General features: G+C 62.4%; 220 protein-coding genes, 3 tRNA genes and 1 pseudogene. 103 read left to right on the forward strand and 121 right to left on the reverse strand.

Annotated elements, in window-relative coordinates; genetic code table 11:
* Positions 1–111: 111 nt before the first annotated feature.
* Together AC07UB_RS19755 and AC07UB_RS19760 are read left to right on the forward strand one after the other, a co-directional pair.
* Entirely contained in the window at positions 112–480 is a 369-nt protein-coding gene (locus tag AC07UB_RS19755; protein WP_492792092.1) for a DUF2946 family protein, read from the forward strand.
* Between the two features lie 104 nt (positions 481–584).
* The gene (locus AC07UB_RS19760) at positions 585–2939 is read left to right on the forward strand and encodes a TonB-dependent receptor (RefSeq protein WP_492792091.1); all 2355 of its coding nucleotides are present in this window, start codon (positions 585–587) and stop codon (positions 2937–2939) included.
* A 56-nt stretch (positions 2940–2995) separates the two neighbouring features.
* Here the strand turns inward: AC07UB_RS19760 and AC07UB_RS19765 are convergent, their stop codons facing one another.
* Both AC07UB_RS19765 and AC07UB_RS19770 read right to left on the reverse strand, forming a co-directional pair.
* Positions 2996–3517, reverse strand: a complete 522-nt coding sequence (locus AC07UB_RS19765) for a GNAT family N-acetyltransferase (RefSeq protein ID WP_492792090.1) — start codon at positions 3515–3517, stop codon at positions 2996–2998.
* 178 nt (positions 3518–3695) lie between these two features.
* A complete protein-coding gene (locus AC07UB_RS19770) occupies positions 3696–4181 on the reverse strand; it encodes an NUDIX domain-containing protein (protein WP_492792089.1) in 486 nt (161 codons plus the stop codon).
* 120 nt (positions 4182–4301) lie between these two features.
* Between AC07UB_RS19770 and AC07UB_RS19775 the strand changes: the two genes are divergently transcribed.
* Complete coding sequence (locus tag AC07UB_RS19775) at positions 4302–5198, forward strand: metallophosphoesterase family protein (RefSeq protein ID WP_492792088.1); 897 nt, start codon at positions 4302–4304, stop codon at positions 5196–5198.
* Here the strand turns inward: AC07UB_RS19775 and AC07UB_RS19780 are convergent.
* From AC07UB_RS19780 to AC07UB_RS19790, 3 genes are all read right to left on the reverse strand, one after another.
* Positions 5195–5761 (reverse strand): hypothetical protein, encoded by a 567-nt coding sequence (locus AC07UB_RS19780; RefSeq protein ID WP_492792087.1) that lies wholly within the window; start codon positions 5759–5761, stop codon positions 5195–5197. The genes AC07UB_RS19775 and AC07UB_RS19780 overlap by 4 nt on opposite strands.
* A gap of 181 nt (positions 5762–5942) precedes the next feature.
* The gene (locus AC07UB_RS19785) at positions 5943–6149 is read right to left on the reverse strand and encodes a DUF4170 domain-containing protein (protein WP_492792086.1); all 207 of its coding nucleotides are present in this window, start codon (positions 6147–6149) and stop codon (positions 5943–5945) included.
* Positions 6150–6202: 53 nt separating this feature from the next.
* Complete coding sequence (locus tag AC07UB_RS19790; protein WP_492792085.1) at positions 6203–7843, reverse strand: isocitrate lyase; 1641 nt, start codon at positions 7841–7843, stop codon at positions 6203–6205.
* Between the two features lie 148 nt (positions 7844–7991).
* Here AC07UB_RS19790 and AC07UB_RS19795 point away from each other — a divergent pair, with 148 nt between their 5' ends.
* The 4 genes from AC07UB_RS19795 (at position 7992) to AC07UB_RS19810 (ending at position 12693) form a co-directional block, all read left to right on the forward strand.
* Positions 7992–9428, forward strand: a complete 1437-nt coding sequence (locus AC07UB_RS19795) for a helix-turn-helix domain-containing protein (protein WP_494653934.1) — start codon at positions 7992–7994, stop codon at positions 9426–9428.
* 115 nt (positions 9429–9543) lie between these two features.
* Complete coding sequence (locus AC07UB_RS19800; RefSeq protein ID WP_494653933.1) at positions 9544–10761, forward strand: lytic murein transglycosylase; 1218 nt, start codon at positions 9544–9546, stop codon at positions 10759–10761.
* A 93-nt stretch (positions 10762–10854) separates the two neighbouring features.
* Complete coding sequence (locus tag AC07UB_RS19805; protein ID WP_494653931.1) at positions 10855–11358, forward strand: DUF1993 domain-containing protein; 504 nt, start codon at positions 10855–10857, stop codon at positions 11356–11358.
* Between the two features lie 237 nt (positions 11359–11595).
* The gene (locus tag AC07UB_RS19810; protein ID WP_492792081.1) at positions 11596–12693 is read left to right on the forward strand and encodes an alkene reductase; all 1098 of its coding nucleotides are present in this window, start codon (positions 11596–11598) and stop codon (positions 12691–12693) included.
* Between the two features lie 66 nt (positions 12694–12759).
* Here AC07UB_RS19810 and AC07UB_RS19815 read toward each other — a convergent pair whose 3' ends face one another.
* The 10 genes from AC07UB_RS19815 to AC07UB_RS19860 form a co-directional block, all read right to left on the reverse strand.
* Positions 12760–12960, reverse strand: a complete 201-nt coding sequence (locus AC07UB_RS19815; protein ID WP_492792080.1) for a hypothetical protein — start codon at positions 12958–12960, stop codon at positions 12760–12762.
* Positions 12961–13324: 364 nt separating this feature from the next.
* On the reverse strand, positions 13325–13753 hold the full coding sequence (locus AC07UB_RS19820) for an acyl-CoA thioesterase (protein ID WP_492792079.1): 429 nt from the start codon (positions 13751–13753) through the stop codon (positions 13325–13327).
* 29 nt (positions 13754–13782) lie between these two features.
* Positions 13783–15870: a 3-hydroxyacyl-CoA dehydrogenase NAD-binding domain-containing protein gene (locus AC07UB_RS19825; protein ID WP_494653928.1), complete on the reverse strand. Its 2088-nt coding sequence runs from the start codon at positions 15868–15870 to the stop codon at positions 13783–13785.
* A gap of 10 nt (positions 15871–15880) precedes the next feature.
* The gene (locus tag AC07UB_RS19830) at positions 15881–17164 is read right to left on the reverse strand and encodes an acetyl-CoA C-acetyltransferase (RefSeq protein WP_492792077.1); all 1284 of its coding nucleotides are present in this window, start codon (positions 17162–17164) and stop codon (positions 15881–15883) included.
* On the reverse strand, positions 17164–19425 hold the full coding sequence (locus AC07UB_RS19835; protein WP_494653927.1) for an acyl-CoA dehydrogenase: 2262 nt from the start codon (positions 19423–19425) through the stop codon (positions 17164–17166). Before AC07UB_RS19835 ends, AC07UB_RS19830 begins: the two co-directional genes overlap by 1 nt.
* Before the next feature lie 244 nt (positions 19426–19669).
* Positions 19670–20311 carry a flavin reductase family protein gene (locus tag AC07UB_RS19840; RefSeq protein WP_492792075.1) on the reverse strand — a complete coding sequence of 214 codons (642 nt, stop codon included), beginning with the start codon at positions 20309–20311 and terminating at the stop codon, positions 19670–19672.
* Positions 20304–20951, reverse strand: coding sequence for a TetR/AcrR family transcriptional regulator (locus AC07UB_RS19845; RefSeq protein WP_492792074.1), 648 nt, complete (start codon positions 20949–20951; stop codon positions 20304–20306). Before AC07UB_RS19845 ends, AC07UB_RS19840 begins: the two co-directional genes overlap by 8 nt.
* A 23-nt stretch (positions 20952–20974) precedes the next feature.
* On the reverse strand, positions 20975–24115 hold the full coding sequence (locus AC07UB_RS19850; RefSeq protein WP_494653925.1) for an efflux RND transporter permease subunit: 3141 nt from the start codon (positions 24113–24115) through the stop codon (positions 20975–20977).
* Positions 24116–24133: 18 nt separating this feature from the next.
* On the reverse strand, positions 24134–25243 hold the full coding sequence (locus AC07UB_RS19855; RefSeq protein WP_492792072.1) for an efflux RND transporter periplasmic adaptor subunit: 1110 nt from the start codon (positions 25241–25243) through the stop codon (positions 24134–24136).
* 166 nt (positions 25244–25409) lie between these two features.
* Positions 25410–25931 carry a cupin domain-containing protein gene (locus tag AC07UB_RS19860; protein WP_492792071.1) on the reverse strand — a complete coding sequence of 174 codons (522 nt, stop codon included), beginning with the start codon at positions 25929–25931 and terminating at the stop codon, positions 25410–25412.
* A gap of 124 nt (positions 25932–26055) precedes the next feature.
* On the opposite strand from AC07UB_RS19860, the gene AC07UB_RS19865 reads away from it, so the two are divergent.
* Both AC07UB_RS19865 and AC07UB_RS19870 read left to right on the forward strand, forming a co-directional pair.
* Positions 26056–26271: a CsbD family protein gene (locus tag AC07UB_RS19865; protein WP_492792070.1), complete on the forward strand. Its 216-nt coding sequence runs from the start codon at positions 26056–26058 to the stop codon at positions 26269–26271.
* A gap of 172 nt (positions 26272–26443) precedes the next feature.
* A complete protein-coding gene (locus AC07UB_RS19870) occupies positions 26444–26806 on the forward strand; it encodes a nuclear transport factor 2 family protein (protein WP_492792069.1) in 363 nt (120 codons plus the stop codon).
* Here AC07UB_RS19870 and AC07UB_RS19875 read toward each other — a convergent pair.
* The 3 genes from AC07UB_RS19875 to AC07UB_RS19885 form a co-directional block, all read right to left on the reverse strand.
* Positions 26796–27647, reverse strand: coding sequence for an alpha/beta fold hydrolase (locus AC07UB_RS19875; RefSeq protein WP_494653922.1), 852 nt, complete (start codon positions 27645–27647; stop codon positions 26796–26798). The two genes, AC07UB_RS19870 and AC07UB_RS19875, sit on opposite strands and share 11 nt — an antisense overlap.
* 128 nt (positions 27648–27775) lie before the next feature.
* Positions 27776–29086: an NAD(P)H-dependent oxidoreductase gene (locus AC07UB_RS19880; protein ID WP_494653920.1), complete on the reverse strand. Its 1311-nt coding sequence runs from the start codon at positions 29084–29086 to the stop codon at positions 27776–27778.
* A 114-nt stretch (positions 29087–29200) separates the two neighbouring features.
* On the reverse strand, positions 29201–30001 hold the full coding sequence (locus tag AC07UB_RS19885; protein ID WP_492792066.1) for a phytanoyl-CoA dioxygenase family protein: 801 nt from the start codon (positions 29999–30001) through the stop codon (positions 29201–29203).
* Between the two features lie 177 nt (positions 30002–30178).
* Between AC07UB_RS19885 and AC07UB_RS19890 the strand changes: the two genes are divergently transcribed.
* On the forward strand, positions 30179–30859 hold the full coding sequence (locus AC07UB_RS19890) for a GntR family transcriptional regulator (RefSeq protein ID WP_494653918.1): 681 nt from the start codon (positions 30179–30181) through the stop codon (positions 30857–30859).
* Here AC07UB_RS19890 and AC07UB_RS19895 read toward each other — a convergent pair.
* The gene (locus AC07UB_RS19895; protein WP_494653916.1) at positions 30850–32037 is read right to left on the reverse strand and encodes an acyl-CoA dehydrogenase family protein; all 1188 of its coding nucleotides are present in this window, start codon (positions 32035–32037) and stop codon (positions 30850–30852) included. The genes AC07UB_RS19890 and AC07UB_RS19895 overlap by 10 nt on opposite strands.
* Before the next feature lie 312 nt (positions 32038–32349).
* Here AC07UB_RS19895 and AC07UB_RS19900 point away from each other — a divergent pair, with 312 nt between their 5' ends.
* The gene (locus tag AC07UB_RS19900) at positions 32350–33327 is read left to right on the forward strand and encodes a Bug family tripartite tricarboxylate transporter substrate binding protein (RefSeq protein WP_494653914.1); all 978 of its coding nucleotides are present in this window, start codon (positions 32350–32352) and stop codon (positions 33325–33327) included.
* Between the two features lie 146 nt (positions 33328–33473).
* On the opposite strand, the gene AC07UB_RS19905 is transcribed toward AC07UB_RS19900, so the two are convergent.
* The 3 genes from AC07UB_RS19905 to AC07UB_RS19915 form a co-directional block, all read right to left on the reverse strand.
* Positions 33474–33550: transfer RNA gene (locus tag AC07UB_RS19905), tRNA-Met, on the reverse strand.
* Between the two features lie 138 nt (positions 33551–33688).
* Complete coding sequence (locus tag AC07UB_RS19910) at positions 33689–34054, reverse strand: hypothetical protein (protein WP_492792062.1); 366 nt, start codon at positions 34052–34054, stop codon at positions 33689–33691.
* 96 nt (positions 34055–34150) lie between these two features.
* Entirely contained in the window at positions 34151–35206 is a 1056-nt protein-coding gene (locus AC07UB_RS19915; protein WP_494653912.1) for an acyltransferase family protein, read from the reverse strand.
* Positions 35207–35401: 195 nt separating this feature from the next.
* Here AC07UB_RS19915 and AC07UB_RS19920 point away from each other — a divergent pair, with 195 nt between their 5' ends.
* Together AC07UB_RS19920 and AC07UB_RS19925 are read left to right on the forward strand one after the other, a co-directional pair.
* Positions 35402–36496: an HD-GYP domain-containing protein gene (locus AC07UB_RS19920; RefSeq protein WP_492792060.1), complete on the forward strand. Its 1095-nt coding sequence runs from the start codon at positions 35402–35404 to the stop codon at positions 36494–36496.
* A 155-nt stretch (positions 36497–36651) separates the two neighbouring features.
* Positions 36652–37659 (forward strand): Bug family tripartite tricarboxylate transporter substrate binding protein, encoded by a 1008-nt coding sequence (locus tag AC07UB_RS19925; protein ID WP_494653909.1) that lies wholly within the window; start codon positions 36652–36654, stop codon positions 37657–37659.
* Between the two features lie 50 nt (positions 37660–37709).
* Here AC07UB_RS19925 and AC07UB_RS19930 read toward each other — a convergent pair whose 3' ends face one another.
* A complete protein-coding gene (locus tag AC07UB_RS19930; protein ID WP_492792058.1) occupies positions 37710–37973 on the reverse strand; it encodes an accessory factor UbiK family protein in 264 nt (87 codons plus the stop codon).
* A gap of 122 nt (positions 37974–38095) precedes the next feature.
* Between AC07UB_RS19930 and lgt the strand changes: the two genes are divergently transcribed.
* From lgt to pgeF, 3 genes are read left to right on the forward strand one after another with little or no spacing between them, the layout of a single operon-like run.
* Positions 38096–38941 carry a prolipoprotein diacylglyceryl transferase gene (gene lgt / locus AC07UB_RS19935; RefSeq protein ID WP_492792057.1) on the forward strand — a complete coding sequence of 282 codons (846 nt, stop codon included), beginning with the start codon at positions 38096–38098 and terminating at the stop codon, positions 38939–38941.
* A 51-nt stretch (positions 38942–38992) separates the two neighbouring features.
* Positions 38993–40129 carry a class I SAM-dependent methyltransferase gene (locus AC07UB_RS19940; RefSeq protein WP_492792056.1) on the forward strand — a complete coding sequence of 379 codons (1137 nt, stop codon included), beginning with the start codon at positions 38993–38995 and terminating at the stop codon, positions 40127–40129.
* Complete coding sequence (gene pgeF / locus AC07UB_RS19945) at positions 40126–40893, forward strand: peptidoglycan editing factor PgeF (RefSeq protein WP_492792055.1); 768 nt, start codon at positions 40126–40128, stop codon at positions 40891–40893. Before AC07UB_RS19940 ends, pgeF begins: the two co-directional genes overlap by 4 nt.
* On the opposite strand, the gene AC07UB_RS19950 is transcribed toward pgeF, so the two are convergent.
* The gene (locus AC07UB_RS19950) at positions 40890–42527 is read right to left on the reverse strand and encodes a glycosyltransferase family 39 protein (protein ID WP_492792054.1); all 1638 of its coding nucleotides are present in this window, start codon (positions 42525–42527) and stop codon (positions 40890–40892) included. The two genes, pgeF and AC07UB_RS19950, sit on opposite strands and share 4 nt — an antisense overlap.
* Positions 42528–42719: 192 nt before the next feature.
* Here AC07UB_RS19950 and AC07UB_RS19955 point away from each other — a divergent pair, with 192 nt between their 5' ends.
* From AC07UB_RS19955 to proC, 4 genes are all read left to right on the forward strand, one after another.
* Positions 42720–43340: a hypothetical protein gene (locus tag AC07UB_RS19955; RefSeq protein ID WP_492792053.1), complete on the forward strand. Its 621-nt coding sequence runs from the start codon at positions 42720–42722 to the stop codon at positions 43338–43340.
* Positions 43341–43511: 171 nt separating this feature from the next.
* Entirely contained in the window at positions 43512–44465 is a 954-nt protein-coding gene (locus AC07UB_RS19960; protein WP_492792780.1) for a ribose-phosphate pyrophosphokinase, read from the forward strand.
* A 436-nt stretch (positions 44466–44901) separates the two neighbouring features.
* Entirely contained in the window at positions 44902–45402 is a 501-nt protein-coding gene (locus tag AC07UB_RS19965; protein WP_492792052.1) for a type III secretion system chaperone family protein, read from the forward strand.
* A 157-nt stretch (positions 45403–45559) separates the two neighbouring features.
* Complete coding sequence (proC, locus tag AC07UB_RS19970) at positions 45560–46393, forward strand: pyrroline-5-carboxylate reductase (RefSeq protein ID WP_494653906.1); 834 nt, start codon at positions 45560–45562, stop codon at positions 46391–46393.
* On the opposite strand, the gene AC07UB_RS19975 is transcribed toward proC, so the two are convergent.
* From AC07UB_RS19975 to AC07UB_RS19985, 3 genes are read right to left on the reverse strand one after another with little or no spacing between them, the layout of a single operon-like run.
* Positions 46394–47782 (reverse strand): ATP-binding protein, encoded by a 1389-nt coding sequence (locus AC07UB_RS19975; protein WP_494653904.1) that lies wholly within the window; start codon positions 47780–47782, stop codon positions 46394–46396.
* A gap of 19 nt (positions 47783–47801) precedes the next feature.
* Positions 47802–48527, reverse strand: a complete 726-nt coding sequence (locus AC07UB_RS19980) for a response regulator (protein WP_492792049.1) — start codon at positions 48525–48527, stop codon at positions 47802–47804.
* Complete coding sequence (locus tag AC07UB_RS19985) at positions 48524–49078, reverse strand: MarR family winged helix-turn-helix transcriptional regulator (protein WP_492792048.1); 555 nt, start codon at positions 49076–49078, stop codon at positions 48524–48526. Before AC07UB_RS19985 ends, AC07UB_RS19980 begins: the two co-directional genes overlap by 4 nt.
* A 237-nt stretch (positions 49079–49315) precedes the next feature.
* Between AC07UB_RS19985 and AC07UB_RS19990 the strand changes: the two genes are divergently transcribed.
* Entirely contained in the window at positions 49316–50428 is a 1113-nt protein-coding gene (locus AC07UB_RS19990; protein WP_492792047.1) for a branched-chain amino acid aminotransferase, read from the forward strand.
* A gap of 19 nt (positions 50429–50447) precedes the next feature.
* On the opposite strand, the gene AC07UB_RS19995 is transcribed toward AC07UB_RS19990, so the two are convergent.
* The 6 genes from AC07UB_RS19995 to uvrC all read right to left on the reverse strand — a co-directional run bounded on the left by AC07UB_RS19995 (position 50448) and on the right by uvrC (position 55441).
* Positions 50448–50912, reverse strand: a complete 465-nt coding sequence (locus AC07UB_RS19995; protein WP_494653901.1) for a nucleoside deaminase — start codon at positions 50910–50912, stop codon at positions 50448–50450.
* Positions 50913–50924: 12 nt separating this feature from the next.
* Positions 50925–51935, reverse strand: coding sequence for a 50S ribosomal protein L3 N(5)-glutamine methyltransferase (gene prmB, locus AC07UB_RS20000; RefSeq protein WP_492792045.1), 1011 nt, complete (start codon positions 51933–51935; stop codon positions 50925–50927).
* Positions 51935–52411, reverse strand: coding sequence for a molybdenum cofactor biosynthesis protein MoaE (locus AC07UB_RS20005; RefSeq protein ID WP_492792044.1), 477 nt, complete (start codon positions 52409–52411; stop codon positions 51935–51937). The genes prmB and AC07UB_RS20005 overlap by 1 nt, the downstream gene beginning before the upstream one ends.
* Before the next feature lie 6 nt (positions 52412–52417).
* On the reverse strand, positions 52418–52669 hold the full coding sequence (gene moaD / locus AC07UB_RS20010; RefSeq protein WP_492792043.1) for a molybdopterin converting factor subunit 1: 252 nt from the start codon (positions 52667–52669) through the stop codon (positions 52418–52420).
* Positions 52666–53280, reverse strand: coding sequence for a CDP-diacylglycerol--glycerol-3-phosphate 3-phosphatidyltransferase (gene pgsA / locus AC07UB_RS20015; protein ID WP_492792042.1), 615 nt, complete (start codon positions 53278–53280; stop codon positions 52666–52668). The genes moaD and pgsA overlap by 4 nt, the downstream gene beginning before the upstream one ends.
* An 88-nt stretch (positions 53281–53368) precedes the next feature.
* Complete coding sequence (gene uvrC, locus AC07UB_RS20020) at positions 53369–55441, reverse strand: excinuclease ABC subunit UvrC (RefSeq protein ID WP_494653898.1); 2073 nt, start codon at positions 55439–55441, stop codon at positions 53369–53371.
* Between the two features lie 270 nt (positions 55442–55711).
* On the opposite strand from uvrC, the gene AC07UB_RS20025 reads away from it, so the two are divergent.
* On the forward strand, positions 55712–56338 hold the full coding sequence (locus AC07UB_RS20025) for an outer membrane protein (protein WP_494653896.1): 627 nt from the start codon (positions 55712–55714) through the stop codon (positions 56336–56338).
* 103 nt (positions 56339–56441) lie between these two features.
* Here the strand turns inward: AC07UB_RS20025 and AC07UB_RS20030 are convergent, their stop codons facing one another.
* The 4 genes from AC07UB_RS20030 to AC07UB_RS20045 all read right to left on the reverse strand — a co-directional run bounded on the left by AC07UB_RS20030 (position 56442) and on the right by AC07UB_RS20045 (position 59227).
* On the reverse strand, positions 56442–56657 hold the full coding sequence (locus AC07UB_RS20030) for a cold-shock protein (protein WP_492792039.1): 216 nt from the start codon (positions 56655–56657) through the stop codon (positions 56442–56444).
* A gap of 285 nt (positions 56658–56942) precedes the next feature.
* Complete coding sequence (locus AC07UB_RS20035; protein ID WP_494653894.1) at positions 56943–57803, reverse strand: 23S rRNA (adenine(2030)-N(6))-methyltransferase RlmJ; 861 nt, start codon at positions 57801–57803, stop codon at positions 56943–56945.
* A gap of 42 nt (positions 57804–57845) precedes the next feature.
* Positions 57846–58502: a ribonuclease T2 family protein gene (locus AC07UB_RS20040; protein ID WP_494654204.1), complete on the reverse strand. Its 657-nt coding sequence runs from the start codon at positions 58500–58502 to the stop codon at positions 57846–57848.
* A gap of 254 nt (positions 58503–58756) precedes the next feature.
* A complete protein-coding gene (locus AC07UB_RS20045) occupies positions 58757–59227 on the reverse strand; it encodes a hypothetical protein (RefSeq protein ID WP_494653892.1) in 471 nt (156 codons plus the stop codon).
* Positions 59228–59416: 189 nt separating this feature from the next.
* Here AC07UB_RS20045 and AC07UB_RS20050 point away from each other — a divergent pair, with 189 nt between their 5' ends.
* The gene (locus AC07UB_RS20050; RefSeq protein ID WP_492792779.1) at positions 59417–59710 is read left to right on the forward strand and encodes a hypothetical protein; all 294 of its coding nucleotides are present in this window, start codon (positions 59417–59419) and stop codon (positions 59708–59710) included.
* A 51-nt stretch (positions 59711–59761) separates the two neighbouring features.
* Here the strand turns inward: AC07UB_RS20050 and AC07UB_RS20055 are convergent, their stop codons facing one another.
* From AC07UB_RS20055 to AC07UB_RS20085, 7 genes are all read right to left on the reverse strand, one after another.
* Positions 59762–59968: a hypothetical protein gene (locus tag AC07UB_RS20055; protein WP_492792035.1), complete on the reverse strand. Its 207-nt coding sequence runs from the start codon at positions 59966–59968 to the stop codon at positions 59762–59764.
* Positions 59969–60079: 111 nt separating this feature from the next.
* Positions 60080–60475: a thioesterase family protein gene (locus tag AC07UB_RS20060; RefSeq protein ID WP_494653890.1), complete on the reverse strand. Its 396-nt coding sequence runs from the start codon at positions 60473–60475 to the stop codon at positions 60080–60082.
* Between the two features lie 167 nt (positions 60476–60642).
* A complete protein-coding gene (locus AC07UB_RS20065) occupies positions 60643–60864 on the reverse strand; it encodes a tautomerase family protein (RefSeq protein ID WP_492792778.1) in 222 nt (73 codons plus the stop codon).
* A gap of 15 nt (positions 60865–60879) precedes the next feature.
* Positions 60880–61290, reverse strand: a complete 411-nt coding sequence (locus tag AC07UB_RS20070) for a DUF2000 family protein (protein WP_494653888.1) — start codon at positions 61288–61290, stop codon at positions 60880–60882.
* A 126-nt stretch (positions 61291–61416) separates the two neighbouring features.
* Positions 61417–62886, reverse strand: coding sequence for a histidine--tRNA ligase (hisS, locus tag AC07UB_RS20075; protein ID WP_494653887.1), 1470 nt, complete (start codon positions 62884–62886; stop codon positions 61417–61419).
* A 58-nt stretch (positions 62887–62944) separates the two neighbouring features.
* Positions 62945–64627: a TadG family pilus assembly protein gene (locus AC07UB_RS20080; protein WP_494653885.1), complete on the reverse strand. Its 1683-nt coding sequence runs from the start codon at positions 64625–64627 to the stop codon at positions 62945–62947.
* Positions 64628–64629: 2 nt separating this feature from the next.
* Entirely contained in the window at positions 64630–65091 is a 462-nt protein-coding gene (locus AC07UB_RS20085) for a TadE/TadG family type IV pilus assembly protein (protein ID WP_494653884.1), read from the reverse strand.
* A 180-nt stretch (positions 65092–65271) separates the two neighbouring features.
* On the opposite strand from AC07UB_RS20085, the gene aptA reads away from it, so the two are divergent.
* From aptA to AC07UB_RS20105, 4 genes are all read left to right on the forward strand, one after another.
* Positions 65272–66615, forward strand: coding sequence for an omega-aminotransferase AptA (gene aptA / locus AC07UB_RS20090; RefSeq protein ID WP_494653883.1), 1344 nt, complete (start codon positions 65272–65274; stop codon positions 66613–66615).
* 229 nt (positions 66616–66844) lie between these two features.
* Complete coding sequence (locus AC07UB_RS20095) at positions 66845–68287, forward strand: EAL domain-containing protein (RefSeq protein WP_494653881.1); 1443 nt, start codon at positions 66845–66847, stop codon at positions 68285–68287.
* 9 nt (positions 68288–68296) lie between these two features.
* Positions 68297–69172, forward strand: coding sequence for a TIGR01459 family HAD-type hydrolase (locus tag AC07UB_RS20100; RefSeq protein ID WP_494653879.1), 876 nt, complete (start codon positions 68297–68299; stop codon positions 69170–69172).
* 48 nt (positions 69173–69220) lie between these two features.
* A complete protein-coding gene (locus AC07UB_RS20105; RefSeq protein ID WP_494653878.1) occupies positions 69221–69667 on the forward strand; it encodes a DMT family transporter in 447 nt (148 codons plus the stop codon).
* Positions 69668–69745: 78 nt separating this feature from the next.
* On the opposite strand, the gene AC07UB_RS20110 is transcribed toward AC07UB_RS20105, so the two are convergent.
* Positions 69746–70141 (reverse strand): response regulator, encoded by a 396-nt coding sequence (locus tag AC07UB_RS20110; RefSeq protein ID WP_492792025.1) that lies wholly within the window; start codon positions 70139–70141, stop codon positions 69746–69748.
* A gap of 220 nt (positions 70142–70361) precedes the next feature.
* Here AC07UB_RS20110 and AC07UB_RS20115 point away from each other — a divergent pair, with 220 nt between their 5' ends.
* The 6 genes from AC07UB_RS20115 (at position 70362) to AC07UB_RS20140 (ending at position 78744) form a co-directional block, all read left to right on the forward strand.
* Positions 70362–71336: a bifunctional riboflavin kinase/FAD synthetase gene (locus AC07UB_RS20115; RefSeq protein ID WP_494653876.1), complete on the forward strand. Its 975-nt coding sequence runs from the start codon at positions 70362–70364 to the stop codon at positions 71334–71336.
* Between the two features lie 187 nt (positions 71337–71523).
* Positions 71524–74520: an isoleucine--tRNA ligase gene (ileS, locus tag AC07UB_RS20120; protein WP_494653874.1), complete on the forward strand. Its 2997-nt coding sequence runs from the start codon at positions 71524–71526 to the stop codon at positions 74518–74520.
* Complete coding sequence (gene lspA, locus AC07UB_RS20125) at positions 74517–75017, forward strand: signal peptidase II (protein ID WP_492792022.1); 501 nt, start codon at positions 74517–74519, stop codon at positions 75015–75017. Before ileS ends, lspA begins: the two co-directional genes overlap by 4 nt.
* Positions 75018–75088: 71 nt before the next feature.
* Positions 75089–75832 (forward strand): hypothetical protein, encoded by a 744-nt coding sequence (locus tag AC07UB_RS20130; protein WP_492792021.1) that lies wholly within the window; start codon positions 75089–75091, stop codon positions 75830–75832.
* Positions 75833–76051: 219 nt separating this feature from the next.
* Entirely contained in the window at positions 76052–77392 is a 1341-nt protein-coding gene (locus AC07UB_RS20135) for a M16 family metallopeptidase (protein ID WP_492792777.1), read from the forward strand.
* Positions 77392–78744, forward strand: a complete 1353-nt coding sequence (locus tag AC07UB_RS20140; protein WP_494654201.1) for a M16 family metallopeptidase — start codon at positions 77392–77394, stop codon at positions 78742–78744. The genes AC07UB_RS20135 and AC07UB_RS20140 overlap by 1 nt, the downstream gene beginning before the upstream one ends.
* Here AC07UB_RS20140 and AC07UB_RS20145 read toward each other — a convergent pair whose 3' ends face one another.
* Positions 78745–79692 carry an alpha/beta fold hydrolase gene (locus AC07UB_RS20145; RefSeq protein WP_494653872.1) on the reverse strand — a complete coding sequence of 316 codons (948 nt, stop codon included), beginning with the start codon at positions 79690–79692 and terminating at the stop codon, positions 78745–78747.
* A 288-nt stretch (positions 79693–79980) separates the two neighbouring features.
* Here AC07UB_RS20145 and AC07UB_RS20150 point away from each other — a divergent pair, with 288 nt between their 5' ends.
* Positions 79981–80445: an Hsp20 family protein gene (locus tag AC07UB_RS20150; RefSeq protein ID WP_492792019.1), complete on the forward strand. Its 465-nt coding sequence runs from the start codon at positions 79981–79983 to the stop codon at positions 80443–80445.
* An 81-nt stretch (positions 80446–80526) separates the two neighbouring features.
* On the opposite strand, the gene AC07UB_RS20155 is transcribed toward AC07UB_RS20150, so the two are convergent.
* Complete coding sequence (locus AC07UB_RS20155; protein WP_494653870.1) at positions 80527–81393, reverse strand: hypothetical protein; 867 nt, start codon at positions 81391–81393, stop codon at positions 80527–80529.
* 476 nt (positions 81394–81869) lie between these two features.
* Between AC07UB_RS20155 and gltB the strand changes: the two genes are divergently transcribed.
* From gltB to AC07UB_RS20170, 3 genes are all read left to right on the forward strand, one after another.
* Positions 81870–86588, forward strand: coding sequence for a glutamate synthase large subunit (gene gltB, locus AC07UB_RS20160; protein ID WP_492792017.1), 4719 nt, complete (start codon positions 81870–81872; stop codon positions 86586–86588).
* A 124-nt stretch (positions 86589–86712) separates the two neighbouring features.
* Entirely contained in the window at positions 86713–88170 is a 1458-nt protein-coding gene (locus AC07UB_RS20165; RefSeq protein WP_492792016.1) for a glutamate synthase subunit beta, read from the forward strand.
* A gap of 6 nt (positions 88171–88176) precedes the next feature.
* The gene (locus tag AC07UB_RS20170) at positions 88177–88500 is read left to right on the forward strand and encodes a YnfA family protein (RefSeq protein WP_492792015.1); all 324 of its coding nucleotides are present in this window, start codon (positions 88177–88179) and stop codon (positions 88498–88500) included.
* A 91-nt stretch (positions 88501–88591) separates the two neighbouring features.
* Here the strand turns inward: AC07UB_RS20170 and AC07UB_RS20175 are convergent, their stop codons facing one another.
* The 3 genes from AC07UB_RS20175 to AC07UB_RS20185 form a co-directional block, all read right to left on the reverse strand.
* On the reverse strand, positions 88592–88978 hold the full coding sequence (locus AC07UB_RS20175) for a DUF1236 domain-containing protein (RefSeq protein WP_492792014.1): 387 nt from the start codon (positions 88976–88978) through the stop codon (positions 88592–88594).
* A gap of 145 nt (positions 88979–89123) precedes the next feature.
* A complete protein-coding gene (locus AC07UB_RS20180; protein WP_494653868.1) occupies positions 89124–90788 on the reverse strand; it encodes an SGNH/GDSL hydrolase family protein in 1665 nt (554 codons plus the stop codon).
* 130 nt (positions 90789–90918) lie between these two features.
* Entirely contained in the window at positions 90919–92349 is a 1431-nt protein-coding gene (locus tag AC07UB_RS20185) for a lytic murein transglycosylase (protein ID WP_494653866.1), read from the reverse strand.
* Between the two features lie 248 nt (positions 92350–92597).
* Here AC07UB_RS20185 and galU point away from each other — a divergent pair, with 248 nt between their 5' ends.
* Positions 92598–93470, forward strand: a complete 873-nt coding sequence (galU, locus tag AC07UB_RS20190) for a UTP--glucose-1-phosphate uridylyltransferase GalU (protein WP_494653864.1) — start codon at positions 92598–92600, stop codon at positions 93468–93470.
* 67 nt (positions 93471–93537) lie between these two features.
* Here the strand turns inward: galU and AC07UB_RS20195 are convergent, their stop codons facing one another.
* The 5 genes from AC07UB_RS20195 to AC07UB_RS20215 all read right to left on the reverse strand — a co-directional run bounded on the left by AC07UB_RS20195 (position 93538) and on the right by AC07UB_RS20215 (position 98789).
* Positions 93538–95280, reverse strand: a complete 1743-nt coding sequence (locus AC07UB_RS20195; protein ID WP_494653862.1) for an AIPR family protein — start codon at positions 95278–95280, stop codon at positions 93538–93540.
* Positions 95281–96117: 837 nt separating this feature from the next.
* Positions 96118–96522, reverse strand: a complete 405-nt coding sequence (gene arsC / locus AC07UB_RS20200) for an arsenate reductase (glutaredoxin) (protein WP_494653860.1) — start codon at positions 96520–96522, stop codon at positions 96118–96120.
* A gap of 2 nt (positions 96523–96524) precedes the next feature.
* Positions 96525–97208, reverse strand: coding sequence for an aquaporin (locus AC07UB_RS20205; RefSeq protein WP_494654199.1), 684 nt, complete (start codon positions 97206–97208; stop codon positions 96525–96527).
* 56 nt (positions 97209–97264) lie between these two features.
* Positions 97265–97612 carry an ArsR/SmtB family transcription factor gene (locus AC07UB_RS20210; protein ID WP_494653858.1) on the reverse strand — a complete coding sequence of 116 codons (348 nt, stop codon included), beginning with the start codon at positions 97610–97612 and terminating at the stop codon, positions 97265–97267.
* A gap of 100 nt (positions 97613–97712) precedes the next feature.
* Entirely contained in the window at positions 97713–98789 is a 1077-nt protein-coding gene (locus tag AC07UB_RS20215; RefSeq protein ID WP_494653857.1) for a flavodoxin family protein, read from the reverse strand.
* 201 nt (positions 98790–98990) lie between these two features.
* Here AC07UB_RS20215 and msrA point away from each other — a divergent pair, with 201 nt between their 5' ends.
* From msrA to AC07UB_RS20240, 5 genes are all read left to right on the forward strand, one after another.
* On the forward strand, positions 98991–99701 hold the full coding sequence (msrA, locus tag AC07UB_RS20220) for a peptide-methionine (S)-S-oxide reductase MsrA (protein WP_492792004.1): 711 nt from the start codon (positions 98991–98993) through the stop codon (positions 99699–99701).
* A gap of 26 nt (positions 99702–99727) precedes the next feature.
* On the forward strand, positions 99728–100147 hold the full coding sequence (gene msrB, locus AC07UB_RS20225) for a peptide-methionine (R)-S-oxide reductase MsrB (protein ID WP_492792003.1): 420 nt from the start codon (positions 99728–99730) through the stop codon (positions 100145–100147).
* 136 nt (positions 100148–100283) lie between these two features.
* Positions 100284–100676 carry a hypothetical protein gene (locus tag AC07UB_RS20230; RefSeq protein WP_492792002.1) on the forward strand — a complete coding sequence of 131 codons (393 nt, stop codon included), beginning with the start codon at positions 100284–100286 and terminating at the stop codon, positions 100674–100676.
* Between the two features lie 97 nt (positions 100677–100773).
* Positions 100774–100938 carry a DUF3309 family protein gene (locus AC07UB_RS20235; protein ID WP_492792001.1) on the forward strand — a complete coding sequence of 55 codons (165 nt, stop codon included), beginning with the start codon at positions 100774–100776 and terminating at the stop codon, positions 100936–100938.
* Positions 100939–101210: 272 nt separating this feature from the next.
* Entirely contained in the window at positions 101211–101504 is a 294-nt protein-coding gene (locus AC07UB_RS20240; RefSeq protein ID WP_492792000.1) for a hypothetical protein, read from the forward strand.
* An 80-nt stretch (positions 101505–101584) separates the two neighbouring features.
* Here the strand turns inward: AC07UB_RS20240 and AC07UB_RS20245 are convergent, their stop codons facing one another.
* Positions 101585–102124, reverse strand: coding sequence for a DUF4112 domain-containing protein (locus tag AC07UB_RS20245; RefSeq protein ID WP_492791999.1), 540 nt, complete (start codon positions 102122–102124; stop codon positions 101585–101587).
* 111 nt (positions 102125–102235) lie between these two features.
* Between AC07UB_RS20245 and greA (AC07UB_RS20250) the strand changes: the two genes are divergently transcribed.
* Positions 102236–102700 carry a transcription elongation factor GreA gene (greA, locus tag AC07UB_RS20250; RefSeq protein ID WP_494653853.1) on the forward strand — a complete coding sequence of 155 codons (465 nt, stop codon included), beginning with the start codon at positions 102236–102238 and terminating at the stop codon, positions 102698–102700.
* A gap of 37 nt (positions 102701–102737) precedes the next feature.
* Here the strand turns inward: greA (AC07UB_RS20250) and AC07UB_RS20255 are convergent, their stop codons facing one another.
* A complete protein-coding gene (locus AC07UB_RS20255) occupies positions 102738–103073 on the reverse strand; it encodes a hypothetical protein (protein ID WP_494653851.1) in 336 nt (111 codons plus the stop codon).
* Positions 103074–103655: 582 nt separating this feature from the next.
* Here AC07UB_RS20255 and AC07UB_RS20260 point away from each other — a divergent pair.
* A complete protein-coding gene (locus AC07UB_RS20260; protein ID WP_494653849.1) occupies positions 103656–104261 on the forward strand; it encodes a hypothetical protein in 606 nt (201 codons plus the stop codon).
* Positions 104262–104485: 224 nt separating this feature from the next.
* Here the strand turns inward: AC07UB_RS20260 and AC07UB_RS20265 are convergent, their stop codons facing one another.
* Positions 104486–104713 (reverse strand): hypothetical protein, encoded by a 228-nt coding sequence (locus AC07UB_RS20265; protein WP_494653847.1) that lies wholly within the window; start codon positions 104711–104713, stop codon positions 104486–104488.
* 129 nt (positions 104714–104842) lie between these two features.
* Between AC07UB_RS20265 and AC07UB_RS20270 the strand changes: the two genes are divergently transcribed.
* The 5 genes from AC07UB_RS20270 (at position 104843) to AC07UB_RS20290 (ending at position 109344) form a co-directional block, all read left to right on the forward strand.
* On the forward strand, positions 104843–105154 hold the full coding sequence (locus AC07UB_RS20270; protein WP_494653845.1) for a hypothetical protein: 312 nt from the start codon (positions 104843–104845) through the stop codon (positions 105152–105154).
* Between the two features lie 244 nt (positions 105155–105398).
* Complete coding sequence (locus tag AC07UB_RS20275) at positions 105399–105623, forward strand: hypothetical protein (RefSeq protein ID WP_492791993.1); 225 nt, start codon at positions 105399–105401, stop codon at positions 105621–105623.
* A 138-nt stretch (positions 105624–105761) separates the two neighbouring features.
* Positions 105762–107960, forward strand: coding sequence for a TonB-dependent receptor (locus tag AC07UB_RS20280; RefSeq protein WP_494653843.1), 2199 nt, complete (start codon positions 105762–105764; stop codon positions 107958–107960).
* Positions 107957–108733, forward strand: a complete 777-nt coding sequence (locus AC07UB_RS20285) for a DUF4198 domain-containing protein (RefSeq protein WP_492791991.1) — start codon at positions 107957–107959, stop codon at positions 108731–108733. Before AC07UB_RS20280 ends, AC07UB_RS20285 begins: the two co-directional genes overlap by 4 nt.
* Positions 108734–109104: 371 nt before the next feature.
* Positions 109105–109344 (forward strand): DUF2171 domain-containing protein, encoded by a 240-nt coding sequence (locus AC07UB_RS20290; RefSeq protein WP_492791990.1) that lies wholly within the window; start codon positions 109105–109107, stop codon positions 109342–109344.
* Between the two features lie 40 nt (positions 109345–109384).
* On the opposite strand, the gene AC07UB_RS20295 is transcribed toward AC07UB_RS20290, so the two are convergent.
* Complete coding sequence (locus tag AC07UB_RS20295) at positions 109385–110599, reverse strand: GGDEF domain-containing protein (RefSeq protein WP_492791989.1); 1215 nt, start codon at positions 110597–110599, stop codon at positions 109385–109387.
* Between the two features lie 839 nt (positions 110600–111438).
* Here AC07UB_RS20295 and AC07UB_RS20300 point away from each other — a divergent pair.
* Together AC07UB_RS20300 and AC07UB_RS20305 are read left to right on the forward strand one after the other, a co-directional pair.
* Positions 111439–111783 carry an ArsR/SmtB family transcription factor gene (locus tag AC07UB_RS20300; RefSeq protein ID WP_492791988.1) on the forward strand — a complete coding sequence of 115 codons (345 nt, stop codon included), beginning with the start codon at positions 111439–111441 and terminating at the stop codon, positions 111781–111783.
* Positions 111780–112256, forward strand: coding sequence for an SRPBCC family protein (locus tag AC07UB_RS20305; RefSeq protein ID WP_492791987.1), 477 nt, complete (start codon positions 111780–111782; stop codon positions 112254–112256). The genes AC07UB_RS20300 and AC07UB_RS20305 overlap by 4 nt, the downstream gene beginning before the upstream one ends.
* 82 nt (positions 112257–112338) lie before the next feature.
* Here AC07UB_RS20305 and AC07UB_RS20310 read toward each other — a convergent pair whose 3' ends face one another.
* Complete coding sequence (locus AC07UB_RS20310) at positions 112339–113145, reverse strand: lytic murein transglycosylase (protein ID WP_492792774.1); 807 nt, start codon at positions 113143–113145, stop codon at positions 112339–112341.
* Positions 113146–113371: 226 nt separating this feature from the next.
* Between AC07UB_RS20310 and AC07UB_RS20315 the strand changes: the two genes are divergently transcribed.
* Complete coding sequence (locus tag AC07UB_RS20315) at positions 113372–114226, forward strand: SDR family NAD(P)-dependent oxidoreductase (RefSeq protein ID WP_494653841.1); 855 nt, start codon at positions 113372–113374, stop codon at positions 114224–114226.
* 42 nt (positions 114227–114268) lie between these two features.
* On the opposite strand, the gene AC07UB_RS20320 is transcribed toward AC07UB_RS20315, so the two are convergent.
* Positions 114269–114679: a DUF4345 domain-containing protein gene (locus AC07UB_RS20320; protein WP_494653840.1), complete on the reverse strand. Its 411-nt coding sequence runs from the start codon at positions 114677–114679 to the stop codon at positions 114269–114271.
* A 69-nt stretch (positions 114680–114748) separates the two neighbouring features.
* On the opposite strand from AC07UB_RS20320, the pseudogene AC07UB_RS20325 reads away from it, so the two are divergent.
* A pseudogene (locus tag AC07UB_RS20325) lies at positions 114749–114945 on the forward strand (short-chain dehydrogenase); the annotation flags it as partial.
* Positions 114946–115067: 122 nt separating this feature from the next.
* On the opposite strand, the gene AC07UB_RS20330 reads toward AC07UB_RS20325, so the two are convergent.
* The 3 genes from AC07UB_RS20330 to dnaG form a co-directional block, all read right to left on the reverse strand.
* Positions 115068–115757: a DUF4145 domain-containing protein gene (locus AC07UB_RS20330; RefSeq protein WP_494653839.1), complete on the reverse strand. Its 690-nt coding sequence runs from the start codon at positions 115755–115757 to the stop codon at positions 115068–115070.
* A gap of 167 nt (positions 115758–115924) precedes the next feature.
* Positions 115925–118054 carry an RNA polymerase sigma factor RpoD gene (rpoD, locus tag AC07UB_RS20335; RefSeq protein WP_492791982.1) on the reverse strand — a complete coding sequence of 710 codons (2130 nt, stop codon included), beginning with the start codon at positions 118052–118054 and terminating at the stop codon, positions 115925–115927.
* A gap of 234 nt (positions 118055–118288) precedes the next feature.
* Positions 118289–120319, reverse strand: a complete 2031-nt coding sequence (dnaG, locus tag AC07UB_RS20340) for a DNA primase (RefSeq protein ID WP_494653838.1) — start codon at positions 120317–120319, stop codon at positions 118289–118291.
* A gap of 135 nt (positions 120320–120454) precedes the next feature.
* On the opposite strand from dnaG, the gene AC07UB_RS20345 reads away from it, so the two are divergent.
* Entirely contained in the window at positions 120455–121078 is a 624-nt protein-coding gene (locus AC07UB_RS20345; RefSeq protein ID WP_494654197.1) for a cysteine hydrolase family protein, read from the forward strand.
* A 1-nt stretch (position 121079) separates the two neighbouring features.
* Here AC07UB_RS20345 and AC07UB_RS20350 read toward each other — a convergent pair whose 3' ends face one another.
* From AC07UB_RS20350 to AC07UB_RS20360, 3 genes are read right to left on the reverse strand one after another with little or no spacing between them, the layout of a single operon-like run.
* Positions 121080–121478, reverse strand: a complete 399-nt coding sequence (locus tag AC07UB_RS20350) for a gamma-glutamylcyclotransferase family protein (RefSeq protein ID WP_494653837.1) — start codon at positions 121476–121478, stop codon at positions 121080–121082.
* A 6-nt stretch (positions 121479–121484) separates the two neighbouring features.
* On the reverse strand, positions 121485–122306 hold the full coding sequence (locus AC07UB_RS20355) for a transglutaminase-like domain-containing protein (protein WP_494653835.1): 822 nt from the start codon (positions 122304–122306) through the stop codon (positions 121485–121487).
* Positions 122300–123199: a transglutaminase family protein gene (locus AC07UB_RS20360; protein ID WP_494654196.1), complete on the reverse strand. Its 900-nt coding sequence runs from the start codon at positions 123197–123199 to the stop codon at positions 122300–122302. Before AC07UB_RS20360 ends, AC07UB_RS20355 begins: the two co-directional genes overlap by 7 nt.
* 113 nt (positions 123200–123312) lie before the next feature.
* Between AC07UB_RS20360 and AC07UB_RS20365 the strand changes: the two genes are divergently transcribed.
* Positions 123313–124125: an N-formylglutamate amidohydrolase gene (locus AC07UB_RS20365; protein WP_494654194.1), complete on the forward strand. Its 813-nt coding sequence runs from the start codon at positions 123313–123315 to the stop codon at positions 124123–124125.
* Between the two features lie 4 nt (positions 124126–124129).
* On the opposite strand, the gene AC07UB_RS20370 is transcribed toward AC07UB_RS20365, so the two are convergent.
* Positions 124130–125107 (reverse strand): DUF3592 domain-containing protein, encoded by a 978-nt coding sequence (locus AC07UB_RS20370; protein WP_494653833.1) that lies wholly within the window; start codon positions 125105–125107, stop codon positions 124130–124132.
* A gap of 2 nt (positions 125108–125109) precedes the next feature.
* Positions 125110–125727, reverse strand: coding sequence for a LysE family translocator (locus AC07UB_RS20375; RefSeq protein WP_494653831.1), 618 nt, complete (start codon positions 125725–125727; stop codon positions 125110–125112).
* Positions 125728–125856: 129 nt separating this feature from the next.
* On the opposite strand from AC07UB_RS20375, the gene AC07UB_RS20380 reads away from it, so the two are divergent.
* From AC07UB_RS20380 to AC07UB_RS20390, 3 genes are read left to right on the forward strand one after another with little or no spacing between them, the layout of a single operon-like run.
* The gene (locus AC07UB_RS20380; RefSeq protein WP_492792770.1) at positions 125857–126171 is read left to right on the forward strand and encodes an ArsR/SmtB family transcription factor; all 315 of its coding nucleotides are present in this window, start codon (positions 125857–125859) and stop codon (positions 126169–126171) included.
* Complete coding sequence (locus tag AC07UB_RS20385; protein ID WP_494653829.1) at positions 126164–126622, forward strand: SRPBCC family protein; 459 nt, start codon at positions 126164–126166, stop codon at positions 126620–126622. Before AC07UB_RS20380 ends, AC07UB_RS20385 begins: the two co-directional genes overlap by 8 nt.
* A 9-nt stretch (positions 126623–126631) precedes the next feature.
* Positions 126632–127147, forward strand: coding sequence for an SRPBCC family protein (locus tag AC07UB_RS20390; protein ID WP_494653827.1), 516 nt, complete (start codon positions 126632–126634; stop codon positions 127145–127147).
* On the opposite strand, the gene AC07UB_RS20395 is transcribed toward AC07UB_RS20390, so the two are convergent.
* The 4 genes from AC07UB_RS20395 to AC07UB_RS20410 form a co-directional block, all read right to left on the reverse strand.
* Entirely contained in the window at positions 127144–128754 is a 1611-nt protein-coding gene (locus AC07UB_RS20395) for an acyl-CoA synthetase (protein ID WP_494653825.1), read from the reverse strand. The genes AC07UB_RS20390 and AC07UB_RS20395 overlap by 4 nt on opposite strands.
* Positions 128755–128783: 29 nt before the next feature.
* Entirely contained in the window at positions 128784–129239 is a 456-nt protein-coding gene (locus tag AC07UB_RS20400; protein ID WP_492791973.1) for a GatB/YqeY domain-containing protein, read from the reverse strand.
* A gap of 72 nt (positions 129240–129311) precedes the next feature.
* Positions 129312–130013: an alpha/beta fold hydrolase gene (locus tag AC07UB_RS20405; protein WP_492791972.1), complete on the reverse strand. Its 702-nt coding sequence runs from the start codon at positions 130011–130013 to the stop codon at positions 129312–129314.
* 15 nt (positions 130014–130028) lie between these two features.
* Positions 130029–131621, reverse strand: a complete 1593-nt coding sequence (locus AC07UB_RS20410; RefSeq protein WP_494653822.1) for an AMP-binding protein — start codon at positions 131619–131621, stop codon at positions 130029–130031.
* Positions 131622–131772: 151 nt separating this feature from the next.
* Here AC07UB_RS20410 and carA point away from each other — a divergent pair, with 151 nt between their 5' ends.
* Positions 131773–132963, forward strand: a complete 1191-nt coding sequence (gene carA, locus AC07UB_RS20415) for a glutamine-hydrolyzing carbamoyl-phosphate synthase small subunit (protein WP_492791970.1) — start codon at positions 131773–131775, stop codon at positions 132961–132963.
* A 1-nt stretch (position 132964) separates the two neighbouring features.
* On the opposite strand, the gene AC07UB_RS20420 is transcribed toward carA, so the two are convergent.
* Positions 132965–134512 carry a cation:proton antiporter gene (locus AC07UB_RS20420; RefSeq protein ID WP_492791969.1) on the reverse strand — a complete coding sequence of 516 codons (1548 nt, stop codon included), beginning with the start codon at positions 134510–134512 and terminating at the stop codon, positions 132965–132967.
* 245 nt (positions 134513–134757) lie between these two features.
* On the opposite strand from AC07UB_RS20420, the gene AC07UB_RS20425 reads away from it, so the two are divergent.
* The gene (locus AC07UB_RS20425; RefSeq protein ID WP_492791968.1) at positions 134758–135201 is read left to right on the forward strand and encodes a PaaI family thioesterase; all 444 of its coding nucleotides are present in this window, start codon (positions 134758–134760) and stop codon (positions 135199–135201) included.
* A 79-nt stretch (positions 135202–135280) separates the two neighbouring features.
* Here the strand turns inward: AC07UB_RS20425 and AC07UB_RS20430 are convergent, their stop codons facing one another.
* On the reverse strand, positions 135281–135805 hold the full coding sequence (locus tag AC07UB_RS20430; RefSeq protein ID WP_492791967.1) for a Dps family protein: 525 nt from the start codon (positions 135803–135805) through the stop codon (positions 135281–135283).
* A gap of 179 nt (positions 135806–135984) precedes the next feature.
* Between AC07UB_RS20430 and AC07UB_RS20435 the strand changes: the two genes are divergently transcribed.
* The 6 genes from AC07UB_RS20435 (at position 135985) to AC07UB_RS20460 (ending at position 142131) form a co-directional block, all read left to right on the forward strand.
* The gene (locus AC07UB_RS20435) at positions 135985–136680 is read left to right on the forward strand and encodes a class I SAM-dependent methyltransferase (RefSeq protein ID WP_492791966.1); all 696 of its coding nucleotides are present in this window, start codon (positions 135985–135987) and stop codon (positions 136678–136680) included.
* Between the two features lie 93 nt (positions 136681–136773).
* Positions 136774–136847 (forward strand) — tRNA-Ala (locus tag AC07UB_RS20440).
* A 204-nt stretch (positions 136848–137051) separates the two neighbouring features.
* Positions 137052–140516 carry a carbamoyl-phosphate synthase large subunit gene (carB, locus tag AC07UB_RS20445; protein ID WP_494653819.1) on the forward strand — a complete coding sequence of 1155 codons (3465 nt, stop codon included), beginning with the start codon at positions 137052–137054 and terminating at the stop codon, positions 140514–140516.
* A 170-nt stretch (positions 140517–140686) separates the two neighbouring features.
* Positions 140687–141163, forward strand: coding sequence for a transcription elongation factor GreA (gene greA / locus AC07UB_RS20450; protein WP_492791964.1), 477 nt, complete (start codon positions 140687–140689; stop codon positions 141161–141163).
* Between the two features lie 113 nt (positions 141164–141276).
* Positions 141277–141558, forward strand: coding sequence for a hypothetical protein (locus AC07UB_RS20455; protein ID WP_494653817.1), 282 nt, complete (start codon positions 141277–141279; stop codon positions 141556–141558).
* A 162-nt stretch (positions 141559–141720) separates the two neighbouring features.
* Complete coding sequence (locus tag AC07UB_RS20460; RefSeq protein ID WP_494653815.1) at positions 141721–142131, forward strand: DoxX family protein; 411 nt, start codon at positions 141721–141723, stop codon at positions 142129–142131.
* Positions 142132–142134: 3 nt separating this feature from the next.
* Here AC07UB_RS20460 and AC07UB_RS20465 read toward each other — a convergent pair whose 3' ends face one another.
* The gene (locus tag AC07UB_RS20465) at positions 142135–142890 is read right to left on the reverse strand and encodes a sulfite exporter TauE/SafE family protein (RefSeq protein ID WP_494653813.1); all 756 of its coding nucleotides are present in this window, start codon (positions 142888–142890) and stop codon (positions 142135–142137) included.
* A 121-nt stretch (positions 142891–143011) separates the two neighbouring features.
* Positions 143012–143494, reverse strand: coding sequence for an Lrp/AsnC family transcriptional regulator (locus AC07UB_RS20470; RefSeq protein ID WP_492791960.1), 483 nt, complete (start codon positions 143492–143494; stop codon positions 143012–143014).
* Positions 143495–143765: 271 nt separating this feature from the next.
* Between AC07UB_RS20470 and trxB the strand changes: the two genes are divergently transcribed.
* A complete protein-coding gene (gene trxB, locus AC07UB_RS20475) occupies positions 143766–144731 on the forward strand; it encodes a thioredoxin-disulfide reductase (RefSeq protein WP_492791959.1) in 966 nt (321 codons plus the stop codon).
* Positions 144732–144733: 2 nt separating this feature from the next.
* Complete coding sequence (locus tag AC07UB_RS20480) at positions 144734–145657, forward strand: LysR family transcriptional regulator (RefSeq protein ID WP_492791958.1); 924 nt, start codon at positions 144734–144736, stop codon at positions 145655–145657.
* Between the two features lie 313 nt (positions 145658–145970).
* Here the strand turns inward: AC07UB_RS20480 and AC07UB_RS20485 are convergent, their stop codons facing one another.
* The gene (locus tag AC07UB_RS20485) at positions 145971–148361 is read right to left on the reverse strand and encodes a heavy metal translocating P-type ATPase (RefSeq protein WP_492791957.1); all 2391 of its coding nucleotides are present in this window, start codon (positions 148359–148361) and stop codon (positions 145971–145973) included.
* Positions 148362–148411: 50 nt separating this feature from the next.
* Between AC07UB_RS20485 and AC07UB_RS20490 the strand changes: the two genes are divergently transcribed.
* Positions 148412–148687 carry a metal-sensitive transcriptional regulator gene (locus AC07UB_RS20490; protein WP_492791956.1) on the forward strand — a complete coding sequence of 92 codons (276 nt, stop codon included), beginning with the start codon at positions 148412–148414 and terminating at the stop codon, positions 148685–148687.
* Between the two features lie 258 nt (positions 148688–148945).
* Positions 148946–151357, forward strand: coding sequence for an EAL domain-containing protein (locus AC07UB_RS20495; RefSeq protein ID WP_492791955.1), 2412 nt, complete (start codon positions 148946–148948; stop codon positions 151355–151357).
* A 27-nt stretch (positions 151358–151384) separates the two neighbouring features.
* Here the strand turns inward: AC07UB_RS20495 and AC07UB_RS20500 are convergent.
* The 3 genes from AC07UB_RS20500 to AC07UB_RS20510 form a co-directional block, all read right to left on the reverse strand.
* Positions 151385–151461: transfer RNA gene (locus AC07UB_RS20500), tRNA-His, on the reverse strand.
* A 168-nt stretch (positions 151462–151629) separates the two neighbouring features.
* Positions 151630–152064 carry a phasin gene (locus tag AC07UB_RS20505; RefSeq protein ID WP_492791954.1) on the reverse strand — a complete coding sequence of 145 codons (435 nt, stop codon included), beginning with the start codon at positions 152062–152064 and terminating at the stop codon, positions 151630–151632.
* A gap of 230 nt (positions 152065–152294) precedes the next feature.
* Positions 152295–152672 (reverse strand): phasin family protein, encoded by a 378-nt coding sequence (locus AC07UB_RS20510; protein WP_492791953.1) that lies wholly within the window; start codon positions 152670–152672, stop codon positions 152295–152297.
* Positions 152673–153072: 400 nt separating this feature from the next.
* Between AC07UB_RS20510 and AC07UB_RS20515 the strand changes: the two genes are divergently transcribed.
* The 3 genes from AC07UB_RS20515 (at position 153073) to AC07UB_RS20525 (ending at position 159333) form a co-directional block, all read left to right on the forward strand.
* Entirely contained in the window at positions 153073–156495 is a 3423-nt protein-coding gene (locus tag AC07UB_RS20515) for a PAS domain-containing sensor histidine kinase (protein ID WP_494653808.1), read from the forward strand.
* A 143-nt stretch (positions 156496–156638) separates the two neighbouring features.
* Complete coding sequence (locus AC07UB_RS20520) at positions 156639–157661, forward strand: Fe(3+) ABC transporter substrate-binding protein (protein WP_492791951.1); 1023 nt, start codon at positions 156639–156641, stop codon at positions 157659–157661.
* Positions 157662–157689: 28 nt separating this feature from the next.
* Entirely contained in the window at positions 157690–159333 is a 1644-nt protein-coding gene (locus AC07UB_RS20525; RefSeq protein WP_492791950.1) for an ABC transporter permease, read from the forward strand.
* 15 nt (positions 159334–159348) lie between these two features.
* Here the strand turns inward: AC07UB_RS20525 and AC07UB_RS20530 are convergent, their stop codons facing one another.
* Positions 159349–160413, reverse strand: coding sequence for an AI-2E family transporter (locus tag AC07UB_RS20530; protein ID WP_492791949.1), 1065 nt, complete (start codon positions 160411–160413; stop codon positions 159349–159351).
* A gap of 164 nt (positions 160414–160577) precedes the next feature.
* Between AC07UB_RS20530 and AC07UB_RS20535 the strand changes: the two genes are divergently transcribed.
* Positions 160578–161165, forward strand: a complete 588-nt coding sequence (locus tag AC07UB_RS20535) for a hypothetical protein (RefSeq protein WP_492791948.1) — start codon at positions 160578–160580, stop codon at positions 161163–161165.
* An 11-nt stretch (positions 161166–161176) separates the two neighbouring features.
* On the opposite strand, the gene AC07UB_RS20540 is transcribed toward AC07UB_RS20535, so the two are convergent.
* Both AC07UB_RS20540 and AC07UB_RS20545 read right to left on the reverse strand, forming a co-directional pair.
* Positions 161177–161827 carry a 3-oxoacid CoA-transferase subunit B gene (locus AC07UB_RS20540; RefSeq protein ID WP_492791947.1) on the reverse strand — a complete coding sequence of 217 codons (651 nt, stop codon included), beginning with the start codon at positions 161825–161827 and terminating at the stop codon, positions 161177–161179.
* 24 nt (positions 161828–161851) lie between these two features.
* Positions 161852–162553 carry a CoA transferase subunit A gene (locus AC07UB_RS20545; protein WP_492791946.1) on the reverse strand — a complete coding sequence of 234 codons (702 nt, stop codon included), beginning with the start codon at positions 162551–162553 and terminating at the stop codon, positions 161852–161854.
* A gap of 276 nt (positions 162554–162829) precedes the next feature.
* On the opposite strand from AC07UB_RS20545, the gene AC07UB_RS20550 reads away from it, so the two are divergent.
* A complete protein-coding gene (locus AC07UB_RS20550; RefSeq protein WP_492791945.1) occupies positions 162830–164947 on the forward strand; it encodes an AsmA family protein in 2118 nt (705 codons plus the stop codon).
* Here the strand turns inward: AC07UB_RS20550 and AC07UB_RS20555 are convergent.
* The 5 genes from AC07UB_RS20555 to AC07UB_RS20575 form a co-directional block, all read right to left on the reverse strand.
* A complete protein-coding gene (locus AC07UB_RS20555) occupies positions 164944–165759 on the reverse strand; it encodes an ABC transporter permease (RefSeq protein ID WP_492791944.1) in 816 nt (271 codons plus the stop codon). The two genes, AC07UB_RS20550 and AC07UB_RS20555, sit on opposite strands and share 4 nt — an antisense overlap.
* Positions 165759–166670 carry an ABC transporter permease gene (locus AC07UB_RS20560; RefSeq protein ID WP_494653805.1) on the reverse strand — a complete coding sequence of 304 codons (912 nt, stop codon included), beginning with the start codon at positions 166668–166670 and terminating at the stop codon, positions 165759–165761. The genes AC07UB_RS20555 and AC07UB_RS20560 overlap by 1 nt, the downstream gene beginning before the upstream one ends.
* Positions 166667–167782 carry an ABC transporter ATP-binding protein gene (locus tag AC07UB_RS20565; protein ID WP_494653803.1) on the reverse strand — a complete coding sequence of 372 codons (1116 nt, stop codon included), beginning with the start codon at positions 167780–167782 and terminating at the stop codon, positions 166667–166669. The genes AC07UB_RS20560 and AC07UB_RS20565 overlap by 4 nt, the downstream gene beginning before the upstream one ends.
* Positions 167779–169230, reverse strand: coding sequence for a glycerol-3-phosphate dehydrogenase (locus AC07UB_RS20570; RefSeq protein ID WP_494653801.1), 1452 nt, complete (start codon positions 169228–169230; stop codon positions 167779–167781). Before AC07UB_RS20570 ends, AC07UB_RS20565 begins: the two co-directional genes overlap by 4 nt.
* A gap of 64 nt (positions 169231–169294) precedes the next feature.
* Positions 169295–172006 carry a sensor domain-containing protein gene (locus AC07UB_RS20575; protein WP_492791940.1) on the reverse strand — a complete coding sequence of 904 codons (2712 nt, stop codon included), beginning with the start codon at positions 172004–172006 and terminating at the stop codon, positions 169295–169297.
* Positions 172007–172225: 219 nt separating this feature from the next.
* Between AC07UB_RS20575 and AC07UB_RS20580 the strand changes: the two genes are divergently transcribed.
* Positions 172226–173335, forward strand: a complete 1110-nt coding sequence (locus AC07UB_RS20580; protein WP_492791939.1) for an NAD(P)/FAD-dependent oxidoreductase — start codon at positions 172226–172228, stop codon at positions 173333–173335.
* Between the two features lie 113 nt (positions 173336–173448).
* Here AC07UB_RS20580 and AC07UB_RS20585 read toward each other — a convergent pair whose 3' ends face one another.
* Entirely contained in the window at positions 173449–173625 is a 177-nt protein-coding gene (locus AC07UB_RS20585) for a YdcH family protein (protein ID WP_492791938.1), read from the reverse strand.
* Between the two features lie 263 nt (positions 173626–173888).
* Between AC07UB_RS20585 and AC07UB_RS20590 the strand changes: the two genes are divergently transcribed.
* Positions 173889–174095 carry a YdcH family protein gene (locus AC07UB_RS20590; protein WP_492791937.1) on the forward strand — a complete coding sequence of 69 codons (207 nt, stop codon included), beginning with the start codon at positions 173889–173891 and terminating at the stop codon, positions 174093–174095.
* Here the strand turns inward: AC07UB_RS20590 and AC07UB_RS20595 are convergent.
* Entirely contained in the window at positions 174085–174885 is an 801-nt protein-coding gene (locus AC07UB_RS20595; RefSeq protein WP_492791936.1) for a GGDEF domain-containing protein, read from the reverse strand. The genes AC07UB_RS20590 and AC07UB_RS20595 overlap by 11 nt on opposite strands.
* Before the next feature lie 96 nt (positions 174886–174981).
* On the opposite strand from AC07UB_RS20595, the gene purE reads away from it, so the two are divergent.
* The gene (purE, locus tag AC07UB_RS20600) at positions 174982–175473 is read left to right on the forward strand and encodes a 5-(carboxyamino)imidazole ribonucleotide mutase (RefSeq protein ID WP_492791935.1); all 492 of its coding nucleotides are present in this window, start codon (positions 174982–174984) and stop codon (positions 175471–175473) included.
* Positions 175470–176570 (forward strand): 5-(carboxyamino)imidazole ribonucleotide synthase, encoded by a 1101-nt coding sequence (locus tag AC07UB_RS20605; RefSeq protein ID WP_492791934.1) that lies wholly within the window; start codon positions 175470–175472, stop codon positions 176568–176570. Before purE ends, AC07UB_RS20605 begins: the two co-directional genes overlap by 4 nt.
* A gap of 54 nt (positions 176571–176624) precedes the next feature.
* Here the strand turns inward: AC07UB_RS20605 and aqpZ are convergent, their stop codons facing one another.
* Positions 176625–177338 (reverse strand): aquaporin Z, encoded by a 714-nt coding sequence (gene aqpZ, locus AC07UB_RS20610; RefSeq protein WP_492791933.1) that lies wholly within the window; start codon positions 177336–177338, stop codon positions 176625–176627.
* Positions 177339–177613: 275 nt separating this feature from the next.
* On the opposite strand from aqpZ, the gene rpsU reads away from it, so the two are divergent.
* Positions 177614–177919 carry a 30S ribosomal protein S21 gene (rpsU, locus tag AC07UB_RS20615; RefSeq protein WP_492791932.1) on the forward strand — a complete coding sequence of 102 codons (306 nt, stop codon included), beginning with the start codon at positions 177614–177616 and terminating at the stop codon, positions 177917–177919.
* A gap of 82 nt (positions 177920–178001) precedes the next feature.
* Here the strand turns inward: rpsU and AC07UB_RS20620 are convergent, their stop codons facing one another.
* Complete coding sequence (locus AC07UB_RS20620; RefSeq protein ID WP_492792769.1) at positions 178002–179489, reverse strand: aldehyde dehydrogenase family protein; 1488 nt, start codon at positions 179487–179489, stop codon at positions 178002–178004.
* A gap of 118 nt (positions 179490–179607) precedes the next feature.
* Here AC07UB_RS20620 and AC07UB_RS20625 point away from each other — a divergent pair, with 118 nt between their 5' ends.
* On the forward strand, positions 179608–180753 hold the full coding sequence (locus AC07UB_RS20625) for a substrate-binding domain-containing protein (RefSeq protein ID WP_492791931.1): 1146 nt from the start codon (positions 179608–179610) through the stop codon (positions 180751–180753).
* Here AC07UB_RS20625 and AC07UB_RS20630 read toward each other — a convergent pair.
* The 7 genes from AC07UB_RS20630 to AC07UB_RS20660 form a co-directional block, all read right to left on the reverse strand.
* Positions 180750–181649: a cell envelope biogenesis protein TolA gene (locus tag AC07UB_RS20630; RefSeq protein WP_492791930.1), complete on the reverse strand. Its 900-nt coding sequence runs from the start codon at positions 181647–181649 to the stop codon at positions 180750–180752. The genes AC07UB_RS20625 and AC07UB_RS20630 overlap by 4 nt on opposite strands.
* 147 nt (positions 181650–181796) lie before the next feature.
* Positions 181797–182099, reverse strand: a complete 303-nt coding sequence (locus tag AC07UB_RS20635; protein ID WP_492791929.1) for a copper-binding protein — start codon at positions 182097–182099, stop codon at positions 181797–181799.
* 90 nt (positions 182100–182189) lie between these two features.
* On the reverse strand, positions 182190–182660 hold the full coding sequence (locus AC07UB_RS20640) for a cupredoxin domain-containing protein (protein ID WP_492791928.1): 471 nt from the start codon (positions 182658–182660) through the stop codon (positions 182190–182192).
* Positions 182661–182673: 13 nt separating this feature from the next.
* A complete protein-coding gene (locus AC07UB_RS20645; RefSeq protein WP_492791927.1) occupies positions 182674–184062 on the reverse strand; it encodes a multicopper oxidase family protein in 1389 nt (462 codons plus the stop codon).
* A gap of 14 nt (positions 184063–184076) precedes the next feature.
* A complete protein-coding gene (locus AC07UB_RS20650; protein ID WP_492791926.1) occupies positions 184077–185474 on the reverse strand; it encodes a TolC family protein in 1398 nt (465 codons plus the stop codon).
* A 58-nt stretch (positions 185475–185532) separates the two neighbouring features.
* A complete protein-coding gene (locus AC07UB_RS20655; RefSeq protein WP_492791925.1) occupies positions 185533–185826 on the reverse strand; it encodes a hypothetical protein in 294 nt (97 codons plus the stop codon).
* A 58-nt stretch (positions 185827–185884) separates the two neighbouring features.
* The gene (locus AC07UB_RS20660; protein WP_492791924.1) at positions 185885–186100 is read right to left on the reverse strand and encodes a hypothetical protein; all 216 of its coding nucleotides are present in this window, start codon (positions 186098–186100) and stop codon (positions 185885–185887) included.
* A 33-nt stretch (positions 186101–186133) separates the two neighbouring features.
* On the opposite strand from AC07UB_RS20660, the gene AC07UB_RS20665 reads away from it, so the two are divergent.
* From AC07UB_RS20665 to AC07UB_RS20675, 3 genes are all read left to right on the forward strand, one after another.
* On the forward strand, positions 186134–186346 hold the full coding sequence (locus AC07UB_RS20665) for a hypothetical protein (RefSeq protein WP_492791923.1): 213 nt from the start codon (positions 186134–186136) through the stop codon (positions 186344–186346).
* Positions 186347–186595: 249 nt separating this feature from the next.
* Entirely contained in the window at positions 186596–187552 is a 957-nt protein-coding gene (locus tag AC07UB_RS20670) for an AAA family ATPase (RefSeq protein ID WP_492791922.1), read from the forward strand.
* A complete protein-coding gene (locus tag AC07UB_RS20675) occupies positions 187549–188907 on the forward strand; it encodes a VWA domain-containing protein (protein ID WP_492791921.1) in 1359 nt (452 codons plus the stop codon). The genes AC07UB_RS20670 and AC07UB_RS20675 overlap by 4 nt, the downstream gene beginning before the upstream one ends.
* Positions 188908–188920: 13 nt before the next feature.
* Here the strand turns inward: AC07UB_RS20675 and AC07UB_RS20680 are convergent, their stop codons facing one another.
* Complete coding sequence (locus AC07UB_RS20680) at positions 188921–190018, reverse strand: calcium:cation antiporter (protein ID WP_492791920.1); 1098 nt, start codon at positions 190016–190018, stop codon at positions 188921–188923.
* 115 nt (positions 190019–190133) lie between these two features.
* Here AC07UB_RS20680 and AC07UB_RS20685 point away from each other — a divergent pair, with 115 nt between their 5' ends.
* Positions 190134–190517 (forward strand): VOC family protein, encoded by a 384-nt coding sequence (locus AC07UB_RS20685; RefSeq protein ID WP_492791919.1) that lies wholly within the window; start codon positions 190134–190136, stop codon positions 190515–190517.
* Positions 190518–190580: 63 nt separating this feature from the next.
* Here AC07UB_RS20685 and AC07UB_RS20690 read toward each other — a convergent pair whose 3' ends face one another.
* From AC07UB_RS20690 to AC07UB_RS20710, 5 genes are all read right to left on the reverse strand, one after another.
* Positions 190581–191981, reverse strand: coding sequence for an NAD(P)(+) transhydrogenase (Re/Si-specific) subunit beta (locus tag AC07UB_RS20690; protein ID WP_494653791.1), 1401 nt, complete (start codon positions 191979–191981; stop codon positions 190581–190583).
* Positions 191982–191994: 13 nt separating this feature from the next.
* Positions 191995–192315 (reverse strand): proton-translocating transhydrogenase family protein, encoded by a 321-nt coding sequence (locus AC07UB_RS20695; RefSeq protein WP_492791917.1) that lies wholly within the window; start codon positions 192313–192315, stop codon positions 191995–191997.
* Positions 192316–192326: 11 nt separating this feature from the next.
* Complete coding sequence (locus tag AC07UB_RS20700) at positions 192327–193454, reverse strand: Re/Si-specific NAD(P)(+) transhydrogenase subunit alpha (protein ID WP_494653788.1); 1128 nt, start codon at positions 193452–193454, stop codon at positions 192327–192329.
* Between the two features lie 71 nt (positions 193455–193525).
* Positions 193526–193678, reverse strand: a complete 153-nt coding sequence (locus AC07UB_RS20705; protein ID WP_492791915.1) for an aa3-type cytochrome c oxidase subunit IV — start codon at positions 193676–193678, stop codon at positions 193526–193528.
* A 195-nt stretch (positions 193679–193873) separates the two neighbouring features.
* On the reverse strand, positions 193874–195742 hold the full coding sequence (locus tag AC07UB_RS20710; protein WP_494653786.1) for a M3 family oligoendopeptidase: 1869 nt from the start codon (positions 195740–195742) through the stop codon (positions 193874–193876).
* Positions 195743–195904: 162 nt separating this feature from the next.
* On the opposite strand from AC07UB_RS20710, the gene AC07UB_RS20715 reads away from it, so the two are divergent.
* The 3 genes from AC07UB_RS20715 (at position 195905) to AC07UB_RS20725 (ending at position 202002) form a co-directional block, all read left to right on the forward strand.
* A complete protein-coding gene (locus tag AC07UB_RS20715) occupies positions 195905–197428 on the forward strand; it encodes a sigma-54-dependent transcriptional regulator (protein WP_494653784.1) in 1524 nt (507 codons plus the stop codon).
* A gap of 357 nt (positions 197429–197785) precedes the next feature.
* Positions 197786–199882: a L,D-transpeptidase family protein gene (locus AC07UB_RS20720; protein WP_494653782.1), complete on the forward strand. Its 2097-nt coding sequence runs from the start codon at positions 197786–197788 to the stop codon at positions 199880–199882.
* A 476-nt stretch (positions 199883–200358) separates the two neighbouring features.
* A complete protein-coding gene (locus tag AC07UB_RS20725; RefSeq protein WP_494653780.1) occupies positions 200359–202002 on the forward strand; it encodes a peptidoglycan L,D-endopeptidase MepK in 1644 nt (547 codons plus the stop codon).
* Positions 202003–202039: 37 nt separating this feature from the next.
* Here the strand turns inward: AC07UB_RS20725 and AC07UB_RS20730 are convergent, their stop codons facing one another.
* Both AC07UB_RS20730 and AC07UB_RS20735 read right to left on the reverse strand, forming a co-directional pair.
* The gene (locus AC07UB_RS20730; RefSeq protein WP_492791910.1) at positions 202040–202315 is read right to left on the reverse strand and encodes a DUF2312 domain-containing protein; all 276 of its coding nucleotides are present in this window, start codon (positions 202313–202315) and stop codon (positions 202040–202042) included.
* Between the two features lie 172 nt (positions 202316–202487).
* Entirely contained in the window at positions 202488–202790 is a 303-nt protein-coding gene (locus tag AC07UB_RS20735) for a DUF1244 domain-containing protein (protein WP_492791909.1), read from the reverse strand.
* A gap of 278 nt (positions 202791–203068) precedes the next feature.
* On the opposite strand from AC07UB_RS20735, the gene AC07UB_RS20740 reads away from it, so the two are divergent.
* Positions 203069–203620: a DUF1036 domain-containing protein gene (locus tag AC07UB_RS20740; RefSeq protein WP_492791908.1), complete on the forward strand. Its 552-nt coding sequence runs from the start codon at positions 203069–203071 to the stop codon at positions 203618–203620.
* Positions 203617–205053 carry a pyruvate kinase gene (pyk, locus tag AC07UB_RS20745; protein ID WP_492791907.1) on the forward strand — a complete coding sequence of 479 codons (1437 nt, stop codon included), beginning with the start codon at positions 203617–203619 and terminating at the stop codon, positions 205051–205053. The genes AC07UB_RS20740 and pyk overlap by 4 nt, the downstream gene beginning before the upstream one ends.
* A gap of 42 nt (positions 205054–205095) precedes the next feature.
* Here pyk and AC07UB_RS20750 read toward each other — a convergent pair whose 3' ends face one another.
* The 4 genes from AC07UB_RS20750 to ykgO all read right to left on the reverse strand — a co-directional run bounded on the left by AC07UB_RS20750 (position 205096) and on the right by ykgO (position 207694).
* A complete protein-coding gene (locus tag AC07UB_RS20750) occupies positions 205096–205512 on the reverse strand; it encodes a phasin family protein (RefSeq protein ID WP_492791906.1) in 417 nt (138 codons plus the stop codon).
* A gap of 193 nt (positions 205513–205705) precedes the next feature.
* Positions 205706–206677: an alpha/beta fold hydrolase gene (locus tag AC07UB_RS20755; RefSeq protein ID WP_492791905.1), complete on the reverse strand. Its 972-nt coding sequence runs from the start codon at positions 206675–206677 to the stop codon at positions 205706–205708.
* A gap of 105 nt (positions 206678–206782) precedes the next feature.
* Entirely contained in the window at positions 206783–207394 is a 612-nt protein-coding gene (locus AC07UB_RS20760) for a tetratricopeptide repeat protein (RefSeq protein ID WP_492791904.1), read from the reverse strand.
* A gap of 174 nt (positions 207395–207568) precedes the next feature.
* Complete coding sequence (gene ykgO, locus AC07UB_RS20765) at positions 207569–207694, reverse strand: type B 50S ribosomal protein L36 (protein ID WP_002718645.1); 126 nt, start codon at positions 207692–207694, stop codon at positions 207569–207571.
* A gap of 318 nt (positions 207695–208012) precedes the next feature.
* On the opposite strand from ykgO, the gene AC07UB_RS20770 reads away from it, so the two are divergent.
* A complete protein-coding gene (locus AC07UB_RS20770; RefSeq protein WP_494653775.1) occupies positions 208013–209044 on the forward strand; it encodes an acyl-CoA desaturase in 1032 nt (343 codons plus the stop codon).
* An 87-nt stretch (positions 209045–209131) separates the two neighbouring features.
* Here AC07UB_RS20770 and AC07UB_RS20775 read toward each other — a convergent pair whose 3' ends face one another.
* The 5 genes from AC07UB_RS20775 to AC07UB_RS20795 form a co-directional block, all read right to left on the reverse strand.
* Positions 209132–210103, reverse strand: coding sequence for a tripartite tricarboxylate transporter substrate binding protein (locus AC07UB_RS20775; RefSeq protein WP_494653774.1), 972 nt, complete (start codon positions 210101–210103; stop codon positions 209132–209134).
* A 65-nt stretch (positions 210104–210168) separates the two neighbouring features.
* Positions 210169–211152: a Bug family tripartite tricarboxylate transporter substrate binding protein gene (locus tag AC07UB_RS20780; RefSeq protein ID WP_494653773.1), complete on the reverse strand. Its 984-nt coding sequence runs from the start codon at positions 211150–211152 to the stop codon at positions 210169–210171.
* A 55-nt stretch (positions 211153–211207) separates the two neighbouring features.
* Positions 211208–212458 carry an FAD-dependent monooxygenase gene (locus AC07UB_RS20785; RefSeq protein ID WP_494653772.1) on the reverse strand — a complete coding sequence of 417 codons (1251 nt, stop codon included), beginning with the start codon at positions 212456–212458 and terminating at the stop codon, positions 211208–211210.
* 17 nt (positions 212459–212475) lie between these two features.
* Entirely contained in the window at positions 212476–212928 is a 453-nt protein-coding gene (locus tag AC07UB_RS20790) for a MaoC family dehydratase (protein ID WP_492791899.1), read from the reverse strand.
* A 22-nt stretch (positions 212929–212950) separates the two neighbouring features.
* The gene (locus tag AC07UB_RS20795; protein WP_492791898.1) at positions 212951–213433 is read right to left on the reverse strand and encodes a MaoC family dehydratase; all 483 of its coding nucleotides are present in this window, start codon (positions 213431–213433) and stop codon (positions 212951–212953) included.
* A gap of 104 nt (positions 213434–213537) precedes the next feature.
* Between AC07UB_RS20795 and AC07UB_RS20800 the strand changes: the two genes are divergently transcribed.
* Together AC07UB_RS20800 and AC07UB_RS20805 are read left to right on the forward strand one after the other, a co-directional pair.
* Complete coding sequence (locus tag AC07UB_RS20800) at positions 213538–214308, forward strand: IclR family transcriptional regulator domain-containing protein (RefSeq protein WP_494653769.1); 771 nt, start codon at positions 213538–213540, stop codon at positions 214306–214308.
* Between the two features lie 128 nt (positions 214309–214436).
* On the forward strand, positions 214437–214913 hold the full coding sequence (locus AC07UB_RS20805) for a YbaK/EbsC family protein (protein ID WP_492791896.1): 477 nt from the start codon (positions 214437–214439) through the stop codon (positions 214911–214913).
* 1 nt (position 214914) lies between these two features.
* On the opposite strand, the gene AC07UB_RS20810 is transcribed toward AC07UB_RS20805, so the two are convergent.
* Positions 214915–215913, reverse strand: coding sequence for a tripartite tricarboxylate transporter substrate binding protein (locus AC07UB_RS20810; RefSeq protein WP_492791895.1), 999 nt, complete (start codon positions 215911–215913; stop codon positions 214915–214917).
* A gap of 61 nt (positions 215914–215974) precedes the next feature.
* Between AC07UB_RS20810 and AC07UB_RS20815 the strand changes: the two genes are divergently transcribed.
* Entirely contained in the window at positions 215975–216718 is a 744-nt protein-coding gene (locus tag AC07UB_RS20815) for a haloacid dehalogenase type II (RefSeq protein WP_492791894.1), read from the forward strand.
* Between the two features lie 133 nt (positions 216719–216851).
* Positions 216852–217175: a hypothetical protein gene (locus AC07UB_RS20820; protein ID WP_492791893.1), complete on the forward strand. Its 324-nt coding sequence runs from the start codon at positions 216852–216854 to the stop codon at positions 217173–217175.
* A gap of 78 nt (positions 217176–217253) precedes the next feature.
* Here AC07UB_RS20820 and AC07UB_RS20825 read toward each other — a convergent pair whose 3' ends face one another.
* Together AC07UB_RS20825 and AC07UB_RS20830 are read right to left on the reverse strand one after the other, a co-directional pair.
* Positions 217254–218831 carry a gamma-glutamyltransferase family protein gene (locus AC07UB_RS20825; protein WP_494653766.1) on the reverse strand — a complete coding sequence of 526 codons (1578 nt, stop codon included), beginning with the start codon at positions 218829–218831 and terminating at the stop codon, positions 217254–217256.
* Positions 218832–219075: 244 nt separating this feature from the next.
* Positions 219076–219990, reverse strand: a complete 915-nt coding sequence (locus AC07UB_RS20830; RefSeq protein ID WP_492791891.1) for a LysR family transcriptional regulator — start codon at positions 219988–219990, stop codon at positions 219076–219078.
* 125 nt (positions 219991–220115) lie between these two features.
* On the opposite strand from AC07UB_RS20830, the gene AC07UB_RS20835 reads away from it, so the two are divergent.
* The 6 genes from AC07UB_RS20835 to AC07UB_RS20860 all read left to right on the forward strand — a co-directional run bounded on the left by AC07UB_RS20835 (position 220116) and on the right by AC07UB_RS20860 (position 224583).
* Positions 220116–220865, forward strand: a complete 750-nt coding sequence (locus tag AC07UB_RS20835) for an SDR family NAD(P)-dependent oxidoreductase (protein ID WP_492791890.1) — start codon at positions 220116–220118, stop codon at positions 220863–220865.
* A gap of 74 nt (positions 220866–220939) precedes the next feature.
* Positions 220940–221638 (forward strand): pirin family protein, encoded by a 699-nt coding sequence (locus AC07UB_RS20840; RefSeq protein WP_492791889.1) that lies wholly within the window; start codon positions 220940–220942, stop codon positions 221636–221638.
* 56 nt (positions 221639–221694) lie between these two features.
* Complete coding sequence (wrbA, locus tag AC07UB_RS20845) at positions 221695–222294, forward strand: NAD(P)H:quinone oxidoreductase (RefSeq protein WP_492791888.1); 600 nt, start codon at positions 221695–221697, stop codon at positions 222292–222294.
* A gap of 173 nt (positions 222295–222467) precedes the next feature.
* Complete coding sequence (locus AC07UB_RS20850) at positions 222468–223292, forward strand: alpha/beta fold hydrolase (RefSeq protein ID WP_492791887.1); 825 nt, start codon at positions 222468–222470, stop codon at positions 223290–223292.
* Between the two features lie 212 nt (positions 223293–223504).
* Positions 223505–223876 (forward strand): CsbD family protein, encoded by a 372-nt coding sequence (locus AC07UB_RS20855; protein ID WP_492791886.1) that lies wholly within the window; start codon positions 223505–223507, stop codon positions 223874–223876.
* A 206-nt stretch (positions 223877–224082) separates the two neighbouring features.
* Positions 224083–224583 (forward strand): tetratricopeptide repeat protein, encoded by a 501-nt coding sequence (locus tag AC07UB_RS20860; protein ID WP_492791885.1) that lies wholly within the window; start codon positions 224083–224085, stop codon positions 224581–224583.
* Positions 224584–224710: 127 nt separating this feature from the next.
* Here the strand turns inward: AC07UB_RS20860 and AC07UB_RS20865 are convergent, their stop codons facing one another.
* Positions 224711–224908, reverse strand: coding sequence for a DUF3606 domain-containing protein (locus AC07UB_RS20865; RefSeq protein WP_492791884.1), 198 nt, complete (start codon positions 224906–224908; stop codon positions 224711–224713).
* Between the two features lie 155 nt (positions 224909–225063).
* Between AC07UB_RS20865 and AC07UB_RS20870 the strand changes: the two genes are divergently transcribed.
* Positions 225064–225387: a polyhydroxyalkanoic acid system family protein gene (locus AC07UB_RS20870; protein WP_492791883.1), complete on the forward strand. Its 324-nt coding sequence runs from the start codon at positions 225064–225066 to the stop codon at positions 225385–225387.
* Positions 225388–225424: the final 37 nt, after the last annotated feature.

A 225424-nucleotide genomic window follows, 5' to 3' on the forward strand; every position in this document is an offset into this window, starting at 1 on the left:
GCCTTCCGCTCTTTGCCGTGTTGACACCCTCCCCCCGACCGGCGATGTTATATTGTAACATCTGGACCCGGCCTTCAGCGCTGAGCCCGGAGGTATGGGGCGCATTGCGCGATGAACTGGCTGAGATCAAAGGCAAAAAGGCTGTCGTTGCTGGCGCTGTTCGCGCTGGCGCTGCAGCTTGGCTTGTCGTTCGGCCATTTCCACCACGATACCGCCGTCGCCGGAATTGCGGCTTCGACAAACCAGTCGCAGGCATCCACGCCGGACACCGACCACGGTCAGGACGCCCATCGCGACCTGTGCGCCATCTGCGCCACCGTTGCGATGGCGAATACCCTCGTCACTACGGCGGCGCCGTCGCTGCCTGTGCCGCTGGCGATCACCGCGCTCCGGACCGGCTCTTATCCTGAAGCCGTCGCGGCCGATACCCGCCGCGCCGCATTCCGGTCCCGCGCGCCTCCCCGATCCCCGCTCGAATAGTTGTCCGTTCCCGACGTTCGCCGCGATGGCGTTCACGGGACATTCGAGGTTAGCCGCACGATTCCCCAAGACGGAAGCGGCGGTGTCAGGATCACAGCATCATCATGTCGCACAAAATCATTCGCGCCTCGCTGGCCGGCAGCTCAGCCGTCGCGATGGCGCTTCTCATCACGAGTGCAGCGCAATCCCAGCAGGCCGAACCGTCCGCGCCGTCCGCCGGTGAAACACTGCCGGAAATCGTTGTTCAGGCCCCGAGCCCGATCCAGCGGCCGCACCGGCATCGCGCCGAACCCGGCCGCACCACCGTTGCAGCCCCGGCGCCCGCAGCATCCGCGCCAAATCCGGAGACCTACGCGGGCACGCTGCCGATTGTCGCTGACCAGTTCGCCACCGTCACCGTCGTGCCGAACGAGGAAATCCGTCGCAGCGCCGCGTCCACGCTCGGCGATCTTCTGAACAACAAGCCGGGCATCACCGGCTCGTCCTTTGCGCCCGGTGCATCGAGCCGCCCGATCATTCGCGGGCTCGACGTCAATCGCGTAGGCATCGTGGAGAACGGCATCGGCAGCAATGGCGCGTCCGATCTCGGAGAAGATCATTTCGTGCCCATCGATCCGCTGTCGACCAACCAGATCGAGGTAATCCGCGGACCGGCGACGCTGCGCTACGGATCGCAATCGATCGGCGGCGTGGTCAGCGCCAGCAACAACCGCATTCCCGAAACGCTGCCGTGCAGCGCGGTGCCGTCGATTCAAACCTACGGATATTCGGTGAAGGCCCCGCAACTCTCGGCATCGAATCCTTGTGCAAGTTTCGAGACGCGAAGCTCACTGTCGAGCGTCGACTTGGGCCGCGAGGGCGCGGTGCTGCTCGATGCCGCCGGCAATAACGTGGCGATTCATGCCGACGCCTTTGCCCGCAAGACCGAAGACTACAGCGTTCCAAACTCGCCCTATCGCTTCGATCCGGCGCGGCCGTTCACCGGCAAACAACCGAATTCATCGACACAATCCGATGGCGCATCGATCGGCGGCTCCTATTTCTTCGACGGCGGCTTCATCGGCGCGGCCATCCAGCAGAACAACAGCATCTATCACATCCCCGGCATCGACGGCGAAGAGCACCGCACCCGCATCAGCGCGCGGCAAACCAAGCTGACGGTCAAGGGCGATTACCACCCGGATAGCAAGGCTATCGACGTGATCCGGTTCTGGGCCGGCGCCACCGATTACAGGCACAACGAAATCGGCCTTGCCGATCCCGCGATCTTTTCCAGCGACGGAGTGCGCCAGACCTTTACCAACAAGGAGCAGGAAGGCCGCATCGAGGTGCAGCTTGCGCCGTTCAATCTTCGCTTCGCGGCGCTGACCACCGCTGTCGGCGTGCAGGCGTCGCATCAGGAATTGACCGCGCCGAGCCCGGATGATCCGGGCAGCCCGCTCAATGGCCTGTGGGATCCGAACAAGAACACCAAGATCGCCGGATACGTTTTCAATGAGTTCAAGTTCAGCGACGTCACCAAGGCGCAGGTGGCCGGGCGTATCGAGCACGTCAATCTGAGCGGCACCACGCCGGGCTTCGTTCCGGAGTTGTTCGATCTCAATGTCGATCCCGCCGGCATCGGCGGCCCCACCGCGCGCAACCTCAACTTCACGCCGAAAAGCGGCAGCGTCGGCCTGATCCAGAATCTTCCCTGGAATCTGGCGGCCAGCATCACCGGTCAATACACCGAGCGCGCGCCGAAACCGGCGGAGCTGTTTTCGCGCGGCGGCCACGACGCCACGGTGACCTTCGATATCGGCAACCCGAATCTCGGCATTGAAACCGCGAAGTCGCTCGAGGTCGGGTTGCGGAAGGCGACGGGGCCGTTCCGCTTCGAACTCACCGGCTATGTCACGCGGTTCGACGGGTTCATCTATCGGCGGCTGACGGGCAACACCTGCAAAGATGTTGTGTGTCAGCTTGGCGCCGGGCTTGAACTCAACCAGGCAATTTATTCGCAGAAAGACGCGACCTTCCGCGGCGGCGAATTCCAGTTCCAGTACGACGTGCTGCCGGTCTGGGCCGGCCAGTTCGGTGTCGAGGGACAGTATGACATCGTGCGCGCCACCTTCACCGACGGCACCAACGTGCCGCGGATTCCACCGCAACGTCTCGGCGGTGGCATCTACTATCGCGACGCCAACTGGCTGGCCAAGGTCAACCTGCTGCACGCGTTTGCACAGAACGACATCGGCGGCATCGAGACATCGACGCCGGGCTACAACCGGCTCAGGGCCGAACTCAGCTACACGACGAAACTCGCCAAGGCCGATTGGTGGGGCGCGAAGGAATTCACCTTCGGTGTCGTCGGCGACAACCTGCTCAACGAGGACATCCGCAACTCCGTTTCGTACAGCAAGGATGAAGTCCTGCTGCCGGGCCTTGGCGTGCGGATGTTTGCGAATGTGAAGTATTGAGCGATCTCACCGCATGGTCGTCCCCGCGAAAGCGGGGATGACATGGGATGTGTGGCTCAGCGGGGAGCGGGAGCGAATGTCCAGTCCGGCCGGATCGCGCCGCTGACGCCGTCGAATGCGCCATCGGCAAGTTCGCACACCAGCAGCCGCGCGTGATCGACCGGGCCGGGCATCGTCACCTGCCCTTTCGGAATCCGCTTGAAGCCGACGCGGCTGTAATACGGCTCGTCGCCGACCAGCAACACGAGACGATGCCCCTTGGTCCTCGCGTCCTTCAGCGCACGGTCGAGCAACGCCCGGCCGACACCACGGTCGCGAAATGGCGGTTCGACCGTGAGCGGCCCGAGCAACAGCGCCGGTGTATTGCCGATGCAGACCGGCAGTTGCCGCACCGAGCCTACCATCAGCGTGCCGATCCGAGCCGTGAATGAGAATTCGAGCAGATGATCGACATGTTCGCGCAGCCGGTAGGCGCTGAGCGCGTAGCGGCCCGGCCCGAACGTGCGTTCGTGCAGGCGCTCGATGGCCTGCGCGTCGCCGGCGGTTTCGGCCAGTATGGTCAGGGAAAGATCGGACATGCTGGATCGCGAATTAGCATCTGACGCGGGCTGGGTCCACATCACTGAACGTCATGCGCGGGCTTGACCCGCGCATCCATCACAAACGCCCCATCAGAAAGATGGATTGCCGGGTCATAGGCGAGCGGAAGCGACGCCGTTCTTCGAACGGCCAAGCCCGGCAATGACACTCAAAACCCTAAATCCAGTCCTCGGTCAAAGGCCGGTTTTCCAGCACCTCGGCGATCCGCGCCCTCGTCCCCCGGGTGGTCTCGGGCGGCAGGTCCGCCGCGCTGAAAAACCCGCAAGCCACGATCTCATGATTGGGCTCCGGCATCCGGTCCTGCCGATACTGGCGCACGACGTAGACCGCGACATGGTCGCGCGGCGATATCCGGCGGTTGAAAAACAGGCCATGCAGGAGCGGCTCGCCGGTCATCTCGATTCGGCCCTCCTCGATCAGTTCGCGCCTGAGTGACTCCAGAAAGGTCTCGCCGGTCTCGACGCCGCCGCCGGGCAGGTGCCAGCCGGAGACGTAGCTGTGCTTGACCAGAAACACCCGGTTCTCGCCGTCGAGCACGACGGCGCGGACACCGAGCGTCATCCCCCTGGCAAACCGCGAATAGAAATGGAAGACGCGGCGCAAAACAGGCTCGAACCGCAGCCGGACATCGTGAATGGTCATCGTGCGAGATTCCGTCCGGCGATCATGCTATGCAGGCGCATCCAGACAGAAGTCGAAGGACGCGAGAGTGGTGGCGAACCCGGGCGTGATAGCATTTCAGTCCCTGACGGTCACGTTTCAATGACGGCTTTCGTGCTTGCCCATCTGTCCGATCCCCACCTCGGCCCGATGCCGCGGCCGCGCCTGCGCGAACTCGCCGGCAAGCGCGCGATCGGATATCTGAATTGGCAGCGCAAGCGCCATATGATCCATCGCCGCGACGTGCTGAGCGAAATCGTGGCCGACATGCACGCGCAGCAGCCCGACCACATCGCCGTCACCGGCGATCTCGTCAACATTGCGCTGCCGCTGGAATTCTCCGAGGCGCGCACGTGGCTGGAAAGCGTCGGCGCGCCGCAGAACGTCTCGCTGGTGCCGGGCAACCACGACGCCTATGTGCGCGGCCTGCACGAACATTTCCCGCATGTATGGGCGGACTATCTTCGCGGCGACGGCGCCGCATCGAACAGCGACGCGGTGTTTCCCTATCTGCGGCGCAGAGGCCCGCTGGCGCTGATCGGCGTTTCCACCGCCGTTCCGACCGCGCCGTTCATGGCGACGGGGCGGCTCGGTCGCGCGCAACGCGATGATCTCGACGTGTTGCTGCCGCGACTCGCGGAAGAAAATTTATTCCGCGTGCTGCTGATTCATCATCCGCCTGTGACAACACCCGGCCGCTGGGCTGCGCGATTGCGCGACTCGGATGAATTGCTGGACACGATCGCGCGTCATGGCGTCGAACTCGTGCTGCATGGCCACGATCACCGCCACGCCACGGTCTGGCTCGACGGGCCGCGCGGACATATCCCGGCGATCGGTGTGCCGTCGGCATCGGCCATGGCCCACGGGCACAATCACCCGGCGGCCTACAATTTGTTCTCGGTGCAACGGGACGGTAATGCGTGGCGCTGCGATCACCGCGTGCGCGGATTTGAGAATGGATCGCTCGGCACGATCAAAAACGAGAAGCTGATTTAAATTCCGCGCAACGCCATCACCAGCGCGAAGCCGAACAGCGCGGCAAGGCCTGCCGCGAATCCGAACGCGAAGGTCCACATTCCGCTGCGGCGCTTTGCCGGGAAGGCGGCAGCAGCGGCCACCGGCGCCGGAGCGGGCGTCACCACCATCGCGTGTTCCCGCTCGATCAGGCGGCGTGCGATATAGTCCGTCACGGCATCGACCATCACCGGCACATCATGCGATTCGGCGATGACGATGCGGCCAAAACGCGTGTCCTGCACGAACCGGTAGATGCGCTTGTCGCGACCCATGACGACGTGCGCGACGGCGTCGATCCACAGCCGTGGTGTATCGCCCTGGCTGATGCCGCGATCGAACAGATCGACGCCTGCCGGAATCTCCGAGAACAGCGAATCGAGCGCCTCATGCAGAATTTCAAGACGGGCGACCTCGGCATCGCGCAGATCGACCACCACGCCGGTCCGGTCGGCGGCCTCGATGCGCGCCTTCCGCAGGGCGTCCCGCAGCCGGACGGGGGCCGTTTTGACGGCCGAATCGTTGGGGGCGCTCTGTTCCGCCATGCCTGTGTACCTTGTGGCTTAAATACCTTTGTTCTGACCCCCTTAATCTATCAGTAACCCTATCCCCCGCAAGCGTCCCTGACCTTTGCCGTGACCCTGCTTTGGAAAAAAAGACGGCCCTGTCCGGAATCGGAACAGGGCCGCTGAATGGGGCGGGCGACGAACCCCGCCCGGGAGACGTTTAAGCCGTCGCGCGGCTCGGTTCTTCCACGATGGAGAAGCGAACGCCTGCACGGTGACGGTTTTGCTCCGACACTTCCTTCCAGGCGTCCTCAGCCTCCTTGCGGGTCTTGAACGGGCCCTGGACCTGGGCCGACCCTTCCACGAGTTTGTGGAAGTTCATCGAACCGAACTCGCCACCAATCACCCAGAAATTGCTGCCACTCATTTGAGCCTCCGTTAGTTAGCTTGAAGTGCAATAGTTCTGCCGAGATCCGATCGTCAGCCGAACTGGTTCATCGTGTTGTGAGCGCCGCCCGCCTTCAGGGCCGCCTCGCCGGCGAAGTATTCCTTGTGGTCGTCGCCGATGTCGGAGCCGGCCATGTTCTGGTGCTTCGCGCAGGCGATACCCTGGCGGATTTCCGCACGCTGAACGTTCTTCACGTATCCGAGCATGCCCTGTTCGCCGAAATACTCCTTCGAGAGGTTATCCGTCGACAGCGCCGCCGTGTGATAGGTCGGCAGCGTGATCAGGTGGTGGAAGATGCCAGCGCGCTTGGACGAATCCGCCTGGAAGGTGCGGATGCGCTCGTCGGCTTCAATCGCGAGTGGCGTCTCGTCGTATTCCACCTTCATCAGCTCGGCACGATTGTACTTGCTGACGTCCTTGCCGTTTTCCTTCCAGGCATCGTACACCTGCCAGCGGAAATTCAGCGTCCAGTTGAACGACGGCGAGTTGTTGTAGGCGAGCTTGGCATTCGGGATCACCTTGCGGATACGGTCGACCATTCCGGCAACCTGCTCGATATGCGGCTTCTCGGTTTCGATCCACAGCAGGTCGGCGCCGTTCTGCAGCGACGTGATGCTGTCGAGAACGCAGCGGTCCTCGCCCGTGCCGGCGCGGAACTGATAGAGGTTGCTCGGCAGGCGCTTCGGACGCAGCAGCTTGCCGTTACGGCTGATGATGACGTCACCGTTACCGATCTTGGACGCATCGACCTCTTCGCAATCGAGGAAGCTGTTGTACTGGTCACCGAGGTCACCCGGCTTGTGGCTGACAGCGATCTGCTGCGTGAGACCGGCGCCGAGCGAGTCGGTGCGGGTCACGATGATGCCGTCGTCAACGCCCATTTCGAGGAACGCGTGGCGGCAGGCACGAATCTTCGCGAGGAAAACCTCGTGCGGAACAGTCACCTTGCCGTCCTGATGGCCGCACTGCTTTTCGTCCGAAACCTGATTTTCGATCTGCAGGGCGCATGCGCCTGCCTCGATCATCTTCTTGGCGAGCAGATAGGTCGCTTCGGCATTGCCGAAGCCCGCGTCGATGTCGGCGATCACAGGCACGACGTGGGTCTGGAAGTTGTCGACCTTCGCGATCAGCGTCGCTTCCTTGGCCTTGTCGCCAGCCTTACGCGCGGCGTCGATCTCGCGGAAGATATCGTTGAGTTCGCGCGAGTCGGCCTGACGCAGGAAGGTATAAAGCTCTTCGATCAGCGCCGGCACCGAGGTCTTCTCATGCATCGACTGATCCGGCAGCGGACCGAACTCGGAACGCAGCGCGGCGATCATCCAGCCGGACAGATAGAGGTAACGGCGATCGGTCTTGCCGCCGAAATGCTTCTTGATCGAGATCAGCTTCTGCTGGGCGATGAACCCGTGCCAGCAACCCAGCGACTGGGTATACTTGGTGGGGTCGTTGTCATACGCCTCCATGTCCGCGCGCATCACGGACGCCGTATAGCGGGCGATGTCCAGACCGGTCCTGAAGCGGTTCTGCAGCCGCATACGGGCGACGGCCTCGGCGGTCACGCCGTTCCATGTGCCCTTGTCCTTGAGGAGGGCTTCGGCCGCAGCGATTTCGCTCTGATAGGAAGCCGGCCCCTGAAGTGCCTGGTCGGTGATATTGCGCGATTGATAATTCATGGTGGTGATCCCTTGTGGAGTTGCCACCGTTTCAACGCATCGCGCGGTCAATCGCTAGGGACTCCGAAGATAACTTGTCATACTTTACAAATATCCGTTGTTATGATGTAATTAGTTTACAATTTCGCTTATTAGCAAGGTGACCGCCGTGGCCACGTCGACAATCCGTTCGGTTTTTATGGGTCCGCGGCTGCGGCGGCTGCGGCGCGATCTGGGGCTGACGCAGTCCAACATGGCGGCCGATCTGGATATCTCGGCACCTTATGTCGCGCTTCTGGAGCGCAATCAGCGGCCGGTGACGGCTGACATGCTGCTGCGCCTCGCCCGCACCTACAAAATCGATCTGGCGGATCTCGCGGGCGACGGGGGCGCGGATCATACCGCGCGCATGCAGGCGGTTCTCAAGGAGCCGATGTTTGCAGACATCGATATTCCCTCTCTTGAAATCAGCGATATCGCAATCGGCTATCCGGGACTGGCGGAAGCATTCCTGCGGCTCTACACGGCCTACCGCGAAGAACAGCTTGCGCTGGCGGATCGCAAGGAGCCGGCGGCGGGGACCGCATCGCGTTCGCGCCGGGGCGGTCTGGACGTCAACGATCCGGTTGCGGAAGTCCGCCGGTTTCTGGCTGCGCGCAAAAACAACTTCGCGGATCTCGACGACGCCGCCGAAAAGATTTTGCATGGTCCTGCGGACACGAACTGGTTTATCGAGCGGCTGACCACGCGCCATAAACTTCGCGTTCGCCATTTGCCGCCGGACGTCATGATCGGCGCTGTCAGACGGCTGGATCGTCACCGCAAGGAAGTCCTGTTTGACGACTCGCTCGACACCGCGAGCTTCAACTTCCAGCTGGCCCAGCAACTCGCTTATCTCGAATTTGAAGACGAGATCGGCACAGCGCTGAAAGCCGGCCAATTCACCTCCAAGAGCGGCAAACTGCTGGCGCACCGGTCGCTCGCGAGTTATGCCGCCGCGGCGCTCATCATGCCGTATTCCGCATTCGCGAAAGCCGCGGAGACGCGCCGTTACGACATCGAAGCGCTGGCGCGGCAGTTCGGGACCAGCTTTGAACAGACGGCGCATCGCATCACGACGCTACAGAGACCGGGCTCGGAAAAGGTTCCGTTCTTTCTGATCCGCGTCGATCCGGCCGGCAATATTTCCAAGCTGCTCGATGGCGCCGGCTTCCCCTTTGCGAAGCACGGCGGAGCCTGTCCGCTATGGTCGGTGCACGGGGTCTTCAAAACACCGCGCCAAATCGTGACGCAATGGCTGGAGTTGCCGGACGGTCAGCGGTTCTTTTCCATCGCCCGTACAGTCACCGCCGGCGGGGGCTCGTTCGGGGCCGCGCGGGTGGAGCGCGCCATTGCGATTGGCTGTGCGGCTGAACACGCCAAAAAACTGATTTATTCCACCGATGAATCCGGACCGCGCGCGGATGCACCCACGCCGATCGGCGTCGCATGCCGTGTCTGCCATCGTCCGACATGCGCTGCGCGATCTGAACTTCCGATCGGCCGTGAACTGCTGCCCGACGATTACCGGCGACTCAACGTTCCATTCGGATTCTCATCCGACTGATCGCTTGTGACGCGTGGCTATGTTTTCTATCCTGAGTTCGTTCCGCAGCTTGCTCATTGACTCGATTTCTCCCGCACCCTTCTCAATCCTCACCATCAGGATGCAGCATCTTTTCATGACCAGATTCATTCCCGCTCTCGTGATCGCGATGAGCCTGCTTGCAACGTCCGCCTCCGCCCAGCGGGGCGCGTCATGCCATGGGGGACAGAGCTTCGATCAGTTTCTTGCACAGTTGAAGCAGGACGCCGTCGCCGCCGGCGTGTCGCAGCGCGCGATCGCTGCCGCCTCGCCTTATCTGGTCTACGATCAGAGCATCGTGAACCGTGACCGCGGCCAGCGGGTGTTCGGCCAGATCTTCACCGAGTTCGCGGGCCGCATGGCGTCGGAATCGCGGAGAGTGCGGGGCCAGCAACTGATCCAGACCCACGCACAGGCTTTTGCGCGCGCCGAAAAGGAATACGGCGTTCCGCCGGCAGTGATCACCGCGTTCTGGGCGCTGGAAAGCGACTTCGGCGCAATCCAGGGCAAGCTTTCGACACTGCGCTCGCTGGTGTCGCTGGCCTACGATTGCCGCCGCGCGCAGATGTTTCACGATGAGACCATCGCCGCGTTGAAGATCATTGACCGTGGCGATCTTTCGCCCGCCGAAATGATCGGCTCATGGGCCGGTGAACTCGGCCAGACGCAGTTCCTGCCACGCCATTACTTCGACTACGCCGTCGACTACGACGGAAACGGACATCGAGACCTGCTGCACAGCGCTCCCGACGTCATTGGTTCCACCGCGAACTACATCGCGACCGGATTGAAATGGCGGCGCGGCGAGCCGTGGTTACAGGAAATCCGTGTGCCCACGAATTTACCTTGGGATCAGGCCGACCTCACCATCAAGCACCCGCGCTCCAAGTGGGCGGCGTGGGGCGTAACTTTTGCTGACGGGCGTCCGCTGCCGAAGGACGATCTGCCCGCCTCCGTGTTGCTGCCGATGGGCCGCGACGGACCGGCGTTTCTCGCCTATGCGAATTTCGCCGCCTACACGGAGTGGAATAACTCGCTGATCTATTCGACCACCGCGGGTTATCTCGCGACCCGTATCGCGGGAGCAGCCCCGATGCGCAAACCGGCGACCCCGGTGGCGCAATTACCGTTCAACGAGATCAAGGAATTGCAGCAGTTGCTCGCGCGGCAGGGCTTCAATGTCGGCAAGATCGACGGCATTCTCGGCCAGCAGAGCCGCATCGCGATCAAGACCGTGCAGACGAAATACGGACTTCCCGCCGATTCATGGCCGACCGCCGAGTTGCTGGCGCGGATGCGTGGCGGACCGCGCTGAAGTTCGCGCTCGCGGTCCCTTGTAAGCGCAGGGAGAACATCTAGATCGGGCAAGCCTGCTTCACGGCAAGAATTTTCCCCTGAAAGGTCACCCATGTCATTCTACGATGGTTCGGCTCCGGTCTTTATCCATACGCTGACAGCCCTGTCCGCCATTCTTACCAAAGCGGAAGCCCATGCCGCCGCCAACAAGATGGCGCCCGGCGAATTGCTAGAGGCCCGGCTGCATCCGTCGATGTATCCGCTGACCAGACAGGTCCAACTTGCGTGCGATTTTTCCGGCAAGGCCTGCGCGCGTTTCACGCAAACCGAACTGCCTGTGATGGCCGATACCGAAACCACGTTCGCGGAATTGCAGGCGCGGATTCAAAAGGTGATCGCCAATATCAAGGCGCTGCCTCCCGAAAAATATGAAGGCGCGGAAAAGCGCGAGATCACCTTCCCGGTCGGTCCCGGCAAAACCATGACCATTCCCGGTCAGCAGTTTCTCAATCACTCCGCGATGCCGCAGTTCTTTTTTCATGCCACGACCGCCTACGACATTTTGCGACACAAGGGCGTCGAGCTCGGCAAGCGCGATTTTCTCGGCGTGGCATAACGAAACGGCACCTTTCAACCAACCGAAGCCGAAGCGGCAGATCATTTCTGCCGCTTCGGCACCGGTTCCGGACAAATCGTTCTCCCGATCCTTGCGGACGCCGGTCCTGGCGGCAAAGACATGCCTGCCATCCAGCACGGTCGAATCTGAACTTTTCAATCAGCCGTGACTTGCCTTTTCGAGCGGGCGACACTTACATGCATCTGCATAGAAATCTCGTTTCAGGAAAGAGCCGCCATGTCCGCTTCCAAATTGTTTGAGCCCTTCAAGCTGGGCGCTGCAACGCTGACCAATCGATCTGTCATGGCCCCGCTGACGCGCAACCGCGCTGTCGCGGGCTTCGTGCCCAATCCGCTCGCCATCGAATACTACGGCCAGCGCGCGTCGGCCGGGTTGCTCGTCACCGAAGCGAGCCAGGTGTCGCAGCAAGGCCAAGGCTATCAGGACACGCCCGGCATCTATTCGAAAGAGCAAGTCGCAGGATGGCGGAAGGTGACGGATCGCGTGCACGAACGCGGCGGCCACATCTATATCCAGCTCTGGCATGTCGGACGCATCTCGCACACCTCCTTGCAGCAGAACGACGGCGCACCGGTTGGACCTTCCGCGGTTCGCGCCAAGGGCAAGACTTTCGTCGGCGGCACGTTTGCGGACGTATCCGAACCTCGCGCGCTGGAACTGAACGAAATTCCCGGCATCATCGAGAGTTTCAAGCGCGCCTCGGCCAATGCGCTGGAAGCCGGTTTCGACGGCGTCGAAATCCACGGTGCGAACGGCTATCTGCTCGACCAGTTCGCCAAGGATGGCGCCAACAAGCGTACTGACGCCTACGGCGGCTCGATCGAGAACCGCGCGCGGCTGATGCTGGAAGTCTCGAAAGCGGTAGCCGCCGAGGCCGGCGCAGACCGCACCGGTATCCGCATCTCGCCGGTGACGCCGGCCAATGACATTTCCGACAGCAACCCGCAGCCGCTGTTCGAGCACATCGTCGATCAGCTCAACGCCTTGAAGCTTGTCTATATTCACGTCATTGAGGGCGCGACCGGCGGTCCGCGCGATGTCGCGCCGTTCGACTACGACAGCCTGCGTAAGCGCTTCAGCGGCGCCTATATCGCCAACAACGGCTACAATTTCAAACTCGCGACCGAGGTGCTGGAGAAGAACAAGGCCGACCTGATCGCGTTCGGCAAGCTCTTCATTTCGAATCCAGATCTGGTCGAGCGCCTGAAACTCGGCGCGCCGCTGAACGACTTCGACAAGGCGACGTTCTATGGCGGCGGCGCCAAGGGCTACACCGATTATCCGGTGTTGGGGCGTCAGGCCGCAGCCGAGTGAGTACCGCAGGAATACATCGCTGAAAAAGGCCGGGAGCAATCCCGGCCTTTTCTACAAACTGGATGTTCAAACCGCTGCCGGTTCCAGATCCAATCGTCCCGCAAGAAACCGCGTCGCGGCGCGCTCGGCGTCTCGCGCGTTCTTGAAAATCTTGCCGTCAAGCGGATTGAACTTGTGAACGGCAGCGAAAAAACGGAAACCCGCTTTCTCACGCACGACAATGCCGGCGGCTTCCGAACTGACTTCGATGATGTAGGTATCTGACATAGCTATCCCGCCGGAGAATCCGGTTCCTCTGTCGCACTAACGCTGAATGTTCGAAAAGGTTTCAGGGGCGACAGGACCGACACGCGCCCGTCGCCGCATGAACATGCCGGGCCGAGAAGCCCGTGCTGCACATCCATCCACCGATCAAGCCGTTTGGCGTCATGTCCAATCTCTCGGGCCAAGCCTATAGGTGCTTCGCGCGACAGTTTTATAACCTAAATGCCCAAGCGGCGGGAGACGGGAAGACGTCTTGTTGTAAAATAGCAATGCGACGCGCGCACGAGACGAGGAAACGGGACGAAAGAATTCGCCCAACGGTCAATGACGCGAAAAATTTCCTAGCTTTTCCGGCTGATTTCGCCCGTCAGGCGCTGACAGCAGCCGGGTCGCGCCGGATCGCCTGCGGATGTCCCTGATCGTCGATCGCGACGTAAGTATAGTTCCCGTCAGTCACCAGAATCGATTTTGATTCGTTTCGCCGCTGCACCCAGGCGGCGACATGCACGGTGATCGATGTTCGCCCGAGACGAACCAGTGATCCGTAGACCGAGACGACGTCGCCAACATAGACCGGCTTGCGAAACGTCATGGCTTCAATCGCAACCGTAACGGCGCGGCTCTGCGTGACTTTTGAAGCGAAGATACCGCCTGCAATATCCATCTGACTCAGCAGCCAGCCGCCAAAGATGTCGCCATTCTGGTTGGTGTCGGCCGGCATCGCCATAGTGCGAATCGAAAGATCGCCCTGCGGCTCCGAAGGGGGCGCCGGGGCATGGATGGGCGTGTCAGTCATCAATCAAATCCGTCAAATGCAAAAGGGGCTTAACCGAACGTATCCCATCCGGCGTCAGGCTTAAAGCGCTCGCCGAATTTTGCTTCAAGCGCCTTCAGCGCCGCGGCGACATTCGCGCCACCCCGCACCCGGGCGTAATTCAGCGGCCCGCCGCGGAACGGCGCGTAGCCAGTGCCGAAGATCATCGCGCCATCCACCACATCGGCGTTATCGACAATGCCCTCGCGCAGGCAGGCGACGCAGACATTGGACATCGGCAGAACAAGACGATCGATCATTTCGTCGGTGGGCTGTACCGGCGAATGGGTTTTCACCGCCTTGCCGTCCTTCCATTCATAGAAACCCTTGCCGGTCTTGCGGCCGAGGTCACCGCGCTTGACCATGTCGCGCAGCCAGTCCGGCGCGGGCGGTAACGCTGCCTCGCCAAATTTCGAGCGCAGCATGTCACCGACCGCGAGACAAATATCGAGACCGACCTGATCGGCGAGTTCAATGGGTCCCATCGGCATACCGAACTTCTCGGCGGCGGCATCGACCACGGCCTTGTCGACCTTCTCGTCGAGCATCACCATCGCTTCCAGCATGTACGGCGTCAGCGCGCGGTTGACGAGGAAGCCCGGCGAACTCTTCACCGGCAGCGGCAGGCGGTCGATGGCCCCGACGAACTTCAGCGCGGTCGCCAGCGCCTGCGGATCGACGGTGTCGTGGCTCACCACCTCGACAAGCTGCAAGCGCGACACCGGATTGAAGAAATGCAGACCGAGCAGACGCTCGGGATTCTTCAACGTGGTGCGCAGATCCTGCAACGGAATGCTGGATGTGTTGGTGGCAAGGATCGCGCCCGGCTTCATGATGGGCTCGAGCCCGGCATAGACCTTCTGCTTCAAATCAAGTTTTTCGGGCACGGCCTCGATAATCAGATCGGCATTCCGCACACCCTCGCCGTTCATGTCCGGAATAAGCCGGTCGAGCGCATCGCGCAGATCGGTCTTCTTGTGGATGATCTTGCCGAACAAATCCGCCGCGCGCTTGATTGCACCGGCGATCGGCTCGGCTTTCATATCCGCGAGCGTCACACGCAAGCCCTGGTTCGCGCACCACGCGGCGATGTCGCCGCCCATGGCGCCCGCGCCGATGACGTGAACGTGTTTCACGGTGTTGCGGCCGTCGGCAAGTTTCTTCATCTGCTCGCGCAGGAAGAACACCCGGATCAGGTTCTGCGCCGTCGGCGTTATCATTAATCTGGCGAATGATGCTTTCTCGGCGTTGAGCATCGCGGCGCGGTCGCCGCCATGCTTTTCCCACAGATCGACCATCGCGTAAGGCGCGGGATAATGTTCCTTCGGCGCGGTCTTCGCCGCCTCGCCACGCATGCGGTTGGCCAGCAGGCCGCGCACCGGACCAAAGTTCATCGCCTTGGTGAGGAGCCCCTGCTTGTGTGGCCGCAAGCGACCGAAGATCGCGGCCTTCACCGCGCCGCGCACATGGCGTTCCTGCGTCACGGCATCGGCCAGACCCAGCGACTTCGCCTTACGCGCGTCGATGGTCTTGCCGGTGAGCATCAAGGTCATCGCCTCGAGCGGGCTGACGAGATGGGTGAAGCGCGCGGTGCCGCCGAGCCCCGGATGCAGGCCGAGCATGACTTCGGGAAATCCGAAGCGCGCATTGTCAATGGCGATGCGCGTGTTGCAGGCCAGCGCGATCTCGAGCCCTCCACCGAGACAGAAGCCGTGGATCACAGCAACGCTCGGGATTTTCAACGCTTCCAGGTGGTCCACGACCGCATGAGCCTTGTTCATTTCCGTCTCGACCTGACTTGCGTCGGTCGCGCCGCGGAATTCGTTGACGTCCGCGCCTGCGATGAAGCCGGACTTCTTCGCGGAGCGAACCACAAGACCCGCCGGACGCTCGGCTTCCAATGTGGCGACGATCCGACCAAGTTCCTCGATCACGTCGCCTGACAACGTGTTGGCGCTGGCGCCTTCGCGATCGAACAGCAGCCAGGCGATGCCGTCGCTGTCGCGCGTCAGCTTGAAATGCCTGTACGGCCCCGCCGCCGGTTCCGGCCCGAGCTCGAGCACACGATCCTTCAGAACGTCCATGATCCGTGAGTCCATGCTCGTTCCCTTACACTGTCTCGATCAGCATCGCGCCGCCGAGACCGCCGCCGATACATTCGGTGGCGATGCCGCGTTTGGTGCCGAGCCGTTTCATCGCATTTACAAGATGCAGCACGATGCGGTTGCCGCTGGTGCCGACGGGATGTCCAAGGCTGATGGCGCCGCCATCAACATTGAGCTTCGCCTGATCGATCTGGCCCGCTGCGCCGTCAAGCCCCAGCACCTCGCGGCAGAACTTGTCGTCATTCCACGCAGCAAGACAGCCGAGCAACTGCGACGCGAACGCCTCATTGATTTCCCAGGTCTCGACGTCCTGCAATTTGAGCTTGTTGCGCTTCAAGAGTTCGGTCGATGACAGCACCGGCCCGAAGCCCATGACGCCCGGATCGAGCCCGGCCCATTGGCTGTCAACAATGATCGCCTTCGGCTTGAGGCCGTATTTGTTGACAGCGTCTTCCGACGCCAGAATCGTCCAGCATGCGCCATCGGTGATCTGCGACGAGTTGCCGGGCGTCACCTGCCCCCATGGCCGCTCGAACGCCGGCTTGAGTTTCGCGAGCTTGTCCATCGACGAATCCGGCCGCACGCCGTCGTCATGGTCGTAGAACTTTCCATCGCGCGCGAACGCCGTTTCGACTTCGCCCTTGAGAAAGCCCTGCTCCTGCGCACGCGCGAGCCGTCTGTGGCTCTCCACCGCATAGGCATCGGCCTGCTCGCGCGTCACGCCCATCAGGTGCGCGACGACCTCCGCGGTCTGGCCCATGTTCAGATCGGTGATCGGATCGGTGAGCCCGCGCTCGAGGCCAATGATCGGCTTGAAGTACTCCGGACGGGCCTTCAGAAACGCCGCGACCTTCGAAAGTGTATCTTTGGCGGTGGCGAGTTTTGCGAACCAGCGCACGCCGGATTGCGGAAACACCAGCGGCGCGTAGCTCAATGCTTCCGCGCCGCCCGCCAGAATCATGTCGGCTTTGCCTGCTTCGATGTAACGATACGCCGTGTCGATCGACTGCATCCCCGAGCCGCAGTTGATCTGCACGGTGAACGCCACCATGCGCTCGCCCATGCCGAGCCGCAACGCGGCGACGCGCGCCGGGTTCATTTCATCCGCGATGACATTGACGCAACCGAGAATGACCTGATCGAATGCGTTGGGAGCGAATGGCTGCCGCGCCAGCAATGGCCGCCCTGCCTGAACGGCAAGATCGACCGGGGTGAAAGGCCCCGGCCCGCCTTGCGCTTTCAGAAACGGCGTCCGCGCGCCGTCGATAATATAAACCGGTCGCGCCATCAGCTTGCAGCCCGATCCGGTGAGGTCTGCTTGAAGTCGGAATGCTTCCTGTAGATCGGCGAGAGCGCTTCCGGCGCGAAATCATCGACCTCGATCACCAGTGCGACCGCGTCATGCGCAGCTTTCAGCCTCGCCCCTTCGTCCGCCGTAATGACGCCCTTCTTCACGGCCTCATCCCGGTCCCGGACACGCGCGTCACGCATCTTCTTTTCGATCGGCTCATTGGCGGCGACGAGCAGGAACGCGCGCTCCAGCCGCGCCAGCGGGCCGTCGTCATTCGCGTGATAAAGCCCTTCCGTCAGGCGGTCGCGCGACGCCGACGGCTCAAGGATCAATTGCGCGCAGCGATGCACGACCTGATCCGACGGACCGAGCGGGTTTGCGCCAAGCGGCTGGATCAGAAATTTCAGGATCGCACCCACGAAGCGGTTCGGCAGGTTGGCCATCACCTCGGCCAACCGATTTTCGATGGTGCGGATGCCGTTCGCCATCACCCATTCGAGTGCAGCAAAATCGGCCTCCTGACGGCCTTCATCCTCCCAGCGCTTCAGCGCCGCCGAGAGCAGGTACAATTCGGAGAGAATGTCCCCGAACCGCGCCGACAGCATTTCCTTGCGCTTCAGCGCGCCGCCCAGAGTTAGCAGCGCCATGTCGGCGCACAGCGCAAAGGCTGCGGAGTAACGCGACAGCTGACGATAGTAGCCGGTCGCGGCACCCGCGTCCGGCGCAGGCGCGAACGCGCCACCGGTCCAGCTTCGTCCCCACGCGCGGAACGTGTTGGTGATGGCGTGACCGACGTGTTTCCAGAACGCGGTGTCGAAATCTGCGAGACCTTTCTTCTGATCGGCTTCGCCGATGGCGGTCATCTCGCTCAACAGATAAGAATGCGCGCGGACCGATCCCTGCCCGAACACGATCAGATTGCGCGTCAAAATGTTAGCGCCCTCCACCGTGATAGCGACGGGCACGGAGCGGTATAAGTTGCCCATGTAATTCTGCGGGCCGTCGATTACGGCCTTGCCGCCGTGAATGTCCATCGCATCATCGACCGTGATGCGCAGGCGTTCGGTGGCGTGCAGCTTCATGATGCCTGAAATCACCGCCGGATGAATATGCTGATTGAGCGCCGAACATGTCAGCCGCCGCGCGGCGTCGAGCTGATAGGCCGTGCCGGCGATCCGCGCCAGCGGCTCCTCGATGCCCTCGAATTTTCCGATCGGAACATGGAATTGTTCGCGGATGCGCGCGTAAGCGCCGGTCGCACGCGCGCAGTAAGCCGCGCCCGCGGCCGATTGCGACGGCAGCGAAATGCCGCGGCCTGCCGCCAGCGCGGTCATCAACATCTTCCAGCCTTGACCGATGCGCTCCTGCCCGCCGATGATGAAATCCATCGGAATGAAAACGTCCTTGCCCCAGTTCGGACCGTTCTGGAACACCTGCATCGCGGGCAGATGACGATGGCCGATGGTGACACCGGGCAGATCGGTCGGAATCAGCGCAACCGTGATGCCGAGTTCTTCCTCGCTGCCGATCAAGTGATCCGGATCGTAGGCCTTGAACGCGAGACCGAGCAGTGTCGCCACCGGGCCAAGCGTGATGTAGCGCTTGTGCCAGTTCAGCCGCAGGCCGAGCGTTTCCTTGCCGTTGAAGGTGCCCTTGCAGATGATGCCGGTGTCGATCATCGACGCGGCGTCGGAGCCGGCCTCCGGGCTGGTCAGGCCGAAGCACGGAATCTCGCGCCCTTCCGCCAGACCCGGCAGCCATTTGTTGCGCTGGTCATCGGTGCCGAACTGCATCAGCAATTCGCCCGGCCCAAGCGAGTTGGGGACCATCACCGTCACGGCGGCGGTCACCGAGCGCGACGAAATCTTTCGCACCACCTCGGAATGCGCGTAAGGCGAGAAGCCGAGCCCGCCAAACTCCTTCGGAATGATCATGCCGAAGAATTTGTTGCGCTTGATGAACCCCCACACCTCGGGCGGCAGATCGCGCCATTCCCAGTTGACCTTCCATTCGTCAACCATCGCGCAAAGCTGTTCGACCGGACCGTTGAGAAACGCGGTCTCTTCCTCGGTCAGCTTTGCCGGTGCGAACGCCAGCAGCTTCGACCAGTCCGGATTGCCGGTAAACAGGTCGGCGTCCCACCAGACGTCGCCGGCTTCAAGCGCCTCGCGCTCGGTATCGGACATCAGCGGCAGCGCCTTGTGCGCCCATGCGTAGATCGGACGGGTGATAAGGTCACGGCGGAGGGAAAAGCTCATGGGATGATCCTTTGCCGAATTCGCATTTGTTTGGGCATGATCTGATTTCGGCGATCATGCCCGGACAGCGTGCCACAGGCGTAAAATGTAACGGGTCAAGGCTGGAAAACAACTTCGGCGTTATGTCGCGTTTGAAGCGAAAGCCCCAGAAAACACTACCGGTTCAATAACCTGCACGTTAGCTCAACGTTCCCGCACGGCATCCTAAACAATCGACAAGATCACCAAGACTTGAGCCTGCCGCTTACCGCGGCCGGATCATCTCGAACATCACGTCGGGCCGGATTTGCGCATAGTCGCCCATCCGCCCCGCGCGCAGGATCGGATAGGCCTCAGCGGTCTGGTAGACGCCGTCCCGGATCAGACTCTTGTCGATATGGACCGCGACCACTTCGCCGAAGGTCACCCAGGCGTCGGCCTTCCTGCCGTCGGCGCCCTGAAGCTGGATCATCTGCGTCAGCTTGCACTCGAACGACACGAGGCTTTCACCGACGCGCGGCACATCGACCTTGCGCGAGGCTACCTTGGTCAGCCCGGAGATCGTGAATTCGTCCGTCTCGTGCGGCACGCTCGCCGATGTCATGTTCATCTGCTCGGCGATATGCTTGGTCACCAGATTCCAGGTGAATTCCTTGGTCTCCTGGATATTGGAAACGCTGTCTTTCCAGCCCGTCGAGGAAAACCCGATGATCGGCGGCACGTAACAGAAGGCATTGAAGAAGCTATAGGGCGCGAGATTGACGTGTCCCTTGCTGTCCTTCGATGAAATCCAGCCGATGGGCCGGGGACCGACAATGGCGTTGAACGGATCGTGCCTGAGGCCGTGGCCTTGAGAGGGCTCGTAATAGTGAAAATCGCCAGAGGGAAGACCCGAAGAACTATCCATGAGAAACTTTGCCCGCATCGCTGTTGCCCGGCATCGTTCCGGGTGCGCTCAAGGTAAGCGCTGCGAGGACAAAGTCTATCATTTGATCGAGGCTCGGCCCCGGCTTCTTGGCGCATTGCTCGATCATCTGGGGATGGAAGAACCGGATCATGCCGGTGCAGGTGCTCTTGGCGGCGAGCTCGATGTCGGTCACCTTGAACACCCCGGTCTGCGCGCCTTCGGCGATGACGGCGGCAATGGCCATGGTGATCCGCTCGATATGCGCTTCACAGACGTCCCAGCTTTCCTCCATCGCGATGGCGACCATCTCGTGGATCTTCGCATCGCCGACGAAGCGCTCGGCATTCATGCGGCTCACGGTCGCCAGCAACTCGCGCAGACGCACGGCCGGGTGCGTGGTCTTGGCCGCGATGGCTTCCGCCTCGGTCTCGACCTCGTTCATCAGCCGCCGCGCGACGCCTTCGTGAATCGACTTCTTGGAATCGAAGAAGCGATAGATGTTCGCCGGCGACATTTTCAATGACCGGGCGATATCGGCGACCGTGGTTTTGAGATAGCCGATGTCGCGAAACAGGCGCTCCGCCGTGGCGAGAATGCACGCCTTCTTTTCAGCATCGGTATCGTCGTGAAACGTCGTCATGTCTGTCTCGGTACCAGCAGTTCTTACTCGGCGGCTGCCGCAAGCGGCGGCGCGTGCTGAAGGTGGCCGGGCTTCGCGCCCGGCTGTTGAGCCTCGCCCGGGCCGCGTTCGTCCAGACTCTTCCTGAACCATAGCGCATAGAGGCCCGGCAGGAACAGCAGCGTCAGGAATGTTGCAACGAACAATCCACCCATGATGGTGATGGCCATTGGCCCCCAGAACGCCGACCGCGACAGCGGAATCATCGCCAAAATCGCGGCCAGCGCCGTGAGAACCACCGGCCGCGCCCGGCGAACCGTGGCCTCGACGATGGCTTCGCGCCGGGTCAGGCCGTGCTCGACGTCGGTTTCGATCTGATCGACCAGAATCACCGCATTACGCATAATCATGCCGGCCAGCGCGATCAGGCCGAGCAACGCCACGAAGCCGAACGGGCTATTGGCGACGTTCAGACCGAGCGAGGCGCCGACGATGCCAAGCGGCGCGGTGAGGAACACCAGAATAAGCCGCGAGAAGCTCTGCAACTGGATCATCAGCAACGTCAACATGCCGATCACCATCAAAGGAAACAGCTTGTTGATCGACGCATTGCCCTTTTCGGATTCCTCGATCGCGCCGCCTATTTCGATGCGATAGGCTGGCTGAAGGCTGTCGCGGATGCCTTGAAGTTTGGGCCAGATCGCGTTGGTCACGTCGGGCGCCTGCACGCCATCGACAATGTCGGCGCGCACAGTGATCGCCATGTCACGATTACGCCGCCACAGGATCGGCTCCTCGTGGGCGTATTCAATCTTGGCGACCTGAGAGAGCGGCACCGCGACGCCGTTACGCGAATAGATCGTGAGATCACCGACGCGGCCGAGATCGAGACGTTCCGACGGCACGGCGCGGGCGACCACGCCGACCTTCTCGATACCGTCACGCAGCGTCGTCACCTGCACGCCGGAAATCAGCATCGCCAGCGACTGCGAAATGTCCTGCGGGGTCAGGCCGAGCGCGCGGGCGCGATCCTGATCCACAGCGAGTTTGAGGTACGGCGTCTGCTCGTTCCAGTCGAGATGCGGATCGACGGCACGCTTTTCAGCGCGCACGACCTCACGCACCTTGTAGGCAATATCGCGCACGGTTTTGGTGTCGGGGCCCACGACCCGGAACTGAACCGGGAAGCCGACCGGCGGACCAAAGTTGAAACGGTCCACGCGCACGCGCGCTTCCGACAACGCGCCGTCGGCAACCGCCTTCTCGATCCGCGTCTTGATGCGCTCGCGCGCAGCGACGTCCTTCGACACAATGACCGTTTCTGAGAACGATTCATTCGGCAATTGCGGATTGAGACCGAGCCAGAAGCGCGGCGAGCCCTGCCCGATGTAGGTTGTGTAGGTTACGATGTCCTTGTCGTCCTTGAGCAGCGCTTCCGCCTTCTTCACGCTCTCCTTGGTGACGTTGAACGCGGAGCCTTCCGGCAGCCTCAACTGAAGGAACAGTTCCGGACGTTCCGACAGCGGGAAGAACTGCTGCTGCACATGGGTGAAGCCGACGATCGACAGTGCAAACACGCCGACGGTGGCGAGGACCACGGTGCCGCGCCGCTTCACGCACCATTCGATTACGCTGCGCAGGCCGCGATACATCCGCGTCTCGTAGATCGCGTGCGGATCGTGGCTGTGCTTTCCCTTGGCCAAGTTCGGCAGCAGCTTGACGCCGATATAAGGCGTGAAGATCACCGCGACGAACCATGAGGCCACTAGCGCAATCGCCACGACCCAGAAGATGCCGCCGGCATATTCGCCGACGGACGAATTGGCAAAGCCGATGGGGAGGAAGCCAACGGCCGTGACCAGCGTTCCCGTGAGCATCGGAAACGCGGTGGATTCCCAGGCGAAGGATGCCGCTTTCACGCGGTCCCAACCCTGCTCCATCTTCACCACCATCATTTCGACGGCGATGATGGCGTCATCGACCAGCAAGCCGAGCGCGATAATCAGCGCGCCGAGCGTGATGCGATGCAGGTCCATCCCCATCGCATTCATGACGATGAAAACGATGGCGAGAACCAGCGGCACCGACAGCGCGACGACAATGCCGGTGCGCCAGCCGAGCGCGAGAAAGCTCACGAACAGCACGATCGCCAGCGCCTCGATGAAGGAGTGAACGAATTCGCTGACCGCGGTCTCAACGACTTTCGGCTGATCGGCGATCTGCTCGATGTTGAAACCTTGCGGCACCGCGGCCATAAATTCCGCGGTCGCCTTCTTCACGGTCTCGCCGAGATCCAGAATGTTGGCGCCCTTCGCCATGACCAGGCCGACACCAATGGCGGGCTTGCCTTCCTGACGGATCTGGTAGTCGGGCGGATCGACAAACCCGTGGGTGACGGTTGCGATATCGCCGAGGCGAAACACACGGCCATTGCCTTCGACCGGCGTTTCCGCGACCGCCTTGACGCTGTCATAGGCGCCGGTGACGCGCAACGGCACGCGCTGCGACGAGGTCTCGACGGTGCCGGCGGGGACAACCGCATTCTGCTTGGCGAGCGAATCGAACAAAGCCTGCGTGGTGATGCCCAGTGTCGCGAGCTTGGCGTGGGAGAACTCCACGAACACGCGTTCGTCCTGCGTGCCGTACAGATTGACCTTGGTCACGTCCGGCGTCTTCAGCAGGCGCTGGCGCAAACCCTCAGCCACCTTCTTGAGCTGGGCGTAATCCGCGCCATCACCCGTCAGCATATAAAGGATCGAGTCCACATCGCCGAATTCGTCGTTGATGTTCGGCCCGATCAGGTTGGGCGGCAGATCGGCCTTGATGTCACTGAGCTTCTTGCGCAGCTGATAGAACAGTTGCGGCACGTCCTTTGCCGGTGTGTTGTCCTTGAAGGACATCGTCATCGCGGTGAACGACGGCTTGGTGTAGGTCTGCACCTTGTCGAAGTAAGGCAGCTCCTGCAGCTTCTTCTCGATACGGTCCGACACCTGCGACTGCATCTCCGCGGCAGTGGCGCCGGGCCAGATCGCATTGATGATAACGACCTTGATGGTGAAGGACGGGTCTTCCGCGCGGCCGAGCCGCTCATAGGAGAAGAAGCCCGCGATGCCGAGCATCACGATGAAGAATAGAATCAGAGTGGGGTGCGCGACAGCCCACGCGGAAAGATTGAATCGCTTCATCGGACCCTCGTGAGGTTTTTAGAACGACAGCGACGAAACGACCCGGACCTTCTGGGCCGGATCGAGCTTCTGCACGCCAAGCGCCACCACCGTGGCGCCTTCCTCGACGCCACCGGTGATCAGGACGTCCGCGGTCTCATAGGCTTTAACCGACACCGGCTTCAGCGACACCGCGCCGGTCTTTGCGTCAGCGACATAGAGCGACGGACCGTCGCCCTGACTGAACAGCGCCGAGAGCGGCAGCCGCGCAACCCGTTCGGTTACGGGGTCGGCCAGCGTCAGCGTCGCCGTCATGCCGAGCGACACCGCGTCGTCCGCGCCGGGCAACGAAAATTTCGCCAGATACGTGCGTGTCGCGACGTCGGCTGCGGGCGCGATCTCGCGCAGTTTCGCCGCGTATTTCTTGCCAGGCTCCGACCACAGCGTCACGCTGGCCTCGCCGGTCTTGGCGAAGTTCACCAGCGTTTCGGGGATTGCGACCACGGCTTCCTTTTCCGCGGAACGCGCCACGCGGATCGCGGTCTGCCCCGACGCGACCACCTGCCCCGGCTCGACCAGCGTCGCCGTGACCACGCCACGCGTGTCGGCCTCCAGGCTGGCATAGGACAAGCTGTTCCTGGTGAGTTCGACCGAGCGTTCGGCCCGGTTGAGACGTGCGCGGGCTTCGTCGCCGGCCGCCTTGACCTGATCGAGTTGCGCTTCGGTGGACCAGCCTTTCGCGCGCAATTCCTTGGCGCGGCCCTCGGCAGCGCTCGCCTGCGCCAGCACGCCGGTCGCGGCGCGAAATTCGGCTTCGGCCTGCTCGGCCTGCAATTTCAGATCGACCTCATCGAGCGTCGCCAGCGGCTGGCCGACATCGACCACCTGCCCGACCTCAACGAGCCGCTTGGCGACCTTGCCGGGAACGCGGAAACCCATGTCGGTTTCCACCCGCGGGCGGATCGTGCCGACAAAGCTGCGTTCCGGAGACTGGGACGAATAGTGGACTGTCGCGACCAGGACGGGGCGACCCTTCTCGCCCTCCGCTGCCTCTTGCTTGCTGCAAGCTCCCAGCGCCAGTGCGGGGATAATCAAGGCGAGAACAGCCAAGCTATTGCGCTGGCTAATGAATTTCTGGACGCGGTGCATCTGGGAGCTCCCTTGGGATACTCCAGCAACCCTCTTACAACGACTGACGATTGTCAACAATCGTCATTAATCAATTTGATGCACCGCAACCACTTGATCCGGAACCGCAATTCCGGACCGGACGGGCCGCCTCTGCATTTGCGCAAGGAAACGTGAACGACGCACCCTACGCCTTTTCGGCAGGGTCACGGTGAATGGGATCGACCCACAGCACCGTCTCCGGCTTTTCCACCGGCTCGATGTCGAGATTGATCGCCACCGCCTGTCCGTCGCTGCGCACCAGCACGCACTCCAGCGCCTCGTCCGGGCTCGCATTGATTTCCTGATGCGGCACATACGGCGGAATGAAAATGAAATCTCCGGGATTGGCTTCCGCGGTAAACTGAAGGTTCTCGCCCCACCGCATCCGCGCCTTGCCACGCACCACATAGATGATGCTTTCGAGATGGCCGTGATGGTGTGCGCCGGTTTTCGCATCGGGCTTGATGGTCACCGTGCCCGCCCAGAGCTTCTGCGCGCCGACGCGCGCGAAATTGATCGCGGCCTTGCGGTCCATGCCTGCGGTGGAAGGAACATTCGGATCGAGCTGGTCGCCGGGGATGACGCGCACGCCGTCGTGTTTCCAGCGCTGATCGTCGTGCGCGTGATCATGATGGTGCGCGTGGTCATGCGGATGATCATGCGACATTCTCTGTTCCTTCTCGAATTGCAGCAACGCGTCACAAGCGCGTGTTCGAAAGCCAAATCATCAGATGAGGAACATCCCGTCAACTCGGCCGTTGTCACAGCGAACTCACGTAAAGGAGATTGTGATGAGCAGTACCACCGACAAGATCAAGGGCGCAACGAACGAAGCCATCGGCAAGGCCAAGCAGGGTATTGGCGAGGCCACAGGCTCCGACAAGCTGAAAGGCGAAGGCGCGCTTCAGGAAGCCAAAGGCCACGGCCAGAAGGCGGTCGGCGATGCCAAGGAAGCAGTGAAGGACGCCGCCGACAAGGCCGCGGATTTCGTGAACAAAAAGCTCTGATGCGTTTTGGCGACGCGATAACTGGGAAAGGCCGGTCCTTCGGGGCCGGTCTTTTTCATGCGCGGTTTCGCAACCCACCGTATCCATGTGCGGCGTCTGGTCTTGCCGAATGCCACAGCCGGGATATTGTTCGCATCATTGCAACGGCAAGGCGCGCAAGGGAGGCAAGCTGATGGACATGAAAGTGACCGATCACGACACGCTGTTCGCGCTCAATCGCGACTACATCGACTCGGTGCAGACCTCCGACGTTCGCCGTTTCGACGAAATCCTCGCGCCCGAATTCTATTGCTCAAACCCCGACCGCTCGCTGGTGGATCGTGCGGGTTTCCTGATCCAGACCGCGAAGCCGGTCACGATCACAGATCTTAAAGCTGAGGACGTGATGATCCGCCTGATGGGCGATTTCGCCATCATCCACGCCCGCACCAGCTACACTATGCCGGACGGCAGCGCGGGCGGCGGCCGATACACAGACGTGTGGGCCAAACGCGGCGGCCAGTGGCTCGCTGTCTCGGCTCACGTTACGCGGTAGGTATCCAGCGGCGCCATGTCCCGCGCTCCACCGCGCTGAGAAAAATTTCCACCTGCGCATTGAACGCGGCAGGTTCTTCGAGATTGACGGCATGGCCAGTGTTCGGACACACCCACAGTCCCGCGCTCGGAATCGCCGCCTTCAACATCAGATTGGTCTCGATGCAGGGCGCATCTTCGTCGCCGACCGCCAGGAGTACCGGCGTCGTCAGCTTCGCGAACCGATCCTGAAAATCGTGCAGTGACGGCCGCAGCGCCTGATAGCGCGCCATCGTGTTCGACATTCCGCGAGGCGAATGCTGGCGCAGGTGATCGACGAATTCCTGCCAGGCGCGCGGATCCTTGTGCTTGAGCTGAATACGGGTCGGACTGTGCCCTATCTCATCGGCCATCGCGTCCATGCCGCGCTCGATAAAGCCGCGCGAAGTGGCCGGCGCTTCCTTGAGCCATGCCTCGCGGGTGGACGGCGGCGATCCCGTCCCCGCTCCGGCCGCAACGATGGCCGAGGCTTTTCCGGGATGCCACAAGCCGAACTGAAGCGCCGCATATCCTCCCATGCTGAGACCGACGATGTGGGCACGATCGACCCCGGCGCCCTGCATCACCGCTGCGATGTCATCGGCCGAAAATTCCCAGCCATACAAATTCAGGTCATCGGGAACATCGCTGGGCGGATAACCGCGCGCGTTGTAGGCAATGCAGCGGTAGGCGCGCGAGAAATAACGCACCTGGTTTTCCCACTCGCGGCAGTCCGCTCCGAACTCGTGAACGAAAATGATCGGATAGCCGCTGCCGGTTTCTTCATAATATAGCTTCGCTCCGGACGCTTCGATATACGGCATCAGCCATCTCTCCGACTTCGGAAAGCACTATAGCCATTGCTGCCGTCTTCTTGCCAGCGCGGTTCAAGCGTTGCGTATCACTGTTACACGACGCGCAACGCTTGCAGTGCAAGCATCACACAAACGGTTCAGCGTGCGTGGGCGAACTTCGTCTCCATGGCGCGGCGGAACACGACCGCGTCGTCCTTGGTGTCAATCTCCACGTCCGACCAGCGAACCACGTCGCCGTGCGCGATATCTTTCGTCAGCTTGACCCGATGCGCCAGCCCGATCGGCAACGCGCCGACCCTGAGACTATCCGCTGCCGGCATCAGCTTGCCCCAGACCGTATAGCCGCCCTCGCCGTCCAGCATTTCGCCAGCGCGCAGATTCTTCTTTGCAACGGCCGCGACGTCGCCGCGAAAATCTTGCGGCTGACCGGTCGGCTCATTGCGCAGCGCCGCCGACAGCACCGAGATGTTCAGTTCAAGCCCGATCAGGTGATACGGCTTGTACATCGCCGCATAACGGCCCGACGAATCCGTCTTCAGACCATACTGGCGGAAACAATCGGCTGCATAATCGTTCGGCGCTTCCAGCACGACATAGACGCCCCAGCGCAGATCGCGGAACACGGGGCGGCTGTCGCGCTCCAGCGACGAGACCACTTCCACCACGCCGGATTTTTCAAGCACGCCGCCCTTGTCGCGCGGACGCATGATATGCGGCAGGTCGTCGACGCCGCACGGGGGAAACAGCAGGCCGCCTGACGGCACGTCGAGGCCGGTGGCGTTGGCGATCGCCGCCATTTCGATGGCGGACTTGGTGCCGTCCAGAAACGAGTTGAACATCTGCGGATTCATGCCCGCGGACTGCGCTTCTGCGGCGGTCAGGCCATAGTGGCCCCAGACCCCGGCGGGTGTCACGTCGTGATAGATCGGCAGATACTTGGTGCCCTTGCCCGCCGCGACGACCTTGAAGCCGGTGGCGCGCGCCCAGTCCACCATCTCAGCGGTCAATGCAGGCTGATCGCCATAGGCGAGCGAATAGACGACACCAGCGCGGCGCGCTTCGTCCGCAAGCAACGGACCCGCCAGCACGTCGGCTTCGACATTGACCATGACGATATGCTTGCCCGCGGCAATCGCCGCGCGCGCATGACGAATGCCGACGGAGGGATTGCCGGTCGCTTCCACCACGACTTCGATGTTTCCACCGGTCGCGGCGCCGCCATCCTTGGTGAAGGTCGTGGCAGCGATCCGCGCTGCATCCCATCCCACCGTGCGGCAGGCTTCGCGCGCGCGGTCCGGATCGAGATCGACAATGACGGACACTTCAAGCCCCGGCGTATGCGGCACTTGTGAGAGAAACATCGAACCGAACTTGCCGGCGCCAATCAGCGCGACACGCACGGGTTTCCCCGCCGCACGGCGCTTTTCGAGAAGGTGATGAAGGTTCATGGAGTTAAAACTCTGACGGAGGGACGATCAGTCTATACCGTCATTGCGAGCGAAGCGAAGCAATCCAGACTTGCTGGATTGCTTCGTCGCAAATGCTTTCGCAATGACCGAAAACTATTCAGCCGCCTGACGATGGCTGCGGGCGTAACGCACCAGCGCGTCGTCATCCACCGTCTGGATCGGCGTGAAATCACGATGCGCGATGAATTCAGGCCGTGTCGGTGTGCGGATGTAGTTCGAAACCGAGTTCAGCGTGAGATAGACGATCTTGCGCGGATAGGGCGTGATGTTGCCGGACGAGCCGTGCACAAGATTGCCGTGGAACATCAGCATGCCGCCGGGTTTTCCGGTCGGCGCAACGATGCCGCCTTCCTGCACGAGGCGCGTGACCGTTTCCTCGTCGAGCGTCCAGAGCGGATAGGACGTGGTTGCAAGGTCGTGCGACGCCTTGAGGTCGCCGGCGTTCTGGCTTCTCGGCACCAGCATCAGCGGCCCGTTGATCGGCAGCACTTCGTCGAGGAACACAGCGATGTTCATCGCGAGCGGCTGCGGCATGCCGTCGTCGCGCTTCCAGGTGCCGTAATCCTGATGCCATTGCCAGACGTCGCCGGTGAAGGCGGATTTGGCGTTGATCTTGTACTGATGCATGTAGACCTTCTCACCGAAGATCTGCTCGACCGGATCGATCATGCGCGGATGCGCGCCGAGGAGGCGAAACGCCTCATTATAAAGATGGGCTGCAAAGGCCGTGCGCGGCGCGCCGCTCTTTTCGCGCCACACTTCAGGGCGTTGCTCGTCATAGATCGACACGGCTTCGCGCCGCAGGACATCGACTTCCTCGGCGTTGAAAAGCTCCGGCAGAAACAGCCAGCCTTCGGTCCGAAACTGCTCGAGTTGCTCGGCGGATAACTTCATGACGCACCCTTCCTGATCTGATTTTTTTGGTCTCGGACCGGTCCGGGCTCCGCACCCGTCACGATCGAGGTATTCAGTTCTTGCATTCTGAATTCAGTATTCTAAACTCAGATTGCTGCCGCCCGCGCCCGCTGTCAAGCGACAACGATATTGCTGCGCAGCGACGATGGAGGAACGGTGCTGGAAACCCTTACCCCGCCGAAAAGTCTGGTCGATCAGGCCTATGAGGTGATCCTCGATGCCCTGTGCGACGGCACGTTCAAACCCGGCGAACGCCTCACCCAGGAAGACATCGCCGCGCGCCTCAATGTCTCGCGGCAACCGGTGACGCACGCTCTGGCAATCTTGAAGGCGCAGGGATTTCTCGCGCAGGGACGTCAAGGATTGACCGTCACGTCGGTCGAGCCGGAATTCTTCGAGGCGATTTATCAATTCCGCTCAGCAGTCGAGCCGCTCGCGGTGAAGCTGGCGACGCCGCGTCTCACCAAAGAGGCGATCGCGCGCGGGCGCGCACTGGTCGAGCATGGCCGCGATGTGGTCGCGACCGGCGATGCCGGCGCGGCCTTGAAGGCCGACATGGACTTCCACTCTTTTATCTATGACCTCTCCGGCAATCCCCTGATCGCCGAAACGATGCGGCTGCACTGGCAGCATCTGCGCCGCGCGATGGGGAAGGTTCTGCGTCATCCCGGCATGTCGACCAGCGTCTGGAAGGAACACGGCCGTATTCTCGAGGACATGATCCGCGGTGATGGCGAAGGCGCTGCGGAACTGATGCGCCGTCATCTCCTTGAGGCTTACGACCGCGTCGGGACGGCCGACGAGGCCGGGCCGAAATCAGCGCCGGGTCACGGATAACTTCTCGGCAGGTCGAGCACCTTCTCGGCGATAAAGCTCAGGATCAGTTGCTCCGTGATCGGGGCGAGCCGCGTGATGCAGACTTCGCGGAACAGCCGCTCGACATGATACTCCTTGGCGTATCCGAAACCGCCATGGGTCGCGATCGCCTGCCACGCGGCATCGTAGCCCGCGCGCGCGCCGAGGAATTTCGCGCTGTTGGCTTCCGCGCCACACGGCGCGTCATGATCGTAAAGCCATGCAGCGCGCATCGCCATTTGCCAGGCTGACTCGAGATACATCCATTTCTCGGCAAGCGGATGCTGAATGCCCTGATTTTGTCCAATGGGACGATCGAACACGACACGCTCGCGCGCATATTTCGCCGCGCGGCGCAGGGCATCCTGTCCGATGCCAATCGCCTCGGCCGCGATCAGAATCCGCTCCGGATTGAGGCTATGCAGGATGTATGAGAAGCCCTTGCCTTCCTCGCCGATGCGATCGGACTCTGGAATGAAGAGACCGTCGATGAAAATCGAATTCGAGTCCACGGCCTTGCGACCCATCTTCGGAATGCGATGGACATCGATCTTCGCGCGGTCGAGATCGGTGTAGAAGATCGTGATGCCATCGGTCGGGCGCGCGCAGTCCTCATATTTCGTGGTCCGCGTCAGCAGCATGATCTTGTTCGCGACCTGCGCGGTCGAGGTCCAGACCTTTTGTCCGTGAACGACGTAGCCGCCCGGCACCTTCTGCGCGAATGTCTTGATGCGTGTCGTGTTCAGTCCGGCGTCCGGTTCTGTAAAGCCGAAGCAGCACTGATCGTCGCCGGAGACCAACCGAGGAACCCAGCGCGCTTTCTGCTCCGGCGTTCCCTTCACGACAATCGGATGCGGCCCGAACAGGTTGATATGAACCGCGGACGCTGAAGCCATGCCGCCGCCGTGGCTCGCGACCTCGTGCATCATGATCGCGGCTTCCGTCACACCGAGCCCCGCGCCGCCATACTCCTCCGGCATGGTGATGCCGAGCCAGCCTGCGTCCGCCATCGCGCGATGGAATTCGGACGGAAACACGCCGTCCTCGTCGCGCGCCAGCCAGTAGTCATCGCCGAAGCGCGTGACCACCGAGCGAACGCCTTCACGAATGACATCATGATCGTTCGACGGCTCGAATTCGTTGGTCTGCGATAAACTCATGGATTCTTTCCGAGAGGCAGGTGTCGGTGCGAGGCGATCAAACCGGTATGTCATACATTATACGGTGGATGCCAATGGTCCACGCGTGGCCAACCAAACAGTCGGTCGTCATTGCAACGTCGCGATGGTGTCGAATGCTCAATGTGCTGGCCGCGCCAAGCACCTAACTTTTCTCAGTTCGCAGTTGCGAGACAGATGAGATGGCCCGCAGCCCAATCGACGGTTAGCGAACAGATATCGCTTTTAACTCCGGCGCGAAGCTGATGTAATTTCGCAGTTCCGCTTGGTGGAATTCATTTTGGAAGAGGCGATATGAAACTGCATCGTCGTAAATTTCTGCAAGTGGCCACGGGAATTGCAGCACTGCCGGCATTCTCCAGAATCGCTCATGCGGAAGTCTATCCATCCCGGCCTGTTCGCATCCTCGTTGGATACACTCCCGGCGGCTCCGCAGACATCACAGCACGGTTGATAGGCCAATGGCTTTCGGAAAAGCTCGGCCAGCAATTCGTGATCGAGAATCGTCCCGGCGGTGGCACCAACATTGCGACCGAAGCTGTCGTGCGCGCGGATCCTGACGGCTACACCCTTCTGCTCGTGCCGCCCGCAGCCGCCATCAACGCGACGCTCTACAGCAAGCTCAGCTTCGATTTCATCAAGGACATCGAGCCGGTCGCTGGCCTTAATCGTTTTCCGAACGTTGTGGTGGTGAACCCTTCACTGCCGATAAAAACGATTCCCGAACTCATCGCCTACGCGAAAGAAAATCCCGGCAAGCTCAATATGGCATCGTCCGGCAACGGCTCGACAATTCACATGTCCGGCGAACTCTTCAAGATGCTGACCGGCATCAATATGGTGCACGTGGCCTATCGGGGCTCGGCCCCGGCGCTCACGGATATGATCGGTGGTCAGGTGCAGGTGATGTTCGACAACATTCCGACCTCTTTAGAGCATGTCAGGTCGGGCAAGTTGCGAGGCCTCGCCGTAACGAGCCTGACGCGCTCCGAGGTGTTGCCCGATCTGCCTCTCGTTGCCGACTATTTACCCGGCTATGAGGCAAGCGCCTGGTACGGCATCGGCGCGCCGAAGAGCACGCCGCCCGAGATCATCGACAAGCTGAACAAGGAGATCAACTCGGTACTTGCCGACCCGAAATTGAAGTCCCGGTTCAGGGAGCTTGGCGCAATGGAGTTGTCCGGATCGCCTGCGGATTTCAAAAAACTCATCGGGGATGAAACCGACAAGTGGGCCAAGGTGGTCAAATTCGCTGGCGCAAAGGTGGATTGATCTGAGCGAGTGTTGTCCGCTGTTGTCAAATTTTCAGCGGCATCCGCTTTTCCTCGGTGATCAAACCGGGATTTAAGTTCGATCATGGACTTCACATGACCGAGCGAATGGCTAGCTATTTGATTTCAAGAGGTTATGCGGGTTGGTGGTAGCGAGAGAGGGACTCGAACCCCCGACCCCAGGATTATGATTCCCGTGCTCTAACCAGCTGAGCTACCTCGCCACACGTTCATGCCGCCTTCGCGGTCGCGAACGGCGGCATATAAGAAGTCACCCAAATGCCTGTCAAGCAATGACTGCCAAGGATACCATCTGATTGGCGTTGCAGGCACATTTGCCGGCATCCATGGGCCGAAAAGCCTCATTTCGGCCGCACCGACGGATCGCCGCCGGGGCTACCAGGCGGCGGAATCACAGGCATGGTGCCGCCCTGCGGTGTCGGCGCGTGCATTTCCGGATCGACACCAGGCGGTGGGCACAGCACACCGTCCGATTTCGCAAGCTTGTCCCCGAGGGACTCAGCCCGGCCGGTTGTGGTGCCGCGCGGGGCGACGGTGCCTCCCTCCGGTACAGTTTCGGTCGGCGCGCAGTTCGACGCTGCACGGTCGGGATTTGGCGGCGCGGTCTGCGCGGGCGGCGTCGCCGGTGCAGGAGGAGCCTGCGCAAACGCCACGACAGGCAGCAGCGCCAGCGCGCAGCCGGCAACGATCGGGAATTTCATTTTCATCAGAGAGAAACAGCCTCAGCGCGAGGATGTTCCGGGATTATCGCATCAATCAATGGGGCTCATGCCCCAACGGCGGAACCACGGCGCGCGTGGGTACTAGAGGGTTCGCCCACCGGCCGCTGAAGGCGTCAGCCGAAATGACATCACCAGTGCCTTGCAGCCCGCAACCAGTGGCTTCTCCACCGCGTGAAACACCGCAATTCCCGTCAGCACACTCGCAACACAACCGATCACCACGAAAGCCGCTGTCACCGCCGGGCTCGCGCCTGCTCCCTCCATCAGAACGATGGTCTTGAGCATCGCGAGTGCAGCGCCATGCGTGAGATAGATCGAATACGATGCATCGCCGAGCAGCATCGGCAAACGCCATTCCTTCAATACCGGTTCGAGCCCGAGCGCTCCGGTGACGATCAGGAACGCAGGCAGGCCCCAATGAAAAAGCCGGACGGCGGTGAGGTTCGCCGCCGGCAGCATGTTTGAGGTCAGCAACAGACCGAATCCGATGACGATCAGAAACGCCGCCACGGCCGGACGGGGCAGTGCATTGCGCTCATACATGATGCCGAGCAGACACCCGATCATGAACTCGATCAGCAGCGGGCTGGTATAGGTCAGCGCAGCGGCGCCCGACGGCGTAACAACCAGCGGCAATGCGACAAGTCCGCCGAGGACCGCGCAGACGAACAGCGCGCGATGCTGCCGCACGAGCAGAAGCCCGCAAGCAAACACCGCATAGAAGAACATCTCGAAATTGAGGGTCCAGCCAGCGATCAGCAGTGGCTGAATGTCCCCCGTTCGTGGCGATACGAAGGGAATGAACAGCAGCGACCGGATGAGATTCCACACCGGCGGCAACGACGCGGCATCGCGGAACACCATCCAGCCCATATAGAGCAGCAGGGTCATCACCCAATACAGCGGCACCACGCGAATGATCCTGCTGACAACGAAAGAGGCCGGCGTGGTCCGCGCCGACGCGGTCGTGATCCACATGATGAAACCGCTGATAACAAAAAATATATCAACGCCCGCCGCACCGAACGACGGCCAGCCCGAATGGAAATACTCAAGCGCCATGCCGTCGGCATGGAAAAACACCACCATCAGGGCGGCGGCGGCGCGCAGGTACTGGATGGACAGGATTTTCGGCATGATCGGCTGAAGCTTTTGAGACCGGCGATGGCGGCCAAACCTGATTCAAACTCCATTAAAGATGCGGCAAGCGGAAACCACGGCTGCGTGACCTCCGTCATTAAGGCTCGTTAAGGATAACTGTTAAGAATCGGGAACCGGGTTTTTGGTACACGTCCTGGGTGCATATCTACCGAACGCCCCGCAGAGGACGAAATGGCTGCCCTGGCAGAACTCCCGCAGACAACGAGACGTCTGCTGCTCGCATCGGACTGTGAGGACCAGAGCGGCGAACTCGCGCGCATTCTGGAGAACGCAGGCAGCGTGGAATCGATCTCGATCTACGACCTACCCGATCATCCGGCCAGCGACTTCGCCGGCGTTATCATCGACATCGACCTCACATCCGCCGCCACCGTGCAGCGCGTCCGAAGCAAGCTGACCCGCGAGGCCTATCAGTCGTTGCCGCGGCTGTTCGTGCTGGCGGGTTCACTTCATCACGGGCCGACGCAAGCCTGGGCGCTGGGCGCGACCGATACGATCGAGCGGCCGTTCGACCCGGAAAGCATCCTGCATCGCATCCGCAATGTATTTCCGGAGACGCCCGAGGACGAGCGCACCACCGACGCGCGATTCCTGAGCAACGGCGTCACCGCGGCGCTGGTCGTAATGTCCAAGATTTTCCGGCGGCTGCCCGCGGGCATTCCGCTGACGCTCGATGATGTCATGCAGGCGGAAACGCAGATCCTGCGCGCGCTGAAACGCTGCTCGCTGCGGCAGTGGCTCGTCGCCGTCAACAAGCATCACAACAGGAGCTATCGCCACACGCTGCATGTCACCGGCTACGCCGTCGCGTTCGCACAGCATCTGGGAATGCGCGAAGACGATCAGCGCCGCCTGACCCGCGCGGCCTTGCTCCATGACGTCGGCAAGGCATTCGTCCCGGTCCCCATCCTCGACAAGAAGGGGGCGCTGACGGACGAGGAAAACGCCATTCTCGCCCAGCATACGCGGCTCGGTTACAACGCGCTGAGAGATCAGCGCGGATTTCCCGGCGAAGTGCTCGACGCCGTGCTGCATCACCACGAAATGCTCGACGGCACCGGCTATCCCGACGGCCTTCGCGGCTCGCGCATCAGCGATATCGTTCGCATCATCACGCTGGTGGACACTTATGCCACGCTGCTCGAACCCGACGCCGAAACGCACGGGATGATGCCGGAACAGGCCTTCGCAATTCTGGAATTGATGGACGGCAAGCTCGACGGCGCGCTGCGGCAGGCATTCCGGCCCGTGGCGCTCGGGATGTAGCCTAACCGCCAGATTGTCCTTGAAGGCCGCCGTCCCGGCTGTCGAAGGTCGTGCGTCTCCCGAAGATGTTGATTTTGCCGCCCTCCCGCGATTAGATGCACGTGCAACTAATTGAACGCGGCCGGCAACGCATCGGCTGCACCGGGAGAATCGCCATGCCGTTCGATCCATCGCTGACCCGCCGCTCATTCATGACCGCCGCTGCCGCGCTCGGCGCGGGTTTCACCGCCGCGGGCTCGGCTGCGCCGGCCTTCGCGCAGGCGGCCTATCCGGCGCGGCCGGTTCATCTCATCGTTCCTTACGCCGCGGGCGGCGGCACCGATTTCTTCGCGCGGCTGGCGGCGACATCGATGAGCGCGACCCTCGGTCAGCAGATCGTGGTGGAAAATCGCCCGGGTGCGGGCACACAGATCGGCGCCGAAGCTGCGGCAAAAGCCGATCCCGACGGCTACACTTTCCTGCTCGGCGACACCTCAACCTATGCCTCGAACAGAAGCCTCTATCAGAAGCTGAACTACGATCCACAAAAGGACTTCGCGCCGATTTCGCTGACCGGCCGTTTCGCGATCGTTCTGCTGGTCAATACCGACAAGCTCAATGTCGGCTCGGTCAAGGAGTTGATTGACGCCGCGAAGAAGACGCCGGGCGCCATCGACTATGCGAGCGCGGGCGTCGGCTCGCCATTTCATCTGGCTGCCGAACTGTTCGCACAATCGGCGGGCGTCAAGCTCAACCACGTTCCCTATAAGGGCGCGGGACCGGCACTGCAGGATCTTGCGGGCGGCCAGATCGGAATGATGTTCGTCGATTTCGCCAGTGCGCGCTCGCAACTCAGCCTGAAGTCGATCAAGGCCATCGCGGTTTGCTCGCCCGGCGAGTTCTACGGCCTGCCCGGCGTGCCTGCTGTCGCCGCCGACGTTCCCGGATTCGAGGCGTGGGCATGGCAGGGATTTTCAGCGCCCGCGAAAGTATCGCCCGACATCGTAACAAAGCTGCGTGAAGCGTATCTCAAGGCGGTCAACGATCCCGAGATCAAGCAGAAGCTGATCGCGGCCGGTATCGATCCGCTGCAAAGCACGCCGCAGGAGATGGCGGCCTATGTGGCCGCCGAAACCGCGAAGTGGGAGAAGGTCATCAAGACCGCCGGCATCAAGCTGGATTGAAGCGGCGCGCACTTACTCGCGCCGAACAAAGGACGCTCGCTCGTTTGCGCTCACGTCTCCGCGACGGGGCCGATCTTCTTCTCCAGCGCGGCGATGCGCGTCTTCAGCGCCTCGTTCTCTTCGCGCGCGAGGCGGGCCATATCCTTGACCGCCTCGAATTCCTCGCGCTTGACGAGATCGAGATCACGCAGAATGCGTTCGGCCTGATTGCGCACGACGGTTTCCACCTCGCGCTTGACGCCCTGCGCGGCGCCCGTGGCGTCGTTCATCAGGCGCGCGATCTCGTCGAAAAAGCGGTTGCTGGTCTGGGTCATCGTGAAAACTCCGAAGGCCGAAATATCCTGTCTAGCTTGCCCAGACAATGGTGATGGCGCAGGCGGGACGCAAGATGTAAGACACGGCAAGATTAAGGGCTTTCGCCGGAAATCGTCCCGCCATGTTGACCATCGCATTCCCTGTTTTCGACCCCGTCGCCATCGCCCTCGGGCCGATCGTCATCCGCTGGTACGCGCTGGCCTATATCGGCGGCATCGTGCTGGGCTGGCTCTATGCGCGCAAGATCATCCGCAGCGAGCGGCTGTGGGGCGGCAAGGCCCCGTTCACGGTGCTGGATTTCGACGACTTCATTCTGTGGGTGACGCTGGGAATCATCCTCGGTGGCCGCACCGGCTACGTGCTGTTCTACAATCCCGGTTTCTTCGCGGAGCATCCCGCCGAAATCCTTAAACTGTGGACCGGCGGCATGTCGTTCCACGGCGGTTTCATGGGTTGCGTGGTCGCGGTGCTGCTGTTCGGCTGGAAGCGCAACATCCCGGTCCTGTCGCTCGGCGACGTCACCTGCGCGGTCGGTCCCATTGGCCTGCTGCTCGGACGCATTGCCAATTTCATCAACAGCGAGTTGTGGGGCCGTCACGCCGACGCCAGTGTTCCCTGGGCGATGGTATTTCCGAACGGCGGGCCGCTGCCGCGTCATCCGAGCCAGCTCTATGAGGCCGGACTCGAAGGCGTTGCACTGTTCATCATATTGGCACTGCTGATCCGTGCCGGCGCGCTGAAGCGGCCCGGCTTCATCATCGGCGCTTTCGCAATCTTTTACGGCGTGGCGCGCATCACCGGCGAATTTTTCCGCGAGCCAGATCCGCAACTCGGATTTCTGTGGGGCGGTCTCACGATGGGAATGTTACTATCGGTTCCGATGATCCTCGCAGGCCTTGTATTCATTGTCGCTGCATGGCGGCGCGGTCCGCGAACGCTCAATGAACAGTCTGCCAAAGCGTCATAATCACGTAAGATCATACTGCGCTCACGATTCCCGACTGCCTGAAAGATTGCCGTGTCCGACCATTCGCTCCTTGAAACCCTGATCCGAAAGCATATCGCCGCGAACGGGCCGATGCCGGTATCGCGCTACATGCAAATGTGCCTGACGCATCCGGATCACGGCTACTACCTGCGGCGCGATCCGCTCGGCCGCGACGGCGATTTCATCACCGCGCCCGAAGTCAGCCAGATGTTCGGCGAACTGATCGGACTGTGGGCGGCCTCGGTCTGGAACGCGATGGGTATGCCGCAGGAGGTCAAGTTCATTGAACTTGGACCGGGCCGCGGCACCATGATGGCGGATGCCCTGCGCGCCGTCCGGATTCTGCCGGCGTTCCACGACGCCATCAGCGTGCATCTGGTCGAGACCAGTCCGACGCTGCGCGACAGGCAGCGCGTAAAGCTGGCCGAGGCCGCGCATGTGGAATGGTATGACAGCATCGATGATGTTCCCGAAGGACCTGCGATCATCCTCGCCAACGAGTTCTTCGACGCATTGCCGGTCCATCAGGCGGTCAAGCAGGAGACCGGCTGGCACGAGCGCGTCGTCGAGATCGATGACGGTGTTCTCGCCTATGGCGTTGCCAGCGATCCGATCCCGCGCTTCGAGGTGCTACTGCCGCCGCTGGTGCGTGCCGCGCCAAACGGCGCGATCTTCGAGTGGCGGTCCGACACCGCGATCATGACCATCGCACGAAGACTGCGCGATCAGGGCGGCGCCGCGCTGATTATCGACTACGGTCATCTGCGCAGCGACGCCGGCGATACCTTCCAGGCCGTCGCCAAACACAACTTCACCAACCCGCTGCGGAACGCCGGCCATGCCGACGTCACCGCGCATGTGGATTTTCAGGCGCTCGCCCGCGCCGCCGAGGACGTCGGCGCGCGTGCTCACGGCCCGGTTGAGCAAGGCGCGTTCCTCAACAGGCTCGGCATCGAGACCCGCGCGCAGGCGCTGATGAAGAATGCCTCCGAAGACGGCAAGAAACTGATTACGGCTGGCCTCGCCCGCCTCACCGGCCCGAGCCCCGAAGGCATGGGCTCGCTGTTCAAGGTGCTCGGCATCTCGGATCCTTCGATCAAGGCGCTGGCAGCGCTGTCCGATCAGGGATCGATGAACGCTGCGTCTGGCGGAGCATCGAAATCATGACGTTCGGGTCGTCGCTGCTGTCGGCCGTCCCCGGCTTGCGCCATGCGTTCTTCACGCGCGAAGGCGGCGTTTCCACCGGGCTCTATGCAAGTCTCAATGGCGGCGTCGGCTCGAATGACGATCCAGCGCACGTCACCGAGAACCGGCGGCGCATGGCGGAGCATCTCGGCGTTCAGCCCGCGCAATTTCTCACCGTGTTCCAGATTCACTCTCCAGATGTGGCAGTCGCAACAGCGCCGTGGGACACCGCATCACGCCCACGCGCTGACGCCATGGTCACGAAAGTGCCGGGCCTCGCCATCGGCGTCACCGCGGCCGATTGCGGCCCGGTCCTGTTCGCCGATCCCGCGGCGCATGTGATCGGCGCGGCCCACGCCGGCTGGAAGGGCGCATTCGGCGGCGTGCTTGAGAACACGATCGCGGCGATGGAAAATCTCGGCGCGTCCCGCGCAACCATGATTGCGGCCATCGGCCCCCTGATCCGGCAGCAAAGCTACGAGGTCGGCGCGGAGTTCGTCACACGCTTCACGGAAACTGACCAGGACAACGCGCGATTCTTCCGGCCGTCGGCGCGCGCGGAGCATTCGATGTTCGATCTCGGAGGCTATATAAGGCTGCGGCTGGAGCGCGCCGGCATCCTGATGATCGACGACACCGGCGTCGACACCTACCCGGACGAACGCTTCTTCAGCTATCGCCGCTCGGTTCATCGCAAGGAGCCGGACTACGGCCGCAACATCCATGCGATCGTGCTGGACGGCTAGCGCGGTGCCTCGCTCCGGCGATGCATACGACGGCTAGCGCCGAAGTCCTCGATCTTCTCATCCTCCCGGATTGATGCTGGTTCGGAAGGTTGCCGTCTATGCGGTGGCACGATCATGACAGCGATTTTTGTCGTGACGCCCGGACGTCCCCAAAATGTCGCCTGCAAGCTAAATTCCGACCAGAGAACGGCGTCCGGAATTTCCGCGACCCGATGCATCCAGTCCGTGCAGACCCCATCGTCCGAAAAACACATCGCCGCCCAGCCCTTTTCCAGCGTCGATGAACGCGGCATTCCCCATGTGCCCTGAAACTGGAAAGGCCGGCGATAGACCGGGTGATCGGGTGCGTAGAACGCCGCTGCAAAAGCAAGGCTGTCATCTCCGCTGACCGCCGTGAACGGTTCGTTGGTCTCCTGATGCCAGCGGCGGTTCATCTCGAGCGCCGCTGCGCTCAGAAAATTACGGTTGAGATCATAAGGATGCGTATTGCGATAAAACGCATGAAATGGCGCAGCGACCACGCAGGCGAGGAGAAATGCCGAAACAGCCGCCGATAGATTGACTGAATCGAAACGGTCGATTGCGAACTTCGCTGCGGCAACAACGATCACCACGCCGAGAAACAGGGCCTGCAAATTCCAGATCGGCGGCAGATCGGTCTGCAGCAAAATGCTGATGATCGGCGGCAGCAGCGTGGTCGTGGCAAAAATCCAAGCCAGCAGGATCAGTCCCGAGTCTAGATTCCTCAGATTCGAAACCATGCTTTTAAAATTCGATCTGATCATGAGGGCCCAGGCCAGCGCCGGCAACGCCAGATAAGCAGCAATGCCCACCAGGAACATGCCGGCCTCCCGGATAGCGATCTCCCGAGACAGGACGCCATGAGCATTCACGGCATATCCGAACGGCGCATAGCCTGTGGTGAACAGCCACCAAAGATGCGGGCTGAGCACCAGGAGGCCGCTGAGCCCCGATATCCACGGCGTGAAGGACGTGAAATAGGCGCGCCGCTGGGGGTGGGCGATTGCCGCAACGGCGAACCCGGCAATTAGAATGATCGAATAGTATTTTCCGAGCATCGCCACCGCAGCAGCCGCGCCTGCCGCCGCAGCCCAGATGAAAGCACGGCTTTCGAACGAGCGAAGAAAGCAGTAAACCGCGATCGGCCAGGTCGCCAGCAGGACAGTGTTGGCATTGAAGCGTTGCGCGTGAAACTGATAGGCGGGCAGCAACAAAACCAACAACAGGATGATCGCCCGGCCATCGCCGCGCACAAAGCGACGGGCCGTTAGATCGACGGCCCATAAGGCGACCGCTGAGTTCACCATCGCCAGAAGATAGAAAGACCAGTCGGCCAGTGGAAAAAAATACGACCAGGCGTATGCCAACCATCCCATCAGTGGCGGATGCTTGGGATTACCCCAGGCGAGCTCGCGGCCGACTGACCAGGTTTCGAGAGTATCGGGATGCAGATTTCCGCCCTGATAGGCGATGATCAAAAACGCCATCCAGATCGCGACAAAGCCGATCAGCAGCGCCGGAATCGCCCAGCCTCGCTCGACGCCGTTCAGCCAACGCTCAAAAGGCCTCCGCCAGCCAGGCTTGGCTGCGGTGGCAGCCGCATCAATGAACATTTTTGAAAATCATCCGAAGAACTTCGCGTTTTCTATCGAATCCCGAACCCCAGTAAAAGCCAAATCCGACACGTTTTGAGGCATTCCGATTTTGCGGCTGCGGGGCACGCCCTAGACCTTAATGCGTTTTAACGGTATCGCTCGATCCGGCCCAGCGGCGCGACAGACGCCTGCGGGACAGGGATTTTCGGGATGGCGTTGCGTATGAATTCCGGAGCGTATCGGGCCTTGCTGCGCCACTTGCGGCTGCCGGCGCTGTTTGCCGCGCTGTGCATCACCTCCGGATGCGCGGCCGGCGGCCAGATCGCGGTGTCCACCGGCCAGTCGTTCGGCCCCACGGTCGCCTTCGAATCCGTGGATGGCCCGCCGCCACAGGTGTTCGACCGGATGGTGCGCGCGCTGGAGGCGGAATCAGCCGCCCGCAGTTTCACCATCGTTTCCCGCGAGGCACAGGCTTCATACCGGATCCGGAGCTATCTGTCGGCGCAGGTCCGGCGCGGCCGCACCACCATCAGCTGGGTCTGGGACGTCTACGACCGGGATCAGGAGCGCGCCATCCGCCTCAGCGGCGAGGAGGCCGGGGGCAAGGGTGGCCGCGACGCCTGGGCCATCGCCGACGATCAATTGATGCGCCGAATCGCGCTCGCCGGGCTGAACGGCCTCAACGGCCTGATCAGCGGGACCGTCCCGGCACAGGACTCCCCGGCCCCGGCGGCGCCCCGGTCATCCGGACCGGCCATCGCGCAAACGGACGAGAATCGGCCTGAATCGACGCCCGGACAAATGCAGACGCTGGCCTTCAGCGCCCATTAGGGATACGGGCCCGTCCGCACGCCGGTTTTTGCAGGAAAACACTAAGGGCTGTATTGCCAGCCTTGTTATGTCCTTGTTATCACGCGCCTGCAAAAGCGCAGGTAACGGGTTCCACGGGCGGCACAGATTATGTTGAAAAGCGTTTCCCCCACGTCGCGAGGAGAGGCTGCAATTTCAGCGAAGAATGGCTCCATCAAGCTGGTGGCCGGCAATTCGAACCCCGAATTGGCTGCCGAGATTTCGTCGGTGCTCGGCGTTCCGCTGACGAAGGCGAGCGTGCGCCGTTTCGCCGACATGGAAATCTTCGTCGAGATTCAGGAAAACGTCCGCGGCTCCGACGTCTTCATCATCCAGTCGACGTCGTTTCCGACCAACGACCATCTGATGGAATTGCTGATCATCACCGATGCGCTGCGCCGCGCCTCCGCGCGCCGCATCACCGCCGTGATCCCCTATTTCGGCTACGCGCGGCAAGACCGCAAAGCCGGCGGCCGCACCCCGATCTCGGCCAAGCTGGTGGCCAACATGATCACCCATGCCGGCGCCGACCGCGTCATGACGCTCGACCTGCATGCCGGCCAGATCCAGGGCTTCTTCGATATCCCGACCGACAACCTTTATGCCTCGCCGTTGATGGTGCGCGACATCAAGGACAAGTTTGACCTCGCCAAGGTGATGGTGGTGTCACCCGACGTCGGCGGTGTGGCCCGCGCACGCGGCCTCGCCAAGCGCATCAACGCGCCGTTGGCCATCGTCGACAAGCGCCGCGAACGTGCCGGCGAATCCGAAGTCATGAACGTGATCGGCGATGTCGCCGGCTACAACTGCATCCTGATCGACGACATCGTCGATTCCGGCGGCACGCTGGTGAATGCGGCCGACGCGTTGCTCAAGTACGGCGCCAAGGAAGTCTCGGCCTATCTTACCCATGGCGTTCTGTCGGGCGGCGCGGTGGCGCGCATCACCTCCTCGCGGCTCAAGGAACTGGTCATCACCGACTCGATTCAACCGACCGACGCGATGCGCAAGGCGTCCAACATCCGCGTGCTCTCGGTCGCCTCCCTGATCGCCGAAGCGATCGGCCGCACCGCGTCCGAAGAGTCGGTTTCGAGCCTGTTCGACTGATCTTTCCGCGATTCATAAAAATTTTTTATTCAGCTTCCGCGCGTGATTGCGTGCGCATGACTCGTACCCCGCGAATCCGATTCCGTTTTGTTCTCGCGCACATGATCTCCATGGCGCGAGTCATTGCGCCATAAGCACATGCGCTGACTCAGGAATTTGTCCGGCGGCATGCAAAACCTGAGACAGATTTACCGGCTGCGCTTAATCTGTTGAAGAGTCTTGAAATTAACCCTTTGCCTGTGGACGGGATTCGCGCTGCCGTTGCGCGGATTCAGCAAATCACCGATCAATCTTGTCACAAGGTTGCCGTTGCGGCGCACGATCCGAAGCCGGGCCGTCATGATCGTAAACGGAGAACTTGCAGCGACAGTCATCGCTCGTTCTTTGCGTTTCGTTCAGCGTTTCACATCCCACACCAACTCAGGGTGAAGGCAGCATGTCCCAACTGGACATCATTACGGATTCGCGGAACAGCCCGCTTTCGGTGGTTGAAGAGATCGCCTCGTCCAACGACTGGTCGTTCGAACGCTCGGGCCAGGACGAGATTACCATCCTGACGCAAGGACAATGGACCGACTACCAGTTGTCGTTCACCTGGATGGGCGAGATCGACGCGCTGCATCTGGCCTGCACCTTCGATATGAAAATCCCCGAGGCGCGGCGCGGCGAAGTGCAGCGCCTGATCGCCGCGATCAACGAGCAATTGTGGATTGGTCACTTCGACGTCTGGCTCGCCACCGGGTCGGTCATGTACCGGCAGGCGCTGATCCTGCCGGGCGGCATGGCCGCCACGCCCGCTCAATGCGAACTCATGCTGGAGGGCGCCCTGCACGCCAGCGAGCGCTACTATCCGGCGCTGCAATTCGTGACCTGGGCCGGCAAGACCGCCGCGGAAGCCATGACCGCGGCGATGTTCGACACTGCCGGCGAGGCGTAGACCTTCTTCAAATATGCGATGTCGTCCCCGCGAAAGCGGGGACCCATTCTTACCGCCCGCAAGAGTTCGCAATAGCTTGTTGCACTCCTGCTCATTCAATAGAACTCTGTGGTTATGGGTCCCCGCTTTCGCGGGGACGACCCGGATAGATTGAATCATGGCAACAACCGTATCCTCCGACGCGCTGAAAAACTTCGAAGGCACTCTCGTGCTCGCGGGCGCGGGCAAGATGGGCAGCGCCATGCTGTCCGGCTGGCTGGCGCAGGGGCTCGATGCCGAACAGGTTGCCGTCATCGAACCGCATCCCTCCGACGAGACGCGCGGCTTCGTGGCGCGCGGCGTCAAGCTCAATCCGGATACGAAAAACGTCAGCGCCGACGTGCTGGTGCTCGCCGTCAAGCCGCAAATGTTTCGCGAAGCCGGACCGCAACTCAAATCCCTGGTCGGTCCAACCACACTCGTGACCTCGATCATGGCGGGCACCACCATCGCGGGCATTACCGGCATCTGCGGCGGCAAGGTCATCCGCGCCATGCCGAACACGCCGGCCGCCATCGGACGCGGCATCACGGTCGCGGTCGCGGCAAACGGCGTCTCGCCGGACCAGCGCGCCGTCGCGGACGCGCTGCTGCGCGCCACCGGGGCCGTCGAATGGGTCGAGGATGAAGCACTGATGGATGCGGTCACCGCAGTTTCAGGATCGGGTCCGGCCTACGTGTTCCTGCTGGCGGAAGAACTCGCGCGCGCCGGCGTCGCTGCCGGTCTGCCGGAAGCTCTGGCGACAAGGCTCGCACGCGATACCGTGTCGGGTTCAGGCGAACTTCTGCATCGCTCGGATCTCGACAGCGCAACCTTGCGCCAGAATGTCACCTCGCCGGGCGGCACCACGGCGGCGGCGCTTGAAGTCCTGATGGGACCGGACGGCTTTCAGCCGCTGCTGACCCGCGCCATTGCGGCGGCAACGAAGCGATCGAAGGAACTGGCGAAGTAATTATACGGGCACGCGCACCCTCGCACGCAGCCCGCCCATCGGGCTGTCGCCGAGCGTGATGTCGCCGCCGTGCGAGCGCGCGATGTCGCGGGCAATCGCAAGTCCGAGCCCCGTGCCGCCCTCGTCCTGATTGCGCGCATCGTCGAGCCGCAGGAACGGCTTGAACACTTCCTCGCGCATATCGAGCGGAATGCCGGGACCATCGTCGTCGACGGTCACCGTCAGATAGCGATGATCGCGATGGCCGGTGATCGAGATCGCGTCGGCATGGCGCGCGGCATTTGAGACCAGATTGGCGAGACAGCGCTTGAACGCAGCGGGTTTCACCGTCACCAGCGGCTGGCCATGGAATACGACGGTGGCCGCATGACCGTGGCGTTCGGCGTCGCTGCGCAATTCCTCCAGCGCCAGCTCCATGTCGGTCGGCTGCGCCTGCTCGCCGCTGTCGCCGCGCGCGAAGGACAGATAGGCCTCCAGCATGCCGCTCATCTCATCGACATCCTTGCGCATGCCCTCGACTTCCGGACTATCGCCGATCAGCGCCATCTCGAGCTTGAAGCGTGTCAGGATGGTGCGCAGATCGTGCGAGACGCCGGCCAGCATTGCGGTGCGCTGCTCGATGCTGCGCTCGACGCGCGATTTCATTTCCATGAAGGCGAGCGCCGCGCGGCGGACCTCGCGTGCGCCGCGCGGGCGAAAATCAGGCACTTCCCGGCCCTTGCCGAAACTTTCCGCGGCGTCCGCCAGCCGCAGGATCGGCTTGATCTGGTTGCGCAGGAACAGCACCGCAACAATCAGCAGGATCGACGAGGTACCCACCATCCAGAAAATGAAAATCTCGGAGTTGGACGCATAGGCGGCGCTGCGCTGCGCGAAAATGCGCATCACCGTATCGTCGAGCTTGATCCGGATTTCCACCAGCGACGAGCGGCCGACGGTGTCGATCCAGAACGGGCGTCCGATCTGGCGAGAGAGTTGTACCGACAATGTCTGGTCGAGCAGCGAGAAGAACGGCTTTGGCCCCGGCGCCGGCATGTCGTTGACCGGCAGGAAATCCACCACCAGCCCGAGACGCTGTTGCGCGATCCGCTTGATCTGTGTGCGGTCCTTGTCCTGCGGGTACACTTTGTAGACATCGATCAGCGCGGCAATGTCCTGCACCACGGCGGCCGACAGACGCCGCGTCACCGTATTCCAGTGCCGCTCCATGAACACGAAGGCGACCACCGATTGCAGGATCACCATCGGCACGATGATGATGAGCAGCGCGCGGGCGTAAAGCCCCTTCGGCATCATCTCCTTGAACCAGCGGCCCAGCCATTCGCTGGCGCTGGAGACGCGACGGGACGCGGTGCGGATGAAAGTCAGGCCGGTGTCCAGCGTACTCATGACCACGCGTCCGGACGGTTCATGGCGACGCCACGAGGCGATAGCCGATGCCGCGCACCGCCTGGAGGAACAGCGGATTGGCAGGATCGCGTTCAATCTTGCGCCGCAGCCGGTTGATCTGCACGTCCACCGCGCGCTCATTGGCGGTGCCGTCGCCGCCGGTCAGCGCGGCGCGTGGCACGGTGTCGCCCGGCGTCGCGCTAAGGATGCGCAGCATGTCGCGCTCGCGGTCGGTAAGATGGACGATCTTCTCGCCGTCGCGTAATTCGCCGCGCTCCAGATGATAGACGTAAGGCCCGAACGCGACCGATTCCACCGGCGGCGCAACCACCGGCGCGGCGCGCTTCAGAATGTTGGCGATGCGCAGCACAAGCTCGCGCGGCTCGAACGGTTTGGCCACGTAGTCGTCGGCGCCGATCTGCAAGCCTTCGATGCGCGCTTCGGCCTCGTGCCGCGCAGTCAGCATGATGATCGGCACTGCCGACGACGTGCGGATCGAGCGCGCGAGATCGAAGCCGGTTTCGCCCGGCATCATCACGTCGAGGATCAGCAGATCGAAATGCAGGCCGGTAAGCTTGGCGCGGGCGTCGGCCGCGCTCTTGGCGGTCGTGACGCGGTAGCCTTCGCCTGCGAGAAAGCGGGACAGCAGATCGCGGATGCGGCGGTCATCGTCGACCAGCAGCAGATGCGGCGCATCGTCGGCGGGCTCGGCGCGCACTCGGTCCGGGGTTACGGTCTCTGTCACCTTGCGTCCTTTGCCTTGCGGCCGGTCCTCAGGATCACGTCCAGCACCTTGTCAGGATCCTCGTGGTCGATCATGCCGAGCAGGAACTGGCGCGCGCCGTCCGCGGCCGCCGGACTCATGCCTTCGAGAGCACGGGTGATGCGCGCGGTTTGTAAACCGGCCAGCTTCGCCACCAGGGCCTCGCCCTTCGCCGTGGCAAAAAGAAGACGCTGCCGCCTGTCGTTGTCACCGGCCTTCTGAACAATATAGCCCTCGTCGAGAAGCTGTTTCAGCACCCGTCCGAGCGATTGCTTGGTGATCCGCAGCACGTCCAGCAGGTCGGCGACCTTGAGGCCCGGATAGCGGGTAACGAAGTGGACCACCCGGTGGTGGGCGCGGCCGAAACCGAACTCCTCCAGCACATGATCGGCGTCGCCGACGAAGTCGCGGTAGGCGAAAAACAGCAACTCGATGATGTCCCAGCGCTGGTCGCCGGACAGCGCTGGCGCGCCGGTCCCCTCTCTGGCGGGAACCTGCCCTGCACCCTGTGCTTTGAAATTTACGTCAGGCATATTGACATATCTTGGGTTCAATATTACAAAAAGACCAAGCTTCACGAAATATTCGGATATTTCGCCGCTTCGGCCTCTCGGAGATACCTGAAAACCTCGGCCGGATACGAAGCGATTTTTTCGCCGTGCGATTGTCGGTCGACATTCCACGAAACATACTGGACTTAACCGCTCACGACAAACGAACGAGCACCTGCCGGCTCCCGCGAGTGAACCGGCCGATCTGGGAGAAATGCGATGGGAGTTTCGTTCGATAAAATCGACGGCGCGATGCTGCTGCCATTCGAAACGCAGCCTGCGGCGAACCCGACGTCCGAGAAGGACCGTGCGGCCAAGCTCGTCGATCCTGGCTTCGGCCGGATCTTTACCGATCACATGGCCGTGGTTCGCTATAGCCAGAGCAAGGGCTGGCATGGTGCGCGCATCGAATCCCGCGCGAACTTCGCGCTCGATCCGGCGACAGCGGTCCTGCACTATGCTCAGGAAATTTTCGAAGGCCTCAAAGCCTACAAGCGCGACGACGGCGGCGTGAACCTGTTTCGTCCCGACGCCAATGCCCGGCGCTTCCGGAGTTCGGCCGAGCGAATGGCGATGGCGCCGCTGCCCGAGCCTGTGTTCATCGAAGCGATCGAGCAGCTCGTGCGCATCGACAGCGCATGGATACCGGGTGGCGAAGGCAGTCTCTATCTGCGGCCTTTCATGATCGCGAACGAGGTGTTCCTCGGCGTGAAGCCGTCCGCGGAATACATCTTCGCTGTCATCGCTTCGCCGGTCGGCTCCTATTTCAAGGGCGGCCCCGCTCCCGTGTCGATCTGGGTGTCGGAGAACTACACGCGCGCCGCGATCGGCGGCACCGGCGCGGTCAAATGCGGCGGCAACTACGCCGCGAGCCTGCGCGCGCAGGCCGAGGCTATCGATCACGGCTGCGATCAGGTGGTTTTCCTAGATGCGGTCGAGCGCCGCTACATCGAGGAACTCGGCGGCATGAACGTGTTCTTCGTGTTCGACGACGGCTCGCTGCTGACGCCGCCGCTCGGCACGATCCTGCCGGGCATCACCCGGGATTCGATTATCGCGCTCGCGAAGGAAACCGGCACGCGCGTGCGCGAGGAGACCTACACCATCGACCAGTGGCGCGCGGATGCTGCCAGCGGCAAGCTGAAAGAAGCCTTCGCATGCGGGACGGCGGCCGTCATCTCTCCGATCGGCAAGGTTCGTTCCGTGAGTGGCGATTTCACCATCAACGGCGGCGCGGCAGGTCCCGTTGCGATGGGATTGCGCAAGAAGCTCGTCGACATCCAGTACGGTCGTGCAGCCGACACGCACAACTGGATCAAGAAGGTTCTGTGAGCGACATTGACGCGCGCCGCTATCGAGCGGCTGCCTTCCACATCTTGTAGAGATCTTCTTCCCCGTCCGGACGGACGGGGAAATACTCCACCTTGAGCGCGATCTGCTTCGCAACCGGTCGCGCCATCTCGGCATAGATCGCCGCGGTCGATAGCCCGTAGGGCTCGCCGTCCTCGTTGGAGTACGCGTAGGTGACCTCGGTGATGCCGGTGAGATGCATCGCCGCCAGACACATCGGACACGGATGTCCGCTGGCATAGATCGCGCAACCATCAAGCCGCGGCGAGCCGAGCGCACGGCTTGCGGCGCGGATCGCCTGCAGTTCGGCATGTGTGGTGGGATCGCCGGTTACTGCTATTTCATTGACGCCGGTTGCGATCGTCTTGCCATCCTTGACCAGCACCGCGCCAAACGGCCGGCCACCGCGTCGGACATTGTCACGTGCAAGATCGATCGCCTCGCACAGAAAGCGTTCAGCAGACATGCCGCTCTCTCCTTACGCCAATGCCTCTGCAGGAATCCAGAACACCTCGCCGTCGGAGTCCTCGGTGTCGAGCCACAGCAGGGGCAGGTTCGGATAGGCATCCCCCAACACATCGCGGCCCCGGCCGATCTCGCAGAGCAGCCCGCCGTCCGGCGTGAGGTGATTTTTCGTCTCGTCTAGAATCTTGCGCACGAGGTCGAGACCGTCATCGCCACCGTCGAATGCGATCACGGGTTCATGCAGGCATTCGCGCGGCAGGCCCGCCATGCCCTCCGCATCGACGTAAGGCGGATTGGTGATGATGAGATCGTAACGCTCGTCGCCGACGGCCTCGAACAGGTTGCCCTGATACAGCGACACGCGATCCTCGAGACCGTAATCGGCGACATTGCGCGCGGCGACCGCCAGCGCATCCGGTGAAATGTCCACCGCATCGACGGTCGCATTGGGGAAACTCTGACACGCCAGAATCGCAAGACACCCGGAGCCGGTGCACAGATCGAGAACGCGCGTGATATTGCCCGGATCGTCGATCAGCGAACCGCCCTCCTCCTCGAGGTCGCCGCTGAAATGCGAATCCAGCAGTTCGCCGATGAACGAACGCGGCACGATCACCCGTTCGTCGACATAGAACGGCAGACCGCGCATGTAGATCTTGTTGACGAGATACGCCGCGGGTTTGCGCGTGGCGATGCGCCTGTCGATCAGCGAAAGGATTTTCGCCGCTTCATGCGAAGTGACCCGCGCATTCGCGAACATCTCGAACTGGTCGGGGTGCAGATGCAGTGCTTCGCAGACGATGAACGCGGCTTCCGCCACCGGATCGGTGGTGCCATGGGCGAACACCAGTTCAGCCTCGACAAAGCGGCTGACTCCGTAGCGCATCAGGTCGAGCAGCGTCTTGAGTTCGCCCGGCGCGACCTTGAGCGGCTTCGTGGCTCTGGCGAGCTTTTTCGTGGAGGCTCGCCCGCCTGCGCGCTTCGTTGCCGCTTTCGCTGCTGCCGGTTTCGATTTCTTTGCCATTACTTTTTCCAGCGCGCTGCCGCGTCGTCGTCATGGGCTTGCGCATCGACCCAGACCTGTTGCTTTTCGCTGCCGCCGGCGCGCTCTTCGGATTTCCAGAACGGCGCGTTGGCCTTGAGATAGTCCATCAGGAATTCCGCCGCCTGAAACGCAGCTTCGCGGTGAGCCGAGGCCGTCAGCACCAGCACGATATTGTCGCCCGGCACGACGCGGCCATAACGATGAATCACCGTAACGCCGGTCAGCGGCCAGCGCGATGTCGCTTCATCCACATGCCGGCCGATCTCGGCTTCCGCCATGCCGGGATAATGCTCGAGCGTCATCGCGACGATGGCATCCTTGCCTGTGCCGCCCCGACAGATCCCGGAAAAGGAAACCACCGCACCGATGTCGGTGTTGCCCTTGGTGAGCGCTGCAATCTCCGCCGCGATGTCGAAATCGGCGGACTGCAGGCGGATGGTGACCGGAATGGCCATGGAAATTTAACCGCCGGTCATCGGCGGGAAAAACGCGATCTCGCGTGCACCGGCAATCGCGGTATCGGACTTCACGTGGGTGTGGTCGATGGCGGCGCGGATCGTGCGCGGCGAGGCGAAGGCGTTGGCGTATTCCTCGCCGCGCGCCACCAGCCACTGCATCAGGTCGGCCACGGTGCGGACGCTCGCTGGCGGCTCAAGCATTTCCTCCGCCTTGCCGACGCGCTCGCGCACCCATGCGAAATAAAGAACCTTCACCGGTCTTCCTCGGTCAGATGATGGATCCCTGCACGGAGGTAATCCCATCCGGTGTAAATGGTGAGAATCGCCGAAATCCACAACAGCACGATGCCGATCAGGATGGTCGGCGGCAGAATGGCCTCGCCTGCTTCGCCCGCGATCAGAAATCCGATGGCGACAAGCTGAACCGTGGTCTTCCATTTAGCCAGTTGCGACACCGGCACGCTGATGCGAATGACAGCCAGATATTCGCGCAGGCCCGACACCAGAATCTCGCGGCACAGGATGACGATAGCGGCCCACAGCGACCAGCCGCGGATGGTCTCATCCGCCGCCAGCATCAGCAGGCACGACGCCACCAGCAGCTTGTCGGCGATCGGGTCGAGCATTTTCCCCAGTGACGATTGCTGGTCCCAGATTCGCGCATAATAACCATCGAGAAAATCGGTGACGGCAGCGGCGATGAAGACGAACAACGCCACCCAGCGCAGCCACAGCGGCGCGCCCATGATGGACTGTGCATACATGCAGCCGATCACCACCGGAATGGCGGCAATCCGGGAATAAGTGAGGATATTGGGCAAAGACAGCGAGCGCTTCGCCGGCTTGGGGGTGACGACACTGACCATAAGGTTACCAATACTGCGAAAACGCCCGCGTCAACAGCCTACGGCGCGCATTTCGGGCAAGTCTAAAACAAGGGCGGCGGGAACGCTGCTAACCGTTGCCCGGATGGAAGAAATCGAAGATTTTCCGCGCGCTTTCAGCGCTGACGCCCGGAACCTTGCCGAGATCCGCCACCGAGGCTCGCTCGATCTCCTTCAACGTCCCGAAGTGGTGCAGCAGCGCACGTTTACGTGACGGGCCGATACCCGGGATTTCCTGCAATCCGGCCTCACGGATATCCTTCTTACGCAACTTTCTGTGCGATCCGATGACAAAACGATGCGCTTCGTCGCGCAGCCGCTGAATGAAATACAGCACCGGGTCGCGCGGCTCGAGCTTGATGGATGGCCGGTCCGGCATGAACAGGGTTTCGCGGCCGGCGTCACGGTCCGGTCCCTTGGCGACCGCGATCAGCGACACCTCCGACAAATTCAGGGCCGTGAATATCTCGCGCGCCGCGTTGAGCTGGCCCTGACCGCCATCGATGATGACCAGATCGGGCCATTGCGGAACGCTGTCGTCGCTCGGCTTCTTCCCTTCGGCGGCATCGTTGATGAGGCGCTTGAAACGGCGTTCCAGCACTTCGCGCATCATGCCGTAGTCGTCGCCCGGCGCGAGACCTTCCGACTTGATGTTGAACTTGCGGTACTGGTTCTTGAGGAAGCCTTCCGGCCCGGCGACGATCATCGCGCCCACCGCGTTGGTGCCCTGGATGTGGCTGTTGTCGTAAACCTCAATTCGCTTCGGCACGCGGGGCAGGCCGAGCGCAGTCGATAGCCCCTGCAACAGCCGTGTCTGCGTCGCAGTATCGGCAAGCTTGCGGCCAAGCGCCTCGCGCGCATTGGTCAGCGCGTGCGCCACCAGTTCCTTCTTCTCGCCGCGCTGCGGTGCCGCGACTTCGACCTTGTGCCCTGCTTTCACGGACAGCGCCTCGCCGAGCAACTCCTGATCCTCGACGCGATGCGACAGCAGGATCAGCTTCGGCGGCGGCTTGTCGTCATAGAACTGCGCCAGGAACGAGCCCAGCACTTCATCGGGACCGAGCGATTTATCCGCACGCGGGAAATAGGCGCGGTTGCCCCAGTTCTGGCCGGTGCGGAAGAAGAAGACTTCGACGCAGGAATAGCCGCCTTCCTGATGGATCGCGAACACGTCCGCCTCCTCCACCGTGCGCGGATTGATGCCCTGCTGCGACTGGATCGCGGACAGCGCCGCGAGGCGATCGCGATAGAGCGCCGCGCGCTCGAATTCGAGATCGTGCGAGGCCTTCTCCATTTCGCCGGCGAGTTCCTGCTTCACCAGCCGCGAGCGGCCGGAAAGAAAGTCATTCGCTTCGCGAACTAGTTCGGTGTAGCCGGTAAAATCGATCTCGCCGGTGCAGGGACCCGAACAGCGCTTGATCTGGTACAGCAAACACGGCCGCGTCCGGCTCTCGAAAAAGGAATCGGTACACGAGCGCACCAGAAACGCACGCTGCAACGCCGTGATGGTACGGCCGACCGCGCCGGCCGACGCGAACGGGCCGAAGTAACGGCCAGGCCGCGATTGCGCGCCGCGGTGCTTGAGAATCTGCGGCGCCCAATGGTCGCCGGTAATGAGAATGTAGGGAAACGACTTGTCGTCACGCAGCTGTACATTGAAGCGCGGACGAAGCTGCTTGATGAGATTGGCTTCCAGCAGCAGCGCCTCGGTCTCGGTCGCCGTGGAAATCATTTCGACATTGACCGTGGCTGCGATCATCCGCGCGATGCGCGCCACCTGACCGGTCGGACGCGCGTAGGACGCGAGCCGCTTTTTGACGCTCTTGGCCTTGCCGACATAGAGAACGTCGTTCGCGGCATTGAGCATCCGGTAGACGCCGGGCGAGGTCGGGGCGAGTTTCACCGCGCGCTCGATCGCCGCCCGGCCGACAGCGAGTGTGCCCTCAGTCGCAAACTCGGCGGAATCGTCCACCGGTTCCGGAAGGCTGGCTTCCACATCGTCCTCGGCCGCGATCGATGCCGGATCCAGATCTTGTCCTGAAACGTCCTGTCCGCGCAGGTTCCGCGCGGAAGTTTCTTGTGCAGGTGCGTCCGGCGCCGGCTGGTCCGGCGGCTGTGTCGGGTCGGAGGTGTCGTGATTCATGTCCAGAACTTAAGGGGTGCGCGCGGTTTCATCCAGCAGGTGCCGGGCCACGGAGATGCCTCAAACATCTCAAGGCGCGGCCATCGGTGGATCAGCCTTGTAACACTTTCTTAAGGACGTAAGTGGGGGCGCCGGCCGGCTTAACGACTGCTTAATGTAAAACTATCGATAAATTTTATGCAGAAAAGGTGGACTCCCGTAACCGTGCGGGGGCCGCCGCATTTGAGGAATTGACGCCCGCCGAAGTTGGCGCGTGTGAGGAGAGTTGAGATGAGGAAGATTGTTCTTGGCGCGATGGTCGCCGCCGCAACATGGGTGACGGCATCCGCGCAGGCCGCGGACATGTATGGTCGCCGTCCTTATTCGCAGCCCTACACAGTCAATCAGCCGCTCGCCAACAGCTGGATGGGCCCCTACATCGGCGGCAATCTCGGCTACGGCTGGGGCGACGTGAACAACAGCGGGACGCGGCCCTCCGGCGTGCTCGGCGGCCTTCAGGCCGGCTACAACTACCAGTCCGGCCAGTTGGTGGTGGGCATCGAGGGCGACCTGCAGCTCAATTCCGCGGACGATACCTTTGCGCCGTGGAAGTTCTCCAATCCCTGGTTCGGCACCCTGCGCGGCCGCCTCGGTTACGCCTTCAACAACGTCCTGCTCTACGGCACCGGCGGCCTTGCGTTCGGCACGCTGAAGGTCGAATCTGGCGGCTTCTCCGAGAGTCAGACATCCGCAGGCTGGACGGTAGGCGTCGGCGCTGAATATGCGATCAACCAGAACTGGTCGGCCAAGATCGAATATCTCTACGTCGACCTGAGCGAAAAGAATTTCCTGATGACCGGCTTGCCGCACGGCTATCAGTTCAGCACGGTTCGGCTGGGCGTCAATTATCGCTTCTGATCGAAGCCGACGCCTTTTCACAATCCATCGATCCCGGGCCTCGCGCCCGGGATTTTGTTTTTTGCACGACACAATCTGCGGCGGATATGTCGCCGCGTTTTGCTCAGGACGAAATCACGAGATCGACCGCCTTCGGTCCTTTGCCCTTCTTGTCAGGTTCGACTTCGAAGGTGATGTGCTGTCCTTCGGTCAGATCCTTCAGTCCCGCGCGCTCGACCGCGGTGATGTGCACGAACACATCGCGCCCGCCGTCATCCGGCTTGATAAAACCGTAACCGCGCTCTGCATTGAAGAACTTGACCGTACCCGTCATGGCCATCGGGAACCCCTCCCCGCATTGCTCCGCCGAAGCGCTAACGCGCATCGGCCTGGCCGGCATTCACTGCCGGAAAGCATTGGCCTTGGGAGCGGACCGGAAAAACCGGAGCAGCGCTCGGGGCCTCGTCATTCCGCCGCGACCATTCGCGGACGCGGGACGTAAAGCCAGCCTCACACCGCTGAGCATAATACGGTTCCCGGCGAATTGACTACGCCGATTTGAGTTTTCCGCCGGCACGCCTCAATTTCGGGCAACGCAGCAGCGGCGCGCTCATACCGCAGTGCGTCAAGCCCTGACGGCTTCGATCCGGAAGCGGGCCGCCCCGCCCTGACCGAGCGGCTTTTCAAGCTCGCGCAGGATGGCCTTCAACTCCGCCGCCAAAGTCCAGGGCGGATTGACGATCAGCAGCCCCGCGGAGACAAGGCCTGCGTCCGGCGTCTGCGGCGCGACGCTGAATTCCACGCGCAGGCATTTGGCTTCACCGCCGCCGGCGTTCGCGACAGCGGCCACATGATCCGCGAGCGTGTCGGTGGCGCGGCGTTCTTTCACCGGATACCAGAGCATGTAGATGCCGGTCGGCCATTTGGCGTGAGCCGCCGCGAAGCCTTCCGCGAGCCGGGGAAATTCATCGCGCTTCTCGAATGGCGGATCGATCAGCACCAGTCCGCGCCGCTCGTTCGGCGGCACGAAAGCGGGAAGCGCCGTCCAGCCGTCGAGATCGACCACGCGGGCCTGTTCATCGCGGCGAAGCGCTGCGATCAGTTGCTTGCGCGCGCCGGGCTCCAATTCGCACGCGACCAGACTGTCCTGCGGCCGCAGCAGCGCACGCGCGACCAGCGGCGATCCCGGATAGGTCGTGAGATCGCGTTGCGGATTGAACGCGCGCACGATGTCGAGATAGGGCGACACCAGCGCCATCACGGATTCGGACAACCGCGCCTGCATCAGCCGCGCGATGCCGGTGCGCCATTCGCCGCCGCGCTCGGCCTCGCTGCTCGTGAGATCGTACAGCCCCGCGCCGGCATGGGTGTCGATCACGCGAAACGCGGCGGGCTTTTCATGGAGATAGGTGAGGATGCGCGCCAGCACGATGTGCTTGATGACATCGGCGAAGTTTCCGGCGTGAAATGCGTGACGGTAATTCATGCCGCGACAGTTACGACATCGCGCAGCAAAAGTAACGTGCGCTTATCCCCCGCGCATCGGCGGCATGACGACCTTGTCGCGGCGGCAGGCGCGGCGGTCGATTTCCTCGCAGGCGCGGAACTGCAGATCCTTGCTCATGCAGATACGCACCTCACTGAGGCGCTTGCTGTCGCAGGTCACGGCGATGGCCGAGCTGGACAGGCCGGGGTTCGCCTTGATGAAGGCATCCTCGATCTCCGCGGGCGCCACGCTCTTCGGGTTGGCCAGTTCAAGATATTCGGCCGGAATCTTCACGGCCGCACGCGCCTTGCGGATGGTTTCGAAATAACCGCGCGCGCCGAGACCCGAACACGTGCCGTGCTTGTCCCATTCGTTGTAAATCAGCCCCGGCGCCGGCATCAGGTCCAGCATCGAGGTCATGATGTTGCGTGCGAGGCGCGGCGCGGGCCGCTGGCAATAATTCGGAAAGCCGCGATCGTATTGCGGCCACAGCCCGTGCACGACGAAGGAAAACGGCCGGCCGGCGCATTGGGTCTGGATGCCGCGGCTGGAGTTGCCGCGCTCGCTCGCAGCCTCACAGAACGATGGAGACCACGACAGTGACAGGACGTAGAAGTCGAATTCGCCGGGTGCGTTCTGGCGGTGGTCCTGCGCCGATGCGGTCCCGGCCATGACGGCGAGGCCGATCAGCACAAACATCAACTGGCGAGACAAGCGGCCAAAAGAAAACCCGGCCCTGTCAAAAAAAGTCAGACCAAAAGAAGCTCTCTCAAACGAAACCATGGCGACGCCCCCGCACTCTCGAACATTTTCCGGACCGGCGACGCCGGAGCAATCAACTTCACACGATGCTTCAAGCCTATTCACGGCCTGAGAACATTTCAAGAACAAAATCGCCTCGTCCACCGTGGCGGGCGAGGCGTTGTCATCTCAGGAAAGGCTGCGTGCGAAGCTCAGGGCTTCGCGGCCTTGCAGGACGGATTGTAGGCCCAGTTGCGGTCGAGGCCGACCACGCACCATTCAACGCCGGAATTGAAACCGGCAAAGCCGCCGTCCTCGATGATCGAGTAGTGCACCTGACGCGCACGGCCGTCGTTCAGCATGGCGCTGGCGGTGCAGAAGCGGCGTGGAATGCTGTCGTTCGCCCAGGCCCGGAAGGCCACCTCATGAACATTGGCATAGCCAGTGATCTCGAGGGCGGAATTCCAGAACTTGCTCTCTTTTTCGGCGAACTGGGAGGAAATGGCGGCGAGCGCCTCACCGCATTCGCCCATCTGGCCGTCGTAGCGCGGGCCGGACAGCCAGATGCCGCGCTCCAGCGCGTTGGCAGCCTCGGCCGCCGGGCTCAAGGCCATGAGGCCAGCCACGGCGGCGAACGCCACGGCAAGAATCGTTTTTCGCAATGTCGGGAAAAGGTCGCGCATGAAAGCGGTCCACCGGAATCCGGGATGATGTTGCGACGGAAGGTGCCGCGAAGCCGTCAGCCGGTCAAGTGCAGCGCGGCAACACTCGGCGGCCAACCCCCGCCAGAACCCGCCGGCGTTCTTTCCATGACAGGCCGGGCGCTTTATGGTGCGTTCGCGATGACAATCAGGATTCTCTTGGAGAACACGATGCGGACCACGGGATTGGCGATTTTGGCTGCGGCGTGCGCGCTGGCTGTGTCCGCTCCGGCCGGGGCAACATGGGTCCCGCCGTTCAAGGGCAACGACACCGGCGGCATCATCGCCTATTCGCTCTACAAAGAAGGCGCGGACATCAAGGCCATGGCCGCCAGCCACTGCGCCGGCTACGGCAAGGGCGTGAAGCTGACTGGCGTGGACGCGCAATACGGCGGGTACATTTCCTTCGCCTGCGTCTGGGTCCATCCGGGCCATCTCGATCGCCCGCTGCGCGTCGGCTACTGACGCCCGTCAGGACTGCGCCGGACGCTCGGACCGGCGCTTAGCTTGCGATCCTCACTTCGCGATCTTCCAGGGATCGTACTTCTCTTTCGAATCCGGAACGTTCTTCATCGCGGCCTTGGCATCGGCCTCTTCCTTGGCCATGCGCTTCTGCCGGTCGACGTCCTTGGGATCCGCGGCGGCGCCCTGCTGTTTGCCCATTTGCGCATGGGCCTGCACCGACAGCAGAACGAGAGCCACGGCAAGCACAACAAACCTCATGGGATATCTCCATTCGAAGGCGAGGACGCCAGGATGGTACGCCATTCCGCGTTCCTTCACACGCCCGGACCATCCGGAATCTGTCAAAAAATATGAGCGGCGAGCCTGACGTCAGGTCGCGCCGAGCCGACGCTCGAACGCCGCGATGTTGATAACGCCGCGCCGGTGGGTGCCGTCGCCGATCTTGCGGTCACCCTCCCAGGCTTCCACGTCGAACAGCACACTCCTGGCATCGACCTCGACCACGCGCGAAACCGTGCGAACCGTCCGGCCAACCGGCGTCGCTGCGAGATGCCGGATGTTCACCTCCATGCCGACGCTGACATAGCCTTCCGGCAGCAGGTCGGCGATGGAGGCGGTGCAGGCCCTTTCCATGTTCAGGATCATGATCGGCGTCGCATAGACCGCCGGCATGGTGGACAGGAAATGCTTCACCGTCATTTCCTGCGTCACGGTGACAACCGTTTCGCCAGGGATGCCGACGGTGACTTTATCAAGCACCTTCATCGCTAGCGTCCTGAATCCGAAGTTCGCTTCATTTTGCGGCACCTTCCGTAGCGAACTTCGGATTCAACAGGACGCCAGAAAGTATGATTCTAGTGTGGTTTTGGTTCGCAAGTCCGCAAATGAAAGTGCCGTAGACACAATGCGGACTTGCGAACCGCCACACTAGGTTATTTCGCAGCCGCCTTGCGCTCGACGAACGTCTTGCCGCCCTTCATCTTGTGGGTCAGCGGCGCCTCGTTGATCTGGACGGTGACGGCTTCTGCATCGACGCCGAGGTTCTTGACCAGGGCCTGCGTGATGTCGAGCATCATGCCCTTCTTCTGTTCGTCGGTGCGTCCAGCGGCCATGTTGATGGTTACCTCGGGCATTGATCGTTTCCTCTTCTTGATGTGACGACGAGAATGTCAGGCGTGAAACTTCAACCCATCGACGATCTTGTCAACCACCTTCCGCTCGGCGCGAAACGCCAGCCCGACCAGATTGAGTTCGGCGCGGATGACCGCCTTCACCGCGGCGCGGTTGGCCTCGTCATGCGTGGTCTTGAACATGTCCTCGGTATAGACGGCGGGCTTCACGTCCCGCGCCAGCGCGCGTTCAAGCGCGCGCGAGAGGGCCGGACGGTCGGCGCCATAGATCAGGATCGGCTGGCCGATCAGCGCATGATAGCGCGTGCCCGAACCGTCTTCGTAAGGCGCACCGATCGATTCCGGAAATGAGGCCGCGACGCCGCTGCTGAGAAACGCAGCAACGTTGAGCTTCTGCCACGCTTCCAGATCCAAGCGGATGATAAGGGCAACCTTGGTGTCGAACTGCATGGCATTAACTCAAGACGTCATTCCGGGGCGCAAGCAAAGCGAGCGAACCCGGAATCCATCGCTACGCCGGGAGCATGGCTTCCGGGTCCACGCCAAAAGGGGCGCGTCCCGGAATGACAGGGTAAGTCATCTCCACGGCACGTTGTGCCGCGCCAAAACCTTGCGCACGGCCTCGACCAGTTCGCTTTCTTTCACGGCGAACTGCGCCTCGGACTGTTTCTGGAGGTAGTCGTCGCGGTCGCCGCTGGCGTCGGCAATTTGTGCGCCGATAATCAGATCCTTGATCTGGACTTCGCCGCGCGCCTTCTCGTCGCCGCCCTGAATGACGACGCACGGCGAATTGCGCCGGTCGGCATATTTGAACTGCACGCCGAGATTGTTCTTCGGATTGCCGAGATAGAGTTCGGCGCGGATTCCCGCGTTGCGCAGCGTGGCGACGAATTTTTGATACTGCGCGATCTCGTTGCGATCCATCACCACGACGACCACAGGACCGAACTCCGGCGTGGTGTCGATCTTGCCGAGCATGGTGAGCGCGGCCTGCAAGCGCGACACGCCGATGGAGAAGCCCGTCGCCGGCACCGGCTCGCCGCGAAAGCGCGACACGAGACCGTCATAACGTCCACCGCCGCCGACCGAACCGAACCGCACGGGGCGGCCCTTCTCGTCCTTGGTTTCCAGCAGCAGTTCAACTTCGTAGACCGGGCCGGTGTAGTATTCGAGGCCGCGCACGACGGAGGGATCGATCTTCACACGCTCGTCGTATCCACCTGCGGAAACCAATGATGCGATCTGGTCGAGTTCGCTTTTGCCTTCTTCAGACAATTTCGAGCCGCCCGTCGAGCCACCTTCGGTAAACGCAATCACCTTTTGGATAGCATCCTCATCGAGCGCCGCGCCCTTGGTGAAATCGCCGCTCTCATCCTTGCGGCCTTCTCCGAGCAGCAGCTTCACGCCCTCGACGCCAAGCCGATCCAGTTTGTCGATCGCACGCAGCACCGTCAGCCGTTTGCCCGCATTCGCGTCGCCGCCGAGGCCGACGCTCTCCATCACCCCGTCGAGCACCTTGCGGTTATTGACCTTCACCACATAGCTGCCGCGCGGAATGCCGAGCGCTTCCATGGTGTCCGCCGCCATCATGCACATCTCGGCGTCGGCGGCGGGCGATGCTGAGCCCACCGTGTCGGCATCGAACTGCATGAACTGGCGATAGCGTCCCGGACCCGGCTTCTCGTTGCGATAGACGTAACCGTGGCGATAGGACCGATACGGCTTCGGCAGCGTCTCGAAATTCTCCGCGACATAGCGCGCCAGCGGCGCGGTCAGGTCGTAACGCAGCGAGATCCACTGCTCGTCATCGTCCTGAAACGAGAACACGCCCTCGTTGGGCCGGTCCTGATCGGGGAGAAACTTTCCGAGCGCGTCGGTGTATTCCATCGCCGGGGTTTCCACCGGCTCGAATCCGTAGCGCTCATAGACCTCGCGGATTTTCTCCACCATGACGCGGGTGGCGGCGATCTCGGCGGGCGTGCGATCCACCAGCCCGCGCGGCAGGCGGGCTTTGAGTTTCTGCGGTTTTTTGGGTTTGTCGGCCATGCGCCGGTTGGTACCAGCGGAGGCCTGATGCGGCAAGTCTGGGGTGACCTGACGCGGTTCAGTTCACCAGCACCGCGCCGTCGCAACGCACGCCGGTGACCCAGACGTCCGCCTGCCCCAATCCGACGCCGAGGGTTTGCAGCACCGAGTTGAGCAGCGTGTCGATCGAGCCCGTCGCGCCCGAGATGATGCTCGTCACCAGTGCGCCGACGCCAGGGATCGGGAGGCCCAACGGACCGAGTTGCACGCCGAGTTGCAGGTCGCCGAGCAGGCTCGATGTCAGCGACGACGTGAACGACGTGGTGTTCACCGTCTTCCTGATCTGCGCCTGAATGTCGGCATAGCTGAACGTCACGCTGGTGGGCGAGTTGTTCGCCATGGTCGCATGCGCACGGCCCGTGACCTGAATCACGCCGAGATCGACGATGTTGACCGCCGGCGGATTGGGCTTGGTGGAGAAGTTCGTCATGTTCGCCGTCGTCACGTCGCCGATCCACGCATCGACGATGCCGGGCGAGACGCCGAGCGTCACCGTCGAGGTGTTGACGTTGGGGTAGCCGCACGAAATGGCATTGAGCGTCGCGGTGCCCGCCGCGATCTCGACATAGACCGGCAGATTGACCACCGACACGGCGCCGCTGCCCACGAGCTGGATCTTCAGGAGAATGCGCGTCTGCGCGGTATGCACGCTCGCGCCCAGCGCGCCGACCGTAATCCAGCTTGTCCCGACGGGACGTTCGCCGACCGTCGCCTGCAAGGTCACGCCCGCGATGCCGGACAGCGCAAGATTCACGCCCGCCGCGATCTGGTTGGTGCCGTTGGCGAGCCCCGCCGTCGCCGACACGAGATCGTAGACGGACACCGACGCGCCAACCTTCGGCTTCTGCCCGACGGTGAGATTGGAATAAGGCCCGACATTGAGCAGGGATTTCAGGGATATCTTGTCAGCCGATCCAGCCGCCGCCGACACAATGCTGGCCAGCGCAGCGGTAGCGGCATTGTTGCCGCTCGCTGCGGTCTGCGTGGCAAGAAGCGCTGCAAGGATGTCCGGCACTTTGACGTTGGCATTGAGCAGCGTGTCATAGCTCACGCCGGTCATGTTCAGGCGCGTCGCCAGCGCCGAGAGAAAATCGAATGCATCGATCTTCGCCCCGAGCAGCGCGTTATAATCCATCACCGACAGTGACAGCGTTGTGCCGAGCATCCTGCCGAGCAGCGCATTCAGCAATCCGCCGTTGAGCGACGCCAGCCGCGAGCCGATGGCGAAGGACGCCAGTTGCGTGGTGCTGGCGATCGCGCTGGCCTTGAGAGTCCACTGGCTGTCGCCGGTCAGCACCTTGCCGAAATAGAGCGGTGTCCTGGTCTGCATCGACACCCGAACCGCATTGGCGGGGGTTGCACCTGCCACGAAGCGCTGCTGCGGCGAGAGAGACGCGGTCGCCTTGTAGACGCCAGGCTCGACAGCCACGAGCGAGTCCGGCGGGTAGTTGTTCTTGGCGACGGTCGCCGCAGCAGCGCGGGATGCATTGGTCAGGTCGCTCGCGGCAACGATGGCCGCGAGATCGGTGGCGCTCTGGGTGCGGCGCTTGTCGGCGAAGATGGTGCCGACATCGACGCCGAGCGCGGTGCAGGCGATGACCAGCAGCAGCGCCGCCGCGCCCATGATCGCGATGTTGCCGCGTTCGTCGGCCTTGAAGCGGTGGATCAGGTGACGAAACGATGCCCACTTTTCCGGAATCATGCTCAGTACCCCCCGCGCGGGATTGCCGCCGAGCGCACGATGGTCGCGGGCGGCGCCGGCACGAATGTCGGCAGCGAATAGATGAACATGCCCGAGGCGTCGTAGTTGACCTTGACCACGAAGACATTGGCGTCGGACCCGGACGTCGCGGCGGTGACTGTCAGATGCGCCGGATCAATCAGCGGATAGGAACCCGCGTTGCCGGTGACATAAGCGCTGGCCAGTGTGCTGCGCTCGCTCTCACTCAGGCCGGCGATCGACGAACGCGCGGCTTCGGCGGCGAGTTGCTGCACGCCGTGAACGACGGCGAGATACGAGCCGTAGACAATGATGCCGAACACGACCAGCAGGAATACCGGAAAGATCAGCGCGAACTCGACGGCGATAGCGCCGTCCTGCGCGGTCCGGAATGTCCTGACCCATGAGTTGCCCAGATTGTTGCGTGCCTGCTTCATGACAGGCATTTACGCACACAACCTTTAAGGGCAATATAATCTATAACTCAACTAATAAGGGTATTATCCTGATGCCGCGATCCGTGTTGTCACGTACCGGCGACCATGCGCCGCGATCCGTTCCGGATGGTCCCGGAAGCTGATAGGCTTGCGCCCAAGAAGAAACCTCCTTGCCGGAAGGAACGTCCCTTGAATATTCAACAACCCCGCCCGACTGTCGCGACGCCGAACGATCTTGCCGCCTACTGGATGCCGTTTACGTCCAACCGCGCGTTCAAGAGCAAGCCGCGTATGCTCGCCGGCGCCAAGGACATGCACTACATCACGACCGACGGCCGCAATATTCTCGACGGCGCGGCGGGCATGTGGTGCGCCAACGCCGGACACGGCCGCACCACCATCACAGAAGCGATCCAGAAGCAGGCCGCGACGCTGGATTACGCGCCGCCATTCCAGTTCGGCCATCCCAAGGCGTTCGAACTCGCCAGCCGCATCGCCGCGCTCGCCCCGAAGGGGCTCGAGCATGTGTTTTTCTGTAACTCCGGTTCGGAAGCGGTCGATACCGCGCTGAAAGTGGCGCTGGCCTATCACAACGGCCGCGGCGAAGCCGGCCGCACCCGGCTGATCGGCCGCGAGCGCGGCTATCACGGCGTCGGCTTCGGCGGCATCTCGGTCGGCGGCATGGTCAACAACCGCAGGATGTTCGGCACCCTGCTGACCGGCGTCGATCATCTGCCGACCACCTACGATCGCGAGAAGCAGGCCTTCACCAAGGGCGAGCCGGAATGGGGCGCGCATCTGGCCGACGACCTTGAACGCATCGTCGGCATCCACGGCCCGGGCACTGTGGCCGCCGTCATCGTCGAGCCGATGGCCGGCTCCACCGGCGTGCTGCCGACGCCGAAGGGCTACCTGCAAAAGCTGCGCGCGATCTGCGACAAGTACGGCATTCTGCTGATCTTCGACGAGGTCATCACCGGCTACGGACGCCTCGGTTACGCCTTCGCTGCCGAACGCTACGGCGTGCTGCCGGACATGATCACCTTCGCCAAGGGCATCACCAACGGCGCGGTGCCGATGGGCGGCGTGCTGGTCCGCGACACCGTCCACGACTCCTTCATGAAGGGGCCGGACCATGTCATCGAACTGTTCCACGGCTATACCTACTCGGCGCATCCGCTGGCCTGCGCCGCCGGTCTCGCCACCCTCGACCTCTATCGCGAGGAAGGCCTGTTCGAGCGCGCCAAGGCGATGGAACCGGCATGGGCCGACGCTGTGATGGGCCTGCGCAAGGAGCCGAACGTTGTGGACATCCGCACCGTCGGTATCACCGCAGGTATCGATCTCGCGCCGAACAAGGAAGGCCCCGGAAAGCGCGGCTTCGAGGCGCTGGATGCAGCGTTCCACGACAACGACCTGATGATCCGCGTCGCCGCAGATACGCTCTGCCTGACCCCGCCCCTGATCGTCTCCGAAAGCCAGATCGGTGAAATCATGGACAAGATGGCCAAGGTGATCCGCGCGGTCGCGTAAGACAGAGCGCGCAAAATCTCTCTGCGTCATGCCCGGCCTTGTGCCGGGCATCCACGTCTTGAAGCTCACGACAAGGAAGGCGTGGATGGCCGGGCAAAAGGGCGTTCACGCCCGTCTTCGACGGGCTATGCCCGGTCATGACGACGCACCCTCATGCCACGGACACAACAATTTCGCGCCGAATCAAACTTGGTGTTAAGCTGCCGCCGACCGGGGCTGGGCAGACTTCATGATCCGCATTTCGACGATTTTCATCGCCATCTGCATGGTGCTGATCGCAGCGTCGCTGGGCCTGTTGCTGTATTCGCTGGCGGGCCTGACCCGCTCCGAATCCGCCATCGTCGCGCTGACCGCGCTGACCTTCCTCATTCTCTACAACGCGGTGTCGATGCGCCTGCGCGACCGCACCGACGTGGGCGGCCAGATCGCCGACCTGTCGCGCGGCACGGCCGATCTCGCACGTCAGGTCGCCGAGTTCGGCCGCCGGATGAGCGCCATCGAGGCGCGCCTCTCCGCAACCGACGCAAACGGACAGGATCGCGTCCAGACCGTCGCCGGGGAAATCAGCGAGTTGGGATCGCTGGTCAAGCAACTGGCCGATTCCGTCGCCGCGCACGATGAGATTCTCGCTGCGGCGGCCAGCGGTCTCGCCATGCAGGCATCCGGCAAACCGGACGCACATCCCGACGTGCAGCCGTTGGCGCCGAACGGTCAGCAACCCGCCGCGCCTGCCTCCCGGCTGAACGACGCGCCGCCGACGCCCGGCAACCTCAACAACGCCGAACTCCTCGTCGCGGTGAAGAACGCCGTCGAAGCCAACCGCATCGACCTTTTTCTGCAGCCGATGGTGACGCTGCCCCAGCGCAAGGTGCGGTTCTACGAAGCCGTGGCGCGGTTGCGCGACGACAAGGATCAGGTGCTGACCGCCGGTGATTTTGTCGGCACCGCGGAAGCCGCCGGCCTGATGGGCCAGATCGACCACATGGTGATGCTCCGCTGCGTGCAGGTGCTGCGGCGGCTGATGGTGCGCTCGAAGGACGTCGGCGTGTTCTGCAACGTCTCGGGCGCTACACTAAGCAATCAGTCCGTGTTCGGTCAGTGCCTCGATTTTCTCGAAGCCAATCGCGCGCTCGCGCCGGCGCTGGTGCTCGAATTCAAGCAGAGCGCGTTCCGCCATCTCGGCCCGGTGGAAAGCGAGCATCTCGCAGCACTGCACCGGCTCGGCTACGGCTTCTCGATCGACAACGTGACCGACCTGCGGTTCGATCCGCGCGAACTCGCCGACCGCGGCGTCAAGTTCATCAAGGTGCCGGCGACGATGCTGCTCGACCAGAAGCAGTTGTCCGCTGCCGACATTCACGCCGCCGACCTGTCGGACCTGCTCGGACGTTTCGGGATCGACCTTGTGGCAGAGCGGATCGAGGGTGAGCGCGCCGTGGTCGATCTGCTGGATTACGATGTCCGCTTCGGTCAAGGCTTCCTGTTCGCGCCGCCGCGCCCGCTGCGTCCGGAAGGCGCGGCCGGTTCGTCCGCGGAACCCATGAGCGGAGCGAAAGTGGCATCGGCGGCGGTTGACGCAGCCGCCCCGACAGACCAAAAAGCCGCGACGCCGGAGGCCCACCGTCTCACCGGCAACGCCGCGCTGGTCCGCCGCGCATCCGCACAGAAGTGATCTTTTTCCATGAAATTGCCTGACGCCGCCGCGCTGCGATTCGCCGATCGTTTGCGCGATCTCACAACCGGAGTGGATGTCATCCTCAGCGACGTTTGGGGCGTCATTCACGACGGCATTCACGGATTTCCGGGCGCCTGCCAGGCGCTGCAATCGTTCCGCGCGCAGGGCGGCACCGTGATCATGATCACCAACGCGCCGCGTCCGGCGGATTCCGTGCAGCGCCAGTTGCGCCGGATGGACATTTCCGACGAGACCTATGACGCCATCGTGTCGTCGGGCGATCTCACCCGCAGCTACGTGGCGTCGCATCCCGACCAGAACCTGTTTGTGCTCGGACCCGCGCGCGATGGCCCGATCTTTCGCGGCCTCGACGTGAAGACCACGACGCTTGAGCAGGCCGACGCCATCGTCTGCACCGGGCCGTTCAACGACGAGATCGAGACCGAGGAAGACTATCGCGGCATGATGGAAGAGGCGCGCAAGCGCAATCTCACCTTCATTTGCGCCAATCCGGACATGGTCGTGGAACGCGGCGACCGTCTCATCACCTGCGCCGGCGCCATCGCCGAACTCTATCGCAGCCTCGGCGGCGAGGTGATTTTCTATGGCAAGCCGCACCGGCCGATCTACGACCGCGCGCTGGAGCTGGCCGCTGAAAAGCGCGGCAAGGCCACGCCCGCCGATCGCGTTCTGGCCATCGGCGATTCCGTCCGAACCGATCTCACCGGCGCAAACCTGATGGGTCTCGATTGCCTGTTCCTGACACGCGGCATTCATGCCGCGGATTTCGAGGGCATCGATACCGCCGACGAATTCACGGTGCGGCGGCTGTTCGGCGAGGCGAAGCCCCCGCACGCGCTGATGCGCGATCTGGTGTGGTGAGATCGTCACGAACAAGAACACCGGGCAGCTCTTGAACTGAGGTGCAGCATGATGAAATTGGCTTTACCGATCTTCCTGACGGTCGCAGCCGGCGCGAGTATCGTGATCCAGCAGATCCTCAACACCAACCTGCGGACAGCACTGAACTCCGCGGCATGGTCGGGTTTCGCGAGCTATTTTGTCGGGCTCATTTGCATGGCGGTTCTCGCCATTGCGTTGCGTGACCCCGTGCCGCAAATCGCAACGGTCGCACGAATTCCCTGGTGGGCCTGGAGCGGCGGTCTGTTTGGCGCCATTTTCATCGGGCTCGCGATCGTGCTGATCCCAAGTCTGGGAGCCGCGACGTTCATCGCGCTCCTCATCACCGGGCAGATGCTGGCGTCGGTGACGTTCGATCACTTCGGCTGGATGGGTCTCGCGCAGCGCTCGCTCGATCTGCCGCGCCTGATCGGCGCCGCGATGCTCATCGGAGGCGTGGTCCTCATCCGGCGCTGAACGACGACGACCTTCCCCGCAAACAAAATGCCCGGCTTGCGCCGGGCATCAAGAACGCTGAAAGCGCGTTGAAAGACGTTACGCCGGCGCGTGGTCCGGAAACACCGCCTCGATCTTGGTCTTGAGGGTCGCGGCGTTGAACGGCTTGACGATATAGTTGTTCACGCCGGCCTTCTTGGCTGCGATGACGTTTTCGGTCTTCGATTCAGCCGTGATCATGATGAAGGGCGTGGTGGCGAGATTGGGGTCGCTGCGCACTTCCTTGAGCAGGTCGTAGCCGGTCATCGGCTCCATGTTCCAGTCGGAAATCACGAGCCCGTACTTCTTGCCGCGCATCTTGTTGAGCGCCGCCGAGCCGTCACTGGCGTCGTCGATGTTTTCGAAACCGAGCTGTTTGAGAAGGTTACGGATGATGCGGATCATGGTGTTGTAATCATCCACAACCAGAACCGACATCGACAAATCCAGAGCCATCGCTGTTTTTCTCCCTCGAACGCAGCAACCGGCATGCGTTAACAATATTTTGCGGATGGCTTCTGCCACCCGCAGTCGAGGCGAACCTAGCATCGGCGGCTTAAACAGCCCGTTAATCGGGCGGCCCTCGGATTAGCTCAACTTTGCATTGTCTTGACTTCGAGGGCGGACCGGGGCCACGGTCCCGGCCGATTTCTCCTGCAAATTCCGTCCGGCCATCATGACAAAAAGCTTCTCCGTCATCCGCGATTCCACGCCCGCCAGCGCCATTGCGCGGGGCGCCGTGGTGGCCCTGGGCAATTTCGACGGCGTCCATCTCGGCCATCGCATGGTGATTTCAGCCGCTATCGATATGGCGCGGAAGCACGGCAGGCCCGCTTTTGCCGTGACCTTCGAACCGCATCCCCGCAGTTTCTTCAGTCCGAACACGCCGCAGTTCAGGCTGACCGACGAGGCCGCGAAGCTGCGGCTGCTCGCGGGCACCGGCCTCGACGGCGCGGTGATCATGACCTTCGACGGCGCACGCGCCGGCACGACGGCGCAGGATTTCATTAACCACGACCTCATTGCCCGGCTCGGAATCAGCGGCATCGCCGTGGGCTACGACTTTCATTTCGGCAAAGGCCGCGGCGGTTCGCCCTCGCTGCTCGCCGCCGAAGCACCGCGGCTGGGCATCGAGGTCCACGTCCAGGCCCACGTCGATATCCTGGATCGTCCGGTGTCCTCGACCGCGATCCGGGAGGCGCTCGCGGAAGGTCATGTCATCGACGCCACCGAAATGCTGGGCGGCCCGTGGTTCATTTCGGGCGAGGTCATCCATGGCGAAAAGCGCGGCCGCGATCTCGGCTATCCCACCGCCAACATCCGCCTCGACAAACATTGCGGCCTCAAGCATGGCATCTATGCGGTGCGGGTCGGCATCGGCGGCAAGCGCATCGACGGCGTCGCCTCATTCGGCCGCCGCCCGACCTTCGACAACGGCGCGCCGCTGCTGGAAATCTTCCTGTTCGACTTCAAGGGCGATCTTTACGGCAAGCGGCTCGATGTCGCGTTCATCGGCTTCATCCGTGACGAATTGAAGTTCGAGGGCATCGACGCGCTGGTGCGCCAGATGGACGATGACAGCGCAAAAGCCCGCGCTCTGCTCGCCGCAGCCCCGGATGCGTTTCCGAAACTCGGAATTGTCACGGATTGAGCGGCTTACGGGCCTTTCCGATACCTTCCATGCCTGCTATCTAGGCCCCATGTTGGCGCGGCGCACCATAATCGGCATTAGCGGCCCGGCTTCCGTCTGAGCAGCACGCTCGGCGCAAGACCGGGATCGATTTCATCGTCGCACGTTCCGTGCACGCCAAAGCCATTCGAGCCAAGCCAGAGCATCCATGTCCGACAAGCCCCAAAAGTCCGTTGCCCCGAAAGCCGACGGCAACGATTACTCTAGCACCCTATACCTTCCGCAGACGGACTTCCCGATGCGCGCGGGCCTGCCTCAGCAGGAGCCCAAAATTCTGGCGCGCTGGAACGAGATCGGCCTCTACGACAAGCTGCGCGAGGCCGCCAAGGACCGCGCGAAATTCGTGCTGCACGATGGCCCGCCCTACGCCAACGGCAACATCCATATCGGCCACGCGCTGAATAAAATTCTGAAAGACGTGGTGACCAAGAGCCAGCAGATGCTCGGTCACGATTCCAACTACGTGCCGGGCTGGGACTGCCACGGCCTGCCGATCGAATGGAAGATCGAGGAAGAGTACCGCTCCAAGGGCAAGAACAAGGACGCGGTGCCGATCGTCGAATTCCGCCAGGAATGCCGGGCATTCGCGCAGAAGTGGGTCGACATCCAGCGCGAGGAATTCAAGCGCCTCGGCGTGATCGGCGACTGGTCGCATCCCTACATGACGATGACCTTCCCGGCCGAAGCGCAGATCGCGCGCGAGCTGATGAAGTTCGCGGCCAACGGCACGCTGTATCGCGGCTCCAAGCCGGTGATGTGGTCAGTCGTGGAAAAGACCGCGCTCGCTGAGGCCGAAATCGAATACGAGGACTACACCTCGGACGCCGTGTGGGTGAAGTTCCCCGTGAATGCTGCGCATGGCCGCCTCGCCAAGGCCTCGGTCGTGATCTGGACCACGACGCCATGGACGCTTCCGGGCAACCGCGCCATCAGCTTCTCGCCAAAAATTTCCTATGGCCTCTACAAAATCACCGATGCACCCGCCGACAACTGGGCGAAGACCGGCGATCTTTTGATCCTTGCCGACAAGCTCGCGGACGACGTGTTCAAGCAGGCCCGCGTGACGTCCTACGAGAAGGCAGGCGACGTCTCCGCCGACATTCTTGATGCTATCGAATGCAGCCATCCGCTGAAGGGGCTGGCAGGCGGTTACGAGTTCGTCGTGCCGCTGCTCGCGGGCGATCACGTCACCGACGATACCGGCACCGGCTTTGTGCACACCGCGCCGAGCCACGGACGCGAGGACTTCGATGTCTGGACCGCCAACGCACGCGAACTCGAAGCGCGCGGCATCTCATCCGTCATTCCCTACACCGTCGATGCCGACGGCGCGCTGACCGAGCACGCTCCGGGCTTCACCGGCAAGCGCGTGCTGACCGACAAGGGCGAGAAGGGCGACGCCAACGAGGCCGTCATCAAGGCTTTGGCCGAGCGCGGCATGCTGCTCGCCCGTTCGCGGCTGAAGCATCAGTATCCGCATTCGTGGCGCTCAAAGAAGCCGGTGATCTATCGCAACACGCCGCAGTGGTTCATCGCGATGGACAAGCCCATCGAGGATCACGGCAAGGCAAAGGACGGCGACACGCTGCGCGCCCGCGCATTACAGGCGATAAGCGTCACGCGCTGGGTGCCGGAGCAGGGCCAGAACCGCATCACCGGCATGATCGCAGGCCGCCCGGACTGGGTGATTTCGCGCCAGCGAGCGTGGGGCGTCCCCATCGCCGTGTTCGTCCGCGAGAAGGGCGACGGTTCGGCTGAAATCCTGCTGGACGAGGCGGTCAACAAACGCATCGCCGACGCCTTCGAGAAGGAAGGCGCGGACGCCTGGTACAAAGACGGCGCGCGCGAGCGCTTCCTCGGATCGCATGCGAATGAAGACTGGAAGAAGGTCGACGACATCTGCGACGTCTGGTTCGATTCCGGCTCGACACATGCCTTCGTGCTGGAAGATCCCGTGCATTTCCCGGGACTCGCCGGCATCAAGCGCAAGGTCGACGGCGGCAAAGACACCGTGATGTATCTCGAAGGCAGCGACCAGCATCGCGGCTGGTTTCATTCTTCGCTGCTGGAGAGCTGCGGAACGCGCGGCCGTGCGCCATATGATGTGGTGCTGACCCACGGCTTCACGCTCGACGAAAACGGCCGCAAGATGTCGAAGTCGCTCGGCAACACCACCGAGCCGCAAAAGGTGATCGCGCAATCGGGCGCGGACATCCTGCGGCTGTGGGTCTGCGCCACCGACTATGCCGACGATCAGCGCATCGGTCCGGAAATCCTCAAGAACACCATCGAGACCTACCGCAAGCTGCGCAACACCATCCGCTGGATGCTCGGCAGCCTCGCGCATTTCCGCGACGCGGATCGCGTCAAGGCCGACGACATGCCCGAACTCGAGCGGCTGATGCTGCATCGGCTGGCGGAAATCGACGCCATCGTGCGTCCGGCCTATGAAAACTTCGATTACAAGACCGTCGTCGCGACGCTGGCGAATTTCATGAACACCGAACTGTCGGCGTTCTATTTCGACATCAGAAAAGACACCTTGTACTGCGACCCACCCTCGTCGGTGGCGCGCAAGGCATCCCTTACCGTGATCGACTATCTGTTCCGCGCCATCACGACGTGGCTCGCGCCGATCCTCAGCTTCACCGCCGAAGAGGCATGGATGTCGCGCTACCGCGATGATGCCGTGTCGGTCCATCTCGAACTGTTCCAGAAGATGCTGCCTGCATGGCGCAACGACGATCTGGCGAGGAAGTGGGAAACCATCCGCGACGTCCGCCGTGTCGTCACCGGCGCGCTGGAAATCGAACGCGCTGCCAAGCGCATCGGCTCGTCGCTGGAGGCTTCGCCGCTGGTCTACGTGTCCGACAAGGCCATCTTCGCGACGCTGTTCGACATCGATCTTGCGGAAGTCTGCATCACATCGAACGCGATGGCTACGAACGAGGATGCTCCCGCGGGCGCTTTCACGCTGAACGACGTTCCGGGCGTCGCGGTCGTTGTCGAAAAGGCTGTCGGCACCAAATGCGCGCGGTCGTGGAAAATCCTGCCGACGGTCGGAGACGATCCCGAATACCCCGACGTGTCGCCGCGTGACGCGCAGGCATTGCGGGAATGGAAGGCGCTGGGGATCGGCGCGTGAGCCCCTTCCTCCGCTCCGGACTGATTGCCGCGGTCGTGGCGCTGGTGCTCGATCAGGCGTCGAAGCTGTGGCTGCTCAACGTGTACGAACTCGGCCCGCGCGGCACTGTTCGGGTGACGCCGTTTTTTGACCTCGTGCTCGCCTGGAATACCGGCATCAGCTACGGCTGGTTTCAGGACACCGGCCCGCTGGGACAAGCCATCCTGCTGGCGATCAAGGCCGCGGCGGTGATCGCGCTGGCGGTCTGGATGGCGAAATCCGGCACCCGCCTTGCGGTAATTGGTCTCGGTCTGATCATCGGCGGAGCGATCGGCAACGCCATCGACCGGCTGGCCTACGGTGCGGTGGTCGATTTCGCCCTGTTTCACGTCCAGATCGGCGGGAAAACCTACAACTGGTACGTGTTTAACCTTGCGGACGTGGCCATCGTTGCCGGGGTTGCCGCCCTCCTGTATGACTCCTTTGTAACCCCCGGTGCCGCAAAAAGGCCCCGATAACCGGGGATATGCTTGATAACATGCAATCTGGCTGACGGCCCCGTGGCCGCGCCTTCGGACAACGGATCAGGATGAACGCAATGCGTGAGACCGGCATCGGTTCAGGTTTGCACCTTTCATCGCGCCTCGCGACGCGCGCGTTGCGGATGGCTGCGGTCGCGCTGGGTCTGGGGCTTGTCCTGTTCTCAGGTCCTCTTCACGCGCAGGACGCGGACGAAGAGGAAGACGACCGCACCTTTGAACGCAAGATCATCGACAACCTGATGAGCGGCCTCGGCGGCCGCCGTCTCGAAGACGGCAACATCAACTACCGCGAGCGCTCGCCGCTGGTGGTGCCTTCCAAGATCGCGCTTCCTCCCCCGCAGTCCGGCAGCAAGGCCAAGCTCGCGCCGAACTGGCCGAAGGATCCGGATGAGGCCGAACGCAAGGCAGCGCGCGAAGCAGCCAAGCAGAAGCCGAAGACCTACGAGGAAAGCTTGCGACCGCTGATGCCGAGCGAGCTTAACCAGCGCGCTCCGCGCGGCAGCACCACGAGCGACGTGAAGCCCGGCGGCAACAATTCGAATCAGCCGCCCATTCTGATGCCTTCAGAACTTGGATTTACCGGCGGGCTGTTCTCGAACCCGTTCTCCTCGAAGTCCGAAGCCGACACGTTCACCACCGAGCCGGAACGTACAGAACTCACGCAGCCTCCGAGCGGCTACCAGACACCATCGACGACTTACGCCTATGGTGTCGGCAACCAGAAGCTTGTGCCGAAAGAGAACTGCGACGCGGCGAGCGGCAAGTGCGAAAAGCGCTGGGTATTCCAGTAAGCCTGCCGGTTGGTCCGTCCCGCCGTTCGTCCATGAATCATGATGACGATCGGGCCCCGGCGCGGTCGTCTCAGGTCCAGCAATGTCGCCTCTTGCGGATTTGAACCTCTCCCGGGCGATCATTCCACGGTCCGGTAGCACGACATGACAATTTCCCGCCAATTCGCCGCCGGCGCCTTCGCAGCGCTCGGCATTCTGCTCGCTCCCCCGGCCGCTCAAATGGCCATGGCACAGCAGGCAGCACCGCAACAGACCACATCGCAGCGGCCGGCCACCTTCACCCTCGGCAACGGCCTTCACGTGGTGGTCATCCCCGATCGCCGTACACCCGTTGTGACGCAGATGATCTGGTACAAGGTCGGCGCCGCCGACGAGACGCCAGGGAAATCGGGCCTCGCGCATTTCCTCGAGCACCTGATGTTCAAGGGCACCGAGAAGCATCCGGCGGGCGAATTCTCCCAGCTCATCGCGCGCATCGGCGGCAACGAGAACGCCTTCACCTCGACCGACTACACGGCGTATTACCAGCGCGTCCCCCGCGACCAGCTTGCCACCATGATGGCCTTCGAGGCCGACCGCATGACCGGCCTCGTTCTCAAGGACGAGAACGTGCTGCCCGAGCGCGACGTGGTGCTGGAAGAATACAACATGCGTGTCGGCAACAGCCCCGACGCGCGGCTCACCGAGCAGATCATGGCGGCGCTGTATCTCAATCATCCCTACGGACGGCCGACCATCGGCTGGCGGCAGGAGATCGAGAAGCTCAACCGCGAGGACGCGCTCGCCTTCTACAAGCGCTTTTATGCGCCGAACAACGCGACCCTGATCATCGCCGGCGACGTCAGCGCCGACGAAGTCCGCCCGATGGTGGAAGAAGCCTACGGCAAGATCCCGCCGCAGCCCGCGATTCCCGCGCAACGGATCAGGCCGCAGGAGCCTCAGCCGGCCGGACCGCGCACCGTGACGCTGGCCGATCCGCGCGTCGAACAACCGAGCGTGCGCCGCTATTATCTCGTACCGTCGTCCGTCACCGCGGCCCAGGCCGAAGGTTCGGCGCTCGAAGTGCTGGCGCAGCTGATGGGCTCGGGCAGCAACTCGTATCTCTACCGGGCGCTGGTGGTGGACAAGCCGCTCGCGGTCAGCGCGGGCGCCTGGTACCAGGGCACGGGCGTCGATCCGACCCAGTTCGGTATCTCGGCGTCGCCGAAGCCCGGCGTCGAATTTCCGCAGGTCGAGAAGGCCATCGATGAGGTCATCGCCAAGCTCGCGACCGACACCGTTCCGGCCGAAGACCTCGAACGCATCAAGACGCAGATGATCGCGGAATCGGTTTACGCGCAGGACAGCCAGACCACGCTGGCGCGCTGGTACGGCGCCGCCATCACCGTGGGCCTCAGCGTCGACGACGTCCGCGCATGGCCGGACCGCATCCGCGCGGTCACCGCCGAACAGGTGCGCGACGCCGCGCGCACATGGCTCGAGAAAAAGCGTTCGGTCACCGGCTATCTCATCAAGGACACCAGCGCGACAACCGCCAAACGCGAGGAGAAGCGCTCGTGATGCACATTCGTAACCTGCGCGCGCGCCTTGCGGCGGCGTGCCTCATCACTGTCGCCGCGACCTTCACGATGGCTCTGCCGGCGTCGGCAGCAGCGAAGGTCAAGCGCGTGGTCTCGCCCGGCGGCATCGAAGCCTGGTTCGTCCAGGACGCCACCGTGCCGCTGGTCGCGCTGGAATTTTCCTTCGCCGGCGGCTCGTCGCAGGACCCCGCCGACAAGCCGGGCGTCGGCAGCTTCACCGCCAACATGCTCGACGAGGGTGCTGCGGATCTCGATACCAAGGCGTTTCATGAACGGCTTGAGCGGCGCGCCATCGAGATGAACTTCACGGTGACCCGCGACAACCTGCGCGGCTCGATGCGGATGCTGAAGGAAACCCGCGACGAAGCCATCGATCTTCTGAAACTCGCACTGACCTCCGCACGTTTCGATTCCGAGCCGCTGGAGCGCGTTCGCGCGCAGATGCTGTCGAATGCGCGCCGCGAGACCACCAATCCGGTGTCGATCGCCGGCCGGAAGTTCTGGGAGCAGGCTTTCGGCACGCATCCCTATGCGCGGCCGCCGAACGGCACGCTGGAAAGCCTTCCCACCATCCAGGCGGCCGATCTGAAAGACTATGCCGGCCGCGTGCTGGCGAAAGACACGCTGAAAGTCGCCGTCGTCGGCGACATCGACGCCGACGCGCTCGGCAAGCTGCTCGATACCGCATTCGGCTCGCTGCCGGCGAAAGCGAACCTGACACCGGTGCCGGAGGTTGTAGCCGCCAAGGCGCCCAAACAATCCTTCACGATCCTGGACGTGCCGCAGACGTCGGTGAACTTTGGCGGGGCCGGCATTCCGCGCAACGATCCCGACTTCATGGCCGCCTATATCGTCAATCACATTCTCGGCGGTGGCACGCTGTCGACACGACTTTACAAGGAAGTGCGCGAAAAGCGCGGCCTGGTCTATTCGGTGTCGGAATCACTGATCTGGATGAAGAAGGCATCGGTGTTCGCCGGCGCCACCGCCACCCGTGCCGACAAGGCCACCGAGACGCTCGAGACCATCGCCGCCGAGATCGCGCGCATGGGCAACGAAGGTCCGACGCAGCAGGAACTGGATGAGGCCAAGTCGTACCTGAAGGGCTCGCAAATGCTGGCGCTCGACACGTCGCCGAAATTCGCCACCGCCCTGCTGCAATACCAGAACGACAATCTCGGCATCGACTACATCGAAAAGCGCAACGCCATTGTCGACGCGGTGACGCTCGACGACGCCAAACGCGTCGCCAAGCGGATCTGGGGCCAGGGTCTCTTGAGTGTCAGCGTCGGCCGCGCCGCGCAGGCCGAGGCGAAGCCCGTAGGCAAGTAATCACTTGAACAGCGGCGTGCCCGGCACGAAGGCATCGAACGCCGCCCAGAACTGTCCGCGATAGCGATCCTGCTCCTGCAAGATCTCGTGCCTTGAGCCCGCGATCACCAGATGCGATCCCGCACGCAGGTGATAGGCGAATTCCTCGATCGCCGGCGTCGAGACGACGGTGTCATTGCTCGCGGCCATCATCAGGATCGGCAGGCGAATCTGCGACGGATAGTTCGCCGCACGGAAGCCGATCATCGCCTTGAAGGCGGTATCCGCCCACGCCACCGTCGGCGATGCGATGCCCAGCGTCGGGTCTTCCTCGTAGATCGCAGCATTGCGCGCGTAGCGCACCGGATCGGACGTCAGCGGATTGTTGACGAAGCTGGTGGTGCCGGTCAGCGCGGAGCTGCCGCCGGGCACGTAGTTGCCGCCCATCCCGAGTAACCGCAGTGTGCGCACCAGCACACGGGTCGGCAGCTTGGTGGCGTAGCCGGGCAGATCGATCATCGGCGCGGACAGCACGATGCGGTCAAACCAGCGCTTGCCGGCATGGGCCACCCGCAGCAACACCGCGCCGCCCATCGAATGCGCCAGCGCGTAATAGGGCGGCGGACAATCCGGCAGCACCACCTGCTGCACGAAAGTCTCAACATCGACTTCGAAATCGGAGAAGCTGCGCACATAGCCCTTGCGCAGATCGCGCAACTGCCGCGACGAGTGGCCCTGCCCGCGCCAATCGATCATCGCCACCGCGAAGCCGCGCTCGCGCAGTTCGCGCACCGTCTCGAAATATTTCTCGATGCTTTCGCCGCGTCCGGTGAAGACGCAGACCGTGCCTTTACGGTTGGCCGGCGGCTGCCATCGCGCAAAGCGCAATTCCGCTCCGTCCGGCGTCTTGATCGTGCCGCTAACGACATTGTCGGGGACGGGGTTGGCGGGAATGGAGACGAGCGTCATGGGCTGCCGATCGGAAAAGGAATCATGAAATCGAGGGGATACTGAGGACAAAAAGAGGATCGGGAAACCCTCTTGAACCCCGGAAGGCCCCTCCCATATCAGTTTCGTGCAGGCCAGTTAAGGCTGCACGCAGAACGAAAACCCGGCCCAATGGCGGGTTGTCTGCTCTTTGCAAAAGAGTGGCGCGTTGTGCATGTGAGACGGTCTTCGGCCATCGCCTGAACAGGCGTGGTCAATGTGCCTGTCTCGCCTGAAAAACGCGCTGGTCGCTCAACTTTGGAGGACACCATGCGTACTTTCGATCTCACCCCCTTCTATCGCTCCACCGTCGGCTTCGACCGCCTGTTCTCGCTGCTCGATCAGAGCGCAAGCGAAAGCTCGCCGGGCTATCCGCCCTACAACATCGAACGCACCGGCGAGAACAATTTCCGGATTTCGGTCGCCGTCTCCGGCTTCTCCCAGAATGAAATTTCGATCGTCGCCAAGGAAAACACCCTGACGATCAAGGGCGAGAAAGCCGCCAACGAAAACGGCCAGACCGCCGACGTGCTTTATCGCGGCATCGCGTCGCGAGCTTTCGAGCGCCAGTTCCAGCTTGCCGACTTCGTGCAGGTGAAGAACGCCTCGCTTGAGAACGGCCTGCTCCACGTCGATCTGGTCCGCGAAATCCCCGAAGCCAAGAAGCCCCGCCAGATCCCGATTACCACGTCGGCGCCTGCGCTTCCGGAAGTCGGGAACAAAGCGGCGGCCTGAGCATTATCAGGCAACCTCTCCAATCTGATCTCTAAGCTTTGCGAAAACGCCCCGGTGCCCCGGGGCGTTTTTTTTGTGTGCTCACTCCAGCGGCTGCACGTCGGGCATCGCCTGTGTCGGCCATAATTTCAGGGTGGACGGCTCCTGTGCGGAGGCCGTCGCCGCCCCCACCGTCGCCGCTGCGGGTTTCTTTTCCACAATGGTCACGGCTGGAGGCTGCGCAGGAGCTGCGGCCTTCTGCTGGGCGGGTTCAGATGCAGGTTGCGCTGTCCGGCTTGCCGCCTTCGGCGTGGGCCGCTGCGCCGCCTTCGGTACCGCCACCGGCGGGCGCGGCGCATGTTGCAGGTCGAGCAGCGCGCCGCGCCGCATGTCATGAGAGACATACCGGCGGGCATCGGCGATCAGCGGAGGGCCCGGCGGGCCGTATACCGTCGTGAACCGGTCGTTCAGTTGGGCATCGGCGTCGAGCGCCGGAATGAAGCGCATGATGCGGCCCGTGCGGGCGTCGATGATCAGGCGTCCGTCATCACCCCTCGGATCGAGCGCGGCCACGGTGTAAATCCACCCACGCTGCGTGATCCGGCCAAGCGGCGAATAACCGGTGGAGCGCAGGATGGTCATGACCTGCGTGGGCGGCAGCATCGGGCGCGCGTCGAGCGGGCGTTCCAGGCGCGCCGACGGAATCGCCACATACGAACCCGCCCCATAGGGACCCGGCCGATACGGCCGCTCCGGATACGGCCGTTCATAGGGCCTTTCGCCATGACGCGGCGGCTGATCCCGATAATCCAGCGGCGGCGAAGGCATCTCGATGTTGTCAATCTGGATATCCACCACGGGCAGATCGTCGGCAGCCCGCAGCGGGGACGCCGTGACCGCGCCGGCGGCCAGAATTGCGCCCGCCGCGACGGCATGCCGGACCAATTGCTTTCTCGAAAACAGCGTCATCGATGGTTCCCCTGTTATTCCGGACGGCGGCTCTTCGGCCGCCTCAAATCCGGGTCAAAAGGTCGTTTCCGAATTCGGCAGAGCTAGGACCGGACGAGGGCGGCACTGCCTCAATCCTGCGGCGGAGCGCAGCTTCTGCATGGCGGCCCGGGCGCATGGCCCACGCATCCCAGCGGGGACTCTCACGCGCTTGTGTGATAGGAAAAAGTTTGGCAGTCTGGCGGTTAGGACAGGAACCCTGTCCCAATTTCCGGGTCAATCTCGGCATAGCGTTTGCAGCGCTGGTACTATCAGGCAGGCCGCTCGGACGCCGGAAACGGCCCGCGCGAGCTGCAACTTCTAAAGCGGGCTCGTGAAAGCGAGCGGTGGCCCCAAGAATTTCCTGAACCGGAAATTTCCGAAGGGTGCCGCAAGCGTCGAAGCTGCGGCCAAAACAGGCTAACCTAGAGTGCCTCTAAAGAGGCGTAAGGATGAGAATGAGCGGGTCAGAGATCTGGCGTGACGGAATCAAAGATGGTGCTCCGGCAGGGGAGCCCTGCTCGCCCATCCGCGAGCATAACTGGCGTCCAGCTGCTGAAGGATTATACGACCCGGCTCTCGAAAAAGACTCGTGCGGCGTCGGTTTCATCGCCAACATCAAGGGCAAGAAATCGCACCAGATCGTGTCCGACGCGATCAGCATTCTGTGCAATCTCGAACATCGCGGCGCGGTCGGCGCCGATCCCCGCGCAGGCGACGGCGCTGGCATCCTCGTGCAAATTCCGCACACCTTCTTCGCACGCAAGGCGAAGGAAGCAGGCTTCACCCTGCCCGCCCCCGGCGAATACGCCGTCGGCGCGCTGTTCATGCCGCGCGAAAAGCCGTGGCGCGAAGTCATCAAAAGCATCGTCAAGGACAAGATCAAGTCGGAAGGGCTGCTGCTGCTCGGCTGGCGCGATGTGCCTGTCGACAATTCCTCGCTCGGTGAAACCGTCAAGCCGACCGAACCGCACTGCATGCAGGTGTTCATCGGCTGCGGCGACTGCGCCGATCAGGACGATTTCGAGCGCCGGCTCTACGTCCTGCGCAAGGCGATCTCGAACGCGATCTATCAGCGCCGCGAGCGCGCGCTGGCCGGGTATTATCCCGTGTCGATCTCGTGCCGCACGGTTGTCTACAAGGGCATGTTCCTCGCCGACCAGCTCGGCAAGTACTATCCCGACCTGCACGAGCCGGATTTCGAATCCGCGCTGGCGCTGGTGCATCAACGCTTCTCGACCAACACCTTCCCGGCGTGGTCGCTGGCGCATCCCTACCGCATGGTCGCGCACAACGGCGAAATCAACACGCTGCGCGGCAACGTCAACTGGATGGCCGCGCGCCAGGCGTCGGTGAGTTCGAAACTGTACGGCGACGATATCGAGAAGCTGTGGCCGATTTCGTATGAAGGACAGTCGGACACCGCCTGCTTCGACAACGCGCTCGAATTCCTGGTGCAGGGCGGCTACTCACTGTCGCACGCGATGATGATGCTCGTTCCCGAGGCGTGGGCCGGCAACCCGCTGATGAACGAAGAGCGCCGTGCGTTCTACGAGTATCACGCCGCGCTGATGGAGCCGTGGGACGGTCCCGCCGCGATCGCCTTCACCGACGGACGCCAGATCGGCGCCACGCTCGACCGCAACGGACTTCGTCCCGCACGCTATCTCGTTACCAAGGACGACCGCATCGTGATGGCGTCCGAAATGGGCGTGCTGACGATTCCCGAGGACCAGATCATCACCAAGTGGCGGCTTCAGCCCGGCAAGATGCTGCTGGTCGACCTCGAGGAAGGCCGGCTCATCCCCGACGACGAGATCAAGGCGGAACTGGCCAAGAGCCACCCTTACCGCGAGTGGCTCGACCACACCCAGATCGTTCTCGAAGACATGACCGAGGTGCCGGCAAAGGGCGCGCGCTCCAACCTCACCCTGCTGGATCGCCAGCAGACGTTCGGTTATTCGCAGGAAGACCTCGGCATCCTGATGGCGCCGATGGCCACCACCGGCGAGGAAGCCGCGGGCTCCATGGGCACCGACACGCCGCTGTCGGCGCTGTCGAGCAAGCCGAAGTCGCTGTTCACCTACTTCAAGCAGAACTTCGCGCAGGTGACCAATCCGCCGATCGATCCGATCCGCGAAGAACTGGTGATGAGCCTCGTTTCGATCATCGGCCCGCGCCCGAACCTGTTCGACCTCGAAGGCCTGTCCAAGACCAAGCGCCTCGAAGTGCGCCAGCCGATCCTGACCGACGCGGATCTGGAAAAGATCCGTTCGATCTCGGAAGTCGCCGACAACCATTTCAAGTCGCGCGCACTCGACACCACATTCCACGCCGGCCTCGGGGCCTCGGGCATGGATCAGGTGCTGGACGAACTTTGCGGGCGCGCGGAAGCTGCCGTGCGTGAAGGCGTCAACATCATCATCCTGTCGGACCGCGCCGCCGGAAGCGACCGGATTCCGATTCCGTCGCTGCTCGCGACTGCGGCCGTACATCATCACCTGATCCGCACCGGACTGCGTACATCGGTCGGCCTTGTGGTCGAATCGGGCGAACCGCGCGAGGTTCACCACTTCGCCTGTCTCGCAGGCTACGGCGCGGAGGCGATCAATCCCTATCTCGCGTTCGAAACCATCGTCGCGATGAAGGACCAGTTGCCGGCCAAGCTCGACGACAAGGAAATCGTCAAGCGCTACATCAAGTCGATCGGCAAGGGCCTGCTCAAGGTCATGTCGAAGATGGGCATCTCGACCTATCAGTCCTATTGCGGCGCGCAGATCTTCGATGCCGTCGGCCTCAAGGCCGATTTCGTCGCGAAGTATTTCGCCGGCACGCACACCCGCATCGAGGGCGTCGGCCTGGTCGAAATCGCCGAGGAGACCGTGCGCCGTCATACCGACGCGTTCGGGGATTCACAGGTTTACAAGACCGCGCTCGATGTCGGCGGCGAATACGCTTTCCGCTCTCGCGGCGAAGACCATGCATGGAACGCCGAAACCGTGTCGCTGCTCCAGCACGCGGTGCGCGGCAACTCGCAGGATCGTTATCGCGCCTTCGCCAAGGTGCTCAACGAGCAATCCGAGAAGCTGCTGACCCTGCGCGGCCTGTTCCGCATCAAGTCCGCCGAGGAAGACAAGCGCAAGCCGGTGCCGCTCGATGAAGTCGAGCCGGCCAAGGATATCGTCAAGCGCTTCGCCACCGGCGCAATGTCGTTCGGTTCGATCTCGCGCGAAGCCCACACCACGCTGGCGATCGCGATGAACCGCATCGGCGGCAAGTCCAACACCGGCGAAGGCGGCGAGGAAGCGGATCGCTTCAAGCCGATGCCGAACGGCGATTCGATGCGCTCGGCCATCAAGCAGGTGGCGTCGGGACGTTTCGGCGTGACGACGGAATACCTCGTCAACTCCGATATGATGCAGATCAAGATGGCGCAGGGCGCGAAGCCCGGCGAAGGCGGCCAGTTGCCCGGCCACAAGGTCGACGCGACCATCGCCCGCGTGCGGCATTCCACGCCGGGCGTTGGCCTGATTTCACCGCCGCCGCATCACGATATTTATTCCATCGAGGATCTCGCGCAACTCATCTACGACCTGAAGAACGTCAATCCGGACGGTGCGGTCTCGGTCAAGCTCGTCTCCGAAATCGGCGTCGGCACTGTCGCTGCCGGTGTTGCGAAAGCGCGCGCGGATCACGTCACCATTTCCGGCTTCGAAGGCGGCACGGGCGCGTCGCCTCTCACCTCGATCAAGCACGCCGGCTCGCCGTGGGAACTCGGCATCGCCGAAACCCACCAGACTCTCGTTCGCGAGCGACTGCGCAGCCGCATCGTGGTGCAGGTCGACGGCGGCTTCCGCACCGGACGCGACGTCGTGATCGGCGCACTCCTGGGCGCGGATGAAATGGGTTTCGCCACCGCACCGCTGATCGCGGCAGGCTGTATCATGATGCGCAAGTGCCACCTCAACACCTGCCCGGTGGGTGTCGCCACGCAGGACCCGGTGCTGCGCAAGCGCTTCACCGGCCAGCCCGAGCACGTCATCAACTTCTTCTTCTTCGTCGCCGAGGAAGTGCGCGAGATCATGGCCTCGCTCGGCTACCGCACCTTCCAGGAGATGGTCGGCCAGAGCCAGATGCTCGACCAGTCGACGCTGGTGGCGCACTGGAAAGCCAAGGGCCTCGACTTCTCGAAGCTGTTCTTCAAGCAGAAGGCCCTGCCCGGCCAGAAGATCTATCACTCGGAAGCGCAAGACCATCACCTGGAGAACGTGCTCGACCGCACGCTCATCAAGGAAGCGCAGGCGGCGATCGACCGCGGCGCGCCGGTGAAGATCGAGGCGGAGATTCACAACACCGACCGCAGCGCCGGCGCGATGCTCTCGGGCGTCGTGGCCAAGACCTACGGCCATACCGGCCTGCCGCTCGACACCATCCATGTCAGCCTCAAGGGCACGGCGGGACAGGCGTTCGGCGCGTGGCTGGCGCGCGGCGTCACCTTCGATCTCGAAGGCGAAGCCAACGACTATGTCGGCAAGGGCCTATCCGGCGGACGCATCGTCGTGCGGCCTCCGAAGAACTCAGGGATCGTGCCTGAAGAATCCATCATTGTCGGCAACACCGTGATGTATGGCGCGATTGAAGGCGAGTGCTACTTCCAGGGCGTCGCCGGCGAACGCTTCGCGGTCCGCAACTCCGGCGCGGTCGCCGTGGTCGAGGGCGCAGGCGATCACTGCTGCGAATACATGACCGGCGGCATCGTCGTGGTGCTCGGCCGCACCGGACGCAACTTCGCGGCCGGCATGTCCGGCGGCGTCGCTTACGTGATCGACGAGGACGGCACGTTCGAGAAACGCTGCAACATGGCGATGGTCGAGCTCGAGCCGGTTCTGTCCGAGGAAATGATCAACGAGACCGCGTTCGGTCAGATGGGCGATCTCGAAGCCCATGGCCGCGTCGATGTGTTCTCGAACCTGCTCGGCGAAGACGTCGAACGGCTGCACGTCCTGATCTCGCGCCACGCCAAGCTCACCGGCTCGGCCCGGGCGCAGCACATCCTTGCGAACTGGAAGAAGTATCTGCCGATGTTCCGCAAGGTGATGCCGGTCGAATATCGCCGCGCGCTGAAAGAACTGAAATCGCGCGAGCCGGAAGAACCGAAAATCGCGATCGGCGCGTAAGGAACGAATTTCACGTCATTGCGAGCGCAGCGAAGCAATCCACTCTTGAAGCAAAAAGCTGGATTGCTTCGTCGCTACGCTCCTCGCAATGACAACGAAACTTTTAAGGGGCGTCAGGGTCACCATGGGTAAGGCTACAGGTTTTCTCGAGATCGAGCGTCACGACCGCAAGTATGCGCCGGTCGCCGAACGCGTGAAGGATTTCAAGGAATTCGTCATTCCGCTGTCGGAGAAAGACACGCGCGACCAGGCCGCGCGCTGCATGAATTGCGGCATTCCCTATTGCCACGGCACCGGCTCGGTTCAGCCCGGCACGCCCGGCTGCCCGGTCAACAACCAGATCCCGGACTTCAACGACCTCGTCTACAACGGCAACTGGGAAGAAGCCTCGCGCAACCTGCACTCGACCAACAACTTCCCCGAGTTCACCGGCCGCATTTGTCCGGCGCCGTGCGAAGCCTCCTGCACGCTGAACATCGACGACAACCCCGTCACCATCAAGACCATCGAATGCGCCATCGTCGACCGCGCATGGGACAACGGCTGGCTCAAGCCGGAAGTCGCAGCAACGAAGACCGGCAAGAAAGTCGCCGTGGTCGGCTCCGGCCCCGCGGGCCTCGCTTGCGCGCAGCAACTCGCGCGCGCCGGCCATGACGTTCATGTGTTCGAGAAGTTCGCCAAGGCCGGCGGACTGCTTCGTTACGGCATTCCCGACTTCAAGATGGAAAAGGGCATCATCGACCGCCGCGTAGCGCAGATGGAAGCCGAAGGCGTGACCTTCCACTACAACACGCCGGTCGGCGGCGACTACGCCGGCGCTGTCGAGCCGAAGGATCTGCTGAAGATCTACGACGCGGTCGCGCTGACCGGCGGCGCGGAAGCGTCGCGCGATCTGCCGATTCCCGGGCGCGATCTCGACGGCATTCACTTCGCGATGGATTTCCTGCCGCAGCAGAACCGCCGCGTCAGCAACGAGCCGCTCGGCGACGTCCGTAACATTCTCGCCGGCGGCAAGGACGTGGTGGTGATCGGCGGCGGCGACACCGGCTCCGACTGCATCGGCACGTCGATACGCCAGGGTGCGAAATCCGTGACGCAGCTTGAAATCATGCCGGCCCCGCCTGAGCACGAGAACAAGGCGCTGACCTGGCCGAACTGGCCACTCAAGATGCGCACGTCATCGAGCCAGGCCGAAGGCGCGATCCGCGAATACGCCGTGCTGACGCAGAAGTTCTCCGGTCACGACGGCAAGGTCGCCAAGCTTCACTGTGTCCATGTCGACGACAAGTTCCAGCCGGTGCCGGGCAGCGAGTTCGAGCTGAAGGCCGAACTGGTGCTGCTGGCGATGGGCTTTGTGCATCCGGTGCACGAGGGCCTGCTGAAGAAACTCGGCGTCGAACTCGACCCGCGCGGCAACGTGCGCGCCTCGACCAACAACTATCAGACCTCGGTCGCGAAGGTGTTCTCGTCCGGCGACATGCGCCGCGGACAGTCCCTCGTTGTCTGGGCGATCCGCGAAGGCCGCCAGTGCGCCGCCGCCATCGATCAGCATCTGATGGGCGCGACCACCCTGCCCCGTTAACCGCAGATGACCTTTGCCGTCTATGTTGCAGCAGCCCTCGCCGAAATCGGGGGCTGTTTTGCTTTCTGGGCGTGGCTGCGACTCGGCAAATCCATCTGGTGGATTCTTCCGGGCACCGCCTCCCTCATTCTATTCGCTTACTTTCTGACACTGGTGCCGAGCGATGCCGCCGGGCGCACCTATGCCGCCTATGGCGGCGTTTATATTATCGCGTCGCTGGCATGGCTGTGGGCCATGGAAGGCGTGCGGCCCGACCGATGGGACATGGCAGGTGCCGCGCTGTGTCTGATTGGCGCCGCCGTGATTCTGTTCGGACCGCGCTCAGTCTGATCACAGAAAAGCCCCGTCCGCGACGGGGCCTTTCCGTTCGCATCATCCGGTGCTGCTGCTCAGACACCGTGTTTACGCGATGACGCGAGCACTACTCGATCACGCGAATGACACGGCGGGTGCGCGGCTCGACGATGACGCGCCGATCGTTGACGATTGCGTAGCGATATTCGGTGTGGCTCGGGACCGGGCGCAGTTCGACATATTCAGGCAGCGGTTCGCCGACCACGACGCGCTCCTTCACCACCACCGACGGCCCCGGCAACCCGGTCACCGACGAGATTACCGCCGCCGGAATATCGACCGCGGTACCGACCGCAGCGCCCACGGTTCCGCCGACTGCGCCGCCGACCGGCCCGCCGATGGCGTTGCCCGCGGCCGCGCCATCGCGCGCGCCTTCCACCGTTGCGCTCTGCGCCAGCGCAATGCCCGGCGTCAGTGCGATTGCTGCAACTGCCATTGCCATACGAATTTTCATATCATCCTCCATCGTGAATTCAGAGGATGATCAACGGTCACGGACAGCGAGTGTTCCGGACTCAGTGTGAGGAACTCGTCCATCGCGTCGGAACTTGTGCGACATCAACGCTGCGGAACCAACAGAGGCAGCGGAGCGAAACGCACTACCAGCCTGAGAACCAGCCACGGGGCGCGAAGAAGGTTGGCCCCACGTTGGCCGGAGGCCGCAGGTCCCGCCCCGCGGTTCGCGAACGCGCGGGTGCGGCCTGGGCTTGCGGCTCGCCAGACAGTCCATGCACGGTCTGCGGCGGCTTCTTCGGTTTCGGTTTCGGCGCGGCAGCGCCGTCAGCAGGAGCTGCGGCGACGGCGGGATCGCCAGCGGGCGCCGTGAGCGCACCGACTTCGCGGCGCGGCCAGGAGAAATCATCAGCGCGGCCGGCGGGCGGTGCAAGCGGTTCGCCTTTCACCAGCGTGCGCGCCGCGAGCGCATCGACCGAAGCCGGCCGGGTGCCAACGCCGCCGAGCAATTCATCAGTGCCGACAGACGAGGCGACCAACGGCATCACCGGACCCATCAGCGGACGCGGACCGGCTTCGCCCGGACGGATGTTGGAATCGGGCGCGAAGGATTCGCTCGGCAGCGCCACCATATCGGAGCGCGACGCGAGGACCCGGCGGATTTCACGCTCGGTGTAATGAGCGAGCTTGCGCGCGCCGGCCTTGGTGAAATAGACGCCGTCGTTGGACCGCAAGCGGCGGGTCTGGCCTTCGAAGTCCGGACCTTGCTGCGCGAAACGTCCGGCGTCATCGACGAAGCCGTCCCAGACATCGACGTAGGTGATGCCGGCCTTGCCAGCCCCGTCGCGATAGAGCGCGTCGAGGAACAGCATGTCCGATGTGGCCTTGGGGCCGCGCACCGCGGGCAATCCGACCCACAGCACCGGCACGCCCTTCGACTTCAGGACCGCGATGAACTCCTCGATCTTCTTCGCATAGAGTTCGACCCAGCGCTCCTCGCGGAAATCATAGACGCCGCCGGCTGAGCGGGCCTTCTCGGGCGCAGCGATCTGCGGCTGATCGTCATCCTCGTCCGGAGCAACCTCGGCTTCGCCGGGCTTCTTGTCGGCGGTCTTGTTCTCGGCGTCGTCGCCCGCGAGCTTCTCGGCGGGCTTCGCGGCAGCATCGGGTTCATTCGGCTTGGCGGCGGCACCTTTCTTCGCGGCCGCAGCCGCCCCCTTCGCCTTGTCGCCGGGTTTTTCGCCCGGCTTGGCGTCGGCCTTCTTTTCGGCGGCGGGTTCGCGAATGGGAACGCGGTCGTGGAGACCGAGCATCACCACGATGGCGTCCGGCTTCTCCGTGGCAAGAATGCCCTTCGCCGCCGCGATCCAGTCGGACGGCTCGCCCTTGGGCTGATACTTCAAAAGACCGGAGACCGTCTTGTGCTTGCGGATGACGCCGAGTTCGGGCGTTTCCGACAGTGCGTCCTCGAGGCCGTAAGCCAGCCAGTCGGCCATCGCGTCGCCCAGCACGAGCACGTTGCGTTCCGCCGGATTTTCCCGCTTGGCCGGCGCTGGCGCGCGCGAATAATCAACCCGCGGCGCGGGCTGCTGGTCCTGAAAAAAACCACCTCCGCCTCCGCCGAACGGCGCGAAGAATCCGCCACCACCGCCGCGCGGCGGGGGTGGCGCCGGACGCCGTCCGAATCCGAAATCGAAGAATTGCGCCGAGGCCGGTGCGACGATGCCGAACAGCATGGCGCCCGCGACCGCGAGAACAGTCAGCGATCCGCGTTCGGTAAACAGACGGAAAAATGAGGGCCGTTTTGACATGCGTCTCACAGGCGTGAAAAAGCGTAGCGTCAAAATAATAGCAGATTCAGGCCCGAAGTGGGCAGATCAAGCGCCATAAACAGGCCGCGCCTGCCTGCGTCAAGGGCCGGAACCCGGCCCCAACAGCCGATTATCGCCTGCGCAGCCGGTCCAGTACGCCGGAGGAGGCGAAACCGTCGGCGGGCGCGCCGATCGAGGCCTGGAAGCTGCGCAGCGCCTTGCGGGTCTCGCCGCCGAGATTGCCGTCGGGCTCGCCTTTATAGAAGCCGCGCCGGGCGAGCAGGTCCTGCAATTCGAGGCGCTCGGCGCGGGACAGCACCCGCTCCTGTCGCGGCCATTCCTGCACGAACGGCGCGCCGCCGCGCAGCCGGTCCGCGAAATGACCGATGGCGAGCGCGTAAGCCTCCGACGGATTGTAGCGCATGATCGCGCGGAAATTTCCGAGCATCAGGAATCCCGGTCCGTCGGCGCCTGCGGGCGCCAGCAGAAACGCCTTGTCGGTGTGACGCGGGAATGGCTTGCCGCCCGCGCGCTTGACGCCGAGATGCTCCCACTGCGCGATGGTGTAGGTCTTCGCGCGGTCGGCGTGGAGATAGTTGAAGCCCTGCGGCACCTCGACCTCGTAGCCCCAGGTCTGTCCCGGCTGCCAGTTGTCCTTTTTGAACTTCGCCGCCGTGGATGCGATGATGTCCGGCACATCGTCAACGGTGTTGCGCTTGCCGTCGCGGTCGAAATCCACCGCGAACCGCTTGAACGCGGTCGGCATGAACTGCGTCGCGCCGAATGCGCCGGCCCACGAGCCGCGCATCTGCTGCGGCGTCAGATCGCCGTGATGCAGGATTTCCAGTGCCGCCAGAAACTCGTCCTTGAAGTAACCCTGACGGCGGCCGATGCAGGCCAGCGTCGCGGTCGAATTCAGCACGCTGCGCTCGCCGCCCTGCGTGCCGTAGTTCGACTCGATGCCCCAGATCGCCGCGATGATGTAGCGGTCGACGCCGTAGGCTTTCTCGACCGCAGCAAACGTCGCGGCGTTTTTCGCGAGCACCTCGCGGCCCTTCGCGATCCGCGCGTCGGTGACCAGAATGTCCAGATAATCCCACACCGCCTTGGTGAATTCGGGCTGCGAATCCATCAGGTCCATGATGCGCAGGTCCGGCGACAGATCGGCGGTGAAGCGGCGGAAGCTTGCTTCGGAGACGCCGCGCCGATGAGCCTCAGGCCAGAAACCGGCGACGCAGCGGTCGAAATTCGCGGCCGAGCGGCGGATGGCGTCCGCCGTCATTAAGGGATGACCGGACGCGCCGTCCTCGCCGCTCCATTCCTTGGGCGGCGTAGCCTGCGCCATGCGGCGCGGCGCCGGCTGGATCTGGCGCGGAGCCTGCGGCTGCTGCTGGATCGAGCCGGTGATGTCACCGCGCTGGGTCAAAGCGCCGCGCCCCGACGCGGTCTGGCCATGAGCCGGTCCGGCCATCATCATCGCAGCACCTGCGATCACGCTCACCGTCAGGACTGCGCCCGTCGCCATGCGCCACGCGCTTTCTTCACGCCCGATCCGTGTCATTTTACTCCACACCCGCTCAAGACTATCCCGGATACAGGAGGCCCGGACAGGGTTTCCACCCGATTAACAAAACCACATTTTCCGGCAGCGAAATGGCCGCAGGGCTCCTCGCTTGCGGGTTAAGTGGCAGCGCTCATTCTCCGTTCATCCGCTAACCTTTACGGAACTCGCCGCGGCCTTGCCGTTTTTTCGCCCGCCAAAACCTGTTACGACCTGTTGCCCTCCTCTCACCCTGCCAGAAGAGCCTCATGAAAATCCGCAAAGCTGTGTTCCCGGTCGCCGGTCTCGGCACCCGTTTTCTCCCCGCCACCAAGGCCATGCCGAAGGAAATGCTGACCGTGGTCGACCGCCCGCTGATCCAGCATGTGGTGGACGAGGCGCTGGAAGCCGGCATCGAGCATCTCGTGTTCGTCACCGGGCGCAACAAGGGCGTGATCGAGGACCATTTCGACCGGCCCTATGAACTCGAGGACACGCTGCGCGAACGCAACAAGCTCAAGGAAATGGACATCCTGGAGCGCGACCAGCCGGAAGCCGGCGCGACCTCGTTCACGCGGCAGCAGGCCCCGCTCGGCCTCGGCCATGCGGTGTGGTGCGCGCGCGACATCATCGGCAACGAGCCGTTCGCGGTGCTTCTGCCGGACGTGCTGGTGAAAAACAAACCCAGCGGTCTGAAGCAGATGATCGACGCCGCCAACGCCGCGGGCGCCGACAAGGCCAACATCATCGCGGTGGAAGAAGTGCCGATGGATCAGGTCCACATGTACGGCGTGGTCGGCGTCGGCAAGAGCAAGGGCGACCTGTTCGAACTCAACGGCATGGTCGAGAAGCCGAAGAAGGAAGCCGCGCCCTCGAACCTCTCGATCACCGGGCGTTATATTTTGCAGCCGGAAATCTTCAACGTGCTGGAGACGCAGGAGCGCGGCGCGGGCGGCGAAATCCAGCTCACCGACGCGATGCTCGGGCTCGCCAAGTCACAGCCGTTTTATGGATTCAAGTTCAAGGGCAAGAGCTACGACTGCGGCTCGAAGTCGGGATTCTTGGCCGCGAACATCGCCTACGCGATGGACCGCGAGGACCTGCGCAGCGATTTGCTGGTCGAGATGAAGAAGTATGTTTGAGGGAAAGAGACTCGCAGAAAAGCGCTCGTTGAGAACGCTTTTCTGCGGCTAAGCCGAGAACAAATTACTACGACTTTGATTCATTGGGCCCTTTAGAGACGACGATTTTGGGACTTGGCTTCTTGTGCCCAAACGCCTCTAATATTGCCTCCGTAACTGGTTCAGTGCGGATGTAATCTCGGTCAAAATTCCCTTTGGCCACTTTCCTAACTTCCTCGGCAGCTGCAACAAGTATCGCATCCCAATCGCTCCAAAAGCGATTCATCATTGCGATGCATCGCTTCTGCATGTCGTGGGAATTCATCGCAGGAAGATGGTCTGGATCCATCAACAATCTTGCAGCTAGCAAAATATGAAACCGAGCAGGCTTTAAGGCTGCTTCAATCTTCTTACTTCGAAACAGATACTCTAGGCGATAAAGGCTATACGCAGCCAAATAGTACGGCTCCATCCGATCAGTAGGACAGAACATCTCCTTCCCCACCTTCGCACTTAGCGATTGATAGTTCTTTGTAGTTCTGTGGGGCTCCTCAAGAAACATCGCACCGACGGCGCGAACCAGATTTTGATGGGCGATGATCCTTGTTTTCTCCACAGGCTGACTATCATACTGATGAGCACGCCGCTCATAATAAACGGCCTTATCACCGCTGAACGTTGAAAAGAATGCTTCGAGTTTTTTCGCAAAATCTCTCAACGCAAAAAACTGGTCATGCTTCACTTCAGTCTGACTATTCGTCGCTGTTATAATCGACTCTGTAACCGCCTCGTCTTGAGTTGATATTATCCTGAGTGGAATACGAACCGCAGCCTTCAAAAGCTCCCTATTGTCGTACAGCACGTGACTTGTCTGACATCCATTCACGATTTGAAAATCGCTCATCGTAAACTTATGCCCCGTCAAATGTAGCGACTTCGCGATAATAGTGACTCCGTTGTTCATAAGAACAAATCTATCACTCTCGCCCGATTCAAGCGTCTTGCGGATTTGGTCATTAATGAAATTGTAACCGTGAAAACCTCTTACGTTCTCGTAAAAAAGGCTTTCGATAATCTTCCCCTCGTCATCGCATACCAATTTTAAGAATTCCGGCGCGCCCATGTATCCCAGATGAGCTTCTTTAACATTTGCGATATCGGGGATCACGGTCCTCTGTTCAAACACAAACTCTCGCGTTATTGCGTTCTTACTTTCATTATACAATTTTTGAATTTGATCGGCTCCGATTGGGAAGAATTCGACCCTGCTGAAATTACCTGTCGCCTGAATATCCGAGACCTCGGCCTTATACCGAGTTGTTAAATTTGCATCGTCCTGCCAGCGTCCCGTCGTGACATAGTAAAGATAGCAGGCAGGGTTTCCCTTCGAAAACTTGCCGCTGTGTTGAAATATCGCGGTCATTACCTCCGCAGCATTTTTTACAGCATCATTCCGCGGCAAGCTGCCCTTGCCAAAAAAGTCGCGGACGCCGAAACCAAATTGTCCAATCTTTGCCGTGTCAAAGCCCGCAGTTCGCTCAGCTTGAACAAACACAAACGCAACTTCGAGATAGCCGTTTAACTTTGCCAACTCTTCAACCTCATCGACATCAGTAACGAGGTTGTTGTTCACAATGATTGCCAAGCCATCGATTCCGGTGTCACCTCCTGAACCCATGACAAGATCACTTGGATCGAATGCCGTCTCACTGTAGTGCTTACGCACAGTTAGATAGGTTGCAAAATTCTCGAATTGCGCATCTTCCTTTTGCTTATCAAGATCGAAACTCTTGCAAAATTCGGCGAGCAGCGCCGATGTAATCCTATCCATCGCTTAGTCCCCCATTCCAACTACGCAAACGAGTAACCGATTTCGCCTAAGAATGCTATTGACGGCTCCCTCATATAGGTTTATATTCCCATCGCTTCATTCATGAGGGGCGCTTCTAGAGGCGTTACTGGAGTGGAATGAAGCGCGGCGCCCGCGCGCGTGGTTCGCAGCCACGTTCCCGGAGGCTGAGGGTCACCGTCCGGGCTCACTACGGAGCTCTGCCGTTCGCGGCTGGACGCGGACAGGATGAAGGCGGGGAAATCCCGCCGGATCAAGGCGCACCGCGCCCGTCCTGCCCCGGAAGTACGGTCCCGACGCCCAAAGACGCCGCAGCGGATGTTGCCGCAGCTTGCTGTGGCGAGGTCCGCGCGTTGCGTATCGCGCGCGGCTCCGGCCCGCGTTCACGCGCAGCGTTGGTGGAGCGCCGCAAGGCGATGCGCTGTCCGGGGAGCCGCCGTCGCAAGCGGCAAACCGGAGAGCGACGACAACCATGTTGCGCCTGGCGGCGCTCCATCTCCCCTCGAGATGATCGAGGGCGAACCAAAAGCCCACCTCGCGCTTTTTTGCGCGGGAACGCAGGCGCATGACTTTTTCGCGCGCAAGAAGAAGCTAGTTCCGCGCGGCTGTTTGAAAATCGAATCGGGAGATCAGCGCATACGCCGGGAACGGGTTAGACAAAACGCGTACCGATGCGTTGGTGCCGCAGCCAGAAACCGGCAAAATCAGCTGCGTCCATCATCCCCATTGCGGCCGGTTGTCACCCGGCGCATGCAGGGATTAACGCGGTGGGCCGGAAGAAGTTCAGGGCCAGACGGGCGATTGCGGCGTGACGGTCGATCACACCGCGTCGATCACCTCGCCGTCTTCCTTGACGAAGCGGCCGATATGCGGATTCGGCAAGATCTCCAGCACCGCTTCGGAAGGCCGGCACAGCTTCACGCCCTTGGGCGTGACCACAATCGGGCGATTGATCAGGATCGGATGTGCGAGCATGGCGTCGATCAAGGCGTCGTCGGAGAGCTTCGGATCGGCCAGCCCCAGCTCGGCATAGGGCGTGCCTTTTTCGCGCAGCAGCGCACGGACGGAAATACCCATCGCGGCGACAAGCTCCCTGATGCGCTCGCGCGACGGCGGGGTTTTCAGGTATTCGACGACAGCGGGTTCGACGCCGCTTTGCCGGATCATCGCCAGCGTGTTGCGCGAGGTGCCGCATTGCGGGTTGTGATAGATGGTCACGCTCATGGTCAGGTTTCCGTTTGGAGATTGTGTTGCGGGCGCAGCAGCCAGTTCATCAGGACAAGTCCGGCGATGGCGCCGCAAATTTCCGCAACAATAAAGCCCGGAAGATCCAGCGGCCTTATGCCGGAAAATGTGTTGGTCAGCGAGCGCGCGATCGCCACCGCCGGATTGGCGAACGAGGTGGACGCGGTGAACCAGTAAGCCGCCGTGATGTAAAGGCCGACCAGCCACGGAACGGCGTCTTGCCGGAACCGCAGGCCGCCGAGAATGGTGGCGATCAGGCCGAACGCGGCAACGAATTCCGCGAACCATTGCGCGCCGCCCGTGCGCACTTTCAACGAGGCATCGAGCAGCGGCAGCGCGAACATCAGATGCGCCATGATGGTGCCGAGAACACCGCCGGCGATCTGCGCCGCGATGTAGAGCAAGGCGTCCCGCGCGGGCAGGTCCCGCTTGATCGCGAACACCAGCGACACCGCCGGATTGAAATGCGCGCCTGAGACAGGCCCGAGAATTGTGATCAGCACGACAAGAATTGCGCCGGTCGGCAGCGTGTTGCCGAGCAGCGCCAACGCCGCGTCCTTCGTCATGCTCTCGGCCATGATTCCGGAACCGACAACGGTCGCCACCAGCAGCGCCGTGCCAAGGGCTTCGGCGGCCAGACGACGCGGCAGGTTGTATCGCGACATCAGCAGCAGGCCGATGCGGCGTGAATGACATGCAGACGCTTCATGCGTGGCCTCCTTCAAGCGGACATCTTGGCGCGCTTGCGCACCGGCTTGCAGGCCACGGCGGGCGTGCAAATCTCGGCATCGCCGCAGCAATTCTCGGTGAGATATCCGATCAGGCCGTTCATGATGTCGAACTGCGCGGTGTAGATCATCGAGCGGCCGTCTCGGCGGACGATCACGAGGCCGGCTTCGCGCAGCCGGTCCAGATGGAATGTGAGCGCAGGCGGCGACAGGCCGAGTTCGGCAGCAACCTCCCCCGCCGGCATTCCCTCGGGGCCTGCCTGAACCAGCAGCCGATAGGCATCCAGCCGGTTTTCCTGCGAGAGAGCGGCCAGCGCCGCAAGAATGTCAGGCTTTTTCATATTTCAATTATCATTGAAATATTGACGAGCGCAAGAGTTACCTAAAGGAATGTTGAAGTATCGCTGAAATCCGCAAATCCCCAACCGGCGGAATAAAGGTTCACTTCGGATTGGGCTCGCGCAAATCGTCATCCGGCCGCTGATATTTGCCCGCGCGGGCGAGTTTGACGGCACTGGCCAGCGCGCGGGCGGCGTTACGGGTTTCCTCCTGGAAATACTCGTTGTCATCGAGCGCCTGATGCGACGTCGCGTAAGGCTCCAGATAACCGATATAACCGTCATGTTCGGCGGTGCGGCTCGCGGACACCAGCGACATATCGGTAAGCCAGTCGCACAACGACCGCCGCAGCGTCTCCGCGCCGACACTGTCGCCATGCACCACCACCCCGAAATGGCGGCCGTCGAAATGCCTGGGATAATTCCAGCCTTTCATCTCGATGGCCTTCGCCTCGGCCGGCTTCTTGCCGTGCGTCGTCGTCGGATCGGGATTGCCGCCGTCGGCGCAAACCAGCCGGTCGATCATCGCCTTGAGCCCGGTCGGCGCGTGATACCAGTTTACCGGTGTAATGATCATGATGCCGTGCGCCGCGACCCATAGCGGATAAATCTCGTTCATCCAGTCATCGGTCTGCCCCAGTGAATAGTTCGGATAGCAACTGCATGGCCAGTGGCACAGCGGCATCGCCGTCGAGACGCATGACTTGCAGGGATGAATGGTGCGGCCGAATTCGGAGGTCAGCCGCGACAGGTCGAGAATGTCCACGGCAAGCCCCTGCTCCTCAAACACCGGCTGCGCGAGCTTCAGCAAACGCCATGTCTTCGACATTTCGCCGGGACACGTGTTTTCGCTGCGCGACGAACCGTTGATGAGCAGGATGCGCGGGGTCTCATTGGGGTCGTCGTGGCGGCGCTGTGCGGCGTGGATCGCATCGCGCGCAGCGAGCCAGTCCAGCGAAAGATCGTAGTCAGGGTCGGCGAATTCCGGACCGGCCTTGCGGGTGCGCGGCGATTTACGGGAGTTGTCGTAGCCGTCCCATGCCGCGTCGACGATGACGGAGATTTCCCGCTCCAGAGGATCGAAGGCGGGATCGGCAAAGCGAGCGCGATAGCGCTTGGCGAACTCGTCCTTCGAGATTTGGGCCGACGGCATTCCCTTGCGGATCTCAATGTCGGCCATCGGCAAATCCTCAACAAAATTCGAGCGCGGTATGCTTCCTGCGGAGGTCCAACGCGGCTCAATCTGCGAGGTTCCTCCACGCCGGGACGCACGCCAGATCAGGCTCCGGGTTCACGTTTTTGTGTGGAATTTTCCCGTAACGGCGGGGTCTTATCCACGTATCTACCTCACAGGCGATACACGACGATTCCTGAGGATCTCATGCAACACACCAAATTTCGTCAGGCCGCCCTCGCCCTTGGCGCTGCCAGCATTCTGGCGCTGGGCTGGTTTACGATGCCGTCCCGGGCCGCCGAGGAAGCCTTCATCATTCCGCCACCGGCGTCGGACATCGCCCCCGCCGAAGGACTCAAGACCTTCGTCCTCGCGGGCGGCTGTTTCTGGGGCGTGCAAGGCGTCTATCAGCACACCAAAGGCGTGACCAAGGCGGTTTCCGGTTACGCCGGCGGAAAAGCATCGACCGCGAAATACGAGATGATCGGCAACGGCACCACGGGCCATGCCGAAGCCGTGCAGATCACCTACGATCCGAAGCAGGTTTCGCTCGGCAAGCTGCTGCAGATCTATTTCTCGGTGGTGCACGATCCGACCCAGATCAACCGTCAGGGACCGGACACAGGCACGCAGTACCGCTCCACGGTGTTCACGTCAGATCCGCAGGAGCGCAAGGTGGTGGAAAGCTATATCGCGCAGCTCAACGGCGCGAAGGTCTACAAGAAGACGATCGCCACCACCCTCGAGCCGTTGCAGGGCTTCTATCCGGCTGAAGATTATCATCAGGACTACCTGACGCTTCATCCGAACCAGCCCTATATAGTGTTCAACGATTTGCCGAAGATCGAGAATCTGAAGAAGATTTTCGCGGACAATTATCGCGACAAGCCGGTTCTCGTGCGTGAAGCCTCGAACTGACCGTGACCGCCTAAAGAGGAGCAACGATGAGCGACATCAAGACCAAGCCCGGCTCCGGCAAGGTTGAAAAGCCCGAGAGCGAGTGGCGCAAGGAGCTTACTCCGATGCAGTACGCCGTGCTGCGCGAGAAGGCGACCGAGCGGCCGTTCACCGGCGAGTACGACCACTCCTTCGATCCGGGCACCTATGTATGCGCCGGTTGCGGGAAGGCGTTGTTCGAATCGGACGCCAAGTTCGATTCGGGCTGCGGCTGGCCGGCCTTCTCGGCGCCCGCCGCAGACGGCGGCGTTGTCGAGGAGCGCGACGTGTCGCACGGCATGGTGCGTACGGAAGTTCTTTGCTCGACCTGCAACGGCCATCTCGGCCACGTGTTTCCGGACGGGCCCGGCCCGACGGGATTGCGCTACTGCATCAATTCCGCGGCATTGAAACTTTTGCCCAAGTAAACTCGCCTCTATTTCGCAAGAAAATTGAGTCCCGAGCGGCTTGCCAAAAGCCGCGCGGTGACTATTTCACGCTTCGCGCTCGAGCGCCCAACAACAAGAAACGCTCCAGACAACTTCCCTTTTCAGGAATGTGACGATGTCCACCAAGTCGCGCCAGACCGTTCTGGCACTCGGCCTTGCGGGTCTTCTCGTTGAGGCCATTGTTTCCCACCCCGCTTTCGCAGTCAGCAAGGTCATGCTGTTCAAGGTGGTCACCCCGCAAAACGAAATCGTCATCGGACTTTCCAAGGCCGAACTCGCGCAACTGGAATCCAAAACCCCCGACGCGGTGAGCAAGGCGCTGAAAGCCGCGGGCGCATTGCAGGTCTGGCAATATGCCGCCCGCCGCGGCGGCGGCGGCGAACTGGAAGAGGCGCCCGTTCGCAAGGTGACCGTCGCCGCCGATCCGGCGATCCACATCGAGTCCTATCCGACACCGCTCAAGATCATCCCGATCAGCGATGAAAGCATGATCGGTTCGGCAAGGTAGGCTTCCATTTAAGACTTCATCCGGAACCGAAGCGGCGCGAGGCGCTTGTCTTGCCGAAGGCGGCAGCGCTCACGCTGCCGGGCTGAGGAGAAGCACCATGTCGCTCGGACTGATACTCGTCATTATTCTCATTATTTTTCTGCTGGGAGGCTTCAGCGGCCGTTTCGGCGGTTACGGTTACGGTCTCGGCCACGGCGGAATGGGCATCGGCGGCACCATTCTCGTCATCCTGATCATTCTGCTTCTGCTCGGCAAAATCTGACAAAATCGGCGCCTGCGCCACGGCACGGCGGCCACGCAAATCCGCGATTGCGGAGGCGCCGGCCGCCGGAGCCGCTAGAGGCTTGAAATTCAAGCGCTTATTCGGCCCGGCCGCAGCGACCCATGTCATTCATCATGACACTTATGACGGGTCGCAATTGGCGAAAAAAGGCCTATATTAGAGTCTGTTCTGGAATGAATGACTTGAGGCCGCGCGGTTCTGCGCAAGCTTCGTGCGTTCCCGTCGAATCTCTTAGCGAAAAGGCCGAAATCATGGCTGCGTTCAACTACAACACCGAAGCCGAACTCTTTCCTGCGGCGATCCGCAAGAAGAAGCGCGCGGGCTTTGCGTACCGCCGGTTTCCGACCGCAGCCGAGGCCGTGCAATTCGCGATCGAGCAGCTTCCCGCCGACAGCCTGAACGGCGCCTACCTCCAGGTGGACGAGGCCCGCTTCGACCAGAGCGGCATCCGCACGCTGTACGAGAGCGAAGCGTTTCCGCTCGAGCGCAACCGGCCCGAGCCGGTCGTGGCTCCCGAGGACGAGAAGCAGACCGCTGCGGGCTGAATCCTGCGCTGATTCCCCGGCTCTCTCCACGTCGTCTCCCATCGCTGTTGTGAAGATCAAGCTGCGACAAGCTCCGCCGGTTACGCACGCGGCTGCTTGTCCATCCACTTCTTGAGGATGCGCATGTTGCGCACGTTGGCGCGGAACACGACGTCGAACGCGTCGCCTGCGAACGGCACCAGACCGACAACGCCGTCCAGCGCGACATTGCCCAGCATCCGCGCCACCACATGCTTCGGCGCGCCGAGCGCGCGCGCCTCGCGCACGATCCACAGTGATACCGCCGTGGTCAGAAGATCGCCGACCACCGGAACAAGGCCGATCAGGCCGTCGATGCCGTAACGGATATTGGTGCCGGGCAGCACGAACGCGACGTCGAGCAGTTTCGACAGCGCATCGATCCGCGCGAAACGCTGCTCGCGCGTGAGCGGCCCGAACGAAATGCCGCCAAGGCCGCCTGCGAGCGCACCCTGGAGGCCCTGAAAGTCGATGCCCGCGCCGGACGCGCCGAAACGTCCACCAAAATTCGGGCGCACCTCGTTGCCGTCCTGATCGATGATCGGCGGACGCCTCATACCGGGGCGGCGCGTGGTGCGGTCGAAGATGCTGTCGTCGGTCATATCCGCCTTTCCAGTCAGAACGCCACACATAGGAACGCATTCGTCCGGCGCAAGTTGCGTCAAACCGGCGCAACATCTCGTCAGAACACCCTCACACCCCATATGGAGCCCATGAGCAGAGCTTTTGTAAAGGAACAGGACGCGGACAGCGTCATCGATCTGCCGGAACGGCTGATCTCGGAACACCCGAACGACGTGACGGCCGAAGGCCTCGCGCTGATCGAGGCCGCGTTCGCGCGCGCGCAGAAGGCCCACGCCGAGGCGCTGGCGGCGGACGACCGCGACACCGTCGCGCGTGAACTGCGCGAGATGCGCTACTGGGACGCGCGCCGCGCCACCGCGCATGTGGTCGCGCCCAACGAAGACACGTCGCAGGTCCGCTTCGGCCACACCGTCACGCTCGCGCGCGACGACGGCACCGAACAGACCTACCGCATTGTCGGCGAGGACGAAGCCGATCCGGCGAAAGGCACGCTGTCGCATGTCGCCCCGCTGGCGCGCGCGCTTTACGGCAGGAGCGTCGGCGACACCGTGCGCGTTGGCGCGCACGAGCTTGAGATCCTGAAGATCGCATAACATCACGCCGCGATACTCGCGCCGATGCCGCCCGTCCTCACAGCAACCCGAACCCTTCGAGATGCCACACGGCGGCGCGCCTCAGGCGCGCATTGGCGCGCGCGATCTCGGCGGGCGGCGCATCGAGGCGCGGAAAGCCGTCGAGCTGGCAGATCATGTCGGGTCCCTGACAGCACCGCGCGCGACGGCAACGCTTGACGGGACAGTCCTGCCAGTTTTCGGACACGTCGGACACCAGGCGCATCGTGAACGCGATGCCCTCCTCCGACGCCAGTGTTTCCGGTGCTGCGCCGGATATCTTCAGATAGTCCGCGAGCGCGTCATCGATCCTGTCCAGCGCCCTGCGCGTCGTCGCTTTCATCGTCTGCTTCATGCGCGCTTCCTTTCCCTTCAATGGTGTAAGGACCACGCGCGCGTCATCGCTTTCCCGCGCGACGCGCGGATGTCCGTTCACCGATGTTTTCAAACCGTGGGCCGCCTCTCGAAAAAAGAGAGGGGGAGGAGCGCCGAAAGACGCGCCTTGAGTTGAGTGCGCGGCCGGCATCGTGTCGCCACGAGAGGCCAACCGCGAAACGCCTTTCGACGCTCCGCCGCAGCGATTTCTGTCCTCGGGATCGTACTTCCGGGACAGGACGGACGCGGTGCGTCTTTATCCGGCGGGATTTCTCCGCCTTCATCCTGTCCGCGTCCAGCCGCGAACGGCAGAGCCCCATAGTGAGCCCGGACGATGACCCGAGGCCTCCCGAGTGCGGAGGAGGACGTCCCTCCCCGCGCGCGCAGGCGCCGCATCCCGCCCCGCGCTATCAAGCGTCCCTGGCAACGCCCCTCAAGTGAGGCGGGATGGCGCGAGGATGGATTAGGCGCCTAGGAATGTCAAGGACTATTTTCCTATATACTGTTCTTTGATCTAACTTCCAGCGTAGTCTGGTTTTCCAATTGAAAGTAGGAGGGCTTCTTGACTGAAGAATTTGGCAAACAAAGCGACCAGCAAAAAGCTGCAAATCAATTTGCCATAGCTCGATCTGATGCGATTAATCAGTATGCGGAGCTAGAGATGCACCTAGCGTTACTTTTCCAACGTATCCTTGGTGCGGATATTCAAAAGTCATACGTGGTATTCTCTTCCATTTTGAATACACAAGCTCGACTCAAAATGATGGGTAAATTATTGCACCTCAGTTTTGGCGACGAATACAAAATATTCTTCGACTCTCTATCTAAGAAATTAAGGGGTATTGATTCTACCAGAAATAAAATCGCGCATTGGATCGTTCTGCATAGTGAAACGGGTGGAAAAGCGTTCGACCCTCGAAAAGACGTTGCGCTTCATGCTCATCCCGATCTCTTTGCAGGAGGCAAACTTTATAAGCATGAAATTGATGATTTTCGAGAGAAAGCACGATTCTACAGCAAACTAACTCATCAGTTCGCCGTTTGCGTAAAATTTAGCGAAGCACTCGATGCGCATGATGCGCAAGACAAGCCGTGGCGCGAAGTTTTTAAAGAGGAAGTTAGTTTCCCCCCACAGCCAAATCATCCCCTTGTTCGGCTTTTGATCTGAGGGTTTCATGTGAGCACAAGCGTTCTCACATCGCCAGCTTGATCTCCATCCCTTCGCCGACACCACTCGCAGCACCCTCGACCGCGTCCGGCTTCTGCCAGTCGCCTTCGTAAGAATAAATCTTCGGCCGCGCGGGGCTTTCACCTTGAACAGATAGGTCGGCCCGTTGCCGATCGTCACCGCGACGCTGCGGCGCGCGGGCCGGCGCGGCTTACGTCAGCGCCTCACGTCATATGGCTCGGCATCTCCAGGCCCGGCAGCGGCTGCTGCTCTTCCGGCTCCGCCTCGCGGATGCTGTAGCCCTGCTCAAGCACGCGCTCGGGCTTGCCGGTCGAATCCTGAATCAGCGCGTCCACCACAAGCCCGGCATCGTCGGCGTAATGCCAGACGTCGTTCTGCGTCGGCAGCGAGCGGCTGATCTGTTCGTTTTCGACGAAAAGGGCATAGGGCATGGACCACTCCTGCGATCCGGTTTTCTGACATCGAACAACGCGGACGGAGCCTGCCGGTTCAACGGCTTAGCGGACGGAACTTTCCGCGGGCTGGCGGGTTGTCATGCCGGTCACTGAAAGGATTTTCTCATGAAACGTATTGCAATCGCTCTGGCGACAGTCGCCGCACTCGCGACAATCTCGGCTCCTGCGGAAGCACGCGGAGGCCGTAACGCTGCGATCGGTTTCGGCATCGCAGCCGGCGCGCTCATTGCGGGTGCCGCCGCCGCCAACGCCAGCTCCTACAATTACTACGGCGGCCCCGCCTATTACGACGAACCGGCTTATGGCTATGCCGAGCCCAGCTACTACGGCGGCGGCTACTACCGCCAGCGCAGCTATCAGCGCAACCACAGCAACGACCAGAGCCCGGTGGATATGAATCCTTACAATCCCTGGTAACGGCCGATCGCTTTCATCAGGAAAACCCGGAGTTCGCTCCGGGTTTTTTTGCGTCTCGCGTTTGTGATGCGCGGGCGCTTCGTTTCCCACGTGCGGCGCTGAATTCATCGCAAGCTGCGCGTGAGCGTCATTGATAAGCTGTTGACGATGAGCGTGAGCAACTCACCGGGATGAGATTGTTCTGCTTGACTCCATAAGAACAAAACGCGAACATGCGCGTCACACTGAAATACGGATCATCGCCATGCTGAACAATCTCGCCTCCGGCCCGCAGCCGGAATCGGAGCGGCTCGACGCTGCTGCGGATCAGGCCATCGCGGCATGCGGCGGCGACCTGCGCAGCACCGTGCGCGCGCTGATCCTCGCCAATGAATTCCTGGAGTACGAGTTGTGCGAGATGTTCAAGGCCGTGACCAACACAGGCGCGCGCGGAAAAATTCCGGAAGACCGCGCCGACTGGTTCGATTGATGCGCTGTTGGTGAGTATGACGTTTGTCTTGTATCGTCATACTGCGCGATGTTAGTTTCCCCTGCCGGGTTCATTCGAGGTGCGGCGTGACCTGACACAACGGGTGACGCCACGTTTTCTGTCATGCGGGGGCATGTGTTGCGTTCTTTATCCGCTCGCCTTTCGGCGCCGGCGGCGGTTGCGTCACTGGCGTTGCTGCACGCGGCGGCGCATGCACAGACGGCCACCGCGCCTGCTTCTTCAAGTGCGCCCGAGGCGAATGCGCTTCCCGCCATCACCGTGATCTCTCCGCGCACGGCGCAGACACGGCGCGCGCGCCAGCCGCGCGTTGCGCAACGTGCGTTGTCTCAAGCCACGGCTGCGCCATCGCCCGACACCGGACGCGGCGATGTCTCTGCGTCCACCTCGGCGCTTCCGGCGGCCACCACCGTCATCGACGCGCGCCAGATCCAGCGGCTGCCGGTCGGCAGCTATGCCGATATTTTCCGCTCGCTGCCGGGCTTCAACGTGTCGAACTTCGGTCAGGGCGCGATCGGGCAAGGCATTTCGCTGCGCGGCTATACCGAGGCCGAGCACGGCCGCGACATCGCGTATTATATCGATGGCGTGCCGGTCAACGAAGTCTCGTCGCTGCATACGCCGAACTACGCTGACCTCAACATCCTGCTGCCGGAAACCGTGAAGAGCATCGAGGTGGTGCGCGGGCCGTTCTCGGTGGAGTACGGCGATTCCAATCTCGGCGGCTCGGTCAACATCACCACGAAAGACTCCGAGCCGTTCGGCAGCGTCGGCCTGTCCGGCGGCACGCAGGGCACGGCGCGCGGTGTCGCGACCTACAGCACCACGCAGGGCGCGTGGCTGCCATTTTTGGCGCTGGAAGGTTTCCGCACCGACGGCTACCGCGATAACAGCTTCATCGAGCGCTATAACTCGTTCAACAAGATCACGACCACGCTCGACAACGGCGCGACCGTGTCATTCCGCGCGCAGGCCTACGGCACGGACTTCAGCGCGCCGGGCTATGCCAGCCGCGACGACATCCTGTCCGGCAAACTGCCGGAGCGCGCGGCGACCAATGCGACCGACGGCGGCAACAAGCAGTTGCAGAACGTCGTGGTCAACTATGCGTCCGGCGCGAAGGATCAGGAACTCAAGGGCGCGCTGTTCGTCAGCCATGATTACTTCAACCGCTATGCCGACTTCGGCGGCGGCCAGCGCTGGCAGCACGACGACCGCATCATGGCCGGCGGCCGCATCAGCAAGGTCTGGACTGCTGCTGTCGGCGACGACATGCCGGTGCAGGTGCTGGTCGGCAGCAACTGGCGCACGGATATCATCAACGCATTCCAGGCCGGGACGACAGCACGCGTTGTCACCGGCGCGCCGGTGATCGATGTCGGCGTGACCCAGCACAACATCGCGGCGTTCGGTCAGGTCCAGATCAAGCCGGTGTCGTGGCTGAAGCTGACCGCTGGCGGCCGCTTCGACCAGTTCATCTATGACATCAACGACCGGCTGACGCCCGGCGGCACGCCGAATATTTCGCCCGGCATCGCCAGCCCCAAGCTCGGCATCGCGATTACGCCGGTGCGCTGGCTCGAGCTGTTCGCGAATTACGGCCAGGGCTTCCGCAGCATCGACGTGCCGCTGGAGCTGATCGGCAATCCCGGCATCCAGCCGTTCAGGATCGTCAGCACGGAAGGCGGCGTGCAGTTCACGTTCGACCGGTTCAAATTTCTTGCCGATTACTGGACGACGGATTCGCAGAACGAATCCTTCCAGCCGGCGCCGGGGCTTCCGGTCACGTTCCTCGGCAAGGCGCGGCGCGACGGCTTCGATCTCGACGGGCGGTTCTTCGTGATCAAGGACCCGGCGAACAGCGTCGCGGTGTTCGCGAACTACAGCGGCGTGCGCGCGCAACTGCTCGATGCCGCGCCGTCCTACTTCGTGCCCAACGTGCCGGATTATATCGCCAATGTCGGCATCGATTTCGATGTCGCCCATCGCAACGCGGAGCGCTTCTCCGGCAGCGCCTATGTCACGTTCGTCGGCAAGAAAAACCTGACGCAAGACGGAGCGATCACCACGTCGCCGTATGCGCGCGTGACCGGCAAGCTCGCCTACACATGGAGCGACGGCTGGAGCGCGTTCACGCAGGCCACATGGTATCCCGGCAATCGCCTGAGCGAGATCGCGATCAATTTCGGCAATCCGACCGGGGCCACCTCCGCGGATATTTTCGTCAGCGCGCAGCCGGTATTGACCGTGCTCGGCGGCGTGACCTACCGCTTTCCGACCGCGGTGGCGTCGGCCGCCTCTTCAATGGTGACCAAATGAACCGTGGATTGTCTCGCGCGGCGTTCGCGCTTCTCATCGCGGCGACGCTCCCCTCTGCCGCACTCGCTCATGACATGTGGCTGAGCTTCGCGGGCGACGCGCAGCAGCGCCGGGTTGTGGTCAATTATGGGCATCCCGACGACCGGCCGCCCACTATGCCCGACAAGATTCTCGATCTCGATGCCGTCACCTCCGGCGGCAGGTCATCATTACTCGCCGGCATCACGGCCACGCAGGAGAGCGGCTTTGGCGTCGCCACCACGCGCCCGTTCGCGGACGACGGCCGTAGCCTGTTCGCAGCCCGCTACGACAACGGTCTCTGGGTGCGGCAGCAGGACGGCACAATCCGCAACGCCACGCGGCGTCTTGTGCCCGATGCAGTGGAAACGCTGTGGTCCGCGAAATTCGCCAAGGCCGTGAGCGGCCCCGGTTCGCCATGGCAGACCGTTCTGGGCCACGAACTTGAACTCGTGCCGCTGTCCGATCCCGCCGCGGCCAAAGCCGGCGACACACTCAGGCTGCGGGTCTATTTTCGCGGACAGCCGCTGCCCGGCGCGGCCGTTGAACGCGGCGACGGAGTCACCGCCATTCCAGAAAAAGATATTCCGCGTTTTATTGCCGACGCCGATGGCGTGGCGTCCGTTCCCATTGTGAAGACCGGGGCGCATCTGCTGGTGGCCGATCACAAGGTGACCCCCTCGGCGTCGCCGGATCAGGCCAATACCGATCTCTATAACGCAACGCTCTGGTTCTCGAACGCTGGATCGAGATAGGCCGTAACGGCACCGCGATCAGCCTGCCATCCAACAAAAATCGCCGGATCTTACGATCCGGCGATGGTCTCGTGTCTGAAGAAAAAGCGAGGTCCGCGCGCTACTTCTTGCCGCCCTTGCTCTGCTGATAGCTGGAGCCGGCGCCCTTCGGCGCGTTCTTGTCGGCCTTCGGTTTCTTGGCTTCCTTGCTGCCCTTGTCCTTGCCTTTTGCCATCGCGTCCCTCCTGTTGCCGGTGCGTATTACCTGCGCGACGCTAGCACTTCTGTTGGCCCGGCGGTGATCTATCTGGCGGATCAGCCCAATAAGCCGCGCCCCGGTCTGAACGCTTTGGCCATCCGCGCGTTAACGGGTGTCACGAAAGGAGACCCAGATGAGCGCAAACGCAATCAAAGAACACATGGAAGTCATCGGGGCGGACGGCGTGCATGTCGGCACCGTCGATCGCATGGAGGGCGGCCGGATCAAGCTGACCAAAGCGGACAGCGGAGTGGGCCGGCACAAGGGCCACCATCACTATATCGAGCAGGGACTGGTTGCCGGCGTGGAAGGCGACAAGGTCAGGCTGTCGGCCAATGCCGATGTCGCCGTGACATTCGAGGAAGAGAAATAATCCATATTCGAGGGAGGGACGGCGCACTGCCGTCCAGCTCTCAGGCCGTCTTGCGCATCACCGGCTCGGCTTCCAGCGGGGTCGCGTCGAACACCGCATAGCCGTTCTTGCCGTCCTTCTTGGCCATGTAGAGTGCCCGGTCGGCAGCGGCGATCAGCCGGTCCGAATTCAGGCCGATTTCGGATCGCCACTGCGCGACGCCAATCGAGGCGGTCAGCGCCAGCGGCGCGCCGTTCCACTGCACAGTCTCGCTCTGGCAGGCTTCCAGCACATGGCGCGCGACCATCGCACCTTCGCGCAACGTCGTCGACGGCAGCACCACGCAGAATTCGTCGCCGCCCATGCGAGCGAGCAGATCGCCGGTGCGCAGCCGGCTTCCGGCCGCGCGGGTGAACAGCCGCAGGCACTCGTCGCCCGCGGCATGGCCGTGGCCGTCGTTGACTTCCTTGAAGCCGTCGAGATCGATCATCAGCAGCGCGAATGCATCGCCGGTCCGGCCGGAGCGGGCGCATTCCTCGTCGAGCCGGGCCAGCAACTGGCGGCGATTGGCGACGCCGGTGAGATCGTCGAACATCGCGAGATCCGCGACCTCGGCGCGCAGCCGGTCGATGGTCATCAGCAGGAAGCCGAAATTCCACATCATGGACAGGAAAACCAGCATCAGGATCAACATGGCCTGAAACTGGTTGAAATCGACCAGAGAGACATTGCCGCCGACGTGCAGCAGGCCCGCGACGGAACGCAGGGCATAGATGGCGATCATCAGGATCGCGATCATGCCGGCCAGAAATGCGCCGGGGTGCTTGTGCCTGTTCTGGCGCGACAGCAGCAGGGGCAGCGTCATGACGATCGGCAGCGACTGGCACACCGAGTAGATCAGGATGCGCATCGGCATGCTGTCATGCCAGACGAAATACGAGAGGCCGACAAAATTGACGCCGGCGATGATCGCCGTGGAGCGCCATGACACCGGCTTGCCGTAAAACTGCCTGATGCCCATCGCCGCAAGGCAGATCGCGAGAACCAGGATCGAGCCGCCGATCACCAGCGGAATGAGCATGAGCACCCGCGCCTCGGGATCGATGGCGCTGCGCGACATCGCGACGGCGGCGCCAAGCGCCGCGACAAACGCGCCGCCGGTCCAGAAACGGGCTGCTTCGAGGTTCGGATAGCTACGCGCGACGTAGGTCCAGATGACACCGATCGCGGTGAAATTGACGACGAAGACGATCCAGAGGGTCGGAACGCTTAGCATGGGTGAGTCCAGGGTGCGCGGTTGCCCGCGTCTTGTGCCCTGTCCCTGATATCGATCATTGTGCGATCCATCACCCGCTCCCGATCCCGTATGTTTCGGAATCTGCCTCCCCCCGAAGCCGGATGCATCCTTGCAGGGTCGCGATTAACGGAGTCTGACCCGCACCGGATAAACCGCGCTGTGGTTGTGAATTGATGAACGCCGCGAACGCGCATGGCGAAACGAAAGCCATTCACGCATCAAGGCGCGTGTCACGTGCGATCGCGAAAGTGAAACGAAAGAGCTTTGCGAGCTGTTAACCCTGACTGCGCGGCCGTCATCCACAGGAAAAAGGGGCGACGCTGTCACGAAGCCTGCACAATGTTGAAAAACAGGCGACAAATTTCAGCGAATCGGCTCGGATTGGAGTCGAGGCTGCGCGCTGGCCTATCGCCGAGCATGCCTCGTGACGTTGACGTCAACTCAAACCCCATGAGGGATGTTATGGCGAAGAAAGCCAAGAAGGCGAAGAAGGCGAAGAAGACCGTAAAGAAGGCCAAGAAGGCGAAGGCCAAGAAGTAGTTCTAAAGTTTGAAGTGGCTCGGGCGGAGCTGCTTCGCCCGAGCTGCCGGTTGAGCTTGCTCCCGGCCCGCACATTCCAGGCTCGTAGCCTAAGCTCCGTATTCAAGCCTCGCATTATTCCAGGTCTGGCATTTCAGCCCTCGCTTCTGTTCTCCGCGCAGCGTGTACGAACCTCAAATCACATTTGTCTGACCTTAGTTTCGCGACACGGCCCCTGCGACCGCACGCCGCAACACTTAGGCATTGACCTAACTTTCCGCGCGAATATAGTTAGCCACATGACTAACCAACAAACCCGCCTTAGCGACACGTTTCGCGCCCTCTCCGATCCGACCCGGCGCGCGGTGCTCGCAACCCTCAGCTCCGGGCCGGCCACGGTCAGCGACCTCGCGCAGCCGTTCGACATGGCGCTGCCGACGTTTCTTCAGCATCTCAAGGTGCTGGAGGAATGCGGCCTCGTCCGCTCGAAAAAGGTCGGGCGGGTGCGCACCTGCCACCTCAAACCGAAGCCACTCGAGGACGCCGAAGGCTGGATCGGCGCGCAGCGCACGCTCTGGACCAGAAGACTCGACCAGCTCGACGATTACCTCAGACAACTCAACGCCATGGAGAAACGAAAGTGACCGCGTACAAAATCGATCCCAAACTCGATCTCGTTCTTGAACGGACCATTGATGTACCCGTCGAACTGGTCTGGAAGGCATGGACCGAGCCGAAGCACCTGATGCAGTGGTTCACGCCCGCGCCGTGGAAAACGGTGGACTGCGAGATCGACCTGCGACCCGGTGGCATCTTTCGCACCGTGATGCGCTCACCCGAAGGGCAGGACATGAACAATATCGGCTGCTGTCTCGAAGTCGTGGATCACCGCAAGCTTGTCTTCACCGACGCGCTTCTGCCCGGCTTCCGGCCGCGCGACGACGGGTTCTTCACCGGCGTTGTCCTCATGGAGCCGGTCACGGGCGGCACGAAGTATACCGCATGTGCAATTCACAAGGACGAGGCCGGGAAGAAAACCCATGAGGACATGGGGTTTCACAACGGCTGGGGCACGGCGCTCGACCAGCTCGTCGCCTATGCCAAGACGAAGATGTGAAGCGAGCCAATTCGTCTCATCAAAAAGGGCGGCATCACTGCCGCCCTTTTCATTCCATGTTGCCTAAAACCCTGGCGAGCGATCACCGCTCCGCAAGACGATCGGCGAAATAGCCGATGGTCTTGCGATAGATGGTCGCCCTGTTCCATTCGCGCATGGCCTCGAAGTTCGCGGTGCCTTCGCCATACGGCTGGCCGCCCTTGAACCCCGCGGTCTTGAGAAGATTGGCGGTGGAAGCAAGCACGTCCGGCACGCTGTGGCGCAGATCGACATGGCCGTTGCCGTCGAAATCGACGCCGTACTTGATATAGGACGACGGCAGGAATTGCGTCTGGCCGAGTTCACCGGCAAACGCGCCGACCAGATCGCGCTGCGGAAGATCGCCGCGCTGGAGAATCTTCAGCGCCGCCAGCAGTTCGCCCTGAAACAGTTCGGTGCGGCGGCAATCATGCGCCATGGTCGTGAGCGTGCGGATCACCGGCATCTTGCCGATATCGCCCTTGCCGAAATCCGATTCCAGACCCCAGATCGCAACCACGATTTCCTTCGGCACGCCGAAGCGCTGCTCGATCCGCCCCAGCAGCGCCGCATGACGCTGCATCATCGCCTTGCCGGTGTTGATGCGCCCGGCGCCGACGCGGGTGGAGACGTACTGCTCGAAGGTCTTGTTGAAGGTGCCGCGCTGGCGGCGGTCGAACGACAGCACCGCGGGGTCCGGCGTCACGCCCGCGAACGCCTGGCTGATCACGCCCTGCGAAATCCCCGCAGCCGCCGCCTCCTGCGACATGGCGGACACGAAGGTCTGGAAATCGCCGCCGCAACGCGCGGCAAACGACGGCGTGGCGGTGGCGAGAAGGAGCGTGGAGAGGACGGCCGCGAACACGCGCATGAAATATGGCTCCATTTGCATAATATCCTGCGATGATGACACGGGATTTGCGTTCGAACAATGACGGCGGCCCGCCGTTCAAATCCCGAATGCGCGTGCAAACTCAACCGGTTCGGCAACCGCCCACGGCGCGTGACATATTCCCGCTCACAAGCGGAGCTAAATTGGGGCAGCGCTGTTTCATGCGGCCTGCGCTTCGACATCAACATTGTCCCGGAGAAGTCACGTGTCCCATCCCGCCCTCACCCCGAATGCCGTCGCCGTCATCACCGGCGGTGCGTCCGGCATCGGCCTCGCCGCCGCCAGTCATTTCGCCAGGCTCGGCCTGAAAGTCTGTATCGCGGATCACGACGACGAGAAGCTCGCCCGCGCAGCTGAACTGCTGACCTACGTGGCGCCCGGCGGCAGCGACAACATCATGTCGCTTGCCATCGACGTCAGCCATCGCGAACAGATCGAACGGCTGGAGTCCGCCGTGCGCGCGCGGTTCGGCGGCACCGATGTGCTGATGAACAACGCCGGCATCCAGCCCGGCAGCCAGATGTTCGGCCCGGCGAATACGTGGCAGCACGTCCTCAACGTCAACCTATGGGGCATCATCCACGGCGCGCAGGTGTTCGCGCCGGGCATGATCGCGCGCGGAGGGCCGGGGCTGATCATCAACACCGGCTCCAAGCAGGGCATCACCACGCCGCCGGGCGACCCGGCCTACAACGTCGCCAAGGCTGGCGTGAAGGCGTTCACCGAGGCGCTGCAGCACGAACTGCGCAACACGCCCGATTGTCAGGTGAGCGCGCATCTGCTGATCCCGGGTTTTGTCTTTACGCGCCTTACCGCGCGCAACCGCACGGAAAAGCCTGCAGGCGCATGGACGGCGGACCAGACCATCGAGTTCATGATCGACAGTCTCGGCAAAGGCGATTTCTATATTCTCTGCCCGGACAACGACGTGCCGCGCGCGCTCGACGAGAAACGCATGACATGGGCGATGGGCGATATCGTGGAGAACCGCCCGCCGCTGTCACGCTGGCATCCGGATTACGCAGAGGCGTTTAAAAAGTTTGTGGAGGGCGGAAAGTAACGCCGCTCACAAATCAACCGGCGCGCGCTCGCCCGGCGGCAGTCAGTTCGGCGATCCGCCCATCGCGCGATTGGTGACGACCTGCGCCGCGATGATGATCCACGGCAGGACCAGTTCAGGAACCAGATAGCCGATCCAGACCGCCGCCGGTTCGGGCAGGCCGACCTTGGTGATCGACAGCACGCGGCCGAGGCCGCCCAGCAGCACCGTAAGCGCGAGCAGGAAGACCAGCGTGTTGTGCTGGCGAATGGTCGCCGCAACCCAGAGCCCGGTCACGCCCGACATCAGATAGATGCCGCCCATGAAGCGATGCACATTGTCGAGCCGCGGCGATGTCTCCGGCTGGCCGAGATACATCTGCAGCGTGCCGCCGAAGATGGCGATGGCTCCCGCCAGAAAAAGACACACCTGCGCGACGCGCTGGCTGAGCAATATCGGTTCACTGGCGGTCATGGCAAAATCCCCGTTTTCAAATCACTTGTTGAAATGCCGCCAGCCTACATGAAAAAACGGGTGCGTATGGAGCGGATCATCGCTTTCATGCCGGAGCGACTGGCCGCCGGGGATTCTCACATTCTCTGCACGGACAACGACGTGCCCCGCGCACTCGACGAGAAACGGATCCTCCGGACGCCGGCAATATCGTGGAAAACCGCCCGCCGCAGTCGCGGTGGCATAAAGACTGGGCGGGGAAGTTTAAGGAGTGGGTGGAGGTGTGATTATGCACTCGATTGACGCTCGCTCAGGCGCACGCGCGGGTTGCTTTTCCGCAAGCACTCAAGCCACCCAACCAACCGCTTCAAATGGAAAAAATCCAAGCAACCAAAAAACCCGATGAAGATTAATCTTGCTTTTCAATCGCATTTTTTGCTTTGTCCGCTTTAGCTTCAGCTATCTGAGCCTTTTTATCCGCTGCAATTGCTGCGATTTGCGCGAGCCTTTGCCGGCGATTATGGCGAGCAACATACCATTCCGAGAATAGCATCTCTATCAAGCCAATAAGCGCTTTAGCCTCACCTTCTTCAACATCAACAATCAAGTTAATGTCTTTCTCCATATGCGCGCCGATATTCCCGATCGAGCGGACGTGGTCAATACTTTCGATAGTTTCAAATGTAACGCCGGATGGCGCTTTATTTTCATCTAAAAGATTTCGGAGTTCTTTTATTTCGCCATCAAGCGTCCCTTTAGCGATGCCGCAAAAGTCGCGTATCATGCCTTGCAAGCAACGACGCGCAAGTGTTGCGCTGGCCTTGGGACTGAGGCTGGATATTCGGCACGCCTCATAATAATCTTCACGTATCGGCTCTGGAATAAATTCAGGTTGAGAAACAGCAGAGGATTCCGGAATAAGTTGCCATTCTTTCAGCCCTTCGCCCAATGCTTCAGATGAGTAACCTTGATCTGTTGCATGCAAGAGGTACAAGTTTAACGTCAGCTTTTTGCAGCCTTCATTTAAACAGGAGATGCCTCTAACGCGAATACCCACTTGGCCGATGTCAAGCTCGGTGAGCCGAAGATGCCCACTCACAAATTTCCAATTCTTGTCAGTTACAATCTGCGGCCTAGAGCAATGAGGGCACGTCCAATTAAACTGTGTCATTAAAATTGACCCAATGTGCTTTGAATAAAGCTGGCTTCATTTTAAAACAGCGGGCTTTTGGCCCGCCGTTTTTCGATGCATGCTTTGTCCGGAAATCAATTATCCAAGAAGCTCCGCAGCTTCCTTGACCTGCTCGGATGCTTCAGCTTGCGCAGCGCCTTCGCCTCGATCTGACGGATACGTTCGCGGGTCACCGAGAACTGCTGGCCGACTTCTTCCAGCGTGTGATCGGTGTTCATGCCGATGCCGAAGCGCATGCGCAGCACGCGCTCCTCGCGCGGCGTGAGCGACGCCAGCACGCGGGTCGTGGTTTCGCGCAGGTTGCTCTGGATCGCAGCATCGATCGGCAGGATCGCGTTCTTGTCCTCGATGAAATCGCCGAGATGCGAATCTTCCTCGTCGCCCACCGGGGTTTCGAGCGAGAGCGGCTCCTTGGCGATCTTGAGAACCTTGCGCACCTTCTCCAGCGGCATGCCGAGCTTCTCGGCCAGTTCTTCCGGGGTCGGCTCGCGGCCGATTTCGTTCAGCATCTGGCGCGAGGTGCGCACGATCTTGTTGATCGTCTCGATCATATGCACCGGAATACGGATGGTGCGCGCCTGGTCTGCAATGCTGCGCGTGATGGCCTGACGAATCCACCACGTCGCGTAGGTCGAGAACTTGTAGCCGCGGCGGTATTCGAATTTATCGACCGCCTTCATGAGGCCGATGTTGCCTTCCTGAATGAGATCGAGGAACTGCAAGCCGCGGTTGGTGTATTTCTTGGCGATGGAAATCACGAGACGGAGATTGGCCTCGACCATTTCCTTCTTGGCCTGCCGCGCTTCGCGCTCGCCCTTCTGCACGCCGTGCACGATCTTGCGGAATTCGCCGATCTCGAGCCCGGTCAATCCGGCCAGCTGCTGGATCTCGTGGCGCAGTTCCTTGATGCGGTCCTTCTCCACCGCGACGAAATTCTTCCAGCCCTTGGCGGCCAGTTTCGAGACGCGGTTGAGCCAGCGCGGATCAAGCTCCGAGCCCACATAATTTTTCAGGAAGTCGTCGCGGCCGACGCCGTGGCTGTCACCCAGACGGAAGAGACGGCCCTCAAACGACACCAGCTTCTTGTTGATGTCGTAAAGCTGCTCGACCAGCGAATCGATACGCGCCTGGTTGAGCCGCAGCGACTTCACCTCGACGACGATTTCGTCCTTCAGCTTCTTGTACTTGCGCTCCTGCGCGGGCGAGAGCGTCTCGTTCTGAAGCTGGTTCTGGATGTCCTGCTCCTGCAGGCGGCGCAGCTTCTTGTACTCGCTTGCGATCTTGTCGAAGGTCTCGACGACCTTCGGCTTCAGCTCGGCCTCGATGGCCGCAAGCGACATCTGGTTCTCGAACTCGTCGTCCTCGTCGTCGTCCGCAGCGGGGCTTGCACCGGCGTCGCCTGCGGCAGGCGCGGGGCGGAACGGCGTCGCCGACGGAGGCGCTGCGGGCGCGGCGGCGGCCTGCGCGGGCATCACCTGCACTGTGCCGTCGGCGTTGATGATGGCATTGGTCTGCTGACCGTCCGGCCCGACGGGGCCGGCGATCATCGCAGGATTCATGTTGTTCTTGGCGTCGGGACCGGCGTAGGTCGCTTCAAGATCGATGATGTCGCGAAGGAAGATCTTTCCTTCGTTGAGTTCGTCGCGCCAGATGATGATGGCCTGAAAGGTCAGCGGGCTTTCGCAGAGTCCTGCGATCATCGCTTCGCGGCCGGCCTCGATGCGTTTGGCGATGGCGATTTCGCCTTCGCGCGACAACAGCTCGACGGTGCCCATTTCGCGCAGATACATGCGGACCGGATCGTCGGTGCGCTCGCCGGGCTCGGACTTCTTGGTTTCGGTGACGGCCTTGGAGGTGACCTCGACGAGTTCGTTGTCGGTCTCGTCGGCTTCCTCTTCCTGCTTCTCCTCGTCCTCGTCCGCGGCGTCGTCGGATTCCGACACGTTGATGCCCATGTCGGAGAGCATCGCCATGATGTCTTCGATCTGTTCGGGCGAGGTGGTGTCGGACGGAAGCACTTCGTTGAGCTGATCGAAGGTCACGAAGCCGCGCTTCTTGGCCTGCTTGATCATCTTCTTGACGGCGGCGTCGGACAGGTCGAGCAACGGCGACGGAGCATCCGCCCCATCCTTCTCAGGAGTCTCGGCGGCCTTCTGATCTTTTTCTTTATCCTTGACCGCTACCGTCTTTGCCTTGATGGCCATTCACTGCTCCTGAAACGCGCTCACGACGTGGGCGTCGCAGCCCGCGTGAAAAATGTTGGTCCGCTTTTATGCGGAAAGGGCGGCGCTTTTGAAGGCACCACCCGGGCCGAATGTGTAGGTATGGCCGAAGGCCGTTAAGCTTCGATTAACCCTGTTTTTGCGGGTAAAAACCCGGTTTGGCGAGTCTTTTTAAGGCCTTGGCGCCGGGTTTAAAGGCCTCCCGCAGCGATTTCGTCAGCTTGTGCGCTGGAACCGGCCCGAGGATTCACCGAAACCCTCGATCAGCGCCTCAAGTCCGTCCACTTCGGCCAGCCGGGCTTTCACATCGCGCAGCCAATTCAGGTTCTGATCGCTGCTGTCTTGCCCTAGCGCCAGTTCGGCGTCCTTGAGTTCTCTAAGTAAGGAGTGCCATTGGCGATGCAAGGCAACAAGCTGGTGCCAGGTGGAAAGAACATCCTCCTGCGCAGCCCCCGCCTGCGCGGCCCAGACATCCTTGGTTGTGAGCGAACGCTCAACACGTTGAATTTGCTCAGAATATCCGGATTTATCGAGACTGGCCCGCAGCCGCGCGCTTTCCGCCGCGGGATCGTCGGTGTGCGAATAATTCGAGAAGGCCCCGATAATGGCGGCGCGCAGCTTGTGTGCCTCGGGATGCGCCAGTTCGAGCGCGGCCGCATCCTCGAGATGATCGTGCAAAAGCCAGGGATGATTAATCAGGGACAGCAGGATCAGGGCCTCGCGCCGCGAGAGCGCGCTGCGCTGGCCGCGCATGATGGAAGACCCCGCGAACTGGGGGCTCGCGACCTGATAGGGCGACCGGTTGATGGTGCGCGGACCTGTGGATAGCCCGCCCCGGGCGTCGTTCCGCCCGGCCCCGCCGGGCACAAACGGCGCGCGCGGCTGAAAACGCCGCCCTGATTCGCTGCCGAAGCCGCCCTGATTTGCGCCCCGGAAACCACCGGCGTTGCCTCGATAGTTTCCCTGATAATTTCCCTGCGGGGCGAACGCATTGCGCAGCCGCTCCGAAAAATCCTGCCGGTAATAGCGCCGCACGACCTCATCGCGGATGCCGTTGGTGAGGTCGTTGATGCGCGCTTCCAGCGCCGCGCGGCGTTCCGGCGTGGCGAAGCTGCCGCCTTCAATCTCGCGCGACCACATCACCTCGGCGAGCGGCTTTGCGACCGCGATGACTTCCTCGATCGCGCCGCGCCCGCCGGAGCGCGCGAGATCGTCCGGGTCCTGCCCTTCCGGCAGCAAGGCGAAGCGCAGACTCTTTCCGGGCTTCAAATGCGGCAGCGCCAGATCGGCGGCGCGGAACGCCGCGCGCTTGCCCGCGCCATCGCCGTCGAAACAGAGGATCGGCTCGTCGGCCATCTTCCACAGCAACGCCAGTTGATTTTCGGTGAGCGCCGTGCCGAGCGGCGCGACGGCTCCGGCAAAACCTGTGGTGACCAGCGCGATCACATCGACATAGCCTTCCGCGACAATCAGCGGCGCGCCGTCATGGGTCGCCTGCCGCGCGGTCGCGATGTTGTAGAGATTGTCGCCCTTGTGAAACAGCGGCGTTTCCGGCGAGTTCATGTACTTCGCGGGCACGTCCTTTTCGAGCGCACGTCCGCCGAAGGCGATGACGCGGTTGCGCGCGTCGGTGATGGGGAACATCACGCGATCCCGGAAACGATCATACGGCACGGGAATCTCGTCGCCCGCGACCAGCAATCCGGCCTCGATCATGTCGTCCACCGGAATGCCGAGGCCGCCCAAATGCTCCTTCAGCGCAAAACGTTCAGCGGGTGCGTAACCGAGGCGGAACTGCAACTGCGTTGCGGGCGAGATGGCGCGGTCGCCGAGATAGCCGCGCGCTTTCGCGCCGTTGCGCGAGGTCAATGTGTCGGCAAAGAATTTCGCGGCGAGGTCCATCACGTCGTAAAGCGTCTTGCGGCGCTGTTCGTGGCGCGCGGCATCCGGCGTCACCGCGGGCAGCGGCATCCCCGCCATCGATGCGAGGCGCTCGACGGCCTCGGGAAAGCCGACGCCTTCGGTTTCCATCACGAAGGAGATGATGTCGCCGTGCTTGTTGCTGGAGAAGTCGTGATAAAAACCCTTCTGGTCGTTGACCGTGAAGGACGGCGTCTTCTCCTGATGGAACGGCGACAGCCCCTTCCATTCCTTGCCCGCCCGCTTCAACTTCACGCGCTTGCCCACGACTTCCGAAACCGGAAGCCGGGCGCGCAGTTCGTCGAGGAATTGGGGCGTGAAGCGCATGAGAATCGGAGCCTTTTCAACCGACCACCAATATAGGCTCGCGGGACCGATCCCCCAACGGAAGCCGGATTGTCCCCGTTCATCACAGGCACTATTGTCCAGCTCCGCCGAAATAACTCAATGAAAGCAAGAAAAATGGCCCCTGCCCCGAAAACGCTGCTCCAGATCGCCGGCGCGCCGCTGCATCCGAGCGCGCTCGATAAATCCGCTCTCGTCATCATCGACGCCCAGCTCGAATACACCAAAGGGAGCCTGCCGCTGGACGGGGTCGACGCCGCCATCGTCGAAGCCGCCAAGCTGCTGAAACTGGCGCGGGAGCGCGGCGTTCCGGTGTTCCATATCGTCCAGCACGCGCCGTCGGGCCGTCCGCTGTTCGCGGAGGACGGACCCACCGCCGCGATTGTCTCGCTGCTGACGCCCGCCGCCGGCGAAGTCGTGGTGCGCAAGAACCTGCCGAATTCATTCGCCGGCACCGATCTCGATGCGCTGGTGAAAAGCACCGGCCGCAGCGAACTGATCCTGGCGGGCTTCATGACCCACATGTGCGTCAGCGCCACCGCCCGCGCCGCGCTCGATCTGAAATACCGCACCACCATTGTCGCCAACGCCACCGCGACGCGCGATCTGCCGGATCCGCTCGGCGGCACCATCCCGGCGAGCGTGGTCCATCGCGTGGCGCTGTCGGAACTCGCGGATCGTTTTGCCATCGTGGTGAAGGACACCGCGGCGTTGACGGCTGCGGCGCAGGCCGTGGCCTGAGCTACGGCTCCACCGCATCGAACCGGCCGGACACGATGCGCGTCAGCTTTTCGACGGGCCAGTTGTAGACATAGACCCATGCCTCAACACTGGTCCCGTCGGACAGCATTACAGTTTGAAGACGCCGCAGATACTGGGTGGGCTCGGCGTCATTCGGGCCGCATCCCTCGTAGCGGTCCAGCGCCGTCAAAAGAACCGTGTCCGGCAACTCGTAGACGTCGCCGGCGACCCATTCATCGGGCACGCTGGACGCAACGACGCCCGGATAGTGCGTGATGCGATAAAGCCGGCCGTTGTAACGCGCCGCGCCCAGATAGCTCGCACGCGCTGCAAGCTCCTGCGCCATCGGATGCGACGAACCACGCATCAGGGTGCCATAGACGAACAGACGTTCGGTCATCGCTGGTCAGCCGGCTTTCGTTTCGACGATCTCATCGCTGATGATCAGAAATTTCTGCAGGACCATCTGCCCGAAAGTCGTCGAGATCGCAACATCGGCCGCGTCGCGCCCGGTACCCATCACGATACGGCCGATGCGCGGCTTGTTGTGGCGCGCGTCGAACGTGTACCACTTGCCGGACAGATAGACCTCGTACCAGCCCGACAGATCCATCGGCGCCGGATCGTAGGGAATGCCGATGTCTCCCATGTAGCCGGTGACATAGCGTGCCGGAATGTTCATGCAGCGGCACAGCGTCAGCGCCAGATGCGCGAAATCGCGGCAGACGCCCTGTTGCTCCTGAAACACATCGTAGGCGGACTTGGTCGGCCGCGCCTGTTGGTAGTCGAACCGCACGTGGTTGTGCACCCATGCATTGATCGCCTGCACACGCTCCCAGCCGGGCGGCGTGTTGCCGAACTGCGCCCACGCGAAATCGGTGAGCCGGTCGGTCTCACAATAGCGGCTCGCCATCAGGTAAAGCAGCACTTCGTCGGGCAGTTGCTCGATCGGCATCTGTTGGGCTTCGGGCACGATCGCGTCGGGCATTCCGGTGTCGCGTACCAGCGCCTCTAGCTTGAACGTGATGCCGCCCGGCGGCGCGGTGAGCCGCCCGCAGATATTGCCGAAGCTGTCATGATAATAGCGGATGCGCACGTTCGGATCGGTGACGATGGTCTCTTCGCCGACAATGTCGCGGGCGCGCGACGGATGTATCCGCATCATAACGACCATCGGCGTTTCCGCCACGGCGCCGTAGGAAATCTCGAACCCGACCCGGATCAGCATGCGGCTTCCTTCACATCTTCGCCCACGGAAAGCACATGGATCGTCACGTCCATCCCGAGATGGGCATCGGCCGGCCCCATGTAAGTGCCGTGAAGCGGGATCGCCTGTTGCGGATCCCGCGCCACCGCGACGCGGATGAGATCGCGATTGCCGACGATGCCGTTGGTCGGATCGAACTCGACCCAGCCCGCGCCCGGCAGATAGGCCCGCACCCAGGCGTGTGTCGACCCGCCGCCGACATAGCCGTGCGCCTCGTCGCCGGGAATGAAAATGTAACCGCTGACAAAACGCGCGGCGATGCCGAGACGCCGCAGCGCCTCGATCATGAACAGCGCGAAATCGCGGCAGGTGCCCGAGCCGATGCTGAGCGTATCAAGCGGATGCTGCGTGCCGTGCTCATGGCGCTTGCGATAACCGAACGACTGCCGCACGCCATGGGTCATGCCGATCAGCAGGTCCAGCGTCCGCGTTCGGTTGCCGTCGCTCAGGAATTGCCGCCCCCATGCCGCCAGCGCGCCGTCCGGATCGCTGTATTGCGGCGTCATCGAAGGCGTGAGGTCCGCCAGTTCCTCATGATCGTAGACGAACGGATAGTAATAGGCGTTATCGTCCGGGGTGAGGACGACCTCGTCCAGCGGGTAATGCTCGACGGTCACGGTGGAGTCGAACACCAGCCGGTCCGATGCGGTGTCGAAGTCAGCGATGGCGACGCTGTTGCCGAAGACATCATGAATCCGGCGCAGCGAGGACGGCTGCGGCGAGATGTCGAGCCGCTCCGACAGCACCCGGAGATCGTGGCCGTCGCGCGGACGCAGCATGACCCGATGCTCGCCGAACGACACCGGGCGGTCGTAGCGATACTCGGTCTTGTGGTGAATCGTCAGCAGGGGCATCGTGGCATTTGCGTCGGAAATGTTCATATCTTCAGATCGTACACGCTATCCGGCTTTGATTCCGGCTCATTGTTGGGCTTGAATGCCGCAGCACTAGGCAAAAAAAACGAGGAATAGCCCTGCCCGACGAACCCGACACCTTACGACTCCTTGGCGACGACGAAGTTCCGCCGGTGCTCGAGGAAAATGCCGCGAGCCGTTCGCCGTTCCTTTTCACCTGCGATCATTACGGACGCCTGATTCCCCGCGCGCTCGGCGAGCTCGGCGTGACAGCCGACGAACTGGAACGGCACATCGCCTGGGACATCGGCATCGCGGGTGTCGCGACATTGCTCGCGAAGGACATGGACGTCCATCTGATCGCGCAGCGCTATTCGCGGCTGGTGATCGACTGCAACCGGCCGTTCGACAGTCCGGGCTCGATCCCGCTGATCAGTGAAGCAACCGAGATTCCCGCCAATGGCGGACTCAACCACGAGCAGGTGACCGCGCGCCGGCAGGCGGTGTTCGCACCCTATCATGCGCGCATCGCGCAGGTGCTGGACCGCCGCAAGGCGCAGGGACTGCCCACGATTCTGGTGTCGCTGCATTCGTTCACGCCGGTCTACGCCGGCATCGCGCGGCCATGGCACATCGGCACGCTGTACAACCGCGACGCGCGGCTGCCGCATCTGCTGCGCGACATGCTGCGCAAGGAAGGCGACCTCGTGGTCGGCGACAACGAGCCTTATGCGGTCAGCGACGCGACCGACTACACCATCCCGGTGCATGGCGAACGACGCAACCTCATGAACACCGGCATCGAGATCCGGCAGGACCTGATTGCGGACCAGAGCGGCCAGCACCAATGGGCGGAACGGCTCGCGCGGCTTTTACGCGAAATCGAAGAGACACTGCACGCCCGAAAACTGATGCCGGCGGAGTGACGCGCTAACCCTTGACCGCCACGTAATACGCGATGCCCCAGATCGCGATGGCGGAAAGCCACATGATCCACACACCGCTCGCGCGCGGCTCCAGCACCGCCTCCGACGGATTTTGCGGATTGACGTAGACGTCGACGATTTTGCCGTCGGGATATTTTTTCGCGAGGCGCTCCATCATCCAGCGCGATGACGAGGTCACCTGCCCGCCGTAGTTCGCCTGCGTGCTGGAATAGTCGATGTTGTTGTAGCGATAGGCATACGACACCTTTGACTGGAACTGGGTCGTGCCGCGCGTGCGGCCTTGCTCGGGCGCGGCGCGGAATTCTTCGAGACCGGACGTCTTGATTCTCCCCTGCACCACAGGCCATTTTCTCGCAAGCGAGGCCCGGCGATGGAACGCCAGCGCGAACAGCGCGATCGCAGCGCCGAACGCGCCAAGCGCCACCGTCATGCCCGACATTTCGGGCCGGGGCAGTTGGGTCGAAACAAAATCGGTCAGCTTGTGAAAACCGATCGCCGAGCCAAACACCAGCCCGACTGCAATCACCACCATCCAGCCGATGCAGCCCCACATGCCTTGCGGCATGTCGCGCTCAAGCACCGCCTCGCCGCGCTTGCTCGGGTTGTAATAGACCGTCACGGCCTTGCCGACGGGATAGCGCGCGATTGTTTCGGCGACCTCGAAATTTCCGCGATCCTCACCGATGCTGACGCGGTTGTTGCGATAGGTCTGCCCGGCCACGGCATATTCGTAAGTGATATTCGCGAAATTGCGCTCCTCGAAGCGGTGACCGATCTCGCGGTCGCTGTCGATCACCTTCACCTTCCGCACTTCGGATTTCGAGACGACAACCTTGCCGGGCGCACTCGGCCAGTCGCTCGCGGCGCGGACTTCGAGATATTTGTAGATCGCCGCGACCACGATGAGGCCGACGGGCGCCAGCAACATCGCGTAAACGAACCACGGCAGATCCGGCAGCATGTTTACCTCGCACGCGAGAGCGCGAGCCAGATACCGCCGCCGATCATGAAGCCGCCGGAGATGCGCGACACCAGCCGCGCGCGTTGCGCCGAAAGGATCTTGCCTGCGCGCCCGGCGAGCACCGCATAGGCGCCGTCGGTCAGCGCCGCAATGACGGTGAAGGTGACGCCGAGCAACACCACCTGCGGCAGGTGATCCTGCTTCATGTCCACGAACTGCGGAATGAACGCGCCGAAGAACACCAGCACCTTCGGATTGCTCAGCAGCACCAGAAAGCCCTGAAGAAAGAATCCGCCACGCGGCGGCGGTGGCGGCTGATCGGTGTTGTCCAGCATAGCCGGGGCCCGTATCAGCTTGACGCCGAGCCAGACCAGATAGGCCGCGCCCGCAAACCGCACCCATTCGAACCAGTAGCCCATGGTCGACATCAGTGTTGTCAGACCGACGGCGATGATTCCGATGATGATGACAAGGCCGAGCTGCGCGCCGGCGATGTTGGTCAATGCCGCGCGCGTGCCGTGACGAAGGCCGTTGGCGATGACCAGCGTCACGATCGGCCCCGGCAGGATTGCCAGCGCAATGCAGGCCGCGACATAGGCGAGATAGACTTCAAGCGACATGATGGTCCCCGATGCACACGGCGGCATCAAAGAGTGAGACGCGGCGCGAATGCAAGGGGTTCATCCCCGTAACAAACGATTTGAGGCGGCGCTTGACAGGCAACCATTTGGTTGCCTATTATCTCAACGATGGATGAAGTCTTCAAGGCGCTGGCGGATGCGTCACGGCGGTCGCTGCTGGATCGGCTTCATGCCCGCAACGGCCAGACGTTGCTCGAACTCTGCGACGGCCTCGCCATGACGCGGCAGGCCGTGACCAAACATCTGGCCATTCTGGAAGCGGCCAATCTCGTGACGTCGCTCAAGCACGGCCGCGAGAAGCTGCACTACCTCAATCCCGTTCCGATCCACGAGATCGGTGAACGATGGATCAGGAAATTCGAGCGCAGCAAGCTCGCCGCGCTCAGCGACCTAAAACGTCAACTGGAGAAGCGTGATGCGTAAGCCGGAATTCGTCTACACGACGTTCATCAAGACCACGCCGGAGAAACTCTGGCACGCCCTGACCGACAGGGAATTCACGGAAAGCTACTGGTTCGGCTGCCACCTGACGTCGGATTGGAAGATCGGTTCTCCGATGCAGATGCACAGGAATGGCAAGGTGGTGAACGAATGCGTCATTCTCGAATCAGATCCGCCGCGCAGACTGTCCTACAGCTGGCATTCGGTGTTCGACGCGGAAATGATCAAGGAAAAGCCGTCGCGGGTGACGTTCGTCATCGAGCCGGACGGCACCGCGGTCAAGCTCACCGTGACCCACGAGGATTTTGCGGACGGCAGCAAGACGCTGCCCAGCATTTCCGGCGGATGGCCTCTGGTGCTGTCCAGCCTCAAGAGCATCCTTGAAACCGGCAAACCGCTCGATTTCGATTTGGCGCGCGACGCAGAAACATAGGAGCCCGTCGTGGACATCAGCAAGTTCAAACCCTCGCTCGTCTATACGATCTACATTGCCTCGACGCCCGAGAAGGTGTGGGAAGCGCTGACGTCGGCCGAGTACAGCCGGCAGTATTTCTCCGGCTTCGGCGTGGAGGTCGAGGAGCGCGTCGGCGGCGCGTTTGTGCTGCGTGCGCCGGACGGCTCGATCCACATCAGCGGCGAGGTCATCGCCTACGATCCGCCGCGCAAGCTGATCGTCACCTTCAACGTCAACTGGCCCGGTCTCATCGAGGCGCTCGGCGAAACACTTGTGACCTACGAGATCGAACAGGCGGGCGATGCCGTGCGCCTGACGATGTCCGAGGCCAACGACCGGCCGATCGACGAGGACATTCTCTCCGGCGGCCGCGCGGGCTGGCCCGCGATTCTCTCCAGCCTCAAGAGCGTGCTGGAAACCGGCAAGCCGCTGGCGATCAAGATGGAGCCGCCGCAGCGAATGCTGGCGGCGCTGAAGAAGATGGGGATCAGGATTCCGGGCTAGCCCAGCGCCCGCAAATCGCGGCGCAGCACCTTGCCGGTGGCGGTCATCGGCAGGCTGTCCGCGAACTGGATGTGGCGCGGATATTCGTGGGCGGCGAGTTGCACCTTGACGAAATCCTGAATCTCTTTCGCCAGCGCATCGCCTGCCGTGAAGCCCGGCCGCAACACGATCCAGGCCTTGATCGCTTCGGTGCGGATCGGATCGGGAATTCCGACCACGGCGGACATCGCCACCGCCGGATGTTTCATCAAGGTGTGTTCGATCTCCGCAGGACCGATGCGATAGCCCGCACTGGTGATCACGTCGTCCTCGCGGCTGACGTACCAGAAATAACCATCGTCATCCTGCACGCCGAGATCGCCGGTCAGCAGAAAGCCGCCGGCGTATTTCTTCGCGGTCGCATCGGGGTTCTTCCAGTACTCGATCATCGTGACCGGATTGGGCACGCGCACGCCGACGATGCCGCGCGCGTTGCGCGGTTGCTCCTCGCCGCGCTCATTGACGATACGCACATCGAAGCCCGGCGTCGGCTTGCCCATCGAACCCGGCTTGATCGGAAACAGTCTTGAATTGTTGCCGAGCACCAGATTGCACTCGGTCTGGCCGTAGATTTCATGGACGTTGACGCCGAACGTCGCGTTCACCCACTCGATCAGTTCGGCGCCGAGCGACTCGCCACCGGAGAAGATGCTGCGTAGCTTCACGCCGTCATGTTTGACGCCGGCCTGCCGCATCAGCTTCAGCGCGGTCGGCGGCAGGAACACGTTGCGCACGCCATGATCGGCCATCAGCTGCATCGCCGCCTGCGGCTCGAACTTCTTGGCGCGATGACCGAGCATCGGCACGCCGTGATACCACGCCGGAAACAGCGCATCGAACAGCCCGCCGATCCAGGCCCAGTCCGCCGGGGTCCACATCAGGTCGCCCGGCTTCGGGAAAAAATCGTGCGCCATCTCGACATTCGGCAGATGCCCGAGCAGCACGCGATGAGCGTGAAGCGCGCCCTTGGGATTTCCGGTGGTGCCGGAGGTGTAAATGATGATCGCGGGATCGTCCGCGCCGGTATCGACGGTCTCGAAATCCTCGGAGGCATCCTCGATGGATTGCCAGAACGACCGCGCGCCCGCATGGATCGCGCCGTCGGTGACGTAGATGTCTTGCAGATGCGGCAGCCGCTCGCGGATCTTCGACAGCTTCTCGAAGCCGCCCGCGTCCGTAATGACAGCCTTCGCGCCGCTGTTGGAGAGCCGGAATTCCAGCGCGTCCTCGCCGAACAGCGTGAACAGCGGGACCGACACGCAGCCGGAGCGGAACGCGGCCAGATGCGCGATCGGCAATTCCACCGATTGCGACAGAAACACCGCGACGCGGTCGCCGCGCACGATGCCATCCGCCCTCAGCACATTGGCGAACCGCTTCGACAGCGCGCTCATCTCGTCGAACGACAGCCGCTGCGTGCCGCCGTCTTCATCGGCATAGATCAGCGCCAGCCTGTCGGAGCCATCGGCGTGACGGTCGCATGCGGCCGTCGCGATGTTGAATTGCGCCGGGATGTCCCAGCGGAAGTTTTTAGTGAGATCGTCGTAGCTGTCGGTTTCGGTGAGCATGGGCACGTCTCCCGATTGATCGCGACGCATTACCCCGCCAGCGCAGCCTTCACCAGTCCGCTGGCCTTGCCGAAATCCATCTGGCCCGCGTACTTCGCCTTCAGTGCGGCGATCACCTTGCCCATGTCCTTCATGCTGGCGGCGCCCGTCTCGGACACGGCCGCGGCGATCGCGGCTTTCACCTCGTCGTCCGACATCTGCTTCGGCAGATAGGCGGCGATGACCGCGATTTCCTCGCGCTCCTGCGCCGCGAGTTCCGGACGGCCGCCCTTGTCGTAAAGCTCGACGGATTCCTGACGCTGCTTGATCATCTTTTGCAGCACCCCGAGAATGTCCTCGTCGCTCAGCGGCGGCTTGCCCTGCCCGCGTGCCTCGATGTCCGAGTTCTTCAGCGTCGAGTTGACCATGCGCAGCGTCGAAAGCTTGCGCTCGTCCTTCGCCTTCATGGCATCCTTGACGGCGTTGTTGATGTCATCGCGCAGCATCGGTGTCTCCCTCGCGGCAAATCGGATTGCCGTTGATTTAGGGGGTTTTGCGCGCCCGCACAACCGACACGGCTACATCTCCAGCCAGTCGAGCAATGCTTCGGTCACCGCCTGCGGCTTCTCCAGCTGCGGGAGATGGCCGCAATCGGGGATCGTGACCAGCTTCGCGCCCGCGATGCCGTTGGCGATCTCGGTGGACATCTCGTTCGGCACCATGTTGTCGGTGTCGCTGGTCAGGACCAGCGTCGGACACTTGATCTGCGCCAGCGTCGGCCGGGAATCCGCCCGCGTCATGATGGCTTCGAGCTGCCAGACGAATGCATCGGGTCCGACGTCATCGGCCATATCGAGCACGATCCTGTGCAGATGCGCGTCGCGCGCCAGCGCCGGATGCACGAACTTCTCGAACAACCGGTCCATCACCGCGCGGTATCCGCCGGCCTTGACCTCGGCGATCCAGCCGCGGCGGCGCTCGGCGGCCTCCGGCGTTTCCGGCCGCGCCGACGTATTCAGCAAGGCCAGCCGCGCGATCCGCTCGGGCGCCTGGCGAAACATTTCGAGCACGATGTAACCGCCCATCGAGTGACCCGCGAGCGCAAAGCGCAACGGCGCTTCGGCGAGAATGCGCCGCGCGATCGCCGCCATGTCGCCGCCACGGGCCTGGTTGGCGTGCACCACCGAACTCACGCGCCACAGCTCAGGAACCTGCGGCGCGTAAATGCGCGGCGAGCAGGCGAGACCGGGGACCAGCACGACGGGAAGTGAATTCGGCATGTGACACTCCTGGACCTACGCCACGCCGCGCTTGCGGCCTTCCCAATAAGGTGCGCGCAGCGCCTTGCGGTCGATCTTGCCAAGTCCGGTCACGGGAATGACCTCGACGAAATCGATGGTCTTCGGCGACCACGGCGCACCGCGCTTGTCCTTGACGTGCGCCTGCAATTCCTTCGCGTCGTTGTTCGCGCCGGTCTTGAGCACCACGAAGGCTTTCACCGCCTCGCCCCACTTGTCGTCGGGAATGCCGATCACGGCGGCAGACGCCACCGCGTGATGCGACATCAGTGCGTCCTCGACCTCGCGCGGATAGATATTAAAGCCGCCGGAGATGATCATGTCCTTGGTGCGGTCGACGATATAGTAATAGCCCTCGGCATCCTTCACCGCGACGTCGCCGGTGTGCAGCCAGCCGCCTCTTAGCGTTTCAGCGTTGGCGTCCGGGCGCTTCCAGTAGCCGTCCATCACCAGCGGCCCGCGGACACAGATTTCGCCGGGCTCGCCGATGCCCACTTCCCTCATGTCCGCGTCGAACAATTTCACATCCACAAAGGGGCTGGCGCGACCGCAGGAGCCGAGCCGTCCGGGCTTGGTCTCGTCATGATCGATCTTGCGCATCGACGTAATGACCTGCGGCGCTTCGGTCTGGCCGTACAACTGCACGAACACCTTGCCGAAGATTTTCATGCCTTCCATCAGGCGATCCGGCGACATCGGCGCCGCGCCATAGACGATCATCTCCAGCGACGACATGTCGTGACGCTTGCGCAAGTCCTCGTTGTCGATCAGCGCATAGATCAGCGTCGGCACGAGGAAGGTCGCGTTGATTTTTTCGGCAGCGACGACGCCAGCATAAACTTCCGGTTCGAAGCCCTGCACCAGCCGCATCAACCCGCCGCGCATCATCACCGGAAACAGCGTGACACCGGCGGCATGGCTGATCGGGGTCGCGGCCAGAAAGCGGATCTGCTCCGGCCAGTCCCAATCCGAATACAGCAGCAGCGTCATCGTCACCAATGAGCGGTGCGACAGCATCACGCCCTTGGAGCGGCCGGTGGTGCCGCCGGTATAGGCCAGAAACGCGATCTCGTGAGACGAGCTTTCGTCGACCAGCGGGGCGGGTTCGGCCTTGGCGAGATCCGGCAGCACGTCGCGCACGCCGTCCATCGGCCCCAGCGAATAGATATTTTTGAGCGAAGGCACGCGGCTTTTGATCGCAAGGCCGCGCGGGCCGAACTTCGCGCCTTCCACGATCAGGAGATCGATCTCGGCATCTTCAATAATAAAGGCGTGGTCGTCCTCCGCCGCCATCGGATGCAGCGGCGTGTAGCGCACGCCCATCACCAGTGCGGCGCAGATCGCGGCCCAGGATTCGGCGCGGTTGCTGGCCAGAATCGACAGCGCGCTGCCCTTCTTCAGGCCGAGCGAGCGGAACAGGCTGATGAAACGGCCGACCGTGTCACCGAATTCACGGTAGTTCCATCGCACCTTGCCGTCGGCCATGGCCGGTAAATCGCCGAACCGCGCCACCGCATTGACGATCAGATTACCGATCGTTCCGCCCGAATGGAGCGCGCGCGTATCCGGCACGCCGTGGATTGAACTCATGAATCCTGTCTCCTGCCTGATACGGCTCTTGGCACGACCGCTTCACGCAGATTAGGGGGCTCATGCGGTCTGTCAAATATGCGGAAACTGCATGTGAATCGGGGTTTTCTTCCTTTGACGCGCCGCGGCGCAGGGGTTATGTGATGCGCTTATGACGACATCAGACAATTCCTCAGCCTGGCCGGACCTCAAGTCGACCGCGCTCCTCGTGCTTGCCGACGGCACCGTGCTTGAGGGCTCCGGCCTCGGCGCGGAAGGCCATGCAGTCGGCGAAGTCTGCTTCAACACGGCGATGACCGGATATGAGGAAATCCTCACCGATCCGTCCTATGCCGGGCAGCTCATCACCTTCACATTTCCCCACATCGGAAATGTCGGCACCAACGACGAAGACATCGAGACGGTGAACATGGCGGCGACGCCGGGCGCACGCGGCGTGATCCTGCGCGCGGCGATCACCGACCCGTCGAACTACCGTTCCGTCAAGCATCTCGATGCGTGGCTGAAGGCGCGCGGCATCATCGGCATCTCGGGTATCGACACACGCGCGCTGACCGCGCTGATCCGCAGCAAGGGAATGCCCAACGCCGTGCTGGCGCACGCCAAGGACGGCAAGTTCGATCTGCACGGCCTCAAGGAAGAAGCCCGCGAATGGCCCGGCCTCGAGGGCATGGACCTCGTGCCGATGGTGACCAGCGCGCAGCGCTTCACCTGGGACGAAACGCCGTGGGAATGGGAAAAAGGTTTCGGCAAGCTCGACAAGCCTGAGTTCAATGTTGTCGCCATCGATTACGGCATCAAGCGCAACATCCTGCGCCTGCTCGCGGGCGAAGGCTGCAAGGTCACGGTCGTGACCGCGAAAACATCCGCCGAAGATATCCTGGCGATGAAGCCGGATGGCGTGTTCCTGTCGAACGGCCCCGGCGATCCGGCGGAAACCGGCAAATACGCCGTGCCCGTGATCCAGAAAGTCATCGCATCCGGCACGCCGACCTTCGGGATCTGCCTCGGCCACCAGATGCTCGGCCTCGCTCTCGGCGGCAAGACCGTGAAGATGCATCAGGGCCATCACGGCGCCAACCATCCGGTGAAAGACCTCACCACCGGCAAGGTCGAGATCACGTCGATGAACCACGGATTCGCGGTCGACAAGACCACGCTGCCGAAGAATGTCACGCAGACGCATATCTCGCTGTTCGACGACTCGAACTGCGGCATCGCGCTGGCCGACAAGCCGGTGTTCTCGGTGCAGTATCACCCGGAAGCATCACCTGGCCCGCGTGACTCGCACTATCTGTTCAAGCGGTTCGCGGACCTGATGCGCGAGAAAAAGCGGGCGTGATTTACGACTTGGCCGCGCTCAGTTCGGCCCAGTCGAATTCCTCTTCCAGCCGATGAAATGCGTCGTCGCCGATCTCGCCTGAGTCGCGCATCTCGAACAGCACCCGCCGTGCAGCCGTGATCGCCTGACGCCGCAGCGGATCCGCCGGAAGCTCGCTCGACGTCAGGCCGTCCGGATTGCTCTCCGATTGTTCGAGCATTTGCCGATATTCGAGCCGCAGCAGTTCCGCCTCGGCGGACGTGTTGCCGTCGAAGGACTCGAGCGCCGCATGGAACGCGGCGCGGCGCGCCCATCCCACCTCGTGACCCACCGGATCGCCATCATCGAGCGCAAGCCATGCCACCAGCGGGCGCAGCGTCAGGCCCTGAATCACAAGCGTGCCCAGCACCACTCCGAATGCCGTGAGCAGGATCAGATCGCGATAGGGAAATCCCTCCGGCAAGGCAAAGGCCGCGGCAAGCGTGACAATGCCGCGCATCCCGCACCATGAAACCAGCACACCACCCTTCATGCTCGGCGGACTGAGCGAGGCGCGATGGGGCTTGAGCCCGAACCGCGCGACGATGGCCCGCATCACCGTGTAGTAGCTCATCACCCAGACGATCCGGGTCAGGATCACGGCGGCCAGCACGCTGGCCGCAACGAGAACGTAGTTCTGCCGGACCGTGCTATCGAGATTTTCCCAGATCGGCCGCAACTGCATCCCGATCAGCACGAACGCCATGACGTTGAGCAGAAAGACCATCGTCTCCCACACGGCATAGGACGGCACGCGCAGCCGCGCGGGCGTATAGGCTGGAACGTTGCGGGCGAGCGTGACCGCATAGACAACGATGGTGAGAATGCCGGAGAGATCGAGTTTCTCGGCGGCAATCCACACGGTGAAGGTGCCGGCGAACTGCATGATGATGGTTGTCGGCACGTCCCTGATGCGTGCAGTGACCAGCATCGAGAGCCGCGCGAGGATGTATCCCGCGACAAGGCTGCCGATGATCGCGACAGCCAGCGAAGGCACGAGGTGGCTTGCGCTCAGCGACGAGGCGAGCGCCGCGCCGACTGCGACGCGATAGATCAGCAGCGCGCTGGCGTCGTTGAGCAGACTTTCGCCTTCGAGAATTTTCAGGGTGCGATACGGCAGCTTGACGCTGCGCAGGATCGCGGTGGCGGCGGCGGCATCCGGCGGCGCGACGATGGCGCCGAGCGCAATCGCCGCGGCCCATGGCATTGCCGGCATCAGCCAGTGCGCGACGAACGCGACTGTCGCCGTGGTGACCCCGACCGCCGCCAGCACCAGCATCGTGACCGGAAGCCAGTTGTCGCGCAGGTCGCGCATCGAGGTGTCGAACGCGGCGTCGAGCAGCACCGGCGCCACGAACAGCGCCAGCGCCAGGTCAGGCTCCAGCGTCCAGTTCGGCGAATTGGGCAGAAATGCAATGCCGATGCCGCCAAGCGCGAGAAACGTCGGATAGGGCACGCCAAGCCGTCGCGCCAGCGCCGACAGCAGCATGGCGCCGAGCATCAGGCCGATGAACCATTCAAAAGCGTGCAAGTCAGCGCCCCGTTGTGTCGTCCCCGCGAAAGCGGGGACCCATACTCACTCACCCATCGTCGGAAACTATTCTAACGCCAGCGGGCCGAAAGCAACACGGCGATTATGGGTCTCGCTATCGCTGGGCGGACGTGGACAGATGACAAACTCCACGCCGCCATGGACGGCAACCGCACTTGCGCGCGCGGGACGAAACTTCTAGGTTTAAATGATAATCATCATCTAATAGCCACGAGCACGATCCGATGACCTCCCCGCCGATTTCAGGCTTTGATTTCTTCAACGGCATCAAGAACGGCACGGTGTCGCCGCCGCCGATGGCGCAACTGTTCGGCATCGAGATCGTCGAGGTCGAGCCCGGCCATATCGTGCTGACCGCGACGCCGAAGGCCGAACACAATAATCCGATGGGGATCACGCATGGAGGCTACGCCGCCGTGCTGCTCGACACCTGCATGGGCGGCGCGATCCATTCCGCGCTGAAGCCGGGTCAGGGCGTGGTGACGCTCGAATACAAGATCAACTTCATGAGGCCGATGTCGCCGAAAACCGGGCTGGTGCGCGGCGAAGGCCGCGTCATCCACACCGGCCGTCAGGCGGGCATGTCGGAAGGACGTTTGTTCGATTCCGCGGGCAAGTTGCTGGCGCACGGCACAACAACTTGCCATATCGTCGAGATGAAAGCGTAACTCTTACCCGGGTATGATCTGATCCGAAAACCGGTTTCCACTTTGCGCTAACGCGGCCCTTCGGGTCGGGATCGTGCCTTTACGCCTCGTTGCCGCCCTCCTGGCGGGTCGCCTCGAACAGGAACCAGGTCCGCCGCTCGGTCTCGTCGATGAAGTTCTCGAGGATGCTGGCGGACGCGACGTCGTCGGCATCGTCGCAAACCTTGTGCGCCTTGCGCATGGCCGCGGCGACCTTCTTGTTGTCTTCCATCAATTCGCGAAGCATCTCGCGCGGCGGCACGAACTTCTCGTCATTGTCCTTGATGGTCTGGAGCTTCGCGATCTGGCCGATGGAGCGGATGGTCGTGCCGCCGATCTTGCGGACCCGTTCAGCCAACTGGTCGGTGGTAGCGAAAATCTGGTCGGACTGCTCGTCGAGCAGAAGGTGGTAGTCGCGGAAATGGCGGCCACTGATATGCCAGTGGAAATTCTTGGTCTTCAGGTAGAGGGCAAAGGCATCCGCCAGAAGCGTGTTGAGCGCGGCCGAGACCTTGGTGACATCGGCGCTGTCGAGGTCGGTCGGTGTATCGAGATCAGCCTTTACGGAATTCTTGGTTTTACTCACGGCGAGCCTTCCTGTTACGAGGGTGACGAGAGAACTGGACCGGCGAGTGGACTTCGTTCGCCAGACCATCTAACGCATCCTACCCCCCGCCGGTTCCATGCGGGAACCCTGACCTGAAGGCACGATTTTCTCCCCGGAGTTAAGTTCACTTTCGGGACGTGCCCAATCCGGACAAGCCGATGGACGACTGGATCGACTACTACGATTCAACGCACACGATTTACGTCAACAAGCTGCATCGCGACGTGCATTTTCGCGTGATCGCGAACGACATTCTGGCATATGTCCCATCGCCGGACGCCGTGGTGCTCGACTATTCCTGCGGCGAGGCCTTGTCCGCAGCGCAGGTCGCAGCGTCCTGCCGCGAACTCATTCTCGCCGAGCCTGCGCCCGGCGTGCGCGGACGCCTGACCGCCCGCTTCGGCCCGAACCCGAAAATCGCCGTCCGCTCGCTCGATGACCTTGCGCAATTGCCGAACGCCTCGGTCGATCTCGCCGTGATGATTTCGGTCGCCCAGTACATGACACCGGCCGAACTGGACCGCGCCCTCGGCCTGATGCGGCGCGTGCTGAAGCCCGGCGGCCAGCTCGTGCTCGGCGATATCCTGCGGCCCGAGGTCGGCGCCGTGACCGACGTGATCGCGCTGCTCAGGCTCGCGGCCAAGAACGGCTTCCTGACCGACGCACTGTGGGGTCTGGCGCGCACTGCGCTGTCGGATTACTGGCAGTTGCGCCAGAGCATCGGGTTGCAGCGCTACAGCGAAGCCGACGCGATCGCGAAGCTGACGGCGGCAGGTTTTTCCGCGACGCGCGCCAAAACCAACGTCGGCTACAATCCCGCGCGCATGACCTTCGTAGCCAAACCCCGAACCTGACACCGCCTAATTAAGGCAGATCCGCAAGCAAGTTTTAACTCTAAAAGCCGTTCAGGATGGTGGACCGCAGCGTCGCACGGTAGATTCGTTCATGGTCCGGTGGCGGAAGTCGACGCGGGAGCTGTGCAAGGCTTTTTATCCTGGTTCAAATCCAGGCCGGACCTCCAATCTCCCTTCAATCTCCCCGGCATCGGGTTGCAGCCGATAACCTGCATGAAATTGCCGGTTGATCGCGGCTTTTAAGGTCTTTCACCGCTCAGGAATCTGGTCTAAAGACAGCCCGCGCGCATGGCTAACCCCAAGCGCTGGGTTCAAAGGACGCGCGGACGCGCGCCCTTTTTTTATGCCCAGTTTCCTGCCCGTGAGACTTAATGCCTAAAAGAACCGATATCTCGACGATCCTCATCATCGGCGCTGGCCCCATCGTGATCGGTCAGGCCTGTGAATTCGATTATTCCGGCACCCAGGCCGTGAAAACCCTCCGCGAGGAGGGCTATCGCATCGTTCTGGTCAATTCCAATCCGGCCACCATCATGACGGACCCGGAATTGGCGGATGCGACCTATATCGAGCCGATCACGCCGGAAATAGTCGCCAAGATCATCGAAAAGGAACGCCACGTCCTGCCCGGCGGCTTCGCGCTGCTGCCGACCATGGGCGGCCAGACCGCGCTGAACTGCGCGCTGTCGCTGCGCCGTATGGGTACGCTGGAGAAATTCGATGTCGAGATGATCGGCGCCACCGCCGACGCCATCGACAAGGCGGAAGACCGTCAGCTTTTCCGCGAGGCCATGACCAAGATCGGCCTCGAGACGCCGAAATCGCGGCTCGCCAACGCATCAGACCTGAAGAAGCAGTATCGCGACAAATATCTCGCCGAGAAGGAAAAGCTCTCCGGCGAGGCGCTGGCCGAGCACGAGCGCCAATGGTTGCTCCATGAAGGCGACCGGCGCAAACGCTATCAGGAACATGCGCTCGGCCAGGCGCTGATGGCGCTCTCCGAGATCGGCCTGCCTGCTATCATCCGTCCGTCCTTCACGATGGGCGGCACCGGCGGCGGCATCGCCTACAATCGCGAGGAATTTCTCGACATCATCGAGCGCGGCCTCGACGCCTCGCCGACCAACGAAGTGCTGATCGAAGAGTCGGTGCTCGGCTGGAAGGAATTCGAGATGGAGGTCGTCCGCGACAAGGCGGACAACTGCATCATCGTCTGCTCGATCGAGAATCTCGATCCGATGGGCGTGCATACCGGCGACTCCATTACCGTCGCCCCTGCCCTGACGCTGACCGACAAGGAATACCAGATCATGCGCGACGCCTCGCTGGCGGTGCTGCGCGAGATCGGCGTGGAAACCGGCGGCTCGAACGTGCAGTTCGGCGTCAACCCGGCCGACGGCCGCATGGTCGTCATCGAAATGAATCCGCGCGTGTCGCGCTCCTCGGCGCTGGCGTCGAAAGCCACCGGCTTTCCGATTGCCAAGGTCGCAGCCAAGCTCGCCGTCGGCTACACGCTGGATGAAATCGCCAACGACATCACCGGGGGTGCTACGCCGGCGTCGTTCGAGCCGACCATCGATTACGTGGTCACCAAGATCCCGCGTTTCGCGTTCGAGAAATTCCCCGGCGCATCCACCACGCTGACCACCTCGATGAAGTCGGTCGGCGAAGTGATGGCGATCGGCCGCACCTTCCAGGAATCTTTGCAGAAGGCGCTGCGCGGGCTGGAAACCGGCCTCACGGGTCTGGATGAAATCGAGATCGAAGGCCTCGGCCAGAGCGACGACAAGAACGCGGTGCGCGCCGCTCTTGGTACGCCGACGCCCGACCGCCTGTTGCAGGTCGCGCAGGCCATGCGGCTCGGCTGGACCGACGAGGAAATCTTCACCTCGTGCAAGATCGATCCGTGGTTCCTCGCCGAGATGCGCGGCATCGTGGAGATGGAAGCCAAGATCAAGGCGCACGGCCTGCCGGGCAACGCCCATAGCATGCGCACCTTGAAGGCGATGGGTTTCTCCGACGCACGCCTCGCGGTGCTTGCCGGCCAGACCGAAGCCGAGGTGAAAGCCGCGCGCCGCGCGCTCAACGTGCGCCCGGTGTTCAAACGCATCGACACCTGCGCCGCCGAATTCGCCTCTCCCACCGCCTATATGTATTCGACCTACGAAGCGCCGTTCGCAGGCGCGATGGCCGACGAAAGCGCCCCGTCCGACAAGAACAAGGTCATCATCCTCGGCGGCGGTCCCAACCGCATCGGCCAGGGCATCGAGTTCGACTACTGCTGTTGCCATGCGTGCTTCGCGCTGCATGACGCCGGCTACGAGACCATCATGGTCAACTGCAATCCCGAAACGGTGTCGACCGACTACGACACCGCGGATCGCCTGTACTTCGAGCCGCTCACCGCCGAGGACGTGCTGGAGATCATCGATACCGAGCGTACCAACGGCAAGCTTCACGGCGTGATCGTGCAGTTCGGCGGCCAGACGCCGCTGAAGCTCGCGCGCGCGCTGGAAGATGCCGATGTGCCGATCCTCGGAACGTCGCCTGATGCCATCGACCTTTCGGAAGACCGCGACCGCTTCAAGCGCGTGCTGGACAAGCTGCGCCTGAAGCAGCCGAAGAACGGCATCGCCTATTCGGTGGAGCAGGCCCGTCTTGTCGCCGCCGACCTCGGTCTGCCGCTTGTGGTTCGACCGTCCTACGTGCTCGGCGGCCGCGCCATGCAGATCATCCGCGAGGAGTCGCAGCTCGGCGATTACCTGCTCGACACGCTGCCGGGACTGGTGCCGGCCGACGTCAAGGCGCGCTATCCGAACGACAAGACCGGCCAAATCAACACGGTGCTCGGCAAGAACCCGCTGCTGTTCGACCGCTACCTGTCCGACGCCACCGAAGTCGACGTCGACTGCCTGTGCGACGGAAAAGATACGTTCGTCGTCGGCATCATGGAGCACATCGAAGAGGCCGGCATTCACTCCGGCGACTCGGCCTGTTCGCTGCCGCCGCATTCGCTCGAACCTTCGGTGATCGCCGAACTCGAACGCCAGACCCGCGAACTCGCGCTCGGCCTCGACGTGGTCGGCCTGATGAACGTGCAGTACGCCATCAAGGATGGCGACATCTACGTGCTGGAAGTCAATCCGCGCGCCTCGCGCACGGTGCCGTTCGTCGCCAAGGTGGTCGGCATTCCGGTCGCGAAGATCGCCGCGCGCATCATGGCAGGTGAGAAGCTCGCGGACTTCAAGCTGAAGCCGCGCAAGCTCGGCCATGTCGGCGTCAAGGAATCGGTGTTCCCGTTCGCGCGCTTCCCCGGCGTCGATACCGTGCTCGGTCCGGAAATGAAATCGACCGGCGAGATCATGGGCATCGATCGCTCGTTCGCAGTCGCATTCGCCAAGAGCCAGCTCGGCGGCGGCACGCGCGTTCCCCGCAAGGGAACCGTGTTCGTGTCGGTGCGTGAAAACGACAAGGCGCGCATTCTCGACGCCGTGAAACAACTCGCTGCGGTCGGCTTCAAGGTAATCGCCACGTCAGGCACCCAGCGCTTTCTCGTCGAAAGCGGCGTTCCCGCCGAAAAGATCAACAAGGTGCTGGAAGGCCGGCCGCATATCGTGGACGCCATCACCAATGGCGAGGTGCAACTGGTTTTCAATACCACCGAAGGCCCGCAGGCGCTCGCCGACAGCCGTTCGCTGCGGCGCGCTGCCCTCTTGCATAAAGTGCCATATTACACCACTCTTTCGGGTGCGCTGGCAGCCGCACAGGGCATCCGGGCCTATCTGGGCGGGGACCTCGAGGTTCGTACCCTGCAAGGTTATTTCTCCGATCTCTGAATTGTTAAGTCGGCCACCACGTCCGACATATTAAAGTGGGACTTGCGGCGGGAACCGTCCGGCCGCGATGATGTTCTCTTTCGTTCCCCGCGGCAGCCAGAAGCCGACGGGTTCAAACAAAACGTTTCGTACGGACAGTGTTCGCCGCACGGGATTCTAAGGACGACGATATGGTTGAAAAGGTACCCATGACCCAGGGGGGCTACGCCGCCCTGGAAGTTGAATTGAAGCAGCGCCAGTCGGTGGACCGTCCGCGCATCGTCGAGCAGATCGCCGAAGCGCGCGCGCATGGCGACCTGTCGGAGAACGCCGAGTATCACGCCGCGAAGGAAGCCCAGTCGCACAACGAGGGCCGTATCGCGGAGATCGAGGACAAGCTCGCGCGCGCGGACATCATCGACGTCTCGAAGCTTTCCGGCGACACCATCATGTTCGGCGCCACCGTCACGCTGATCGATGAAGACACCGAGAAGAAGGCTGTCTGGCAGATCGTCGGCGAGCCCGAGGCCGACGCCAAGAAGGGCCGCATCTCGATCACGTCGCCGCTTGCGCGCGCACTGATCGGCAAGAAGAAGGGCGCGTCCGTCGAAGTCGTCGCTCCCGGCGGCGCCAAGGCTTACGAGATCACCAAGGTGGACTGGAAGTAAGCGGGCCAGCTTCTCAAGAAAGTAATTCCATGAAATGGCCGGGATTTCCCGGCCATTTTCTTTTATGATGGATATGCGCCGGAGCCATTCTCCCGGCGGAGATGGTTTCGGTCATGCGGCGATCCTTTTTCACGGCAGCGATTGCAGCGGCCTTGCTCGCTGCCACCGGCGCGCGGGCCGCGGAAATTGCAATCCCGCCGCCCGTCAAGCCAAGGGAGTTGTCGGTTCACGTCAACCAGCCGAACTGCTCACGCTGGACCGATGACTGCGTGAACTGCACGCGCGGCGCCAAGGGCGAAGCGCCGACCTGCTCGAACATCGGCTTTGCCTGTCAGCCCAAGGCGATCCGCTGCATCGCGGCCGATGTTCCGCAGAGCGAACCGCAGACCAAGTGACCCCCGGTATCCGCCGGGAAACCGGCGCACAGCGGCAACAGTGCCTTCTCTGAATTATTCCAGCCGCGCCCACGAAATCGTCATCTGATTTCCGGGCAGCAGCACTATTGCTTCCCCGACCGGCGCGTTATCAAATCGCGTGTTTCAAATGGGGGATGTCATATGCAATACGAGAACTTCCTGGCGCCTTACCGGCCTCAGCTTCTGAGCCTGTTTCGTATCATCACCGGCCTGCTGTTGTTTCAGTACGGCGTGGCCAAGATCTTCAAGTTTCCCGTGCTGCCGTACTTCGCCAACATTCCGCCGCTCATCGTGGTTGCGGGAACGATCGAACTTGTTCTGGGCGCGCTGCTGATGGTCGGATTGTTCACGCGCTTCGCGGCGTTCATTCTCGCCGGCCAGATGGCCTTCGCCTATTTCATCGGGCACATGTTCAAGGGCGGCAACGCGGTGTTCCTGCCGCTGCTCAACGGCGGCACCGCAGCGATCCTGTTCTGCTTCGCCTGCCTCTATCTTGCGGCCGCCGGTCCCGGCCCATGGAGCCTCGACGCGTCGATGCGCAAGAAGGCGTAAGCGTCACTTCAGGAAGAATACAATCGTTAAACCCGCGCCGATGGTCACCACCGCGGCGCGGATTATTTTTTCCGGCACAATGCGCGCGAGGCTAACGCCGTAATATCCGCCGAAGGCGGAAGCTGCGATCGTCACCAGCGCGTGCGGCCAGTGCACCAGACCGCCGGCGATCAGCAATGCCGCCGACATGACCTGAATCAGAAACGCGACAACAATCTTGGTCGCGTTGGCCTTGTGAAAATTGCCGCTTTCGAGGATGGCCAGTGCCGCGAGCATCATGATGCCCGTGCCGGCTCCGAAGAACCCGCCATAGATCGCCACCAACATCATGAACCCGTAGGCGGCAATCCGCGCACCTGCATGCTGTCCGCGCGACCATGGTTCAACAAAGGCACGAATCTGGTTGCTGAACGCGAACAGCAAAGTGGCCAGCAGCAGCAGCCACGGCACCATCGGGCGGAAGCCGCCGTCGCCGAGCCAGATCAGCAGCAATGCGCCGGCGCCGCCGCCGACCAGTCCGATGATCGCGAACGGAAGCATCTCGCGGAAGTGCGTTCGCACCTCGGAGCGATAGGCCGCGACACTGGCGAGATTGGCGGGAGTCAGCGCCACGGCGCTGGTGGCGTTGGCGTCGAGCGTCGGCAGCCCGCTGACAACGAGCGCAGCGAACGTCACGAACGTGCCGCCGCCGGCAATGGCGTTCATTGTGCCCGCGACAAATCCCGCCACCGTCAGCACGACGACCTGAAACAGAGTCAACGTTAGCCCCCTTCACGCAAGTGGGCGCGAGGGAAGCGCCCGGCAAGCCGCTTGTAGAGGGTTGTATCGCAGAGGAAAACGCCTGTGTGCCGTTGGGGCACCATGCACAAACGCTATGTCCTCAGCCGTGCGGCACTTTCAGCTCAAGCGGCACGTCCGGCGCATCCTTGGAATTGTGCAGAACCAGCGAGGTGCGCACGTTGCGCACGTGGGGTGCTGCGGTGAGATGCGAGACGAAGGCTTGAAAGGTCGCCATGTCGGGCGCGACGCATTTGAGAATGAAATCGACGTCGCCCGACAGCATCCAGCATTCGCGCACCAGCGGCTCGTCACGGACGAATTCCTCGAACGCGCGCAGGTCGGCGTCGGCCTGGCTCGACAGGTGGACGGAGGCGAACACGGTCACGTCGAAGCCCAGCGACGGCGGATCGAGCAATCCGCGATAGCCGCGGATGTAGCCCTCCTCCTCCAGTGTCCGGACCCGGCGCAGGCACGGCGGCGGTGAGATACCGACCCGCTTGGCCAGTTCCACATTGGTGATCCGGCCGTCGGCCTGAATTTCACTGAGGATTTTCAGATCGATTTCGTCGAGGCTCTTTGACACGCGTGTTCCCAATTTCAGGGCGGCCGGACCCATCCCGGCCGATTCCGGCATAGTTCTAACCAGCAACATCGTTTCGCGCAATTTTATTTCGCGAGTTGCTATCTCGTGACGAGCTGGGGAAAATTTCAGGATATGGGTTGCATATCTTGCATGGCTCGCTGGATAGCCTACATTCAGAAGTGACACTTTTGACGCCGCAGCGATGTCTTTGCGGGCATTTACCGCCTCTTCGCTGACCATTCCATGCAACAAAGCTACTGAGGGTCGCGTTATGGCCGCTCCTATTCATGCCAAGGTCGTCATCATCGGGTCCGGACCCGCAGGCTACACCGCTGCCATCTACGCTGCGCGGGCCATGCTTGAGCCGGTCCTGATCCAGGGCATCCAGCCCGGCGGCCAGCTCACCATCACCACCGATGTCGAAAACTATCCGGGCTTCGCCGACGTCATCCAGGGTCCCTGGCTGATGGAGCAGATGGAGAAGCAGGCGGCGCATGTCGGCACCAAGATCGTCACCGACCACGTCAACAAGCTCGAACTGAACCAGCGCCCGTTCCGGATCACCACCGACAGCGGCGACGTCTATCTGGCTGACTCCGTGATCCTGTCCACTGGCGCGCAGGCGCGCTGGCTCGGCATTCCCTCGGAAGAAAAATTCAAGGGCTTCGGCGTTTCTGCCTGCGCCACGTGCGACGGCTTCTTTTATCGCGGCAAGGAAGTGTTCGTGATCGGCGGCGGCAACACCGCCGTGGAGGAAGCGCTGTTCCTGACCAACTTCGCCTCGAAGGTGACGCTGGTGCATCGCCGCGACAGCCTGCGTGCCGAGCGCATCCTGCAGGACCGCCTGTTCAAGCATCCCAAGATCGCCGTGATCTGGGACAGCGAGGTGGATGAGATCCGCGGTTCGGAAAATCCTTCCAAGGTCACGCATGTTCGCCTGAAAAATCTCAAGAGCGGCGCAGTCACCGAGCACGCCGCCGACGGCGTCTTCATCGCCATCGGTCACGCACCGGCGACCGAACTCGTGACAGGCCAGTTGAAACTCAAACCGTCCGGTTATGTCGAGATCGCACCGCATTCCACCGCGACCTCGGTGCCCGGCGTCTTCGCGGCAGGCGACGTTGCCGACGAAACCTACCGGCAGGCCGTCACGGCCGCCGGCCTCGGCTGTATGGCGGCGCTGGAAGCGGAACGCTTCCTTGCTCACCGCGCCACAGAACGCGCAGCGGCGGAGTAATCATGCCACGAACACGCGATGGATTGAGCGATATGGATTGGGACAAGCTGAAGGTCTTTCACGCTGCTGCGGAAGCGGGCAGCTTCACACATGCCGGCGAGCAGCTTGGGCTGTCGCAGTCGGCGGTGTCCCGTCAGGTCAGCGCGCTCGAGCAGGAGCTGTCGGTCTCGCTGTTTCATCGCCATGCGCGCGGACTGATCCTGACCGAACAAGGCGATCTGCTGTTTCGTACCGCGCACGATGTCTTCATGCAGTTGCAGGCGGCGCGCGCCAAGCTCACCGACAGCCGCGAACGGCCGAGCGGCGATCTCAAGGTCACCACGACGCCCGGCGTCGGCATCAACTGGCTGATCCCCCGGCTCGGCGAGTTCACCGCGCTTTATCCCGAGATCCGCATTGCGCTGATCGTCACCGACGAGGAACTCGACCTGTCGATGCGTGAAGCCGACGTGGCGATCCGCACCCGCAAGCCGACCCAGCCGGACCTGATCCAGCGCAAGCTGTTCTCGATGGGCTTTCACGCCTACTGCTCGCCGGAATACGTCAAGCGCCACGGCACGCCGCGCACGCTGGATGAACTGGACGCGCATCGCATCATTGTGCTCAGCGACCAGAACGTGCCGCAGCATTTGCAGAACCGGAATTGGCTGGTCGAAGCCAACCGCAACGGCTCGGGCCCGCGCGAGGCGGTGTTCCGGGTCAACAACATCCTCGGTCTGGTGCGGGCGTGTCAGCAGGGCCTAGGGATCGCGGCACTCCCGGACTATCTGGTCGAGGATACCAACCGGCTCGTGCAACTCTTCCAGGAATCCGACTCGATTCAATTGGATACGTATTTTGTCTATCCCGAAGAATTGAAGTCGGTGGCGCGCGTGCAGGTATTCCGCGACTTCATCGTGAGCAAGGCGCAGCGCTGGCCTGGCTAGGAACAGTATCCGGCGTTTGCCCTAGAACCGGGTCATCACGACAGTTCAAACGAGCGTTTGAGCCCGCACTCTGAGCATGACTGACATGCCGGGATCGGAGTTGTCCGCATGGGAAGTCGGAGCCCATACTCTCCTCACACTGAATGAACGCGTTGCACACTGTCCCCCTCCTCCAGCGGCGCGTGCATTCGGTTATCCCTCTTGGAAGGTGATTGTGTCGGCCTCACGTGGCCAAAAACTAAACAAGCCGGGCTCTTGAGCCCGGCTTTTTTTCTGTGCAGTTTCATGGCGATCGCGCACCGCCTGATCGCGGTTACGAATGAAGTTTCGTCCGCGACAGCCGCAATGCATTGCCGATCACGCTGACCGACGACAGCGCCATCGCGGCCGCGCCCAGCATCGGCGACAGCAAAATTCCGAACACCGGATAGAGCACACCCGCCGCCACCGGAACGCCCGCCGCGTTATAGAGAAACGCGAACGCGAGATTTTGCCGGATGTTGCGCATCGTCGCCCGCGACAGCCGCCGCGCTTCCACCAGGCCCATCAGATCGCCGCGCAGCAGCGTGATCCCTGAGCTTTCGATCGCGACATCCGTGCCGCCCCCCATGGCGATGCCCACATCGGCGGCGGCCAGCGCCGGCGCATCGTTGATGCCATCGCCCGCCATCGCCACCACGCGCCCCTCGGCCCGCAGCCGCGTCACCACGTCGCTTTTCCGTTCGGGCAGGACGTCGGCTTCGACCTCGCCGATACCAAGCGTGTTCGCGACCGCCTGCGCGGTGGTGAGGTTGTCGCCGGTCAGCATGACGATACGGAGTCCATCGTCGCGCAATTGCTTCAGCGCGCCCTCGGCGCTCGGCTTGATCGGATCGGCAACGGCGATGACGCCGGCGGCGCGGCCGTCCACCGCCACATAGATCGCGGTCGCGCCGCGCTCGCGCTGCGCGCGTGCGTCACTTTCAAGCGCCGTTGTATCGATATTCGACTGCTGCATGATCGCGGCGTTGCCGAGCACAACATGACGACCATCGACCGTGCCGCTCGCGCCCTTGCCGGCGGGCGAGGCGAAATTCTGAACGTCGTGAAGCTCGGCGCCTTCCTCCTTCGCCGCGTTCAGGATCGCAAAGGCCAGCGGATGTTCGCTGCCACGCTCGACGCTCGCGGCCAGCCGCAGCAGTTGGTCGCGGCTAAATCCAGCGGCAACCATGATGGCGACGACTTTCGGTTTTCCTTCTGTCAGCGTCCCGGTCTTGTCGATCACCAGCGTGTCGACCTTCTCCATCCGCTCCAGCGCCTCGGCATCACGAATGAGGATGCCGGAACGCGCGCCGCGGCCGACGCCGACCATGATCGACATTGGCGTCGCAAGCCCGAGCGCGCAGGGACAGGCGATGATGAGCACCGTGACCGCCGCGACCAGCGCGTAGGTGAAGCGCGGCTCGGGGCCAAAGACAGCCCAGGCTGCGAAGGCCGCGAGCGCGACCGCGATCACCACCGGCACGAACCAGCCCGCGACCTGATCCGCCAGACGCTGCACCGGCGCGCGCGAGCGCTGCGCCCGCGCCACCAGATCGACAATGCGCGCCAGCATGGTGTCGCGGCCGATCTTTTCGGCGCGGATCACAAGCCCTCCGCTCTGGTTGACCGTGCCGCCGATCACCAGTGCGCCTTCGCTCTTTTTCACCGGCATCGCCTCGCCGGTCACAAGGGATTCATCGACCAGCGACGCCCCTTCGGTGACGGCTCCGTCGATTGGAATCTTTTCGCCGGGACGCACGCGCAGCAGATCGCCGACCGCGATGGCATCGATGGCGATGTCCTCGTCGCCGTTCGGCAAAATGCGCCGCGCGGTTGTCGGCGCGAGACCGAGCAGCGCACGGATAGCACCTGAAGTTTGCGCGCGGGCGCGCAATTCGAGCACCTGTCCCAGCAGCACCAGCACCGTGATGACGGCGGCGGCTTCGAAATAGACCGCAACGGCGCCGTGCATGTCGCGGAAGGCCTGCGGAAAGGCCTGCGGCGCCAGCGTCGCGACAACGCTGTAGACATAGGCGACGCCGGTGCCCATGGCGATCAGCGTGAACATGTTGAGGTTGCGCGTTTTGATGGATTGCCAGCCGCGCGCGAAGAACGGCCAGCCCGCCCACAGCACCACCGGCGTCGCCAGCGCGAACGACAGCCAGTTTGACGTTTGTCCGGGCAGCAGATGCACGCCGCCAAGATGCGCGGTCATGTCGAGGACAAACACCGGCAGCGTCAGGGCCAGCGCGATCCAGAACCGCCGCGTCATGTCGATCAGTTCAGGATCCGGCGCATCGTCCAGCGACACCGTTTCGGGCTCGAGCGCCATGCCGCAGATCGGGCAGCTTCCCGGTCCGACCTGACGCACTTCGGGATGCATCGGGCAGGTGTAGATCGTGCCTTCGGGCAATGTCTCTTCAGGCGCGGATGATTTCGGCGCCAGAAACTTCTCCGGCTCGGCCTCGAAGCGCGTGCGGCAGCGATCCGAACAGAAGAAATAGTCCTGTCCCTTGTGCGCGAAGCGATGTTTCGCCCTCGCAGGATCCACGGTCATGCCGCAGACGGGATCGAGGACGCGGACCGCGCCATGCGGTCCATGATCGTGCGCGCCATGCTGGGCGTGAGCATGATGACCATGCCCGCCGCAGCATTCTTTCCCGTGTTCGTGTCCGGCTGCCATCACTTACATCCTTCTTGATTTAGATACCCTAGGGGGGTATATAGATCTCCATGCGCCAGGAAATCAAGTCGTCGTGCCTGAAAAGGCTGAAACGGATCGAAGGCCAGGTTCGCGGGCTCGCGGGCATGGTGGAGGACGACCGCTACTGCATCGACATCGTCACGCAGATCGCGGCGGCGCGCGCGGCGCTGCGGCGGGTCGAGGAGGAAGTGCTGCGCGACCACGTCGCGCATTGCGTCGAACATGCGATCACGTCCGGTGACAAGGCCGATCAGCGCCGCAAGATCGCCGAACTGATGGATGTGGTCAGCCGCGCCGACCGTTAGAACGAGCGCTCCGGGGATCGCCACTTCGCGACATGGTTGATTGCGCATTAGCCTTGTGCAGCGAATGAGTCGCGCTTGAAGAAGTCGCTGCGGCACAGCGCTTTCGTGTCATGTTCGCCACGCGAACGGTCCATTTATCGATCGATCACATGCGCCGGCCGGCCCTTGCGTCGAATATGCACCGGCGAATTTACGTGTTCTTACGCAATTCCCCCTACGTCCCGGCAGTTGCGTTGTTCTCACGTTGCAGGACGTTCGATGTTCAAGATCTATAATTGTATCGCCACCGCCCATGATTTGTGGCTCGTTGGATTGGCGGCGGTCATCTGCGCCCTGGCATCGTTTTCCGCAATCAATCTGCTTCGACATGCCCGCAGCGCGTCCGGCCAGATGCGCCACGTCTGGCTCGCCGTGTCCGCGATCTCGACCGGGTTCGGCATTTGGGCGACGCACTTCATTGCCATGCTGGCGTTCACGCCGGGAATTCCGAGCGCTTACAACATCGCACTGACCGCCCTGTCGCTGGCGGCGGCTATCCTGCTCACCGCGACCGGACTGGCGCTTTCAATGCCGGTGCGCTGGCGTGCCGGTCCCTGGATCGGCGGTGCGATCGTCGGCGGCGGCATCGCCGCGATGCATTATCTCGGCATGGCCGCGTTTGAGATCGCCGGAACGATCCTCTGGGATTCGACACTTGTCGCGGCGTCCATCCTGCTCGGCATGGCAATCGGCGCAGCCGCGTTGCCGGCGGGCCTGCACGGCACATCCGAACGCTGGAAAATTACCGGCGCGCTGCTCCTGACGCTTGCGATCTGTAGCCATCATTTCACCGCGATGGGCGCGGTATCGATCATCCCGGATTCCACGCGCATTGTTTCGGAATCGGCTGTGCCCGCGGAATGGCTTGCGGTAGCCGTGGCCGTGGCGAGTTTCACCATCATTCTGCTGGCGCTCGCAGCCATCGCGCTCGATATTCGCGATCAGCGGCGGTCCATGCTTGAGGCCGACCGGATGCGCGGCCTCGCCGACGCCGCGGTCGAAGGCCTGCTTGTTTGCGACGGCGATGTTGCCGTCACCGCGAACACCAGCTTTGCGAAGCTCGTTGGGTCGACGTCCGAAAAACTGATCGGCGCAAAGCTGGACATCTACATTCCGGATGCAAACGTGCGCGCACGACTGCTCGCCACACCGAACCAGCTCGTTGAAGCCGAACTGCGTCATGTCGACGGATCGATGATTCCGGTCGAATTGATCCTGCGCCCGATCGATTTTGCCGGGCACGCACATCACGTCATCGCCATCCGCAATCTGCAGGCCCGCAAGAAGGCCGAACAGCATATCCACTATCTCGCACATCATGACGCGCTGACGTCGTTGCCGAACCGCGGCACGTTCCATGCGCGGCTTGATCAGGAAATCGCAGCCTCGATGAATAACGGGAAGAAGTGCGCCGTGCTGTGCTTCGACCTCGACCGGTTCAAGGAAATCAACGACCTGTTCGGACATGCCGCCGGCGACAGGGTTCTTCAGACCGTCGCCTCGCGCATCACCGCGATTCTCGATAAGGACTGCATGGTCGCGCGCCTTGGCGGCGACGAATTCGCGGTTCTCATTCCGGAACTTGCCAGCCCCGCGGCGGCGGAGCGGCTGGCCGAAAAAATTCTCAATGCGTTGCGACCCGACGGTGACAAACCCGACAGCGATAAAGTGACCTCCTGCAGCATCGGCATCGCGATCTGCCCGGACGATGCCGACAATCGCGAGGCGCTGCTCACCCACGCCGACACCGCGCTCTATCGCGCCAAGATGGAAGGCCGGGCCACCTGCCGTTTCTTCGAGGCGAAGATGGGAGCGGAGGTGCACGACCGCAGGGTGCTGGAGCACGATCTGCGTCAGGCTGTGGGTCGTGGCGAACTCCATCTTGTCTATCAGCCGCAGGAAGACATCCGGACGAGGCGCGTCGTCGGTTTCGAAGCGCTGCTGCGCTGGAATCACAAGACGCGCGGTTCGATTTCTCCGGCCGTCTTCATTCCGATCGCCGAGGAAACCGGCGCCATTCTCGCCATCGGCGAATGGGTCTTGCGCGAGGCCTGCAAGCAAGCGGCGAGCTGGCCGCAGGCTCTGACGATTGCCGTCAACGTTTCCGCCGTGCAGATCTACAGCGAAAACTTCGTCCAGCTGGTGCATGAGGTGCTGCTGGAAACCGGTCTTCCGGCGGACCGGCTTGAACTCGAAATCACGGAGACTGCGCTGGTGCGCGATCTCAACCGCGCGCTCAACACACTGCGGCGTATCAAGGCGCTCGGCGTGCATATCGCGATGGACGATTTCGGTACCGGATACTCCTCGCTCTCGAACTTGCGCGCCTTTCCGTTCGACAAGATCAAGATCGACGGCTCGTTCATCAAATCGGTCAACACCAACGAACAGGCCGCAACCATCGTGCGCGCGGTGCTGGGACTGGGCCGCGGTCTCGGCTTGCCGGTGCTGGCGGAAGGCGTCGAAACGCCGGCGGAACTGGCCTTCCTGCAGGCCGAGCTCTGTAACGAGGTTCAGGGTTATCTGGTGGGACGCCCCGCCCCGATCGGGACTTTCGCGACGCTGACCCATGCGGGTGAGCCGCTCGCGACGGGCGACGATATTCCCGTCCTGCTGGCGCAGTCCGCCTGACGGCTTCAAAAGTTGGGGACGGGTAAGTGGTACAGTTGGGTGGGATCGAACCACCGACCTCCGGATCCACAATCCGGCGCTCTAACCAGCTGAGCTACAACTGCATTTTCAATCGACCGGCCGCGTTCAGGCGGCCCCGCCGGGGGCGGCGATTTCGCGGGAAACTAGGTGCAACGCTGCACTTTGGCAAGACGCTTTGGCTGGTCCGGACCTCGCCGTGAACAGCCCCGATAGTGGTGGCCTCCGGAGCGGGAAAGGTTCATTCGCCGCCTTCAGACGCCGGTTTTGAAGACCTTCGCAGCACCTGCCGAAATCGGCTCGACGGTGTCGGTCGCCACCTTCTGGCCCAGCGCGGCAAGATCCTTCGACTGTGCGGTCAGGACTTCGAACTGCTTGCGGGCATGGCTGTTCACCAGTTCGAAGGCCTCCGGCAACGACTTCACGCCGAGCAGGTTCTGGGCAAAATCGAAGGCCGACTCGGTGTTGGTCTTGGCGATGTCGATCACCTTCGCGGTGAAGTCGCCGGCGCCCCTGGTGGCCGATGCGTAGACAGCCTCCAAGGCTCCATTGTTGGTTTCCGCGGCTTCCTTGAGCTTCTGATAGCCGTCACGGGCCTGCGAAACGCCCTGCTCGGCGAACGCGCGAACCTGCTCCGGAACCTGGAACGGGGTGACATTCGAAAATGAAAACGGATCGTTCGCGCTCATCAGGCAACTTCCTTGTGCTGGAATTCGAAACCGCCGACCGGGGCGAACGGCGCAACTGCCGCCGGCTAAACCAGCGCGCGTCAGTTTCTATTCGGCACTATATGGAAGATATTGTGCATTGCAACACAAAATGCCGCAGGGCCCCGCTCGCGGCCAGCGATCGACCCGGCGGAGCGCGCCGGATCGTCTGGGCCGATGATCCCGGTTGTCCGGGAGTGTTCGTCAGGACTTCAGGATTTGGGCTTGGCGGCGTCCATCGCAGCGCGGGTCACGGTCTGGCCCATTTCGCTGGCCTGCTCCGCAAGTGCTCGCATCTGGCCCTGCACATATTCGGTGTGAAGGCGCATCACCTCGGTCAGATCCTTGGCGTGGATCAGCTGCTGCGCATAGGTCAGCGAGGACTGTACGTTCTTTTCGGCGAAGGCGATCGCCTTGGCGCTGATCTCCTTGGCGGCCTCACCCGGCCCGCCGAACGACCCGCCGCCGAATGCTGCCGCAGTCTGCTGCGCGCTGCTGATGAAGGATTCGAATGCCTTGCGCGCCTGATCAAGGCTGGCTTCCGCCATCGAGCGCATTTCTTTCGGAATTTCGAAACGATCGGCTGACATGTCGCACCCTCCTGTTTGTATCGATCGGAACCATTTGAGTCGGCCCGCCGTCCGCAAACTATCGCCAGGCGATATCGTGCATATGACGCAGCGCAACGACAGTTCCCGTCAGCCCATCGTGACCGTTTGAATATCTTTTGCAACACCCCACTAACGCTCGGGCGGCAGCGGGGGTCGACGCGCCAGTGCGGTGGTTCGCAAGTCCGCATCATTTTTCGGCACGCCCATTTGCGAGGGAATTAACGTTATCGCGGGTTTCGGCGGCTAGTGTCGCTCCGTAACCGTGGACCTTGCGGCAACAGCACCATACTAATCATTTGTTAAGCCTATCCGATCCCCAGGCGCCGCGATCAGGCGCCGTGAAAGCGAGAGACGCAGGCCCATTGCCGGTTTGTCCAACATGAGCGAAGCCGACTTCCAGCTCCATGGTATTCGCGATCCGCGGCTTGCGGTTCTTGCGACAGGCAGCGCGCCTGCGTGGGTCTGGTCGCTCGACGGCGCACGCATTCTCTGGGCCAATACGGCCGGCGCGCATCTGTTCGGCGCGCGCAACGCGGCGATGCTCGCGGAAAAAATCATCGGCCCCGCGGACCCACATCGCCGTCAGGCTGCGCAACTGGCGACGCGGCTGTCGCCGTCCGGCGCGCCACGGCTCGAACGGCTGCGCGGCTTCGGCGCGCCGCTCGGCCGCCTGCTGACATGTTCGTGCGCACGCCTGACCTTCGCGGACAGCACGGCCGGAATCCTGATCGCCGCGACCGAGATGGTCGGACGTCCGATGCCGCTCACCGAACGGCTCGCGCATCTCATCGACAGTGTCACCGTGCCTGCCCTCGCTTTTACCCCGGCGGGCTCGCTGGCCGGCGCGAACGAGCCCGCGAAAAGTTTCGCCGGTGTATTCAACGATCTCACCGGCCCCGGATTCGATGACGCGCGCGCCGCGGTGCTGCGCGACGGCCAGTCCACTCTGCAAATGGATATCGGCTGCGTCACCGTGCACCGGGTCGGACGCGGGCAGGACACCGCGCTGGTGGCCTTGATCGGCGCGGCAGTCCTGCCGAAGCAAGTCATGAAACCGGTGCCTGTGGTTATCGCTCCGGCTGTCGAAGCGGCTCCGGCCGTTGAGCCCATTCAGGCCGTATCGGCGGAACAACCCGCAGCGAACGTTTCACACGACGATGTTTCACGCGATGAGGCAGCGCGCGCGCCATCCGCCGACGCGACGCCTGCCGATGTTGTGCCTGCCGATGTTTTCGAATCCGTGTTCGACGAACCGGCCACGCAAGAAACGCCTTATGAAGCGCGTCAGGAAAAAACTTCGACTGACCACATCACGCGAGTCTACATCGGCGACGAGCAGCAAAAACCCTTCACTAAAACCAGCGCCGCCGGTCACGCCTCGGGTACGCTGACCGAAACAGATAACCCATCATTGCCGGCGCGGCAGCAACCGCTGCGCTTCATGTGGCAGATGGACCCCGACGGCCGCTTCTCGCTCGGCTCCGATGAATTCAGCCGCCTGATCGGCACGCGCACCGCCGCCGCGTTTGGACGGCTGTGGAGCGACATCTCCACCGCACTCGGGCTCGACCCCGAAGGCCGCGTCGCCGCCGCGGTCGCGACCCGCGAAACCTGGAGCGGAATTGTCGTGGACTGGCCCGCCGACGGCGATGGCGCAAGGTTGCCGGTGGAATTGTCCGGATTGCCGATCCACGACGGCAGCGGGCTTTTCGCCGGCTATCGCGGTTTCGGTATCTGCCGCGACATCGAAGGCATGGCGCGGCTGGCCGCACAACGCCGCGATGACGTGCTGCATGAAACGATGCCGCTCGCAGCTCCGCCGTCCGAAGACGCGGCGGCACAGGACGATTTGCAAGACGATCTGCCGCAGGCCCACCGAAACGACCAGCAGGATAAGCCTGTTCCCTCTGACGACAGGTTTGTGGGCAGCACGCAGGACAACTTCCCGAAAGACAATTTTTCAAAAGACAATTCCCGGGACGACAATTTTCAGGACAACCATTTCCCCGAAACAGAATCGAAGCCAGCCGTGGATACTCCGCAGAACGTCGTGCCCTTCCCGGTCACCGAGCCGAAAGCGCCTGCGCTGACGCCGGTCGAGAGCAATGCTTTCGACGAATTGGCGCGGCGGCTGTCGGCGCGCCTCGACAACGGCGGCGACAGCGAAGCCTCCGTGACCGACCTGTTTGCCGATGCGGATCAAGAGCCGCCGAAGGTCGAACACGTTCCCGAAGCGCCCGCGTTCGAACATCCTCCCGCGTTTCTGCAACGCGAAGCTCCCCCGCCCCGCGCGCACTCCGCGCAGGACTCGCAACTGCTCGATCGGCTCCCCGTCGGCGTGCTGGTCTACCGGCTCGACCGGCTGATCTACGCCAACGCCGCGTTTTTGAGTTCGACCGGATACGACAGCCTGCATACGCTCGCCGAAGCCGGCGGCCTCGATGCGCTGACGGTAGAGGCCGGCGCTGGCTCCGCCAGCAGCACATCGGAAACCGGCACGCCTGTCGTGATCGCGGCGACCACCGAGAGCGGGCCCGACAAGGGCCAGCCCGCCGATGCGCGGCTGTTCGCAATCACCTGGGACGGCGAGCCCGCTCATGCGCTCATTTTCTCGGGCTCACGATCCGAACCGCGCGCCGAACCTGTGGTCCCTGCCGCAATTGCGCCGGTTGTGGCGACGAGCGACGACACCACGCAGGCCGAAGAACTCGCCACCATTCTCGACACCACGGCCGAAGGCATCGTGATCTTCGACGGCGAAGGCCGCTTGATGTCCTGCAACCGCAGCGCCGAAGCGTTGTTCGGCCGTACCGACACCGAGATCGCCGCACTCGGCCTGACCGATCTGTTCGCGCCGGAAAGCCAGCGCGCCGTGCTGGATTATTTCGAGAGCGTCAAGACCACCAGCGTCGCGAGCCTGCTCGAGCACGGCCGCGACATGCTGGGCCGCGTGCGCGACGGCGGCATCATTCCGCTGTCGATGACGCTGGGCCGGACGCGGCCGGACAGCACACGCTTCTTTGCGATCTTCCGCGACCTGTCGCAGGCGAAAAAGAACGAAAGCGAATTGATGCAGGCCCGGCGGCAGGCCGAGCGTGCATCGGGTGCAAAGGCGGATATTCTCGGGCGCATCAGCCACGAGGTCCGGATGCCGCTCAACGCCATTATCGGCTTCTCCGACGTGATGATCGAGGAGCGTTTCGGCGCGCTCGGCAACGAGCGCTATGTCGAATACATGAAGGACATCCGCGCCTCGGGCCAGCGCGTGATGGCGATCATCGACGATCTGCTCGACCTGTCGCGTATCGAATCCGGGAAGATGGAATTGTCGTTCGCGAGCCAGGACCTCAACAGCACGGTCGAGCAATGCGTCGCGGTGATGCAGCCGCAGGCCAACCGGGAGCGCATCATCATCCGCACGTCGCTTGCTCATGCGCTGCCGACGATCAAGGCCGACGCGCGCGCCCTGCGCCAGATCGCGCTGAACCTGATCGGCAATTCGATCCACCTTGCGAACGCCGGTGGACAGGTCATCGTCTCGACCGCCACCACCGACTTCGGCGATATCGTGCTGCGGGTCCGCGATACCGGCCCCGGCCTGAACGATAACGAGATCGCCGCCGCGATGGCGCCGTTCCGCACGCAGGGCGCTTCCGACCAGACCGCCGATGGCTCAGTGGTCAACCTGTCATTGACCAAGGCGCTGGTGGAAGCCAACCGCGCACAATTCCACATCAAGACCGCGCCGCATTCAGGCACGCTGATCGAGATCGTGTTCTCGCACGCCAGCGCGATTGCCTAGGTTCAATCTGGAATCTCTCTAAATCAGAGAACTCGCGACATAGCGACGCGTGAATGTAGCCGCCCCCTGCGCTACAGAAGCCGGCACCGACGCGCGTTGTGAACCAGCGCCGCGCCGCTCATCCACTCCGCCGGAGTTTCACTATGTCACGATCCTGCCTTCTCGCCGCTACCGCCCTCGCAGCAGCGATGATCTTGAATACTGCCGCATTCGCCCAGTCCGGCGAGGTCAACGTCTACACCTATCGCGAGACCAAGCTGGTGCAGCCGCTGTTCGACGCCTTCACCAAGGACACCGGCATCAAGGTCAACGTCGTCTCCGCGAGTTCCGGTCTCGAACAGCGCATGAAGGCCGAAGGCGCCAACAGCCCCGCCGACGTGCTGCTGACGGTGGACATCGGCCGCATCGACGAAGCCGTGCAGGCTGGCGTGACCCAGCCGATCAAGTCAGAGGCGCTCGACAAGATCGTGCCGGCGCAATATCGCGATCCGGACGGTCACTGGGCCGGCATCTCGATGCGCGCGCGCGTGATCTACGCCTCGAAGGATCGCGTGAAGCAGGATGCCATCACCTACGAAGAACTCGCCGATCCGAAATGGAAGGGCAAGATCTGCATCCGCTCCGGCCAGCACATCTACAATAACGCGCTGTTCGCGGCCTACGTCGCCCATCACGGCGAGGCCAAGGCCGAGGAATGGCTGCGCGGCGTGAAAGCCAATCTCGCGCAGAAGCCGTCGGGCGGCGACCGCGAAACCGCGCGCGACGTGGCCGCCGGCAAATGCGACCTCGGCATCGGCAACACCTATTACTGGGCGCTCATGATGGACAAGGACCCGGACAAGAAGCCTTGGGCCGAAGCGACCAAGGTGATCCTGCCGACATTCGCGGGCGGCGGCACCCACGTGAACCTGTCGGGCGTGCTGCTGGCGAAGAACGCGCCGAACCGCGCCAACGGCGTCAAGCTGATCGAGTGGCTTGCCGGTGAACAGGCCCAGAAGATCTATGCCGACGCCAACTACGAGTATCCAGTTCGCGCCGGCGTCGCGATCAATCCGACCATCGCCGGTTACGGCAAACTGAACGCCGACACCTTGCCGATTGCGAAGATCGCCGCCAGCCGCAAGGCCGCCTCGACGCTGGTCGACAAGGTGGGCTTTGACAATTGACGCGTAACGCGCGGCGATTGTTCTCAACGTGACCGCCGCGCGCGTCGCACAACCTGCCGTCTCGGCGCTCGCGGTCTTCACCGCGGCGCTGGTCGCGCTGCCGGTGATCGCCATTGTGGTGCTCGCAGCACAGCCGGCCCCCGGCCTCTGGCAACATCTGATCGACTACGTGCTGCCGCTGGCGCTGCGCGACACAGCCCTCCTGCTGTTCGGCGTCGGTCTGGTTGCATTGGCCGCGGGCGCTGGAACCGCATGGCTGATTTCGCTGCATGACTTTCCCGGTCGCGGATTGATGCTCTGGCTGCTGCCGCTGCCGCTTGCGATCCCGACCTACATCGCAGCGTATGTCTACGTCGACCTGTTCGAGCCCCTCGGCCTCGTACATCGCACGCTGACGCTGTGGCTTCCGCCGCGCGATGCGCTGACGCTGCTGCCAAATCTCCGCTCGCTGCCCGGCGCGATCATCATCATCGGCATCGTGCTTTATCCCTATGTTTATCTCTCCGCGCGCGCGACGTTCCAGTTGCAGAGCGCGGAATTCGCCGAAGCCGCACGAACGCTGGGCGCGAGCCGCTGGAATGTGTTCCGGCGCATCTCGCTGCCGATGGCGCGTCCGGCGCTGGCCATCGGTCTCGCTCTTGTCGCGCTGGAAACGCTGAACGACATCGGCGCCAGCGAATATCTCGGCGTGCGTACTCTCACCGTGTCGATCTTCACGACATGGCTCAACCGCGGCAGCCTGGCCGGCGCGGCGCAGTTGTCATGTCTCGTGCTGGTCATCGTCGCCGGACTGATCGCGCTGGAGCGCTATGGACGCCGCAACGCCGTCACCGAATTTTCCTCGGAAAGCCCGCGGCTGACGGCCCGCACGACACTGGGCGGAATCAAGGCCTGGCTGGCGTGCGCCGCCTGCGCCCTGCCGGTGCTGTTCGGCTTCGTCATCCCGCTGCTGTTTCTTCTGCATCAAAGCGTGCGCCGTTCGCTGCTGACCGTCGATGCCGCGATCTGGCGCGATGCGCTCAACTCGGTCACCTTCGCGGCGCTCGCCACGCTCGTCGCGCTGGCGCTCGGTTTCGCGACGATCCTTGCAACGCGCTGGCGTCCGAGTGCGTGGCGGTCGTTCGTCGCCAATATCGCGCACACGGGCTACGCGCTGCCCGGGCTGGTGCTGGCGCTCGGCCTGCTCACGCCGGTGCTGACCATCGACAACGCACTGAACACGCTTGCCGCCTGGCTCGGATTGGCATTGCCCGGTCTCGTCCTGATGGGCTCGGGTGCGGCGGTGGTGAGCGCCTATGTCATTCGCTTTCTCGCGGTGCCGACGGGCTTCATTCGTGCGGGCTTCGAGCGGATTCCCCGCGACTATGACGACAGCGCGCGCAGCGCCGGCGCGAGCGACATGACCGCAGTGAAACGCATCCACCTGCCGCTGCTGCGTCCGGCTTTGCTGGGTGCGGCGATCGTCGTGTTCGTCGATTGCCTGAAGGAATTGCCGGCGACGCTGCTGCTGCGCCCGCTCAATGTGGAGACGCTGGCGACCTCGATCTATCAGTATGCCAGCCGCGGCAGCTTCGAGGACGGCGCACTCGCCGCCCTGCTGATCGTCGCGGCCAGCATCGGGCCGGTGGCGTGGCTGACCCGGTTCTCCGATATTCCGCAGGGACCCGCGTAAGACCGCCAGAGACGATCAGATCGCATCGGCCTGATCGGTCTTTCGCGATGTCGAAAGAATATCCCACACCGCGATGAACATCGCGGCGATGACCGGGCCAATGACAAAGCCGTTGAGTCCGAAGGCTTCGATGCCGCCCAGCGTCGAGATCAGCACCACATAGTCCGGCAGCTTGGTGTCCTTGCCCACCAGCATCGGGCGCAGCAGGTTGTCGACGAGGCCGATGACCAGAAAGCCATAGGCGATCAGGATCGTGCCTTGTACGAACGAGCCCGTCGCCAGCAGATAGAGCGCGACCGGCATCCAGACCAGCCCTGCGCCGACGGCCGGCAGTAGCGACAGGAACGCCATCAGCACCGCCCATAGCAACGCCGCATGGATGCCGAGCAACCAGAAGATCACGCCGCCAAGCGCGCCCTGCGCCAGGGCAACCAGAAGACTGCCCTTCACCGTGGCGCGGATCACGACGGTGAATTTCTCCAGCAGCGCATCGCGTAGTTCGGCGCGCAACGGAATGGCGTCCTTGATCCGCCGCGACAGCGTGTTGCCGTCACGGAACAGGAAGAACAGCAGATAAAGCATGATGGTGGCGTTGAGGATGAAGTCGAATGTGCTCTGGCCGATGTTCAATGCCTGGGCTGCGATCTGCTGGCTGCCCTTGAGCAGACCGGCGGAGATTTTCTCCTGCATTCCGCCAAGGCTGGCGATGCCGAAACGGTCGAGCACGCCGGTCGCCCATTGCGGCAACGCGTCGAGGATCTGCTGAAACAGCTTGACGAAGTCGAGTTCACCGGACTGCACCTTCCCGAACACGACAGCCGCCTGCTGAGTCAGCGACGCCGCGATCAGCGTCAGCGGCAAGATCACGATCAGGATCACCAGCACGATCATCGCCAATGCGGCCAGGGTGGGTTGCTGCGGAATCTTCCGCAGCAGCCGCCGGTACAATGGCGCGAACATGATGGCGATGACCACGCCCCAAAGGATCGCTCCATAGAACGACGTGAGAATCCAGCCGAAGGCCAACGACACCACGACGATCAGAATCAGAAAGGCCTTGTCTTCAATACTGCCGCGCATGTTGTTGTCCTTGTTCGGGTCCGATACGGACCACGTTCGGGACAAAATGCAAGGGCCTCAATGTAACAGGCGGTTACACCGCTCAGTCCCCGAAAACGGATAGTCTCTGGAACCGTTTCCTTTTGGCTGTGCTTGGGCTCACCGCAACGCTATAATGCTGCGCGATGATGAATGCTCTGAAATATCGAGTCGCAGCCAAACGGGGGCTTGCCCTCGCTGCCGTGCTGTATCTGACGGCGACTGCCGCTCAGGCCCAGGTGGCGCCAATCCGGTACTGGATTCCTGGTGGACCTTTCGGACTCGGTGGCGAGACCACGACGCAATATTGGGGAAGTACGCCGGACGAGGACGGCTTCCGCAAGGGCTTTTCGTTCAGCAGTTACAGCATGCCGGCAAATTCATTCACCGGCGGCTTTGGCGCGAGCGCATTTGCCGGCGGCAGCGGGTTGTCGTCCGACGGCGCGCAATACGCCTACAGCTTCAAGAGCCTCGGCGACACGCCGGTCACACTCTTCGGAGGCGTCAGTTCGCTTCGAACGACGCCGGACGTATTTACATCGCTCGTCACGCCTGGCTTCGAGCGGAGCAGCACGCTTGCCACAAGCATCAACGCCGGAGTCGAATTCAAACCGACTTCGAACCTCAGCCTGTCGCTTTCAGCCGGTTACGTGCAGCCGTCTGCGACCTTCGGCAACGACATGCGTTCGTTATTGCCGTCCGCGCAAAATCCCGGCTTTCTCGGCCGGCGATAGCGTTAAATCACTCAGGCGTTCTTCAGCGCGACGCGGAAGCTGGCCTCGGTCTTGGACTTTACTTCGTCGAGCGTGACGCCATCGGCGAGTTCGATCAGCGCCATGCCGTCCTTGCCGTGCTTGTCGATGGTGAACACGGCAAGATCGGTGACGACCATGTCCACCACGCGCTCGCCGGTCAGCGGCAGGTTGCAGCGGTGCAGCAGCTTCGGGCCATCCTTGGCGGAATGTTCCATCACCACGACCACGCGCTTGACGCCGGCGACGAGATCCATTGCGCCGCCCATGCCCTTGACCATCTTGCCCGGGATCATCCAGTTGGCGAGATCGCCGTTCTCGGCCACCTGCATCGCGCCGAGGATCGACAGATCGATGTGACCGCCGCGCACCATCGCGAACGAGTCCGCGCTGGAGAAATAGCTGGTTTCGGGAAGTTCGGTGACCGTCTGCTTGCCGGCGTTGATGAGGTCGGGATCTTCCTCGCCCTCATACGGAAACGGACCCATGCCGAGCATGCCGTTCTCGCTCTGCAGCGCGACGTCGACGCCCTCGGGAATGAAGTTGGAAACCAGCGTCGGAATGCCAATGCCAAGATTGACGTAATAGCCGTCGCGCAATTCCTTCGCGGCACGGGCTGCCATCTGTTCACGGGTCCAGGCCATGGGACTCTCCTTTGAAGGGTCTGTTTACGCGCGCTTGCGCAGGGTGCGCTGTTCGATCCGCTTCAGCTTCGGATCGACCGCAATGATGCGCTTCACGAAAATGCCGGGGGTGTGGATGTGATCGGGATCGATCTCGCCCGCAGGCACCAGATGCTCGACTTCCGCGACGGTGACCTTCGCGGCGGTCGCCATCATCGGGTTAAAGTTGCGCGCGGTCTTGCGGTACACGAGGTTGCCCGCGGTATCGCCCTTCCAGGCGTGGACGATGGCGAGATCGGCGACAAGGCCGGTCTCCATGATGTACTTCTCGCCGTTGAACTCGCGCACTTCCTTGCCTTCCGCAATCAGCGTGCCGACACCGGTCTTGGTGAAGAACGCCGGAATGCCCGCGCCGCCGGCGCGAATGCGCTCAGCCAGCGTGCCCTGCGGATTGAATTCCAGTTCGAGTTCGCCCGCGAGATACTGCTGCGCGAACAGCTTGTTCTCGCCGACATAGGACGAGATCATTTTCTTGATCTGGCGGGTTTCCAGCAGGCGGCTGAGGCCAATGCCATCGACGCCGGCGTTGTTGGAGACAACCGTCAGGTTCTTCACCCCGGACTCGCGCAGCGCGTCCGACAGCACCTCTGCGATGCCACATAGGCCGAAGCCGCCCGACATGATCATCATGCCGTCTTTGAGAACGCCATCGAGCGCGGATTTCGCGTCGGGATAAACCTTGTTCATGGGGATGCAACCTGATGGAGGAAAAGTGGCGGCCCAAAGAAGCGAACTTCGGATCCGGGAGACCTGGAGGCGACTGCTTGGGGCGATTATTAGGCGAAATCTTCAAGAGACGTCAATCGCGGCGCCATTCCCGCTCTCCCGAAGGTGCGCAGATGCGTCAATAGGGCCGCAGATGGCCTTGAAAGCGTCAAGAAAAGCAATCAAGTTGCGGCCTGCGCTGCGGCGGGACACCCGCCAACATTTCCACCGCAACCTTACCGGATGAACTCATTGACGATGGCCCAAGGGATAAAGCGCCTGGGGATGCCCATTGCGGCATTGCTCGCCGCCGCGCTGATCGGCTTGATCGCCATTTCGTGGATGATCGACCAGAATGCCGTGCGGCTGTCCGTCGAACAGCAGATTCGCGCCGCCACCGGCCTCGATCTCAAGGTCAACGGCAATGTCAGTATCTCGGTATTCCCCGGCAGTTCCGTCACGCTGCGCGATGTCGGGCTGAAGGGCTCCGGTTCGCGCGGCAGCGTCGACGAGCCGTTGACCGTCGCTGAACTGACCGCCCACCTGCGCCTGCTGCCGCTGTTGATGCGGCGCTACGAGATCGCCGACGTGATGCTGCAGCATCCGCGCATCAATGTGAGGCGCACTGCCGAGGGCGGCAGCAATTGGACCGCCATCGTCGAGACACTCGCCCGCACCATGAAGCCCGGCATCGACAGCCCGGTGTCGTTCTCCGAAATCCGCATCAAGGACGGCGTCCTCAATTACGTGAACGAAGCGCGTGATTTGAACGAAACCGTCAGCGGCATCGACCTGTCGCTGGCGTGGCCGTCGATCTCGCGCTCCTTTGCCGCCACCGGCGAGTTCGACTGGCGCGGCGAACGCATAGACGGCAGCCTCAGCATCGCCGATTTCGGCGCAGCCTTGTCCGGCGATCGCTCCGGCATCAAGGTCCGGATCGCAGGCGCGCCGCTGAAATTCGCATTCGACGGTGCAATCGCCAACCGCACCAGCCTGCTGATGGAAGGCACTGTGACCGCCGACAGCCCGTCGCTGCGCAATGCGCTGCGCTGGGCCGGACAGGCCACACCCGGCACCGGCGGTCTGGGACGGTTTTCGCTCAAGGCCCGCACCAACGTCGTGGGTGAATCGATTGCACTGACCAACGTCAATCTCGAACTCGACGGCAACACCGCCGAGGGCGTCATCACCTACAGCAACAATGACCGGCAGACCGTGCAGGCCACGCTTGCCGCCGACGCGCTCGACTTTACACCTTACATCGACACCGTTCGCCTGCTTGCCAGCGGCGCGCGCGACTGGAACCGGCAGTTGTTCGACCTGCGCGGACTGTCCGCCACCGATCTCGACATGCGCCTGTCGGCTGCAAAGGTGACCATCGGACCTTCCAAACTCGGGCGCACCGCACTCGGTGCCAACCTGCGCAACGGCACGCTGGCGCTCAGCATCGGCGAAGCGCAGATCTACGGCGGTATCCTCAAGGGATCGCTCGGGATCGCAAGGATCGACACCGACGCCGACGTGAAGGCGCAATTCCAGTTTACCGATGTCGATCTTGCAAGCACCGCCAGCGAACTGTTCGGTATCGGCAGGCTGAGCGGACGCGGCAATCTCAATTTCGCGCTGGAAGCCACCGGCGCCAGTCCGTTCGCGCTGGCGCAGTCGCTCGACGGCACGGCAACATTGACGGGTCACGACGGCGCGATCGGCGGGCTCAATGTCGAACAACTGTTGAAGCGGCTGGAGCGCCGGCCCCTGTCCGGCGCAGGCAACTTCCGCAACGGTTCGACGCCATTCGATTCGCTCGACATCGCCATCCGCTTCAAGGACGGCGTCGCGACCGCCGAGGATGCGCAACTCGTGGGACAGACCACCCGCGTGATGCTCACGGGCACGGCGTCGGTGCCGTCGCGCGAGTACGATCTGAAAGGCGTTGCCAGCCTGATCGCTGCGAGCGATGCACCGCCGGCGTTTCAATTGCCGTTCGTGGTGCAGGGCCCGTGGGATGATCCGCTGATTTTCCCGGATTCGGATTCGCTGATCCGCCGTTCGCCCGCGTCCGCGCCGCTGCTTGACTCCTTGAAGGACCGCAAGACGCGCGACGCGGTGAAATCTGTGATCGACCGCTTCACCGGCGGCCGGAAAGCGCCCGCAGCACCTCCCGCGCAGCCGCAAGCGGCGATCCCGCAGCCCGTGCTGCCCGCGCCCGTTGCCCCGGCTGCTCCTGCGGCAACGCCGGTGCCGGTCGCAGAGACACCGACGCCCGCTCCTTCTTCGGCTGATACTGCGCCCAGCGCATCAGCACCACCTGCCGAAGCGCCTGCGGTTGCATCTCCCCCGGCCGCCGCGGATTCCGCGCCAGCAAGAGCAGACTAAAGCGGCGCTGCGCTTTCGCCCTGCTCGCTCGTGAGCTTGGACGCCAGCGACGCAGCAATAATCACCAGCGCGACCGCTCCGATCACAAGCGTGCAAATCGCGTTGATCTCCGGCTTCACGCCAAGGCGCACCTCCGAATAGATCCGGATCGGCAGCGTCGCCGAGCCCGGTCCGGTGGTGAAGCTCGCAATCACCAGGTCATCGAGCGACAGCGTGAAGGCCAGCATCCAGCCCGCCGCAATCGACGGCAGGATCAGCGGCAGCGTCACCGCGGTGAACGCCTGCACCGGCGAGCATCCGAGATCCATCGCGGCTTCTTCGAGGCTGCGGTCGAGCGCGCCCAGTCGCGACTGCACCACCACCGCGACGAAGCACATGGTCAGCGTGGTGTGCGCGATGGTCACGGTCCAGAAGCCTCGTCCGGCGTCGAGCGCGACGAACAGCAGCAGCAACGAAAGCCCGGTGATGACTTCCGGCATGACCAGCGGCGCATAGAGCATTCCGGAAAACAGCGTGCGGCCCCTGAAGCGTTCGCCGCGCGAGAGCGCAACCGCCGCCAGCGTGCCAAGCACTGTTGCCGCCGTCGCCGAACAGAACGCCACGCGCAGGCTCATCCAGGCTGCCGACAGCATCGCCTCGTCGTTGAAGAACTCGGTGTACCAGCGCAGCGACCAGCCGCCCCACACCGTCACCAGACGCGAGGCGTTGAACGAATAGATCACGAGGATCGCAATCGGCAGGTAGAGAAACGCCAAACCCAGCGCGACCGACGCCATGTTGAAAGTCGAAAGGCGTGCCTGACGAATGGCCATCACTGCGCCTCCAGATGGCGGCGCTGCAGTTTCTCGTAGATCAAGAGCGGCACCAGCAGGACCGCCAGCAGCACGATGGCGATGGCGGAGGCTACCGGCCAGTCCTTGTTGGTGAAGAACTCCAGCCACAGCGTCTGGCCGATCATCATGCGGTCGGACCCCGCCAGCAGATCCGGAATCACGAATTCGCCGACGATGGGAATGAAGCACAACAGCACGCCCGCGCCGATCCCCGGCAGCGACAGCGGAAGCGTCACCAGCCAGAACGCCTTGATGCGCGAGCAGCCGAGATCGGCGGCGGCTTCCAGCAGCGTGTCGTCCATCTTCGACAGCGTCGCGTAGAGCGGCAGGATCATGAACGGAAAGTATGAGTAGACCATGCCGAGATACATCGCGGTGTCGGTGGAGAGCCACACCAGCGGCTTGTCGATGACGCCCAGCGCAAGCAGCGCCTTGTTGAGCAGGCCGTCGTGCTGGAGCACGTTGATCCACGCATAGATACGAATGAGGAACGAGGTCCAGAACGGCACGATCACCAGCATCATCGCCACCGGCTGCCATCGTTGCGGCAGCCGCGACATGCCGTAGGCGACCGGATAGCCGATCAGCAGCAGAATGGCGGTCGAGGTGATCGCCACCACAAGACTGCGGACATAAGAGAAAATATAGAGATCGTCCGCCGCCAGCAGTTTGAAGTTTTCGAAAGACAGCGCGGACAGTCCGGCCTTGAACGTCTCCCAGCCGGCCGCAAGATCGAACACGGGCACGTAAGGCGGCTGCGCGATGGCGGTCTGCGACAACGCGATCTTCAGCACGAAGCCGAACGGCACCAGAAAGAACAGCGCCATCCAGAAATATGGCGCGAGCGCCGCGAGCCGCGCCGGACGGGTGAAAATGCGGCGCGCGCTCATCGGTCCAGCACCACGACATCGTCGGGCGCGAACGACAGGCTCACCCGCTGTCCAGCCGCAAAGCCGTCGACCGCCGCCCGGGTTGCGTTGGCGCGTGAAACCTTGAGGGTCACGCCGCCATCAAGCCTGATGCGGTAGATCGAAATTCCCCCGATATAATTGACGTCGGTCAACACACCCGCGAACGAGTTTCCCGCGCCTGCACCTCCCCCATCGCCGCCTGTGAGCGCTATTTTTTCCGGGCGAATCGCAAGACACACCGCATCCCCCACGCTGACGGCCTGGGTGCGACCGACAACGATCGTTCCCGCCTCAGCGGTTGCGACAACCGCGCGATCGAGCTCGCGGTGAATCGCACTCACGCGGCCTTCAATCAGATTGATGTCGCCGACGAAGCCCGCGATCCAGCGCGAATTCGGTGCTTCATAAAGCTGACGCGGCGGTGCAACCTGCACAAGGCGGCCCTTGTCCATCACGCCGATGCGGTCAGCGACCGTCATCGCTTCTTCCTGATCGTGGGTGACGATGATGAAGGTCATGCCGAGGCGGCGCTGCACCTCCATCAACTCGGCCTGCGTGCTCTCGCGCAATTTCTTGTCGAGCGCGGCAAGCGGCTCGTCGAGCAGCAGCACCTGCGGACGCCGCGCCAGCGAGCGCGCCAGCGCCACCCGCTGTCGTTGCCCGCCGGACAGTTGATCGGGACGCCGCGCTTGCAAGCCTTCAAGGCGCACCAGCCCAACCATTTCCGTGACCCGCGCCGCAATTTCGTCCTTCGGCAGCCCTGCCCGCTTGAGACCGAACGCGATGTTGCCCTCGACGGTGAGGTGCGGAAACAGCGCGTAGCTCTGGAACATCATGTTGACGGGACGCTTGTGCGGCAGCACGTGCGCGATGTCCTCGCCATCGAGATGGATCGCGCCGGCATCAGGCGTCTCGAACCCGGCCAGCATCCGCAGCAGCGTGGTCTTGCCGCAGCCTGATGGGCCCAGCAGCGCGAAGAATTCACCGGCTGCGATGTCGAGCGACAGATCGTCCACCGCCGTGAAGCCGCCGAAGCGTTTCACCACCGATGCGATCCGCAGCAAGGGCTTTCGATCCGCGCCGACAGTCATGCCGCAGCCATGAAGGTGTCGAGCGCAGCGCGATCCTGCCGCGGCATCGTGAGACCGAGTTTCGAGCGCCGCCATAAAATGTCGTCGGCGAAGCGGGCAAATTCCGTCGTCATGAGATAACGCACCTCCGAGCCGGTGAGGTCATCGCCGAACCGGGGACCAAGGTCATCCATGCTTTTTGCCGCACCCAGAATCCGATCGGCTTGCGTGCCGTAGGCTTCCACCAGCCGTCGTGCATGACGCTCGCCAAGAAACGGCCAGCGCTTCCGGATGCTTTCGACCTGATCGTCCAGCGTATCGAATTCGAAATCGCCGCCCGGCAGCGGCGCGGTTGCGGTCCAGGGCCGCATCGGCGATGGCTTGAACGCCGGTGTCAGCCGCGCCAACGCAATTTCCGCACGACGGCGCGCAAGGGTGGTGACGCCGCCGGTCACGGTCAACAGCGGCGCCTTGCCGGACTTGCGGTCGAGTTTCATGAAGCCATCGGGACTGCCCGTCACATGACCGCCGGCCATCGCGTAGAGGGCATGGGCGGGCTCGACCGGTTCACGAAAATAGCGGCTGGCCGCCGTGCAGAGGTCGGCGATGTCGTCAGCGCCCGCCGACAGGACCGCCGGATCGCCGGTGAGGCTCCGCTCGGATGTGCCGATCAAGGTGAAGTCACGGTGATACGGAACGGCGTAAATCATCTGGCGGCCGCCGTTCTGGAGAACGTGGACATCGTCACGATCGAACATCCGCTTCACGACGATCTGGCTGACTTTCGCGAAGCTCGCTTGAACGGCAGGCAAATGCAAGACGGTTTCAGCCACGGCGCGCGTCCATGCACCGCTCGCATTCACCAGCGCCCGTGCGATAACGGTCTCACGCCGGCCGCGATTGACGACAGTGAGTTTCCAGACGTCCGAGCGATCCGCCCACACGCAGCGCGCGCCGGTCAGGATCGCGGCGCCTCGGGCGGCGGCGTCGACGGCGTTCAGCATGACAAGCCGCGATTCATCCACGGTGCAATCGGACCAGGCCAGCGCCAGCCCGAGCGAGCGCTTGAGCGGATGACCGGCGGTGTGAATCGTCAGGTCGAGCGCCTCGGATCGCGGCAGGCCGCTTCGCGGCGCGAGCTGATCGTAAACATGAAGGCCCGCGCGCAGTATGGCCGGCGGCCTCTCGTCAGCATGGACCGGCAGGACAAAGCGAACAGGGCGCACCAGATGAGGTGCTGCGCGCAGCGCGGTGTCCCGTTCGGCCAGCGCACGGCGAACCCGCAACGCATGTCCCCGCTCGAGATCGATGAAATTGCCGTGCATCAGGTGCGGAGCCGCCGCCGCCGCGCCACCACCGAGATCGTTCTGCTCGAACAGCGCGACCCGCAGCCCGCGCCCGGCGGCATCGCGCGCAATACAGACGCCGTTGAGGCCGCCCCCGATAATCGCGATGTCGACATCAGCCATACCGCGATGATCTCCGACGGTCATCGTCGCGAGTCAAGCCTTGCAGGTTTGAAGGGCAATCGCGTCAGCCGACCATGCGCGGTATTTTTGTCACGAGCGAGACGGTCTTTTCGCGACCGATCCATTCCGCGTAGTCCGCCATCGGCGCAGGCTTGCCGAGGAAATAACCCTGTACCTGATCGCAGGCCTCGTCCGCGAGGAAGGACAGTTGTTCCTGCGTCTCGACGCCTTCGGCGACGATGGAAATGTTGAGGCCGTGGCCGAGCCCGATCATGGCGCGGATAATGGCCGCGGACTGCGTGTTGCGCCCGAGATTCATCACGAAGGCGCGGTCGATCTTGATCTTGTCGAACGGGAACGACTGCAGATAGGTCAGCGATGAATAGCCGCTGCCGAAATCGTCCATCGCGATCCGCACGCCGAGCGCCTTCAGCCGCCGCAGCAGCGACAGCCCGCGGTCGAAGTCCTCGATCAGCACGCCTTCGGTGATTTCGAGTTCCAGCCGTCCGGGCGCGAGACCGGTCTCGAGCAGGATCGAATGGACCAGACCGACCAGATCGCCGTGCATGAATTGCGCGGGCGACAGATTGACCGCGATCTGCAGATCCTTCGGCCAGGACGCCGCCTCGCGGCAGGCCTCACGCAAAATCCACTCACCCATTTCGACGATCAGGCCACTCTCTTCCGCCAGCGGGATGAATTCGCTGGGCGGCACGAAGCCGCGCACGGGATGAACCCATCGCGCCAGCGCTTCAAAGCCGAGAACATGATCGGTGACGATCTTGTGGCGCGCGCGCGCCTGCGGCTGATAGTGCAGCGACAATTCGCCGTTTCGGATCGCGGTCGACAGATCCTGATGCAGCGCGCGGCGGTCGCGCACCTGCTGGTCCATTTCCGCGGCATAGAAGCTGACGGAGCCGCGCGACTTTGCCTTGGCGCGGAACAGCGCAGCGTCGGCATTGGCAAGAAGTTCTTCGGCGGTGCCGCCGTTACGCGGGAAAATGGAAATGCCGGTCGTCAGCCCCATACGAAGCGAGCGGCCATCGATCACGATTTCCTCGCGCATCGTTTCCAGCAGGCGGTTTGCGAGGTTTAGCGCAGCTTCCGGCTGCGCACCGTCGATGATCAATCCGAATTCGTCGCCGCTCAGACGTGCAACAACTCCGCCCTGGACGGCCTTCTCGATCCGGCGCGATACCTCGATCAGCAGCTTGTCGCCGACCTCGTGGCCGAACACGTCGTTGATTTCCTTCAGCCGATCGAGGTCGATCGAGAGGACCGCGAATTCCTCGGTGGTGTCCTTGCAGGCCTCGATCATCTGCGACAACGCCAGCAGGAAGGCCGCGCGGTTCGGCAGGTCCGTCAGTGAATCGTGATAGGCCATGTGGGCCATGCGCGATTCGGTTTCACGGCGATCGGTGATGTCTTCGTTGGTCTTGATGAGATATTGCGGCTCGCCGTTCTCGTCGAGAACCGTGACGCGCCGCGTCAGGAACAGCCGCAGTCCGTTTTCCGTCTGGATCGGATGCTCTTCAGTGACGATGCCCTTCTTGCGGACGGCGTCCTCGTCACGCTTGAGGATGAATTTCGCGTCGGTCGGATTGTAGATGTCCTCGAGCTTGCGGCCGATCACGTCTTCGCGGCGGACGCTCAGCGTCGCCTCGGCGCTGCGGTTGGCGAGAACATACTGGCCGTCGCTCAGCCGCTTGACGACGAGCGCGACCGGAACGTTGTCGACGACCAATTCAAGGAATTGCTTGGCGCTCTGAATCTCGCGCGAGAGAGACCGCCGCTCGGTGACATCCTCGAACAATGAGACGAGGAACTCGGGCTCGTTCTTCTCATTGCGTGCGATCACGCGGTTACACGCCACAAGACGCTTGCCGCCGCGGTGCTGAATCGACAGTTCGGTGCGCGTTTGACTCGATAACGAGGCGACGGCTGCCTGATCGGCCTCGACAACGGCCTGGGCCGCTTCCGGGACATAAACGCTGGCCGCCGTATTGCCGATGATCTGGTCGCGGCTCATGCCGGCGAATTGCTCGAACGCCCGATTGGCGAGAATATACCTGCCGTCATCGATGGTTTTCGCTGCGACGCAGACCGGAATGTTATCGATCACGGATTCGAGGAAGTTCTTGTTCTTTGCAAGTTCCTTGGCGAGCTTGCGCTGCGTCGTGCAATCCTCGTGCGTCGATACCGTTCCGCCATTGGCCAGTTTGCGATGCCTGACGACGATCGAGCGGCCATCCGAAAGTTCGCAGATGTGACCCTCTGGATGTTCGACGTTGCGATAATAAATGTCCAACAGACCGTCGAACGTCCCGCGCTGCTTTCGCAAATCCAGAAGATCGGGGCCGGTCATTCCGGGGAATAGATCGAAGCGATCGAGGCCATAGATCTTCAGGTAATGGTCATTGCAAAACACGACGCGCTTGTGCGCATCAAGCATCACAATGCCTTGGGTCAGATTGTTCAGGGCGCTGGAGACAAAGGCGGCGCGGCGGATATTGGCGTGGCGCGCCCGTCGCAACGCGGTCGTCACCCACAGGATGACCGCGGCGAGGAACGCAACGATCACGAAGCCGCCGATCAGCACCTGCCATACGATGGCGGTGCGCGCGCTTTCCATCGACATGGCCGAAAATGAGCCGTCGGGATTGGCGACAATCTGCGCCCAAGCGTTCTCGCACGTCGAAATCAGGACGCACAGGCACACAGCGGCCCACGCCGGGCTCACTGCGGTCGCTCGTGCTTGCTTCTGCCAGCAGGTCATTACCATTCCGCGGAATTCTTCGCGGACACTCTCTGGTTGTACCCCTTTGAATCGGGTAAACGCGTACTCCCCGCCCCGCAGATTGTGACTTAAATGCGGGCAAATGGCCGTCTATGCTTAACCAAGTCCTAACGCAGCAAGTCCCTGGAGTGATCGCGGTCCCGCGCGCTGTACATAAAGTGAGCATGAATCAGATTCATTGGGCAAAGCGGACCATCGATGGACAGGGTTGAGTGCATTGTCGTCGGCGCGGGCGTCGTCGGTCTTGCCGCTGCACGCCGGCTGGCGCAGGCCGGCCTTGAGGTCGTCGTCGTCGAGGCCGCCGGAGACATCGGCACCGGGACGTCTTCGCGCAACAGCGAGGTGATCCACGCCGGAATCTACTATCCGGCGGGAAGTCTGATGGCGCGCATGTGCGTCGCCGGAAAGCATGCGCTCTACCGGTATTGCGAAGACCACGGCGTTCCGCATCGCCGTTGCGGCAAGCTGATCGTCGCCACCGTCGAGAATGAGAACGCCAAGCTGACCTCGATCAGGTCACATGCGGAAACCAACGGCGTCGACGATCTGCAAATGCTGTCCGGCGCTGACGCGCGCGCCCTCGAACCTGCCCTGAACTGCACCGGCGCACTGCTGTCGCCCTCCACCGGCATCGTCGACAGTCACGCCTTCATGCTCGCGCTGCGCGGCGAGATCGAAGACGCGGGCGGCGCGCTTGCGTTTCATGCGCCGCTCAAGCGCTCGAAGGCGGTGCCTGAAGGCTTCGAGGTCGAGATCGGCGGCGACAGCCCGATGACCCTGCAATGCCGCGTGCTGGTGAATTCGGCCGGGCTCGCAGCGCCCGCGATTGCCCGCGTCATCGACGGGATGCCGGCCGACCGGATTCCGACGGCGTACTATGCCAAGGGAAATTATTTCAGCTGCAGCGCGCGCGCGCCGTTCGAACGGCTGATCTATCCGGTGCCGGAACCCGGCGGGCTCGGTGTCCACCTGACCATCGATCTCGGCGGGCAGGCGAAATTCGGGCCCGACGTGGAATGGATCGACGAGATCGACTACGCGGTCGATCCCGCCCGGGCGGAGCGTTTTTATCCGGCGATCCGCCGTTACTGGCCGACGCTTCCCGATGGCGCGCTGACGCCGAGTTACTCCGGAATTCGCCCGAAGATCGTGCCTCCGGCGGTCGCCCGGCAGGATTTCGTAATCCAGGGACCGCAGGAACACGGCGTCGCCGGGCTGATCAACCTGTTCGGAATTGAATCGCCCGGCCTGACGTCATCGCTCGCCATCGCTGACGATGTGGCCCATCGCATCGAAATCCGGAAATAGCGGAACCCGCGGCGGCAACTGCGCAAGCGAACGATGCACCACAGGCGTAGCCGCTACGAATATCATGTTGATAATGGCGCGGATTTCCGGGGAAGCGTCTTTTCCGGGAGCCGTTAGTGGACGGTGGCGAACTTCAGTCGGTGGATCTCGTCCTTGAGCACCAGCTTACGGCGCTTTAACTCGATAATCTGGAGGTCGTCGGTGGAAAGATGCTGGAGAGCATCGTGCAATTCGTTTTCCAGAACTTCGTGTTTTCGTTCCAGTTCAACGAGATGCGCCTGAATCGCCATAAGAAGTCTCCTTCGTAAGTGGACCTCAGATCGGATCTGGACAAGTAAGTCTACATGAGTGAGGGCATCTGTCGACATCGGAATGAACGCGGCCGTCTGATATTTTTTATCAGAGGAAACGAATTGTGAGGGAACCCGCCGCGCGATACCGTCCGCTAGAACTGGTAAGGATTTTCTGCAATGACGATCCCGCAGGGAACATCCGGTAAGACTTGCTGAAAGTCTGACCCAATCGATTATCGAAAGTCTGATCACCTAAAGTCATGGCAGAGCAGGACAACAACGAATTCGCTCTGGAACTGGCGCGATTGCAGCAGGAGCACCGCGACCTCGATGCCGCCATCGAGGCGCTGCATCAATCGCCGGCGCCGGACCTGTTGCGGTTGCAGCGTTTGAAAAAACGCAAGCTGCAATTGCGCGATCGTATCGCGTTCGTCGAAGACCAGATCACGCCTGACATTATCGCCTGAGCTTGATCGGCGAACCGCCGCGCAAATCCGCGGCAAGAGAACCTGTTGCACGAGACCCTGCGACAAGACGGCGCGCCGCCTTCCGTGCGTACATCGCGCGGTCCGCCGTCTCCATGACACGCGCCGCATCATCCGCCGCACCGACCAGCGCTATGCCGGCCGACGCGCCCGCGACCACGGGACGTCCCCTGAAAACAAACGTCAGTCGGTCGATGGCGTCTTCCAGCGCCGCCGCCTTCGCCAGCGCATCGGCTTCCGTCAGATTCCAGAGCAGCAGCCCGAATTCGTCGCCGCCGAGCCGCCCCACCACGTCCGATGAACGGACATGCCGCATCAGCACCGCCACCACGCCCTTCAGCACCACGTCGCCCGCCGCGTGCCCGAACGTGTCGTTGATCGGTTTGAGGCGATCGACGTCGAGAACGATCAGCGCGCCCGTCGCCTTGTAGCGCCGGATGTAGGCGACCGAGCGGTCGAGTTCGCGCTCGAAGCCGCGTCGGTTGTAGATGTTCAGAAGGAAATCGGTATCGGCCCAGGCCTGAAGTTCGTCGATCCGGGCCTGGGCGGCCGCGAGTTCCGCTTTCAAAGCCGAGACTTGGCGTTTGGCCCTTGCAAGGGAAACAGCCGCCGGCTTGCGCTTGGGTTTTGCCGGGGCGGCTTTGGCGGCGGACGCGCTTCGGCCCGGGGCGGCGCGCCCGGACGGCGCCTTTGCCGCCGGACGCCGTGATGCCATTTTGCCGCGCGCTTTCTTCACGTTTCCGCCCCTAATCCGCTTGACCGGCACGGCCATTGACCATGAAAGGATAACGGATTCGCGTTAGCTTGCCACGCAGGGGCGTAACCCTATAATCCGCCCTCTTTTTCTGCTCTTTTTTGAAGATTCCGCATGACCGCCCCCGTCGCCATCATCATGGGAAGCCAGTCCGACTGGGCCACCATGCGCTATGCCGCAGAGACCCTGACCGCGCTCGGCATCTCGCACGAGGCACGGATCGTCTCTGCGCACCGCACTCCCGAGCGGCTCTACAGCTTCGCCAAGGGGGCCAAGGCGGCCGGTTTCAGGGTCATTATCGCGGGCGCCGGGGGTGCAGCCCATCTGCCCGGCATGGCGGCCTCGCTGACGGAACTTCCGGTGTTCGGCGTGCCGATAGAATCCAAGGCGTTGTCAGGCATCGATTCGCTTTATTCGATTGTGCAAATGCCTGCAGGAATTCCGGTCGGCACCTTGGCGATCGGAAAAGCCGGCGCTATCAATGCGGCTCTACTCGCTGCAAGCGTGCTGGCACTCAATGACGCCGGTCTTGCAAGCCGGCTTGCGACATGGCGCAAGCAACAGACCGAGGCGGTGAGCGAGCGCCCAGAGGACGAATCTAAGTGACATCTTCAAGTCGGGTGACGCTGAAACCAGGCGACACCATCGGAATTCTCGGCGGCGGGCAATTGGGCAGAATGCTTGCGCAGGCCGCCGCGCGTCTTGGCCTGCGGTCGCAGGTGTTTTCGCCCGATCCGGACTCACCCGCCTTCGACGTGGTGCAGAACGCGACCTGCGCGGAATACGCCGATGTCGAAGCGCTCGAACTGTTCGCCTCCGATGTCGATGTCATTACCTACGAGTTCGAGAACATTCCTTCCTCGACGGCGATGATCCTGTCGGCTCGCCGCCCGGTGCTGCCGGATCCGAAGGTGCTGGAAACCGTGCAGGACCGCTTCGCGGAAAAGAATTTCGTGAGCAAGCTCGGCATCGCCACCGCAGCCTATGCCGATGTCTCCTCCGCGCAGGGACTGAAAGCCGCCATCGCCCGGATCGGGCTGCCCGCCGTGCTCAAGACCCGGCGTTTCGGTTACGACGGCAAGGGTCAGGTCGTGGTCAGGGAGGGCGACGACCCGGAAACCGTGTGGGCCGATCTGGAGACCCGCTCAGCCATTCTCGAGGCCTTCGTGCCGTTCGAGCGCGAAATCTCCGTGGTCGCCGCACGCAGCGCCAGCGGCGAGGTCGTCTGCTACGACGTCACCGAAAACGAACATCGCGACCACATCCTGAAATTCTCCTACGCGCCGGCGCGCATCTCCGACGACGTCGCGGCACAGGCTCGCGCGATTGCCGAGAAGATCGCGACCGCGCTGGATTATGTCGGCGTGCTGGCGGTGGAGATGTTTGTGGTGCCCGGCAAGGATGGACCGGGCCTGATGGTCAACGAGATTGCGCCGCGCGTTCATAACTCCGGCCACTGGACGCTGGACGGGGCGTCGGTGTCGCAGTTCGAGCAGCACATCCGCGCCATTGCCGGCTGGCCGCTCGCTCATCCGGTCCGGCACGGCGACGTCACCATGACCAACCTGATCGGCGACGACATCCTCGACTACGGCAAATGGCTGCCGGTTCCCGGCGCCACCGTGCATCTGTACGGCAAGGGCGCTCCACGCCCGGGGCGCAAGATGGGTCATGTGACCGAGGTCAAGGCTCCGCAAAAGTAAAAGGCTGCCGCGATCACTCGCGACAGCCTTGCGTCGTTGCCTGAAAATCAGATGTCACTTGCCGGCGACGATGCCTTCCGGCTCATCGCTCAGCCAGCGATAGACCACCCCGCCGATGACGCCGCCGATCAGCGGCGCGACCCAGAACAGCCAGAGCTGCTGAATGGCCCAGCCGCCGACGAACAGGGCGGGACCGGTGCTGCGCGCCGGGTTCACCGACGTGTTGGTGACGGGAATGCTGACGAGATGGATCATCACCAGCGCAAGGCCGATCGCCAACGGCGCGAAGCCGGCCGGCGCCTTGCCGTGGGTCGCTCCCATGATGATGAACAGGAACATCGCCGTCATCGCCACTTCAGAGACGAAGCCCGCCAGCAGGCTGTATTTGCCCGGCGAATGGTCCGCGTAGCCATTGGAGGCGAAGCCGCCCGCGAGATCGAAACCGGCCTTGCCGCTGGCGATCATGTAAAGTACGCCGGCGCCCAGGATCGCGCCGATGACCTGCGCGATAATGTAGGGAATAACCTGACCCGCCGGAAAGCGCCCGCCGGCAGCGAGCCCGACCGTCACGGCCGGGTTAAGATGGCACCCCGAAATATGGCCGATGGCATACGCCATGGTGACGACGCTCAGGCCGAAGGCAAACGAGACCCCGAGCAGGCCGATGCCCACCTGCGGAAAAGCCGCGGCGAGGACCGCGCTGCCGCAACCCGCAAATGTGAGCCAGAAGGTGCCGATGACCTCGGCGGCGTATTTCTTCGTATTCATGTTACGTCTCCCCTGAATCGTGGTGTTGGATCACCTCAGTGCGGGAACCGTAGAAACCGGGGTCTTAAGCCTTCCTGAAATTCCCCCGAATCGCCAGCCCGACCGGTCTAATTTGCCCCGGATTCGTGACATTCAGGCCCCCGAAAATGACCATCCACAGGTGGACATTCCCGGTTTGATCTGGTACATCCGCGCCTTCGATGAGAAGGGCGTGGCCTTTAGTCGGCCCTTCGTCGTCTCCTGATTTTCCTGATTGAAACCAAAGAGGATGCCGCGTGCAGGTTCTCGTTCGCGATAACAATGTCGACCAGGCTCTCAAGGCGCTGAAGAAAAAGATGCAGCGCGAGGGCATTTTCCGCGAGATGAAGCTCCGCGGCCATTACGAAAAGCCATCCGAGAAGAAGGCCCGCGAAAAGGCTGAAGCCGTTCGTCGCGCCCGCAAGCTCGCGCGCAAGAAGTTGCAGCGTGAAGGCCTGCTGCCGATGAAGCCGAAGCCGGTGTTCGGCGCTGGTCCGGGCGCAGAGCGTGGCGCTGCCGGCGGCCGTGGTGGCGCTGGTGCAGGTCCGCGCGGACCGCGCTAAGCGATCTCAACAGTTTTGAATATGAAAACGCGGGCCTTGCGGCCCGCGTTTTTGTTTGAGCTTTCTCGGGAGGAGACGAGACTCAAACGTTGAGGTTCATCCACACCGCTTTCGGCTCGGTGAAGTTCGCCAGCGCCTCGGTGCCGTGTTCACGGCCGAAACCCGAATCACCCGCGCCGCCCCACGGCAGCCGCACGTCGGTATAGCCATAGGTGTTGATCCAGACCGTGCCGGCCCTCACCTTCTTGGCGAAGCGCTGCACGCGGCCGATGTCGCGGCTCCACACACCGGCGGCCAGGCTGAACGCGGTGCCGTTGGCGATCCGCACAGCGTCGGCCTCATCCTTGAACTTGATGACACTGACCACGGGTCCGAAGATTTCCTCCTGCGAAATCCGCATCTCGTGTTTGACGTTCGCGAACACCGCCGGGCTGATGTAGTAGCCGTGATCGCCGACATGCTGCCCGCCGGTCACGAGCGTCGCGCCCTCCTTCTGGCCGACATCGATATAGTCGAGGATCGACTTCATCTGCTTTTCGGAAATCACAGGGCCCAGCGCAGTCGCCTTGTCAGCGGTATCGCCGATGCGCAGCGCCCTGGCGCGCATGGCGAGCCGCTCGACCACTTCGTCGTAGACCTTCTCATGCGCAAGTACGCGCGAGCCCGCCGAGCACACCTGCCCGGCATTGAAGAAGATGCCCGCCGCCGCCGCCTTGGTCGCGGCATCGAGATCGGCGTCATCAAAAATGACATTGGCGGACTTGCCGCCGAGTTCCAGCGACACACGCTTGAAGTTGCCGGCGGCGCCACGAAGAATTCCACGGCCCACGCCGGGTGATCCGGTGAACGTCACCTTGTCCACGCCGGGATGATTGACCAGTGCGTCGCCGACCACGCGGCCGGGACCCGGCACGATGTTGAGCACACCCGGCGGCAGGCCCGCTTCGAGCGCGAGTTCGCCGATGCGCAGCGCGGACAACGAGGTCAGCTCAGCCGGCTTCATGACGATAGTGCAGCCGCAGGCCAGCGCAGGCGCCAGCTTCCACATGCCGATCATCAGCGGGAAATTCCACGGCACGATTACGGCAACCACGCCGACCGGTTCGCGCACCGTGTAGGTCAGCGCATCGCTGCGCGTCGAGACCACGTCGCCGTGAATCTTGTCCGCCCAACCGGCGTAATAGGTCAGTGTATCGATAGCGGCGGGAAGGTCCTGCCGCAGCACGGCCGAAATCGGCTTGCCGGCGTCGCGGCTTTCCAGTTCGGCCAGTTCATCGCTGTGCTGTTTGATCAGCTCGGCGAGCCTGAACAGGATGTGGCCGCGCTCGGCGGCGCGCATGGTGCTCCAGGGGCCCTCGAAGGCGCGGCGGGCGGCGGCGACGGCGCGCTCGACATCGGCCTCGTTGCCCTCCGCGATGGTTGCGATGACCTGCCCGGTTGCAGGATTGAGCGTGTCGAAGGTGCGCCCTGAGACCGATTCGACATGCTGACCGTCGATCAGAAGCTGCTTTCGGAGAACGACGGGGGCATCGTGCGATGTGTCGCGAGAATAGTCATATGCAATCGACATCATATATCTCCTATTGTTCTTCTTAATTTGTGCATTGAATATGCCTTAGTAAATATGACATGATGTGCTTATGAGATCCGATCATATGAAATCGGTTTCATAGATGAGTGGAACAGCGATGCATATTGAGATCGAGCCGATCTGGCGCTTCCACAAGGAAGGCAGCCGCCACAGCGTGATCGTCATGCTGACGATCCTCAATGAGATCCGTAAAACCGGAAAACTCGCCAGCGCCGCGGAACATGCCAATCTCTCTTATCGGCACGTCTGGAATCTCGTCGAGCAATGGTCCGACTTTTTTGGCGTTCCGGTGGTCGAGACCCACCGCGGCAAGGGCACGACGCTGACAGCGTTCGGCGAGAAACTGGTATGGGCCGGGCAGCGGATGCAAGCCCGTCTCGGCCCGCAACTCGAAAACCTCGCGCAGGAACTTGCCACCGAGATCAAGCCGTTCCTGCATCAACGCCCGAACGTGATCCGCGTTCATGCCAGCCACGGTTTCGCGGTTTCAAAGCTGCGCGAGTTGCTCGACCGCGAACCCGGCATCGGCGTCGATCTGCGTTACGTCAGCAATCAGAATTCGCTGGTCTCGCTGGCGCAGGGCGCGTGCGATCTCTCCGGCGTTCATGTTCCGCGCGGCGAACTGCGCGCGCAAAGCATCCAGGCTTGCAGGGAGTGGCTCGATCCGCGCGAGGATCGCGTCATCAGTTTCGTGACGCGCGAAATGGGGCTGATGGTGAAACCCGGCAATCCGCTCGGCATCGGATCGCTGGAGGATCTCGTCGCGCGCAAGGCGCGTTTCGTCAACCGCGACCATGATTCAGGAACGCGCACGCTGTTCGATCAGTTGCTGGCGCAGCACAAGATCGACGAAACGCAGATCAACGGCGCGCAGCAGATGGAATTCACCCACGCCGCCGTCGCGGCCTATGTTGCCAGCGGCATGGCCGATGCGGCATTCGGCGTCGAGGCGGCCGCGCGGCAGTTCGGGCTCGATTTCGTCCGGCTGCTGACGGAGGATTACTTCTTCGTGTGCCGCCGCGCGTTTCTCGAAACCGAACCGATGCGCCGGGTGCTGGACATCATGAACGGCAGCGCGTTTCACGATGCAATCGCCGAGCTTCCGGGCTATCTCGCGACCAGCCCGGGCGCGGTCAGCACAGTCAGGGAATTTCTGGATATTGTCGACGTGGAAGCCGCAAACACGGATAGCAAAGCCGCCAAGTCGAAGAGCGCGAAGCGCCTCAAAAAATCAGAAACTTAATTACGTTCCGGCAATACGGCCTGAAACACCGACCTCGCCGCCGAGACGACACCCTCGGCAACGGAGCGGCCGCGCTCGTGGATACGAATGTCGCGCGGCGGGATTTCGCCCGGCGGCATTGGACGTGACGGATCGTTGACGCTGACCTCGGATGAATCCGTGGGCGTCGGAAATGGCGCCGGTGGTGCGGTGATCGCGGCTTCGCTCGGCTGCGGCGCGACGCTCACCGCGGGCGGCAAGGGCTGGAGCGCCGGCGGCGGCGGCACGGCTGCGGGCGCGTAAACGACACTGTTGACCTTGGCGCGCTCAGACTCGCGCTTTGCCGGCTCTTCGGCGCTCGCGGCTTCGGACGCACGAGGCTCGGACGATGGCGGGGTCGCCTTGCGCAGCCGCTCGATCGCGGCCCGCGCCAGATCATTGGCATCGCGCTTGTCGTCGGGAGTGGCATTGGCTTCGGACGATGGCGGCACAACCGGTGCAGCCTTCGCGGTCGCCCGCTCCCGCTTCTCGGCAGCAGCCTTCTCGCTGGCGGCCTTCTCGGCCATGTTTCTTTCGGCGGCGGCTTTCTCAACGGCAGCCTTGTCAGCCGCAAGTTTCTCGGCGGCCTTCCTGGCGTTCTCCGCCCGATCAGCAGCAGCCCGCTCCGCCGCGGCCTTTTCGAGGGCCAGCTTTTCGGCTTTCAGCCTGGCGGCTTCGGCTTTTGCGCTTTCGGCTTTCGCGGCCTTGTCGCCGGAATCGTCGGCCTTCAGCGTCTGGGGGGCCGCAATCGCAGCCTTCGGCTTGTCCGCATCCGACTTGGCGTTGATGTAGTGCGTGACGATGTACGCACCAACCACCGTCGCCACGATCGACGGGACAACCTCTAAAAAGTACTTCGAGAACAGCTTCTTGATCATTGCAACTCCCCGCACGACGTTGCATGCGGGAACTTTAGGGCCGATTGAGGGATCAACTGCGACAGATCGGTGGCAACTGCTGGAAAAACGCCGGGTAACGGCTTTGTCAGGAGACTTCTAGCGTTACCCGGCCTCCCGGCGTTGCCGCTACTTGGCCTTCTCGATTCCGGTCAAAGTCATCTGCCCATTAACCTTGTCGACGTCGAACCTGACATTGTCGCCGACCTTGACCCGCTTCAGCATCTCCGGGGTTTTGGCTCGGAAAACCATGGTCATCCCCTCCATATCCATTTTCTCGATGGGGCCGTGCTTGATGGTCATTTTCCCCGCCGCCTCGTCGATCTTAGTGACGGTTCCTTTGACCGGCAGCGCCTGCGCATGCGCATGCGTCACGGGCAGAAGGGCCGACAACGCCATGACGCAGGACGTCGCAAGAATAAGTTTCCGCATGTTCCTTTCCTTTTCACTTTTGACTGAAGATCATTTCCAAAAAACGCGGTCCCGCCACGAGGCGAGCCTGAGGGCATCCGCGGGAACGGCTCATTTCACGATGATTGTGCCGGACATGCCGGCTTCCCGGTGACCGGGGATAAGGCAGGAGAAGTCGAACTCCCCGGCCTTGGTGAATTTCCAGAGGATGGAGCCGGTCTTGCTCGGCGCCAGGCGCTTGGCATTCGGATCGTCATGCTCCATGTCCGGATTCTTCATCATCTCGGCCATGTGTTTGAGATTTTCGTCGAGCGTGCCGACGACAAGTTCATGATCGAGTTCGCCGCTGTTGCGGATGGCGAACTTGATCTGTTCGCCCTTTCGAATCTCGATCCGGTTCGGGACGAACAACATTTTCCCGTCCGTTTCACGCATGTTGACCTGGATGGTACGTGCCGGCTTCTTGGGATCGCCGGGCACGCCATAGGCGCGGTCATCCCCGTGGGAATGACCAGGGTCCGCCAGCGCTGGCGTGGACAGAGAGAGAGTTGCAAGCGCAGCCGCAAGGAGGCGTAGTTGCATGTAGAAATCCTTCTCAATGATTGCGATGGGGGGATTTTTTGCCGGGTTTCACGACGTCGAACTCGACAGCGTTCTTCTTGTCCAACGCGGCGGGAGGCTCGCGTTCGACCTTCTTCGGTTCACCCTTCCACTCGAAGGCGACCGTCCCTTCCGGGTGCTTGAACCAGCCCGGATCCTTGTAGTCGCCGGATGCCAGCCCCTCGCGCACCTTGACGACCGAGAACATGCCGCCCATCTCGACCGCGCCGAATTGAGCGAAGCCGGTCATCATCGGTAGTGTGTTGTCCGGCAACGGCATCTCCATCTCCCCCATATCGGCCATGCCGGCGTTGCCCATCGGCATGTAATCCGGCACCAGCTTGCGCACGGACTTGACCAGATCGCTCTTTTTCATTCCGACGAAGTTGCGGAGGTCGTGACCCATGGCGTTCATGGTGTGATGCGACTTGTGGCAGTGAATCGCCCAGTCGCCGGGGTTGTCGGCGACGAAATCAAAGGCGCGCATCTGACCGACGGCGCAGTCGACCGTAACCTCTGGCCATGCCGCAGCCTCCGGCACCCAGCCGCCATCCGTGCAGGAGACCTTGAAGTCATAGCCATGCATGTGAATCGGATGGTTCGTCATTGTCAGATTGCCGAACCGGATGCGGACCTTGTCTCCCTTGCTCGCGACGATGTGATCGATGCCGGGAAAGACCCGGCTATTCCAAGTCCACATGTTGAAGTTGGTCATCTCCGCAACTTTCGGCAAATAGCTGCCGGGCTCGATGTCGTAGGCCGACATCAGAAACACGAAATCCCGGTCCACGCGCCGGAAGGCCGGATCCTTCGGATGCACCACGAAGAAACCCATCATGCCCATCGCCATCTGGACCATTTCGTCGGCATGCGGGTGGTACATGAAGGTGCCGCTTTTCGTCAGCACGAACTCGTAGACGAAGGTCTTTCCGACTCCGATCGCTGGTTGCGTGAGACCTGTCACACCATCCATGCCGCTCGGGAGCAGAATTCCATGCCAATGGATGGTGGTGTGTTCCGGCAGCTTGTTGGTGACGAAGATGCGGACCTTGTCGCCCTCGACGGCTTCAATCGTGGGGCCGGGCGACTGGCCGTTATAGCCCCACAAATGCGCGACCATGCCCGGTGCGAACTCGCGGACCACGGGTTCGGCGACGAGATGAAATTCCTTCCAGTCGCCGTTCATGCGCCAGGGCAGCGTCCAGCCGTTAAGTGTGACGACGGGCTGATAGTCCGGACCGGTCGTCGGAAACAGCGGGGGCTGCATAGTCGTCGCGGTTGAAGTTGCGGCTTCGGGAATACTTGCCGCCTGGACGCGGCCGCTGACGGCACTGGCACCGGCGAGCACCGCAGCAGATCCAAGAACTGCTCTGCGAGAAATCATTGGTCGTTCTCCATTCAATGAGGTGCGTCGGCGGATGCGCCGGACATAACGCGAGCAGATTCGCTGCGTCCGGGAGCACCTCCGCCCATCACCGCGGTGTTCAGATTTGTCGTGGCCAGCCAGAAATCCCGCTTCGCCTCGATCGCCGCAGTCGTTGCGGCGATACGCTGACGCGCTTCCGCCAGCAGCGAGAACACGTCGATCAGCATTCCGTTGTAGCGAAGCAGGGTTTCGTCGGAGATGATCTTGCGCAACGGCAAGATCTCACGCTGATAATGCGCGGCAATGTCATATGCCGATCTGTAGGTGCTATACGCGTCGCGGGCTTCGGACCGGACATTGACCGCGCGTTCCATCAGGCGGTTGACCGCGTGCATGTAGGTCGCTTCGGCTTCCCTGACGCGAACCTCGCCGAAATCGAAAATCGGAACCTGAAGTTCAACGTCAAACCCGCGCTCGCGGGCCTTCTCACCGGTTGCCTTGTCCCGGATGGTCTTTCCCGCAAACCCCGCATCCAGCACGTTAATGAAGCGGGTCGCCTGCGTCAGCCCGTAGGATTTTGCCAGCGCATCGAGTTCGATCCGCCCGATCTGGAGATCGACGTGACGGCGAACCGCCTCGGTCTCGATGCCCGGCAGCGATTGCGGCCGCGATGGCAACGGCGGCAGTGCAGTGCTCATCCGAAACGCCAGATCGTTGCCCCACAACCCCATGCCGCGGATCAGTGCTTCACGCTCACTGGCGGCGCGCTGACGTGTGGCAGCGAGTTGCGCCGTGAGGTCGGCGTAGAACACCTGCTCGCGCGCCTGATCCAGCTTGTTCATGCCGCCAGTCTCGCCGAGACGGGTAGCGAACTTCGCCGCCGTTTCAGCGCCGGTCTGGGCCTGTGCAAGAAAGCCCGCGAGTTCACGCGCCGCAACAGCACGGTAGTAGGCGCGGCGCGTATCTGCTGCGATCCGCAACGTTTCGCTCAGCGCGATGGTTTGTGCCTGCCGGAAGCGAGCCGCTGCGATTTCCGAACGAACCGGCAACGTTGCGAGCGCCAGCACGTTGGCGACGATCTTGCGCTCGACTTCGACTTCGACTGATCCCGCAATCCGCGACAGTGAAATTGCCGGATTCGGCGGAAGGCTTCCCTCCACCGCCTGCGCTTCCGCAATTGCGAGTTCGTTGTAAGCAGCTTGCAGCCCGCGATTGTTGAAGAGCGCGATCTGAACCGCGGCATCTGCCGACAATGGCTTCGAGAGCAGCCGCGCGGTTGTGCTGCGGGCAGCAGCAGCTTCGTCCGGCGTGCGCTGTGCGACAGCCTCCTTGCCGAGGTCGCGCGAGACTGTCGCCGTCACAACACCCATCCCGCCGTCCGGCGAGAACGATGCACAGCCCGACAAAAGAAGGGCGGCGCTTGCCATCATCCAACGGCCGACGCTGCGCGCAGTAAAAGTCCTGAAATCCTGAGCTGGCATGTTGCACCTACTCGCTGGATTTCGGAGCGGGCGCGACCTGCTCGTTCTGTTTCTTCCAGGCGGCAGGAGCCACCGGTCTTTGAGACCTGTAGCGCCCGAGCGTGGAGCTGTATTCAGCGCGCGATGTCCGCGCGCCCGGGTCGGACGGGTCAGGCCCTGCCGACGCGGAAGGCTTGGTGGCACAGCCCGCGAGAAACAGCAGGACAAGCGATAGGAATAATGTTTTGAAGGGCAGCGGCACGAGTGTCTTCGCCACCGGGTCAACGGCAGCGAGCCTCGCAAGATCTTGCGCGAGCATCATATCCTCGAATGTCAAACGGCTTCGAAGGCGCGCGACTATTCAGTCGCGACACCGGCGATCAGATCGACAGGAGGATGATTGGGGGGCGATAAAGGAGGTCGGGGGCTTCGCCGGAAATTCCGGCGTCAGAAGACGCGGCAACCGATGCGTGAGTCATCGTTCGAAGCGTCAACTCAAACATGCTGGCCGGAAGCGCGTTGAGGCACATCACACCGCAGCATGCGGGTGCAGTCGACTTGCCGCCGGAATCAGTCATTCCGGCATGATTGTTCATCGCATCTGCCGATTCGGCATTCGCTGATACCCGATGATCGTGATCCCCATGCGTCATGCCCTGATGAACATGAGCGGCTTCATCGTGCGCGTGTCCCACATGCTGGACCTGCGTTGGACTTGGCAGGCAGTGCGCCAAGGCGCTGTCTGCAAACGCGAATCCAACCGGCACCGCAAGGCAAAAGGCATAGAGCGCGACGAGAATGCGCGCAGCCCTTTCCCTCATAACCTTGGTCAATTGCGTTAGCATCCGGAACCGGCACTCCGTCATGGCGAGCAGCCACGATCACAGTCAGAATTACAGTCAGAGTTCCAAACAGGCAAGACGCATTGACGTCACAGCAACGCGAGAAAACCTCGGCTCGTGCCATAATTTCGCACAGCGGTTCAGCCGGCACGGATGCATAGCGGGGCCGATATGGACGAAAGCCCGGTAGCATCGTAGCAAGATGAGAGTTCCCGGGCGGCACGCGCCCCCCTTCTGGAGTTCACGATCGTGACCGAATATCAGCCGACCGCCTCCATCGACGCCGTCGAACAGGGTCTGGCCTCCGCAGGCTACATAGCCAATCGCCAGATCGCGACCGCGGTCTATCTGGCGGAGCGGATCGAAAAGCCCATTCTCGTGGAAGGCCCAGCCGGCGTCGGCAAGACCGAACTCGCCAAGGCCATCGCGGCGTGGCGCGGCCTCAAGCTGATCCGCCTGCAATGCTATGAAGGCCTCGACGAAGCCAAGGCGCTCTACGAGTGGAAATACGCCAAGCAGTTGCTCTACACGCAGATCCTGAAAGACAAGCTCGGCGAAGTGTTGGGCGACGCGGAAACACTTCCGGCCGCGCTGAACAAGCTGCATGACTTTGGCGACGTGTTCTTCTCGAAGGAATTCGTCGAGCCGCGGCCGCTGTTGCAGGCGCTCGAACAGCCGAAAGGCTGCGTCCTTCTGATCGACGAAATCGACAAATCCGATGCGGAGTTCGAGTCGCTGCTGCTCGAGATCCTGTCCGACTTTCAAGTGACGCTGCCCGAACTCGGCACCATCGCCGCGATTTCACCTCCGACGGTGATCCTGACCTCCAACAGCGAGCGCGATCTTGGCGACGCACTGAAACGGCGCTGCCTGCATCTGCATATCGGGTTTCCCGAACAGCGGCTTGAGGAACGCATCGTGGAAAGCCGTGTGCCCGGCATTTCGCAGTCGCTGCGGCGGCAGATTGTCAGCTTCATCAACGACGTCCGGACGCTGGACCTGAAGAAATTGCCGTCGGTTTCGGAAACCATCGACTGGGCGCGCGTTCTTGTTCTTCTGGAGGCCAGAGAACTGGATCACCAGATGGTCAAGGACACGCTCAACGTCCTGCTCAAGTATGAAGCCGACATCGAGACCACGATGCCCCAGGTCACCACCTTCATCGGCAAGACGCGCCGGGATAACGTCTTCGGTCAGGCGGGATGAGAGAGAACCTGCATCGCTTCTTCCGGGCGGCCCGCGGGGCCGGGGTGAGAATCTCGCCCTCCGAAAGCATCGATGCCATGAGAGCGGTCGCCGACATCGGCTTTGCCGACCGCGGGATTTTGCGCGACACGTTTCTGCTGACCCTCGCCAAGAGCCCGGAAGACAAGCAGTCGCTCAGCCAGTGTTTCGACCTGTTCTTTCAGCAACCCGAAATGGCGGGACCGGCGGCACAGGACGGCGAGAGCAGCGAACAGCCTGCCGGCCAGACGCCGCAAGACGGCGACGCGCAATCTCCGCCGTCGGGCCTCGGTCCTCTTGCCCAGATGCTGATGTCGCAGGACCGCAATGCCATGGCAGCCGCGATGGCCAATGCTTCGGCGGCGGCAGGATTATCGGACATCCGCTTCTTCACCCAGCGCGGCATCTATTCGAGCAAGATCCTCAACGAACTCGGCATCGAACGCTTGCGGGACGATCTCGACGGGCTGGCCGCAACCAGTCCGGCAGATGCGGAGTGGCTTGCCGCTGCCACCGAGGCATTGCGCGACACCGTGCGCGACACCGTCTCGCAGGCCCTGCTGCTGTACGGCCGCGAGGAAAGCGAGAACCTGCGCAATGAAATCCTGCGCAACGCGCCGATGTCGCGGATCGAGCCGCGCCAGATGGAGCAGATGCGGGCGCTGATCCGCCGGATCGCTCGCCGGCTGCGCGAGCGTTACAGCAAGCCGCGCAAACGCCAGCGCCGCGGCCATCTCGACGTGCGCCGCACGATCCGGCGCAATGCAGCGTGGGGCGGCGTGCCGTTTCTCACCACATGGAAACGCCGTCATCGCGACAAGCCGAAGATCATCGCCATCTGCGACGTCAGCGGCTCGGTCGCCAAGGTCTCGGATTTCTTCCTGCTGCTGATCTACAACCTGCACGAGGTTGTTTCTGACGTGCGCTCGTTCGCCTTCTCCAGCCACCTGATCGAGGTCAGCGATCTGCTTGAGCAGCATGAACCCGAACAGGCCATGAAGGAGATCATGTCCAAGGTCGGCTTCGGCTCGTCCGACTACGGCAAATCCCTCGCCGACTTCGAGAAGCTGTGTCTAAGCGCCGTGACGCCGCAAACCACCGTGATCGTGCTTGGCGACGCGCGCACCAACAATCTCGATCCCCGCGCCGACATCCTGCGCCGCATCTCCGAGCGATCCAAACGGCTGGTGTGGCTCAATCCCGAAGGCCGCATGGCGTGGGGCTGGGGCGATTCCGAAATGCCACGCTACGCCACCTATTGCGGCCTCGTGCGCCAGTGCTCGACCGCAAAGCAACTCGAGCGCGCCATCACCGACATCGTCGCAGCGTATCAGTAGCCGCCAGCCGAAATTAGGGTACGAGCACGAAGAAAAGGTAGACCGCGAAAATCAGGAGATGCACGAAGCCGAACAGCACGTTCGTCCGGCCCGTGGCAAAGGTCATCATGCTGACCAGCAGCGTCATCGCGAGCAGCACCATGTCGCGCGGCTCAAGCCCCAGAACCAGCGTTTCCTTGAGCACGTAAGCCGCCACGGCGACCACAGGCACCGTCAGGCCGATCGTCGCGAGCGAGGAGCCGAGCGCCAGATTGATGCTCTTTTGCAAGTCGTTGTTGCGGGCCGCGGACAACGCCGCGACGCTTTCCGGCAACAGGATGAGCAGCGCGACCACGACACCCGCGAAAGCCGGCGGCGCGCCGATGGCGGCCGCGCCAGCATCCACGACAAGCGAGAATTTCTTTGCCAGCAGGACCACCGCCACGAGCGAGAGCAGCAGCAGCCCCGTGCTGATCGTCATGACCCGGCCGGACGCCACGGCATGGTCACCACCGTCGTCGTCGCTTTGGACGATGAAATAATCGCGATGCAGGACGGTCTGGGTGTATACGAACACGCAATATAGCAGCAGCGTCGCGATACCGATGAAGATAAGCTGGCTTGAGGCGAACACCGGCCCCGGCGTGGTCGAGGTGTAGTTCGGCAGGACCAGCGTAATGGTCGAGATCACGATCAGGACACAGAGATAGACTTTCACGCCGGTAATCTGGAATTCCTGCTCCCGGAAACGCACGCCGCCAGCCAGGATCGCCCAGCCGATCAGGCCGTTGCAGACGATCATGACCACCGCGAACACCGTATCGCGGGCCAGCGTCGGCACCGCCTTTTCGCCGAGCATGATGCTGGCGATCATCGCGACTTCGATGATGGTCACCGCAAGCGTGAGAACCAGTGTGCCGTAAGGCTCCCCGATCCTGTGCGCGATCACCTCGGCATGATGAACCGCAGCGAACACGGTTCCGAACAGGATGACCAGCAGGCCGGCGGCAAAGAAATAGCCGGTCGCCGTATGGCTGAAGCCGATGCCGGGGATCGACGTCGATGCAAAAAGCAAAACGGCCAGCAGGGGAAAGAGCCATGCCGACCGTGGAATTTGTGTATGTGCGCTCATGACCCGGACACTAGCGGCACGATGGCAAAAGGCATAGGACCCGCACACAGAAGATTTGCACTCCGGAGCGGCATGCCCTAACCAAAAAAGACTATTTTGGGAAGGAAACGAAAAAATGTTCTCTCACATCATGATCGGGACGAACGATCTCGACAAAGCCAAGTCCTTTTACGACCAGTTGCTGGGCAAGCTCGGAATTCCACCGGGAGTTGTCGATCGGCACCGCATTTTTTATCGTACCAAAACCGGGACGTTTTCCGTGTCCAAACCGATCGACGGCAAACCCGCCACCCCGGCCAATGGCGGCACCATCGGCTTTGTGGCGGCCTCGCCGGAAGACGCCGATGCCTGGCATGCGACCGGTGTCGCGAACGGCGGCACGACATGCGAAGATCCACCGGGCATCCGGGGTATGGGTGACCTCAAAATGTATATCGCCTATCTGCGCGACCCGGATGGCAACAAGCTCTGCGCCATATACCGACTGCCGAGGGCCTGAAAAGACGAAGGCCGTGCAAAACGAATGCACGGCCTTACATCTTTGCAAATTTGACCGGGCCGCCTACATCGCCTTGACGATATTTTCCGTCATCTTCTTGGCGTCACCGAGCAGCATCATCGTGTTGTCACGATAGAACAGCGGGTTGTCGACGCCGGCATAGCCGGAGGCCAGCGAGCGCTTGATGAACATCACGGTCCCGGCCTTCCAGACCTGCAGCACCGGCATTCCGTAGATCGGCGATTTCGGATCTTCTTCCGCCGCTGGGTTGGTCACGTCGTTGGCGCCGATCACGAAGGCGACGTCGGCCTGCGCGAATTCCGAGTTGATGTCCTCAAGCTCGAACACCTCGTCGTAAGGCACATTGGCTTCAGCCAGCAGCACGTTCATGTGGCCGGGCATACGGCCCGCGACCGGATGAATCGCGTACTTCACCTCGACGCCTTCCTTCTTCAGCGTGTCGGCCATTTCGCGAAGGGCGTGCTGCGCCTGCGCCACCGCCATGCCGTAGCCCGGCACGATGATGACCTTCTGCGCGTTCTTCATGATGAAGGCCGCGTCGTCGGCCGAGCCGAGCTTGACCGGCTTCACTTCGCCGGAGCCTGCTGCAGCGGGACCGCCGCTGTCGCCGCCGAAGCCGCCGAGGATGACCGAGATGAAGGAGCGGTTCATCGCGTGGCACATGATGTAGGACAGGATCGCACCCGACGAGCCGACCAGCGCGCCGGTGATGATCAGCGCCGAGTTGCCCAGCGTGAAGCCGATGCCCGCCGCCGCCCAGCCCGAATACGAGTTCAGCATCGAGATCACGACCGGCATGTCCGCGCCGCCGATCGGGATGATCAGCAACGCGCCCAGAACCAGCGCGAGGATGGTGATCATCCAGAAGTCGAACGAACTCTGCGAAACCACGAGGCCGTAGATGAAGAACACCAGCGCCAGCGCCAGGACGATATTGATGATGTGGCGCGCGGGCAGGATGATCGGTGCGCCGCTCATGCGGCCGCTCAATTTCAGGAACGCGATCACCGAACCGGTGAACGTGAGCGCGCCGATGGCGACGCCGAGCGACATTTCGATCAGGCTCGAGGCATGGATGCTGCCGCGGGTGCCGATGTCGAACGCGGCAGGTGCATAGAACGCGCCGGCGGCAACCAGCACCGCGGCCATGCCGACCAGCGAGTGGAAGGCTGCGACCAGTTCCGGCATCGAGGTCATCGGCACACGGCGCGCGATCACAGCACCGATGCCGCCGCCGATGGCGATGCCGAGAATGATGAGGATCCAGCCGGTTGCGCTCGTCGGCGGATGCGCCGCGAGCGTGGTGACGATGGCGATGGCCATGCCGATCATGCCGAAGAAGTTGCCCTGGCGCGATGACGCCGGGCTCGACAGGCCGCGCAACGACATAATGAAAAGGACGCCAGCGACGAGGTAGAGAAGCGCTGCGAGATTCGCGTTCATGTGCCCTGCCCCGTCACTTCTGTTTCTTCTTGTACATCGCCAGCATGCGCTGCGTGACAAGGAAGCCGCCAAAAATATTGATGCACGCGAAGATCAGCGCGACGAAGCCGAACGCACGCGCCCACAACGGGCCGTCGTCGTTGCCGACCTGCGCGACGCCGGTCGCGAGCAGCGCACCGACCACGATCACCGACGAAATCGCGTTGGTGACCGACATCAGCGGGGTGTGCAGCGCGGGCGTCACCGACCACACAACGAAGTAGCCGACGAAAACGGCGAGAACGAAAATCGACAACCGGAACACAAACGGGTCGACAGCCTCAATTCCATGCATGTCGGCTCTCCTTATGGTTTCGGCTGAAAATTCGGATGAATGACTGCGCCGTCCCTGGTCAGCGCGGTCGCCTTCACAAGATCGTCGTCCCACTTCACGGCGAGCGACTTGGTGGCCTTGTCGAACAGCGTCTCGATGAATGAAAAGAGATTGCGTGCATAGAGGCTCGACGCCGACGCCGGCACCTTGCCCGCGAGATTGGTGTAGCCGACGATCTTCACGCCATCGATGTCCGCCACTTCGTCGGCCTTCGCGCCCTCGACGTTGCCGCCGCGCTCGACAGCGAGATCGACCAGCACGGAGCCCGGCTTCATCGACTTCACCATTTCGGCGGTGACCAGCTTCGGCGCGGGACGACCGGGGATCAGCGCCGTGGTGATGACGATGTCCTGCTTCTTGATGTGCTCGGCGGTAAGTGCGGCCTGCTTGGCCTGATACTCTTTCGACATTTCCTTGGCGTAGCCGCCCGCGGTCTGCGCGTTCTTGAATTCCTCGTCTTCGACGGCAAGAAACTTCGCGCCAAGGCTCTCAACCTGTTCCTTAGTGGCCGGGCGCACGTCGGTCGCGGTCACGACAGCACCGAGGCGGCGCGCGGTCGCGATTGCTTGCAAGCCGGCGACGCCGACACCCATCACGAACACCTTGGCGGCGGGCACGGTGCCGGCGGCCGTCATCATCATCGGGAAGGCGCGGCCGAAAGCTTCGGCGGATTCGATCACCGCGCGGTAGCCCGCGAGATTGGCCTGCGAGGACAGCACGTCCATCACCTGCGCGCGGGTAATGCGCGGCATCAGCTCCATCGCGAAAGCCGACACGCCAGCATCGGCCATCGCCTTCAGCGCGGCGTCGTTGCCGTAGGGGTCCATGATCGCGATGACCAGCGCGCCCTTCTTGTACCTTGAAAGCTCGGAGGCCTCCGGACGCTTCACCTTGATGACGATATCGGCGTCCTTCACCGCGTCGGCGCTGACGACAGCGCCTGCGGCTTCATAATCCGCATCCAGCAATCCGGACTTGATGCCCGCGCCCGGCTCGATGGCAATATCGACGCCCAGCGCTTTGAATTTTTTGACCGTGTCGGGCGTCGCCGCAACACGCGGCTCGGCCGCATCGATTTCCTTGGCAATCGCAATTTTCATGACGCCTCCCGCAGCCGTCGGCCGCGCATGACCTAATCACCGGCAGGGCTGCCGGTGAGCACCAAATTCAATCAGGTGAGAAAAATCGCCATCAAGGCGACAACGGCGATCACGGAAATCGTGCCCCACTTCGTCATCGCGAGAAAAGCTTCATAGGTCTGCTCATGAGCCGGATAGTCCATGCCATCCGCCTGCGTGTAAGCGACTTCGCTATGGTCAGCCATCGATCCCCCTCCAAAATACCATTCACAACGTAGCGCGAATTAGCCCAATTGCGGTGCAAGGGCAACGTCCGCCGCTTTTCCCGGCGCTAATTAAACCGGTCTCATGCATGCCATGCAACGCCTGTGGACGGGATTTTCACGATGCGGAATGGGAAAGGGTCCAAACGAGGCTTTTGATCCTACCCGTCGCCGCCCCTACCCCATCGCCTCCAGTTCGGCGATCAGGCTTTCGATCACCGACAGGCCGCCATCCCAGAACTTCGGGTCCTTGGCATCCAGCCCGAACGGCATCAGCAATTCGGAATAATGCCTGGTTCCGCCAGCCGACAGCATGGCGAGATAGCGCTCTGCGAAGCCCTCGGACGCATTCTCGTAAACCGCGTAAAGCGAGTTCACCAGACAGTCGCCGAATGCGTAGGCATAAACGTAGAACGGCGAATGGATGAAGTGCGGAATATACATCCAGTAGGTCTCGTAGCCCGGCTTGATCTCGATCGCCGGTCCGAGGCTTTCGCCCTGCACGCTGAGCCAGATTTCTCCGATACGCTGCGCGGTGAGTTCGCCGTTGCGCCGCTCGGTGTGGATCGCGCGTTCGAACGAGTAGAACGCGATCTGCCGCACCACGGTGTTGATCATGTCCTCGACCTTGCCCGCAAGCAGCGCCTGACGCTGTTTGGCGTTCTTGGTCTGGGCCAGCAGCCGCTTGAAGGTCAGCATTTCCCCGAACACGCTTGCGGTTTCCGCCAGCGTCAGCGGCGTCGGCGCCATCAGCGCCCCGTTCTTCGCGGCGAGCACCTGATGCACGCCATGGCCAAGTTCATGCGCCAGCGTCATCACGTCGCGCGGCTTGCCCTGGTAGTTCATCAGCACGTAGGGATGCGCCGACGGCGTGGTGGGATGCGAGAACGCGCCCGGCGCCTTGCCGGCGCGCACCGGAGCGTCGATCCAGCGGTCGGTGAAGAAACGCTCGGCGATGTCCGCCATCCGCGGCGAGAAGTCGCCATAAGCTTTCAGAATGGTGCTCTTCGCGTCGCTCCAGCTGATCTGGCCGGTTGCCGCGAACGGCAGCGGCGCGTTGCGGTCCCAGAACGCCAACGACTTCTTGCCGAACCAGCGCGCCTTCATCTTGTAATAGCGGTGAGAGAGCCGTGGATAGGCTGCGCGCACCGATGCGACCAGCGCATCGACCACTTCGCGCTCCACCCGGTTCGCGAGGTGACGCGAATCCGCGATGTCCTGAAATCCGCGCCAACGGTCGGAGATTTCCTTGTCCTTGGCGAGCGTGTTGGTGATGAGCGCGAAGGTGCGCTCGTTCGCCTTGAAGGTCTTCGCCAGCGCCTGCGCCGCCGCCTTGCGCTTGGCGGGCGCGCGATCCTGCAGCAGCGTGAGCGTCGGCTCGATGGCAAGCTCCTTGCCGCCGACCTTGAAACGCAAGCCTGAGATTGTCTGGTCGAATTGCCTGTTCCAAGCCGCGTAGCCGCTGACGGACTTCTCGTGGAACAGCTGTTCGACGCGATCCTCAAGCTGGTACGGCTTGTCCTTGCGCAGATCCTCGATCCACGGCCGGTAGTAATTCAACGCGGGCACAGCCAGCGCCCGCTCGATCACGGTGTCATCGACGCGGTTGAGTTCGAGCGCGAAGAACAGAAGATGCGTCGAGGCCGCGGTAATGCGCTCAGACACGTCGCCGTAGAATTTCGAGATCGCGGGATCAACGGTGTTGCCTGCATGCGCAAGCTGCGCAAACGAAGCCAGTCGCGTGGCGAGATCGTCGATCGCCTCATAACTCTTGACCGCCTCGGCCAGCCACGCGCCGCCCTCGGGCCTTGCGGCTTCTTCCGCGATCTTGCCCTTGTAGGCGTTCTCGAATGCCGCGCAGTCCGCGTCCAGCTTATCGAGATCGCGGGTGACTTCGGGCGCATCGATCGCCGGATAAAGGTCGGCGAGATTCCATTCCGGCAATTTGCCCACAGCGCCTGACGCCGGCTTGCGAGACGATTTCGCCTTCGCAACGGGCTTCGATTTTGCGGGCTTGCGGAGAGCGGAGGAGGAACGCGAGGCCATGCTTTTCAATCCGTGATGATTTCTGGACCGGCTTTATCGACGCGACATTATCCACAGGGCACCCGCAGAATCTCAACCCTTAAGAGGTCGTTAATCTGCGTCGGCGAGAGTGCCCCGATTCGAGACATGTTGTTGAGATAGTCCAGAGTTGCGGGGAATGCCATGGTTGCGACCATTCTGATTGCGGACGACGACGCCGTTCAGCGCCGTCTGGTCGAGAACATGGTGCAACGCTGCGGCTACGAAACTGTGACGGTCGAGAGCGGCGACGCCGCCCTCGCACATCTGATCGATCCCGACACCAAACCGATCGACGCCATGGTGCTCGATCTCGTCATGCCCGGGCTCGATGGCATGGGCGTGCTGGAAAAAATCAAGGATCTCGGTTTCGATCTGCCGGTGGTCGTGCAGACCGCCCATGGCGGCATCGACAACGTGGTCTCCGCGATGCGCGCCGGCGCGCATGACTTCGTGGTGAAACCCGTCGGCGTCGAGCGGTTGCAGGTGTCGCTGCGCAACGCCCTCAACGCCAGCGCGCTGAAAGGCGAACTGCAACGCATTCGTCACCGCCGCGAAGGCAAGCTCACCTTCACCGACATCGTCACGCGCTCTGAGGCGATGAACCACGTGATCGCGATGGGCAAGAAAGCCGCGGCGTCGGCGATTCCTGTCCTGATTGAAGGCGAATCCGGCGTCGGCAAGGAGCTGATCGCGCGCGCCATCCACGGCTCCAGCGAGCGCAGCGCCAAGCCCTTCATCACCGTCAACTGCGGCGCCATTCCGGATAATCTTGTCGAGTCCCTGCTGTTCGGCCACGAGAAGGGCGCGTTCACCGGCGCGACCGAACGACATGCGGGCAAGTTCGTCGAAGCCAATGGCGGCACGCTGTTTCTCGACGAGATCAGCGAATTGCCGCTGGCCGCGCAGGTGAAACTGCTGCGCGCCCTGCAGCAGGGCGAGGTCGAAGCCGTCGGCGGCCGCAAGCCGGTCAAGGTCGATGTGCGGATCGTATCCGCGACCAACCGCAACCTGTTGAATCAAGTGAAGGCGGGCGCATTCCGCGAGGATCTGTTTTACCGGCTGCACGTTCTGCCGCTGACGATCCCGCCGCTGCGCGCGCGCCGCGAGGACATTCCGCATCTGGTGCGGCATTTCATGGCGCGGTTCTGCGCCGAGGAAAATCGCCCCGCGACCGGCGTCAGCGGCGAAGCCATCGCGATGCTCGGGCAACTGAACTGGCCGGGCAATGTGCGCCAGCTTGAGAACGCGGTGTACCGGGCGGTGGTGATGAGCGAGGGCGGCCAGCTCGGACTGCAGGACTTCCCGCAAACTGCGGGGATTGCGCCGGGCTCGTCCGGATTCGAGGCGGAGCCTGTAACGCTGGAAAGCCCGCCCTCCTCGACGCATCTTATCCCGGGTACCGAGATACCCATTGCGCCGAACGCCGCTCCCGCCCCAACGACCGGATTCATGCCGACCTATGGCGCTCTCGCCATGCTTGGCGAGGATGGCGAGGTCCGGCCGCTGGAGGAAATGGAAGCCGAGACCATCCGCTTCGCCATTTCCCATTATCGCGGGCAGATGTCCGAGGTGGCGCGGCGGCTGAAGATCGGCCGCTCGACGCTCTACCGGAAACTGGACGAGGCAGCCGCCTCAGATGCGGAACCCGCCGGCCCCGCACGCTGAGCGAATCATGCGTGGGCATGGAACGAATACCCAGCTTTTTCGCTTCTCTCATTGAACCGTTGCGGTCCGGTGACAGACACAGGAAAAGCGCGCGGCAATGCGCGCAACCCGTTGCAACACGTGTGTATTTAAAGTCATTTCGCTGGAGATGACTTCGAGTTGATCCGGCGGCGGCTGGCCGCTTGGGGCTGGCGCGTGTACCGTCTCGCGATGTTTTGATGATGCGAGATTGCGTATCAATATCCGATCAAGCCGGCGCTTTTCCACAAGTGCAAATGGTTCTGACGGAAACCATCATGAACTGTTCCATGCCGGGGCAGTTTCACCCGACAAGGGTGCCAGAATTGGGGTGCGAGAATGCATGACGTTTCGAACGGCCACCGCAAGGGCCCAGTTGGCTTCGATCGGGTCCTCATGGCCGTGGCAGCCACTTTCCTCTCCGTTGCCGCGACAGCCGCCTTTGCCCAGGCCAGCCCTGCAAAAAGCCCCGCGGATCTCGCCATCGACGCAGCCGTGCCGCTTCCCGAACCCGCCAACGTTCCGCCGCCAACGGTGAACGACTTCAAACTTGACACCACGGCCACCGCACCAGCCACCGCGACGCCTCCGAAGAAGGAAGAAGCTGCGGCCCCAGCTGCCCCTGCCGCCGCACCGACCACCACGGCAACTGTTCCTCCGGCTGCAACGGCGCCGACGGCAACTCCACCGGCAGCAACGGCAGCGGCACCGGCGGTCGACCCCGCAAAGGCCGCTCCGGCTGTCGCTGCCGCCGATCAACCGGTGGCCGACAAGCTACGCGATCTGATCGCCGCCAAGGGCGCCCGGTACTTCGATCGCAAGAACGAACGCGCCGCCGTCGAGAATTTCTACAAGGATCGCAACTACGCGCCGCTCTGGAGCGAGGCTGGTGCGGTGACCCCACGCGCCAAGGGCGTGATCGCGCGTCTCAAGGATGCCGGCGCGGAGGGCTTGAACCCGGGCGACTATCCGCTCCCCGATTTCGCCAACGCGACCTCTCCCGACACACTTGCCGAGGCCGAACTGCGGCTGACCGAAAGCATGTTCGACTATGCGCGTCACGCCCAGAGCGGCCGGATGCACTGGTCGCGCGTCAGCGCGGACATTTCCTATCCCGAGCATCCCGTCGATCCGGTCGAAGTCCTCATCAATGTCTCGACGGCGAAGGACGCTTCCGCTGCGCTTGAGAGCTACAATCCGGCGCACAAGGGCTACAAGGGCCTGAAAGCCAAGCTTGCATCGCTGCGCGGTGTGACTGAGGACACCTCCAAGCATATCGCCGAAGGCGACGTGCTGAAGTTCATCAAGCCGACCAAAAAGAACCCGAGCCCGACCGTCGCGGAAGATCCCCGCGTGCCGGCGCTGCGCGCGAAACTCAACATCACCGAGAACGCCGCCGACACGCATTACGACGCGACGGTGGCGAACGCGGTGCGTAAGTTCCAGGCGAGCAACGACCTGAAGGCAACCGGCATTCTCGACAATGCCACGGTGCGCGCGCTCAACGGTCCTCGCAGCGACCGCCAGATCGACATCGTCCGCGCCAACATGGAGCGCTGGCGCTGGCTGCCACGCGAACTCGGCGCTGCTTCGCTCGGCAACGCCTACGTGATCCTCAACATCCCGGATTACTCGCTCAAGCTGATGCAGGGCGACAAACAGGTCTGGACCACACGCGTCGTGGTCGGCAAGCCCGGCAAGCATGCGACGCCGGAACTGACGGAAACGATGAAGTTCATCACCGTCAATCCGACGTGGAACGTGCCGCCGTCGATCATCTACAACGAATATCTGCCAGCGCTGGCGCAGGATCCGACCGTACTCGACCGCATGGGCCTGAAGCTCGCGCGCGCCGCCGACGGCAGCGTGCGCATTTCGCAGCCGCCGGGTGAAGCCAACGCGCTCGGCCGCATTCGCTTCAACTTCCCGAACAAGTTCCTCGTCTATCAGCACGACACGCCGGACAAGCATCTGTTCGCCAAGGAAGAGCGCGCCTTCAGCCACGGCTGCATGCGCGTGCAGAACCCCGACCAGTATGCGGCGAACCTGCTCAGCATCGCGTTGCCGAAGGAAAACTACACGCCGGAAAAAATCAAAGGCATGTACGGCCGCAGCGAGATCAACATCAATTTCCCGACGCCGATTCCGGTGAACATCACCTACCAGACGGCGTTCGTGGACGACGCGGGCAAGCTCGAATTCCGCAAGGACATCTACGGCCGCGATGCGAGAGTGATTTCGATGCTCAAGGGCAGCGAAGGCAAGGAAATGGAAATGGCCGTTTCCCACGCCCAGCCGAACTACGTCCGTCCGACCAATGTGCGGGTTCCCGGTGACAGCTACGCCAGCAACGGGCCCAGCTTCTTCGAACGGCTGTTTGGACCGCCGACCCCACCGCCCGCTCCGGTTCGGGGTCAGCGCCGGGTGGTTCGCTGAGCCAGCGATTTCGGCCCGTTCGATCGAAAAACGGCCGACTTTCCTCGATTTCCACAGCTTTAAGGGCTCCGCTGCTGCGGGGCCCTTTTTGTTAACCATTGCGCCGAAACCATTCCGGCCCGGATCGGCCTACCGGCCCTTTTTTGCCATACTCCGGGGGGCATACTTTAGCTTCACGAGCCCGTGACAGACTTGAGGCAGGTTACGGCTCTTGGATAGGCTAAAGGCTTGGGTGAACTTAAGACTTGGGCAGACTGAAGACTTGGGCAGACTGAGACTGGGCCGACTGAGACTGGGCAAACTAAGACTTGGGTCAACTGCTGAAACGAGACCTCTGAGACAGGAGTCGGGGACGGGTAAATATCGATTAACTGTCCTCGCTTAAGACTGCGTTCATTCTCTCCCGTTGCGTGGGGTAGCGGGAGAATACCAAAATCAACTGACGCAAGACCAACTGGCGTCGAACGGGATTCTGAGTGGCGGGCGGTTTTCCACGCAGCTATGGGGTTGAATGGCTTTCGCGCACCGGCGTGCGCGTCGGCCTCGCGTCATTGCTTTTGATCGCGACCAATGCCCGCTCCGTCCATAACGCGACCGCCGACGGCGACACCCGCACCCTCTCCTTCCACCACACCCATTCCGACGAAGACCTCACCGTCACCTTCAAGCGCAACGGCCGTTACGACGAAGCCGCGCTGAAAAAACTCAATCACTTCCTTCGCGACTGGCGCAGCCAGGACTCCACGACGATGGACCGCCGCCTGTTCGATATCGTGTGGGAAGTCTATCGCGACGTCGACGGCAAACAGCCGATCCAGATCATCTCCGCCTACCGCTCGCCCGCAACCAACGCCATGCTTCGCCGCCGCTCTTCCGGGGTCGCGCGCCACAGCCAGCATATGCAGGGCCACGCGATGGATTTCTTCATCCCCGGCGTGCCGCTCGAACAGATTCGCTTCGCCGGACTTCGCCTGCAGCGCGGCGGCGTCGGCTTCTACCCCACCTCCGGATCGCCGTTCGTACATCTCGACGTCGGCAGTATCCGCCACTGGCCGCGCATGACCCACGATCAGCTCGCGCGCGTCTTCCCCGACGGCCGCACAGTGCATGTGCCGACCGATGGCAAGCCGCTGAAGAACTATGAGCTTGCGCTCGCCGATATTCAGAAGCGCGGCAACGGCGAGGACGTCTCGGCACCATCGAAGTCACGCAGCTTCCTCGCCTCGCTGTTCGGCCGCAACAAGTCAGCGGATGACGAGGAAGAGACCGGCAACGACGCCGTTGCCGGCGGCAAGGTCAAGCAGGTGGCGATGGCCGCAGCCGACAAGGCCAGGGACGCCGCGCAGGCGACGGTCGCAGCCGCAGAGAAAGTTCTCGACCGCGTGCCGCTGCCGCGCGCCAAGCCTGCGGGGGCTGCGGCCTATCAGGTCGCTTCGGCCGATACCAAGATCGTTCAGCCGCCCAGGCAGCAACCCGCGCTCAAACCTGTTCCAGCCGACGAATATACCCCGCAGTCTCCCGTCGATATCATCAACGCCCGCGGCTTCTGGGATAACGAGCCGGCGCCGAAGCCCGCCACCCAGGCGCAGATGGCAGCCCTCAAGGCACGTGGCGCCATTGTTGCAGCTGATCCGCAATCCACCGCCAGCCTGCCGCAGAATGTCTCGCAGGCGCTGGCCTACGCGCCGTCGGTCGCGCAGCCCGAGCGCGCTCCAATCGTGGCCGCCAGCGCACCGGTTCCCCGTAGCCCGCGCATCGCCTCGCTCGCGCCGAACCCCATGTCCGGCAAGGATATCTACGGAAGCGATACACAGGTCGCCAAAAACCAGCAGGGCACCAGCGCGACCCTGGTCAGGACGAAACTCTCCACCCAGACCAACGACATCTGGCTGCGCGCAATGATCCTCGCGCCAAGCGCCAGCACGTCGCTGTCGGCCTCGATCCTCGGCGATCAGGACATGACCGTGATGCGCGTCCACTTCGCCAAGCCTAACGCGACGCTGGCGATGACGTTCTCAGAGGATCCGCATCTCGGCATGATTTGCGAGAAATTCACCGGCTCGGCGATCGCGACGCTGTCGACGACGTCGTTTGCGATGCGCACCGCCGCGCTGCGCTAAATCAAACCTCACCGTTAAAGGCGCGGCCGGTCGCGCCTCACAGCATCCCCAGCGCCTGCATGTAGGTTTCCAGGATGGTTTCCTGTTCCTGACGCTCGTCCGCGTCCTGCTTGCGCATGCGGATGATGGTGCGCAGCGCCTTGACGTCGAACCCGTTGCCCTTGGCTTCGCCGTAGACGTCCTTGATGTCGTCGCTGATGGTTTTCTTTTCTTCCTCAAGCCGCTCGATGCGCTCGATGATGGCCTTCAGCTGACCCTTCGCGAAGCTGTGCGCGGTATCGTCGTTTTCTTTCACGGCAGCCGAGGTGGCCATCGGGTACTCCTGAACTCTTATGAAGATGAAGCTGGCAGGCGTGCGGGGCACGTCATTGAAGCATCACACTCAAGAGTGATGCCTGCCGCGTCAAGGCGGAGTCACGGTCATCCACAGTGACCCACAGGAGAAAGAAAAGTCGGCGCCGGCGCGCCGATTTCACTTGCCAGTTTCAGTGACCGGCGTGGTTCTTCTTCATGGCGGCCTGCTGATCGGGCGTCGCCTCGGTCTGATGTGTCGCCTTCCAGGTTTCGTACGGCATGCCGTAGACCGCCTCGCGGCTCTCGTCCTTGGTCAGCGCCACGCCCTTTTCGTCGGCGGCATCCTTCAGCCAGTTCGACAGGCAATTGCGGCAAAAGCCCGCGAGATTCATCAGGTCGATATTCTGCACATCGGTCCGTGCGCGCAGATGCTCGACGAGACGGCGGAAAACCGCCGCTTCCAATTCGGTCTGGGTCTTGTCGTCGATCGCCATGGTCAATTTCCGTTGTTTCAGGAGCCCTACCGGCGGCTCCAATATCAGTCATCTAACATGGGGCCACGTGATGCCATTTTCCATATCGTGGAAAAAACCGGTTTCGCCCGTCACATATTCCCGCAACCCGGCTATTAACCAGCCGTGCGTGGTTTGGCGAAACCATCAAGCGCCTCTATACTGGCGGCAGGTCTGATCGGATGAACATAAGGTCTTCACTTTTGCCGATCATATTCAATGCGTTACGTGACACCCACCCGTTGATGCAACCTGATTAAATGACAGCCCGAAACTTCCGCCACGCCATGTCCCGCCGCACCGTCACCGCCGCCCTCTCAGGGCTTGTGGCGCTGATTACGCTGTGCGCATGGAGCGAACCGGCCGCCGCGGATTTTCGCCTGTGCAACAACACGTCGAGCCGGGTCGGCATCGCGCTGGGCTACAAGGACAATGAAGGCTGGGTCACCGAGGGCTGGTGGAACGTATCGTCCCGCGCCTGCGAAACCCTGCTGCGCGGAACGCTTGTCGCACGATTCTATTATATCTACGCCATCGACTATGACCGCGGCGGTGAATGGTCGGGGCAGGCTTTCATGTGTTCACGCGACAAGGAATTCACCATCAAGGGCACCGAAGACTGCCTCGCACGCGGGTTTGACCGCACCGGCTATTTCGAGGTGGACACCGGCGAACAGCGCGCCTGGACCGTCCAATTGACCGAATCCAATGAACAGAATCCACGCACGCCCGGGCTGCCCGGCATGCCGAATGCTCCGGGGGCCGCACAACCCGGCGCACTTCCCGGCGCCGCTCCGGGAAATCCAAAATGAGACGTCTGCGACGCATCAAGATTCTCGCCACGTTGGGACCGGCATCGTCGGACAGCGCCTCGATTCGCAAGCTGTTCGAGGCAGGCGCCGACGTGTTCCGCATCAACATGAGCCATACGCCGCATGACAAGATGCGCGAACTGGTATCGACGATCCGCAATGTCGAAAGCAGCTATGGCCGCCCGATCGGCATTCTGGTCGACCTCCAAGGACCGAAGCTGCGGCTTGGAAATTTCGAGAACGGCTTTGTCGAACTCAACAACGGCGCGATGTTCACGCTGGATTCCGACACCACACCCGGCGACAAGACCCGCGTCCATCTTCCCCATCCGGAAATTCTGAAAGCGCTCCGGCCGGGCCATGCGTTGCTGATCGACGACGGCAAACTGCGCCTGATTGCCGAAGAAACTTCGCCCGACCACGCCCTCGTGCGCGTGGTGACCGGCGGGAAAATGTCCGACCGCAAGGGCGTCAGCCTGCCCGATACCGATCTGCCGGTATCGGCGATGACGCCAAAAGATCGCCTCGATCTCGAAGCGGCGCTTGAGACGGGCATCGACTGGGTCGCGCTGTCGTTCGTGCAGCGCGCCGAGGACGTGATTGAGGCCAAGAAGCTGGTGCGCGGACGCGCATCGATCATGTCGAAGATCGAGAAGCCGCAGGCCATCGACCGCCTCGCTGAAATCATGGAAGCATCCGACGCGCTGATGGTCGCGCGCGGCGACCTCGGCGTCGAACTGCCTGCCGAGCGCGTGCCGGGACTTCAGAAGCAGATGACGCGCATGGCGCGGCGCGCCGGCAAGCCGGTCGTGATCGCGACCCAGATGCTGGAATCGATGATTTCGTCACCGGTGCCGACACGCGCCGAGGTTTCGGACGTCGCCAACGCCGTGTTCGAAGGCGCCGACGCGATCATGCTGTCGGCTGAATCCGCCGCGGGCAAGTTTCCGGTCGAGGCGGTGCTGACCATGAACCGCATCGGCGAGGAATGCGAACGCGATCCGACCTATCGCGGCGTCATCGCCGCGCAGCGGCCAGACCCCGAATCCACTGCAGGCGACGCCATCGCCGACGCCGCGCGCCAGATCGCGGAAACGCTGGACCTGTCGGCCATCATCTGCTGGACCAGTTCGGGATCGACCGCGCTGCGCGTCGCGCGCGAACGTCCGAAACCGCCGGTGGTCGCCATCACGCCGAACGTCAACACCGGACGCAAGCTGGCGCTGGTCTGGGGCGTACATTGCGTGATCGCGGAAGACGCCCACGATCAGGACGACATGATCGACCGCGCCGCGCGCATCGCGTTCCGCGACGGTTTCGCGAAGGCTGGCCAGCGCGTGATTATCGTCGCCGGCGTCCCGCTCGGAACGCCGGGAACAACCAACATGGTCCGCATTGCCTATGTCGGCCCCGACCGCGACGCCGACATCTGACACGCGGCAAGCGGCTCAACGACACCGCCCAACAAGTGAGCCTTACGCGGCCTTGTCGGTCGCCGTCATCGTCTCGCGAAGTTCCTGCGCCGCGTGCGTCGCATTGTCCACCGCGCCCTGCGTGATCCGCAGCATCCGCTGCGCCTCTTCGCCGTATTGCGTGAACGCGGTCTGCCAGAACTGGGCATAGGCCTGCTGCAAATCCTGCAACGAACGGCAATCGTGAATCGTCCGGAACAGCTGGACGTCTTCGCGCAGCCGCGCGCCGACGAATTCGGACCATTCCTTGCCGAGGTTCTGCAAGGTGGTGCTGATCTGCGCGTTGAACTTCGCAGTTTCGTTCAGCACCGTCCCGTTCAATTCGCTGACGCGTACGAGATCGGGAAACGGAATCGTTTCCGCAGATTTATTGAATACGCCGTCATCATTCGACGTGGTTGGGTTTGATGTAGTTGTCATTTCCGACCTTCATTCTGCTGGAGCGAGAAAAGGACGCGAGCAACGGCGTCAGTCCATCATCGTTCGATGGCAGCAGTGTGATGCTCAGCACATCGTGAAAGAAATTAAATTTTCGATCCCGATGCATGTGCATGTTGCGCATGCGTGACTGACGCCCGCTGCCGGCCGGCGCTCACACTGATGAGCCGATGAATCAATGTGTATCAGCGACCGATGCCGATGAAGCAGCCTGCACCCGCGCCGCCATCGCTTCGATCTCGGCCACCACCAGGTCAGCTGCGAAGACCTGCGGCATGTGGCCGCCGTTCGGCAGCACCACAAGCTTGGTCTGGGGCACCGCCTCCGCGAACGGCCGCGAGTGAATGTCGGTCGACACGGTCCTGTCGGCGTCACCGGTGACGATGGTCACGGGTATTTTGATCGACGGATAGTTCGGCGACTGTTTCACCATTTCCGCCTTCAGGGTCGTGAGATCCCGGGCGTTGTTGAGGAAGACGCGCGGCCGCAGCACCATCCGAACAGCTGTGGCGTCGACATAGCCCTCCGGCGCTGTCTGGGGCGAGAACACGTATTGTATTCCGCCATCCACCAGGAACATACCGAGCGGCAATGTGATGGTGTAGGCAAGCAGCGGGCCGACCACCGGAATGGCAGCGATCTGGTTGAAGGCGCCGACGCCCCCCGGCCACGGATAGGCCACCGGCGACAGCATCACGATGCCCGCGACACGCTTGGGATATTCCATCGCCATTTCCGGCATCAGCGATCCGGCCCACGAGTGACCGACAAGGATCGCCCGACCGACGCCGAGCTTGCCCAGCGCCTCATCGATCATGCGGGCCTGAATGGCGGGCGTCGAATCCTCGACACGGTCCCGCGTACTCCAGCCGAGACCGGGCCGATCGATCAGGATGACGCGGTGGTCCTTCGCCAGCCTGTCACCGAGCGGCTTGCGCATCGTTTCCAGGCTCGACGTCGCGCCATGAACGAGAACGATTGGCATACCGTTCGCGTGGGTCGGGCCGAGTTCCAAGACATGCAGGCGTGCGCCCTTGACGTCGATGAATTTGCCTTGCGGCGGATCGGCGCGCTCGAGCGCGGTGACGCCGACCTGCGTGATCAGCGCCATGACCGCCAGCGCAATCGCCGCAGCTAAAACCGTCATTGAAAGTATCCGGGGAAATCTGTGCACGCCGTAAACTACGAACGACCGGTGGATAGGTTTCGCTTGGACGAACGGACCGGTTCGGATGAACAATTTTCGGTTAAATCAAATATCGCGGCCTTCGACCTTCTCGGTCAGCGACTTCACAAGGTCAGGAACGCGCTCAAGATAAGGATTGATCGCAAGCGCCCTGCGGAAAGCTTCCAGCGCATGCTTCTCGTCGCCGGTTTCCTGCATGATCATTCCCAGACCCGCCAAAGCGCCGAAGTGGCGCGGCTCGCGAATCAGCACCTGCCTGATGTCTTCCATCGAGCGGCTGTAATCGTTTTGCAGGTAATGGATCGTCGCACGCCGGTTCCATGCCTCCACATAGTCGGGGCGCAGCTTGATGACGGCGTCGAGCAGCTTCAGCGCAACATCGGTTTCCTTGCTGTCCAGCGCGGTCTTTGCCCGCGACATCAGCAGCGCGGCGGTGTCGCTCGGCGTCGCGGTCCATAGCGCCCAGATCCGCGCCTCCACCGCCTTGGCGCTTTCCTGATCCGGTGCCGCCTTCAGCGCACCAAACAGGAAATCGAGATTCTTGGTCTTGTCGCCGGTGACGCGGGGCAACTTGGTCGGGGCTTCCGGCAGCTTCTTCGGCATGCCCGGCGGCGTGATCTGCGGCGCTTGGGCCGCAGCCGGCGTCGTGGCGACCGCGGCAAGCACGGCGGCACCCATCGCGAGTTTCAGAAAAGCCCGCGCCGAATCTGCCGTGTTTGCCGACCGCCATGCCATGGGCAAAGTCTAAACGCGGAAAGCACCGCGTGCAAAGCACTAGCGGCGCCAAACGCACGCAGCGTCAAACGAATGTGATGTGGAGAGAGTTTCGTGCAGCAAGCCGCGCGGCCGAAATCAACCCTGGCGCGCCTTAAAGCGGCGCTGGACCTTGTTGATGACGTAAACCCGGCCCTTGCGGCGAACCAGACGGTTGTTGCGGTGACGGCCGCGCAGGGACTTCAGCGAATTACGGACCTTCATGGGACAATGCTCTCTGGAAGGCCGCGTTGCAGGGCCGAGTGTGGAACCGGTTGGTTGATGGGCAATATCCCGCAGGCCGGGGCCCGCGCGAGACAGGCGGTTTCTATGCCATCGGAGCCATAAATGTCAATCCGGCCCGGCCTATTCAGACATCTTCCGCCGGGTCAAAATGCCCCGAACGGAACCCGTTTTTGGGCTTTCCGGTGCCAAAATGTCTCTCTAATCAACATTCAGGCTCGCCTGCGCCACGGTTCTTCTTCTTCGGCGGTGCATACGTTAAACACAGCGCCGGGGCGCTCAGAAGGCAGATTTGGACCGTTGACCGTCGAAATAACCACAAATCGTCCGCCAGCCGCGAAGACCGTCAGCATTGCTGCCGCCGGTTTTGCGAATGCCGGCATGTCCGGCCGCCTGCCGCTGCCCTCCGGGGTGATCCTGCGCCGGATCGACTGGCCGGTGGCAATCACCATTCTGGCCTATCATCTCGTCGCGCTGCTCGCTGTCATGCCCTGGTATTTCAGCTGGACCGGCCTGATCGTCGCGATCGTTACCGCGCGGCTGACGGGAATGCTCGGCATCAACATCTGCTACCACCGGCTGCTCACCCACCGCGGCTTCAAATGCCCGAAATGGTTCGAGCATGTGCTGGCCGTCATCGCCGTCTGCTGCGTGCAGGACACGCCGGCCCGCTGGGTCGCCGTGCATCGCCGGCATCATCAGCACGCCGACGAGCAGCCCGATCCGCACAGCCCGCTGGTGAATTTTCTCTGGGGCCATATCGGCTGGCTGGTGGTGAAAAACCCCGAGCTGAACCGGCTCGGGATCTACGACCGCTACGCAAAAGATATTCTTCGCGATCCCTTCTATGTCGCGCTCGAACGCAACTTCCTGCAGCTCAAGATCATCGTCGCGCAGTGGGTGGTGTTCTTCGGCCTCGGGTTTATCGCGGAACTCGTGCTGGGCGGCACGGTGATGCAGGCGGTGCAATTCGGGTTGAGCATCCTGATCTGGGGCGTGTTCGTGCGCACGGTGTTCGTGTGGCACCAGACCTGGGCGGTGAACTCCGTCACCCATCTGTGGGGCTACCGCAACTATCAGACCGACGAGGACAGCCGGAACAATGTCTTCATCGGCCTGCTGGCGCATGGCGAAGGCTGGCACAACAATCACCACGCCGACCCGCGCTCGGCGCGTCACGGCCACAAGTGGTGGGAGTTCGACACCACGTTCCTCACCATTCGCCTGTTCGAGAAGCTTGGACTGGCGACCGACGTGGTGGGGCCGAGCCCGCATGTCATGGCCAAGGGAAACATGGTCACGCGCGGCGGCGCCAACACGCCGGACGATTAAGCGCGGCGACAACGCCAACCCGCATCAAAATAAAAAGCCCGCACCCGGTTTGATCCGGGGCGGGCTTTTTAATGGATGAGCCTCGCTTTATTGCTGCGGCACGTTGGCTGTCTTCACGACCGCCGCCCACTTGTTCATTTCCGCATCGACGAACTTGGTGAACTCAGGACCGGCGAGCTTGCCGGGCTCGACGCCTTGCCCGGCGAATTTCTCGCGGGTGGCGGGCGCCGCGAGAATTTCCTTCATCGTAGCAACCAGCGTCTTGTAGGCGGCGTTGTCGTTCGCCGCAGGCATGTAGAGGCCGAACCAGGCCGTTGCCTCGAATCCCTTTACGCCGGCCTCATCGAGCGTCGGCACATCGGGAAGCGATGCGGCGCGCTCCTTGCTGGTGACCGCAAGCACACGGATGTTTCCGCCGGATGCGGCGGGCAACACTGTCGGCAGCGTGTCGAACATGATCGGAATATGGCCGCCGATCAGATCGTTCATCGCCGGCGCAGCGCCCTTGTAGGGAACATGCACGATATCGACGCCGGCCATCTGCTTGAAGAGCTCGCCCGACAGATGATTGGCGCCGCCGATGCCGGCCGAGCCGAATGAATACTTGCCTGGCTCTTTCTTGGCCATCGCGATCAATTCACCGACGGTCTTGGCGGGGAAGTTCGCGGTAACGACAAGAGCATTCGGTGCGCTTGCCACGAGGGCGACCGGAGAAAACTCCTTGCGCGGATCGAACGGCAGTTGCTTGTAGAGGCTCGGGTTGATGACGTGATGCGTGGCGGTTAACAGCAGCACGCTGCCATCCGCCGGTGATTTCGCCACCATTTCCGAGCCGATAATTCCCGAGGCGCCGGCACGGTTCTCGACGATGGTCGTAACGCCGAGCTTGTCGCCGAGATATTGCGCGACGAAGCGCGCGAGAATGTCCGTCGTGCCGCCCGCGGGGAACGGCACGATGATCTTCACATTGTTAACCGCAAGCTTCTCGGTGGCTGAAACATGACCAGCCGTCCCGGCAAGCAGGAATACGGAGCAGATGACAGCGAGCATTTTCTTCATGAGGTACCTGACTTGGTTTGTATGGCGGCGATTTTACACGCCAGCAGAAAGTGTCCGTTGGTGAATCAGGGCTGACGCAGCAATTTCGCGCGCTCGACCAGCGAACGTTCGGAGCGATAGAACTCGCCGGCCCATTGCTGGTACTCGACGGGCGGCTTCTGCCACTGGGTCTGCCCCAGGGTCACCAGCAGCTTCTTGTATTCGTCGCTGTCGGCCGCCGACTTGAACGCCTGATACAGTTTGTCGACAACCGCGGGCTGCATTCCCTTCGGTCCCACCAGTCCATATGGCGCCGGGTAAACGAGATCGTAGCCGAGGCTTTTGGCTGTCGGCGCGCCGGGCAGCGATGCCACCGGCTGCGGATCGAACGACAACAGCACCCGCATCTTGCCCGACTCGACGTAGGGAAGAATGGTGCCGATGGCATCCACCGTCGCCATGGTGTGACCACCGAGAATAGCCGTGACGGCTTCGCTGCTGCCTTTGTATCCGACATGCGTGATCTTCACGTCGGCCATGCCGGCGAGCGCCTCGGCCAGAAGATGCATCGTGGTGCCGGCGCCTGCGGTGGCGACGGTCAGGCTGTCAGGATTTTTCTTGGCGTAGGCAACCAGATCAGCGGTGGTCTTGAACGGTGAGTCCGCATTCACCGCAAGAACGAACGTGTAGCCGCCCAGACCTGTGATCCAGGTAAAATCCTTGATCGGATCCCAGTCCACTTTCTGCATGTAAGGATAACGCAGCAGGCCCGCGGTCGCGGCAGCGATGGTGTAACCGTCCGGCGCTTCGGTCTTCGCCATTGTGGACGGCGCCAGCGTTGCGCCCGCGCCTGGCCTGTTCTCGATGATGATGGGCTGGCCGAGTTGCTTGGAGGCCAATTCGCCGAGCTTCCGGAACGTGGTGTCGGTCGCGCCACCCGCAGCGAAGCCGACAAGAAGCTTGATTGGCCGCGAAGGATACGTGTCCTGAGCCTTGGCCAATTGCGATGTCGCGACGATCAGCGCCGCCGCAACAGCTCCGTGACGCAATGCGGCTGTAAACCACGTCATACTCGTCTCCCTTTAGATCTGATCCGGATTTTGCGTTGGCGATATCCGGTTGTTGCTAGCTTTTGTATTGCAGGGCTCCCGATACGCTCCAGGATTTCCTGCTGTTCAAGGCTTCGACATCGAAGCCCGCAAGTTGCTTGTAGCGGCGCTCGACATCCTGCAACTCGGTCGCAGCATCGCCCACAGCGCCACTGCGCGCCATCGCACTGACCCGCGCCATGACGTCGCCGGCCTGCCGCCGGTTCGCCAGTTGCACTTCGCTGGCGACAGGCCGCCGGCTTGCCTCATAGGCGCGTAGCCCGTCATCAATGCTCGCAGCGTTCGCCAGTTCATAAGCCAGCACGCGCGCGTCGAGGATCGCCTGCGACGCGCCATTCGAGCCGAACGGATACATCGCGTGAGCAGCATCCCCGAGCAGCGCGCAACGCTCGAACACCCAGCGCGGCAGAGGATCGATGTCAGCCATCGGATACGCGTAAGCTTCCGAGGCCGACGCGACCAGCGCATGAACATCGAGCCAGTCGAACCGATAATCTTTCACGAACGCGGCAATGGCGCTGGTCGGCACCGGAACATTCCAGTTGCCGAGTTCGGCTTCGGCTTCCGGCAAGTCCTTCGGACGCACCAGCAGCCAGTTGAGCACACCATCCGCGATCGGATAGACCACGACCCGCTGGGTCTCGTCGCCGATGATGACCATCGAGCGCCCGCTCAGGAATGGAGCGGATTTGGTAACGCCGCGATACATCACCCACCCGTTCGACGCGAGGGGCGTCGCAGAGCCATACAGGCTGTCGCGCACCGGCGAGCGAATGCCATCGGCGGCGATCACGACGTCAGCGGTGTAGGAGACCGGGCGATCCGTGGTCTGATCGATGGCGGCGATCACGACCTTGTTGTCGGGACCGGGATTCACACCGGTCACGCGCTGCGCGATCTTGATCGCCGATTGTCCGAGACGCTGCTGTACGGCATCGACGAGCAGCCGCTGCAATGTGCCGCGATGGATGGAATATTGCGGCCACTTGTAACCCGCGTCGAGCCCGCGCGGCTCCGCCCAGATCAGTTGGCCCGTCGGATCGTAATACGCGAGCTCCTTGGTCGGAACGCCGGCTTTGTCCAGCGCATCGCCGAGGCCAAGCTCGCTCAATTCGCGAACCGCATGTGGCGGCAGGTTGATGCCGACGCCGACATCGCGAATCTCGCGCGCCGCCTCGAGCACAAGCACATCGTTGCGGCCGGCGGCATGAAGGCTCAATGCCGCCGTCAGTCCGCCAACCCCTGCGCCCACGATCGCGATGGTCACCGCGCGCTCCGCCGTTCTCAGGCCGCAGCCGACAGTGCGACCGGAAACTCGACCATGGCCTCGCCCACGGCGACCTTCTCGTCGTTCTGGTTACGCACCAGCACGTCGATCAGCACGAAGCGCGAATTCTTCGTGACCTGCTTGGCCTTGATGATGCCGACCGGCTGGATCACGTCGCCCGGCTTGACCGGCTTGACCCAGCGGGTTTCGAGGCGGCGATGCTCGGCGCCCGCGGGATAGGCCCAGTCCGTCAGCATCCGGGTGATCAGCCCGAAGTTGTTCATGCCGTGCATGATGATGCCGCCGAAGTTGGTCTTGCCGAAGTCACCCTTCATGTAGTTGTCGTCGAGATGCAACGGATTGTAATCCAGCGATGCGTCGCAGAAGAGACGGATCGATTCGCGCGAAACCGCGAACTTCGGACCGTCGATGGTGTCGCCGACGGTAAGATTTTCAAATGTCGTCGTCATGTCTGAATTCCTCGCGTTCGCGTTACATCGGCCGGATGGTCTGGCCGCGGCCAGAACAGATCACGTCGCCGTGCTGATTGAAGAAGACATTGTCGTGCACCACGAACAGCCGTTCGCGCTTGATGAACTTGTCCAGTGCGCGGGCCTGCAGCGTGATGGTGTCGCCGGGCCGGGCCGGCTTGTTGTAGCTCCACGACTGGCCGGCGTTGACCGTTCCGGGTGAGCGCATCCAGTCGTCTGCCGGCGTGCAGGAGAACATCAGCAGGATGTGAATCGACGGCGGGGCAATGATGCCGCCGTACCGCGTCGTCTTCGCATAGGCCTCGTCCAGATAGAGCGGGTTGGTTTCGCCGACCGCGCGGCACAGGAGCGCGATGGCTTCCTTGGTCACCGTGTAGGGAATCGTCTTGCGCGGCGCGCCGGGGACGATTTCGTCCCAGACTTTCCGCAGATTTTCATCTTTCCAGAAATCAGTCTCGAAAGCCTGTGCTTGCACTTGCGCCATCTGTTTCTCTCACATATTGTTCGTCTGACGAACTATATTATCATCACACGAACAATATGGCTCGGTTCTCCCGACCTGGCAAGCCGCGAAAGAGAGGAATTTGAATGTCGAAGGACAGCGACAGTTTTGTCCGTGCCATCGCACGCGGGTTTTCCATCGTTGAGGCGCTGGGTCGCCCGCCGGGACGGCACACGCTCTCTGAGGCCGCAGTGTCTGCCGGTCTGACCCGGGCAACCGCCCGGCGCATTCTGTCCACGCTGGTGGCGCTAAAATACTGCGAGGCCGACGGCCGCTATTTCAGCCTGCGTCCGCGCGCGCTTGGTCTTGGATTGTCGTACCTCAACGCGCTGCCCTATTGGGGCTATGCACAGCGCGCGCTCGAAGACCTGCGCAACGAGATCGGCGAGTCCTGCGCGCTGGCTGTACTGGACGAAACCGAGATCGTCTATGCGCTGCGGTTGCCGGCGCGGCGCATCCTCTCCGCCAATCTCGGCATCGGCAGCCGCCTGCCCGCGCATGTGATTTCGCTCGGCCGTGTGTTGCTCGCAGCTCTGCCGCCCGATCAGCGCGCAGAGGCCCTCGCCGCCATCGAGTACAAGCAGATCACGCCGCGCACCGTGACAAGCCCGGTCAAGCTTGGCGAAGAACTCACGCGGGTGGCGGAGCAGGGTTATGCATGGATCGACGGCGAACTCGATCCCGCGATCTGCGGCATCGCCGTGCCGGTGCGCGATCAGGCTGGAGCGGTGGTGGCCGCCGTCAGCATCAACACGATTTCCGGCACCATCAGCGAAGCCGAGGCGAAAAAGAAGTTTCTGGTGGCGCTCAAGCGCACGGCTCAGGACATCCGCACGCAGACCGCGGCGAACGGATAGTCGCATTCTTCCCGCCCACAACACATTGCATCTGTCCCCGGTTTGCGCGGGGCCTGGGCCATGATACGTCCTTCGCGGACGTGAGAGCCGTGCAACTGCCCGGCACAGATTTCCGGATAGGCCACAGCATGAGCGTCGAATCGGTTCGCGCGTTTTTCGCGGAAAATGCGCCTGACATTTCCGTTATTGAATCTGAAAAGAGTTCCGCAACCGTGGTACTGGCGGCGGAAGCCTTTGATGTCACGCCAGCGGAAATCGCCAAGACCTTGTCCCTGCGCGTCGGCGACCGCGTGCTGCTGGTCGTGACTTGCGGCACCGCCAGACTCGACAACAAGAAGGCGCGCGCGGCGTTCGGCGGCAAGCCGCGGATGCTCAACGCCGAGGAGGCGCTCGACGCCACCGGCCATCCGGTCGGCGGCATCTGTCCGTTCGGATTGAAGACGCCGCTGCCGGTGTATTGCGACGTGTCGCTGAAAGCGTTCCGCGAGGTCGTGCCCGCCGCGGGCTCGATCAACAGCGCGGTCAGAATTTCACCCGCACGCATGGCCGAACTGACCCGCGCCGAATGGGTCGATGTGAGCGAACTTCCGGTAGATGCGGGTTGAGTTACTCCACCTTGCCGATTTTCTTCACCGCTGCGATGAGGCGCGTGCTGTCGGCCTCGACGAACTTCGCGAAGTCCGGCGCATCCAGGTAGGCGACCGGGCTGCCCGCGGTCTCGAAAGTTTTCATCACTTCTGGCGCACGCACCGCCTCGCCCATCGCCGCACGCAACCGCGTCATGATTGGCGCGGGCAGCGCCGTCTGCGCGAACAATCCGGCCCAGATATAGAACTCGACATCCTTGTAGCCGAGTTCCTGAAACGTCGGCACATCCGGGAAACTCGCGACGCGCTGCGCGCCCCATCCGGCGAGAACGCGCATCTTGCCGTCATCGACCTGCGCGCGCAGCGTGCCCGGAGCGGACGCCACGGCCTGTACGGTGCCGGTGAGCAAGCCGGTGAGCGCAGGGCCCGCGCCGCGAAACGGCACATGAAGCAATTTGATACCGGCGCTGGCTGCGAACATTTCCATCGCGATATGCAAGGTGCCGTAGGGCCCGGATGAGCCGTAAGGAATCTGGCCCGGGCGCGCCTTCGCGTCCTCGACAAAATCCTTCACGGTTTTCCATGGCGCGGACGCCGGCACCGCGAGCATGGTCGGATCGGCGAGCACTCGCGCAACCGGCGCGAACTGCGACATTTCATACGCGACCGGGCGATCGAACAGCCGGTCCGCCTCGGGCAATACCGCCAGAGACGACAACGTCATCAGGAGGGTATAGCCGTCAGGCTCCGCCCGCGCAGCCGCGGCGTTGCCCACCGAACCACCACCGCCACCTGCGCGATTGTCCACGATCACGGGCTTGCCGAGGATGCGCTCCAGCGCCAGCGCCACCGGACGCGCGGCAAGATCCGCCTGCCCGCCGGCGGGAAAAGGAACGATCATGGTGATGTTGCGCGACGGCCATGCCGCCTGCGCATTGGCGTTGCCGGGTAGCGTGTGCAATGCAACCTGTGACAACGGCAAGACCGCCGCCGCCTTCAGAATCTCGCGTCGATTCATGTTACCTCCCTGATGCTTTGTTTTTATTCTTTCTGGCCATCCCACCCTGAAGGAAGCGCAGATGACGATCAAGGCTGTTGTATTCGATGCTTACGGCACGCTCTACGACGTGCAATCGGTCGCTGCCGTCACCGATGAGGCGTTTCCCGGTTACGGCGAACTCATCAGCCAGATCTGGCGCCTGAAGCAGCTCGAGTACACCTGGCTTCGCTCGCTGATGGGACGCTACGAAGACTTCTCCGTGATCACGCGGGAGTCACTGGTCTTCACGCTGAAGGCCCTCGGGCTCGCATTCGATACAGCCGTGTTCGAGCGCATCATGGAGAAATACGTCCATCTCGACCTTTATCCCGATGCGAAGACCGCACTCGCAGGACTGAAAGATTGCAAGCTCGCTATTCTGTCGAACGGCAGCACCGAAATGCTGAATGCACTGGTGCGCAACACAGGCCTCGATACGATCCTCGACGCCACCATCAGCATCGACTCGACGAAGATCTTCAAGCCGTCGCCGCGAACCTACGAGCTCATCGAGCAGGCCCTCGGCGTGAAACCGCAAGACGTTCTGTTCGTGTCTTCCAATCCGTTCGACGCCTGCGGCGCCAAGGCCTTTGGCCTGAACGTGGCGTGGATTGAGCGGGTTACACCGCAGGCGATGGCCGCCGAATTCGACAGGACCGACCGCGTGCGCCCGCTGTCGATGTTCAAGGCGCTCCGCATGCAGATGGATGAGTTCGGCTGGGAACCCGACCATCACATTGCCGCGCTGGCGGATTTGCCGAAACTGGTGAACGGCGGGATGTGAGATCCGGCCCCGGACGCGTATTGCAAAACTGAGTCGTCACGCCGGACTTCGCAACGCAGACATGCCGCCCAGCGCGGAACACGGCGGAGTTTGGCACGATTGATGCTTCGCATTTCCTCAAGGAGGTGATGTGATGCGATCAGTCATTTTCTTGTTTCTGACAGCGGCTCTGTTGGCCAGCCGCGTCTGCTTCGCGCATGACGCGGACGGCAAGCCGAACTGGATAGCCGAAGGCTCCTACAAAGGCACCGACGGTGTCCACTGCTGCGGACCCAGCGATTGCGAACAACTCAGTTCCGACGAGGTTCAGGTCAGGCCCGACGGAATCTGGCTGACGCGATTCAAGGAGCTGGTTCCGTTCGAACAGGCAACGCCCAGCGAAGACGGCAGAACCTGGCGATGCCACAACCTTTCAGGCGAAAGGAGGTGCTTCTTCATGAAGTACGGCAGCACATGATCGCGGTCATCGCGCGCGGCTGACAGCCGCGCTCCGATTGATGTGTAACCGGAAGCCGCAACGCCTCCGGACGAGTCACTATATGCCTAGCGCGACGCCATCCTTGCGATGGTCGGTGGCGCCGAGCAGGACGCCGCGTTCGTGATCGATCCAGATGGCCTGACAGCCGCCGATCGCCACGTCGGCCCATTTGACGTCATGTCCGCGCGCGGAAAGTTCAGCGCCGATTTCTTTTCCAAACGTCGGCTCCAGCGAGAGCACGCCTTCGAACGCAAAGGAGCGCGGTGCTTCCGAAGCCGCCTGAATGTCCATGCCGAGATCGAACACGTTGGAGAGAAAGTTTCCGTGGCCGGTCGCCTGATAGTGCCCGCCCATCACGCCGAACGGCATCACGCAGCGCCCGTCCTTCATCACCATACCGGGAATGATGGTGTGCATCGGACGCTTGTTCGGCGCGAGCGCGTTGGGATGGCCCGGCTTGAGCCGGAAGCCCCAGCCGCGGTTGTGCAGCAGCACGCCAGATTTCGGCGCATAGATGCCGCTGCCAAACGGCTGAAACAGCGAATTGATGAACGATACCGCGTTGAGATCGCGGTCTACCACCGTGACATAGACCGTGTCTTTGTGCTCGATGTCGTCCCAGTCGACCTTCGCTGTCGCCCGCTTCATGTCGATCTTGCAGCGGATCGCGCCGATGTAGTCGTCCGACAGGAAGTGCGACGCATCGACCTTGCCATGCGCGGGATCGCAGAAGAAGGCATCGCGCGCGCGGTAAGCGGCCTTGGACGCTTCTGCCAGAACATGAACGCGATCGGCTTCCGAAAGCGACTTGATGTCGTAGCCCGCAAGCACGCGCAGGATCATCAACGCGGCTAGCCCCTGCCCGTTCGGCGGACATTCCAGAATATCATGGCCACCGTAATTCGTAGAAATCGGCGTCACATCTTCCGGCGCATTCGCGGCGAAATCCTGAACGGTGTGCGCGCCGCCGAGACCTTGCAGCACGCTCGCGAGTTCTTCCGCGACTTCGCCTTCGTAAAACGCCGCCCGGCCCTCGCGCGCGATCCGACGCAGCGTCTTGCCGAGCGCGGGCTGACTGCGACGATCACCGATCGAAGGCGCAATGCCGCCCGGAAGATAATGCGCCGTCGCGGCGGGATTGCTTTCAAGCTTCGCGCGGTTGCGGGTCCAGTCCGACGCCACGCGCGGCGTGATGCGGAAACCGTTCTCGGCGGCATCGATGGCGGGTTTGAAAATCTCCTCCAACGACTTGCTGCCGTGAGCCGCTGCAAGCCTGCACCATGCATCGATCGCGCCGGGAACCGTGACGCCCTCAATCGAGGTCGGCGTCAGATTCGCCGCGCCCTTGGCCATGGTTTTCTCAAGGTCTGTTTTGGCCGGCGTTCGCCCCGATCCGTTCAGCGATACCGGCGCGCCCGCTTTCGGCGAATAGATCACGAAGCAGTCGCCGCCGATGCCGGTCATCTGCGGTTCGACCACGCCCTGCAAGGCGACCGCCGCGATGGCGGCGTCCATCGCATTGCCCCCGGCTTTCAGAATGTCGAGCGCAGCAAGCGTCGCCTGCGGATGCGAGGTCGCGGCCATGCCGCGTTCCCCCACGGCGATGGAGCGGGACGGCGAGATAAAATTGCGCATTCGGGAAAACCTTTAACGAGGGAGGCCTAGTGGTCCGATTCTAACATTCGCGCCCGGTTTCAGCGAGCATTCTTGCGAATGTTAGAATCGACGGACCACTAGCAAATATAAATTGCTAGTGGAGTTTCAGATTTGACATCGCTTTGCGGACTCGATGCCAACGAGGAGCGATGTCAAATCTACTCCACTAGGTTATGCGGCCTTGCCGCGCCGATCCACCCCGTACGGGGAATGCGATATATGCTTATCTGGCCGCGCGCTTGGTCCGCCCGAGCTTTGCAGCGAGATAATCCGCCAGCACCTCGACGCGCGCAGGGCGCGGCCCGCCCGGCGGCATCACCAGATGCACCGCGCCCTCGGGCTGCTTCCAGTCCTTGAGGATGACTTCGAGTTTTCCCGACGCGATGGCCTCGCCGACAATGAAGTCCGGCAAGTCCGCGATGCCGAGCCCGGCGAGCAGCGCCGGCATGGTCGCTTCGCCGTTGTTGACCCGCAGCTGACCCGAAGGCCGCACCGTCGCCTGCTCACCCGCGGCGTTGACGTAGTGCCAGACCCCCGGTGTCGAAAGATAGGCGTAGCCGAAGCACCTGTGCTGGGCGAGATGCATCGGATGCGTCGGCCGGCCGTGCGCCTTGAGATAGGACGGCGCGGCCACTGTATAGCGGCGCATTCCGCACAGCCTGCGCGCGACCAGCGACGAATCCGGCAATCGCGCGATGCGCACGCCGGCGTCGAAGCCCTCGCCGATCAGATCGACCGTCGCGTCGCTGAGATGCAGGTCGATGGAAACCTCGGGATAGAGCGCCAGAAATTCCGGCAGCATCGGGCCGATCACCTTCACGCCGAACGTCATTGGCACTGCGAGGCGCACCAGTCCGCGCGGCGCCGAAGATTGCGCCAGCGCCTCGTTCTCCGCCGCCTCGCCGTCCATCAGCAATTGCGTCGCGCGCTCGGAGAGTTTCTGGCCCGCATCGGTCAATGCCAGTTGCCGGGAGGTGCGGTTGAACAGCCGCGCGCCAAGCCGCGTCTCGAGACGGCTGACCGCTTTCGATACCGTCGCCTTGGACAGCGCCAGTTCGGCCGCCGCCGCCGCAAACGACCGCATTTCCACGACTTTGGCGAAGATCGCCAGCGCCTCGAAGTCCGGCAGCTTGGACATAACGATGCTCCCTATGGCCTTTATTTGGAAACAATGAGTTTCAATAGTTTCTATTTATGCACCATCCGCGAACGCTTATCCATAGCCCATCGAAGAATTCACAAGCGAACTAACGGAGACATCCCATGGCCAAGTCACTCGCAGGCAAGGTTGCACTCGTCACCGGCGGCTCACGCGGCATCGGTGCCGCGACCGCTCGCGCACTGGCCGACGAAGGCGCAAACGTCGCCATCAGCTATTCGGCATCTGCCGACAAGGCGGAAGCTGTCGTCCGCGAACTCAGAAAGAAGGGCGTGCAGGCGCAAGCCTTCCAGGCCGACCAGGGCAAGACCGCGGAAGTCGATCAACTGGTGCGCGACGTTGCCAGGGAATTCGGTCATCTCGACATTCTGATCAACAACGCGGCTGTCGCAGTGAACGGCGCGGTCGACGATCCGAATGGCGACACCGTGGCGTTCGAACGCCAGAACGCGATCAACGTCGACGGCGTCGTGACCGCGATCCGCGCCGCATCGAAATTGATGGGCGAAGGCGGCCGCATCGTCACCATCGGTTCGGGTATCGCCACTCGTGCCACGTTCCCCGGCATGGCCGACTACGCAGCTACCAAGGCCGCGATCGTCGGTTACTCCAAGGGCGCGGCCCGCGACCTCGGCCCGCGCGGCATCACGGTCAACGTGTTGCAGCCCGGCTCGATCGACACCGACATGAACCCGAAGGACGGCGCATTCGCCGAAGCCCAGCGCACGCAGCACGCGCTGCAGCGTTACGGCACGGCGGAAGAGATCGCGGCGGGCGTGGTGTTTCTCGCAAGCCCTGCCGCATCGTTCGTCACCGGCACGGTGCTCAATGTCGACGGCGGCTTCGGCGCCTGATCGCGAACCAACAACGTCGAGCGCACGCTGCGCCCGACGGCAATTTCAAGCACATTCAACGAAGGAATAGTCCCATGATCGAACTTCGACCTTTCAACAAACTCGGCAGCGCGGATCACGGTTGGCTGAAGGCGAAACACCATTTCTCGTTCGGCAGCTACAACAACCCGGCAAACATCAGCCACGGCTCGTTGCGCGTCTGGAACGACGACGAGATCGCGCCGAACACCGGCTTCCCCGCGCATCCCCATGCCAACATGGAGATCATCACCTTCGTCCGCGAAGGCGCGATCACTCATCAGGATTCGCTCGGCAACAAGGGGCGTACCGAAGCGGGCGACGTGCAGGTGATGAGCGCGGGTTCGGGCATCCGCCACGCCGAATACAATCTTGAGCCGGTCACGACCAAGATCTTCCAGATCTGGATTGTGCCGACGCAAGAAGGCGGACAACCGACCTGGGGCGCGAAGCCGTTCCCCAAGGCCGATCGCTCGGGCAAGTTCGTCACCATCGCGAGCGGCTTCAATGCCGACAACGATGCGCTGCCGATCCGTGCTGATGCGCGGGTGCTCGCGACAACGCTGAAAGCCGGCGAGACCGCCGAATATGCCATCGGCGACAAGCGTTACGGCTACCTCGTGCCGGCCACCGGTTCGGTCGAGGTCAACGGCGTCCGTGCCAACGCCCGCGACGGCGTCGCCGTCCAAAAGGAAGCGTCGGTGAAGATCACCGCGCTGGAAGACACCGAACTCGTGCTGGTGGATGCGGCGTAAGCCGCATCCATTCACGATCCAACTCCACTCAATTCTGAAAACTGAAGGAGGCCATCATGGCCAAGGTTCTCGTTCTCTATTACTCGGCTTACGGACACATCGAAGCGATGGCGAACGCTGTCGCGGAAGGCGCGCGCGAAGCCGGCGCAACCGTCGACATCAAGCGCGTGCCTGAACTGGTCCCGCCCGAGGTGGCGAAAGCGTCTTATTACAAAGTCGATCAAGCTGCGCCGATCGCCAAGATCGAGGACCTGGCGAACTATGACGCCATCATCGTCGGCACCGGCACCCGCTTTGGCCGCATCACATCGCAGATGGCGAACTTTCTCGATCAGGCCGGCGGTCTGTGGGCGAAGGGCGCGCTGCACGGCAAGGTCGGCGGCGCATTCTCATCGAGCGCCACGCAGCACGGCGGCCAGGAGACAACGCTGTTCTCGATCATCACCAACCTGCTGCACTTCGGCATGGTCGTGGTCGGCCTCAATTACGGCTTCGCCGGGCAGATGGGCGTCAAGGACGTAACCGGCGGCTCGCCTTACGGTGCAACCACCATCACCGACGGCGACGGCAGCCGCCAGCCAAGTCAGAACGAACTGGACGGCGCGCGTTATCAGGGCCGCACCATCGCGCAAACCGCGAAGAAACTGCACGGCTGAAGCAACGGTGCGCGGGCTTCACCCGCGCACCGCTTCACGTACGAAGCAGAGTGAGTGAAACATCGGAAAGCAATAGCGCGGCTGATCGCAATTCGCGCAAATATCATCGAAACCCGCTAGGTTTCACACGCCGGATCTTCAATTCCTTTTCTCGAAAGCAGGAGAGTCCAGTCATGCCGACGATTAAGGTCAAAGACGGTACCGAGATTTTTTACAAGGATTGGGGCTCCGGCCAGCCGATCGTTTTCAGTCATGGCTGGCCGCTCTCGGCGGACGACTGGGATACACAGATGCTTTTCTTTCTGGGGAAAGGTTTCCGCGTCATCGCCCATGACCGGCGCGGACACGGCCGCTCCAGCCAGACCGCCGACGGTCATGACATGGACCACTACGCCGACGATCTGGCCGCACTGACGTCGCATCTCGATCTGAAGAACGCGGTGCATGTCGGCCACTCCACCGGAGGCGGCGAGGTCGTACATTATATAGCCCGCCACGGTGAAAGCCGGGTGGCAAAAGCGGCGATCATCAGCGCCGTGCCGCCGCTCATGGTCAAGACCGCAAGCAATCCCGGCGGTTTGCCGAAGGACGTCTTCGACGGGCTGCAGGCGCAGGTTGCAACCAACCGCGCGCAGTTTTACCGCGATCTGCCTGAAGGGCCGTTCTACGGCTACAACCGGCCCGGCGCGAAGATCTCGGAAGGCATCATCCAGAATTGGTGGCGACAGGGCATGATGGGCGGCGCCAAGGCGCACTATGACGGCATCGTCGCGTTCTCCCAGACCGACTTCACCGAAGACCTCAAGAAGATCACCGTGCCTGTTCTGGTGATGCATGGCGATGACGACCAGATCGTGCCCTATGCGGATTCGGGACCGCTGTCTGCAAAACTGCTCAAAAACGGAACGCTGAAAACCTACAAGGGCTTTCCCCACGGAATGCCCACAACGGAAGCCGAGACGATCAACGCCGACCTGCTGGCCTTCATCAAAGGCTAGGACGCGGTCACACGGCGCCACACCGAAAAGGCCCGCGACGAGCGGGCCTTTCACTTCTCTGTATTCATCTCTCAGTTCTGTGGCGAACTACGGCGTTGCGCGCCGGAGGTTTCGCATCCGGCATCCGGAACCCCGGAAACTCCCGATCCCTCGGAACCCTTGAGCTGTCCGCTCGTTGTTGGGGACGGCATCAAGCCTCGGAGAAGAAAGTCATGGACAAGGACAGGATTACAGGCGCCGCCAAGGATGCCGCAGGCAAGGTCGAGAGCGCATTCGGCCGCGCGACGGGCGACGCATCCACGGAAGCCTCGGGCCGCGCGCGCGAAGCGGCGGGAACGGTCGAGAATCTGTACGGCCAGGCAAAGGATGCGGCGCGTGACATCGGCGATGCCGCGAGCAAGTATACCAGCGACGCCATTGATGCAGGCAGCGACATTTATCGCGACGGCAGCAAGGCGATGGCCGCAACGGTGCGCGATCAGCCACTCGGTTCATTGCTGGTCGCAGGCGCGGTCGGCTTCGCTCTGGCTCTGATGCTGAACCGGCAGCCGCGCCGCCGCAACCTGCGTGACTACTACAGGTAAGCGCTTCAAGCGACGCGTCCCAACGTTGCAACTTCAGGCGTGCGTCCCGACGCGCGCCTGAAGGCGTTTGCGCTGATTGAGATAGTTAGCACTTTAGCGCTGAATCTTGCCGCTCACGTGCATGGCGCGCGTTCGCGTTGTGCCGACTCGGCTGACGGGATATAGAGGAACCCTTACTTTAAAAATCACTGGAATGGGGTCTCTCAATGTTCAGGTTTACTGGATTGACGGCGGTAATTCTTGTGGCCGGATTGACAATCAATGCTCCCGTCGCACAGGCGGGCAAATGGGAAGACGGGGTAAAGGCTTTTGCCCGCAAGGAATATGCCGCCGCAGCGAAGCTGTTTCGGCCTCTCGCGGAAAAGGGCAATGCAGTCGCGCAATACCGGATCGCGATGATGCACAAGATGGGTTTGGGCGTTTCCAAAGACCGCAAGCAGGCTCAGAAGTGGAGCCGGCTCGCCGCAAAGCAGGGTAATCCCGAAGCGCAGGTGCTGCTGGGAAGCCTGTACTACAAGGGCGAGGGCAAGGAGCCTGACGACATCGCACGTGCCTATATGTGGTACGACGTCGCCGCCACCCAGGGAAATGCCGAAGCGAAAAAGGAGCTCGCCGCTGTCTCCAGCGAGCTTACTCCGCAACAGATCGCGGAAGCGCGAGCGAAGGCGCAGACGTGCGCGGCCTCCCGCTACGAGCAGTGCGATTGATCGACAGCGGCCAGACCGGTTACCCGAATTGAATTTGTGAAATCAAGCCCGGCTTCACGCCGGGCTTTTTACGTCTGCATGCCACAGCGATGTTGCGGTGAATTTTGAGTTCGGCGGTGGATGTCCGTTACTTGCCGAGATGCCGGCGCACGGCGGCGACGGCAGGTCCGACTTCCTGGATCGCTGCGGCGAGATCGTCCGGCGACACGTTGAGGCGGGCGGCCCAGTAATTCGTGGTGGCGTCATCGGTCGTGTCGATGACAGGTGCGGGTCGCGCACCGGTATTCGACGACAGCACGGACGCGACTGTCACAAGGCGGAGCATCCCCTAAAATACCACGGACGCGCCCGGCCCGCATGCAGCGGCGCTATTCAGCGTTAATGAAAATGAAATTCTGCGGGCTCCTTGCACGGATTCGGTTGCAATCATCCGCATGCGCCACACATGATGGTTCTACCGCATCGTTCCGAGGCAGCGCATTGGCCCAACCGTTCATCGTCTCCATCCCCCACAAGCTCGGCAAGGACGAAGCCGCCCGGCGCCTGAAGAAAAGCCTCGGCAGCATCCGCTCGGAATACGGACAAATTCTTCAGGTGAACGAGGAAATCTGGAGCGGCGACCGCCTTGCGTTTCAGGTGACTGCCCTGAAGCAGCAGGTGGGCGGGACGATCGACGTGGCCGAAGATCACGTCAAGCTCGAGGTCATGCTGCCGTGGCTGCTCGCCGGACTCGCCCACGGCATCCAAGGGACGATCCGCGCCCGTGCGACACGGATGCTCGAGAAGAAAACAACGGACGTATAGCCCAACGAAAAAGCCCGGCATTAATGCCGGGCATTGT

The organism is Afipia sp. GW821-FHT04G03 (genome assembly GCF_059419985.1).

Coding starts and splice junctions, on each gene's coding strand:
- AC07UB_RS20185 (WP_494653866.1), bottom strand. CDS start 92,349: ATGACACGGATCGGGCGTGAAGAAAGCGCGTGGCGCATGGCGACGGGC.
- msrB (WP_492792003.1), top strand. CDS start 99,728: ATGAGCGACATCAAGACCAAGCCCGGCTCCGGCAAGGTTGAAAAGCCC.
- lgt (WP_492792057.1), top strand. CDS start 38,096: ATGTTGACCATCGCATTCCCTGTTTTCGACCCCGTCGCCATCGCCCTC.
- AC07UB_RS20495 (WP_492791955.1), top strand. CDS start 148,946: ATGTTCAAGATCTATAATTGTATCGCCACCGCCCATGATTTGTGGCTC.
- AC07UB_RS19950 (WP_492792054.1), bottom strand. CDS start 42,527: ATGTTCATTGATGCGGCTGCCACCGCAGCCAAGCCTGGCTGGCGGAGG.
- AC07UB_RS20070 (WP_494653888.1), bottom strand. CDS start 61,290: ATGCAGTTCGACACCAAGGTTGCCCTTATCATCCGCTTGGATCTGGAA.
- AC07UB_RS20595 (WP_492791936.1), bottom strand. CDS start 174,885: ATGGCCGTGCCGGTCAAGCGGATTAGGGGCGGAAACGTGAAGAAAGCG.
- AC07UB_RS20395 (WP_494653825.1), bottom strand. CDS start 128,754: ATGCTCACCGAAACCGACAGCTACGACGATCTCACTAAAAACTTCCGC.
- AC07UB_RS20025 (WP_494653896.1), top strand. CDS start 55,712: ATGAGGAAGATTGTTCTTGGCGCGATGGTCGCCGCCGCAACATGGGTG.
- AC07UB_RS20830 (WP_492791891.1), bottom strand. CDS start 219,990: ATGTCCAAGCTGCCGGACTTCGAGGCGCTGGCGATCTTCGCCAAAGTC.
- AC07UB_RS19920 (WP_492792060.1), top strand. CDS start 35,402: ATGGCTGCCCTGGCAGAACTCCCGCAGACAACGAGACGTCTGCTGCTC.
- AC07UB_RS20520 (WP_492791951.1), top strand. CDS start 156,639: ATGTCACGATCCTGCCTTCTCGCCGCTACCGCCCTCGCAGCAGCGATG.
- AC07UB_RS19990 (WP_492792047.1), top strand. CDS start 49,316: ATGGGAGTTTCGTTCGATAAAATCGACGGCGCGATGCTGCTGCCATTC.
- AC07UB_RS19925 (WP_494653909.1), top strand. CDS start 36,652: ATGCCGTTCGATCCATCGCTGACCCGCCGCTCATTCATGACCGCCGCT.
- AC07UB_RS20105 (WP_494653878.1), top strand. CDS start 69,221: ATGATGAAATTGGCTTTACCGATCTTCCTGACGGTCGCAGCCGGCGCG.
- AC07UB_RS20235 (WP_492792001.1), top strand. CDS start 100,774: ATGTCGCTCGGACTGATACTCGTCATTATTCTCATTATTTTTCTGCTG.
- AC07UB_RS20410 (WP_494653822.1), bottom strand. CDS start 131,621: ATGAGTTCAATCCACGGCGTGCCGGATACGCGCGCGCTCCATTCGGGC.
- AC07UB_RS20155 (WP_494653870.1), bottom strand. CDS start 81,393: ATGACGCTGTTTTCGAGAAAGCAATTGGTCCGGCATGCCGTCGCGGCG.
- AC07UB_RS20565 (WP_494653803.1), bottom strand. CDS start 167,782: ATGACTGTCGGCGCGGATCGAAAGCCCTTGCTGCGGATCGCATCGGTG.
- AC07UB_RS20045 (WP_494653892.1), bottom strand. CDS start 59,227: ATGCGCGACCTTTTCCCGACATTGCGAAAAACGATTCTTGCCGTGGCG.
- AC07UB_RS20815 (WP_492791894.1), top strand. CDS start 215,975: ATGACGATCAAGGCTGTTGTATTCGATGCTTACGGCACGCTCTACGAC.
- AC07UB_RS19755 (WP_492792092.1), top strand. CDS start 112: ATGAACTGGCTGAGATCAAAGGCAAAAAGGCTGTCGTTGCTGGCGCTG.
- AC07UB_RS20380 (WP_492792770.1), top strand. CDS start 125,857: ATGGATGAAGTCTTCAAGGCGCTGGCGGATGCGTCACGGCGGTCGCTG.
- AC07UB_RS20170 (WP_492792015.1), top strand. CDS start 88,177: ATGACCTTTGCCGTCTATGTTGCAGCAGCCCTCGCCGAAATCGGGGGC.
- AC07UB_RS20625 (WP_492791931.1), top strand. CDS start 179,608: ATGCATATTGAGATCGAGCCGATCTGGCGCTTCCACAAGGAAGGCAGC.
- AC07UB_RS20455 (WP_494653817.1), top strand. CDS start 141,277: ATGCGGCGATCCTTTTTCACGGCAGCGATTGCAGCGGCCTTGCTCGCT.
- AC07UB_RS20835 (WP_492791890.1), top strand. CDS start 220,116: ATGGCCAAGTCACTCGCAGGCAAGGTTGCACTCGTCACCGGCGGCTCA.
- AC07UB_RS20545 (WP_492791946.1), bottom strand. CDS start 162,553: ATGAACAAGGTTTATCCCGACGCGAAATCCGCGCTCGATGGCGTTCTC.
- dnaG (WP_494653838.1), bottom strand. CDS start 120,319: ATGCGCTTCACGCCCCAATTCCTCGACGAACTGCGCGCCCGGCTTCCG.
- AC07UB_RS20355 (WP_494653835.1), bottom strand. CDS start 122,306: ATGCTGATCCGGGTCGGGTTCGAGATTTCCTACGGCGCCGTGGCGGAA.
- AC07UB_RS19760 (WP_492792091.1), top strand. CDS start 585: ATGTCGCACAAAATCATTCGCGCCTCGCTGGCCGGCAGCTCAGCCGTC.
- AC07UB_RS20760 (WP_492791904.1), bottom strand. CDS start 207,394: ATGGGTGCCGCCGTGCTTGCCGCGGTCGCCACGACGCCGGCTGCGGCC.
- AC07UB_RS19840 (WP_492792075.1), bottom strand. CDS start 20,311: ATGGATAGTTCTTCGGGTCTTCCCTCTGGCGATTTTCACTATTACGAG.
- AC07UB_RS20425 (WP_492791968.1), top strand. CDS start 134,758: ATGACCTCCCCGCCGATTTCAGGCTTTGATTTCTTCAACGGCATCAAG.
- AC07UB_RS20030 (WP_492792039.1), bottom strand. CDS start 56,657: ATGGCCATGACGGGTACGGTCAAGTTCTTCAATGCAGAGCGCGGTTAC.
- pgsA (WP_492792042.1), bottom strand. CDS start 53,280: ATGGTCAGTGTCGTCACCCCCAAGCCGGCGAAGCGCTCGCTGTCTTTG.
- AC07UB_RS19880 (WP_494653920.1), bottom strand. CDS start 29,086: ATGAACCTTCATCACCTTCTCGAAAAGCGCCGTGCGGCGGGGAAACCC.
- AC07UB_RS20310 (WP_492792774.1), bottom strand. CDS start 113,145: ATGCGCGTGTTCGCGGCCGTCCTCTCCACGCTCCTTCTCGCCACCGCC.
- AC07UB_RS19845 (WP_492792074.1), bottom strand. CDS start 20,951: ATGACGACGTTTCACGACGATACCGATGCTGAAAAGAAGGCGTGCATT.
- AC07UB_RS20710 (WP_494653786.1), bottom strand. CDS start 195,742: ATGGCCTCGCGTTCCTCCTCCGCTCTCCGCAAGCCCGCAAAATCGAAG.
- AC07UB_RS20740 (WP_492791908.1), top strand. CDS start 203,069: ATGACAGCCCGAAACTTCCGCCACGCCATGTCCCGCCGCACCGTCACC.
- AC07UB_RS20175 (WP_492792014.1), bottom strand. CDS start 88,978: ATGAAAATTCGTATGGCAATGGCAGTTGCAGCAATCGCACTGACGCCG.
- AC07UB_RS20095 (WP_494653881.1), top strand. CDS start 66,845: ATGATCCGCATTTCGACGATTTTCATCGCCATCTGCATGGTGCTGATC.
- AC07UB_RS20620 (WP_492792769.1), bottom strand. CDS start 179,489: ATGTCGATTGCATATGACTATTCTCGCGACACATCGCACGATGCCCCC.
- AC07UB_RS20510 (WP_492791953.1), bottom strand. CDS start 152,672: ATGTCAGCCGATCGTTTCGAAATTCCGAAAGAAATGCGCTCGATGGCG.
- AC07UB_RS20145 (WP_494653872.1), bottom strand. CDS start 79,692: ATGACGCTCGTCTCCATTCCCGCCAACCCCGTCCCCGACAATGTCGTT.
- AC07UB_RS20575 (WP_492791940.1), bottom strand. CDS start 172,006: ATGACCTGCTGGCAGAAGCAAGCACGAGCGACCGCAGTGAGCCCGGCG.
- AC07UB_RS20705 (WP_492791915.1), bottom strand. CDS start 193,678: ATGGCTGACCATAGCGAAGTCGCTTACACGCAGGCGGATGGCATGGAC.
- AC07UB_RS20530 (WP_492791949.1), bottom strand. CDS start 160,413: ATGCGCGGCAGTATTGAAGACAAGGCCTTTCTGATTCTGATCGTCGTG.
- AC07UB_RS20560 (WP_494653805.1), bottom strand. CDS start 166,670: ATGAGCGCGCGCCGCATTTTCACCCGTCCGGCGCGGCTCGCGGCGCTC.
- AC07UB_RS20135 (WP_492792777.1), top strand. CDS start 76,052: ATGGCCATGGCACAGCAGGCAGCACCGCAACAGACCACATCGCAGCGG.
- AC07UB_RS19955 (WP_492792053.1), top strand. CDS start 42,720: ATGGCGTTGCGTATGAATTCCGGAGCGTATCGGGCCTTGCTGCGCCAC.
- AC07UB_RS20240 (WP_492792000.1), top strand. CDS start 101,211: ATGGCTGCGTTCAACTACAACACCGAAGCCGAACTCTTTCCTGCGGCG.
- AC07UB_RS20795 (WP_492791898.1), bottom strand. CDS start 213,433: ATGGCGCAAGTGCAAGCACAGGCTTTCGAGACTGATTTCTGGAAAGAT.
- carB (WP_494653819.1), top strand. CDS start 137,052: ATGCCTAAAAGAACCGATATCTCGACGATCCTCATCATCGGCGCTGGC.
- AC07UB_RS20490 (WP_492791956.1), top strand. CDS start 148,412: ATGCGCCAGGAAATCAAGTCGTCGTGCCTGAAAAGGCTGAAACGGATC.
- gltB (WP_492792017.1), top strand. CDS start 81,870: ATGAGCGGGTCAGAGATCTGGCGTGACGGAATCAAAGATGGTGCTCCG.
- greA (WP_492791964.1), top strand. CDS start 140,687: ATGGTTGAAAAGGTACCCATGACCCAGGGGGGCTACGCCGCCCTGGAA.
- galU (WP_494653864.1), top strand. CDS start 92,598: ATGAAAATCCGCAAAGCTGTGTTCCCGGTCGCCGGTCTCGGCACCCGT.
- AC07UB_RS20580 (WP_492791939.1), top strand. CDS start 172,226: ATGGACAGGGTTGAGTGCATTGTCGTCGGCGCGGGCGTCGTCGGTCTT.
- AC07UB_RS20245 (WP_492791999.1), bottom strand. CDS start 102,124: ATGACCGACGACAGCATCTTCGACCGCACCACGCGCCGCCCCGGTATG.
- AC07UB_RS20270 (WP_494653845.1), top strand. CDS start 104,843: ATGAAACGTATTGCAATCGCTCTGGCGACAGTCGCCGCACTCGCGACA.
- AC07UB_RS20060 (WP_494653890.1), bottom strand. CDS start 60,475: ATGAAGGTGCTTGATAAAGTCACCGTCGGCATCCCTGGCGAAACGGTT.
- AC07UB_RS20165 (WP_492792016.1), top strand. CDS start 86,713: ATGGGTAAGGCTACAGGTTTTCTCGAGATCGAGCGTCACGACCGCAAG.
- AC07UB_RS20230 (WP_492792002.1), top strand. CDS start 100,284: ATGTCCACCAAGTCGCGCCAGACCGTTCTGGCACTCGGCCTTGCGGGT.
- uvrC (WP_494653898.1), bottom strand. CDS start 55,441: ATGAATCACGACACCTCCGACCCGACACAGCCGCCGGACCAGCCGGCG.
- AC07UB_RS20590 (WP_492791937.1), top strand. CDS start 173,889: ATGGCAGAGCAGGACAACAACGAATTCGCTCTGGAACTGGCGCGATTG.
- msrA (WP_492792004.1), top strand. CDS start 98,991: ATGCAACACACCAAATTTCGTCAGGCCGCCCTCGCCCTTGGCGCTGCC.
- AC07UB_RS20735 (WP_492791909.1), bottom strand. CDS start 202,790: ATGGCGATCGACGACAAGACCCAGACCGAATTGGAAGCGGCGGTTTTC.
- AC07UB_RS19785 (WP_492792086.1), bottom strand. CDS start 6,149: ATGAGTGGCAGCAATTTCTGGGTGATTGGTGGCGAGTTCGGTTCGATG.
- pyk (WP_492791907.1), top strand. CDS start 203,617: ATGAGACGTCTGCGACGCATCAAGATTCTCGCCACGTTGGGACCGGCA.
- greA (WP_494653853.1), top strand. CDS start 102,236: ATGAGCAGAGCTTTTGTAAAGGAACAGGACGCGGACAGCGTCATCGAT.
- ykgO (WP_002718645.1), bottom strand. CDS start 207,694: ATGAAGGTCCGTAATTCGCTGAAGTCCCTGCGCGGCCGTCACCGCAAC.
- AC07UB_RS19995 (WP_494653901.1), bottom strand. CDS start 50,912: ATGTCTGCTGAACGCTTTCTGTGCGAGGCGATCGATCTTGCACGTGAC.
- AC07UB_RS20275 (WP_492791993.1), top strand. CDS start 105,399: ATGCTGAACAATCTCGCCTCCGGCCCGCAGCCGGAATCGGAGCGGCTC.
- AC07UB_RS20855 (WP_492791886.1), top strand. CDS start 223,505: ATGGACAAGGACAGGATTACAGGCGCCGCCAAGGATGCCGCAGGCAAG.
- AC07UB_RS20040 (WP_494654204.1), bottom strand. CDS start 58,502: ATGTTTGTGCTGATCGGCCTCGCCGTCATGGCCGGGACCGCATCGGCG.
- AC07UB_RS20210 (WP_494653858.1), bottom strand. CDS start 97,612: ATGAAAAAGCCTGACATTCTTGCGGCGCTGGCCGCTCTCTCGCAGGAA.
- purE (WP_492791935.1), top strand. CDS start 174,982: ATGACCGCCCCCGTCGCCATCATCATGGGAAGCCAGTCCGACTGGGCC.
- AC07UB_RS20320 (WP_494653840.1), bottom strand. CDS start 114,679: ATGACCGCCAGTGAACCGATATTGCTCAGCCAGCGCGTCGCGCAGGTG.
- AC07UB_RS19765 (WP_492792090.1), bottom strand. CDS start 3,517: ATGTCCGATCTTTCCCTGACCATACTGGCCGAAACCGCCGGCGACGCG.
- AC07UB_RS20345 (WP_494654197.1), top strand. CDS start 120,455: ATGGCCCCTGCCCCGAAAACGCTGCTCCAGATCGCCGGCGCGCCGCTG.
- pgeF (WP_492792055.1), top strand. CDS start 40,126: ATGACGTTCGGGTCGTCGCTGCTGTCGGCCGTCCCCGGCTTGCGCCAT.
- AC07UB_RS20130 (WP_492792021.1), top strand. CDS start 75,089: ATGAACGCAATGCGTGAGACCGGCATCGGTTCAGGTTTGCACCTTTCA.
- AC07UB_RS20680 (WP_492791920.1), bottom strand. CDS start 190,018: ATGAGCGCACATACACAAATTCCACGGTCGGCATGGCTCTTTCCCCTG.
- AC07UB_RS20285 (WP_492791991.1), top strand. CDS start 107,957: ATGAACCGTGGATTGTCTCGCGCGGCGTTCGCGCTTCTCATCGCGGCG.
- AC07UB_RS19975 (WP_494653904.1), bottom strand. CDS start 47,782: ATGAGTACGCTGGACACCGGCCTGACTTTCATCCGCACCGCGTCCCGT.
- AC07UB_RS20865 (WP_492791884.1), bottom strand. CDS start 224,908: ATGCTCCGCCTTGTGACAGTCGCGTCCGTGCTGTCGTCGAATACCGGT.
- prmB (WP_492792045.1), bottom strand. CDS start 51,935: ATGGCAAAGAAATCGAAACCGGCAGCAGCGAAAGCGGCAACGAAGCGC.
- AC07UB_RS19770 (WP_492792089.1), bottom strand. CDS start 4,181: ATGACCATTCACGATGTCCGGCTGCGGTTCGAGCCTGTTTTGCGCCGC.
- AC07UB_RS20460 (WP_494653815.1), top strand. CDS start 141,721: ATGCAATACGAGAACTTCCTGGCGCCTTACCGGCCTCAGCTTCTGAGC.
- hisS (WP_494653887.1), bottom strand. CDS start 62,886: ATGGCCGACAAACCCAAAAAACCGCAGAAACTCAAAGCCCGCCTGCCG.
- AC07UB_RS20195 (WP_494653862.1), bottom strand. CDS start 95,280: ATGGATAGGATTACATCGGCGCTGCTCGCCGAATTTTGCAAGAGTTTC.
- AC07UB_RS20400 (WP_492791973.1), bottom strand. CDS start 129,239: ATGCTGCGCGATGACATCAACAACGCCGTCAAGGATGCCATGAAGGCG.
- AC07UB_RS20555 (WP_492791944.1), bottom strand. CDS start 165,759: ATGGCCATTCGTCAGGCACGCCTTTCGACTTTCAACATGGCGTCGGTC.
- AC07UB_RS19855 (WP_492792072.1), bottom strand. CDS start 25,243: ATGCACCGCGTCCAGAAATTCATTAGCCAGCGCAATAGCTTGGCTGTT.
- AC07UB_RS19805 (WP_494653931.1), top strand. CDS start 10,855: ATGTCATTCTACGATGGTTCGGCTCCGGTCTTTATCCATACGCTGACA.
- AC07UB_RS20775 (WP_494653774.1), bottom strand. CDS start 210,103: ATGAAGAAAATGCTCGCTGTCATCTGCTCCGTATTCCTGCTTGCCGGG.
- AC07UB_RS20675 (WP_492791921.1), top strand. CDS start 187,549: ATGAGAGAGAACCTGCATCGCTTCTTCCGGGCGGCCCGCGGGGCCGGG.
- AC07UB_RS20755 (WP_492791905.1), bottom strand. CDS start 206,677: ATGACGGTTTTAGCTGCGGCGATTGCGCTGGCGGTCATGGCGCTGATC.
- AC07UB_RS20640 (WP_492791928.1), bottom strand. CDS start 182,660: ATGCAACTACGCCTCCTTGCGGCTGCGCTTGCAACTCTCTCTCTGTCC.
- proC (WP_494653906.1), top strand. CDS start 45,560: ATGGCAACAACCGTATCCTCCGACGCGCTGAAAAACTTCGAAGGCACT.
- AC07UB_RS20085 (WP_494653884.1), bottom strand. CDS start 65,091: ATGCCTGTCATGAAGCAGGCACGCAACAATCTGGGCAACTCATGGGTC.
- AC07UB_RS19985 (WP_492792048.1), bottom strand. CDS start 49,078: ATGCCTGACGTAAATTTCAAAGCACAGGGTGCAGGGCAGGTTCCCGCC.
- AC07UB_RS20115 (WP_494653876.1), top strand. CDS start 70,362: ATGACAAAAAGCTTCTCCGTCATCCGCGATTCCACGCCCGCCAGCGCC.
- AC07UB_RS20800 (WP_494653769.1), top strand. CDS start 213,538: ATGTCGAAGGACAGCGACAGTTTTGTCCGTGCCATCGCACGCGGGTTT.
- AC07UB_RS20690 (WP_494653791.1), bottom strand. CDS start 191,981: ATGAACGCGAATCTCGCAGCGCTTCTCTACCTCGTCGCTGGCGTCCTT.
- arsC (WP_494653860.1), bottom strand. CDS start 96,522: ATGAGCGTGACCATCTATCACAACCCGCAATGCGGCACCTCGCGCAAC.
- AC07UB_RS20080 (WP_494653885.1), bottom strand. CDS start 64,627: ATGATTCCGGAAAAGTGGGCATCGTTTCGTCACCTGATCCACCGCTTC.
- AC07UB_RS19835 (WP_494653927.1), bottom strand. CDS start 19,425: ATGAGCTTTTCCCTCCGCCGTGACCTTATCACCCGTCCGATCTACGCA.
- AC07UB_RS19780 (WP_492792087.1), bottom strand. CDS start 5,761: ATGGCGGAACAGAGCGCCCCCAACGATTCGGCCGTCAAAACGGCCCCC.
- AC07UB_RS20820 (WP_492791893.1), top strand. CDS start 216,852: ATGCGATCAGTCATTTTCTTGTTTCTGACAGCGGCTCTGTTGGCCAGC.
- AC07UB_RS20715 (WP_494653784.1), top strand. CDS start 195,905: ATGGTTGCGACCATTCTGATTGCGGACGACGACGCCGTTCAGCGCCGT.
- trxB (WP_492791959.1), top strand. CDS start 143,766: ATGGCCGCTCCTATTCATGCCAAGGTCGTCATCATCGGGTCCGGACCC.
- AC07UB_RS19850 (WP_494653925.1), bottom strand. CDS start 24,115: ATGAAGCGATTCAATCTTTCCGCGTGGGCTGTCGCGCACCCCACTCTG.
- AC07UB_RS20850 (WP_492791887.1), top strand. CDS start 222,468: ATGCCGACGATTAAGGTCAAAGACGGTACCGAGATTTTTTACAAGGAT.
- AC07UB_RS20350 (WP_494653837.1), bottom strand. CDS start 121,478: ATGACCGAACGTCTGTTCGTCTATGGCACCCTGATGCGTGGTTCGTCG.
- AC07UB_RS20140 (WP_494654201.1), top strand. CDS start 77,392: ATGCACATTCGTAACCTGCGCGCGCGCCTTGCGGCGGCGTGCCTCATC.
- AC07UB_RS20360 (WP_494654196.1), bottom strand. CDS start 123,199: ATGCCCCTGCTGACGATTCACCACAAGACCGAGTATCGCTACGACCGC.
- AC07UB_RS19895 (WP_494653916.1), bottom strand. CDS start 32,037: ATGAGTTTATCGCAGACCAACGAATTCGAGCCGTCGAACGATCATGAT.
- AC07UB_RS20535 (WP_492791948.1), top strand. CDS start 160,578: ATGATGAATGCTCTGAAATATCGAGTCGCAGCCAAACGGGGGCTTGCC.
- AC07UB_RS20515 (WP_494653808.1), top strand. CDS start 153,073: ATGAGCGAAGCCGACTTCCAGCTCCATGGTATTCGCGATCCGCGGCTT.
- AC07UB_RS19810 (WP_492792081.1), top strand. CDS start 11,596: ATGTCCGCTTCCAAATTGTTTGAGCCCTTCAAGCTGGGCGCTGCAACG.
- AC07UB_RS20635 (WP_492791929.1), bottom strand. CDS start 182,099: ATGCGGAAACTTATTCTTGCGACGTCCTGCGTCATGGCGTTGTCGGCC.
- AC07UB_RS19830 (WP_492792077.1), bottom strand. CDS start 17,164: ATGGCGCGACCGGTTTATATTATCGACGGCGCGCGGACGCCGTTTCTG.
- AC07UB_RS20505 (WP_492791954.1), bottom strand. CDS start 152,064: ATGAGCGCGAACGATCCGTTTTCATTTTCGAATGTCACCCCGTTCCAG.
- AC07UB_RS20720 (WP_494653782.1), top strand. CDS start 197,786: ATGCATGACGTTTCGAACGGCCACCGCAAGGGCCCAGTTGGCTTCGAT.
- AC07UB_RS20810 (WP_492791895.1), bottom strand. CDS start 215,913: ATGAATCGACGCGAGATTCTGAAGGCGGCGGCGGTCTTGCCGTTGTCA.
- AC07UB_RS20700 (WP_494653788.1), bottom strand. CDS start 193,454: ATGAAAATTGCGATTGCCAAGGAAATCGATGCGGCCGAGCCGCGTGTT.
- AC07UB_RS20110 (WP_492792025.1), bottom strand. CDS start 70,141: ATGGCTCTGGATTTGTCGATGTCGGTTCTGGTTGTGGATGATTACAAC.
- AC07UB_RS19875 (WP_494653922.1), bottom strand. CDS start 27,647: ATGCCGTATATCGAAGCGTCCGGAGCGAAGCTATATTATGAAGAAACC.
- AC07UB_RS20585 (WP_492791938.1), bottom strand. CDS start 173,625: ATGGCGATTCAGGCGCATCTCGTTGAACTGGAACGAAAACACGAAGTT.
- AC07UB_RS20055 (WP_492792035.1), bottom strand. CDS start 59,968: ATGAGGTTTGTTGTGCTTGCCGTGGCTCTCGTTCTGCTGTCGGTGCAG.
- AC07UB_RS20790 (WP_492791899.1), bottom strand. CDS start 212,928: ATGACGACGACATTTGAAAATCTTACCGTCGGCGACACCATCGACGGT.
- AC07UB_RS20370 (WP_494653833.1), bottom strand. CDS start 125,107: ATGCTGCCGGATCTGCCGTGGTTCGTTTACGCGATGTTGCTGGCGCCC.
- rpoD (WP_492791982.1), bottom strand. CDS start 118,054: ATGGCCATCAAGGCAAAGACGGTAGCGGTCAAGGATAAAGAAAAAGAT.
- AC07UB_RS20825 (WP_494653766.1), bottom strand. CDS start 218,831: ATGCGCAATTTTATCTCGCCGTCCCGCTCCATCGCCGTGGGGGAACGC.
- AC07UB_RS19815 (WP_492792080.1), bottom strand. CDS start 12,960: ATGTCAGATACCTACATCATCGAAGTCAGTTCGGAAGCCGCCGGCATT.
- AC07UB_RS20730 (WP_492791910.1), bottom strand. CDS start 202,315: ATGGCCACCTCGGCTGCCGTGAAAGAAAACGACGATACCGCGCACAGC.
- AC07UB_RS19870 (WP_492792069.1), top strand. CDS start 26,444: ATGGACATGAAAGTGACCGATCACGACACGCTGTTCGCGCTCAATCGC.
- AC07UB_RS19825 (WP_494653928.1), bottom strand. CDS start 15,870: ATGGACTCACGGATCATGGACGTTCTGAAGGATCGTGTGCTCGAGCTC.
- AC07UB_RS20205 (WP_494654199.1), bottom strand. CDS start 97,208: ATGTCGCGATACAACCTGCCGCGTCGTCTGGCCGCCGAAGCCCTTGGC.
- AC07UB_RS20265 (WP_494653847.1), bottom strand. CDS start 104,713: ATGCCCTATGCCCTTTTCGTCGAAAACGAACAGATCAGCCGCTCGCTG.
- AC07UB_RS20485 (WP_492791957.1), bottom strand. CDS start 148,361: ATGGCAGCCGGACACGAACACGGGAAAGAATGCTGCGGCGGGCATGGT.
- AC07UB_RS20540 (WP_492791947.1), bottom strand. CDS start 161,827: ATGGCCTGGACCCGTGAACAGATGGCAGCCCGTGCCGCGAAGGAATTG.
- AC07UB_RS20650 (WP_492791926.1), bottom strand. CDS start 185,474: ATGATGGCAAGCGCCGCCCTTCTTTTGTCGGGCTGTGCATCGTTCTCG.
- AC07UB_RS19910 (WP_492792062.1), bottom strand. CDS start 34,054: ATGAAAATGAAATTCCCGATCGTTGCCGGCTGCGCGCTGGCGCTGCTG.
- AC07UB_RS20050 (WP_492792779.1), top strand. CDS start 59,417: ATGCGGACCACGGGATTGGCGATTTTGGCTGCGGCGTGCGCGCTGGCT.
- AC07UB_RS20860 (WP_492791885.1), top strand. CDS start 224,083: ATGTTCAGGTTTACTGGATTGACGGCGGTAATTCTTGTGGCCGGATTG.
- AC07UB_RS20645 (WP_492791927.1), bottom strand. CDS start 184,062: ATGATTTCTCGCAGAGCAGTTCTTGGATCTGCTGCGGTGCTCGCCGGT.
- AC07UB_RS19820 (WP_492792079.1), bottom strand. CDS start 13,753: ATGACTGACACGCCCATCCATGCCCCGGCGCCCCCTTCGGAGCCGCAG.
- carA (WP_492791970.1), top strand. CDS start 131,773: ATGACGACATCAGACAATTCCTCAGCCTGGCCGGACCTCAAGTCGACC.
- AC07UB_RS19915 (WP_494653912.1), bottom strand. CDS start 35,206: ATGCCGAAAATCCTGTCCATCCAGTACCTGCGCGCCGCCGCCGCCCTG.
- AC07UB_RS19860 (WP_492792071.1), bottom strand. CDS start 25,931: ATGTCGCATGATCATCCGCATGACCACGCGCACCATCATGATCACGCG.
- AC07UB_RS20375 (WP_494653831.1), bottom strand. CDS start 125,727: ATGTCGCTTGAAGTCTATCTCGCCTATGTCGCGGCCTGCATTGCGCTG.
- AC07UB_RS20435 (WP_492791966.1), top strand. CDS start 135,985: ATGGACGACTGGATCGACTACTACGATTCAACGCACACGATTTACGTC.
- AC07UB_RS20290 (WP_492791990.1), top strand. CDS start 109,105: ATGAGCGCAAACGCAATCAAAGAACACATGGAAGTCATCGGGGCGGAC.
- AC07UB_RS20840 (WP_492791889.1), top strand. CDS start 220,940: ATGATCGAACTTCGACCTTTCAACAAACTCGGCAGCGCGGATCACGGT.
- AC07UB_RS19800 (WP_494653933.1), top strand. CDS start 9,544: ATGACCAGATTCATTCCCGCTCTCGTGATCGCGATGAGCCTGCTTGCA.
- AC07UB_RS20695 (WP_492791917.1), bottom strand. CDS start 192,315: ATGCATGGAATTGAGGCTGTCGACCCGTTTGTGTTCCGGTTGTCGATT.
- AC07UB_RS20750 (WP_492791906.1), bottom strand. CDS start 205,512: ATGACAACTACATCAAACCCAACCACGTCGAATGATGACGGCGTATTC.
- AC07UB_RS20665 (WP_492791923.1), top strand. CDS start 186,134: ATGATCGTGATCCCCATGCGTCATGCCCTGATGAACATGAGCGGCTTC.
- AC07UB_RS20255 (WP_494653851.1), bottom strand. CDS start 103,073: ATGAAGCAGACGATGAAAGCGACGACGCGCAGGGCGCTGGACAGGATC.
- AC07UB_RS20570 (WP_494653801.1), bottom strand. CDS start 169,230: ATGGCTGATGTCGACATCGCGATTATCGGGGGCGGCCTCAACGGCGTC.
- AC07UB_RS20035 (WP_494653894.1), bottom strand. CDS start 57,803: ATGAATTACCGTCACGCATTTCACGCCGGAAACTTCGCCGATGTCATC.
- AC07UB_RS20780 (WP_494653773.1), bottom strand. CDS start 211,152: ATGACGTGGTTTACAGCCGCATTGCGTCACGGAGCTGTTGCGGCGGCG.
- AC07UB_RS20300 (WP_492791988.1), top strand. CDS start 111,439: ATGACTAACCAACAAACCCGCCTTAGCGACACGTTTCGCGCCCTCTCC.
- AC07UB_RS19865 (WP_492792070.1), top strand. CDS start 26,056: ATGAGCAGTACCACCGACAAGATCAAGGGCGCAACGAACGAAGCCATC.
- AC07UB_RS20180 (WP_494653868.1), bottom strand. CDS start 90,788: ATGTCAAAACGGCCCTCATTTTTCCGTCTGTTTACCGAACGCGGATCG.
- AC07UB_RS20295 (WP_492791989.1), bottom strand. CDS start 110,599: ATGCTAAGCGTTCCGACCCTCTGGATCGTCTTCGTCGTCAATTTCACC.
- aqpZ (WP_492791933.1), bottom strand. CDS start 177,338: ATGAATACGAAGAAATACGCCGCCGAGGTCATCGGCACCTTCTGGCTC.
- AC07UB_RS20215 (WP_494653857.1), bottom strand. CDS start 98,789: ATGGCCGACATTGAGATCCGCAAGGGAATGCCGTCGGCCCAAATCTCG.
- AC07UB_RS19900 (WP_494653914.1), top strand. CDS start 32,350: ATGAAACTGCATCGTCGTAAATTTCTGCAAGTGGCCACGGGAATTGCA.
- AC07UB_RS20630 (WP_492791930.1), bottom strand. CDS start 181,649: ATGATCAAGAAGCTGTTCTCGAAGTACTTTTTAGAGGTTGTCCCGTCG.
- AC07UB_RS19965 (WP_492792052.1), top strand. CDS start 44,902: ATGTCCCAACTGGACATCATTACGGATTCGCGGAACAGCCCGCTTTCG.
- AC07UB_RS20550 (WP_492791945.1), top strand. CDS start 162,830: ATGGCCCAAGGGATAAAGCGCCTGGGGATGCCCATTGCGGCATTGCTC.
- AC07UB_RS20100 (WP_494653879.1), top strand. CDS start 68,297: ATGAAATTGCCTGACGCCGCCGCGCTGCGATTCGCCGATCGTTTGCGC.
- AC07UB_RS20655 (WP_492791925.1), bottom strand. CDS start 185,826: ATGATGCTCGCGCAAGATCTTGCGAGGCTCGCTGCCGTTGACCCGGTG.
- AC07UB_RS20660 (WP_492791924.1), bottom strand. CDS start 186,100: ATGAACAATCATGCCGGAATGACTGATTCCGGCGGCAAGTCGACTGCA.
- AC07UB_RS20480 (WP_492791958.1), top strand. CDS start 144,734: ATGCCACGAACACGCGATGGATTGAGCGATATGGATTGGGACAAGCTG.
- AC07UB_RS20385 (WP_494653829.1), top strand. CDS start 126,164: ATGCGTAAGCCGGAATTCGTCTACACGACGTTCATCAAGACCACGCCG.
- ileS (WP_494653874.1), top strand. CDS start 71,524: ATGTCCGACAAGCCCCAAAAGTCCGTTGCCCCGAAAGCCGACGGCAAC.
- AC07UB_RS20805 (WP_492791896.1), top strand. CDS start 214,437: ATGAGCGTCGAATCGGTTCGCGCGTTTTTCGCGGAAAATGCGCCTGAC.
- AC07UB_RS19885 (WP_492792066.1), bottom strand. CDS start 30,001: ATGAAGTTATCCGCCGAGCAACTCGAGCAGTTTCGGACCGAAGGCTGG.
- AC07UB_RS19790 (WP_492792085.1), bottom strand. CDS start 7,843: ATGAATTATCAATCGCGCAATATCACCGACCAGGCACTTCAGGGGCCG.
- AC07UB_RS19930 (WP_492792058.1), bottom strand. CDS start 37,973: ATGACCCAGACCAGCAACCGCTTTTTCGACGAGATCGCGCGCCTGATG.
- AC07UB_RS20150 (WP_492792019.1), top strand. CDS start 79,981: ATGCGTACTTTCGATCTCACCCCCTTCTATCGCTCCACCGTCGGCTTC.
- AC07UB_RS20405 (WP_492791972.1), bottom strand. CDS start 130,013: ATGCCGAATTCACTTCCCGTCGTGCTGGTCCCCGGTCTCGCCTGCTCG.
- AC07UB_RS19775 (WP_492792088.1), top strand. CDS start 4,302: ATGACGGCTTTCGTGCTTGCCCATCTGTCCGATCCCCACCTCGGCCCG.
- wrbA (WP_492791888.1), top strand. CDS start 221,695: ATGGCCAAGGTTCTCGTTCTCTATTACTCGGCTTACGGACACATCGAA.
- AC07UB_RS20685 (WP_492791919.1), top strand. CDS start 190,134: ATGTTCTCTCACATCATGATCGGGACGAACGATCTCGACAAAGCCAAG.
- AC07UB_RS20005 (WP_492792044.1), bottom strand. CDS start 52,411: ATGGCCATTCCGGTCACCATCCGCCTGCAGTCCGCCGATTTCGACATC.